This window comes from Xanthomonas sp. 1678 (genome assembly GCF_031455575.1).
Lineage (GTDB): Bacteria > Pseudomonadota > Gammaproteobacteria > Xanthomonadales > Xanthomonadaceae > Xanthomonas_A.
In genome coordinates this window covers 455,942-686,627 of sequence record NZ_JAVDSZ010000003.1, presented here as the reverse complement: position 1 = coordinate 686,627, position 230,686 = coordinate 455,942, and the positions used below count along the sequence as shown (strand labels likewise).

The window sequence follows — 230,686 nt, the reverse complement described above, 5'->3', positions numbered from 1 at the left end:
GCCGACCTTGCTGTCCGAGCCGGTCACCGGCGTCGCCTCGACGCTGGTCTCGCGCTCGAAGGCGTGCGATTTGTCGGTGTTGCGGTAGTACCGGTACAGCGCCCAGTACAGCGCGCTGGCGCCGGCCGGGCCGGCCAGCAGCAGCCATAGGCCATTGTCGTCGCTCATGAGGTGGTCACCACGATCCAGAGTGCCAAGGCTTCGATGACGGTGCCGGCGGTGAGCGCGGCCAGCAGCAGTTTCCACTGCTGCACCGGCACGCTGCCCATGGTCTCGCCGGTGCGGCCGTTCACCGCGATGTAGTGCAGCATGCCGCCGTTGCGGCCGGGCTGATGGTACGAATACAGCCACACCGGCAGGTACATCGACACCCAGCGCGTGCCGTGGACCTCCAGCCGCTCCTGCTCCCAGCGCACGCCGCGGTCGTAGCGGTCGACGGAGTCTTCGACCTGGGCACGGGCGATCGAAAGCAGCTGGTCCTCCACGCGCGGCCGCAGCTGCTCGATGTCGAGGTTGCGCTTCTCCGAGGTGAAGCCCGCCAGGTACGACGCGTTCCACTTCACCGCGTTCTTGGTGTCGAACGGCAGGATCGTGTTGATGATGTTGTTGGTGTTGGCCCGCGTGTCCAGGTTGCCGCGGTCGGAGGACGATTCCAGCGGCAGGTCGTCCACGGTGAAATCCACGTGCCGCTCCACCTGGTACACATCGGCATCGTAGTACGTCTGCTTGTTCTTTTCGGTGCCGCGGGTGTACTCGCGCGTCTTGATCTCGCCCTTGCCGGCCACGCTGGCGCTGACGTTGCTGTCGACGATCATGTAGGGCAGGTAGACGCCGACGACGTTCTCCGGCGTGAACTGCTCCTTGAACGCCTTCAACGCGAACAGGCGCCGCTTGTCCACGAACTGGCGGATGCGCGCGACCGCATCGTCCTTGCCGATGTGGAACGGCAGGACCGCATCGGGCACCGCGCCGTTGGCGATCTGCTCGTTGACGCCGAACACGTGGCGGCACCAGTGGCAGCGTGCGGTCATCGTGCTTTCGGTGTTGATCGTGACCTCGGCGCCGCAACCGGTGCACTTGAAGCTCATCAGGCTGGCGGCATCGGCGGCGATGTCGCGCGCACCCGAGGCGACGACGGTGCCGCGCAGTTCGCCGATGCCGTCGCCGAATCCGAATGCCTCCTCGACCCGCGCGCCGTGCCATTCGTTGCGGCAGTACTGGCAGACCAGCAGGTCGGTGCCGAGCTTGGGCCGGATGTCGGTGGCGCCGCATTTCGGGCAGCGGTTGAGGCCGTCCCTGAGCTCGGCGGCGGCGGTGTCGATGGCCAGCGGATCGGGGGCCTGCACTTCGTCGCGGATCGGGCCGGGCAGGGTGGCCGGATCGATCGGAAAGCCGCCCGGCAGGGGCGGCACGTCCCGCGGCGATCCCGGGCCGCTCACCGGCGCTGCCGGCAATGGCGGCGGCATCGGTGGCAACGGCGGCGGCGTCGTTCTGGAGTCGGACATGGTCTGGGCGCGTCTGCGGTTACAGGCCCAGCGCCTTGGCCTTGGCCGCGTCGTAGTCGCCTTGGGTGATCAGGCCGAGGTCCAGCATCTCCTTGGCCTTCTTCAGCTTGGCGACCGCGTCGTCGGCGGCCGGCGCGGCGGGCGCGACCGGCTGCTGCAGGCCGCCCACACCGCCGACCATGCCCGTGGCCATGCCGACCCCGACCAGGCCCGCGGCACCGCCATGCTCGCCGGCCGACTGGATCCCCTGGGCGACGCTCGCCTGCAGATTGGAGTTGCCGCGCGCGCCGGCCAGCGCGTCGGCGCGCTGCACGGTCTTGAGCAGTTCCCGCGTATTGGCGTCGTACTCGATCGACACGATCGCGGTCTTGACGATGGCCAGGCCGCGGTCGGAACGCCACTGGTACGCCTGCTCGACCGCATCGGACAGGCTCTTGGCGAAGCCGAGCGAATCCTGCTGCAGCTTGGTGATGCGGTTGCCCTTGCCCGGGTCGTTCGTGTACAGGCTGAAGGCCGGCGCGAGCGAGCCCACCACCTCGTTGAACAGCTGGTTGGCGGCGGAATTCTCCAGGTCGGTGAAGTCGAACACCTGGCCCGGCTGCAGGTAGCGGGCCGGCACGAAGTTCTTCACGAACAGGATCGGGTCGACGATCTTCAGCGTGTAGGAGCCGCGCGTCACCGCGCCGACCTGGGTGCCGAGGAAGCGGTCGTCCCAGTAGATCTCGGACTGCGTGCCGAAGCGATTCTCGGGCAGTTCCTTCAGCGACACGAAGAACGCGGCCTGCTGCGCGCCCGGCTGGCCGCCGAACTTGAAGCGCTCCCAGCTCTGCCGGATCAGCGGCGCGACCAGGCCGTCGCCGGCGAAGATCGATTGCGAGTTCGGATCGTCGGAGCGCCATTCGTAGCCACCCGGCTCGGCGACGAAGCCGGTGATCGCACCGTCCTGCATCAGCAGCAGGCCGTAGCCTTCGGGAACGACGATCTTCGATCCGTTGCTGATGATGTTGGAAGAGGCGCCGGTGTTCGAACCCCGCCCGGCATTGGTACCGCGCGGGACCGCGGCGAACAGCGCCGCCGTCGACGGCAGGCCTGTCGGCACGGTGTAGAAGTCCTTCCACTGGTCTGCGAGAACGCCGCCCACCGCACCCGCCACCGCCTGTACGAGACCCATGACAACTCCCTTTGATTCTTGTGGACGGGTACCGTACCCATCGTGCCGCCGGACTATATCAGCAGCGGACAGGGCGTGAAGCGCGAGCCTTGTCCGTCCCGCCCGTCGTTGGAGCTGGCCGCGGGACATGGACGGCAGGCAAAAAAAGCCCCGCGGAAGCGGGGCCTTGTTGCGGTTCTACCTCGTCCGGGCGTCGGCCGGCATGCCGGCCGGCGCCGGCCTCAGGGCAGGTCGCACTTGAGTTTCGCGTCCACGTAGTAGGGCTTGGGAACATCCGGGTTCTGGCTGGTCTTCTCGAACACCACCTCGAACGAGTCCAGATTCGGCGTGCCCTTGCGTTCCGTGCAGGCGTCCTGCAGCTTCTTTTTCACCGCGGCGATGCCGGCATCGCGATTGGCGCCATCGGCGCTGTTGGTCAGGTTGGCGACCTCGGCGAACGCGGGCGAGCTGATGCCCAGCAGGCATCCGGCGAACATGAGAGCGTGCAGTGTCTTCATGGAATCTCCTTGTTTGAATGTCCGTGAGCGTCCGGTGGCGTGCTCTGTGCCGCACGGAATGTCGTGGGCGCAGTTGGCGTCATCCAGCGCGCCGCTAGGATATGAGGAGGTGGTTAAGGCTTCGTGCTGATCGCGCGATTCGCCTTGGAGCACGCACGCAAGGGATGCGCGCACCGAACCGCCCCAGTTCGGCAGAGCAAGCGGGTGAGCGACGGATCACCCATGCAAGCGCCTCGATCGCCGTCAATTTTCAGAGACGGCGATGGCGACGACGGCCGATGTCAGGCCGAGAAATCCACGACCGTCTTGCCGAGCTGCGGCTGGGTCCGGTTGCGTTCGATCGCCGCAGGCAGGTCGTCGAACCGCACCACGGCGCCGACCTTGGACTGCAGGCGCCCGTGCGCCACGTCCTCGGCGATCGCCTGCAGCCGCGCCGCATCGGGCGTGTTGATGAACCACAGGCCGCGGCGCCCGGCCGGCGTGCTCGACATGATCGCCGGCGACACAGTGCTGACGATGGCGCCGTCTTCGGCGAGCACGGACCACGAGCGGTGCAGCACTTCGCCACCCACATAGTCGAGCACCAGATCGATGTCGGTCAGCGAGCTCTCGAACTGCGCCTGGTCGTAGGCGATGACGTGGTCGGCCCCCAGGCTGCGCACGTAGTCGGCCTGGCTGGACAGGGCGGTGGCGTAGACCACCGCGCCGGCCTGGTGCGCATACTGCACCGCGAACCCGCCCAGGCCACCGGCCGCACCGTGGATCAGGACGCGCTGTCCGGCACGGACGGGGCCGGCGAAGTGCAGGCTCTGCCATCCGGCCACCGAAGCGACCGGCAGCGCCGCCGCTTCCACGAAGCTCAGGGCGTCGGGTACCAGGCTGAGATTGGCCTCGTTGACCGCGACCAGTTCGGCGTAGGCGCCCAGGCCGCCGAGCGGCCCCACCACGCGGTCGCCCTTGCGCAGCCGGGTGACGTTCGCACCGACGGCCTCGACCACGCCGGCCAGCTCGATGCCCAGGACGGTCGGCAACTGCAGCGGAAACGCGTCGCGGACGTAGCCTTCCCGTACCTTCCAATCCAGTCCGTTGATGCCGGCGGCCTGGACCCGCACCAGCACCTGGTCGGCTGCGGCGGTGGGCGCTTCGATCGATGCGATCCTGGCCGCGTCGGCGCCGCCGTATTCGGTGAGAAGCAAGGCACGTATGGTGTTCATCGGAAACTCCTTCAGGGTTTGGTTGCGGACGAGCAAACGATAGGTGGTTTCAAATTCAAAACGAAGACCATAATATGTAGACCTTCCGTATCAAATGTGAGACGCATGGATCTCAACGCGCTCGAGGACTTCCAACTGGTGGCCGCCCACGGCGGCTTCGGCAAGGCGAGCCGGGCGAGTGGGCGCTCCAAGGCCACGCTGTCGCGCCGCGTCGCCGATCTCGAGGAAGCGCTGGGCATCCGGCTCATCGAGCGGGGCTCGCACAGCCTGGAGTTGACCGAAGCCGGCCAACTGCTGCTGAGCAGGACGGAAGGGCCGATGCGCGAGGTGGCCGAAGCGGCGGCGGCGGCGCGCGACGGCATCGCAACGCCGCAGGGCCGGCTGCGGATCGCGGCACCGATCCTGTTCTCGCAGCTGGCGTTGGGGCGCATCGCGGCCCAGTTCGTGGCGCGCTACCCCGACGTGCAGATCGAAGCGGTGGCGGCGGATCGCGTCGTCGATCTGGTCGAGGAACATTTCGATGCCGCCATCCGCATCAACCCGCGCAAGGACAGCAACCTGGTCGGCCGCTGCTTTGCCAGGGACAGGATGGTGCTTGCCGCAGCGCCCTCCGTGCAGATGCCGACCGGCGCGCGCGACACGCCGTTCCGGGTGCCGGCTGCGGTCATGCCGAGCTATCGCGACGGCGATGTCTGGACCGTTCGCAATGGCCAGTTCAGCGTCGAGCCGCAGCCGATCCTGCGCCTGTCCTCGCTGCTGATGATCCGCGACGCCATCGCCGCGGGGGCCGGCGTGGCGGTGCTGCCGCAGTCGATCATCGGCAGCCTGCTGGAAAAAGGCGAGCTGGTGACCTGGGGAATCGTCGGCGACGAAGTCGAGCTCTGGGTTCTGCACACATCGCGACGCCTGCAGAGTCCGAAGGTCCGGGCGTTCGTGGAGTTCATGTGTGGCCAGTACCCAGGCGGGTCGTTCACCATTCCGATGCGATGAATCGGCGTTGGGTGGCCAGCAGCTGGCTTCAACGCGGTGTGGCGGGGACCGGGCCGGTCATCGAGGGTATGGCCGCCATCGCTCTGGCAATCGCAGACGCCGTTCGCTCCCCGCACGCGTGCGGCGCGCTCGGCATGCGGCGTTACGCCCGCGGTACGACTACCGGGAACGACGCCCTCGGCGCAGGCGTGGGCAAGGTGGTAAGTCGCTTGTAAGTCGCCGCGCCAGAGAATGGCCGCGTTCCCACCCCCACAAGGCACGCTTCGATGCGCAAGTCCCTCGCCCTCCTCATGCTGGCGTCGCCGGCGATCGGCATGGCCCAGAACAGCACCACAGCAGATCTGCTGCAGGAGGTCGACGACGACCGCTGGAGCATCGGCGTCGGCGCCAATGCGCGGCAGAGCACGTATGCCGGCGAGGGCACACGGATCAGGCCGTTTCCGCTGGTGACGTTCGAAGGCGAGCGGATCTTCTGGAACGGGTTGTCGGCCGGCGTGCATGTCCTCGAGACCGACCGGATCGGCATCGACCTGATGATCGCCGGGCGATTCGATGGCTTCGACATCGCGGATCTTGGCCAGCGCGAACTCGTTGCCAATGGGCTGAACCCGGCGTTGCTGGAAGACCGCGACGATGCGCTCGACGCAGGCATCGCGATCCGCTGGTTCGGGCGCGCCGGGCAATTGAAGCTGCGTGCGCTGGCGGACGTCACCGACACCAGCGGGGGCCAGGAAGTGACGCTGGACTATGGGTATGCTTTACAGTGGGGAAAGACCACGGTGGTGCCCGGCGCGTCGGTGACGTGGATGTCCAAGGACATCGTGCAGTACTACTACGGAATCACCGACAAGGAAGTGGCGCGTGGCGTGGCGGCGTACGCGCCAGGTGCTGCGGTGGTGCCGCAGGTCAATCTCGGGTTCCAGCGCTCGTTGGGTGAGAAATGGAAAGTGATCGGCGCGGTGAATTACCAGTTTCTGCCCAGCGAAATCACCGACAGCCCGTTGTCGGAGCCGGATACCGACGGCAGCGCGGGCGTGCGGATCGGCATCACCCGCAGCTTCTGAGCATGCCGGGCGCATGGCGGTGACAGTGGCATCGGACACCATCCACAACCGGGTCGCGCTGGTGGAGGACCATCTGCGCCTGGCCGGCCTGGTCACCCGGGGGTTGCAGGCGGCGGGCATCGCGGTCGATCACTATCGCAGCCTCGAGGCCGGGTGCCACGCTGTGCGGGACAGGCCGTATGCGGTGGTCATCGTCGACCGTGGCTTGCCCGACGGCGACGGCCTGGAACTGGTCCGGCGGCTGCGCGGCGGCGGCGACCAGACGCCCTGCCTGATGCTGACGGCCCGCGATGCATTGCGCGACCGCGTGGACGGCCTGGACGCTGGGGCCGACGACTACCTGGCCAAACCGTTCGCGCTGGACGAACTGGCCGCGCGGGTGCGGGCGTTGATGCGCCGCACGCCGCAGCTGCAGCTGTCGCAGCCGGTGTTCGGCGACCTGACCGTGGAGCCGCACCACAGCATGATACGCTGCGGTGGGCAGACGGCGACGCTGTCGTCCTCGGAGTTGCAGATCGTCATCGCCCTGGTGCGCGCCGGCGGCCGCACCGTGCGCCGCGACACGCTGGAACTCGCCGCGTGGGGCGTGTCGGAGGCGGTCACGCCCAATGCGCTGGATGTGGCCATTCACCGCCTGCGCAAGAAGCTGACGGCGCTGCGCTCGTGCGTGAGCGTTGCGAACATGCGCAACCAGGGTTTCTCGTTGAGCACGCCGGATGCGCCTGCATAGCCTGTCTGCGCGCTTGCTGGCCGCAGCGGTGGCCGGCCTGATCGCCGCGACCGCAGTGGGTGCCGCGGTGCTGGGCCTGCAGATGTGGCCGGACGACCCCGCGCGGATCCTCCGCGCCGAACTGGCCGAAGAGGTGCAGCACATCGCCGACGGCATGCGCGTGGATGACGCCGGCCAGGTGACGGTGCGGCTGAGCGACAGCAACGCGGCGATCTACGATGCGATGCCGGGCGATGCCGCCTACGAGGTGCAGGACGCACGTGGTCGTCCGCTGGCGCACAGCCCGGATGGGCCGGCGCTGCGTGCCCTGCGTGCGATGGCGCCCGATGCGAAGGTGCTGCACGTCGACGTCCGTGGACGCAGCCTTGCGTTGGAAGTCGCCCAGGTGGGCATCGCCCACGCGGGGGTTGCGTTCACCGTGCGCGTGGCGCGCAGCCACCGTCTGGTGACCACCTTGCAGCACCACGCCGGCGAGCTGTATCTGCGGGCGCTGCTGCTCACCACCGCGGTGGCATTGCTGATCTTCGTGGGCGTGGTCTATCTGACCGTCACGCGCATGCTGCGCCCGATCCGCGCGGTCTCCGACGCCGCCGCCGCGATCGGCCCGCGCAACCTCGCCGCACGCTTGCGCGGCGACAGCCTGCCTGCCGAACTGCGCCCGCTGATCGCGGCCTTCAACACGACGCTGGACAGGCTGCAAGCCGGGTTCCAGGTGCAGCAGCAGTTTCTGGCCGCGGCCGCCCATGAACTCAAGACGCCACTGGCGCTGCTGCAAGGCGAGATCGAACTGGGCGGTGCCGCCAATCGCGAGCTGCTGCTGCGCGACACCGCGCTGATGGCCAGGCAGGTCCACCAGTTGCTGCAGTTGGCGGAGGTCAGCGAAGGACACAACTTCCGCTTCTCCAGCATCGCGCCGGACGCCGTGCTCGAGGATGCGGTGCGCTACCTGCAACGCCTGGGCCAGCAGCATGCGGTCAGCGTGGTCTTCCGACGGGGCATGGCGACGAGCGCGAACGTGGAAGCCGACAGCGCCGCATTGTTCGTGCTGGCCAAGAACCTGCTGGAAAACGCGATTCTGCATAGCCCGCATGGGGGCGTGGTGGTCTTGGCGCTGCATGCGAACGGGTTCAGCGTGCAGGACCAGGGCAGCGGGGTCGCGCCAGGCGACCGGCCGCACCTGTTTGCGCGGTTCTGGCGGGCACGCACCGATGAGCGCGAGGGCGCCGGCCTGGGTCTGTCGATCTGCGCGGAGATCTGCGGCGCGCACGGCTGGCGTGTCGCGCTGGCCGATTCCGATTCCGATTCCGATGCCGATTCCGTCGACGGTGGCGGTGCCCGCTTCGTGGTCGTGTTCGACGCCACCGCGGAGCTGCGCCCGTGAGCGGAGACGCAGGCGATACGCAGGCGGCGTTGCAGTCGCTGGTCCTGGAGTTGGCGCGGCTGATCGACCCTGCACCCGGGTGCGCCGAACACTGGTTCGGCGCCGACCCCATCGATGCACTGGGCGGGCGTACCGCCGCGCAGATGATCGCCGACGGCCACGGCATTGCCGTGCTGGGCTTTCTGGTCCGCGTCGCGCATCTGCAAGCGGCGGTGCCTCTGGCCGCCGGTCTGCACTCCGACCTCGTGTCGTCGACAAACGCCGCGTCCCGTAAGTAGCGGGTAAGCGCCGGCACACCACAGTACGTGCTGCGCAGCGTGCGCCATCCCGGCGCGCCGCGACACTGGTGTGGACATTGGACATGAAACAGGACGAGATCGCCGCTTTGCTGGCACGGCTGCACTTCGACGCGCATCCGCCTGTGCTGGCCAGGCGCCTGGGCGGCCGGGCGAGGGTGGCCGTGCTGGCGCTGATCGCGCTGCTGGCGGGCGTGGCGGGATGGGCGGTCGGGACGTTCGGCCATGGCAGGGCGGCCGAGGCGGCGACCGTGGCCGATGCCGCGCCACCGGGAATGCTCAGCATCACCACCGCAAAGGCGCACCAATTGCAGTGGCAGGAGCAGATCCTGGCCTCGGGTGCGATCGTGCCGTGGCAGGAGGCGTCCTTGGCGTCGCCGCTGAGCGGCTTGCGAGTGGCCAGCGTCGAGGTCGACGTGGGCGATCTGGTCGGCAAGGGCCAGGTGCTGGCCAGGCTGGACGACGCGGTATTGCGGGCCGACGTCCTGCGCCTGCGCGCCGCCCTGGCGCAGGCGCAGGCGCTGCACGCGCAGGCCCGGCGCGACGCCGAACGTGCGGTCGCGCTGCGCGCGAGCAAGTTTCTCAGCGAGCAGGCCATCCTGCAGGCAACCACGCGCGTGGACACGGCCGCCGCCGACGTGCGCGTGGCACAGGCGGCGCTGGCCGCCAAGCGGATCGACCTTGCCAACACCGTGCTGCGCGCGCCCGACGCGGGCGTGATCAGCGCCCGCGCCGCCACGCCCGGTGGCGTGCCGCAGGACGGCGAGGCGCTGTTCACCTTGATTCGCCAGCATCGGCTGGAGTGGCGGGGCGAGGTGACGGCCGCGCAGCTTTCGACCATCGCCAAAGGCCAGGTGGTCCGCCTGACGCTGGCCGATGGCACCCACGCCGAGGCGCTGGTACGCCAGACCTCGCCGGTGCTCGGCAGCGATTCGCGCCTGGGCCTGGTCTATGCGGACATCCGCAGCGGCTCCACCGCGCGGGCCGGGATGTACGTGGAAGGGCGCATCGGTGGCGGGACGACACCGGCGATGGCGCTGCCGGCGGCCTCGGTCGTGGTACGCGACGGACGCAGTTGCGTGTTCGTGCTCCAGGCCTTGGGTGCCCGCCACAAGGTGGCGTTGCGCGAGGTGACGGTGCGGCGGCGCCAGGGGGCGCTGGTGGAGATCGTGGCCGGCGTGTCGGCCGATGATGTCGTGGCGCACGAAGGCGCCGCCTTCCTGGCCGACGGCGACCAGGTACAGGTCGTGCCGGCAGCTGCAGCGCAGGCCGGCGCGCGCAAGGCCGGTTCGCCGTGAGCGCGGCGACCTGGCCCATCCGCCATCCCACCCCGGTGGTGCTGTTGTTCCTGCTGCTGGCGCTGTCTGGATGGATCGGCTTCCGCAACCTCCCGGTGCAGGATCTTCCCGAGATCGACCTGCCCACCATCAACATCGCGCTGGTGCAGCCTGGCGGTTCGCCGCTGCAACTGGAAAGCGAGGTCGCCCGCCCGGTGGAGGACGCGCTCACCGGACTGGTCGGCCTGCGCCATGTGCGCAGCACCGTGTTCAACGGCATGGTGCGGGTGAGCGCCCAGTTCGAGATCGGCAAGCCGCTGCAGGAGGCGTTGACCGAGACCAAGGAGGCGGTCGACCGCATGCGCTCGACCTTGCCGTCCACGGTGCAGCCGCCGTCGGTCAGCGCGGAACTGCTGGGGAGCAGCCCGATCCTGGGGTACGCCGTGCAGGCGAAGGACATGGACGAGCAGCAATTGTCCTGGTTCGTCGACGACGTTCTCGCCAAGACCTTGCGGGTGCTCCCGGGCGTCGGCCGGGTGGCGCGGGTGGGTGGGGTCGAACGCGAAGTGCGCGTCGAGCTCGACCCCGCGCGCATGGCAGCGCTCGGCGTCAGCGCCGCCGAAGTCTCCCGTGCCATCGGCCGTGTGCAGCAGCAAGCCTCTGGCGGCACCGCGCGCCTTGGCGGAGAGACGCAGGCATTGCGCACGGTGGCGACAGTGCAGCAGGCGCGCGAACTGGAACAGTTGCCGATCCCATTGGCGGATGGGCGCTGGCTGCGGCTGGAACACGTTGCACGCATCGTGGACGGTCCGCGCGATCGCAGCAGCGCCGCGCTGCTCGATGGCAAGGCGGTGGTCGGGATGGACATCTATCGTGCGCGTGGACGCGACGAAACCCGGGTGGCGGCGGCGGTGGAGCAGGCCCTGTCCGAACTGGCACAGCGTTACCCGGACGTGGTGGTGACGCGGGTGGCGGGCAGCGTCGACTACACGCAGGAACAGTTCGACGGCTCGATGCAGCTGTTGCTGGAAGGTGCGCTGCTGGCCGTGCTGGTGGTGTGGTGGTTCCTGCGCGACTGGCGCGCCACCGCGGTGGCGGCGATGGCGCTGCCGTTGTCGATCCTGCCCACCTTTGCGCTGATGCCATGGCTGGGCTTTTCTCTCAACACATTGACGTTGCTTGCGCTTGCGGTGGTCGCCGGCATCCTGGTCGACGATGCGATCGTCGAGATCGAGAACATCGAACGCCACCGGCGGCTGGGCAAGCCCTTGCGCGAGGCCACCGCCGATGCGGTGTCGGAAATCGCGGTGGCGGTGATCGCCACGACGCTCACGCTGGTGGCGGTGTTCCTGCCGACCGCACTCATGCCGGGCATCTCCGGCCTGTTGTTCGCACAGTTCGGCTGGACGACCGTGATCGCGGTGCTCGCCTCGCTGCTGGTCGCGCGCTTGCTGACGCCCTTGCTGGCGGTGCATTGGCTGGCCGACGCGCCCGCCATGCATTGCCAGGAAAGCGCATGGGTCACCTGGTACCGTGCGCGAGTGGCGTGGTGCCTGCAGCACCGCACCGCGACGCTGCTGCTGGCCGCGGCGGTGCTGGTTGCATCGCTGGCCTTGCTGCCGCTGATCCCCACCGGTTTCATCCCGCCGGCGGAGCAGGGCTATGTGCAGATCGGCGTGGAGTCGCCGCCGGGAACGTCGCTGGAGCGCTCCACCGCCATGGCCGAGCGGGTGCGCCAGGCGGTGGCGGATCTGCCCGGCGTCGTGCAGGTGTTCACCAGCATCGGCGGCACCGAAGGCGATGCCGGCATGTCGGTGTCCGAGACGCGCAGGGCGGTGCTGACCATCACCTTGGCCAAGCGTGGCCAGCGCCCACCGCAGCCTGCGCTCGAGCAGCAGATCCGCGACCGGCTGACCACGCTGCCCGGCGCGCGCGTGACGGTCGGCGGCAACGCGCCCGGGGGCGAGGTCGCGCTCATCCTGGCGAGCAACGATCCCCACCTGCTGGCCGCCACGGCACGTTCGCTGGAGCGCGAAATGCGTGGCGTGCGCGGGCTGGCCAACGTGACATCCTCCGCCAGCCTCGAGCAGCCGGAGCTGGTGGTGCGCCCGATGCTGGGCCTTGCGGTGGAGCGGGGCGTGGAAACCCAGGCCCTGGCCGACACCGTGCGCATCGCGCTGGGAGGCGATTACGACACCGACCTGCCCAGGCTGACGCTCGACAGTCGCCAGTTGCTGATCCGCACCCAACTGCCGCAGGCCGCGCGCAGCGACCTCGACACGCTCACCCAGTTGCGCGTGCCGGGGCGGCACGGCCCGGTGCCGCTGGGCAGCGTGGCGAGCGTGGCGGTGGAGAGCGGGCCGTACCAGTTGGAGCGGTTCGACCGCCAGCGCTACGTCACGCTCAGCGCGAGCCTGGCCGGGCTTGCGCTCGGACAGGCCAACGCGGCCATCGCCGCACTGCCCACCAGCCAGGCCATGCCCAAGGCGGTCACACGGATCGAGACCGGCGATGCCGAACTGGCCGCGGAAATGGCAGGCGGGCTGATCGGCGCCATCGCCGCCGGTATCGTCTGCATGTACTGCGTGTTGGTGCTGTTGTTCAAGGACGCGTTCCAGCCGATCACCATCCTGTCGGCGGTGCCGCTGTCACTGGGTGGCGCATTCGCTGCCTTGCTGCTGAGCTCGATGGAACTGAACGTGCCGAGCATGATCGGCCTGATCATGTTGATGGGCATCGTGACCAAGAACTCCATCCTGCTGGTGGACCATGCCGAGCAGGCGTTGCGCAACGGCCAGGCGTCTTCTCCGTCGCAGGCCATCGCCGAGGCCGCCGCGCAGCGCGCACGCCCGATCGTGATGACGTCGCTGGCGATGATCGCCGGCATGTTGCCGATCGCGCTTGGACTGGGTGCCGACGCGAGCTTCCGGCAGCCGATGGCGATCACCGTGATCGGCGGGTTGGTGACCTCGACGGTCCTCAGCCTGCTGGTGGTGCCGGTGTTGTTCGTTAGCATCGCCGAACTGCGCCGACGCGTGGTGGCGATGATGGGCAACGCTCGCCGCGGCGGCGCATCTGCGTGACGGCCGCGCCAGGAACGGCCGCGCGACCACGCCGTACCTGTCAGCCGTCCTTTCGCTTGCGCGAGGTCTTTGTCGCAGCTGGCGCGACGATACCGTCCCGTTTCCTGGAGGGGTTGCCGACCAGCTGCGCGCGAGGCGTAGCGCAGGTGCTGGCCGGGTAGACCAGACAGGTGCACGGGGCCAGCACGCCAGGCGCGCCGGTCGCCGACAGGCCGACGAAACCGAGCGGCGCGTGGTAATAGCGGGTGCCCTGCGGTGGCTCCGCCAGGGCATGGCCGTCGCGGTCGCGAGGCCAGCCGGTATCGCCGGTTGTCCGCACCGCGGCATGCCAATAGTCGCCGCTGAGATACTCGCCGTCCGGATCGAAGCGCACCTGCAGGCCGTCCTCCAGGTCGATCCAGTCGTCCTCCAGCCCGGACGACGGCCGCAGCGGCACCGCGCCGTCGTCGAGGCTGACGTCGTCGCGCGCCTGCTGGTCCCAGCGCCGCACCTTGCTGGTGGCGTTCGCCTGCCGTGGCGCGTCCGTCGCCAACACCAACTCGTCGCCGTCGACGCTGGCCAGGCGGCACAGCGTGCCCGGCCGGCCTTGCAGATCGTCGTCCTCGTCGCTGAGCTCCACCCACTGCGCGTCGAGGAAGCCGCGCGTGCTGGCCACGCGCAGGCGTTTGCCGCCGCCGGACACCCAGCGCGTCGCCACGCTGCCGTTGTCGCGCGACCATTTGAAGGTCGGCGCGCCGCTTTCGCTGCCGCGATGGATTTCCACGCGGTAGAGATGGTTCTCGGTGCCGCGGTAGGCGACGTCGGGATCGGTCACGCAGGGATCGTCCAGGCGCTCTGGCGGTTCCAGGCGCAGCGTCATCGCCGCCCCGGCATCGCGCTCGAACAGTTGCAACGGCACCGCGCAGGCCTGCTCCGGGCTCTCGCGCAACAGATCGCGCTGCGCCTGCAGCGCGTCCAGCTGTGCCTGCAGCAGGGCCCGCTCATCCTCGTCCTCGGTCTGCTCGATGCGCTTCTTCCAGTCGTCGATGCGCCCCTGCAAGCGCTTGTCCACCTCGGCCAGGTCGAGCGCGCGCACCTGCCAGACCACCTGCGAGCGGCTGCAGGTGTCCGCGCCGCCGAGCGCGACTTCGCGCAGGTGCGGCATTTCGATGCTGGTCACGTGGCGCTCCCACACCTTGAGATACACCCAGAATCGCGAGTCGTCGCGGTTGGCCGCGCCCAGCCAGCGGCGCAGCGCGTCGATCGGCCCATCCTTGCCGTCGGCCGGGGTGTAGTGCGGCTGCGCCAGGTAGTCGCAGCCTTCGCTTTCGCACAGCATGCCCTGCACATAGTAGCGGCCGGCCCCGATCTGCAATCCCAGGCCGTCGTCGTCGTCCAGCGTCAGGCCGAAGCCCGGACTGCCGGCCGGCGCGGCGTAGGGGCCGAACAGATCCAGCGCCAACGTGCGCAGGTGGTGCAGGAGGATGGCGCCCTGTTCGTTCGGATCGGCGTCCAGGGTGACGCGTCCCTGCTGCAGCAGCACTTGGCTGAAGTGGTGGCGGGGATCGAAGCTGACCCGCGAGAAATCGCCTTTCATGGGTAGGTCCTTTTTTGGTTCAGTCCGCGAACAGGAGCCCGACCGTCATCCCGGCCGGCGTGTGTTGATCCAGGCGCGCGCGCAGGTTGGCTTCGCGCTGGGGTTCGTAGAGATCGTGGTAGGCGCCCATCTCCGAGCCGTCATCGGCGCCGCGACGGATTTCCAGCGCGCTGTCCGGCGTCAGCCGCGCGTAGCCGGGCAGGCCGTAGCGGCGCGATTGGAAGCGCGGCTGCACGCGCTGGCGTTCGGCGCCGATCAGGGTCTGTTCGGTCGCTTCCGGCAAATGGCGCGCGCGCACCGCCGCCGTCACCTCGTCGGGCTGGCAGCGGTAGCGCCGCGGCGAGCGGCAGTGGCAGGGGATGTGGCTGTGGCGCACACAACCGATCTGGCGCCGCGCCACATTGAGGCAGGCGTCGAACACGCTGTTCTCGGCCAGTTCGACCGCATGCACCTGGACCTGGCCGAGCACCGTGCTGTCGCGCAGGGTCAGCCGGACGTGGGCGACCGCCGCATCCATCGCCCCGATCGCATCGCCGCTGCCGGCGGCATCGATGATGCTGTCCGCGATGACCAGCGCGATCGGGTCGGTGCCGACCTCATCCTGGCGCACCTGGATCGAGCCGACGATGCTGTGCTCGATCTGTACGCGTGCCTGCACGCCGAGCAATTCCAGGCTGGGCTCGGAAGCCCGTTCGGGCGCGCAATCGCAGCCGATCCCCCAGCCCGGCACCAGCGTGCAATGGCGGATCGCCAGTTCGGCGCCACAGGCGGGGGTCTTGGCCGCCTGCTCGGCGTAGGCCCGCGGGTCGTGCGGGGCGCTGACCTGCATCGGCCGCCCGGCAAGCAGGATGCCTTCCAGCGCGAAGCGGCTGCCGACGTCCAGTTCCACGCCGAGCGCGTCGGGCAGGTCGGTCTGCCAGTCGATCAGGCGGATCACCGGCCGCGTTCCAGGGGCAGCGCACAGCATCAGCGACTGGCCGGGACGCAGGCGCACGTGCACCGGCTCGACCCACACGCCGCTGTGCATCAGCTCGATCACCGCGTGGGCGGGCGCTTCCTCCTCCCACTTGCGCAAGGCATCGCCGAGGCGCGGCAACGACGAGGCGCCGCCCTGGCCGACGCGATACAGCGTGAACGGCGGCGGTGGCCGCCGCGCCGGACGCGGATATTCGCCACCGCCCAGATCGGCCGCGAAGCCGTAGTGGTAGCTGACCCGCACGCCCTTCTTCGGCACCTGGTCGGGCGGGAACATCAGCCGTCCGCGCTGCGGGTCGACCGCGACCTTGCCGCGCGGTGGCCGGTAGCGCCAGCCGCTCAGGTCGGCCACCACGATGGCTTCGACCGGCACCGGCGCGCTGCCGTCCTGGCCGGCCCATTGCTCTGCCCAGATCGCCAGGCTGGCATCGGCGCCGTAGTCCTGGCGCAGGTGGTCGCGCAGATCGCGGCGGCGCAGCGGCAGCGGCAGGTTCTGTTCGTCGGCCTGGTGGAACGCGTCCGGCTCCGGCCGCGGCTTGCGGTACAGCGGCGCATCCTGGCCCAGCACGCTGAAGGTGAAGCAATGCGCGCCGGCGTCCTCCACGCAATAGGCCGGGGTGCGCGTGACCGGGTAGCTGCGCGTGCGCCAGACATGCACGCCGACGCTGGGCACGTTGTGCCGGCCGCGGCGGTGGCGCGACTGGATGCGGCGCAGGTCGGCGCTGTGGGCCAGGGTGTCGAACGGGCGGTCGCAGCGGTCCAGCGCACGCATGTCGCGCAGGTCCGCCGTGCCCAGGCGCTCGGTATGCAGATGGCTGGGATGCTGGGCGCGGTCGAGCAAGCGGAAATATTCCTGCGCGCGCGCCGGCCATCCGCCGACATCGAAGGCCAGGTCTTCCAGCAACGAGACCGTGCCCTTGCGGCGCCGTTGCGAGATCAGATGCGCGACCTCGCGTCGCGGCACGCGGACACGTTCCAGCGCCTGGCCACCGGCGCCATCGCCCAGTGCCGCCTCCACCGGCCGATAGCCGAGCAGGTCGGCGAGGTAGGGCACGGCCCAGTCCTCGGCGGTCTCGATGAACCAGTTGTCGTACAGACGCGCGATGTCGTCCTCGACCAGGTTCATCTGCTCGGCGATCACCCGCAGCAGCGCCTGCAGCGGATAGCCCTGTTCGGCGTCGCGGATGCGGTGCACCGCCGGCAGCAGCCGATACAGGCGGTCTTCGCGGGGAAGCGTGTGCAGCGAAGGAAGATCCATGTCTGCGCTCACGAGTCGGGGTTGAGGATCAGGGTGTCGGCGACGGATGCCATGAAGCAGGCGATCTGCGCGGGCCGGGCCACGCCTTGTTCGATGCGGCCCGGGCGCGCCTCCACGCGCGGTGGGGGCCGTTGCAGCGCAGCGCCAACGCTCAGCGACTTGCCCGCGTTGTCGCCATGCAGGATCCGCTGCACCTGCGCGGTGATCTGCGCCTGGCTCACCAGCCGTGGCTGCCCGCTCTGCGGGTCGATCTCGGTATCGGTGATGCCGCCGAAGCTGTCCACGTCGACCCAGTCGATCCCATCCACCGACTGGATCGCCGCGATCGCCTCGCACAGCAGGGCCGGCTGCGCCAGCGCCCGCGCATCGAACCCGAAGCGCGCCAGCAGCCGCGTGCGTACCGCGGTGGCCACCGGTTCCCAGCGGTAACCCGGCAACAGCCGCAACCGCGCCTGCAGGACCAGGGCGATGCGTTCGCGCCAGACCAGCCGTATCGGCAGTCCGGAATCGCCCAGCGTGCGCAGCGCCTGGGCCAGATTCCGGTAGAGGTCCGAATCGATATCGATCGGCATGTCCTCCACGCCGGCGTAGCTGATCTGCACGTAGTCGCCCGCCACGTCGGCCAGCCGCCGCGCGTCGGCCTTGGCGATGCCGGCGAACATGCGGGTGAAGTCGGCGTAGTCCGAAACCGACACCAGCCGGTCCAGGGCGATGACCGAGCGTGGCGCGTTCTCGCGAATCAGCGCCTCGGTCTCGCGGTCGGCGCCACCGGAGGCGCGCAGCGGATTGACCACGTCCTTCAGTCCGAGCGGGCGGGTGACCATCAGCGCGACCTGGCCGGGGCGCACATTGCCGCCTTTGCCCAGGCCGTTGCGATATTCGGCGCGCAGGTTCTCGAATCCGCTGGGCGGACGCAGGCCATGCTCGCCGTCGCTGAAGACCACCGCGGTGCCGCCGTCGCCATCGGTGGTGGTGACGAAGGCACGGTCGTGTGGTCCCAGCATCGCCAGGCTTTGCGCTTCCGGCCAGGCCACGTCGTTGACGTAGACCTTCAGCGTGCTGACAGCGCCGAGTGCGGTTGGCGCCGGCCGCCAGGTCAGCGGCGGCTGGCGCAGCTCGAAGCGTTGTAGCGGACGCCGCGCGTCGCTGCTCCCCAGCACTTCGCGCCGGGTCTCGCCGTGGCTGGCGGCGACGACATTGCCGCGGATGCGCACGCTGGCGCGGTAATAGCGGTAGGCCAGCGGCGTGGCCAACTGCAGGGTGGTGTGCGGGCGGTCGCCAGGCAGGTTCGGGTCCTGCCCGTGGCGCAGCCCGGCGACCATCATCAGCTCGGCCGCACGCACTCCGCGCACCCCGGCGATGTCGCTGCGTTCGCCTTCGACCACCACCCAGCGCCCGGACGCCAGTTGCTCGTGCAGCGGAGCCAGTTCCAGCGTGCCGCCGGCGACGTCATCGAGGATCGGCGCATCGGTCAGGTCCAGCGAGCGCCGTTGCGGATGCAGCCAGGTGCTGCGCAGTTCGGTGATCAAGACGCGCGCCTCCTTGACTTCGACCTCGCGCCACTGGCTCGGGCCGTCCGCGTCGCCGAACTCCACCCGGGTGGTGTCGCCCGACAGGCCATAGGCGCTGCGCGGGCCGCTGCGTGCGCGGGCGACGCGCAATACCTCCAGGCGCGGCAGATCGTCGACGTCCTCGCCGGCGCGCGACACCAGGATCAGGGCCCCGGATGCCAACAAGGGAGCGGCGCTGGCCAGGAACGCGTTGCTGGATGACTCGTCGGGCGCATAGTGCCAATCGCTCCAGCTCTCCAGCGCCGGCAGGCCGGGCGAGTCGGTGGCAGGCACCGGATGCGCCGACGTAGCGCCGAACAACGCCTGGCCAGGCCCGAGCAAGTAAACCGCCTGCAGGGCCGAAGGCGCCGCGCCGGCAGTGGAGCCGCGCCAGGCATCGTAGTAAGCGCCCTTCAGGCGCGGCGCGAAGCCGGTGATCAACTGCGGCTGCAGGTCGGCGCCGCGGGCGAAGGCATCGCCCAGGTCGCGGCGCAGGCGCAGGCGGTTGGCGGCCTGGACCTGCGGCGGCATCAGCAAGGCCTCCACTGCCTCATCGGGCGTGGACACGATCGGCGCCGCGCCAGGCAGTTCCAGTTGTTTCAGCGCATCGCCGAACTTGGCGATCGCATCGATGGAGTCGCCCTCCACGCCGTTCTGCAACCGCTCGGCCCACTCCGCCAGCGGCCACGCGTCCGCGCCCAGCAGCAGGCCATCGCGCAGCCGGGTGGCGTTGCGCACGGCATTCGCATCGCCGTCGCCGTTGTCCTGCAGGCGCTGCAGCTCCAGCACCAGGTCCTGCAGCAATGGCAAGGCCTGCGGCACCAGCGGCGCCAACGGTTGCAGCCGCAGCGTGGTGCGCTGGGCTTCGAAATCGGTCTCCAGCGCCAGCACGCGACGCGCCTGGTAACGCATGGCGCCGCTAGCGAATTCGAACAACAGCAGGTCGCCGGCGCTTGCCCCGGTGTCCACGCCGGCCGCGTACACCACGTTCAAGGCGGGCAGGGTCGCCGCGTCGATCCGTTGCGGGCGCTGGCGGCGGATGCCGAGGTCGTTCCATTCGCGACGCGCCTGCAGCGGCTCGTCGGTTTCGAACATCTGCGGCAACTCGTCCGGCCCGGGGATCGACTGCGCACGCGTGCCGACCGGCACCTCGACCGGCTCGGCCTGATGCTCGTCGACGTTGTAGGCCAGGTGCACGCTGGCCGACACGCCGGCGCGCGGCTGGTAGCCGACCAGGCGCGCGAGCTCGACCAGCGAGCGCCGCTGCACGGCCGTTCGCAGATAGCCTTCGTTGGCGATGCGCTCCTGGTAGAAGGTCAGCACGTCGCCGACGCAGGCCCAGGCATCGAGCAGCGCCAGCGCCGGATCGGCGGGGTCGCGGGTGGTCAGGGCCTGCAACGGGCGATGGTGCAGCAGCGTCTGGCCGTCCTCGCCGGGCGCCGTCACTTCCATGCCGGACAGGCGCGCCTTCATGCTGGCCAGGAAGCGGCCGTGGGTGCCGACGCGATAGGGCAGCGCCGGCAGCGCCGGGCGCGGTGCGATCGCGACCGGCGTCATCGTCGCAACGCCGTCGCAGCAGCCGCACTGCGCGCCACCGCAGTGGCAATCGTGCGTACTCATCGCCCACCTCCCACGCTGATCGACAGTCGCCCGTGTTCGGGCCGGGCGGGATCGGCGTCCAGGCGCGCGATCTCGTTGCCACGCAAGGCCAGCACGCCATCGTCGAGTTCGCGGTTCGGCGGCGCGTACAGGCGTTGCAGGCGGGTGACCCGCGCGCATTCCACCCCCGGCACCGACATCGCCTCGGCCACCAGTGCGCTGACGCGGACGTTCTGGCCGAACTGCAGGCGGTCGGGATGGAAGTAGCCGGGCTGGCCGTCGCTGCGGCAGCCGGCGCCGAAGCGCTCGCGCAGGGCGGCGCTGACCGCGCCGCGCGCGTGGCCGGGCAGGACGCAGACCTCCAACGCGAGGTCCAGCGCGACGTAGGTCGCCGTTTCCACATGCAGGTCGTGGCCCATGCGGCGCACCCGTTCCAGGGCGGTCTGCACCTGCGCCAGCACCGCCGGCGCGGCCGGCACCTGGCCCAGCGGATCGAGCGCGACATCGGCTTCGTACCAGCTGCCGGTCCAGACCAGTTCTGCGGCGGCGCGTTGCAGGCGCGGATCGCGTTCGGCGATGCGCGCGTAGTCGGCGGCGACGATGGCGCGCTGCAGGTCGCTGCGGAACGCCGACGGCGCCAGCAGGCGCGCCTGTGCCAGCGGTTCTGCATCGACGCCGCCACGCGCCGGCAACGGGTTGCCGAGGCGCAGATCGATGCCGCTCAGGCGCTGCCCACGCACGTACAGGCGATTGATGCTGCCGGCGCCGACATTGCCGGCGCTGCCGTTACCGACGCGATAGCGCGCCTGCATGATGAGTCCGGCGCGCGGGCGCTGGCCCAGGCTGCCGTCGCCGAAGCGCACGCGCGCGCGGCCGTCGTTGTCGATCTCGGCGACGACGTGGCGGTCGCCGCCACGGCTGGCGAGCAGGTCGAACACCGGTTGCCAGGTGGCTTGGTCGCTGTCGAGCACGGCCAGGGCCGGCGATGCGTCGCGCGGATCGGCAGCGACGCTGGCGCTGGCCGCCGCAGTGGCGGCGGGGGCGGCATGGCGATGGGTCAGCGGCGACTCGGCCAGGCGCCAGCTCACGCGGGCTGCGCCCGCATCGGTCGGCGCCGGTTGACCCTCGCACTGGCATTCGTGCGGCGAGTCCGCTTGCGGCACCGTACCCAGGTCCTGCGGCCCGGTGCTGCGTCCGTGATCGACCAGCAGCACGTTGGCGAACGCCATCGCGACATCGCGCAGCCGGGCGCAGGCCGGCGCCGGGCCGAGCGCGGACAGGCACAGTGGAAAAGGCAGGGCGTCCTGCGCGTGCCATTCGATCTGCAGCAATGGCGTCGGCCGCGGATCGTCGGGGCCTGACGGGAATAGGCTGTCCTCATCGGGCGCGACGCGGACCAGCCGCACCGGCCAGGCGCGCTGCGGATCCGCATCGGCCTCCAGGCCGCTGCGCGCGCCGACCACCTCGCGCAGGATCAGCACATCGCCGGCACGCAGATCGAGCGTGCGCGCCGGCCCCTCGGCGTCCGCCCAGCCGTCGCGCAACACCGCGGTGGTGGCGCCCCGCGGCAGGCAGCAGTCGTCGCGGCCCCAGTCGTACAGGCCGATGCGGCTGTGTGCGGCGCGCAGCCGCACGTTGGCCGCAGCGTCCGCACCGACCGGCTCGAACACCGCCAGTGCCGGTGCGTCCAGCGCGGCCATGCGTTCGTCGTCGAGCACCGTGGGCAGTGGTGCGTCGGCGGCGATGCCGCTGACAAACGCGATATCGGCCGCGGGCAGGTCGAGGTCGCTGTCGGTTTCCAGCGCCACCCAGGCGCGCGCGTTGCAGCCCTCGTGCAGGCGGTAGTCCACCAGGCGCGCATGGCGACGCACCGAGATGCGCTGGCGCGCCGTGCCGAGATAGGCCTCGGTGGCGACCGCGTCCTGGTAGTAGCTGAGGTAGTCGCCGGCGTAGGCCAGCAGTTCGGTCAGGGCGACGCCGAGGTCCGGCACGTAGCGCGGCTGCCAGGCCGGCGAGATCAGCGCCAGGCGATCCTCGATCAGGCGCTTGAAGCTCGCATAGTCCTTCACCAGGTAAGACAGCGACGGTTCGGCCGGCGCCGGTTCCACGCAGGCCGGCGCGCTGGCGCAGTCGAGTTCGGCGGGGCAGCCGACCTTGAACGAGAACGCCGCGCTCGCGTACATCGGATCGAGCCCGGCCACGCCTTCGAGATGCAGCCGATAGGTGCCGTGATCGCCACGCCGGTCCAGGCGCACGACCAGCCAGTCGTCGCGATCGGGACCGTCGCCGATCTGCGGATCCACATCGACAATGACCAGGGGCCGGTCGCCACGCCCGCCTTCGAGCCGCAGATGGCCCGGCAGGCCCGGGCCGTCCTCGCGCAGTTCCGGCGGCAGCTTGCCGAGGAAGGTGACGTACAACGCACGCTGGTCGTCGGAGACTTCGACGAAATCCAGCCCGACCCGTCCCTGGAAGGCGCGGACGGCCTGGCGGCGCGGGTCGGTCAGGCAGGAAAGGTGCATGGCAAGGCTCCTGGTCGCGGCCTAGAGGGCGTGTTCGAAATCGGCGACGGCGTCTTCGCCGGTGCGCAGCACGCGGTACTCCACGTGTACGCGTAATGCTGCGTCGTCGGCGCTGACCTGCAGGGCACGCAGTTCGACCACGTCCTGCAGCCAGCGCTGCAATGCCGCCTGCAGGGTGAACTGCACCGTCGCCGCCAGTTCCGGGCTGTTGCCGGCAAACACCAGCTGCAGCAGGCCGCTGCCGAAATCCGGACGGTTGACGCGCTCGCCGGCCTGGGTGAACACCAGTTGCTCGATCAGGTCGCGCACGTGGCCATCGAACCCGACCTCGGCGCTGCGGCCGCGGCCATCGACGTGGAAAGGAAAGTCGAGGTACATGCGCATGCTCCTGGCGGTCACATCGCGCTGACGCGCGCCTGCATCGCGCCGACGATCGGCGCCCCTTGCGGAATCTGTTCGGCGCTCTGGCAGATGCCCGGTCCTGGCCCGGGCGCCGGTGCCAGCATCACCGGCAACCCCATCACCTTGACCCGGGTGCTCGGCATCGACCAGCGCACGGTCACGCATGGCTGCGGTTTGCTTGGCGGCACGGTGAAGGGGCAGCCGAGCACGGCGATGGTCGGCGCGCCCGGCGGCATCACCGCCACCGGTTGCCCGACGACCAGTACCCGTGTCTGCCCGGGCACGATCTTGGCCTGGCCGGCGGCGTGCTGGCAGGTCATGGCGGCGTTGGCATGGAGCAGGAAACCCGGCATGGCGGAACCTCGGCTTAGGTAATGGTCATCGCGACTTTGTTGAAGGTGATCGCCGGGCCGACGAGATAGATCGACGCGCCCTTGCCGTTGTCGATGTAGATGCCGCTGTCGTTGACCACGAGCATCGCGCCGGTCGTACTCTTGAGCACGATGCCGCCGGTAACCGGCGTGGGCGGCATGTCGCTGACCATCACCATGTTCTGCAGCAGGGTCTGGATGACGATGTTGGGATCGGCGGGATTGCCGAGCTTGGCCATCGCCGGCGCGTCGCTGGGCAGGTCGAAACGGCAGCCCAGCCAGACCGGCTTGTTGGCGTTGCCCTGTTCGAACATCACCCATACGCCGGTGCCCGAAGGCGGCACCGCATAGATGCCCATGCCCGGACCGGGCGGGCCGGACAGCGGGGTGCACGGTTCGGCCCAGGTGGTGGGCACGAACGAGGCGACGTCGGCAATGGACAGCAGCAGGCGCCCGCGGAAATAGGGGTCGGCATTGCTGGTGACGGTGCCGCGATAGATGCCGGGGAATTGGCCGTTGCGATGGGACTGGCTCATGTCGGCACCTTCGGCGTCAGCGAGATCAGGCCGTCGCGGCTGAGCTGGAAGCTCTGCTTGTATTCGCCGCGCTTGAGTTTGTGGGTGACGCTGTCCACGTAGTACAGGCCGTCGTAGGCCATGCTGGCGCCGCGCACGCCGACCAGCATCCGCGAGCGCAGCACGTGGCCGTAGCGCAACACGTCGAGCGAGCCGGTGGCGGTGATGGCGTTGGCCGAGCCCTTGAGCAGGCGGCCGAGCACCTTCTTCGCGGTGGACAGCGTGTCGTCGCCGCCGGACTCGCGGAACATCGCCAGGCGCAACGGCGCGATCGGCCGCGCGCCCAGCGGCGGCTGGAAGATGCTGATCGCCGGGATCGGCAGCGGAATCGGTACCCGGCCGGTGACCGGGTCGTAGACGGTGACCAACATGTTCTCCTTGGCCAGGCCGTCGAGCGAGAAGCTCAGCGACTCGACATTGGTGTGCGCGTCCATGTTCACGTTCAGCGCCGGCTGCGGCACCGGCACGCGGATGTCAGGGCCGAGGTAGGCGATGCTCTGCCCCGGCAAGGGGCCGGGCTCGACGTAGAAGACGAAGCCGTTGTCGTCGGCGATGCGCCGCAGATGGGTCAGGTCGGTGCCGTTCTGCGACTCGATGCGCTCGGTCATGATCGGCTGGGTCGGAATGAAGCCGGGGATCACGATCGGCGCCACGCCCAGCGCGGCGTACTTGGCCAGCACCGCATAGGCCTGCACCGTGTCGGACATGTTGGGATAGGGCAGGGCGAGCTCGATCAGGTCCATCGCCGCGCTGAGGTCGTCGCCGGTGACGGTCAGCGTCGACTGCCCCGGATCGTTGCTCGGCGCCAGATCCTGGCGCGTCACCATGCCGTCCATCAGCACGTGCGGCATGCCGCCCAGCGTGACCATCACGATCACCCGCGTCACCAGCGGATCGAAATAGCCCGACGGCAACAGCGTGGTCAGCAGGCTGGAGTTCTTGCCCACCGCGAAGGTCAGCTGGAAACCGGCGCGGTCGCGGCCGCTGGTCACTTCCACGCTCTGCAACGCCTCGACCACCGCGCGCGGCACCGGGACCGGCACGGCCGGCCCGATCATCAGCGTGAGGTGGACGCCCTGCAGCATGACTCATTCCCGCGCCGGCGGCGGCACGCCGTCGGGCAGGGCGATGCGCACGATCCCGCCGACCTCGTCGGTGAGCGCATCGGGGTGCATCACGCCGTTGGCGTCGCACAGGCGCCAGAACGCCTCCGGATCGCCCAGTTCGCGTGCGGCGATGTGGTCGGGGCGCTCGCCTTCGACCACCGCGTGTTCGCGCAGCACGCTGAAGCCGTCCACCCTCGGCAGGAAGCGCCGCTGCAGGTAGGGCACCACGGTGCCGTCGGGCAAGGTCAGCTCGGTCAGCGGGACGTTGTGATAGCGGCTGGTCGGTGGGAAGTCGTAGTTGGCCATGATGGGTTGCTCAGTGGATGCCGGAGATGCCGAGCGCGCGGAAGTCGCCCTGGCCGGCCTGTGCGGCGAGGCGCTCGCGTGCCTGCAGGTAGCCCATGAACAGGCCGCCGCCGCGGCTGTCGAAGCCGAGGTCGTCGACGTTGAGCACGCGCAGGCCGAGCGAGACCTTGGCGCGGATCGGATTGAGCTGGGTGTCGAACGCTTCCTCGGTGATGCTCAGTTCGGTCACCCGCACCGGCACGATGCGCTGCGGCCCGAACACGAACACCGCCAGCGGCGCCTGCGCCGGCGCGATCTCCAGCGAACCGGTCGAGGCCACCGCATCGGCACTGCGCAGGTCGGCGCTGCTCGGCTGCACCAGTGCTTCCAGCGCCGCCAACTGCGGATGCAGGCCAAGCGTCACGTTGGGGCCGCGGCCGCTTTCCAGCGCATCGGTGGCGTCGATCTCGGCCTCGAGCTTGATCGTCTCCACCGCTGGGCCCTTCAAGCGCAGCGCCTCGCTGCGGTCGCCCTGGTCGCTGCCCACCCCGCGCACCTGCAGGGTCCGGGTGAGGGTGTCCGGGTTGTACTGCAGCGCCAGGATCCGCAGCACGTGGCCGGCCAGCGGGTCCAGCAGGGCCAGGCCACCTTTGACCAGCTTGGGCGTGCGCGAATAGCCGCTCATGGCGTTCTCACTCGTAGCTCTCGGCCACGCCGCGCAGGTAGCCCGGCTGGCGGCGATCCAGGGCGGCGGTGGCCATGCTCAGCGGACACTCTTCGGCGTCGTCGTCCATGCGCACGATGGGCAGGCGGTAATAGACGTTGTCCGGGTCGTCCAGATCGATGTCCCAGGACGCCTCGTCCAGCGCCAGCACCATCACCAGGCCGATGTGGCGCGCCACCGCGTCGAGCACGGCGCGGTGCTCCAGCGCCAGCGCCGCATCAAGGCTGGCGAAGCGTTCGAGCAGGAAGGCTTCGACCGCATCGAGCGAGGCCATGTCGCGGCCCGGGTCGCTGGGCATCATCGCGTAGAGCTCGTCGCGCACTTCGACATCGCTGGCGAGCCAGATCTGGAAGTCCTCGCGCGAGTGGAATCTGAAGGCGTGGAAGGGGTCGGCCATGTCGGTATGCTCCGGAGTCGGGGAAGGGGTCATCGCTTGGGCAGGTTGCGGCTGACGAAGGTGCTGTTGCCCTTGCCGTCGGAGGTGCGCCGCTCGACCAGGATGCCATTGTCCAGCAGCAGCTTAAGCAAGGGTCCGCTAGGTTCGGTATCGATCAGCATCCACTTGATCTTCCAGCCGCGTTTGACCAGCTTGGCGTCGCGCATCACTTCGGAAACGATGTCTTCGGTGGCGTAGATCTTGCCGGTCTCGTACGCCTTGACCTCGATGCCGATCTTCTTCTTGACGTCGGCGATATCCAGGCGGCGCACCTCATCCTTGCCGGTCTTGACCGTCTGCTCGGTCTTGCCCATGCCGATGCGCGCATGCTCGGCAGCGACGATGATGTTGGCCTTGTTGGCGCGATCGACGTTGGCGTCATAGACATTGGACCAGCTGTCGTAGGGCAGGTCGCCGCCGATCAACTCGTACATTTCGCGGCGGATCGCTTTGTGCCGCTTGCTGCCCACATCCTGCTGGCGCAGCTTGGTTTCGAGCTCGGCGTACTGGCGCTGCTTGGCCTTGGACAAGCCCTTGGCGGCAACGAAGCCTTCGCCGTCGCCAGCGAACGCGGTGCCCATGTCGAGCGTGCGCAGATGCTGATCGAGCTGCACCTGCAGGCTCTCGAGCTCGGCCATCGCCTGCGCCGCGGCTTCCGGGCCGAGCGTGCGCATGTGCTCCATCTGCTGCTTGATCGCCTTGGGCAGCTTCTGTACTTCGAGGCTGGCCTCGTACGAGGCGCGGTGTTCGGGCTTGATCGCATCGATGCCGATCAGCCGCGCGATGTCGGCGATGGCCAGCTTCACCCGGCCGGAGAAGCCCTGGTATTTCTGCATCGCGCGCACGGTATCGGCATGCATGCCGACCGTTTCCGGACGGGCGTCGGGGCTGCAACGGATGCGGATCTCGGTGATCAGCCCGGTCTTGTCGTTGATGTCGTAGTCGACCCGGACATCGTTGCCTTCGAGCTTGTCGTCGATGCTGGCGAGCTTGCGCATGTCCGGCGGCAACTCGTGGGCCATTTCTTCCAGGGTGGAGCGGCGCTCGGTCGCCGGCGCGGTGCCGGGGCTCGCTTGTTCGGGATGCGCAGCGGCCGCTTCCTTGTCGGCCTTGGCGCGGGCCTCGTCGTCGACGCTGTTGGTTTTTTCCTTGATCGCGGGCGGCTCGCCCAGTTGGGGTTCACCGGGCGCGCGTTCCAGCGGGCTCTTGGCGGTGGGTTCGCCCGGGGTCGGCGCGCGTTCGGCCGGCAGGCTTTCCTTGGCGGCCGCGCCCTTGGCTTCCGGCTTTGCCGGCCCTTGCGCCTCCTTCGCCGCCTGCTTGGCCTTCATCACGTTGCCGGCGATGAACATGCCGTTGTTCTGCACCGCCGAACCGATCGCCTGCGCGCGGGCGCGGCGGGCGGCGGCATGGGTCATGTTGCCGCTGCGTTCCTGCGCAGCGATATCGACCATTTGATCGAGGAAGCTGAGGTTGCCCCAGATCAGCCCACCGTAGTTCATGACTTCGTTGGCGATCTCCACGCCCTTGGCGATCCGTTCGGCGGCCTTGAGCGCGTCGGTGGCGGCGGCGATTTGCGCTTGGGTGAACTTGCTGTCCTGGACGATCGCGAACACCTTCTCGAACTTCTGCACGCGCAGCCCGGCTCCCAACTGGCCGGCCGCGCCGACACCGCCGAGCACGCCGAGCACATCGCTGACGGTCTGCGCGTCCAGGTACAGGCGGCCCGCCTGCCAGCGCTGGATCAGCCGCGCCGCCGCAACGCCGGCGCCGATCACCGCGCCGGCGGTACCGGCCGAGGCGACGAACAGGCCGACCGCGGCCAGCGTCATCACCAGGTCGTCCAGGCGCTTCTCGGCCAGCGCCCAGTTGGCCGGCGCACTTTCCACGTACATGGTTTCCGGCGCGCCGGATTCCAGCCCCAGGTTGCCGGTACGCACGCCGATCTTGCCGCGGCCGTACGATGCATGGCCGCCGAACTTGGTCAGCGCCGAGCGCAGCGCTTCGCTCGGCGTGCCGCCCATGCCGACATAGGCATCGCCGTCGCGATTGGTGACGTCACTGACCAGCCAGCGGTGCCGGTCGCCGTGCTTGGCCATCGGCCCGGCCGACAGCAGCATCGGATACTGCTCGCCGGTGACCTCGGAGATCAGCGTGGCATTGAGCCGGCGCATCGGCTGAAGGTCGGTGGCGCCTGCGGTGCGTTCGGCCTCGTGGCGCTGGTAGCGCTTGATCTGGTCCTGCACCAGTTCCAGGTCGCGCTCGCGGCCGTAGTCGGAGAGGTTCGGCGCCTCCTTCCTGAAGTCGTCCAGTTCCTTCTGCTTCTCGGCCTCGCTCTTGCGCAGTACGTCCAACGCCGAGCCTTCAAAGCGCAGCCGCGCCTGCGACAGCAACTCGCGGAGGTACTTGCCCTTGGCGACCTCACCGGCAGCGTCGGCCAGCTTGATCTGCGCCTCCAGTTCGGCCAGTTGCGCGCTGGGCTCGTCCAGCGCTTCGTCTACCGCCTTTTCCATCGGCGCCACTTCGGTGATCTTGGACGCGACCGAGGGCGGGCGGATGATCTGCTTGCCTTCGCGGTCCTCGTTGATCGCCGGCGTGGTGATCGTGCGCACCAGGTAGATGCCTTTCTTGGTGAAAGGGATTTCCTGTTGCGTACGCGGGCCAGCGAACAGCTCGGCCACCCAGCTCAGCGCCGCGCCTATGGCGGTGGTCAGCAGCGAGACCGGCGCCAGTTCCAGTGCCAGCCGATTCGCGGCGGCATTGGATAGACGCTCGCCTACGGTGTCGCCCTGCGGGTTGAGCGTTCCGTGGGCGGCGCGAAGATTGTCCTTCCGCCAGTCGCTGAAGGCGCGATTGAACTCGTGATTGGCCCCGCCCATGCCGGTGACGTCCTTGCCGGCGCCTTTCCTCGCATGCTGGAGCTGTGCCAGCCTTTCCTCGTAGCTGGGGCCGCTGTCGTCGACCTTCTCGCCCTTCTGCTTGGCCTTGTCCTTGTTGGCCTGCTGCTCGGCGTATTGGGTGACGTCGAACGACTCCCAGCGGTAGTGGATGGTTTCGCCGATCTGCGAGATCGCCTGCGAGGCCATGTTGTAGTTGCCGTTGGCGCCCCAGTCGATGGTGGCCGAGTAAGTCGGGTTGGCATCGACCGGGACCAGCTTGGGACCGGTCATGTTGACCGGCCACGGCGGCGCATTCGGCGGTTGGCCGTCGCCGCGACCTTGGAGCGGACTGGCATACAGGCCGGCGCCGCCGGCGCCGTCCTTGCCGCCGCGACCGCCGCTGTCGTAGGTGGGCACGAAATAGATCACCAGCGGGTTCGGCGTGGCGTTGACCCGCTGCCGGAACGTGCCGGCGTCCTGCAGGATGGCAGTGAGATCCATGATCGGCAGGCGCTTCGGCGCTGCGGCACCGGCGCCTGCCTTCTTGGCGTCGTCGGCGGCCTGCTGCTTCTCCTCGGCACTGAGGTCGCGCGAGACCACCGGGCTGGCGCTGGACTCGATGTCGATGCTCTTGCCGCTGCGATCCACGGTCACCGCGCGCATCGCGTTGCCGTAGTGCACGTAGATGCCGGGGGTGAACGCCAGCCCCTTGATGTCCTTGAAGGGCAGCTTGCCGCCGACCGGCTTGCCGCTGTCGTCATAGACCTTGAGGAACTTCGGGTGCAGGCCGACGAAGACCATCTTGCGCAGCGCTTCCCCGCGGAAGTTCAGGTGGTTGGCGCCCATGTAGGCGGCCGCCGCGTCCATGCCGCTGCTGTGGATCTGCAGCCGCGTCCAATCGGGGTCGTCGGTCTTCTTCTGCTCGGTATCGGCGGGCTTGGGCGCCGTGGTCTTGCCGGCATTGGGCTTGCGCCGCAGCACCGGCGGCATGCCGCGGTCCTGGGCGACATGCGCCAGCTCGTGCGCGATCAGCCGCCGGCCTTCGACATCGCGCGGCGCATACCGGCCCTGGTCGAAGACGACATGCGCGCCGACGCTGTAGGCCTGCGCGTCCAGCGCCCGCGCCGATTGCGCGGCGACGGCGTCATGGTGCAGGCGCACATGTCCCAGCGAGGTGCCGGTCTGCGCTTCCATGTCTTCGCGCAGCGCCGGCGCCAGCGGCTGGCCGGGACTGCCGAGCGTGCGCGCCAGCGACACCGGCGGGGCGATGCGCGCGGCCCGGTCGCGCGGTGCGGTGGACGCCGGCAACGCAGGCGCGGCACGACCCGCCGCGTACGCATCGGCGAAGCGGTCGGCGTCGCGTTCGCGCGGGTCGTCGATGTCGCCGATGGCGATCGGTCCGGCAGCGTGCGAGGCGGCGGCACAGGCGGTACAGCGCGCTTCGCCCATCGTGTGGTTGCCGCAGGCGCAACGCGAGGCGGCGGCCGACGCGGGCGCCGCCAGGCAGGTGTCGCGCTGGCGCAGTGCCTTGGTCATCGGCACAGGCCGCCGAGCAGCGAACTGGCGACGGCGCGCGCGCCGTCTTCCGCGGAGGTGCTGCGGCCGAGCGCGACCGGTGCTGCGGCCAGGCGCTCCTGCGCGAGCGGCCGCGGCGGTAGCGACTGTTGCGCCAGCAGCACGCCGAGTTGCCGTTCCAGCGCGGCCTGGAAGAGCAGGTGCTGCCCGGGACCGAGCGCGATACCGTGCAGGACGACGCGGTCTATATGCAGCCTGGCGCTCATGCCGGCGTTCTCGCGGACACCGGCGCCGGCCGCGCCGTGGCACGGAAGTCCGCCTCGTCGACCGGCCGGCCCAGTTTGCGCAGTTCCGCGCGCACCGCCGCCAGCATCCGCGGCATGTCCACCGCATCGTCGTCGGCCGCGGCGGCGAAGGCGGCATTGAGCGCGATGGAATGGATGTTGCCGCCGCTGAGGTTGAAGCGTGCCAGGCGCTCGCAATCCAGTGCGCGGCGCGGCACCTCCGCCGGCAACGCGTTGCGCCAGATGCGGCAGCGTTCGGCCGGGCCGGGGTACGGGAAGTTCACCACGAAGCGCAGGCGCCGCAGGAACGCATTGTCGAGCGAGGCCTTCATGTTGGTGGCCAGGATGGCGAGGCCGGAAAACGACTCCATGCGCTGCAGCAGGTAGTTGGTCTCGATGTTGGCGTAGCGATCGTGGCTGTCCTTGACCTCGCTGCGCTTGCCGAACAAGGCGTCGGCCTCGTCGAAGAACAACAGGGCGCCGCCCTGTTCGGCGGCATCGAACAGACGCCGCAGGTTCTTCTCGGTCTCGCCGATGTATTTGCTGACCACCGAGGACAGGTCGATGCGGTACAGGTGCAGGCGCAGTTCGTTGGCGATGACCTCGGCGGCCATGGTCTTGCCGGTTCCGCTCTCGCCGGCGAACAGCGCGCTGATGCCGAGGCCGCGGTTCATGCGCTCGCCATAGCCCCATTCGCGGTAGACGCGGTGGCGCGCGCGCGCCTGCGCGGCGATCTGCCGCAGCAGCGCATGCGGTTCCTCGCCCAGCATCAGGTCGTCCCAGTGCGCCCTGGGCTCCAGCCGCTGCGCCAACAGGTCCAGCCGCGGCGAAGCGAAGTCGCGGCACAGATCCCAGGCGGGAATGGCGCGCGTCCGTGCACCTGCGGCGGCCTCGCCGATGCGGCCGAGGTCGAGATCGAAGTGGCTGGACAGGCTGGCGGCTTCGGCCTTGGTATCTTCCCCGGCGAGTGCCTCGCGCCAGGCGTGATACTGCTCGCTGGCCGTCGGCAGCGGTGCGCGGACATGACAACTCGGCACGTCCAGCGCCAACGGCGTATCGCGCAGGCCGACGAACACCGGCCCCAGCGGCAGGGAGAGCAAGGTCGACAACGCGGCCAGCCGTTCGCCCTCGGCCTCGTCGGCCTCCACGTACAAGGCCAGCGGCAGCAGCAGGCTTTCGCGGCGCCACAGGCGCGCCAGCGTCTCCAGTTCGCCGCGCTGCAACGGCAACGATTCGGACGCGATGCGGTGCAGCCGGCGCGACAGCCGCGCACAGACCTGGGTGGCGATCGCCAGGCGGCTGTGGCGGTCCTGGCCCAGCAGCTGGACCACCGGCGCGGCGTCGCCGGACGCATCGTCGAGCGCCGCCAGGACCTGCTCCACGCTGGCCTGCTGCAGCGCCGACGCGGGCCGCTCCGCGACCTCGGGGCCGATCCAGGCGCCGAGACGCGCATCGGCCACGTTGAGGCCTTTGACGGCGTTGACGATGCGCTCGTCCGCGCGCAAAGCAGCGGCGGTGAGCGCGGTCGCACCGGGCTGGTTGATCTCCAGCAGGCGCAGGTGGCGCAGCGGCCGGTGCGGCGACAAGGCATCCCACGCCGCATCGTCGAACAGGCGCAGCGCCAGCGCGAACGTCGGCGCCGACACGCCGTCCTGCGCGGCCGCAATCGCGGCGGGCAGCGTCGAATCCAGTTCGACCGCCACGCACAGCCACAGGATGTCGCTCTCGAAGCGATCCAGGCCGAAACGTCGCGCCAGCGCCAGCAGTGCCGGTAGCGGCTCGTCGCCCGCAATGGCATCGCGCGCCGCGGCGACGTCGGCCAGTGACGCGGCGGGGTCCGGTGCCGGCAGGGCCGGCAGGTCGGGCGCGTGTTTCTTCCAGCGCGACCAGGAACGTGGCGATCCGCCAGCTGCAGTGGTTGCGGCAACGGTGGCGGTGAACGGCGTCACCGCCTGCAGGCGCAGGTGCAGCCAGTCCAGCGACAGCTCGAGATAGCGCTCGTTGGCCAGGCTCCAACCGGGGTGGTCGTGGGGGGCAAGGGCGCGCATGGGCCTCACGCCAACGCCACGCTCTGTTGCGGATCGAACTGCGGCGCACCCTCGCTGCGCACCACCGGCAGACTGTCCACACCCTCCACGCGCAGCGCCACGGCGTGCGCGCCGGCGACGGCCATCGCCGCAGGCACGGTCGCGTGCACCATGCTGGGAAGGCTCGCGTCAGCCGGCGTGTCGACGCTGTCGACCGCCAGTTCCTGCCCGCCGAACAGCAGCCGCAGGCCGGCATGCTGGGCGGGCAGCAGTTGCGGCACGCAGTCGATCGCCAGCGCGACATCGGCATCCGCGGCCGCCGCCAACGGCACGACCGCGATGCGCGGCGCCAGCATCCACGGCAGGGGATCGCCGATCCGGTCGGGTTGTCCGAGCGTGCTGGCGCGCAGGCGCAGCGTGTACAGGCCGGGCGCCCACGCCGCGGCGGCACCCGGCGCGTCGGCGGCCGGCAGCTGCGCTTGCCAGCGGCGCGGTCCATCGGCCAGCAACGGCAGGGACTGGCGCAGGCCGCTGCGTGCGTGTTCGAACACCAGCTGGGTCTCGGCATCGGCGCCGTCCGCATCGACCCGCAGCAGGTCCCCAAGGCGACCGCCGCGCAGGCCCGGCAGGGTGAGGTTCTCGATCGCGCGCAGGCGCGGCGGCATCGCTGCGAGGGCGCGCGGGCCGCGATCGTCGGGCCCGCGCCGCAGCACCGGCAACGCGGCGCGCACGCTGGCGTCCGACTGGATCAGCACCACCGAGACCTGATAGGCCATCGAAGCGCGGAAGCGCGCCTGCGCCGCCGTCCACAGCTTCGACAGTTCCTCGGCGCCGAGGTACTGCGGGGTGATCTTCAGCCACTCCACCTGATCGGCCAGGCTCTCGGCCGAGAACGCGCCGAACGGCAGGGCCGGCGGCGCCAGCAGCGCACGCAGGCGCTCGCGATCGAGCATCGGCGTTTCGTGCAACGCCTGCATGCCGAGCCCGAGCAGCGCATCGCGACTCAGCTCCTGGTTGCCGAACGCGGTGAGCAGGTAGTGCAGGTCCAGCGCCAGCGGCGGATTGGCGATGCGTTGTCCGGCGCCGTCGCGCGACGCCAGCCCGGTGTTGCGCCAGCCGCTGTTGGCGCTGACCTGGTAGAGGAACAGGTTGATCTGGTTGGGCTCGTTGTCGCCGGTCAGCACGCGGTCCAGCGCCATTGCGCCGACGCCGACGCTGCCGAGCGCAGACAGGTCGAGACCATCGAGATGGCGGTCGACCAGATTCTTCAATGCCGCGGTCACCGCTGCGATGGCGAGGGCATTGCTCATCGCGGGCCCCCGTGGCGCTGTCGCAGGTAGGCTTCGAGGCTGGGCGCCGTTGCGCTGGCGGCAGGGCGCGACGACGGCCGTTGCGACGCAGGCGCAGGCGCGTGGGCGCGGATTTCGACGCTGCCGATGGTGACCTGCACCGACGTCTCGGTCGCGGCCGGCAACGCGGCGCGGCGTGCAGGATGGGCGACCGGCGCGGCGACGCGCTGGGTCGCCGGCAGGCGCGGTGGCAACGGCAAGGTCGGCACCTCCGGCACGGGAGGGGCGGACTGTGTCGGTGCGGGACGCGCGCGGCGCAGCGGTGTGGGATCGACCGCTTCGGCCGCCGGCTGCGCGTGCGGAGCGGAGGGCGCCGGCGCGGTGTCCTCGGTTTCGCGTCGTGGGCGGCGCACCGTCGGCACCGGGGTCTGGTCGCTCGCGGCCACGGTGACCACGTTGTGTCGCGCGGCGGACGAGGCGGGCAGGGGACGCAGCGACGGCGGCGCCGGCAACGTGGGTTGCGTCGGATGCGCCCCCTTTGGCGCCGGCGTGGTCGGGCTCTCGGCGCGTGGCGCGCGCAACGCGACCGGCGCGTCCGGGCGATCGTGATGATGGATGTCGTGCCTGTGCACCACGTAGGCCTCGCCGCCGCCAGGCGGCGTCGGCACCGGCGCGGGGAGTCCAGCATCGAATGCCATCGGTGAGGACGGCGCGGCCTCGCGAGCTTCGAACACGCTCGGCCGGCGCCGCCGCAACGCCGCATGCGCCGGGCCCTGCACCCGTTCCACCAGCCGCTGCAGGAAGCCGCTCATGGCTGCACCATGTCGAGGTAGAAGCGCCTGCGCAGCGGCGTCAGCGCGAGGATGTCGTATTCGCGCCAGCCATAGGCGCGCGCGAGCTGGTGCACGTCGGACAGCAGGTCCTGGGCCCAGTCGTCGAGCGACTCCCATAGATAGCCACCGATGTCGAAGGCCGCGGCCCACGCCGTGGCGCAGGCAGGGCAGGCCAGCGCCAGGCGCAGGTCGGCCAGCGGATCGTGCTCGGCCATGCGCGTTTCCAGCCGTGCCACCAGCGCGGTCGGCAGTTCGTCGGCACTGGCCTCGCGTTCGCCTTGGCGCACGCGCAACACGCAGCGGCGCAGCAGCGCGGCGACCGCCACCGCGGGGTCGGCAGCGGCCTCGCGCAGCGCTACGACGTCGTTGCTGCTGGGCAGACGGAACTCGATCTCCCAGTCCTGTTCGCGCAGCGCCAATGCAGCCGGCACCGGCATCGGCGCTGGAGCTTCGGCACCGCCGAACTGCGCGCAGTCGAACTGCGATTCCAGGGTTTCGCCGCAGGCCGGGCACTGCGTCAAGGTGTGCAGCTGAGGTCCGAACAACGCCGACTGCAACCGGAACAGCGCCGCATCGCGCGTCCCCAGGCTCGCCGCGCCCCACGCGTCGGCGTCGGGCTGCGGCCACACCGCCTGCAACAGGCCGACAGCGCGCGCGTCGGCGGCCGCGGCATGCAGCCGTTCCCAGGTCTGCAACAGCACCTGCTGGAATCCGGCGTCGTGAAAGTCAGCAGGCATCGGCGTCGCGCTCAGGCCGGCTCGGTGAAGCTCGGTTCGGCCGGCTCGACCACGTCGGGGTCGCGCTCCCAGCCTTCGTTCTCGAGCTTGATGTGCTGGATGGCGACCGCATTGGCGTTGGCGTCCAGGTCGGGTAGCGCCTGGTACTCCGATACCCAGCAACGGAACAGGCGATAGGCGATGGCAAGCTGTCCGGCTTCGTTGTAAACCTCGATGATCAAGTCCTTGCGGAAGTCCTTCAACGAGGTTTCCGAACCAAGGCCGGAACCGAAATTCCACACTTTGTTCGCCCACTGCTCGAACTCCTTGTCGTGGGTGACGCCGCGCTCCAGCGTGATCGGCTCGGACTTGGTGCGGCCGGGCGACTTGCGGCTGATGCTCGGATCGCCGCCTTCGCGGTGCTCGACCACCTCCGTGCTGCGCTTGAGCGCGCCGACCTTACTGATGCCGGCGACGTACTTGTTGTCCCATTTGACGCGGAACTTGAAGTTCTTGTAAGGATCGAAACGCTGCGTGTTGACGGTGAACTGGGCCATGGACGTGCTCCGGTGAAGAGGGGGATCAGGTCTCGATCGCGCCGGCGATCTGCTGCAGCTTCAGCACCACGAACTCGGCCGGCTTCAGCGGCGCGAAACCCACCACGACGTTCACCACGCCCAGGTTGATGTCGTTCTGCGTGGTGGTGTCCTTGTCGCAGCGCACGAAGTAGGCGTCGCGGGGCGAGCTGCCCTGGAACGCGCCCTGGCGGAACAGGTTGTGCATGAACGCGCCGACGTTGAGCCGCACCTGCGCCCACAGCGGCTCGTCGTTGGGTTCGAACACCACCCACTTCAGGCCGCGGAACAGGCTTTCCTCGATGAACAGCGCGGTCCGCCGCACCGGGATGTACTTGTACTCGTCGGCGAGTTGGTCGGCGCCGCGCAGCGTACGCGCGCCCCAGACCACGCGGCCGCTGGCCGGCATGGCGCGCAGGCAGTTGATGCCGCGCTGGTTGAGCTCGCCATTCTCGGCATCGGTCAGCGGCACCGACAGCTGCGGCACGCCGACCAGGCCGGCGTCGAGCCCGGCCGGCGCCTTCCACACGCCGCGCTGGGTATCGGTACGCGCGAACACGCCCGCCACCGCGCCGCACGCGGCGAAGGTTTCGATCGCGTTGTTGCGCAGCAGGTTGGGTTGGCGCAGGCGCGGGAAGAACAGTGCGGCGTTGCGGCTGCGCGGATCGGCGAACTCGTCCAGACCGTCCAGCGCGTCGGCCTTGGTGTCCCAGGCGCTGGGCGAGTCGATGACATGGAAGGCGCGGCGCTGCTCGCAGTACGCGGTCGCTGCCGACAGCACGATCGCTTCGGCATCGTAGTTCGCGCCGTCGTTGCTGCGGTAGGGCGGGATGCACAGCAGGTTGAACAGGTCGGCCTGCTCCAACGCGTACAGGCCGCGCTTCTGCACCAGGCCGAGCTCGGGCAGGAAGTCGGTCGCGGCCAAGGCGCCGCCATCGCTGGCGCGGCGGTCGGCCTCGTCGTACTTCAGTTGCAGCGCCGCGCGAGCCTGGTCCATGGTCTGCTTCAGCGCGGCCGTGTCGACGCTGTCGCGGACCGCCTTGTCGAACGCGCGTTTGGCCGCGGCAACCGCGTCCTCGGCGGCGCTGACCTCGTCCACGCCATCGTCGACCGTGGCCGGCAGGCTGCCCTGCACACGCACCAGGTTCGATTCGGAGAGCAGCACCCGGTCCACGCGGCGTGCGCTTTCGACCACGGTGAGGTTGAGATAGGTCTCGCTGCCGCCGCCGGCCGAGGCGTCGCGCACGGTCAGGTTGAACACGTCGCCGGCGCCCACGCCCAGCGTGGCGGCGACTTCGGCGTTGCCCGACATCGCGACGGCGGCGCGCAGCTTTCCGCCCCAGCGCCCTTCGTTGGCGGCCTGCAACGACAGACCGCCGGCCTGCAGCGACGCGCGCGACGGCGCGGCGGCCTTGGCGCCGGCAGCGAGCGCGGAATCCTTGGTCGCCCCTGGTGCTGCCGAGGCGGCGGTGATCGCAGCGGCGACGGCCTTGGCCGCGGACAGCTCGGGTTCTTCGGCGAACGTTGCGGCCTTGGTGCTGGCATTGGCGACCACCGTCGCCAGGTCGGCGCCACCGCCGGCTGCCGCCAATACCTCCGCGGCGGCCGCTTCGGCGTCGACGCGATCGGCGTCGCTGGCGTAGCTGGGGTGGAACAGGCGCACGATCACCGCCTGGCCGCCGCCGTTGAGGAAGAAGTCGCGAACGGCGTAACCGAGTTGACTTCCCAGCCACAGCCCGCCGAAGGTACGCTCGAAGTCGCCGAAGCCGTTGATGGTCACCGCTTCGTTCACCGGGCCACGCAGTGCGCGGCCGACGAATGCCGTCACCGACGTGGCCACACCGGTGATGGTGCGCACGCCACTGGGGATCTCCTCTACGTAGACGCCGGGATAGCTAAGGGCAGCGGGCATTTCGGTTCTCCTTGGTCTCGGTCAGTGCAGGTCGGCGGTGCGATCGGCGTTGTAGGCCACGCTCAACGCATACAAAAATTGTCCGTCCGGAAGCATTCGAACCTGCAGGCGGCCACGTTCCGCAAGCGACGTCAGTACGGCCTCGATACGTCCGCTTTCGCGGTTGTACCGTTGTTGCGGCAGCCACCACCGAACGATGCCCTGCAGCGTGTCCGCGGCTTCCGGATGCGCGCGGAGATACGACAGCACTGCGTCGGCGACTTCCTGATCCGAATCATTTCCATGCGGCTCGAGCGTGATCATGTGAAGCATCCCCAGTGCTTTCTCGGCAAGGGTCGCAACATCCATGCCAGCGATCTTTTCGGCGACGACCGCGTCCGGACGCATGGGAATCCGCAGAAAGCTGTGGTTTGCAGCCCAACTCACGCGCGCAAAAACTGTTGAGCGACCAGTTCGACTGGGGGATTGCCCACCCAACCGCGGTGCGACCGGGTGCGCCTGGACCCGGTGGTCAGTCGTGGCAGTGGCGCCCGATGCCATGGCGCTTGAGCATCTTTCCAAGATGCCGGCGTTCGGTGTTGGCCTCGGTCGCGGCTCGGCTGACGTTGTAGCCGGTACGGGCCATGAGCTGCGTCAGATAGTCGTGCTCGAAGCGCTCGACGGCGCGCTGCTTGGCTTCAGCCATCGAAAGCAGATCGTCGCCGCAGACCGGCGGCATCGAGGTGATCGATGCGGCGGGCAGCACTGCAAAGAGCGTCTTCGCCGCCAGCGCCAATTCACCGAGACCGATTCGGCCATCGTTGGCGCGCACGCACGCCCGGAGCGTGACGTTCTCCAGCTCGCGCACATTGCCTGGCCAGTCATGGCGGGACAGCGCCTGCAAAGCCTGCTCGGTCCACTCGCATGCAGGCAGGCCGAAGCGTACGGTCAGCTCGGCCAGCAGATGCATGGCCAGCCATTTCAGGTCGCCGCCACGATCGCGCAGCGGCGGCAAGGTCAGCTGCAGCGCGCTGAGCCGGTAGTAGAGATCGCGGCGGAAGCGACCCTGTTCGATCGCCAACAGCAACGGACAGTTCGTGGCCGCCAATACGCGGACGTCGGCCATACGCAATGCCCGCTCGCCAACGACCCTGAACTCGCCGCTCTGCAGGAAACGCAACAACGTGGTCTGCGCCCGCGAGGACAGCGAGTCGATCTCGTCCAGGAACAGCGTGCCGCCGCTTGCGAATTCCACCAGCCCCTGTTCGCTGCTGCGCGCGTCGGTAAAGGCGCCGCGCCGGTGGCCGAAGAGTTCCGTCTCGAGCAGGTTGTCGGGCAACGCGCCGCAGTTGACCGGCACAAAGGGTTTGTCGCGACGCGGGCTGGCGTAGTGCAACTGGCGTGCCACCAGTTCCTTGCCCGTGCCGGTTTCGCCCTCGATCAGGACGAACGCATCGCAGCCTGAATAGCACTGAATGAGATCCTTCAACTCCCGCATCGCGTCGGAGTCTCCGACCAACACGGGCATCTCCCTGGGCTTGCGAGCCGCACTGTCCATAGCACTTGACTCCGTCGTTGACCGCTTTTGTAGGTACGTTGCGCGACAGATGGCGAATCACGGGCCGGAAACGCACCTGGATGCAGGAAGCAGAATCTGAGGCAACGTCAAGTTGAACGGGAAAGCCGGCAGTAACCGGACAGCGAACCGCCGACGCGGTTCGCCAACGCCGGTGGGCACCCGGATCTGCGCAAGAGCGCAGCTGTTCTAGGGCGCTAGTATCCGATGGATAGCGTTGAACGAACCGCGTTCCTGGCGGCGAGCTAACGCCATGGGGCAGGGCGGGGGGCCAAATAGCAACTGGCTTTAGGACTTACAGCAAACCCTTTGCCCTGGCGCCCGGAATCTCGGGGCTCAAAGCCATTCGACTTCAGGGGTCGGCAGATTTCTTGCCAGAAGCGTCCCCGCCTAGCCGATGGCCAATTAACGGAGCGCGGACTGGAGCGATCTATCGGGGTAGCGAGGGATCAAGACGCCCAACGCGAGTCAAGAAGGATTACGCCGCTCGGCCATGTAGCGGCCAGGCGAGGTGCCCAGCGCCTTGCGGAACATCGTGACGAAACTGCCTGCGCTTTCGTAGCCCAGATCGTCGGCGACCTGCTGCACCGACACCCCCGTGCTCAACCATTTGACCGCGAGCATCAGGTGAAGCTGCTGGCGCCAGCGGCCGAAGCTCATGCCGGTCTGGTGCGTGAGCAGGCGCGCCAGGGTGCGCTCGCTCATGCCCACGCGCCGCGCCCAGGTCTGCACCGTGCCGCGCTCGGCCGGCTCGGCGACGATCGCCTCCACGATCTTGCGAAGCCGGGGATCGGTCGGCATCGGCAGGCGCAGCGTTCCGATTGGCGCTGCCGCCAGTTCGTCCAGAAGCAGGACGACCAGATGCGATTCGGCGCCGCCCTCCGGATACAGCATCGGCAGGCGTGCGGAACGGATCACCAACTCGCGCAACAGCGCCGTGGTGGAGATCGCGCAGCAGGTCGACGGAAGCGCCGAGGCGACGGCCGGATCGATGAAGGCGATATAGACTTCGATCGTGCCGGCGGCGGTGATCTTGTGCAGGACATCGCTCGGCACCCACAGCGCGCCCTGCGGAGGCACGATCCAGAGACTGCCTTCCACTTCGCAGGTGAGCACCCCACGCAGCAACAGCATGAGCTGTCCCTTGCGATGGCGATGGAAGTCCTTTTCCAACCGGTCCTGCCCGTCGCCGAGGCTGGCCACGTCGATGCCGGCGGTGCCGATGGTCACCACCGGGCGCGGGACGAGGTCCGGGTCGGTCCACTCGGTGGGATCGATGAGATCGGTCAGCACAGGCACGCGGCGTCGACTCCACAGCGATTGGCGGGAATTGCGAATATCTTGGCACAGTTCCCCAATGCCGCCAGCGTTGCGGCTCCCTACGATGCGTGACGGCAGAGGGATACCCCGTCGGCCATTGCCATTGGAGAACATCGTGGATTCACTACACACCGAGCGCGTCGCGCAGACCTTGCAGCATTTGTTCCAGGAAGCCGATCGCGCCGACCAGGGGATCATGGATCAGTTCGAGGCCGATCCCGGCGAACATGCGGAGCAGGCCTTCAGCGGCGCCATCGCGAAACTGATGAATGCGGAAAGGCGCGATCTGCGCGGCGTGTACCAGGGATACGCCGAGAACTTCCTCAACGTCACGCCGGCGTATGGCCGCTTCCTCTACCAGTGCGCGCGCGTGCGCCAAGCCACGCGCATCGTCGAGTTCGGCACGTCGATGGGCGTGTCCACCATCCACCTCGCCGCCGCGTTGCGCGATATGGGTGGCGGGCACCTGATCGGCACCGAACTGGAACCCGGCAAGGCCGCCCGCGCCAACGCGAATCTGCGCGCTGCCGGGCTTGCCGATCTGGTCGACATCCGGGTCGGGGACGCGCGCGAAACGCTGGCCGATGTCGGCGGCCAGATCGACCTCGTGCTGCTGGACGGCGCATTCAGCCTCTATCTGCCGGTGCTCAAGCTGCTCGAGCCGCATCTGAAGCCAGGCACGCCGATCCTTGCGGAAAACGCCTTCGACGTCGACAACGAATACCTGGCCTACGTTCGCGACCCGGCGAACGGCTATCTGTCGCAGCCGATCGCGATCGACGAGGGCAGGGGCAACGAACTGTCGATCTTTACCCGATGAGCGCGCAGAACCCCGACGTCGCGGTACCCGGGCCGGGCCGCATAGGCCGTGCCTTGCTCAGGATGTTCATGAAGCAGGCCAGCGTGGTGCAGGCCGAAAGCCTCGCCGAAAACTTCCGGCTCATCACGCTGGAGAGCCCGGCGTTCCGCGAACTCCAATGGCTGCCGGGCCAGAAGATCCAGATCGCAATGGGCTCGGCGCTGGTCGCGAGGACCTACACGCCGATCGAATGGGACGCGGTAGCCGGGCGAACCCGCATCGTCGCGTACACGCACGGCAGCGGACCCGGCAGCGCCTGGATCGACAACGCCAAGCCCGGCGACGCATGCGATGTCTTCGGCCCGCGCGCATCGCTCGATCTCGGTCGCATCGCCGGTCCCTGCGTCGTTCTCGGCGACGAGACCTCCATCGGGCTGGCCTACGCACTCAATCGGCGGATTGGCGGCCGCAGCGAGGTGGCGTGTCTGCTTGAAGTGGCCCGCGAGGCCGCCGCGCGCGCAGTGCTGGATCGCCTTGACCTGGACGACGCCGAACTGTTCATCCGCTGCGCCGACGACCGGCATCTCCAGGACATGGAGCGCCGCTTGCACGTGGTCGCCGCAGCTAATGCAACCTTCGTCTTGACGGGCAGGGCCGCATCCATCCAGCGTCTGCGCCGCACGTTGAAAGGCCTAGGCATTCCGGCATCGCGCATCGTCGCCAAGGCGTACTGGGCGGAGGGTAAAACTGGGCTGGACTGAGGTTTGCGAACTGGGTCTTTGATCGATCAGGGAGGTTTATCGAGGATAGATAGGTCCAAGCAAACAGACTGGGACTAGGGATCAGGGATCATTGTCGGAGTAGGGGGATGCCTGCTTCTGGTCGGAAGCGAACAAGCCGCGCGAATTACATGTGCCCTGGTTACTCTACCGCCACAATTTTGCAACTCGCTGAGGGGGCTTCACCAGTACCCAAACGACCATGATTTCTGCAGCTGTCCAACCTCGGCTATCATCCTCCGCAATCTGATGTGAGTACGGATATGGAAGTGCGACTCACGCGCGAGCAGGTGCTCGCGCTTGCGCCTGATGCATCGTCAAGCAAGGCGGCTGGTGGTCTGGCCACAGACGGAAAATGGGGCCTGCTCGGTGTCGACGTCGAAGCCCTGTGGGGCGAATGCCAAGGCAGCGGCGCCAATCCATACCAGACCCAAGTGGAGCTGACCACGCTGGTGAGCCGCTGCTCGTGCCCCAGCCGCAAGTTTCCTTGCAAGCACGGCCTGGCATTGTTGCTGCTATATGCCGCCGGCAATCCGCGCTGCGTGCCAAGTGCGCGCCCAGCCTGGGTGGAGGAGTGGATGCAGGGCCGTCGCGCCCGTGCGGTCCGGAAGGAGGAGGCCGCCGCCAGCGTGTCTCCGCCGGATCCGCAGGTGCAGGCCGCCGCTGCCGCCAAGCGCGAACAGGCGCGCTGGTCGCGCATGGAAACCGGTGCGGCAGAACTGCAGCGCTGGGTGGCCGACCAGTTCCGCCAGGGGCTGGCCAACCTGGGCGCGGGCTTCGAGCAGGAAGCGCAGCGCATGATGGCACGCATGGTGGATGCCCAGGCCCCGGGACTGGCCAGCCGGCTGGAACGGGCGCTGGGCGAGGGCGGACGCGACCTTGCCCAGCTGGCCGAACTTGGCGAGTGCCTGGGGCTGTTGCAGCTGCTCACCCAGGCGGTGCCCCGCATGGACACCTTCAGCGCAGCGCGCCAGGCCGACCTGCGCACTGCGCTGGGTTGGCCGATGGAGCGCGAAGCGGTGCAGCGAGAGGGCGAGACCGTGCGCGATCGCTGGCACGTGCAGGGTCAACATGTGATTGAACAGCCAGGCAACTTGGTGGAGCGCCGCGTGTGGCTGCATGGCCTGGAAAGCGGGCGGGCCGCACTGCTGCAGGACTACAGCCACGGTGGGCGCGGTTGGGAGCAGCATTGGCGCAACGGCCATGTTCATGCGGGCACGCTGCATTTTCACGCGGGCACGGTACCGCTGCGCGCGGTGCCGGGCGAGGTGGAAGCGGGCATGGACGCCGGTACGGCGTTGCCGCGCGAAGACACGCTGGACGCCGCCGCGCAGGCGTACGCCGTCAACCCATGGCTGCCGCAGGTACCCATGCGACTTGGGCAGGCGCATGTGGCGCACGATGGCCGCAACGCCTGGGTGCAGCACGCCGAGGGCACGCTGCCGCTTCGGCTTCCGACGATGCAGGGCTGGGCGCTGATGGCGTTTGCCGGTGGCCACCCGCTGTACCTGATGGGCGAGTGGGACGGCCAGGCGCTGCTGCCACTGACCGCATGGAACGCGACGGGCGAGCGCTGGGAAAGGAGCGGGGCATGAGCGAGGCATGGTTGAAGCCGGCCCTGCTGGGCATAGACCGCCCGCAGGCCATTCCCGCCGCAGGCGCGCTGGGCGAAGTGCTCGCTGCCGTGGCCACGCAGGAAGACGCCGCGCTGGGCTACAGCCAACAGGTTGGCGTCCTGGCCGCCTGCCGGCGCGCCGCCCTGCGCATGGCCGCGCCGGTGGCTTTGCCGCCGCCTGCGGAAGTCGATCCTCTGGTGCTGCCCACCGGCCACGCCTGGGCACCGCTGTTGAAGGGGCTATTCACCAGCGCACAGCCGTCGCCGTGGATGAAGCGCGCCCGTTACGAAGCCTGCTTGCAGCTGGCCGCACATAACCGGCACCTGCCGGTGGCGGTGCTGCCGCAGGCGTTGGAAGCCGGTGTCCGCCTGAGCGCGTTGCGCCCCGGCCTGCGCCCGGTGCTGGGTGTACGCGGCCGCTGGCTCGCGGCCTGCAATGCAGACTGGGCCTACGCGGCCGATGCGGTAGGCGAAGCGGAGGCACCGACGGACCTGGAGCAGGTGTGGAACGAAGGCGCGTTTGATGCGCGCCTGCTGCTCTTCCGGCAACTGCGTGCGCACGACGCCGAGGACGCCCGCGCGCGCTTGCAGGGCACGCTGAAAGACCTTTCCGCGCGCGAACGGGTGGACTTCGTCGCTGCGCTGCAGCCGCAGCTGAGCGAGGCCGACGCGCCGCTGCTGCAGCCGCTGTTGAAGGACCGCAGCCGCGAGGTGCGCATGCTGGTGGGTCCGATGCTGGCTCGGCTGCCGTCCACGCCGCACGCGCAGTACGTGCAGGCGCAGATGCTCGCCCTGCTGCAGCACCAACCCGGTGGGCTGCTGCGCCGTGCGACCTGGAAGCTGGAAGCTCCCTCGGCGGCCGATGCGGGATGGGCCGAAGCCGCCATCGACGGCAAACGCCCCAACAACGATATGTTGGGTGAGCGTGCCTGGTGGCTCTATCAGGTGGCGCGCCAGCTGCCGCTGGCGTGGTGGTGCCATACCCTGGAAAAAGCGCCAGCCCAGGTGCTGGACTGGGCCCGCAGCACGGACTGGTATGACGCGCTGTTGCGCGCCTGGCTGGAGCGTGTGGACGCCAGCGAACCAGAATGGGTGGAAGCCCTTATCGGCGTGGAGCAGCGGCACATGAGCCTGGGCGATCTGCTGGCCATGCTCCCGCCGACGCAACGCGAACGGCACTGGCCCACCAGTGCGGCCGAGCTTCAACAAAAACGCCTGTTCGGCGAAGTGTTGGACAGCACCGGCCTCGGCCAGACGCTCAGCGCGACTTACTCGCAGCAGTTGGCTGCCGGGCTGGGTGCGCTGTTTGGCGAAGGGTCCCTGCGCTACGACTACACCCTGCGCGACGCGCTGCTGGAGCTGCTGGCCGTGCTTCACCCCTCCGCGCTGTCGCACGTGCAGGTGGCCGAAGCACGGGCCGACGCCACCGAGGCCATGCACGACTGCGTGCAGCAGGCACGCCAACTTCTGGCCTTGCGTCAGGCGCTGCATTCCGCTTTCTGATCATCACGACCTTTCATTGGAGCCAACATGAGCACTGCCGTCCTGCGCCAGCACGCCGAACACCAATACGCAGAAGAGTTGGAAGAACTGCGCCGCCAGGACACCCGCCAGCGCCCGGCCAACTGGATGCTCTCGCCGTGGGCGGTGGTGACCTATCTATTGGGCGGCACGCTGGAAAACGGCTTTGTGGTCAGCCCCAAGTACATCGGCGAGCGTCGCCTGATGGAAGTGGCCGTGGCCACCATCGCCACCGACCGCGCCCTGTTGCTGTTCGGGGTGCCGGGCACGGCCAAGTCGTGGGTGTCCGAGCACATGACCGCGGCCATCAGCGGCGATTCCACCCTGCTGGTGCAAGGCACGGCCGGCACCAGCGAAGAGCAGATCCGCTACGGCTGGAACTACGCGCAGTTGTTGGCCCATGGCCCCAGCGAGAAGGCGCTGGTGCCCAGCCCGCTGATGAACGCCATGCGCCTGGGCAAGATCGCGCGCATCGAGGAACTCACCCGCATTCCGGCGGATGTGCAGGATGCGCTTATCACCGTGCTTTCCGAAAAGACCCTGCCGGTGCCGGAACTGGGCAGTGAAGTGCAGGCCGTGCGCGGCTTCAGCGTGATCGCCACGGCCAACAACCGCGACAAGGGTGTGAACGAACTTTCCAGCGCGCTCAAGCGCCGCTTCAACACGGTGATCCTGCCGGTGCCCTCCAGCGAGGAAGACGAAGTGGCGATCGTGGTCAAGCGCGTGGCCGAAATGGGCGTGGCGCTGGACCTGCCGGCCGAACCGCCGGCACTGCAGGAAGTCGCGCGGGTAGTACGCATTTTCCGCGAACTGCGCAACGGCGTTACCGAAGACGGCAAGGCCAAGCTGAAGAGTCCCAGCGCCACGCTTTCGACCGCCGAGGTCATTTCGGTGATCAACAACGGCATGGCCCTGGCCGGCCACTTCGGCGATGGCGTGCTGCGCCCGGGCGACATGGCCGCCGGCATGATCGGTGCCATCGTCAAGGATCCGGTGCAGGACGCGCTGGTGTGGAAGGAATACCTGGAAACCGTGGTGAAGGAACGCGACGACTGGAAAGACCTGTACCGCGCGTTCCGCGATCACGTCTGAGCGGCCGGCGCCAATGAGCGAAGGCATCTCCCTTTTCGGCATCCGCCACCACGGCCCGGGCTGCGCGCGCAGCCTGCTGGCTGCGTTGGAGGCGCTGCAGCCGGACTGCGTGTTGATTGAAGGCCCGGCGGGTACCGAGGCGTTGCTGCCGCACGTGTTGGAGGCGGGCATGCAGCCGCCGGTGGCGTTGCTTTCCTATAGCGTGGACGACCCGCAGCTGGCGGTGTTCCATCCCTATGCGCTGTACTCGCCGGAATGGCAGGCCATGAGCTGGGCGCTGCGCAACGGCGTGCCGGTGCGCTTCATGGACGTGCCCCCGGCACTGACGCTGGAATGGCAGGCGCAGGCCCGCGCGGACCGCCTGGTACCGGAGGCCGCCGAAGCGCTGGACGCAGCGGATGAAACAGCGGTGCAGCCCCAAGGCGATGCCGGATCTGCCGCTGAAGAAGACGCTGAAGCCCGCCCGGCCGACCCACTGGACTGGCTGGCGCGCGCCGCCGGCCACGCCGACGGCGAGGCCTGGTGGAACTACATGGTGGAAGAGCGGGGCAACGGGCAGGGGCTGTTCGACGCCATTGCCCAGGCCATGGCAGCCGTGCGCGAGCACACACCGGAACACCCCGGTCTTCGCGGCGAGCACGAGGCGGTGCGCGAGGCGCACATGCGCACCGCATTGCGCAGCGCCAGCAAGGAATTCGCGCGCGTTGCCGTCGTGTGCGGGGCCTGGCACGTGCCGGCACTGCAGCCGGCCGCCCTGCGCGCCAATAGCGCCACGGCAGACAACCGCCTGCTCAAGGGCATGCCCAAGCGCAAGACGCAGAGCACCTGGGTGCCGTGGACCTACCGCCACCTGAGTGCCGAAAGCGGATACGGTGCCGGCGTGGACGCGCCGGGCTGGTACGACCACCTGTGGCGCAATGCCGGCTCGCACGACCAGCGCACCGTGGGCTGGTACGCCCGCGTGGGCCGGTTGCTGCGCGAGCACGGGCTGGACTGCTCCCCGGCCCATCTCATCGAAGCCACGCGCCTGGCCGACACCCTGGCCGCGCTTCGCGGCCATCCTTCGCCGGGGCTGGAAGACATTGCCGAAGCCAGCCGCGCCGTCATCTGCAATGGCGACGACGCGCCCATGCGGCTCATCCGCGAACGCCTCATGGTGGGCGACGCGCTGGGCCAGGTGCCCGAAAGCGTGCCGGTGGTACCGCTGCAGCGCGACCTGGAAGCCCAGCAGAAGCGCTTGCGCCTGAAACCCGAGGCGCTGGAAAAAACGCTGGATCTGGACCTGCGCAAGGACAACGACCTGGCGCGAAGCCACCTGCTGCACCGCCTACGGCTGATCGGCGTCGAATGGGGCAGGCTTGCGCGCACCGGGCATTCGGTGCGCGGCACGTTCCACGAAGTCTGGCAGTTGGCGTGGCAGCCGCACTTCCTGGTGGACCTGGTGGAGGCCAGCCGCCACGGGCAGACCCTGCTGGACGCCGCTTCCAGCAAGGCCATCGCGCAGGCGCGCAAGGCCGAAGCGCTGCCGGAACTTTCCGGACTGGTGGACCAGGTGCTGCTGGCCGATCTGCCGCAGGCGGTGCGCGCCATTGCCGCCGAGCTGGAGGCGCGCGCAGCCACGGATGCCGATCCGCTGGCCCTGCTTGGCGCACTGCCGCCGCTGGCCAACATCCACCGCTACGGCAACGTGCGGCAGACCGAGGGCGTGCAGGTGGCGCACCTGTTCGACAGCATGCTGGAACGTGCGGTCATCGGCCTGACCCTGGCCCTTTCCGGCCTGGACGAAGCGCGCGCCGAACAGGCCCGCACCGTGGTGCTGGACGCCGACCGCGCCATTGGCCTGCGTGACAATGCAGGCGGCAGTGCCGGCTGGCAGCATGCATTGCAGCGGGTGGCGCTGTCGTCTTCGTGCAGCGCGCTGCTGCGCGGCGTTGCGCTGCGGCTGCTGTTCGACACGCAGGCGGTGGCGGCCGACACGGTGCACGTGCAACTGCAGCAGCAGCTTTCGCCGGGCGCCGAGCCGCTGCAAGCCGCGCAGTGGCTGGATGGCTTCCTCAACCGAAACGCCACCGTGCTGCTGCACGATGATGCGGTGTGGCGGATGATCGACGAATGGGTGGTGGCGCTGGACGAGGCGCAACTGGTGCGCGTGCTGGCGCTGGTGCGGCGCACCTTTGCCGCCTTCGAGGCCGCCGATCGCCGTGACCTGGGCACCCGCGTGAAGCGGGCACCCATGCAGAAACCCGTGGCCGTGCTGGCCCCGGACTGGAACGTGGCACGCGCCGAACGCGCGTTGCCGATGCTGCGCGAACTGCTCGGGCTGCCCGCATGACCGATACCACCGAAGCACTGGACACCCCCACCTCGCGCGAGCAGCGCTGGCGATTGATTCTGGGCCAGGAGGCCGAGCGCAGCTGCGGCGCGTTGCCCAAGAACCTGCAGGGCATCGACCAGGCGCTGGCCGCGCTGTACGAACCTGATGGCCCCGGTGGCCTGGGGCGTCGCGGCGGGCGCGGGGCGTCCTCCCCGAATGTGGCCCGCTGGCTGGGCGACATCCGCCGTTACTTCCCGTCATCCGTGGTCCAGGTGATGCAGCGCGACGCCCTGCAGCGGCTGGACCTCACCCAGATGCTGCTGGAAAAGGAAATGCTGGAGCAGGTGCAGCCCGACGTGCACATGGTCGCCAACCTGATCGGCCTGAGCCGGGTGATCCCTGCAGAGACCAAGGACACCGCACGCATGGTGGTGCGCAAGGTGGTGGACGACCTGCTGCGCCAGCTCGAGGAGCCCATGCGCTCTGCGGTGACCGGTGCACTGGACCGCGCCCGCCGCAACCGCCGCCCGCGCCTGGCCGAGATCGACTGGCACCGCACCATCCGCAGCAACCTGCGCCACTGGCAGCCGGAACTGCGCACCGTGGTGCCGCAGGAGTTGGTGGGCTATGGCCGCAAGGCAAGAAAGCCGCAGCGGGAAGTGCTGCTGTGCATCGACCAGAGCGGTTCCATGGCGGCATCGGTGGTGTATTCGAGCATCTTCGGCGCGGTGATGGCCTCGTTGCCGGCGGTGGCCACGCGTCTGGTGGTGTTCGACACCGAAGTGGTGGACATGAGCGAGCAGCTGGACGACCCGGTGGATCTGCTGTTCGGCGTGCAATTGGGCGGCGGCACCGACATCCACCGCGCGGTGAGCTACTGCCAGGGCATCATCCGTGAACCGCACAACGCCATCCTGGTGCTCATCTCCGACCTGTACGAGGGCGGGGTGGAAGACAACCTGCTGGCCCGCGCCCGCGAGCTGCTGGAGGCCGGCGTGCAGTTCATCGTGCTGCTGGCACTCAGCGATGAAGGCGCGCCGTCCTACGATCGAACCTTGGCCGGCAAGCTAGCGGCACTGGGCGTACCGTCGTTCGCCTGCACGCCGGATGCATTCCCGGGCCTGATGGCCGCTGCGATCCGCCGCGACGACATCAACCAATGGGCAGGCGGGCAGGGGCTGTTGACGACGCGTTGAGGCCTGCACTGGATCGCGCAGCAATGCATGGCGCATAGACGGGGCAGGGCAGCGCGAACGCAGTGCGATTAGGGAGCGTTATCAGGAGTAACGAGGACGCGCGAACTGAGCCACGGTGGGAAGTCCGGAAACGCGATCGGAAGTGCACGGTGAGTATTTCTGTTCCTCAACGTCCCCGAGGCCAGGCTGATTGGACGCGATATTCCAGCCGAGATCCTTCCGTCAGGGCACCTGACGACGATCATCACCCCTGGCGGATAGGATGCCTCGCTCGTCGGTTCCAACTGACATTTTGGCTCGGCAAACGTGCCAGACACCCAGCCGGTTCGGGCCAGACTTACGAGGCGCCTTCAGTATGCTCGGACTGCGGCGGCACCTGAGTCAGCGCTGAGGCGTTCGTCGTGTAGTCCTTCGCCGACCGCGGCGCTTCCTCAGCCTGTCACGGAATGATTCGGTTTCCTCGAAGCCATCCTCTGTGGACTGAGCACGTGGTGGACCCCTCCACTGAGCTATCGCCTCGCGACCTTGGATGCGTGATGTGGGAATCAGGAGAGCAAAAGACGGCATTCAATTGCCTCCGCCCCCTACGCACTGCTCAGAAGCCCCTGACCAACTGTAACCATGCCCGCGCGGAGCTGCGCTTGCCGAGCAATGTGGGTGTGGCGCCCACCGATGTGGCCAGTTGCACTTGCGCCTGCCAATGGCGCGTGCCGACCCAGCTGAAGCCGATGCCGACGCCATCGAGGTCGAATTGATTGCGGCCGGCGATCCACGGGTCGGCATTGACGCGCAGGCTGCCATGGTCGACAAACAGGCTGCCCTCGCAGCGGCCGGCGCAGTCGAACGGCAGGTGGTGGCGTATCTCTACTGTGCCCAGCCAGCCGCTGGCGCCGGCGATGCTGGAGACGTCGTATCCGCGCACGCTGTTCGACCCGCCCAGCAGGAACTGCTCGGAGGAGTCGAGGTTGCGGTTGCTGTGCTGGCCGCTGAGGCTCACATACACGCTGGTAGCGGCACTGAGGTTCTGCAGGCGGGCGAGGCTGGCGTTCCAATGGGTGTAGCTACCTTGTGTGCGTGCGGTGGCAGCGTCGGCGGCCGCTGCCGCGGCGTTGGCGAAGCCGAGCCGACCGTGGCCGAGGCCGAGGCTGGCGCTGGTCAGCCCGCCGCCGCCCCAGTCGTCGCCGTGCTGGCTGACGACGCTGGCTGTCCAGTGATTGCTGTGGCGGTCGTTGCGCAGGGCGGTGCTGTCGATGCGGTCGCGCAGTTGCTTGCGGTCGAACTGCAAACGGACGTCCAGTCGGCTGTCGTGCGTGCGCACCAGCGGCTGCGACAGCCAGGCACTGGAAACCCCGGCGGTACCGTGTGCATCCAGCGCATCAAGCGGGCCACCCAGCGCATAGGCCAGCATCGAATACGCCGCGCCGAGCCGGGTGCCACGCCCGTTCAGGGTGAACTGGTAACCCAGCCGGCCGTAGCGCAGGCCGCGGCCGGAGGTGAGCGTACCCAGGCTGAGCTGGTCGCCGTGGCGCATCGGATTGTTGATGTCTAGATAGGCTCCCACGCGCAGGCGGCCGGTGTAGCGGCTGCCTGCGGTGTCGGCGACCAACTGGCCTTGCAGAGTTGGTTCGGCGTCGGCCTGCACGTCAAGGGTCGAGGTGCCCGGTTCTGTACCGGGGCGCAGCGTGGCGTGGGGTTCCACGCCGGGCAGGTCGCCGAGCAGCAGCAAGCGGGTATACAGCGTGGACTCGGTGACGACTTCGCCGGAGTGCAACGGCGCCAGCGTGGCGCGCAGCAGGCCGTCGCCGATGCGGCTTTGGTTGGCCAGTTCGATCTGGTCGTAGCGCGCCTCGACCACCTGCAGGCGCACCGTGCCGCCGCTCAAGGTTTGCGCCGGTACCAGTGCGCGGGCCAGCGGGTAGCCGTGCGCGTGGTAGTAGTCGGTGATCCGCTGCGCCAGCGCGTTGAGCTGGGTCAGGGTCTGCGTTTTCCCTTCGCCGTCGGCGACCAGCGCATGCAGGGTTGCGTTGTCGAAGATGGTGTTGCCTTCCACCTGCAGGTGCGTCACCGCGAACGGGGTGGCGTCTTCAGTGGTGTTGCTGGTCGGCGACTCGATCACCAGGCCGGGTGCGGCGACGGGTTTCTCCAGCGGCTTCGGCGGCACCTGCTGCAGGATCTGGCCGCTGTTGGGGATCGTCTGCGCTCGCGTGGCCAGCGGCAGGGCGAAGCAGGCCAGTGCAAGCGGGGCGAAGCGAAAGCGGAACGGTGACGGCATGCGGTGATCCTTGCGCGGGGCGCGGGATGTGCGGGTTGCGTGATTCACGGCAGACGAACTCCACCGTCGACGATGCGCACATCCGGGGCATGCGGCGCGTGGACAGCATCGGTGTCCTCGGGGGATTGCTGCAGCCCGACGACGGTGCTGACGACAAGGCGTGGCGCGCTGCCATCGACCACATGTAGCGCGGCGGCGTTGCCTGATGCCTGCTCAAACAGATAGTTGAGTGCGGACAAGCCGCTGCCGTCGATGGCGTACGGCCCGGCCGGGCTGGCCGCGGTGGCTGGCGTCTGCCATGTCAGCGTGCCGTCGGTGGCATCGGCCAAGGTATCGCCACCGACCAGCCCGGTTACGGCACCGCTCAAATCACCCGGCATCTGTCCGATCTTGAAGTGTGCGGTATCCGCGCGGTATGTCAACGTCGCGGGCGTGACATCGGCGGTCGTGGTCGCGCTGGTTTTGTAGCTGTAGTTATTCGCGTCGCTGCCGCTGGCCGTGATACCGAAGACGCTGACGGTTTTTCCGGTACCGACATTCTTGTTGAGGAAGTTGCCGGTACCGGTGAAGTTCACCGTATCGCCGGACAGCACGCCGGCACTTGCCAGCGTGACCGCATCGGCCGTGCTGCCGTCGTAGACGCGGTTGGTACCGGTGGCATCGACGGTGATGCCGAGCTGGCTGATGTCAGCCGTCGTGTTCGCGGTGGTGTTGTAGCTGTAGTTGCCCGCATCGGCACCGCTGGCGGTGATGCCGCTGACGGTGACGGCCTTGTTGCTGCCGGCGTTCTTGTCGGCGAAGGCCGCCGAGGCGTTGCCGAAGGTGACAGCATCGCCCGCCACCAGGCCAGTTGTGCCCAGTGCTGCGATCGTCGCGGCCGTGCTGCCGTCGTAGACCTTGTCCACACCGATCGCGTCGACCGTGATCGTCTTGGCGGTAATGTCGGCTGTCGTGTTCGCGGTGGTGTTGTAGCTGTAGTTACCCGCATCGGCGCCGCTGGCGGCGATGCCGCTCACGCTGACGGCCCTCGCCGTACCGACATTCTTGTTGAGGAAGCTGCCGGTACCGGTGAAGTTCACCGTATCGCCGGACAGCACGCCGGCACTTGCCAGCGTGACCGCATCGACCGTGCTGCCGTCGTAGACGCGGCTGGTACCCGTGGCATCGATGATGATGCCGAGTTGGCTGATGTCGGCCGTCGTGTTTGCGGTGGTGTTGTAGCTGTAGTTGCCCGCATCGGCACCGCTGGCGGTGATGCCGCTGACGGTGACGGCCTTGTTGCTGCCGGCGTTCTTGTCGGCAAAGGCACCGGTGCCGTTGAAGCCCACCGTGTCACCGACGAGGATGCCGGTGCTGACCAGTTTTACCGCATCGGCGGTGGTGCCGTCGTAGACGCGATTGGTACCGGTGGCACCGACGGTGATGCTCCGCGCGGTGATGGTGCTGCTGCTGTTGTCGACGTAGGTGACGGCATAGTTGCCGCCGCTGTTGCCGTCGCTCACGGTGACGCCGTTGATGGTCACGTGCTTGCCGATGCCGACGTTCTTGTCGGTGAAGGCGAAATTGCCGCCGCCGAGGGTGTCGCTGCCGAACAGCGTGCCGCCGCTCACTACCGCTGTGCCGATCGCGCTCAGCCCGCCATCGTAGGTTTTGCTGACGTTGCTGCTGCTGACCGTCAGCGCGGCCTGACCCACCGAGAGGCTGCCGTTCCTGTAAGCGATGGCGTAGTTGCCAGCTGTGAGGCCGTCAGGCGTGATCGTGTAGCCGCCCGCATTGGTGGCGCCTTGCGCATCGCCGGCATAGCCCAGCGCGCCGCCGAGTACCGAAGTGGTCTCGCCGTTGACAAAGCCGCTGTAGGTGACGCCGTGGCCGCCCGTGTAAGCGAGGCCGTTGTAGATCTTGCTGTCGTCGTTGGCGGTGACCGTCAGCGCGGCCTGGCCCACCGTGAGGCTGCCATTCCTGTAAGCGATGGCGTAGTTGCCAGAGGTGAGGCCGTCGGGGGTGATCGTGTAGCCGCCCGCATTGGTGGCGCCCTGCGCATCGCCGGCATAGCCCAGCGCGCCGCCGAGTACCGAGGTGGTCTCGCCGTTGACAAAGCCGCTGTAGGTGACGCCATGGCCACCCATGTAAGCGAGGCCGTTGTAGATCTTGCTGTCGTCATTGGCGCTGACCGTCAGCGCGGCCTGGCCCACCGTGAGGCTGCCATTCCTGTAGGTGATGGCGTAGTTGCCAGAGGTGAGGCCGTCGGGCGTGATCGTGTAGCCGCCCGCGTTGGTAGCGCCTTGCGCATCGCCGGCATAGCCCAGCGCGCCGCCGAGTACCGAGGTGGTCTCGCCGTTGACAAAGCCGCTGTAGGTGACGCCGTGGCCGCCCGTGTAGGCGAGGCCGTTGTAGGTCTTGCTGTCGTCATTGGCGGTGACCGTCAGCGCGGCCTGACCCACCGTGAGGCTGCCATTCCTGTAAGTGATGGCGTAGTTGCCCGTGTTGAAGCTACCGCCGGTAGCTGCGTTCGACGTGATGGTGTACGGGCCGCCAGTGACGCCGGCGCTTGCCGCGGCACCGGCGCTGGTGAGCGCGACATCGCCGATGGTTTCGCCGTTCTGCAGGCCGCTGGCCGTGAACTCGTTGCCTGCAAACGTGAGCGTGTCACCGTAGGTCTTGCTGGCGTTATTCGCTGTGATTGTCAGGATGGCCTGGTTCACCGTCAGTGCGGCGGCGTTACCTGTCGCTTGCGCGAACGTGTAGTTGCCGTAATTCGCGGTCAGGCCGCTGCCGTCGATGGCGTAGTTGCCGACGTTGCTGGTGGCTGTGGCACCGGTAGCGAAACTGGCGGTGCCGGTGGTGGCGTTGGCCAGGGTCTGGCCGTTGACGAAGCCGGTCACCGTGCCGGTCAACCCGTTTGGCGTGTTGCCGTAAGTCGTAGTGGCGGTATCGGCCACATAAGTCAGGAGGGCCGGATTCACCGTGAGTGCGGCGGCGTTACCCGCCGCTTGTGCGAACGTGTAGTTGCCGTAGTTTGCGCTCAGGCCGCTGCCGTTGATGGCGTAGTTGCCGACGTTGCTGGTGGCTGTGGCACCGGCAGCGAAACTGGTGGTGCCGGTGGTGGCGTTTGCCAGGGTCTGGCCGTTGACGAAGCCGGTCACCGCGCCGGTCAACCCGTTTGGCGTGTTGCCGTAAGTCGTAGTGGCGGTATCGGCCACATAAGTCAGGAGGGCCGGATTCACTGTGAGTGCGGCGGCGTTACCCGCCGCTTGTGCGAACGTGTAGTTGCCGTAGTTCGCGGTCAGGCCGCTGCCGTTGATGGCGTAGTTGCCGACGTTGCTGGTGGCTGTGGCACCGGTGGTGAAACCGACGGTACCGGTCGTGGCGTTGGCCAGGGTCTGGCCGTTGACGAAACCGGTCACCGTGCCGGTCAACCCTGTCGGCGTGCCGCCGTAGGTGGTAGTTGCGGTATTGGCCAGATAGGTCAGGGTGGCTGGGGCGATGGTCAGTGTGCCGGGCGTGAAAGCGATGTCGTAACCCATCTGGCCGGAATACAGGTCGCTAGTCAGCGCGTAGCTGCCGGCATTGATCGCCGGAGTGCTGGTTCTGGCGTTGGCGTCGCCCAGAATCAGGCCCGCATCCACACTGCTCGCTGGCCGCCAGTGGCTCGGCGTCAGCGTGCCGAGGATCGAGCTGCTGCTGCCAGCAAAGGCGGTGCCGTTGTAGAACGTGCCGATATTCACGGTGAAGACCGCCAGGCCCGTCATGAAGGTACGCAACAACGGCGCGGTGTCACCCGCGTAGATCCGCCAGGCCGCGGAGCTGCCGCCGACGGCACTGATATCCGTGCCCCAGGCTGCAAAACTGGCCGGGTCCATCATCTGTGCGGTGGTGAGGCCGGTGCCGCCGCCGTCACTGGTGGATTGGCCTGTGGTTTCCGTGTCCCAGTAGCTGCCGATGATGGTGCCTGCGGCGTAGAAACCGACCAGACCACCGACATAGTTGTTGCCGCTGACCGCCCCGGTGGCGTAGGTGTTTGTGATCGTGCCGCCCGGTTCGTTGGAGCCAACCAAGCCGCCGACGTAGTTGCCGCCGCTGTACAGGATGCCGTTGACCTCCCCGGTGGCATAGGCGTTCGTGATCGCGCCAAGGTTGCTTCCGACCAGACCCCCGACATAGTTGCTGCCTCTGACCGGCCCGGTGGCATAGGTGTTGGTGATCGTGCCGCCCGCTTCGTTGAAGCCAACCAAGCCGCCGATGTAGTCGCGTTCGTCGGAGGTGAAGCCGTTGACCATCCCGGCGACATAGGTGTTTGTGATCGTGCCGCCGTTGTCTCCGACCAGGCCGCCGACGTAATTCTGGCCTGCAACCGACCCGCCGAGCAGACCGAGATCGCGGATCGCGCTGCCGTTGCCGGTGACGCCGAACAGGCCGACGTAATCGGTGTTCGGCCAATTGATGGTCAGGTTATTGATGGTGTGACCAAGGCCATCGAAGACGCCGGTGAACGCTGCGCCTGAGGCGCCAATCGGCCTGAAGCCGTTGTAGGCAAAGATGGGCCGGCCTTGGGCGTCCAACTCGAGGCCAACCCACCCGATCGAGGCGCTGGCGTCGATGTCGTTGCCCAGCACATAACGGCCGGCGAGGCCGGTGTTCACGCCCTGCAACTGGTTCAGATCCTGGATGACGGTGTAGAGGTTGGGCCGGTTGCTGGGCGTCACGGTGCCTGTGGGCAAGTCGTTGGTGTTGAATACCTGATTGCCGGACATGCCCAGCAGGTATGGCGTTGTCTGGTTGCCGACGTTGCCCCACCTGGCGGCCGTGAAACCTCCGGGCAGCGCTGCGATCAGTGCCTTGGTAGTCAGGCCGGTACCGCCGCTGCTGGTGGACTGACCGGTGGTTTCCGTGTCCCAGTAGCTGTTGGTGATCGTGCCGGCATTATTGAACCCAACGAGACCGCCGACGTTGCTGCCGGTGCCGCTGACCGCACCAGTGGCATAGACTTGGCTGATCGTGGTGCCGGATACGTTGTTCCCGACCAAGCCGCCGACATAGTTGCTGCCACTGACCGCGCCGGTCGCATAGGCTTGGTTGATCGCGCCGCTGATGTTGTATCCGACCAGACCGCCGACGTCTTTGCTGCCGCTGACCGTACCGGTCGCATAGGCTTGGCTGATCGGGCCGCCGTCGTTGATCCCGATCAGGCCGCCGACCTCACCGCCGCTGCTGCTGACCGTACCGGTCGCATAGGCTTGGCTGATCGAGCCGTGGTTGTTGTACCCGATCAGGCCACCGACAGTGGCCACGCCGCTGACCGCACTGCTGGCATAGACTTGGCTGATCCGGCCGCTGCTGTCGTTGTATCCGACCAGGCCACCGATGTCGGCACCGCCGCCGGAGCCGACGTCGGCACCGCCGGGATTGCCGTTGATCGCACCGGTGGCGTAGGCCTGGCTGATCGTGCCGTAGTTGTACCCGACCAGGCCGCCTACGTTGCTTTGCCCCTGGATCGACACGCCAAGCAGGCCGATGTTACGGATCGTCGTTGTGGTGTAGGTGTAACCGAACAGGCCGACGTTGTTGGAGCCGGGCCGGTTGATGGTGAGGCCACTGATGGTGTGGCCGAGGCCGTCGAAGGTGCCGGTGAACATCTTGGAATCGGTGGCGTTGAACCTGTGGCCGATCGGCACGAAGCCGGAGCCGATGGCAGAGCCGAAGGCGGAATCTCCCCAGTTGGCCGTGGCGCTGGCGTCGATATTGGCACCTAGCGCGAAATAGCAAAAACAGTTGAGGGCGCCGCTGATGCCTTGCAGGTCCGTTCCGGACGTGCTGCCGGGGGCGCCCAACGTCGTGATGATGGTGTACGACTGGCCGTTGATTTTCAGCGTGTTGCTGCCGCCGGTGAAATCCACCCGGCCGCTCTGGCCCGGCATGGTACTGACCATGTTGACATTGACGGTGCCGCCGCCAATCGCCGCATCGCCGCCGTTGGCGGTACTGGGATTCAGCGCGAGGCCGGCGCTGCCGCTGGCCGTCATCACGGCGTTGATATCGACATCGTGGGCGGCGGTGAGCGTGAGCGTGTTGGCGCCCCAGTTCACTACATCATTGACGTAGATGTCGCCGCTGCCGCTGGCGTTGGCGCCTTGGCTGGACTGAATGGTGACATTGCCACCACCAAGCTGGCTGCCCAAGGTGCTACCGCTTATGTCGCCACCGCTGAAGGCGATGGTGAAATCGTGCGGATCGATCAGCCAGGTGCCGGCGTTGCCCATGGCGGCCAGGGTGGTGATCTTTGCGCCGTCGGCCACCTGCACATGCGCCGCCGAGGTTTCGACAAAGCCGCCGTCGCCGCCGTTCGGCGCGCTGGCGTCCAGCGTGCCGTCCACCTGCGTGGTGCCTGCTTCCATGCCGCCGAGCAGCACGATCTTGCCGGCGCGGTTTTCGACCGTCCGCGCCTGGATCGTGCCGCTGTTGTTGACCACGCTGGCCAGCAACGAATCCTTCGCGCCGGCGCTCATCAGCACCTGGCCGCCGTCGGCGACGATCAGCTGCTTGTTCTCGGCCAGCGCGTTCAAGGTGCTGGCGTCGATCTGCATGTCGAGCAGGTGGTTGCCGTCGAAACTCAAGGTGACCGCGCTGCCGCCGGCCAGCGCCACGCTGCCGGCAGGCGCGTGGATCGCACCCTGGTTGGACACCGCGTGGCCGAGCAGGGCCACGTAGCCGCCGGGCGCAGCGGTGATCGTGCCGAGGTTGGTCACGCGGCCGACGCTTGCGCCGGTAAAGTGCAACGTGCCGCGACCCAACTGGCTGTCGCTGACGTCGAGCGTGCTGGCGACCAGGCCGCCCGCGTTGACCTGCGCGCCTTGTCCAAACAGCACGCCGTTGGGATTGATCAGGAACACCTGGCCGTTCGCGTTCAGGTGGCCGAGGATCACGCTGCCGTTGGGGTCGGCGATGCGGTTGACGGCGATGGACTGCGCGTTCGGCTGCAGGAAATTGACCGTGTCCTGCGCGCCGATGTTGAAGCTCAGCCAGCTCAGTGACAGGTTCTGGCTGTTCTGCTGGATGGTGGTGAGGTGATCGCCGTAGTCGATACGGCCGCTGCCGGCGCTGACCTGACCGCCGGTGGGGTGGGTCGAGGATGCCGTCGACACGGTGACCGTCGGCGCGAGCGTCGGACGAGCGGCGGCGATGGCCGCCGCCGGACGGGCGGCATCCATCGCCGTAACGCCGGTTGGCGCGGTAGCGAGGGCCAGCATCGGCAGGCTCAGGGGTAGCGCAGCCCACCCGGCCGGGCGCGTGCGGCGCGATGTCGAGGTACGCCCGGCCTTGCCGCGACCGCGGGCGAGTTCGGAAACGACCAGCCAGGTGCGACGGACCTGGCTCCAGACCAGCCGGTAGATGTGATTCATGCGATTCCCCTGTGGTGCAACGCAGATTTCCCCGGGGCAAGCTTCTCTTGGACAGGCTCGGATGACCGGGTTGGTTAGCTGGGAATTTTGCGCGTGAACGCACAGGCGACTTGATCGGCTGTCTCAGTTGGGAAGGGGAGGTTGGGGGGGGGGACGACGTTGGGGTGACGAGCAATCGCTTGCGACGGCAAGGCCACAGTGGAGGAGCGGTTCGCTTTTGTGGGGCAATTGCCAGCTTCGCTGTGGTAAAGCGCCTCCCACCTTCGCGGGAATGACGACACGGGGAACGAGGTTTTCGTTGGCAAGAAGGCAGGCGATAGCGAGTCGATACGCCGGGCCTGGCGCTGGTTCGATGCGCCAGCAAGCCTCAGGGCCAGCGGGGGAGGGTGTTGCGGCATGCCACGACAGGCGGCGACAGGCGGGGATAAAAGCGGGCGCGCGTCCTGTAGCATGAGCGCGCGCGGACGGGGGGCCGGGATGACCAGCAACAGCACAAGCCATGTCGAGGTCGAGGCAAGCGCTCGCGCGCCGATCCACCACCACTTCAGCACACGCGACGTCGCACGAACGCAGCAACTGGTGGCGTGGCGTGATCGAACCTCCTCTTTTCTCGATATAGCGGTGTCGCACGCACAGGTGGCTGCCGGGTTTCGCGCCACGCTCGACCATTACCTGGTCGATGGCATGAGGTTTCTCCACGCCAGTACCGACCCGATCACGCAGACCCGCACGGCGCCACAAATTTCCACGGACACCATGCGCGATTATGTTTTTCACGTGCTGCTGGTGGGGGGCGGCGGCGTCGAAACCACAACCGGTCTGTATCCGCGGCGCAAGGCGCTGCAATCCCGGCCAGGCATCCTGGCGCTGGACATGGGCCAGACGATGCGCATGGAGCGGGAGTGCAGGAGCCAGGTCATGGCCTTGTTCCTGCCGCGCGCACTGGTGGAATCGGTGCTGCCCGATGCGGAATCGCTGCATGGCCGCGTGATCGACTACGCTTCGCCGTGCGCGCGCATGTTTCTCGGCGAACTGGAGGCGCTTTCCAGCAGCATCGATACGATGAGCGTGGCTGAAGCCCGCTTGATGATGGTCACATGCGCGCACCTGATCGTCGGGGCCTTCGCCAAACGGTGCGGCCTGAGTGGCGACGCGCGCGCCGCGATCCGCGCGGCGGTGTTCGGGAGGGTACGGCGGCATGTCGAGCACCACTTGCACGAGCCGGAACTATCGCTGGAGAGCATCGTCGATGCATCGCAGCTGTCCCGCGCCGCGCTGTATCGCCTGTTCGAGCATGAAGGCGGCCTGGCCACCTACATCCGCAATCGCCGGTTGCGCGAGGCCGCGGACGAACTCATCCGATTCCCGAAGGCGCCGGTCGTGGAGATCGCTTACGGCCTGGGATTCAGGAGTGCGGCGGATTTCAACCACGCGTTCCGCCGCGCGTATGACATGCCGCCCCGCGACTTTCGCGCCCTGGCCCGCTCGCGCGAAAGCCGGGCACCAGGCCAGCGGTCCGTCGCTTCCATCACGCCGTGAATGGCAAGGACCGACATTTGCAACCGCCGGACATGCGTCGTCCTACCGCGTGGAGATGCAGGTTCGGCGCAGCGCCAGAACTGCCCGGCGAAATGTGCGGGGAGGGACGAGAGCTTGGATTGGGTGATTAGGGAGGTTTATCGGCGGTAGGGAGGTCCGCTTTCGACCCAAAGCGGACATTGGCCTGCTGAGAGGGGAGCGGGCCAATGCGGGCCGAGGAGGACTGCATTTGGCTGGACTAGCTGTCGTATCCTCGGAGAATGGGAAAGAGGATCTACCAGGTGCGGGCGACCCGATTTACCGGGTGCGAGTCAGGGCAGCGTCCACAAAGCCAAGGGGCTGGAGTGCGACCATGCCATGGCGTGCGACAAAGCGCAGTTTTCTGCAACGAACTATGCCAAGTGCCGGATGTACGTCGCACTCAGCCGAGCGAAGGAGTCGCTGACGTTGGTGGTCTCGGATGCCAATCCGACGCCACTTTTCAAGCTCTGAGGCGAAGGGCGCCGCCCCCTGATCAGTCAGTTTCCAGAGAATGAGCAAGAATAACCATTCTGGCAAGACAGCATGAGCGAACAAAGCAACCACCACTATGTGCCGCAGTTCTATTTCCGGTACTTCTCGACGGATGGAAAGAGTATCTGTTTGGTGAACCGTTTGACGCGCTTAGCAGTCCGCCAAGCATCTATTCGTGGCCAAGCTAGCAAGACAAACTTCTATGGTGAAAAGGAGGTCGAGAAGGCACTGGCAGTCATTGAAGGAGATAGCGGCGCGTCTTTACGAAAGCTGATTGAAACACGCGACCCTGCCACACTGGCGCCAGAGGACGTCGATCAAGTTCTGGGGTGGGTGGCGCTTCAACGTTCGCGTACGGTAGCGGCGCGCGATACGGGACAGCCCATGCACGACAAGATGCTGCGGATGTACCTAGAAGCAGCGATAGGCAGTGACGGAGATCTGGATGAGGGACAGCGTCAGGAGCTCTTGACGTCCTTGGGCAGCGTCAGGGCGAATCCAGCGCAGGCACAGTTGGTCGAGATGAAAGCCGCGCTTGAGAGCGCGGAACGCTTGGCGGATCTAAAGCCGGTTATGCTGATTAACAGGACAGCCCGGCCCTTCATCTTTGGCGATGCGCCGGTGGTGTTTTACAATGGGTACTACCGAAACGTCAGACACCGCGGTGTCTTAGGCTTCGATACACCTGGGTTAATGGTGTTCTTCCCGCTGTCGCCAACCCTGGCTCTGATGCTGGCAGACAGCTATTGCTACGACGTGAAGCGCGTCCGGGACAATCAACTTCAGGTGCGGGAACTTCGAGATGTGGCGGCGCTAAACAAGCTGCAGATTCACGGTGCATCTTCCTGCGTATATTTTCACGATTTCCAGTTTGCAGGCTACGTGTCCGAACTATGTCGACAGGAGCGAGCCACACTGGCGCCGCACGTTGGAACCGTCATCGAAGCGCCTGGCATAGAAATCGGTACCGGAAATCAAATGGGCGACATCGTGCACGGATTCCAGCCTCAATTGCCATACTTCCTAGCGCTGAGTTTCCTGAAGCATCCGGTTATCGGAGATGACCGGTACCGGTTCGCGCGCCGTAGCGAAAGATTTGCGATCTAGCGGCGGACGAGCCAGCTTCTATAGCAACATTGTGGCAGGCTTCAGATCTCCCGCCTATCGGAACCTAGCGCTGGAAATGAGGTGGACCTTCGTCGGGTTCGGTTTCAGGAGATGGTAGGGGAATGGCACCGGATGGCAGCACTGGATCGAGCATCTTGGCAAAAGACAGCGCTACTGGCGGGCAGATGCCACATTGAATCTCTTCATCCACATCAACTTCGTGTCGATGCAAATCGAATGCATGGCTATCGAAGCTCACTCGATAGAACTTCGCGGTTGGATGCGCGTCGTGCAAAGTCTTTACGACGACAGTCTGGATGGCGCGAGAGCAACGCTCTCCGAAGTAGATGCCCTTGAGGCGAAGCGGAACGCTAAGCGAACCTGGCTTCTCGGCCAAAATTCGCCATTCCCGTTCATATTCCCATGACTTGGCCTTGGAAAGGAACGCTAGATCCAGGACCCGCTCCCGCGCACCCGCTGCGCGATCGACTTTCCAGGAATACAGATCGCTGAGCGGGATGGCACGGTCGGTGCCATAACGCACTCTCATGAGGTTTCTGGCGACGCTGTCCTGTGTCGAGAACTCAAGGCACAGGCCTTGATGCTGTTGCGCATAGTGACTCCACATAAGCGGGCAATCCCATCTTTCGGCAAGCGAAAGGACGCCCCGCCTTCCAATTTCTTGCAGAAGCATGCGCCAGATGTCCGTTGTCACAAACATGTCGTATTGCAACTGTGCTTCTAGCGGGTTTTCACTCGCCAGATATCGGAAGTTTCCTAGAACCGCGTCGGGATCTTTCTTGGGCCTGTATTCCTTGCAGAGAACCTTCAGGAGTTGTTCTTTGTGAGAAATCTCGATGTCGTCTCTGATGCTTGGCTTCGAATCCAGCGGGTCATTGAAGATGCTTGGACTGGCGAAGTACGACTCCGAGCCGCATAGCTCTTGGAGCAAGTAGTTGTTGAAGGATTTGTACTTATAGAGCAAATCAGGCGTGTCCATGGTACTCACCTTATGTCGACTTCTCAGTGGCTCCAGCAATGACGTGGTTCTTTAGGTTTGGGACGATCCGCTGTTCGAGCATTTCTCTCGCCCAAGTGCCAATTTCGCCTGACGCCGAAGTGATCTGCCCCAGAGCTGCCGCAACGCGCGTCTGCAGAGCGAGGTTGCCACTCGTCGCGACCTCATCAATCCAGCTGCCTGCGTCCGTACGGTAGTGCAGCAGGAAGCAATGGATTGACCATGTGATAGGTTCAACAATGCCTTCCTGGTGGCAGACCACTGACCCGCCATCAGGAAGATCATGGGTGACGAGATCTGATTGTGATCCTGCAAATGCCCCGCTAGGGATGGCTTGTGGGAACGCCGCCAACTTCTCAATGAGTGCCGGCCCTACCGGCACTAGCTGGCCTGACTCGCGGTCCTGAAGCGCAAGCGGTAGTGCGGCAAGGTAAGAAAGCGCCAGCCATGACGAACATGAGATCACCTGCACATCGTCGTCGGGATCTGTTTCAATCAGCACGTCTGGGTTGCCGTCAACACTGACTAACATCTTGTCTTTCGATATTTTCCGAACACGAACAACGCGACCATTTAACTCGGTGATGAACTCGGTTCCGTCTTCGGTTGACGCGGCGGTCGGCTCGTCTGCGAGCAGGCTTTCAATTTCCTTGCGGCTACCAGGCTCCCCCTTGGTAATTCGCAAACGAAGAGCCTCTGCTATGACTAGCGGGCCAAAAGGCAACCGGCTGCCGAGTGCCTTGACTCGGGGCAAGTTGTCTTCGGCCCATAGTTCATGCGCGCGGCTGAGGCTAATTGCAATGAGTGCTGCCGTCAGAATCGGCAACCGTATCCACCATACTGCTCTATCGTTCTCATCCAGGCCTGACTTGATGATTCCCCGCGTCCTCAACGCTTGTAGAGCCGGAGTGTCAATCGACGCTGCGAGATAGTCCTGCGGCACGCGATACCGGCCCAAGGCAGCCAGGACCTCATTCGCAGGGCGCGGTTCGAGGTAGTATGCAAGTAGCGCATCAGCAAGCCTATCCAACGCCGATCTGCCTTCGTGATCGTCCGCGATCACCTCGCGAGCCATTGCCAAGCTCGCCAAGTCGAGCACCGGCGGAAGACGTACGAATGATCCGGCAGGCCGACTCGAGTCGGCGAGCGCATTAGTGGGTACCAATGCCCGAAGAACCCAAGGCTCACGAAGGCCCTCGTCGTGTCTGCTGCCTGGCGTCAGCGAAATATGGTGCGCCGCAAGCGCTTTTGCTGCATCCTTGAACTCATCGTGGTCAAGAGGGCCGACGGTGACAGCAATACTCCGGCGCCCGAAGGTGGTCAACTCCCGCCCCGTTGCCTTGAGTCTTGGCAGCGAGCCGATGTCATCCGACGAGACTACAACTCCGATTCGATTGCCGAATCGAGTGGATGCAAGTTCGTCCAGATCAGACTGCGTTCGTGCATGGTCTGGTTGGAAGCCATCGACGGCCAAGAGCAGAAGTGCACCGGAGCGGTTGGAAACATCACGCAACCAATCTCGTGCTAGATCCGCGGTAACGTGCCAGCCTAGGCGCTCTGAAAGCAAGTTCGACAGCGCCTGAAAAATCCCATCCGGTCCAGATTCAATGAGCAAGGCGGCTTGTCCTGGCCGTGAGCCAACAACCTCGACTATCTGGCAGAGAACGTTACTTTTACCAGCCAATGGTGGTCCGGATACCAGAACAAACTTGTTCTGATTTAGGCCTTGCATTGCTTCTGAAGTTGCGCGGCGCTGAATACGAAATCCGCGCACGAAGGGAAAGAGCGGCTCGTCCCACGTCCCACTGCGCTCTTCTATCACGGACAGTGATGCCTCATTTATCGCTGGGGCCCAATCCGCGTCGCTCTTCATGAGAATAGCGACAGCCTTGTCCAGGTCTTGAGCGGCGACCCGACCTACCTGCTGTATCTTTTCTAGAAGATCAGCCTCTGCTTTATTCGAAGGATCCCATGACTCGCCAGTTTGTGTCAGGTAGCAGTAGGTCTCATTGCCATTTGAGACCACGACCAGTGGTGGCATCGGTGTAATGAGTCGTGCATACGAAAGCCCCTGATCCTTGTCGTCCTCGGTGAGCGCGATACCGGGACGCTTCAGCTCCAGCATTACCAGCGGACGTTCCGCCTTAGAGACCAGTACGTCTGCTCGACCACCTACCCGATAACGTTCCTTGCCATCGATCTGAACAGGAGTGTGCCCCATCCGTATCTGAAACATAAGTTGGTGACGGATGTCGGATTGATCGAAAAATGGGAAGGCTGCGAGAATCGCACCACGAATGCGCCCCTCAAGCTCTGCCTCGTTGATGTCGACAGGATTTTCCATCTTGCCCTGCATTACTCTGCGTATACGAATTCGGCGCGCTGGACGCCAGGAACGCCGGCACCAACGATGAAGCTTATAAACACGCCATGCATATATCCAAGCTCCTCTGTGTGCGCTCGCAACTTCTCTAGATCGCGGTCATCGGGCTCGCGATTCGATGACTTCTTGAGCTCGAGGACGAGAAGATTTGGGCCATGTCTCCGACGGTGAACGATGATGTCTGGAAGCACGCGACTACCCTCGTCAGCGTCGTTTCCGGAGCCGCTAGCAATTCTCTTCGGATCCACACCATCGCGGTCATACTCGCAATCGACATGCCACCCGGGAAAGTTGGCTTCCAGGTAGGTACCCAGTCGATGGGAGATTGCGCGCTCGCCTACGCAGACTTCGAACAGGTGGGCATCGGCATCGAGCAGGCGATTAACCGCAGAGATGACGTGATCGGCAACCTGTCTGTCACGGGCCGTTTCATAAAGAGACATACGCCAAGGCATGGGGATTCCCAGCAATTTTTCCCATCATACCGCTGACGGCGTAGCCGAAAGGCGTTGCCGGGAATTGCAAGGCGTAGAAGGTGCCCCGGCCCAGCTAGGGCGACTTGGTCGAGGTCGCGAACAATTTCCGTTGCCGAGCGGCGTCCGTGTCCGGCGCAAAGGTCGGGCTGCCGGGGCCATGATAGATTGCCGCGGGAGAGGGCCCGGGCAATCAGCGAAAGTCCACGGCCACGTGTAGGGATTTTCTGGCGCAGCCAGCGCGCCGCTGTCGGGCCGGTGGGCTGCGCGCCCTGCTTCTCCGGATCCTGGCCATCCGGATTCAATCCCGGACGCGGTGCCCGCGAGAGCAATGTCAGGGAATCGTCGGGAGGTCCTTGATCGCAAGCTCTATCAGCTCTCTCGCTATCCGTTCCGAATCAGGAACACACCTCCCGACGAAGTTGCGATGTTCTACACTTAGACGGTCGAAGCGAACAGTCGGACGACTTCTGCCGGCCACGACCGCGCTGGGTAGACGAGCAGAGATGAACTGCACGACCTTCTCATGGTTGCATTCGACGTGCGACACAAAGTGCCTGATCAGGCCGATGTCCTCGCGCTTTGACTGGTCGCCCGCATCGAACTTCGACGCATATGTGTCCCAGAGTTCCTCGATGATCAGGTAGTGCCGCCGCAGCTGCTCCTCCGCATAGTCCAGGAAGTCACCCGCCTCGGCGAACGTCCTGATCCAGCGTCCCGCCCCGAGCGACACCTGCGGCATCTGATCGGGAGGGGGCGCAAACACGATCTCCGCTTCCGCTCGGTCGCTGAGCATTACCGTATCGGAGATCTCGACGGTTCCACCATTCTGCGGGAATGAGGGAAGCGCGGTGTTGCGTCGGGTGAGTTGCAGCCTACGCCCGTATCTGAGTTCCCATGCCAGGATCAACTGTCTTACACGCACATCGACGAACTCGATCAGCGAGCCGAGATCCGTGTCGAGCGTCAGCCCGGGCTCTGTGATTCGGAGCGTGACGTCGAAGTTGTCGTCCTGTTCAAAGGTGCAACCCGGCCATTCGGGAGCAGGCAGGTAGACGGTTTGCCGGAACCCTCTAACGAAATAGGTGATTTCCAAAGTGTCGTTATTCATAGCTTGTCGGCGGACAGGGATGGCCGATGTTACCGACCAGAAACCCCTGCTGCACGGTCAGCGCTCTCTTCGCGCCGGTCATCATCTGGGGATGATAACTCGCTGTATGGATGGCTCGTTGGCTGCCTCATAGAAGGCCAGGCATTCTCCATTCAAATCAATGTCGCTTCGCGGCGCGACTTTTGTCAGGCGTCGGATGTCTGCTTCTGGACGAAAACGGACATTGGGGTAGGCACGGACTAGGAAGATTTATCGGAGGTAGGGGTGGCAGCATCCGACCCGAAGCGGTCGTTGAACGCCTGAGCTAAGCCGGGCCGCTGAGTGGGCGCGGCGATGGTTAAATCAGAGCGAGCCGTCGCCGACGCGTGGGACAAAGAAGTTGAGTTGTGTGATCACGGGTGAGGCCGCGGCTTCGTGAGCCGCCGTAGGTACATGCCCGCAGTCACCAGTACCACGTGCAATCGAAAGGTGCTGTGGTCCTGATCGGACAGGCCCGGGTGTGCGCCCTGCGTGTGGAGCATCTTGAACAGGCCGTTGACGTAGTTCTTGCCATCGCCCGACCATTCGTTACTGCTTGCATCCAGGAACCGTTCGGCCGCCAACATGGCGCGACGGTTCTCCGCGGTGGGTAGCTGCGAGGCCTGCGGCGAATCGATGTGTCGGGCGATGTCGTCGAATAGCCCCTCCATGAAGACGCGTAGCTGTCCGTTGCAGGCGGCCCAGTCGCCTCGGGTATGGGCATCGATTGCCTGGTCGAGGTGGCCAAGCGGCGTGGCGAAGCCAAACCGCTTGAGCAATTTGTGCACTTCGTCATCCGTGGCCGGCAGCTGGATCTCGCCGGGCAGCGCGGCGCGGATGGACGCACGCTGGCCGCTGTTCGCGGGCGGCACCAGCACGAAGCCGTCGCGCGCCAGTCCTCGCAGGAAGTCTGTATGAAGCGCGTCGGTCGAGGCCGGTTGTGACATTTGTGCCGCTTCGCGTACGACCGCTTCCGCTAACGTCATAGGCCCGTCCACGGTCTGTAGCACCTGGTCAGCTCGCGCCACCACAATTTTGCCCAGCACCGCGATCTTCTTGCCCACGCTGACCGTCGTGTCCTGTGACACGTCGTTTTCGAGCCCGAGGCGCACGACCATTTGATTGAACCGGGCCTGCGTGTGCTGTTCCAGAAGCTCCGTCGCGGCAACGAAGGTGGATCGAGAGAAGGGGCCTTGGCGCATGGGTCGGAAGAGTTCCTGGGCAAACGTGAAAGGGAATTACGAATCGCGAGCAGCTAGGGTATGTGGCGTGCGAGGAAGTCTCGGAGGATCTCGATGCGAATGGCCTGGACGCTGACCAGTTGCGGATCCCAACGACATAGCATGCCGGTCACCTGAGCCATGTCGGGGGACCAGGGTCGACCTGCCATATCGCATTCGACACGACGCGTATTCCACAACAACGACCCACTCATGCCGAGCGGCTCGGACAACGGCGCGCCGCCGCTCGGCTTCACGCTTTGGGCTTTCTCCGTCGAGTAGCCGACCAGCACGTAATTTGCGTGCAGATCGTTGACCGTCGGCGGGTTCCGTTCCTGCGCGATCAGCTGGGTGGCGTGGCTGGCTAGGGTGTTGAAGTAGAAGTGCGAACGCTGTTGTGGGAAGCCCGCAACGAACAGCAACTCGCCGGCGACCGGCGCATGCTGCTGCGCCAGCCGCGAAGACGGGACGGCAACCGCTTGATGGGGCCGTGCATTCCACACCTCGTCGGGGATGTGCCAGATCGACGCGTCGACGGGATGCTTTTCGATTCCCGTGGGCGAGCCAACAAGACGAAAGACATCGTCGCACTCATGAAATTGGTGGGCGAAATGGCGGGTTTGCCAGTCGCCCAGCACATGCTCGTTGCTAATCAGCCAGCGCCTGCCAGCGTACTCCAGATAGCCACCGGTGCCTTCCAGCGCGCCGTCGTCGTTGCTGATCGCGTGTGAGATCGGGGTGACGTACGGCAGGCACTGGTCCTGCATTGCCTCGGCGGTCTCGCGGCACAGAGCGTCCCACCAAGCTCGCAGCTTGGGGCTCACGTCGTCTCGATGAGCTATTTCCACGGTTCGATCCTGGAGCCTTTGGAGGCGAAGAAATTGTGCTCGGCGATCGCGACGCATTCGGCCACCAATGCGTCCAGCACCGCCTCGATCTTGGAAAAGTCGTAGGGGGCGTCGGCACTACGGAGGTCAAGGAACGCCTTCATAAACCGCGTCTTGTGCTCGAGCTCGCCCTGGTAACTCTCGGAAGACTTGTTGTACGGTCCCCATCTCACCACGGGCTCCGGCAAACCGGGTTGCGTGAGGTCGAGGTAGCACTCGATCGACGCGGCGCGCTGGTTGATGTTGGCGCGCTTGCGTCCCGACGGCCCGATCGCCATCACCTGCTTGAGGGCCTTCAGGTCCGGCAGCTTCATGGCGCGCATGTTCGGCGGCAGCGTCAGCTTCTGGCTATCACGCCACTTCGCGACACCCTCGGCATCGTTGTCGTACAGCAGCACGGTGTTATTGAGGATGCCGATGCTGGCCAGCCCCTGGGTGAAGCGATACAGGTTACCGGTGCCGGCGAAAGGATAGCCCTCTTCCATGTCCACGAAGCGGAAGAAGTCGGCGATGTGCGGCCGTAGCAGATGCAGTGCCTTCTGCAGGATCTTCGCGTCCGAACTGCCCTCGGTTACGATCAGGAACTGTTGATCGGGCGCGGCGCCAGGCTGGAATTCCTCGCGCTCCGCCCAGCCGGCCTCTACCAACGGCGCGTAATCCCACGATACGTCGAGGTCCAGATTGGCGGGGTTCTCCGCCAGCAGCCGCAACGCGCCGCTGGCGCCGAAGTTCTCGAGCAGCAAGTCCACTTCCCAGTGATCCGGGCGCGGGCCGGACAGGTAGTAGTGGTGGCGTTCGGAGCCCAGCGCCAGGCGTTTGATGATCTCCTTGCGCACGAACTCGCCGGGATCATAGTCCTCGCTGTAGTTGCCGCTGACCTTGGTGACGTCGACTTTCGCCAGCGCCCGTCGCAGCGTGGCAAAGGACATGGGCTTGTCCGTCATGCCGTGCATGCGATGTAGGCGCGCGTAGTGATGCTCGACGGCGCGCACGGTATAACCCATCAGCTCCAGGCGATCGCGCACGTGGCGCAACGGCTTGCCGAACCCGGGCTCCATCCGAGCGACCGGCTCGCTTTCCGGATCGTCTTCATCTTCGTTGTAGGTCGGAATGGGCTTGAGATCGCTCGCCTGAAACAGCGCCCCGTGGTCAGAGAAGAAGTTGTTCTTGCCCCAGTCGACTTCGAGCTTGCCGACGGCCAGGCAGATCATCGTGCCCATCAGGGAGTCCCGGTCGAGGAGGGGAGCGGCTCGATAGTAAGCAGCGCGTCGCCGAACTCGGCATGCAGCGCCTGCACCAGCGCGACGGCCTCGCCTTGCTGCGGCAGCGTAGACAACACGTGGAGGGTCAGCATGCCCATCGCATTGGAGTTCTTGAGCACGTCCATCAGCAAGCCGATCGGATAGCTGGCTTGGTGGCGCGCGAACGGGTAGATGCCGCCGTGGACGAAGGAATTGAGGTCATCGTTGAGGCGCTCACGCGCCCGCCCCAGCAACACGGCCGCGCCGGCGAAGGACCGGAGGCTTTGAGCTTCTCCAGCATCTCAGGTACGCCGGACAGCTTCTTGGTAGGGTCCCCCACAGTGGCGGAGGCGCGTCTCACCCGGTGCGAGCGAGCGGGGCAGGGCACCAGGGTCTTATGTCCCGCCTGAATATCGAAAAAATTGCATTTCAAGGATTTTTGGCGCATACTTTTTCATCTGGATGCATATCTGATCGAATATTAGCATATATGGAGCATTTTTCAATCATTCTCGCGCTGCTCCGGGCCGCCCTGAAGGAGCCCAGTCCGGTCGTGACATCGCACGCGCAGCGCCTAGTGGCGGCGCTGCGCAAGGATGGTCAGGAGGAGCAGGCCGGTCAGTTGGCCAAATTGCTCGAACGCGGAGAGCAGGTCGGCCGCATGCAGCCCAGTCGCGTCGTGCTCTCGCGTGCAGCGCTGCCGGGCGAGGCAGTGACGCCGGCGGTGCGTGCGCCAGTGGACAAGGAAACGGGCGCCCCGCTGGCGGATATTTTGTTGCCCGGCACGTTGCAGTTGGCCGTCGCGCCGGTTCTCAACAGCAGCCTGAGTGGTTCGGTCGAGGCACTGATCGAAGAGTGGCGGCACCTGGATCGGTTGCGTGCGATGGGCATTCGGCCGCCGCTGAACTGCCTGCTGTTCGGCGCGCCAGGCACGGGCAAGACCAAGTTGGCCCAGATCGTAAGTCGGGTGATTGGCTTGCCCTTGGTCACCGCTCGCTTGGACGGATTGATCTCCTCATACTTGGGGACCACCGCCCGCAACATCTCAACGCTGTTTTCCTTCGCCAATCGCTACCAGTGCGTGCTGCTGCTCGACGAGTTCGATGCCATCGCCAAGGTTCGCGACGATGCGCACGAGGTGGGCGAGATCAAGCGCGTGGTCAACACGTTGCTGCAATGTCTGGACCAGCGCAGCGAACTGGGGATCACGATCGCCATCACCAACCACGAACAGCTGCTCGATAGCGCCATTTGGCGTCGCTTCGACATTCGCGTGGCCGTGCCCAAGCCCGATCTAGGCTCTCGCTTGGAAATCGTCAATCGCTATGTCACGCCGTTAGACGTTTCGCAGTCCGAGCGTCGCTTTTTGGCGTGGCTAACCGAAGGGTTGACCGGCAGCGAAATCGAAACCCTGGCCAACGCCATCAAGCGCGCGGCCGCGATGAACCCTCATGCCGAGTTTTCCGTGCTCGAGGCCTTGAAGATCCACGCGCTGCTCAGCTCCAATCACCGTAGCCATCCGCGCTGGGAACTGTTGCTCGGCCCCCTGGAGCCGCTGGCCGCCACCTTGGCGGCCGATCGGGAATTGGCCTTCACCCAAGATGACCTTGCGCGCTTCTTCGGCAAGGACCAATCCACCATCAGCCGCTGGATACGCAAGCACCGTGAGGTGAGTTAATGCCCAACAACCCGCTCCAGATCATCCTAAATACCAACGACTACCAGCGCATCCCCGAGGTGACCCCCGGTGGCAAGGTCAAGGATTTTTTCAAGGGCCGCAATGCGGCCTTTGTGGCGCACCAGCACAGGCTGTTGGGAGACCTAGCGCAAATCGGGAGAACCCTCAACAGGGGCGAGCGGTCGGTCCTGTCGTATGTGCACGTAACGCTCAATGAAGAAGCCTGGGCCAAATCGCATCGCCCGACAATGAAGCTGATGCCTCCCGCCAAGGTGCCGTTGGTTGGCGGCACCAATCTGGGCGACATGATCGTCGAAGTCACGCTCGAGAACCTCGCGGCCATTCGCAACAGCATCAGCGAAGCGGAAGCAGATGTGCGCGAGGTCCTCAACCCGAAGACCAACAAAGTCGAACCGCGGCCGTCGCGTGCCCGTGGCGAGGTGGGCGCGATCCGCTCGCTGCGCGCGCACCACGCTGCCGATCGCCGTGCGTTCTCGGCCCAGGAAGCGATTGCTTGGCTGTCAGATCCGCGCACCGGCGGCATTTACCTGGTGGAAACCTTCATCGACCCACGCCAGGTCCTGGATCAAAAGGCGCGCCAGTTGCGCGCTCGCGCGATGGAAGCGTACGCAGAGCTGCAGCAAGGCCTCGCGCGTTTGGGTCTGCCGCTGGAGATCGAAGATACGGGGCCGCGATGGAAGAGCGTGCGGCTGTTGTTGCTGCGCTTGCAGACCCGGTCGGTCGCGGCGCATGAATCCTTGCTGCGTTTCTTGGACGAGCAGCCCATCGTGCGGCGCGTGGCTTTGCCGCCGATTGTGGAAGCCGAGCATGCGGCCGGCGTACCGGCGGGCGGGCCCGCGCCGATCGCACCACCGCAGGGCAATGCGGACTACCCCGTGCTGGGGATCATAGATACCGGCGTAGCCACCTTGCCTGCCTTGGAGCCGTGGTGCGCCGGTCGTACCGACCTGATTCCCGGGGATGAGCAGGACCGCTCGCACGGCACCTTCATCGCCGGCCTGACGGCGGCGGCGTCGGTGTTCAATCCTCATCCTGCGTTCGACGAGCTCGCCTGTAAGTTCTACGACCTGGGCATGCATCCGACGCAGGCCGATGTTTACGACGATGTGTACCCGCGCGGGTTCCTCGATTTCCTGGAACAGTTGGACGCCGAACTGCCTGCGGCGATCGCGCAAGGCGCGCGTGTATTCAATATGAGTCTGTCGATTGAACGGCCGGTGTCGGACGCCGGCTACAGCGATTACGCTACCCTGATCGACGAGATCGCCGACAAGCACGACGTGCTCTTCGTGCTGCCCGCTGGCAACCTCAACGGCGGGTTGTGTCGGCCGCCGTGGCCCGACCGGCCCGTCGACGTGCCGCCCATGCTCGCTGGCTATCGTTTCCCCGGTCAGGACCGCATGTTTCAGCCGGCCGAAAGCGTGCGCGCGGTATCAGTCGGCGCGACCGATCCGCCAGATGGCGCCGGCCAACTGCGACCGGCGGTGTACACGCGTCGTGGCCCCAGTACGGCGCTGGGCCTTAAGCCGGATGTGGCCCACGTTGGCAGCTTGCATTCGCTCGGCCCTGACGGCGCGACCGTGGCTGGCATGGGGACCAGTTACGCCGCCCCCCCTGGCGGCCCGCATCTTGGCTTCGTTGGATCACTTGATCGAAGGCGAGGTGCAGCGCGAGACACTGATCGGCATGCTCGTACATCACGCGCAAATGCCCGCGCCGCTGGCCGATGCCCACGTGAGTAACTTCGCGTCCGACTTTGTTGGCCACGGCATCCCCAGCCATGCGCTAGACATGCTGTTGACTGACGACCACGCCATCACCTTGGCTTTCGTGGGCACGTTGCAGGCTTCCCACGAGTTGGAGTTCAACTTCACGTGGCCGGCAAGCTTGGTCAGTGACACCGGCGCATGCCGCGGTCGTGCGCGCATGACCTTGGCCTATCGCACCCCCACGCATGGCCGCTTTGGCGCCGAGTACGTGCGCGTCAACGTCGATGCGTACCTGCGCCAAGAGCAGATCGACACCACCACGGGGGAAGTCAGCTGGACTGGACGCCTGAAATCGGAAGGCAAGATCTACGAAAAGCACTTGCTGGATCACGGTCGCAAGTGGTGGCCGATCAAGCGCTTCGACCAAGTCTTCCCGCGCGGTAAGGGCAATTCCTCGCAGTGGCGGCTGGTCGTGGACTCGTTGTGTCGTACCGACGTCGAGTTCCCGGACGAAGGTGTGCCTTTCGCCGTGATCCTGACGCTCGATGACCCAACCGGCCATGCCCCAGTGTTTAACGAGCTGCGGCAGACCTTGCGCACCAGCGGCGCGCGCATTGCCGATATCCGCACTGCGGTTCGTGTCGCCCCGCGCGTGTAGCGGTCTTTTAGCCGAGCCGGGCACTCCGCGAGCGCGGCCCGACACCCGTTGCAACCCGCTCGCACTCATCACATGAAGGAGATTGATCAGTCTTCTAGAAGACGAGCAGCGGGATTCGCCGTGGCGCCGCCCATCTGGAAGTATCCGATCACGCTCGAAACCGCCCGGTGTTCCGTCAGCTGCATGATCGCCGGCAGAGAGACACCCCGGCGGCTCGCCTCGGTCACGAACCCCGACCTGAGGCTGTGACCTCCAAAATCTCCCTCCAGCCCCGCCAGGCGCGCCCGCCCCTGCACGATCTCCCCGACCGCAGCAGGCGAAAGGGCAGGGCCGACGCGCTGCTTCCACAGCCGTCGGAAGATCGCCCCCTCGGTGATCCCGGCGGTGGCCAGCCAGTCCTCAAGGGCGAGGGCGGCCCGATCGAGCACCGGTTTGTCGGGCGTCGAAGTGGCGGTAACGCCGGCCTGCTGGGTCTTGCTGTGCTCTAGGCGGTAGATATAGCCCAGGTCGCCGATTCGGCGCAGGTCGCGCAGATCGGCAGCGGCGATCTCGCTGCGCCGGCGGCCGCAGCTGGCAAACCCGAAGCAGAGTAGGGCGCGATCCCGTATTCCTTCCAGGCTGTCGTCGCAGGTGGCCAGCATGGATTCCAGCTCGGGTAGGGTGATGGCGGTCTTCTTGCGCGGCCGCTCGCCGCGCTTGACTGCGGCTCGGGCGGCGCGGCTGAGCACGGTGCAGATCGCTGGCTATTCACAGGGATTGGTCGCCTGTTTGAGCCTGTGCGCGGTGGACAGCACGGCGACCCGATGCCGCACGGTGGCCAAGGTCCACGGCTCAAGCTTGGCCTTAAGGCCGGCCGCCACCAAGGTCTGGTCCACGATCGGCGGTAGCTCCCACGCCAGCTCACCATCAGTCGAGCGGCGCCGGAGCCAGATCCAGCGCGCCCGGACCCGTAGCGAATTTCGCATAATGTATATTATGTTAAAGCCTCCGTGTTGCTGGGGCGGGTTGCCACCATTCTTGCTGGCATTGCTCTTGCCCCTGGTAAGCCTCGAGCCGGCTCCATCTCGCCTTGCAAGGTGGATCGATCGCAGGATAAGGCGTACACAGTGGCAAGCCCCACCCGGTCATTGACCAATGGATATCGCCGGCAGCTCTACCGAGGGTCGGCAGCGCAGATAGTTACGCTGCTGATCGAGCGCTTGCTCCCAGCCATTGCCCACTCTGCGGATCACACGGCCCTCGGAACATGAGACGCCGGAAGCCTTGGCTTCAGCGGTACCAAGTGCAGGGATATCGAGAAGAACCGAAGATGGCCGAGGACGTCCCCAGGCGCGGGACATGCCGTCCTGCATCGCGAAGTCGACATGCTCGCAATATGCATGTACCCATGGCCGAGGATCGCTAGCAAGAAGCTTGCGACAATCGAGCTTCGGAACCGCAGTGACATTGCGATTCGGGTTCACACGCTCGATGCCGCGGCCAGCGGCTGAGCGCGTCTGCGCAGACAAAGCGGACGCCGAAAGCAACAAGAACAGCCCTAAGACACGAACATCCATGCTCCCCCCCGTGGCAGAGATGATATGTGAGGAGTGAAGCGCACGCTTAGACAGATGCGGCGCCCCGATGTCAGGCGGCATGTACGGCCATCGTTCGCGCCAGCACCGCAAGCACCGCCAGATGCCCCACGTAGTAGAGATAGAACGCCCAGCGCGTTCGTGGAATGGGGAAATGGCGGTTCGCCAGCAGCGCCACCGCTGGCAGTGCCAGCAAGGCCCAGCCGTTGCCGTTCCACCAGCACAACGGTCCGAACGCCGCGATGAGCACGGCGATGCGCAGGTAGCGGTGTTCAATCACGTGGCGGAAGCCGTGCCGGGGGGCGCCCTGGTGTGACGCATGCGGCACCGCGTGCAAACGAAACACCCACCAGGCGGCCAGCACCAGGATCAGTCCGGCCCAGTTGTAGTCCACCAATGGCGGCGCTGCCAGGACGCACATACCGAGCAAGATCCATTGCCGTTGCTGGATGCTCCAGATCGCGGCGGCGGCCAGGGCGAAGCTGAGCAATATGTTGAACGGCGCCCAGTAGCCGAACGCGAGTCCGTGCACCGGCTGCGCCACGATGCCCCACAGCAGCAACCGGCGCACGGACTTGAGTACGTCGGCACCTGGCTGGGCCAGGTTGTAGGCCATGACCAGGGCGAACAGCGGAAACGCGACGCGACCGAGTTCGGACACGATCGGGACATAGCCATGGGCCAGCACCTTCGCTACGTGATCGCCGGTCATCAGCAGCAAGGCGATCCATTTCAACAGTTCGCGGGCGCTGCTGGTCATCGTGTCGTTCAGAACGCCGCTCCTCTGGCGGCCAGGTGTCCGCCCTGCCCCTTCCTTGCGCCATCGCCCGTGACGGGCGGCCGATGCGTAGGGCGATGGTTCGGCGAGCAGCGGGCACGCATCGCTGTCGAGGCCATGGACGGTAGACTGTTCCGTGTGAGGCGGCAATACCGTCGCGATCGTGTTTCGCAGCGCAGCGGGCCGTCGCGGATCGCACCTCGCCCGCGCGGCCGATCAGAGCGGTCGCTGCGCCATCGGGATTGGCGTGGAGCTCGGGCGCTGCATGTGCAGGCAGCGATCGGCCACAGCGGACAGGCTGGTCCGGTGCGACACGACGACCAGCGCGGTGCGCGGCAGGCGTTGCCGCAGCGTCGACAGCACGTGCTTCTCCGAGATCGCGTCGAGTGCGCTGGTGGCTTCGTCGAGCAAGGCGATCCGCGGTTGCCTGAGGATCACCTGCGCCAGCAGCAGGCGCTGCAGTTCGCCGCCGGAAAGCTTGGCGGCGGCGCTGTTCAAGGTCGTGTCCAGGCCCTGCGCGCCCGCCTGCAGGCGGGCGGCCAGGCCGACGTCGCGCAGCGCCTGCCACATCGCCGCTTCGCTGGCGCCCGGCTCGGCCCAGGCGAGGCAGTCGCGTACCGTGTGCTGCCACGGGCGCACGCTCTGGCCGACATAGGCGCCATGCCGGACCAAGGCGCGGTACGCCGTAAAATCCAACGTTTGCCCATCGCATTGGGCCGCGAACGCGCGCGGTTCGACCATACCAGCGAGCACGTCCATCAGGCTGCTCTTGCCGGCACCGGAGTGTCCGCAGATCAAGGTCATGCTGCCGGGCGCCAGGATCAGTTCGCCGATCGCGACCGCGGCCAGCGGCGGCGCCAGGCCGATTCGGTGGATCCGCAGCGGGCCATGCATGGGTGCGGCCGCGTGCGGCATTGCCGGCACCGCCCTCGCCGTCCCCAGACCCACATAGTGCTGCCATAACTCCAGCGCGGGCGCCGCCGAACGCAGTTGCTGGAAGCTCTGCCGGGTCGAGACCAGATACGGCAGCAGCCGGCCCAGCAACAGGCCTACGGTGATCAGCGCGCCGCGGTCGATGCCGTGCCAGAGGCCGGCCAGTAGCATGATCGCGGCGATGGCGGCGACGGCGCTGAGTTCGAGCAGCAGCCGGCCCGAGGCGACCAGTGCCTGTTGCCGCCAGTAGCCATGGCTGAGCCGGCTGGAGATCGCGTCGTAGCCGCTTTTCTCCAGGTCTTCGCGTTCGAACGAACGCACGTGGCGCAGGCGCCGCGGGAAATCCTCGCTGAGCCAGAACAGCCGGGTCATGTCGGCGACGTACTGGCGGCTGACCCGCGCCTGTTCGTGGCCGGAGATGCGGAACGCGAGCACGGCCAAGCCCAGCAGCGGCGGCAGCGCCAGCACCAGGATGGGCGACACCAGAAAGGCGATGCCCAGGCTGACGCCGGCGGTGATGGCGGCTACCAGCAACTGCAGCAAGGCGCTGAAGCCCTGGACGATGATCTCGATGTTGTAGGTGAGCACGTTGGCGATTTCCGCCGAACTGGCGTCGGCAAGCGCCGGCAGCGGCGCGTCGAGCAGGCGCGCGTGCACCTGGCGGCGCAGGCGCACCGCGTGGCCGCTGGCCAGCTCAGCGGCCAGCCGCGCGCCCGTCCAGCGCAGCAGGGCGAAAGCGGCGCTGGCGACGACGAAGATCGCCGCCTGGGCGAAGACGCCGTCGGGCAATGCGAGCACGTGGCCGCCGAGCGTCAGCGCATGCCCGGGTTGCACCAGCGGCACCAGGGCGACCGTGGCGACGGCGCCGGCCAGCGCGCAGACCAACGACAGCACGACGTAGAGACAGATGCGCATCCGCTCGCCACGATCCAGGGTGGCGATGAAGGTGCGCAGCAGCGGCGGCCCTGGGTCGGGCGCGGTGTGGCGCGCGGTCATCGGTGACGGCCTGGGGACAGCGCCCGTTCGCCGATCGGCGTGGCGGGCTGCGAGGCGTCTGCACGCCGCGCCACTGCGAGCATGGCGCCGCGACCGCCCTCGCCTGCGCGCGAGGCCTCCGTTCTCATGGCCGGCATCCGCTCGTCGTCGCCGCACTCATCGCAGCAACTGCAGCACGGCATCGACCGACGCATCCGGATGCGCGCCGCGCTGCAGTTCGTACACGCCCAGCCGCTGCAGCTGGCGCGCGAACAGCGACCATCCCGGTTGCGCGGCAGCGTACGGCTGGTCGACGGTCAGGCGATCGAGCACCTCGTGCTCGGCGACGGGCCGCAACAGTTGCTGCGGATCCGCGGCGGCCGTGCTGGAGACGAACACTGCGCCGGCAAGCTGCAACGGCGCAGGCGCCAGGCATGCGCGGCCGTTGCGGATATCGACTTCGTGCTTGAGCGCGCCGCTGCGGCGCCGGATCGTCGGCGCGGCGGCGATCCAGGCGCGGGTCTGCTCGTCGACCAACCGCAGCAGATCCGGGCGCAGGTGCAGGAAGTTGCCGATGCCGGTGGCGAGCATGCGCTGCGGCTCGACGAACAGCGCATCCTCGGCGAGGAATTCCAGCCCGCGCAGCATGCTGTGCAGGGCCAGCGTGGACTTGCCCGCACCGCTGGCGCCGAGCAGCAGCACGCCGCGCCCGCCGGCGCCGACACAGGCACCGTGCAGCGGCACCAGGCGCATCGCGCGCGCCGCCAGCACGAACACCGCGAACTCGATCAGTTCGTAACGCACATGGTAGGGATGGGCGAGCATGTCTTCCGACACCACCAGCAGCGCCCTGCCCTGGTCCGGCATCAGCACCATGTAGTTGTCGGCGTCGATGACCCCGCACAGCACGCCGGCGCCGGAATGGGTCTGCACCGGCGGCGGCTGTAGCGCGAACATATAGGGTGCGTCGTGGCGCGCGACCAGGTTCAGTTCGATATGGAAGTCGGCTGCCTCCGGCAACTGGTGCGGCGGCACGCCGCCGAACGCCGCTTCGACCAACTGCAGCAAGGCCTCGCTGTTGCTTTCGAAGCGGAAGCGGCCACCCAGCAGTTGCTTGCTGAGGACGTGGTCGCGCCGCAGCCGGTCGTGGAACGGATCGCCGGCAACCCCAGCCTGCGTTGCGGCAGTGCTGGCCACAGGCTCCCAGCGTTGCGTGCGCACGGTCGAGGGCTGCATCGGGAATGGGTCCATGGAGTCGATGCGCGTGAGTGCGTGCAGCGGCAGCAAAGGTTGTGCGGGCCGCACGCGCCGACCCACCTGCGCAGCGCGCACAACCAAAGACCGCGCCGTCGGCACTTACGGCACGGCCACCTGTGCGCGGCCATTGCTGCATGCGCCGCGGCATTCGTTGCCGGCGCCGAACGAGACCCTTCCGCCGATGCCAAAGATCCAGGTCAGCCACTCCTACTTCCTGCGCTACGACCCCAAGCAATGGGAGCGCGGCAAGCCGTATCCGCCGCTGGCCACGCTGCAGGTGGCCACGCTGCTGCGCCGGCACGGGCACGAGGTGACGCTGTTCGACGCGATGCTGGCCGACGGCGTGGAGGACTACCAGGCCTCGCTGCGCGCGGCGCAGCCGGACCTGGTGGTGTTCTACGAGGACAACTTCAATTTCCTGACCAAGATGTGCCTGAGCCGGATGCGCGAGGCCGCCTGCCGGATGATCGCCGAGGCGCGTGCCGGCGGCAGCCGGGTGATCGTGGCCGGCTCCGACGCGTCGGACCATCCCGAAGCGTTCCTGGCCGCCGGCGCGCACGCGGTGCTGATCGGCGAAGGCATCGCGCCGCTGCTGGAACTGGTCGAGCGGCTGCAGCAAACGCCCGACATCGATGCCGCGGCCTGGGTAGAGGACGTGGCCGATGTCGCCACCGCCGCGCTGCCGCAGCTCAAGCGCGCGCAGATCGGCGCGCGGCCGCCGGATCCGCGCCTGTCCGGCCTGGCCGCCTGGGACCTGGTCGATATCGAGCGCTACCGGCGCCTGTGGCTGCAGCGGCATGGCTACTTCAGCCTGAACATGGCCGCCTCGCGCGGTTGCCCGTTCCGCTGCAACTGGTGCGCCAAGCCGATCTGGGGCAACCACTACAAGCGCCGCAGCGCGCCGGAAGTGGCCGCGGAAATGATCCACCTCAAGCGCGCCTTCGCCCCCGACCATATCTGGATGGCCGACGACATCTTCGGCTTCCACATCGACTGGGTGGAAGAATTCGCCGCGGTGCTGGCCGCGGCCGATGGCTCGATTCCGTTCACGATCCAGACCCGCGCCGATCTCGGCAGCGAACGCATGGCCGCCGCGCTGGCCCGCGCCGGCTGCGCGGAAGCGTGGATCGGCGCGGAAAGCGGCAGCCAGCGCATCCTCGACAAGATGACCAAGGGCACCGCGGTGGAGGACGTGATCGCCGCGCGCCAGCGCCTGGGTGCGCACGGCATCCGCGTCGGTTTCTTCCTGCAGCTCGGCTACCTGGACGAGCAACTGGACGACATCCTCGCCACCCGTGCGCTGGTGGCGACGGCGCGCCCGGACGACATCGGCGTCAGCGTGTCGTATCCGCTGCCCGGCACCAAGTTCTACCAGCAGGTGAAGAACCAGCTCGGCCGCAAGACCCATTGGCAGGACAGCGACGACCTGGCGATGATGTTCCATGGCGCCTACGACTCGGAGTTCTACCGGCGGGTGCGCGATCTGCTGCACCGGCAGGTGGACCTGCAGCGCACCGAAGCCACGCGGCCGCCGCTGGACTATGCACAGGACTGGGCGGCACTGGATGCACAGTGGGACGCATTGATCGCCAGCGAAGGCCAGCACCGGACCGACGCCGCCCTACCGACCGCAGCCATCGCCTCCGACCGCCGCATCCCGCTGGCGCAGCGCCAATGACCGCGCACGCGCCCCCGCAAGTGCAGGCGCCCTCCTCCGCCGATCCCTTCATCGATTCATTTGCCGAGCACGCGACGCAGCCTGCGTTGAAGCAGGTCGGCAGCGGCTTGCGGCTGGCGACCGAAACCCTGGCGCGCGAGCTGGCGCGGCCGGGCAACCCGATGCCGCAGTGGAACCGGCTGCAATGGCAGCTGGCCGCGGCGGCGACCGCCGCGCACGGCATCGGGCCGTTGCTGAGCCGGCTGTCGGTGTGGCCCGATCGCGACTGGAGCGCATTCCTGGCCGAGCAACGCGAGCACGTCGCCCACCGCTACCGGCGCATCGCCGCGTTGCTGGAGCGGATCGATGCGCTGGCGCAGGTCGCCGGCGTGGCGATCGTGCCGCTGAAGGGCGCGGCCTTGCACGCGCAAGGCCTGTACCTGCCTGGCGACCGGCCGATGGCCGACATCGACCTGCTGGTGCGCGCCGAGGATGCGGCGCAGGTGGGGGCGCTGCTGGAAGAGCTCGGCTACGTGGCCGAGTTCGCGCAGTGGAAGCACCAGACCTTCCGCCCGGCGCAGGCGCAGCCCGTCGCCAGCCTGGGCGAGCATCGCGACACGCCGATCAACATCGAGCTGCACCTGCGCATCCAGGAGCGGTTGCCGCTGGCTACGGTCGATATCAGCGAGCGCATCTTCCCGCGCGACAGCCGCCCGGGGCTGAACCCCTACCCGTCCAACGGCGCGCTGATGAGCCATCTGCTGCTGCACGCGGCTGGCGGCATCTGTAGCCGCAGCCTGCGCTTGATGCATCTGCACGATATCTCGCTGCTGGCCACGCGGATGAGCGGCAAGGACTGGCGCGTGCTGTGCGACGCCGCCGATGGCGCGCCGTGGTGGGCGCTGCCGCCGTTGCAGCTGGTGCTGCGCTACTACCGCACGGCGATTCCGAAGCCGGTGCTGGCGCAGTTGCGCGCGCAGTGCCCGCCGCTGCTGCGGCTGGTCTCGCGGCGGCTGGACCTGACCCGCACCTCGTGTTCGCAGCTGTGGCTGCCGGCGCTGCCCGGGATCGAATGGGCGCGCTCGCTCGGCGAGGTGCTGCGCTATCTGCGGCAGCGGCTGCAGCCTTCGCCGGAAAGCCGGCAGGAGCGCGCCGACATGATCCGCACCCAGCTGTGGTTGCAGGGCCAATCCTGGGTCGCCCTGCCGCAGCGGCGGCGCGTGCTGCTGCGCCTGCTGCGTCCGGTGCCGCGCATGGATGCGTTGTATGCGGTGCGCAGCGCTTTGCAGGGGTACGCGCCGCGTTAGGTAGAGCGGCTTCAGCCGCTACAGGCGTTGCCGATAGTGCCTGTCGCGGCTGAAGCCGCTCCTACATTGGATACGTGCGCTCACGCGCGTTTTGGACACAACCGCCGGTACAGCGTGTTGAAGCTGCGCACGGTGTGCTCGGCGTCCTCGCGCACCGCGCGGCACTGCGCGGACCAGGCCAGGCGCAGGCGCAGTTCGTCGTCGGCCAGGACCTGGCGCAAGGCTTCGGCCAGGCCCGCCCAGTCGCCAGTCGGCACCGCCAGCGCCGCCGACGGTGCCCATTCCAGCAGGTGCCCTACCCCGGTGCCGACGGTGGGCACGCCGGCTACCGCCGCTTCCAGCAGCACCATTGGCCCGGCTTCGTGCAGCGACGACAGCACCAGCAGATCGGCGGCCTCCACCAGCGGGCGCAGTTCGCGTTGGGTCTTGAAACCGAGGAAGCGCACCTGCTGCGACAGCCCCAGCTGCGCGACCAGGTGCTGCATCTCGCCGTCGAGCGTGTCCACGCCGACGATGTCGATGCGGAACGCGACCCCGGCACGCGCCAGCGCCGCCAGTGCGCGCAGCAGCGTCGGCTGGTCCTTGACCCGGTTGAGGCTGGCCACGTGCAGCAGCTGCGCCATGCCGCCATCGCGGCGGCGCGGTGCGCGCTGCGGCCAGGCGCGCAGGTCCACGCCCAGCGGCACGCGTTCGGCGGCGATGCCCAGCGCCTGCAGGGCATCGACGATCGGCGCGCTGGCCGCGGTGACCGCGTCGGCCAGCCGCAGCACCAGCGCCTCGCGCAGCCGGCCCTGCCATTTGCGCCGTCCGCCGTAGCCGATGGCATGCAGCGCGACCAGTTCGCCGCCGGCGATGTGCACCAGGCTCGGCCGCCCCAGCAAGCGCGCGGCGGCCACCGCGATCAGGCTGCAGTGGCCGGAGAAGATCGATTGCACCAGGTCGAACGGCGCCCGGCGATGCTCGGCGCGGATCGCGGCGACCGCGCGCAGGCGGGTGCGGCCGTCGCCGATGTTGTGGATGCGCGCGCCGAGCAACTCCCAGCATGCCGGCGCAGGCTCCTGGTGCAGCACAAACACATGCAGCTCGTGGCTGCGCGCCAAGCGTTCGATCAGGGTCAGCAGTACCGGGATCACGCGGTACTCGCCGCTGCGATCGACCCCGCCGGGCACCACCAGTGCCAGCTTCATGCCTCGCTCCGCGCGGCTTGCTCCAGCAGCTGCGCATAGGCGCGCGACCAGCGCCGGCCCACCGCCGCGAACGACAGCTGCGCATCGAAATGCGCGCGGACCTGCTCTGGCGACGGCCGTTCGGCGGCGGCATGCACCAGCGCCTCGGCGAGTAGCCCGGCATCGCCGCACGGCCACAGTTCGCCGACGCGGCCGCAGTCGGTGAGTGCGCGGAACGACGGGATGTCGGTCAGCACCGGCAGCGTGCCGCAGGCGAAGGCTTCCAGTGCCGCGTAGCCGCAGCTTTCGCTCAGGCTGCCCGACACGAACAGATCCGCCGCGCGCATCAGCGTCTGCACCTGCGCATGCTCGACCTTGCCAAGCAGGTGCACGCGCCCGCGCAGGCGCGGATCCTGCTGCACGCGCTGTTGCACCGCCTCCAGCAACGGCGCGCTGCCGTACGCGCAGAACAGCTGCAGTCCGGGCAGCCGCGCGGCGGCGCGGGCCACGCCTTCGAGCACGGTCAACGGATCCTTGCCGGCGCTCAGGTGCCCAACCCACAGCACGCAGGGCGCGCCATGCAGGCCGCTATCGCGCCGCGCCTGGTCACGATCGCCGGGGGTGAAGCGGCAGCTGGATTCGGGGATCGCGAACAGGCGGGTGGACGGCGCGAACAGCCCGGCATGCACGAACGCGCGCGCCAGATCCAGCGAGGTGAAGGCGATGCCCGCTGCGGCCGCGTACCACTGCCGCCACTGCGAGCGGCGCCACCAGCGCGGCGGGCGATTGGCATGGTCCTGCAACAGGATCGGCACCTGCGGCAACTGCCGCGCCATCGCGCAGGCCTCGCGCGCGAACTCCAGGCCGTGCACGTGGACCACGTCGGCGCCGATCGCGTGCACGATGCCGGCGATGCGCCGCGCGCGGCTGCTGGTGCCAGCATTGCCCGGATCGGTGAAGTGATATTCCACACCGTTGCGCAGCAACTGCGCCGATGCATCGGCGGCCTGGATCACCGACACGCGGGTGCCGGCGCTGGCCACCGCTTCGGAGATGTCGGCCAGCGACGGCCAGTGCGCGAACACCTGCGCCGGCGCCAGTCCCGGCGGCGTGCGGACGAAATTGATCTGGGCGACGTGCATGGGGTTTCCGCGGGGAGGCGCCACGCCTAGATGCCGGAGACCTGCGGCCGGCGCAGGCGCACCAGCCAATTGGCCAGGTTCAGCTCCCACGGCCGGTCGTAGCGCCGGTAGCGGTAGCGCCACGCCGCCATCGCGCTCAGGCCGCGCTTGGCCCAGCGCGGCGAACGCAGGTCCTGCGCGGTGGGATAGCGGCAGCCGAGCACGGTGACGAAGTCGCGGATGCGCTGGCGCAGCGCGTCGTCGAGCCACGGCGCGTCGGCGTGGCAGGCGTAGTCCACCCATTGCGGCTGGGTCCACTCCTCCGGCGTGCGCGGGAACTCCACCGGCGCGCCGTGCAGGTCGCGCAGCGGCATCGATGCGCGCTTGCCGCGGTCCTTCTCGTGGCGGCTGGCTTCCGGCAGCGGCGTGTACACGTAGACGATGATTTCCGACTGCGGATTGATCCGCTTGAGCTCGCGAATGAACTCGAAGGTCTGCTCGGTCGCATGCACGGTGTCCTGCGGCGGCGCGACCATGAACGACAACTCCGGGATCACCCCGTTGCGCCGGCACAGCTCGGCCACTTCCAGAGTCTGGTCCGGGCGCGTGCCCTTGCGGATTTCCTTGAGCATCGCCCCGCTCGGCGATTCGGCGCCGATATAAGCCATGCGCAGCCGGCTCTTGCGCACCAGCTTCCAGGTGCTCTCGGACAGGTTGAGCAGCGCGTCGGCGCGCGCATAGCACCACCACGGCATCTCCAGCTTGGCCATGACCTCCAGCAGCGGGATCATCTCCGCCTCGCGGTCGAAGAAGTTGTGGTCGAAGAACTGGATCGAATCGGCGCCCAGTTCCTCTTTCAGATAGCGCAACTCGCGCTCCAGTCGTGCCGCAGTGGGTAGCGCGGTGGCGCCGCCGAACATCGCCGCCACGCCGCAGAAGGTGCAGCGGAACCGGCAGCCCAGCGCGGCCTGGTGCGAGGCGGTGCGGCGGCCGAGGAAGCTGCGGCCCAGGTACTGGCGCGGGTCGCCGAGCTTGGCGTACGGCAGCGCCGGTGCCGCCTCGCCGCGGCTGAAGCCGCGATTGCGGTTGTGCACGATCGCGCCGTCCTGTTTCCACGACAGCCCGTCGATCTGCGCCAGGCCGGGGCCTTCGCCGCGCAACGCCGCGACCAGTTCCGGCAGCGTGTCCTCGCCCTGCGCACGGATCGCATAGTCCACGTACGGCGCGCTCAGCGCGGTGTTGGTGTACAGGGTCGGGAAATAGCCGCCCCAGACGATCGGCATGGCCGGGAAGCGTTCGCGGATCGCGGTGGACAGCGCGATCGACGGCGCGATCTGCGGCCCGCCCATGACGCTGATGCCGACCGCGTCGTAGCGTTGTTGCTGCAACGCCTGCAGCGCGCTGTCGATGAAGCCGCGATCGACGTTGCCGTCGATGATGCGGCTGTCGCCGCTGCGGTCCAGCGCCGCGGCCAGGTTCAGCAGCGCCAGCGGGAAGCGGGCATTGCCGCGCGAGGTGATGGTCGGATTGACCAGCAGCGTGTTCGGTGTGGAGGGCATGAGAGATGACCGCAAGGCGAGGCTCACGGCAGGCGCCGCAGCCGGAACACCAGCGCCACCGGCACCTGCAGCGCGGCAGGATCGAAGTGCGCGCCGGCGGGAATGTCGGCAGGATCGAGCATCGGTTCGCGCACCGCCTCGATCGCCAGCCCGAGCGCGGCGCAGGCCGCATGCCAGTGGCTGTAGAGGTGCTGGGTATGGCGCACCGCGTAGCGCTGGCCAGCGGCCTTGAAATCGCGCTTCCAGCCCAGCGCGTGGCCGATCGGATGCACGTCGCTGCACAGCACGCTGCCGCCTGGGCGGGTGGCGCGGCGCAGTTCGGCCAGCGCCGGCAGCAGCTGCGGCAGATGCCCGACGGTCAGGGCGCAGATGCTCAGGTCGGCGGCGGCATCGGCCACCGGCAGTGCGTCCAGGCTGCCTTCGCGCAGCGTGTAGCGATTGCCGGCGCCGGCCGCATCCAGTTCGCGCGCGGCGCGGCCGAGCATCTGCGGCGACAGGTCCACGCCGGTGGCGTGCGCGGCGTGGCGCTGCAGCGCATGCAACAGATAGCGTCCGCTGCCGCAGCCGGCATCGAGCACGCGCTGGCCGTGCAGCGCGGGCGGCAACAGCGCCAGCATGGCGCGCTGCTCGGCCTGCATCACCGGGTTGTGCGCGTGCGCCGGATAGCTCGCCGCCCACAGCGCATAGGCCTCGAACGGGTCCAGGATCGGCACGGCGCTCATGCGCGGCGCGCCTGCAGGACCGACGGCTCGGCCGCGCGAAGCGCATCGCCCTGCAATTCCAGGCCGGGCTCAAGCGCGAGCAGCACGGGGTCGGCCAGCTCGGCGGCCAGCAGCTTCGGGACACCGTCCAGCGTGACCGGCACCGCCGCCACGCCGGTGGCCTCGAACCAGTCGGCGAAATCGGGATCGGCGATGCGTGGGCGCCCGTCGCGTACCACCGCGCGCAGTTCGCTGCGTGCACGGCCAACCAGGCTATGCGCCGGATCGCCGCCGCGGTCGCCGACGATCAGCAGATCCGCGGCGCTGCCGACCGCGAGACTGCCGCGTCCGGGCAGACGCAGGATGCGCGCGGCGGCGGTAGTCGCCAGCGCCAGCGCCTGCCCTGCATCCACACCGTTGGCGGCGGCCACCTGCAGTTCATCGAGCAGATCGCGCGCGCCGCTCAGGCGCGAATCGCTGCCCAGCGCCAGGCGCCCGCCCGCATACAGCCGGCGTGGATCCAGCGTGCGCCCCAACAGCGCCAGGTTGCTCGACGGGCACCACACCACGGCGGCGCCGCAGGCGAGCACGCGCTCGATGTCGGCCGCGCTCAGGCCCACGCCGTGGATCAGCACGCTGTTGGCGGCCAGGCAGCCGCGCCGGTCCAGTTCGGCCAGTTCGGCGGCGGCGACCGCATCGGTGCCCTCGGCGAGGTGGATCATCCATGGATGGTCGGCGGCGGTCGCGGCGAAGCTCTGCGCCAGCGGCGGGCCGTAGTCGGGGCCGTGCAAGGCGTAGCTCCAGCCGAACTCGCGCAGCAGCGCGACCGGGAAGTCCGCTGCGTCCAGTTCGGCATGCCACGGATCGTGGTGGGCGACACAGGTGACGCCGGCGAGCAGGTTCTTCAGCGCGCCGTGGCGCAGGCGCAGCGCCTTGGGCAGCCGCAGCGCGGCGGCGACGGCGGGGTCGCGGAAATGCGCAGCGAATGCCTCGATCCAAGCGTAGCTGTTGGCGAACGGCGCGGTCTGCGGCAGCGGCGGCACCGCGTTGACCTGCAGGTGCTCGTGCGCATTGATCAGCCCCGGAAACACCAGGTGCCCGTGCAGCGCGATCCGGTATGCCGCAGTGGCCGGCGCGGCGGCGACGCGCGCGCCGCGCAACGCCAGGGACGCGCGCAGCGCGCCGGCCGGCGTGGCCAGGCGCGCGCCGTGCAGGCAGACTTCGGCGGCAGCGGAAAGCGCGCGCATCGTTCAGCGCTTGCGCATCACGATCAGGAAGTGATCGCCCATGTCGCGCAGCAGCGGCCAGCCGCCGATGCGGTCGTCCAGCCGGCCCAGGCGTTCACCCCAGCGCGGGTGGCGGCGGTAGTGGTCGACCAAGTACGGCGGCGGCAGGCACAGGCTGAGCGCGCGATAGGATTCCAGCTCGAAATGCGCGGAGAACGCGCGGTAGAACTCGCGTGGCAGGTAGTACCAGGTCCAGATGGTGTGCCCGTTCATGCCCACCGCGGTGACTCCGCGCGCGCCACGCACCGCGGCGCGGCGGAAGCGCCCGCGCAGCGCGTAGTGGCCCACTTCCCACGGGCACAGGCGCCCGATCACCGAGAACACCAGGCGCCCGTCGCGGCGCAGCAGGCGCGCGCATTCGGCGGCCACCGCGGGCAGGTCCGGCGCGCAGTTCAGCGGGCCGAAGTTGGAATACATGCCGTCGAACTCGCCGTCGAGGCGATCCAGTTGCTGGATGCCGACGTGCGCCGCGCTGAGCCGCCCCTGCAAGGCCGGGTCCTGCGCCCGCTGCCGGGTGCGCTCCACCATCTGCGGCGACCAGTCGGTGGCCAGCACCCGATAGCCGCGTTGCGCGAACTCGTGGGCGTCCAGGCCGGTGCCGCAGCCCAGGTCGATCAGCCGCGCGCCGACCGGCAACTGCGCGGCCACCGTGTCCCACAGGGTGGTGCGCATGCGCTGGATCAGCTCGTTGTTGCCGCGCGGGCCGTCGTAGTCGGCGGCAACGCTATCGAAGGCGCGCTGGGTCTCCAGCAGCAGCGCCGGATCGATCGTCGCCGCGCGCGCAGCGGTGCCGGGCTTGCCATTCGCAGTCACATCCACTCTCCACTCGCCTGCCGTCGTCGTCGGGAATTGCCGTGCCGGCCGCAAGCGCGGATCGCACGGTATGCCAGTGAGTGCGGGTGGCGGGCGGTTTGGTTGAATCGCCGTGAGCGGCGTGGTGCGTATTGGCGCTTATGCGCCGCTAAGGGCTTGCTGAGGCTGCGGCATGCATGCGGCCTGCCGGCGCCGCAGCGCGTTGCGGACGATCGCGGCGAACACGCCGAGTCCGGCGCCCAGCATCAGCGCCACCGCCAGCACCAGCACCGGATTGGGAAATGCGGGGCGTTCGGGCACGTAGGCCGCCCATGGCGCGGAGGTGTCGTAGGTATAGCGCGCGCCGAGCCGGGCGCGCAGGTCGTCGCGCTCGGACTTCAGGCTGCGGATGACCGTGTTCTTCTCCGACAGCAGCATGTCGCCGAGCAACTGCTGCTCGACGCTGCCCTTGCCCTCGGCCTGCTGTTGCAGCAGGCGTGCGCGCTCGGCCTGGGTCGCGGCGAGTTCGCTGTCGATGTCCTGCAGGCGTTCGCGCGTCTGTTGCATCGGCACGGCCTGGATGCGCCGGTGCAGCGCCTGCAGCTGCGCCGTCGTCGCCGCGGCCAGGGCGCGGGCCTGCTGCGCCGAATCGGCACGCAGGCTCAACTCGATCAGGTTGGCATAGGGATCCGGGTCCAGTTTCAGGCTGCTGCGGTACAGCGCGGCCTCGCGCCCGTTCAACGGCAGGCCCAGGCTGTGCAGCACCTGGTCCTGGAACAGCCGCGTCTTGATCCGTTCGATCACGCGCTGGAACGGCTCCAGCTTGGGATCGCGCCCGGATGGGGTCGGGCCGAATTCGCCGACCTGCACCCACGCGGTGGCCTGCCACTGGCGCGTGGCGACCTGCAGGAAGGCGAACGCCAGCGCCAGCGCGGCGAGCAGCGGCAGCACGCACCACGTCCATTCGCGCCGCAGGATCCGCCACAGGTCGATCAGGTAGATTTCGTCTTCTTTCATGGCAAGGCACTTCCTGGAGAAAAAGGTGGCGGCACCTGCCCCGCCCTGCCCGGTGCTGCCGCCAGCGCCGCGCGGCGGTTCGGCAGCAGCGCGCTGCAGGCGTGCAGGACCAGGCACAGCGCGATGAAGCCGGCGTTGGTCCAGGTGAAGGCCTGCGGCGCGAACGGCGACATCAGGCAGGCGTAGGCGATGCGCAGGAACACCAGCAGGTTGAACAGCGACACCGTGCTGCCGAGCAGGCGCACGCTCCACAGCAGCGTCGCGTACAGCGCCAGCATCGCGGCCAGCGCGGCGCCGGCGCCGCCAGCCAGCAGGAACGGGAAGAACTCGGTGCCGACGTTGATGTTCGGCGCATCCAGCGGAATGCCGGTGCCGGCGGTGGCGATCGAGCCGCTCAGCGGCACCAGCTGGTTGACCAGGAAACTGGCGTTGACGTAGTCCTTGGCCAGCATCGCGCCGAAGTTGTACGGGCCGGCGCCGATGTACAGCAGCAGCCACTTGATGCCCTGCGGCGCGGCGCGGTACAGCGCGCCGAACGGCAGCGTCACCGAATCCAGCGAGCCCGAGCGCAGCGTGCCCAGCAGCGAGAACGCCGCGCCGCCGGCGACCAGCAACGCCACGATGGCCTTCCACGGCACCGGCCGCGCCGGATCGCGCCGCAGCAGCAGGAGCAGCGCGAAGCTGAACAACGCGGCGAAGATGCGGTTGCGGTCGATCACCAGCACCGGGAACACGAAGCCGGCGACGATCATCGCGTTGCGCAGCGCCTTGTCGCGCACGCACAGCAGCGCGATCGGCGGCAGGATCCAGCACATGTTGGACAGGTGCCGCACGTGCGAATGCAGCGGCGTCAGGTCGGCATAGGCGGAAGGATTGGTGAACAGCGGGATCGGGAACAGCGCCAGGTCCAGCACGCAGAACACGCCGACCAGCGCGGCCAGGCACAGCGCGACGAAGGCCTCGCGGGTGCCGGCATAACGGCGCGCGCGAAACGCGGCCAGCGACGGCAGGCGGATGCCGTGCAGCGCATCCAGCAGCAGCGTTGTCGCGGCCGCGGCGGCCAGCAAGGCGATGCCGGCGGCATAGCCGGGCGGCAGATCGAAGCTGAGCAGGGTCAGCGCGCAACTGAACAGCAGCGGCAGGCCGAAATAGCTCGACGGCAGGCGCAGCAGGCGTTTCATGCGCGCTCGGCCAGCGGCGCCGCGGCGGCCGGCCGCAGGCGCGCCAGCAGCGACAGCCAGGCATGCGCCAGCAGGTGCCCGCCCAGCACCGCCGGCTGGCGCCGCAGGAACGCGATCTTGGCCGCGATGTAGTGCGCCTGCGCATGCAGCAGCGTGCGGCACGGCGCATCGAACAGCGCCGCGCGGCGCAGCGCCACCTGCCGCGACTCGGTCAGATTGGCCAGGCGGCTGGGCAGGTGCCGGGTCCTGCTGGCGTTGGCGCCGTGCAGCCGGTACGCGCAGACACCGACGTCGATGAAGCCCAGCGCATCGCGTGCGACCAGGCGCAGGAAGAAATCCCAGTCCTCGATATGCAGCTCTTCGTCCCAGGCCACGCGCGCCTGCAGCGCGCTGCGCCGGACCAGGGCCACCGCCCCGCTCACCGCCCAATGCCGGATCACCGCGCGGCGGATGCCGGCGTCGCTCAGGTACAGGCGTTTGTCCACGCCGTGCAGGTCGCGCATGCTGCTCTGGTGCAACAGGCGCCCGTCCGCGTCGACCACCACCGCATCGCCGATCACCGCGGTCTTGCTCGGCGCAGCGCGCAGATAGGCGACCTGCGCGGCCAGACCGCCCGGCAACAGGTAGTCGTCGCTGGCGCCCAGGCGCAGGAACTCGCCGCTGGCCATCGCCACCAGGTGGTTCAGCGTGGCAGCGATGCCGCGGTTCTCGCGCGGCCAGAACCGCACCGGGATGCGCTGTCCATGCAGCGCGATCCACTCGGCGATGCGCGCGGCGGTGGCGTCGCTGGAGCCGTCGTCGACGATCACCAGCTCCTTGTTCGGATACGGATCCTCCAGCACGCTGTCCAGGCAGCGCTGCACGAAGCGTTCATGGTTGAACGCCGGCACCAGCACCGACACCAGCGGCATGTCGCCGCGCAGTCCGCGTTCGTCCATCAGCGCAACCCTCCCAGATAGCGCCGCACCACCACGACGTTGAACGCCAGGTACAGCGCATAATTGACCGCGAATGCGTATGCCGCCCCGATCAGGCCCATGCGCGCGGTGAACAGATAGACCAGCCCGAGATAGCTGGCGGCGAACACGCATTCTGAGATCACGAACAGCCGCGTCATCGCCTTGGCCAGCATCAGGTACGACAGCACGAACGAGGCGATCTTGATCACGTCGCCGACCAGCTGCGGCGCGTACAGCGGCGCGGCGGCGGCGAAATCGGCGGCGAACAGCAGCCGGGTGATCCAGTCGCGGCACAGGTAGATCGCCGCGGCCAATGCGATCACCGCCGGCAACACGTAGCGGTAGGCGGTGCGCAGTTCCAGCAGCAGCCCGGCACGGTCGCGCAACGCTGCCAGCTTGGGCAGGTAATAGACGTTGATCGCCGTGGTGAAGAACAGCAGATAGGCCTCGGAGACCTTGCTCACCGCCTGCCAATAGCCGACCTGCTGCCAGCCGAAGGTGTCGGCCAGATGGTCGCGCACGCCGATATTGACCAGCAGCGGCAGCAGCGCCGAAGTCAGCGTCATCACCGAGAACGCGGCCAGGCGCCGGGTCATTTCCGCATCGAAGCGGATGCGCAGCATGTCGCGGCGGAAGTACGGGCTGCGCCGCAGCGCCGGCAGGCCGGCGCACAGCCACAGCACCTGCCCGGCGACCAGCGCCAGCAGCGCGCCGTACAGCTGCAGCCAGCGCGACAGCCACAGCACCACCAGCACGCTGAGCACCGAGCCGGCGACCTGGATGAAGGCCAGCCGGCGCACGTCCATGAAACCGTTGACCACCGCCAGGATGTAGTTGACCAGGGCGATGCCGAGCTGGGCCACGGCCAGCACGCAGATCAGGCTCTGGTACTGCGGATCGCCGAGCAGGCGCTGCGCGATCTGGCGGCTGAACAGCAGCGCGACCACCCCCATCACGCAGGCGGCGCAGCAGGCATAGCCCAGCGCCGCGCCGAGCAGCCGCGCCAGTTTCTGCGCATCGTCGCGGTATTCGGCCACGTACTTGACGATGCCCGCGCCGATGCCGCCGCCGGCCAGCACCGCCAGCAGCGACATCAGGCTGGTGAACTGGCCGAGCCGGGCCACGCCGGCCGGCCCGGCATACACCGCGACCAGCTTGAGCACCAGTAACGCGGCCAGCAGCTTGGCCGCGGTGGCCACGCCGCTGTACACGCCGCTGCGCAGCACGTTCATGCCGTTGTGGCCTCGAACGCCAGACAGGCGTCGATCACCCGCTGCACCGCGGCCGCATCCAGGGTCGGGTCGATCGGCAGGCTCAGCACCTCGCGGTGCAGTTGCTCGCATAGCGGCAAGCTGAGCCCGCTCAGTGCGGCATAGGCCGGCTGCCGGTGCGGCGGCAGCGGATAGTGCACCACGCAGTGAATGCCGCTGGCCAGCAGATGGCGCTGCAGCGCGTCGCGCCGGGCGCAGCGCACCACGAACAGATGCCAGGCGTGAGCCGCCTCGTCGGCCACCTGCGGCAACTGCAGCTGCGGATGCGCGATGCCTGCGCGATAGCGCCGCGCCACATCGCGGCGCAGGGCGATGTCGGCATCCAGGTAGTGCAGCTTGACCCGCAGCAGCGCCGCCTGCATTTCGTCCAGGCGCGAGTTCACGCCTTGCACCAGGTGCCGGTACTTGATGTCCGACCCGTAGTTGCGCAGCATCCGGATCTGCGCGGCCAGCGCGGCGTCGTCGGTCGTGACCGCGCCGCCATCGCCGAGCGCACCCAGGTTCTTGCCGGGGAAGAAACTGAAGCCGGCGGCGTCGCCGAAACTTCCGGCGTGGCGCCCATGCAGGCGCGCGCCGTGCGCCTGCGCCGCGTCCTCGATCAGCAGCAGGCCGTGCTGCCGCGCCAACGTCCGCAACGCGGCCATGTCCGCCAGCTGGCCGTACAGATGCACCGCCATGATCGCCCGTGTGCGTGGGCCGATCGCCCGCTCCACGCTGGCCGGATCCAGGTTGAAGCTGACCGGATTCGGCTCCACCGGCACCGGCAGCAACCGGCTCTCGCTGATCGCCAGGAAGCTGGCGATGAAGGTGTTGCCCGGCACGATCACCTCGTCGCCGTCGCGTAGCCGGCCCAGTTCGCGGTAACCGCGCAGGATCAGGCTCAGCGCGTCCATGCCGTTGCCCACGCCGATCGCATGTTCGGTGCCGCAATAGGCGGCGAACTCGCGCTCGAACGCGTCGAGCTCCTCGCCCAGCACATACCAGCCCGAGTCGATGACCCGCGCCGCCGCGGCCTTCAGTTCGTCGGCATAGCGGGCGTTGAGCGCGCGCAGGTCCAGGAACGGCACGCTCATCGCAGGTCCCAGGCGTAGAAATCGTGGACCACGCCGCGCGCGCCGAAGCGCTCCTTCTGCGTGACCAGGCCGTCGTTGAGCACCTGGCCCTGCTGCTCGGTGGAAATGCCCAGGCTGAAGTACTCGCGCTGCGCGTAGCGGTGTTCGATCAGGTCGGCCAGCAGCAGGCTCAGCGCGTCCACGCGCCGGCCCTGTTCGGAACAGGCCAGGTACTGGGTGTGCACCACGCGGCCGAAGTCGTACAGCAGCGTGCCGGCCAGCAGGCTCTCGCCGTCGCGCACTTCGTACAGCACCAGCTGTTCCGGGAAGCGCCCGCACAACAGGCGCAGTTCCTGCAGGCTGTGGGTGGGCGTGGCGCCGTGGCGCTGCAGTACCTCGCTCAGCAGCGCATGGAACGGTGCCGGATCGTCGCTGCGCTGCACGCGCAGGCCGGCCCTGCGCGCCTTGCCGATCGAGCGCCGCCGTTCGGCGGCGAAGCGCAGCGGCTCGCGCAAGGCGATCGCCGAGGACAGGTCGCGGCGTTGCAGCCGCGCACCGAGCCGATGCAGGGCGTAGAGATCCTCTTCCGCCGGCGACGCATGGAACAGGTGCGGCACCGCCTTGTACAGCAACTCGTGCACGCCGCGGGCGCGGTAATGCGCGGCGATCTGCTCGAACACGTCCAGCGTCGTCGCCGCGCGCAGCCCATGCGCGGATAGCAGCCCGGCATAGCTCAGCCCGGCATGGCTGACCACGCGCGTGCCCTCGATATTGGCCGGGAACACTGCAAGCAGCGCACCGCCGCGTTCGACCAGCAGCGAGGCGTCGACGAAACGCTCGGCGTGGTAGTTCATGTAGCCGCGTTGGTGCAGCAGGTTGCCGTTGCGGGATTCGGCGATCAAGGCGTCCCAGGCCGGCGCGTCGGCGGCGGTATAGGGCCTAACCGAAATCATCGCCGCTCCCCTCGCCTGCGCCCTGCGCAAGCGGCGCCACCGCCACGCCGAAGCCGTCGCGGCCCATGTCGTTGCCGTTGTAGAACATCAGCACGCGGTCGCGGTGCCGGATCAGCGCCGGATAGCACAGCGTGCGCGCGTCCCAGCCGCCGGGCGAAAGCGCCAGGCCAAAGGCGTCGTCGCAACGCTGCCAGTGGCGGCCGTCGGCGCTGCGCGCCACGCCGGGGAAATACGCACCGCCGACGTTGCCGCGGGTGAAATACATCAGGTAGCCGCCTTGGTGACGGTACACGCGCGGGCGGCCGATACGGTATTCGCTGCCCTGCGGTTGCAGGCACAGCGTGTCCTGGCGCGGGATCGCCTGCAGGTCGTCGGTCTCGGCATGGCGGATGTGGTAGCGCGGGAACGGCGTGCCGTCGATCTGCTCCCAGTCGTCGCCGACCGCGTACCACAGCCGCCAGCGGCCGTGCTCGTAGCGTGCCGAATGCACCGCGGCGATGGTGCTGCGCCCGGGCGCGCGGTCCAGCAGCGGCGTGTCCTGGCGGCGCTGGAACGTCTCGCCGCCGTCGCGGGACACCGCCAATCCGGTGAAGGCCAGGAACTTGGCCTTGGCCACGCGCTGGAAGCCGACATAGAACATGTACAGCCCATCCGGCGCGGCGACCACGTCGCCGAGGATCATGCCGTTGTCGTCGAAGCAGCCGTCGCGGCCGATGTCCAACACCGGCGTGGCGCTGACGCGCACCACCCGGGTCGGATCGTCGCCGCGCACGTCGACGTAGCCGATGCGGCTGATCCCGGCGTCGTCGCGGAAGCCGGCGTAGACGCGGATCAGCTCGGCGTCCAGGCGATGCGGCGTCGGCGTCAACGCCGAATGCCGCATCCAGCCGCCGACGCCGTCGCGTACGGTGGCGAACGCCAGGCCGCGTTTGCTCCAGTCGAACATGGCGTCAGAGCGTCACGTCGAAGCTGGACTTGCCGGCCACCGCGCGCGCCGGCGCGCCGACGTAGACCCGGCCCGGCTCGGTGTCGCGGGTGACCAGCGCGCCGGCGCCGATCACGTTGTCCGCGGCGACCTTGACCCCGTCGCTGAAGGTGGCATTGACCCCGACGAAACTGCTTTGGCCGATCTCGCAGTAGCCGGAAATCACCGCATGCGAGGCGACGAACACGTGGTCGTGGATCACTGTGCGGTGGCCGATGTGGTTGCCGCTCCACAGGATGCAGTTGTCGCCGATGCGGGTGAACGGCTGCACCACATTGCCTTCGAACACGAAACAGTTCTCGCCCAGCTGCGCATTGCGCCAGACGAAGGCGCGCGAACTGACGTAGCTGGCCAGGCGATAGCCGCGGCGCTTGGCGTCGAGGAAGAACCGCGTGCGCAGCCGGTTGAGGCCGCTGGCGGGAATCGCCACGAACGCCTCGACCTCGGCCGGCGGGTACAGCCGCTCCAGCTCCTCGTACGCTACCACCGGGCGCTCGGCCAGGGTCGGCGCGACGATGTAGTCGCGCTCGGCGCTGAAGGCCAGCACCTCGTAGTCGCTGTCGTGGCTGAAGTATTCGCAGGCGATCTGCGCCAATTCGCCCGCGCCAATGATGACCAGCGGTTTCGCCATGTCCCTACGCCTCCTGCCTGCGTTCGCCGGCGGCTTCGCGCAGGAAATCGTCGTAGTCGAGGATGTAGTCGGCCGGATCGTAGGCCTGGTCGGCCAGCACCATCAGCACGCAATCAGCGCTGAAATCGTACAGGTCGCGCCACACCATGCTGCCGAGCAGCAGGCCCTGGCAAGGGTCATCCAACACCACCTGCACCGGTCCGCTGCCGTCGTCGAGCAGGAACGACACCGAGCCATGCAGGGCCACCGCCAATTGGTTCAGATGGCGGTGCGCGTGCTGCCCGCGGTGCACGCCGTGCTTGGTCGCGAACAGGTAGTACACGCGCCGGATGTCGAAGGGCACGTCGCGTTGCTGCTCCAGGGCCACGAGCAGACCGCGCTCGTCGCCGTGCGTACGCAACTGGATTCGTTCGATTGCCATGAATGTGTCCGACACGGACTCCGACGCGGAGTTACCAGGCTGAGTGCTTCCGGTCGGCGCAAAGGTTGCGCCATGCCGCGCGCAACGCCGATGCGAAGGCCGCCGCCACGCCGACGCAACCTTTTGCCGCGCCCCCGGCACCCATCTGCGACCACCACTGCGCCGCCCCGCTGCGCGCTCGGCAGTGGCCGCACGACGCCGCGAGCGGCAGCGCGCATTCCATCGACACGACCTGGACAGGGCACGCCACCATGACTTCATCCACGCAGGCCGACGACAATCTCGCCCTTTCCGAAGCGCCAGGGCATCCGCCGCGCACCTCCGCAGGCGCGGCGCTGCCGCGGCCGATGGTGGTGCTGCACTGGCTCACCGTGCTGTGCCTGGTGTTGGCGGCAGGGCTGATCCTGTTGCGCGAAGAGGTCGATGGCCGCGCCGTACGCCAATGGTTGCTGGAGGGGCATCGGCATTTCGGCCTGTTCGTACTCGGCCTGTTCTTCCTGCGCGTGGCGCTGCGCCTGCGCCTGGGCAAACGCCACGACCCCGATGCCGCCTCGCCGCTGCTGCGGGCGCTGGCCGGACTCACCCACGTGGTCATGTATGCGCTGCTGCTGACCCTGCCGGTGCTGGGCTGGGCGCTGAGCCAGTCCATGGGCAAGCCGGTGCATCTGTTCGCCGCCACGCTGCCGGAACTGGTCGCCCCCGATCCGGATCTGGCCGACACGCTCGGCGCCTGGCACGTGTATGCCGCCTGGGCGCTGCTCGGCCTGATCCTGCTGCATATCGGTGCCGCGCTATGGCACCACTTCGTGCGCCGCGACGACACCCTGCGGCGAATGCTGCGCTTCCGCCGCGGCTGAGCCGCGCTTACGCCCTTCCCTCGTCCGCCGCCGCGCCGACCCGCTCAAGGACCCATCGCATGCAGACCGCCCCGTCTCCTTCTTCCTTCTTCCGTCCCGGCACGCGGCGTGGCGCCGAGCAGGTCCTGCTGTGGTCCACGCTCGGTTCGCTGTTGCTGCTGGTCAGCCCGCGCGCCGCGGCGGTACCGGCGTTCGCGCGGCAGACCGGCTCCTCCTGCGCGGACTGCCACATCGGCGCCTACGGCCCGGCGCTGACCCCGTACGGCATGCGCTTCAAGCTCAACGGTTACACCGACAGCGACGGCAACGGCACCAAGGTCCCGGTCTCGGCGCAGCTCATCGGCACCCGCAGCGTGCCGGTACGCGGCAAGACCAACAACCAGCTCAGCGAGGGCGACCTGTACCTGGCAGGGCGCGTCAGCGACAACATCGGCGGCTACATCAAGGTCTCCAGCACCAACAACGGCAAGGACAAGTTCACCACCAAGCTGGACAACATGGACCTGCGCTTCGTCGCCAAGACCTTCAAGTTCGGCGGCAAGGACGCCCTGCTCGGGGTCAGCGTCAACAACAATCCGGGCAGCCAGGACCCGATCGGCGTGCTGCCCAACGCCTCCGGCCTGGGGCCGGCCTCGGCCTACGCCAGCTCCACCACCCTGCTCAACCAGTCCTCGCTGTCCAACCGGGTGATCGGCACCAGCGTCTACGGCGTCTACGACCGCAACTGGTACGGCGAGATCGGCACCTACAACGCGCTGCCGGTCTCCACCCAGGACGACCTCGGCTACGCGGTCGGCGGCGACCCGGGCAAGCTCAGCGACACCGGCTACCTGCGCCTGAGCTACATGAAGGACATGAAGAAGCAATTCTTCTCCGCCGGCGTGGTCGCCCTGACCACCCATCGCCAGCTGCCGCGCAGCACCGGCCCGCGCGACGACTTCACCGACCTGGGCTACGACCTGAACTACCAGTTCCTGGGCACCCGCGAGCACATCCTCAAGCTCGGTTATCTCAACATCTACGAGCGCCGCCGCTACGGCAGCGCGGCGATCGACCCGGCCGACCCCAGCGTGGCCGGGCTGCGCCGCGGCAGCATCCGCGACCAGTCGATCAACCTCAGCTACACCTACAAGCAGAGCTACGGCCTGCTGCTGGCGCACTTCATCAATACCGGCTCGGACGACGCGTTCCGCTACAGCCCGTACGGCGCCCCGGACACCACCAGCAACCTGATCAGCGCCTCCTGGGCGCCGTTCGGCAAGGACGACGCGTTCACCTCGATCGCCAATATGCGCCTGTCCGCCACCTGGTTCCGTTTCAGCAAGTTCAACGGCACCACCGGCAACGTGTTCGGCGCCCTGCCGGTAACCCGCCCGCACGACCTGAACCAGTTCTCGCTGGCCCTGAGCCTGGCGTTCTGAGCACACCTTCCCCCACGTACGGATCGTCATGAAACCAGCCAATGCAGTTCCCCTGTGGTGCACCCTGATGGCCAGCCTGCTGCCGCTCGGCGCCGCGCTCGCGCCCGCCGCGCATGCCGGCGGCGGCCTGCCCGGCGCCGGCGTGTTCGCCACCGAATGTGCCGAATGCCATAGCGCGGCGCCGGGCAAGAACAAGAAGGGCCCGACCCTGTTCGGCGTGGTCGGACGCAGCGCCGGCAGCGTGCCCGACTACCGCTACTCGGACGCGATGAAGAAGACCCAGTGGACCTGGAGCGACGACAAGCTGCGCAGCTACCTGTCCCAGCCGGCGTCCAAGGGCATCCCCGGCGCCAACATGAAGTACGACGGGCTGGACGACAGCAAGCAACTGGAAGATCTGATCGCCTATCTCAATTCCCTGCATTGAAGTCGGCCCCCGGCCCCGGCATAGTCGAAACTGAACCCGGCGTCCGCCGCCGGGTGTGTGCCGTGTCGCCGCCAGTGCGCAATGCCGATAATGGCGATCGTCCACGGGGCGGGCGCTCCAGCGTTGCCGCTGCCACGCGCCCAGCGTCCTCTGCGATCCGACCTGCGACCATCGAGCGACCGTGCACAACCGCCCCTTCCGCCGCCGGCTCCCCGTCCCCGACCGCCCTGCCCGCGACCGCCATGCATGGGCATCTTGACCGGCATGACCGCGCTCGCAGGTGACCTGGCGCAGCGTGCCGCGCGCCTGCGCCCGCTGCGCGGCACGCTGGCGCTGGCGGCGGCGCTGTGCCTGCCGGGCACGGCGCTGGCCGCCAAGCTGGGCGGCGCGGTCGGGCTCAGTTCGCAATTGGTCGATCGCGGCATCGCGGTGACCGCCGACACCCCGTCCCTGCAGGTCGCCGGCTATTGGTTGCCCGCGCCGGGCTGGTCGCTGGGCGCGTCCGCCAGTACGGCGCTGGACGCGCCGGGCCACCAGTTGCTGACCACGATCGAGCTGTCGCGCAGTTGGACCCTGTCCGACAGCTGGCAGATGCAGGCCGGGCTGTTGCGCTACGACTACCCCGGCAACCGCATGAACCGCCTGTTCAACCGCAACGAGGCCAGCCTCGGCTGGTCGTACCGGGACCGGCTGAGCGTGTCGCTGGCCGCGTTCGAGCTGCCCGACAGCTACCGTGGCCGCTGGTACGGCGCGGCCGACCTCACCGTGCACCAGCCGCTGCCGGGGCAGCTGTCGCTGTCGGCCGGGATCGGCATCAGCCAGGCCCCGCCGGCGCTGTACGGGCTGGACTACGCTGACCACTACAGCTATGGCCACGCCGGGCTGATGTGGAACGGCGGCGCGTGGAGCGTGGAGATCGACCGCGTGTTCAGCGATGCGCGCAGCATCTACGCCAGGCGCGGCAACGGGATCTGGCCGTGGGTGGTCACCGTGTCGCGCGCCTTCTGATCCGCACACGCAACCTTTCCGTGCCGATCCGGCACATACCGGTGCCCGTTGCCAAGCCAGCCCTCCATGACCGACACCGATCCACTTGGCGATGCCACCGACCGCATGCTGCTCCGGCGCATGGCCGGCGGCGACCGCGATGCGCTGGCCACCCTGTACCGCAACTACCACGGGCGGCTGTGCCGGTTCCTGTCGCGGCTGACCCGGCGCCCGGACATCATCGAGGAGGCGATCAACGACTGCTTCTGGATCGCCTGGCAGAAAGCCGGCGATTTCCGCGGCGACTCGCAGGTGTCGACCTGGATCATGGGCATCGCCTACCGCTGCGGGCTCAAGGCGATCCGCCACCACAGCGACGAGGCGATCGAGGACGGGGTGAGCGCCGAAGAGCATTTCGCCTCCTCCGCCGACCCGGACGAGGACCGCGAACTGCGCGACTGGCTGGGCAAGGGCCTGGAGCGGCTGTCGGCCGACCAGCGCATGGTGGTCGAACTGGTCTACGGCCTGGGCCACAAGCTGGAAGAAGTCGCGGCGATCATGCAGTGCCCGGTGGGCACCATCAAGGCGCGGCTGTTCCACGCCCGGGTCAAGCTGCGCAACGTGCTGCCGGGATTGGCCGGCGGCGCTTCCCCTCTGACGGAGAGCGCGTCATGAAGACAGGCTTCAACGAGCCGGGCAACGAGTGCTCGCACGCCTGGGAACTGATGCCGTGGGTGCTGCAGGCCAGCGCCACGGAAGAACAACACGAGTGGCTGATCGCGCATCTGGCCAAGTGCAGCTTCTGCAGCGCCGAGTTCGCGCAGCAGAGCCGGCTGCGCATGGCGATGTCGCTGCCCAGCGACGTGCCGGTGGATGCCGAGGCCGGACTGCAGCGCCTGCTCGGCCGCTTCGACGCGCCCGAGCCGCAGCGCCTGCCGGCGCGCGTGCGCCCCAGCTGGACCACACGGGCGCTGGTCGCCGCGGCGCTGGTGCAGGCGGTCGGGCTGGGCGTGCTCGGGGCCAGGCTGTCCGCCAGCGACCAGAGCCAGGGCGCCAGCTACCGCACCCTCAGCGACACCGCGCAGCCGCTGGCGAGCGACGCGATCCGCGTGGTGCCGGATGCGCGCATGACCCTGGCCGACTGGGACGCGGTGCTGCGCAAGCTGCAACTGCGCGTGGTCGGCGGCCCCAACGGCGCCGGCGCCTACACCGTGGTGCCGGTCCAGGCCGGCTCGCCGGCGCAGCCGCAACGCAGCGTGCAGCAGTTGCGTGCGACGCCCGGCATCCGCCTGGCGGAACCGATTTCCGCCCCATGAACCTGCGTCGCGCCTGCCTGCTCGTCGCCTGCCTCGCCCTCGGCGCCTGCGCCCATGGCGGCCGCGGCGGCGCGTCTGCGGCGGCCCCGGCGACGCCGGCGAAGACGCCGGCCATGGACGCCTCGCCGGCCTTGGACAGCCAGCGCCAGATCGTGCTGGCGGTGGCCAACCCGATGGCCGCGCCGGGCCGGCATGCCGGCTCCAACCTGATCGGCTATGCCTCTTCCAAGTACTACGGTGCCGGCACCCAGGCGGTGGCGACGCTGGACGCGCTGACCCAGCGCTACGGCCTGCGCCAGGTGACCGGCTGGCCGCTCAAGCCGCTCGGCCTGTACTGCGTGGTGCTGGAGCCGGCGCCGGGCATCGAGCGCGACACGCTGCTCGCGGCCCTGGCCAAGGACGAACGCGTCGCCCTGTCGCAGCCGCTGCAGGACTTCGCCACCTACGCCGATCCCGCGCCCGCGCCGGCCAGGCCCGCGCAAGCGCTGCGCTACAACGACCCCTACGTGGACATGCAAAGCGGCTTCGCCGCGACCAACGCCGCCACCGCGCAGGTGCTGAGCCAGGGCCAGGGCGTGAGCGTGGCCATCGTCGATACCGGCGTGGATACCGCCCACCCGGACCTGCAGGGCCGGCTGCGCGAGGTGCGCGACCTGGTCGGCGCCGACCCCGCCGCGTTCAATCGCGATCACCACGGCACCGAAGTGGCCGGGATCATCGCCGCCGGCAGCAACAACCGTCTCGGCATCGTCGGCATGGCGCCCAAGGCCATGCTCGACGTGTACAAGGCCTGCTGGTATCCGCAGCGCGCCGGCGCCGGCGCCGGCTGCAATTCCTTCACCCTGGCCAAGGCCTTGGTGGCGATCGGCGACACCCGCGCGCGCATCGTCAACCTGAGCCTGGGCGGCCCGGCCGACCCGTTGCTGCGCAAGCTGCTGGAGCAGTTGCTGCGGCAGGGTCGCATCGTGGTCGCGGCGATGCCGCCGGACGGCCGCCTGGACGGATTTCCCGATGCCACCCCGGGCGTGATCGTGGTGCGCACCAGCAGCAGCGCCACCGCGTCGCCGCCGGGCGTGCTCAGCGCGCCGGGCGAGGACATCCTCACCACCCAGCCCAACGGCGGCTACGACTTCACCTCCGGCTCGTCGATGGCCACCGCGCATGTCAGCGGCGTGGTCGCGCTGCTGCTGGCGCTGGCGCCGCAGCTGGACGCGCGCAGCGTCCACGAACTGCTGCAGCGGACCAGCCGGCAACGCGACGGCCTGCTGCAGGTCGATGCCGCCGCCGCGGTGCAGGCCCTGCCCCGCGCGCCCGCGACTGCGCGCTGAGCGTGGCGGCCATGGCCAAGTGGATTCCGCAATGGATGCATCGGCTGGCCTCGCCGGCGACGTTCTACCGCGTCGCCGGCACGATCCGGCCGTGGGCGCTGGGCGCGGCGCTGGTGCTCGGCGCGGTGGCGTTCTACGGCGGCCTGGTGCTGGCGCCGCCGGACTACCAGCAGCACGACGCCTACCGGATCATCTTCATCCACGTGCCCAGTGCCTGGATGAGCCTGTTCGTCTATGTCGCGATGGGCGCGGCCGGCTTCGTCGCCCTGGTCTGGCGGCTGAAGCTGGCGGAAGTGGCGTGCATGGCCTCCGCCTCGATCGGCGCCGCGTTCACCTTCATCACCCTGTGCACCGGTTCGCTGTGGGGCAAGCCGATGTGGGGCACGTGGTGGACCTGGGACGCGCGGCTGACCTCGGAACTGGTGCTGCTGTTCCTGTACCTGGGCGTGATCGGCCTGTACCGCGCGACCGAGGATCCGCGCCAGGGCGCGCGCGCCGCGGCGTTGCTGGCGCTGGTGGGGCTGATCAACCTGCCGATCGTGCATTTCTCCGTGGTCTGGTGGAACACCTTGCACCAGGGCTCCACGGTGCGCGTGCTCGGCCCGTCGAAGATGCCGCTGGCGATGCTGTGGCCGCTGCTGACCGCGGTGCTGGCGAGCAAGTGCTACTACCTGGCCAGCCTGCTCGGGCGCATGCGCACCGACCTGCTGGCACTGGAGCGCGGCAAGGGCTGGGTGCGCGCGCTGGCGCTGGCCGTCCCCGTGCCGCCAGCGGCGCAGGCGACCGCGGCCGTGGCAGCGGAACGCACGGCATGAGTGGCTTCTGGGCGATGGGCGGCTACGCCGCCTACGTGTGGACGGCCTACGCGCTGTTCCTGCTGGTGCTGTTGCTGGACACGCTGCTGCCGCGCTGGCGGCAACGGCGCCTGCTCGCCGAGACGCGCGCGCAGGTGCTGCGCGAACAGGCGCGCCGCCAACGCGGCGCCTCTTCCCGCTTGCCCGGTAGCGCCGATGAATCCCACCCGTAAGCGGCGCCTGCTGCTCGTGCTGCTGGTGCTGGGCGCCGCCGCGCTCGCCACCGGCCTGTTCGTGCTGGCCCTGCAGCACAACATCAGCTACCTGTTCACGCCGAGCCAGGTGCAGGCCGGCCAAGCCGACGGCTACCGCGTGTTCCGCCTCGGCGGCATGGTCAAGGCCGGCTCGATCCGGCGCAGCGCCGATTCGCTGCGGGTGGAGTTCACCGTGATCGACAAATCCGGCGCCACCGCGGTCGCCTACACCGGGATCCTGCCGGACCTGTTCCGCGACAACCAGGCGGTGATCGCCACCGGTTCGCTGCATGGCGCCGGTTTCGTCGCCACCGAGGTGCTGGCCAAGCACGACGAGACCTACATGCCGCAGGAACTGAAGGACGCGATGGCGCAGGCCCATGAGGGTCGCACCGCGGCGGCGGTTTCCGCGTCGGCCGCCACGTCCGCAACGCCATGACGCGGATGCCGCCCTGCCGCGCCACGCTGCGCTGGCCGCAATCGGCCGCCCTGCCGCAATGACCGCCGAACTGGCCCAACTCGCGCTGATCCTGGCCCTGCTGCTGGCGCTGGCGCAGGGCGTGCTGCCGCTGCTCGGCGCCTGGCGCGGCGATCGCGCGTTGATGGCGGTGGCGCGGCCGGCGGCCTGCGCGCAGGCGCTGTTCGCCTGGCTGGCCTTCGCCCTGCTCGCGTATGCGCTGCTGCGCCTGGATTTCTCGGTGCGCTACGTGGCCGCCAACGCCAACCTGGCGCAGCCCTGGTACTACCGGCTGGCCGCGGTGTGGGGCGCGCACGAAGGCTCGCTGCTGCTGTGGATCGCCATCCTCAATCTGTGGACGGTGCTGCTGGCGCGCAGCAGCCGGCACCTGCCGGAAGCATTCGCCGCGCGCGTGCTCGGCGTGCTCGGCCTGGTCGCTGCCGGCTTCCTGGCGTTCGTGCTGTTCACCTCCAACCCGTTCGCGCGGCTGTCGCCGATGCCGCTGGACGGCAACGAACTCAACCCGGTACTGCAGGACCCGGGCATGGTGTTCCACCCGCCGGTGCTCTACACCGGCTACGTCGGTTTCTCGGTGGCCTTCGCCTTCGCCATCGCCGCCCTGCTCGGCGGCGAACAACAGCAGGCCTGGGTGCGCTGGGCGCGGCCGTGGACCAACGTCGCCTGGGGCTTCCTCACCGCCGGCATCGTCGCCGGCAGCTGGTGGGCCTATGCCGAGCTGGGCTGGGGCGGCTGGTGGTTCTGGGATCCGGTGGAGAACGCCAGCTTCATGCCGTGGCTGGTCGGCGCGGCGCTGATCCACACCCAGGCCGTCACCGAAAAACGCGGCGCGCTCGGCGCCTGGACCCTGCTGCTGTCGATCCTGGCCTTCTCGCTGTCGCTGCTGGGTACGTTCCTGGTGCGCTCGGGCGTGCTGACCTCGGTGCACGCCTTCGCCGCCGACCCGCGCCGCGGCCTGTACATCCTCGGCTTCCTGATCGTGGCGGTCGGCGGTGCGCTGCTGCTGTACGCGCTGCGCGCGCCGCGGTTGGCCGCCGGCAAGCCGTTCGCGGCGCTGTCGCGGGAAACCGCGATTCTGGTCGGCAACCTGATGCTGACCGTGGCCGCGGCGATGGTGCTGCTGGGCACGCTGTTCCCGCTGCTCGGCGATGCGCTGCGCTTGGGCAAGGTCTCGGTCGGCCCGCCGTACTTCGGCCTGCTGTTCCCGCTGCTGATGCTGCCGGTAGTGCTGCTGCTGCCGTTCGGCCCCTACCTGCGCTGGGGCCGGACCGAACCCGGCGCGCTGCAGGCGGTGGCCGTGCGCGCGGTGCTGGCCGCACTGGCCTGCGCACTGGTCGCCTTCGTGCTGACCGACGGCTCGGCACGTGCGGTGGCAGGGGCCGCCGCCGCGGTGTGGATCGGCGTCGGCACCGCGCTGTACGCGTACAAACGCCTGCGCGAAGCGCCACGCGGGCGCCGTTTCCCGGCGGAGCTGGCCGGCATGCTGCTGGCCCATGCCGGCGTGGCGGTGTTCGTGGCCGGCGTGCTGCTGTCGGAAAGCCTGTCGATCGAGCGCGACGTGCGCCTGGCGCCGGGGCAGAGCGAACAGATCGGCGGCTACGCGTTCCGCTTCGACGGCGTGCGCATGATCGACGGCCCCAACTGGAAGGCCGAGCAAGGCACGCTGACGGTGAGCCGCGACGGTGCGGCGGTGGCGGTGCTGCATCCGCAGAAGCGCCTGTATTCCAGCGAGCGGATCCAGACCGAGGCGGCAATCGATGCCGGCGTCGCCCGCGACCTATACGTCGCGCTGGGCGAGCCGATGGACGACCAGCACATCGAGAACGCCTGGACCCTGCGCCTGTACTACAAACCCTTCATCCGCTGGATCTGGCTGGGCGGCCTGCTGATGATGCTCGGCGGGTTCGTCAGCGCCTGCGCGCGCCGGCTGCGTGCGCCGCATGCGGTCGCGCACGCTCCGGGCCTGGTCGCGCCTGCCGCCCCGGTGGAAGCGGGCGTATCGCCATGAGCCGGCTGCTGCCCCTGCTCGGCTTCCTGCTGCTGGCCGCGCTGTTCGGCTTCGGCATCTACTGGAGCCGCGTGCACGACCCGCGCGAGGTGCCCTCGCCGCTGATCGGCAAACCGGCGCCGGCGTTCTCGCTGCCGCGCCTGGACGATCCCGCGCAGCGCGCCGGCAGCGCCGAGTTGCGCGGCCGCCCTTACCTGCTCAACGTGTTCGGTAGCTGGTGCCTGGCCTGCGGCGAGGAACACCCGGTGCTGCTGACACACGCCAACGACCTCGGCGTCGCGCTGATCGGCTACGCCTACAAGGACGACCCGCGCGACGCGCGCGCCTGGCTGGCGCAGCGCGGCAATCCGTATGCGCTGGTGGTGGTCGACCAGGACGGCCAGCACGCGATCGACTTCGGCGTCTACGGCGCCCCGGAAACCTTTCTGATCGATGCCCAGGGCGTGATCCGCTACAAGCATGTCGGCGTACTGACCCCTGCGGTGATCGCCGAAGAACTGCGCCCGGCGATCGCCGCGCTGGACGGAACGCAGCGATGAGCGGGCCATTCGCGCGGACGCCACGCGGCCGGCCATGGACCACGCCGTGGCTGGCCTTGCTGGCCTTGCTGCTGCTCGCCCACGCCTTGCCGGCGGCGGCGCAGGCGGTGGATCCGTTGCCGTTCCAGGATCGGCAGCAGGAACAGCGCTTCCAGCGCCTGACCGCGCAATTGCGCTGCCTGGTCTGCCAGAACGAGAACCTGGCCGACTCCAACGCGACGCTGGCGCGCGATCTGCGTCACCAGGTGTTCGCGCAATTGCAGGCCGGCCGCAGCGACGCGCAGATCAAGCAGTACATGGTCGATCGCTACTCGCAGTTCGTGCTCTACGACCCGCCGCTGGCGCCGGCGACCTGGCTGCTGTGGTTCGGTCCGCTGCTGTTCCTGCTCGGCGGCGCGGCCATGGTCGTGGCCACGCTGCGGCGCCGGGCCGCCGCAGCGGCGCACGCGCCGCCGGAACAGGAGCCGGAAGAACAATGGTGACGGCCGGTTTCTGCGTCGCCACCACGCTGATGGTGGCCGTCGCATTGAGCGCATTGCTGTGGCCGCTGCTGCGCCGGCATCCGGGCGCGCGCACGCGACGCATCGCCGCCGCGGCGCTGCTGGCAGCGACGCTGCCGCTGGCGAGCGCCGGCCTGTATCTGCTGGTCGGCGACCCGGCCGCACTTGCCGGCGTGCCCGTGCAGGCCCCACCGGCGCCCGACCCGGCCGTGGCGCAGCGGGCACTGCAGCAATGGCTGGACCAGGCCGCCGCGGCGGTGCAGGCGAAACGCAGCGCCGAAGCACGCGACGCCTACGCGCAGGCGCTGCGGATCGATCCGGACGACAACGAGGCGATGCTCGGCTGGGTCGAGGCGGATATGGCCCAGCAACCCGATTTCGCCGTCGGCGCGACCGCGCACGGCATGCTCGAGCGCGTGCTCGCGCAGCAACCGGACAACCAGCGCGCCCTGTGGATGCTTGGCATCCGCGAATTCCAGCAGCACCGCTACGCCAACGCCGCGGCGCACTGGCGGCGCCTACAAGGCCTGCTGCCCGAGGCTTCCCCGCTGCGCGAGGCGGTGGCGCAGAAAATCGCCGCGGCCGAAGCGATGGCTGCGGTGCCTGCCCCCACGAGCGCTGCGACGCGCTGAAGCTGGCTCGACCGAGTGCCTTCGCCGGCGGCCGCACCTGCTCGGAGAGCGGTCTTGATCCTGTCTTTTCAGCGCAGGCGGCATTTGAATGGCTTCGCAATGTGGTTCGCTCGTGCATGCAAGTCTTGGATCCCAAGCCTTCCGGCCGTTCGGCCGTTCGGCGCCCGAGCCTGCGAAAACCAGTCGAGGTTCCATCCCCGCGCATGCAAGCCCTGTCAGCTTCGACCCAGGAGCCCGCCGCAGGCATGGCGAGGCGCAGCCTGGGATAGCCGCCGGCCAGCGCCAGCTGGCCGCTTTGCCGGATTTCAGGGCGCCTTCGAAGGAGCGGTTGGCGGTTCGCTGATCCATGCGTCCCACTTGCAGGCGCCGCGCAGCACAGCCATGCCACGCGTTGCACGCGGAAGATAGGAATGCGTATCATTAACGTGATCGGCATCCCTGCTGCCGCCACGCCCCCGCCTAGCCGATGCCAAGCCGGTGCTTTTCCCCGACAAGGCTTCCATGCATCCAGTTGCTCCCGCCCCCCTGCCCGATCCCCGCGTCCCGGGCACGACCGCCACGCCGCGGCGTCCGTTGCCGCCCTGGTTGGGCGTGCTTTCGCGCAGCGTGGCGGCGATCTTCGGCGGCTATGCGCTGGCCGCGGCGACCTCTGCGCTGTTGCCGCTGCTGTGGCCGTCGCTGCGTGCGCAGGCAGTGCTGAGCGGCATGATGCTGGGCATCCTGGTTTGCGCCTGCACCGCGCTGTGGGCGTTCGCCACGCGTAGTGCGACGCGCGCCTGGCTGGGGATTCTCGCGGTGCTGGCGCCGATGGCGCTGGCCATCGCCTGGCTGCAGCAGCACGCGCCATGAAGCAGGGATTCCGCCAGTCGATGGCTTGGCTGCATACCTGGACCGGCCTGCTGGTCGGCTGGGTGCTGCTGCTGATCTTCATGGCCGGCACCGCCAGCTATTTCCGCGACGAAATCAGCCGCTGGATGCGTCCGGAGCTGCCGCATGCGCAGCTGAGTACCGACACCGTCGCCGCGCGCGCGATCGCGCTGCTGGAACGCGAAGCGCCGCAGTCGCCGCAATGGACGGTGGCGCTGCCGGGCGCGCGCTCGTCGTTCACCCAGGTGTTCTGGCGCAATCCACCGCCGGCCGACGGCAGCAAGCAGAGCCGCAAGCAGAGATTCGGCGACGCCTTGCTGGATCCGCTCAGCGGCCGCGCCAGCGCCGCGCGCGACACGCGCGGCGGCGACTTCTTCTATCGCCTGCACTTCGACCTGCACTACATCCCGGTGATGTGGGCGCGCTACATCGTCGGCTTCTGCGCAATGTTCATGCTGGTGGCGATCATCACCGGGGTCATCACCCACAAGAAGATCTTCAAGGACTTCTTCACCTTTCGCCCAGCCAAGGGGCAGCGTTCGTGGCTGGATTTCCACAACGTCAGTGCGGTGCTGGCCCTGCCCTACCACGCGATGATCACCTACACCGGGCTGGTCACGTTGATGCTGATGTACTTGCCGTGGGGCATCAAGGTCGCTTATCCGGATGCCGAAGCGGCGTTCTACGCCGAGGCCTTCCAGCAGCCGGAAAATACCCGCGAGGCCAGCGGCGAGCCCGGCCGGCGCCTGCCGATCGCGCGGCTGCTGGACGTGGCGCGGGCCGAATGGGGCGCGCAGGCGCAGATCGCCGGGTTCTCGCTGTACAACCCGGGCGACGCCGCGGCGGTGATCGAGATCCGCCAGGGCGGCGGTCAGCGCCTGGCCTACGATCCGCCGTCGCTGCTGCTCGACGCCGGCAACGGACAGGTCCTGGCGCGCAGCGGCCAGCCGGGCGCCGCCGCGCAGACCCGCAGCACCTTGTACGGCCTGCACTTGGCGCACTTCGCCGGGACCGGGCTGCGCTGGCTGTTCTTCGGATCGGGCCTGCTTGGCTGCCTGATGGTCGCCAGCGGGGTGATCCTGTGGGCGGTCAAGGAGCGGCCCAAGCATGCCAAGGCCGGCAGGATCGGCTTCGGCCTGCGCCTGGTCGACGCCTTGAACATCGGCGCGGTGGCCGGGCTGCCGATCGCCTTCGCCGCCTATTTCTGGGGCAACCGGCTGATCCCGCTGCAGGTGGCCGAGCGTCCGGACCAGGAAGCGGCCGTGTTCTTCCTCGCCTGGGCGGCGGCGCTGCTGGCCGCCTTCGTCTGGCCCAGGCGCGCGATGTGGGCCTGGCAGCTGTATCTGGGCGCGGCCTTGTTTGCGCTGCTGCCGGTGCTCAATGCGCTGACCACCGATGTGCATCTGGGCATGACCTTGCCGGCCGGCGATTGGGCGCTGGCCTCGGTGGATCTGGTGTGCTTCGGGCTGGGCTGCGCGCTGGCGGTCGCCGCGCGGCGCATGCAGCGCTGGCAGCCGCCGTTGTCGGCGGCCGAACGTCGTGCCCGCGAACGCGCGGCATCGGCGCAGCCGGCGTCGGTCGCGGCGCTGGAAGCGCGATGAGCCTGCTCGGCCTGGGCCTGGCCTTCTCCGGTTTCGTCGCGCTGTGCCTGGCGATGGAGAAACACCAGTTGGAGCTGCACGGTGCGCAGCGTGCCACGCCGGCGCGGATGCGCCAGCTGCGGAGCGTCGGTTGGCTGCTGCTGGCCGCGGCGTTCGCGTGTTGCGTGACGGCGCTGGGCTGGACCATCGGCCCGGTGCTGTGGCTGGGCACGCTCAGCGCCAGCGCTGCGCTGCTGACCTACGGACTGCTCCCCTATCGGCCTCGCGCCATCGTGCCGCTGGCGCTGGCGGCACCGCCGCTGGGCTTGGTCGCCGCGCTGTTGTCCTAGCGCGCCTGGCCAGCGCCGCTCACTTGTCGGCGCCGACAACCGGCGGACGCAGTTCCGTCGCCACGCGGGCGCCGCCGATCACCAGCAGCAGGCCCGCCGCCAGGGTGATCGCCAGGTACACCGGCACCATGCCGCCGCGCCCGCCGCGCAGGAACAGCAGGCTCTCCATCATCAGCGAGGAGAACGTGGTCAGGCCGCCGAGCAGGCCGACGATCAGCAGCGCCCGCCAGTACGGTGCGCTGGCGCCCTTGCCTTCGATCCAGACCAGCAGGAAGCCGCCGAAGAACGCGCCGACCAGGTTCACCGTCAGCGTGCCCCACGGAAAGCCGGCGCCGTAGCGCTGCAGCAGTGCGCTGCCGACGGCGAAACGCAGTCCGGAGCCGACCGCGCCGCCGGCCATCGCCAGCAGCAGTTGCTGCCACCACAGGGCGAAGTTCATGGGTGGCTCCGGCATGCGGCGGCAGCGCGTGGAAAGGCAAGGACGAAGGGCGGCATCGTGGTCTCCGAAAAAGGCGATGCCGGGGCGCAGGCCTGCCGCCCCGGCGAGGGTTGGGCAGGCATCATCAGCGCGCAGGTGCTGCGGGCGGTTCGAGGAGGAATGCCATCTCCTGGGCCCGATTATGGCCGCGGAAGCTTGGCCTTGTCAGCCCGCGCCTGCTCGCGCGCGGCGCGCAAGCGGTCCAGCTTGTCCTTGAGCTTAATCTCCAGGCCGCGCTCGACCGGCCGGTAGTACACGCGCTCGCCCATCGCATCCGGAAACCCGGTCTGGTCCAGGGCGATGCCGCCCTCGGCGTCGTGGTCGTATTGATAGTGCTCGCCGTAACCGAGGTTCTTCATCAGCTTGGTCGGCGCGTTGCGCAGATGCAGCGGCACCTCCTGGGTGCCGCTCTCGCGCACTTCGGCCTTGGCCTGGTTGAAGGCGGCGTAGCCGGCGTTGGACTTGGCGGTGCTGGCCAGGTACAGCACCAGCTGCGCGAAGGCCAGTTCGCCTTCCGGGCTGCCCAACCGTTCGTAGATGTCCCAGGCTTCCAGCGCCATCTGCTGCGCGCGCGGATCGGCCAGGCCGATGTCCTCGATCGCCATGCGGGTCAGGCGCCGCGCCAGGTAGGACGGATCGCAGCCGCCGTCGAGCATGCGCGTCAGCCAATACAGCGCGGCGTCCGGATTGGAGCTGCGCACCGATTTGTGCAGCGCCGAGATCTGGTCGTAGAACTGCTCGCCGCCCTTGTCGAAGCGGCGGGTGCGGTCGGCCAGCACCTGCAGCAGGGTCTGCGGGGTGATCTGGCCACCCTCGCCCTGGGCCAGCTCCGCGGCGATCTCCAGCAGGGTCAAGGCGCGCCGCACGTCGCCGTCGGCGGCGCCGGCGATCTCCAGCAGCGCCGCGTCCGACACCTGGATCGCCTCGCCGCCCAGGCCGCGCTCGCTGTCGTGCAGCGCCCGCTGCAGCGCCTCGACGATGTCCTGCGGCGACACCGGTTCCAGCACATGCACGCGGCAGCGCGACAGCAGCGCCGAGTTCAGTTCGAACGACGGGTTCTCGGTGGTGGCGCCGACGAACAGGATGGTGCCGCGCTCGATGTGCGGCAGGAACGCATCCTGCTGCGACTTGTTGAAGCGATGCACCTCGTCGACGAACAGCACGGTGCGGCGCCCGTCGGCGAAGCGCTGCGCGGCCTCGGCCAGCACCAGCCGCACCTCCGGCAGCCCGGACAGCACCGCCGAGATCGCCTTGAATTCGGCCTCGGCGTACTGCGCCAGCAGCAGCGCCAGCGTGGTCTTGCCGCAGCCCGGCGGCCCCCACAGGATCATCGAATGCACACGCCCGGACTCGACCGCGCGGCGCAGCGCGCTGGCCGGCGCCAGCAGGCGCTTCTGCCCGACCATCTCGTCGAGCGTGCGCGGGCGCATGCGCTCGGCCAGCGGACGCATCGCATCGCGATCGACGCTCAGCAGGTCGGGGGTATCGGGGGCGAGGAGTCTGCGTTTGGCCACCTGCACATTCTATCGCCGGCGCCCGTGCGCCGCGCGTCGCGGTGCGCCTGCGCGGCGCGGACGCGGGCCGGCGCAGCGCTACAATCGCACGCCCCTCCTCCGCCGAGTGTCCGCGCCATGAGCCACCATCGCACGCTGGATGCCTTCACCCACGCGCACGACTTCCTCGGCGAGCGTCACGAACGCAATGCGCGCCGGACCTGGGCGGTGGTCGCGCTGACCGCGGCGATGATGGTGGTGGAGATCGTCGCCGGCTGGTGGACCGGATCGATGGCGCTGCTCGCCGACGGCATCCACATGGCCACCCATGCCGGCGCGCTGTCGCTGGCCGGCTTCGCCTATTGGTTCGCACGCCGCCACCGGCACAATCCGCGCTTCAGCTTCGGCACCGGCAAGGTCGGCGACCTGGCCGGGTTCTCCAGCGCGCTGATCCTGGCGCTGATCGCCCTGGGCATCGGCGTGGAGTCGGCGCTGCGCCTGGCGCAGCCGGTGCAGATCGCCTACGACGAGGCGCTGTGGATCGCCGCGCTGGGCCTGCTGGTGAACCTCCTCAGCGCCTGGATGCTCGGCGCCGACCATCACCATGGGCACGAGCACGGACATGGCCATCCGTCGCACGCGCATTCGCCCGCCCCCGCCGCGCAACGCCATGCGCATCGCCACGATCACCATCACGATCACGATCACCGCGGGCAGGAGCACGCCCATGACCATGACCATGGGCACAACCACGCGCATGCCGGCGGCGCCCACGACCGCCACGCGCACACCGACCACAACCTGCGCTCGGCCTACATGCACGTGCTGGCGGACGCGATGACCTCGGTGATGGCGATCGTCGCGCTGTTGTTGGCCAGGCAACTGGGCTGGCTCTGGCTGGACGCGTTGATGGGCATCGTCGGCGCCATCGTCATCGCGCGCTGGTCGATCGGGCTGCTGCGCGACACCGGCGCGGTGCTGCTCGACGCCTCGGCGCCGGCGGCGCTGCAGGCGCAGATCCGCGAGCGTCTGCAACAGGACGACGAGCGCATCGCCGACCTGCACGTGTGGCGGGTCGGTCCCGGCCAGCACGCGGCGATCGTGTCGCTGGTGACCCACCGGCCGCGGCCGGCGGCGTTCTACCACGCGCGCCTGCAGGGCGTGGCGACGCTGGGGCACGTCAGCATCGAAGTGCAGACCTGCCCCGATTGAGCCGGCGCGGCGTGGCCGCGGCCGGCCGCGCGCGTCAGCGGTCGCCGACCACGTCCACGTCCTTGTCCGGCACGTAACGGAAGGTGCCGGCGGCGAAGGCCGGATTGCGCTTCCAGCCGCTGAAGCTGATCTCGGTGCGCTGGCCGACCGCATCGACCACTTCCATCCTGGCCAGGCCGTTGCCGTCGAAGCCGAGCTTGGCGATCTGGAAGCTGGCCTCGGTGTCCACCTTCGGCGTCATCGACAGCCACTGCAGGCCGTCGCGGGCCACCGCTTCCTCGCTGACGTCGTACTGGCGGTCCAGCTTGCCCGGGTCGATCAGCGCGGTCAGCGGGCTGTTCTGCTCTTCGGCGCCCTGGGTGCGCACGGTGACCTGCTTCAGGTCCGGATCGTAGACCCAGACCTTGCCGCCGTCGGCGACGATCAGCTGCTCGTAGGGCTTGCGGTATTCCCAGCGGAACAGGCGCGGCGCCGACAGCGCGACGCGGCCGCTGGCGGTTTCCTTCAGCGCGCCCTTGCCGTCGTAGACCTTCTGCGCGAACTGCCCGTCCAGGCTCTTGAGGCCGCGGGTGAAGGTGTTCAGGTCCTCGCGCGCGCCGGCGAAGGCGCTGCCGGCCAGCAAGGCGGTGGCGAGGACGGTGTAGCGGAGTGTGCGAAGCATGCGGATGGAGTTCCGGATGGAGTGTGGGAAGTGTGCCGCGGCGAAGCTGAATAGGCGATCAGACGCGGCTGCGCTCATGGCCCGGTCTGCATGCGGCCGAGGTCGCCGTACAGGATCTGCCCGCGGAAGCCGCGCCGCACCTGTTGGTACAGCTCGCGGAACGCCGCGTAGTCCTGCGGCTGGCACAGCGCCTGCGGTCCATGCACCGCGCGCCGGTGCAGCGCGTGCGTGGCGACCACGGTTTGCCCGTCGCGCACCCAGGTCGCCGTGTATTCGCCGGCGGCATTGCGGAAGCGGGTGTCGGCGGGAATCGCGATGATCGGCACGCTGTCAGGGAAAGTCAGCCGGTAGGTCTCGCTGCGCGCGTTGTCGTTGCAGTAGAACGGGGTCAGGTTGCGCTCGGCCGACGTGGTCGCGTAGACCCCGCGCACCGAGTCGGCGCCGGGCATCTGCGGCAGGGTCATGCCACCGACCACGCCGAAGTCGACGTAGTCGCTGGCGCGGAACCGGTAGGCGTAGCCGAACGGCTGGCTCAGGTCCTGCGGCGCGCCCTGCAGCACCAGTTCGCCGCTGCCGTCGAAGCCGGACGTGGCCAGGATCGATTCCTCGATGCGGGTGCGGTTCTGCGTGTTGAGCTGCACGAACATCGTGCGCAGGCCGATCTCGCCGATCTGGCCGCTGTCCAGCTTGGTCGTGCCGCTCAGGCTGCCGTCGGCGGCGAAGCGGTAGTCGGCCTCGGCGCGGTACAGGTTCACCCGCGCGTCGTTGGGCGGGGTGCGCGCCACGGCGCCGTCCACCGTATGCAGCACCGGCACGCCGAGATCGCCCGCCGGCAACTGGCCGAAGCGCGCGTAGGGATTGGTCGAGTCCACGTACAGCTTGAACTCGGGCAGGTAGGTGATGGCGTGGTTGAAGCGGCCGAGCACCGGCACCTCGGGCAGGGTCGGCCCGCCCTCGGCGCCGATCAGCACCGGCGTGCTGGCGATGCCCTTGGCCGCCAGCAGCGCCTCCAGCACCACGGTGTGGTCCTTGCAGTCGCCGTAGTGGTTGTCGAGGATGCTGTCGGCGCTGTTCGGTTCCAGCCCGCCGTTGCCCAGGTACACCGCCACGTAGCGGATGTTGCGCGCCACCCACTCGTACAGCGCGGCCGCCTGCGCGCGGCGGTCGTCGATGCCGGCGGTGACCTGTTCGGCACGCGCGCGCACCTTGGGGGTGACCTGCGCGGCGACGCCGCTGCTGCGCTGGTAGGCCTGGCCCATCTGCGACCAGCGGCGGAAGCTGCTGGCCATGATGGTCGGGCTGAATTCCCAGGTCGCCGCCGCCCAGTTCTGGCTCTTCATCGGCTCGCGGCGCTGGTAGCGCCATTCCCAGCGCGCCTGCTCGCCGTCGATCTTCGGCTTGTTGCCGCCGTCCACACCGCGCGTGTACAGGTGCATCGGCATGCGCCGCGGCGCGACCAGGGTCACGGTGGCGTCGTCGTACTGGGAAAACACGCTGAAGGTCTCCCACAGGCTGAAATAGCCGGGGAAGTACGGCACGGTCTGGGTGCGGCGCACCCGGTACACCAGCCGGGTGCCGGGCATCAGGTTGGGAAACACCACCACCTTGACCTTGCGGTCGGCGTACATCGCCGCCGAGGCGCTGGAATAGCTTTCCTGGGTGTAGATCTTGTCGGCCGGCACGTCGTGGCGCAGCCCGTCCGGAGTGATGGCATAGGCGGCCAGCACCTCCAGCGTCTCCAGTTTCTCGCTGTAGCTCAGCCGCACCTGGCTGAACTTGTCCACGCCGGCTTTGGTCTTCAGCAGCAACTCGTACTCGTCGGTCTCCACGCTGCTGGCGTCGTCGCGCACTTCGTAGTCGGCGCGGTAGCGCACGTAGCTGTAGTTGTTGGCGACCTCGGGCGCGACGGCGGCCGGAGCCCGGGCCGCCGTGGCGGCAGGCGTCGGCTGCGCCACGGCGCTGGCGCAGGCCGTGGCCAGCAGGGCGTACAGCAGCGGGCGCAGGACCCAGGCGGTTCGGGGCATCGGCAACGGCAGCGAGCGGAAGCGGCCGCCAGCGTCGCACATGCCGCGGCGCCGGGCGGCGGCCGCCAGCACGAACCGGGATGCGGGCCGCGTCGCGCGCGTCACTTCGGCGGCGGCGGCGCCAGCACGCTGCGGTCGCCGTTATGTTCGGGCGGGCTGACCACGCCCGCCGCTTCCATCGCCTCGATCAGCCGCGCGGCGCGGTTGTAGCCGATCTTCAGCCGCCGCTGCACGCCGGAGATCGACGCGCGCCGGGTCTCGGTGACGATGCGCAAGGCTTCGTCGTACAGCGGGTCGGATTCGTCCCCTCCCCCGCTGTTGCTCTCCGGCAGGCCGGTGGCGCCGACCACGGTGCCGTCGCCCATGGTCTGCACCTCGTCGAGCACGCCCTCGATGTAGTCGGCCGGGCCGCTGGCCTTCAGATGTTCGACCACGCGATGCACTTCCTCGTCGCTGACGAAGGCGCCGTGCACGCGGTCGGGCATCGCCGTGCCAGGCGGCAGGTACAGCATGTCGCCGTGGCCGAGCAGGGTCTCGGCGCCGGACTGGTCGAGGATGGTGCGCGAGTCGATCTTGGAGCTGACCTGGAACGCGATGCGGGTCGGGATATTGGCCTTGATCAGGCCGGTGATCACGTCCACCGACGGGCGCTGGGTGGCCAGGATCAGGTGGATGCCGGCCGCGCGCGCCTTCTGCGCCAGGCGCGCGATCAGCTCCTCGACCTTCTTGCCGACGATCATCATCATGTCGGCGAATTCGTCGATGAAGATGACGATGAACGGCAGCGTGTCCAGCGGCCGCGGCGCCTCGCCCAGGTCCGGGTTGGGCTTGAACAGCGGGTCCATCATCGGCTGCCCGGCGTCCTGCGCGTCCTTGACCTTCTTGTTGAAGCCGGCCAGGTTGCGCACCCCCACCGTGCTCATCAGCTTGTAGCGGCGCTCCATCTCCGCCACGCACCAGCGCAGGCCGTTGGCGGCCTCCTTCATGTCGGTGACCACCGGCGCCAGCAGATGCGGGATGCCCTGGTAGACGCTCAGCTCGAGCATCTTCGGGTCGATCATCAGCATCCGCAGTTCCTTGGCCGAGGCCTTGTACAGCAGGCTCAGCACCATCGCGTTGACCGCCACCGACTTGCCCGAGCCGGTGGTGCCGGCGACCAGCAGGTGCGGCATGCGCGCCAGGTCGGCCACGGTCGGGCGGCCGGCGATGTCCTTGCCCAGGGCCAGGGTCAGCGGGCTGGCCGACTTGTCGTATTCCTTGGAGCGCAGCAGCTCGCTGAGATAGATCATCTCGCGGCTGACGTTGGGGATTTCCAGGCCAACCACCGACTTGCCCGGGATCACGTCGACCACGCGCACCGACTTCACCGACAGGCCGCGCGCGATGTCCTTGTCCAGCGAGCTGATCTGGCTGACCTTCACGCCCGGCGCCGGCTCGATCTCGAAACGGGTGATGACCGGCCCCGGATAGGCCCCGACCACCTGCGCCTCGATGCGGAAGTCCTTGAGCTTGAACTCGATCTGCCGCGACAGGGTCTCCAGGGTTTCCTCGGAATAGCCTTTGGTCTGCGGCTTGGGATCGTCGAGCAGGGCCAGCGGCGGGATGCCGGACTGGTCGCCGCCGGTGCCGTGGAACAGCGGGATCTGCTGTTCGCGCTTGGCCCGTTCGCTCTTCTCCACCACCGGCGCCGGCGGCGGCTCGATCTTGACCGGCTCGCGCTTGGCGCGCTGCACCGCATCGACCTTGCGCACTTCCTCGCGTTCCTCGCGCATGGCGCGGGTCTGCTGCCATTCGTTGGCCTGCTGGCTGCCGCGCCGCGCCAGGGTCGGCAGGGTCATCACCGCGCGGCCGATGCGCTCCATCACCGCGAACCAGGACAAGCCGGTGGCCAGGGTGATCGACCCCAGCAGCAGCACCAGCACGAACAGGTTGCTGCCCAGCGCGCCGAACCCGGCCGCCAGCGAACTGCCCACCAGCTTGCCGAGGATGCCGCCGGCACCGGCCACGTCGCCGCTGAACAGGCGCAGGTGCAGCAGCCCGGTCGCGGCGATCAGGAAGCCGACGATGCCGACCAGGCGCAGCGCCGGGCCCAGGTCGGCCTCGCCGTCGCCATCGCTGTCCATGCCGAACAGCGCGATCCAGGAGATCGCGCCGATCACCAGCGGCAGCAGGAACGCCACGTAGCCGAACAGCTGCAGCAGTACGTCGGCGATCCAGGCGCCGAACTTGCCGCCCATGTTGTGCACCGGCGCGACCACGCTGCCGGTATGCGACCAGCCCGGATCGGTCGCCGAATAGGTGGCCAGGCTGGCCAGCAGGTACAGCAGCAGCGGCGCGATCGCGATCAGCGCCAAGTCGCGCCACAGCTTCTGCCGGCGCGGATTGGCCGCGGCGGCCTGCTTGCGTGCGGCCGCATTGGCGCCCTGGGATTTGCCGCGTTCCGGAACCTGCTTCGCCACGCTCTGACCAGACCTTAGGAATACACCGTTAGTGATTGATAATAAACGAATCGGCCTGGCATTTCAGCAGTCAGAGCCTGAACCGCCCCAGCCTCTCCCCGGCACGCTTCGACCCTGGCGCGGCGGCACGCACGCGCGGCATCGGAAGACGGAGGCGCGGGTCGCAGGCCGCAGCGTTCTCGCCACGCGGCTTGATTCATCCCAGGCCGGCCGCCACTCTATGCGACTAAGCCGGACGCCGCGCAATGCCGCGAATCCGCCGCCATTTCACCCTCTTCGCGAGTATACATGAGCTCTTCTGCCGCCAATTCCGCCAAGCATTCCCGCCTGCTGATCCTGGGCTCCGGCCCGGCCGGCTGGACCGCCGCGGTGTACGCCGCGCGCGCCAATCTCAAGCCGGTGGTGATCACCGGCCTGCAGCAGGGCGGGCAGCTGATGACCACCACCGAAGTCGACAACTGGCCAGGCGACGCCCATGGCCTGCAGGGCCCGGACCTAATGACGCGGATGCAGGCGCATGCCGAGCGCTTCGACACCGAGGTGATCTTCGACCACATCCACACCGCCGACCTGTCGCAGCGCCCGTTCCGGCTCAGCGGCGACAGCGCCGAGTACACCTGCGACGCGCTTATCATCGCCACCGGCGCCACCGCCAAGTACCTGGGCATCCCCTCGGAAGAGGCGTTCAAGGGCCGCGGCGTGTCCGCCTGCGCCACCTGCGACGGCTTCTTCTACAAGGACCAGGACGTGGTCGTGGTTGGCGGCGGCAACACCGCCGTGGAAGAGGCCCTGTACCTGTCCAACATCGCCCGCAAGGTCTACCTGGTGCACCGCCGCGATACCCTGCGCGCGGAAAAGATCATGCAGGACAAGCTGTTCGCCAAGGTCGCCGCCGGCAAGATCGAGACCGTCTGGCACCACGCCATCGACGAGGTGCTGGGCAACGAGGCCGGCGTCACCGGGGTGCGGGTGAAGTCCACTCTGGACGGCAGCACCCGCGACCTCGACGCGCACGGCTTCTTCGTCGCCATCGGCCACCACCCCAACACGCAGCTGTTCGACGGCCAGCTGGCGATGAACAACGGCTACCTGGAGATCCGCTCCGGCCTCGGCGGCGCGGCCACCGAGACCTCGGTCCCCGGCGTGTTCGCCGCCGGCGACGTGGCCGACCAGCACTACCGGCAGGCGATCACCTCGGCCGGCTTCGGCTGCATGGCCGCGCTGGATGCCGAGCGCTATCTGGACAAGGGCGCTTGACCGAATCCGGCTCCCGGGCCGCCGAGCGCTGCCGCCATGGCGTTGCGCTCGCCTGCCTGCTCGCGGCGGCGGGCGCGCTGCATGCCCAGCCCATGGCGCCGCCGCTGACCATCGGTTCGGTGGAAGCGGCGCACATGGCGTTCTGCATGTCCCCGGAGCAGGTCGATGCGCTGGCCGCGACGATGGCCGGCGGCTTGTTGGGCACCGGGGCCGACGACAGCATCAAGCTGCTGATGAGGTCGATGAGCAAGTCCGTGCGCGACACCGGCGACCGCATCACGGCCGAGGCGATCGCTGGCGATGCTGGCGCTCGGGCCGTGTTCACCCGCTTTCTCGGCGAGTGCATGCTGGCTGGCATTCCGACAGCACCGCAGCGCCGCGAGCGCGCGCTGAACTGGTTGCGCGAGGACGCGGACGGCGGCGCCGCCGACGCGGCCGACACGCTTGCGGCCCTGGTCGCGCTGGGCGAGCTTCCGGGCGGCGCCAGCGAAGTGCAGCGCTTGCTGGCGGCGCGCCCGTCGCAGGCGCCGGCAGGCGCGAAGGCCGATGCCGCCGTGCAGGCCGAGGCGGCGCAGCAGCACCTGGCCCTCGCATCGGCGCTGTTGCGCGGCGCGATGAGCACGTTCTCCAGCGAACTCGGCGCCAACGCGACCGACAGCGCCCAGTTGCGCTTTCTTTACCGGCCCTGCCCGGGCTCGTTCGAATCGAGCGCCGTGCAGGCTGCGGCGCCGCCACAGCATGCCGCCGGCCTGGCCCGAGTGACGGCGCGCCTGGCGCAGCTGCCCAGGACCGGACTCGACTGCGCCGACCCGGCACTCGCCACGGTGGTCCTGCCGCTCTCGTTCACCGTGCCGGCCCGTCCCGAACCAGCCCGGCGATGACCCAGGTGCGCTGGCTGCACCGGCTCGACGAGGTCGCCGCCGCCGACTGGGACGCCCTGCATGACGGCCGCAATCCGTTCGTCGCGCACGCGTTCCTGGCCGGCCTGGAACGGCATGGCTGCCTGCGCCCGGACTGGGGCTGGAGCCCGCTGCACCTGACCCTGTGGGACGGCGACGCCCTGGTCGCCGCCGCGCCGGGCTACCTGAAGAGCAACTCGCGCGGCGAGTTCGTGTTCGACCACGCCTGGGCGCACGCCTACGCACGCTACGGCCAGGACTACTTCCCGAAATGGCTGTGCGCGGTGCCGTATTCGCCGGTGACCGGGCCGCGGCTGCTGGCGCGCGACGCCGCCGGGCGCCGGGCGCTGCTCGCCGCGATGCAGGCGCTGGTCCAGGCCAGCGGGCTGTCCTCGGCGCACGTGAACTTCCACGGCGCCGACGAGGATGCCGCCTTCGGCGACGACTGGCTGCCGCGCAGCGACGTGCAGTACCAGTGGCACAACGACGCCGGCTGGACCGATTTCGACGCCTATCTCGGCGCGATGGACCACAAGCGGCGCAAGAACATTCGCCAGGAGCGGGCCAAGGTGCAGCGCGCCGGCATCGGCTTCCGCATCGTGCATGGCGACGAGGCCAGCGCGGACGACGTGCAGGCGATGTATGGCTTCTACCTGCGCACCTTCGAGGACTACGGCAATTCGCCGGCGCTGACCCTGGAGTTCTTCTCGCATCTTGCGCGAGAAATGCCGCGTAACTTTCTGATATTCCTAGCCATGCAGGACGGCGCGCCGGTGGCCGGCGCCTTGTGCCTGCGCGGCGGCGACACCTTGTACGGCCGCTACTGGGGCGGCGACGCCCTGCCCGGCCTGCATTTCGAGACCTGCTATTACCAGGGCATCGACTACTGCCTGCGCGAAGGCCTGACCCGTTTCGAACCCGGTGCGCAGGGCGAGCACAAGATCGCCCGCGGCTTCCTGCCGCGGCTGGTGCGCAGCCGCCACTGGATCGCCGATCCCGGCTTCCGCGCGCCGCTGGCCGACTGGTGCGCGGAAGAGCGCGAGGCGGTGCGCCAGCACGCGGCAACGCTGTCGCGGCACTCGCCGTTCCGCCAGGACTGAAGCGGCGCCCGATCGGCTACGCTGCGCCCCGATGCGTCGTCTCCCCGCCCTGCTCGCCGCCGACCCGGCCGCTCCGTTCCCGCCCGCGGCGAGCGCGCTGCGCGAACCGGAAGGCCTGCTCGCGATCGGCGGCGATCTGACCCCCACGCGCCTGCTCAACGCCTACGCGCACGGCATCTTCCCGTGGTACTCGGACGGCGATCCGATCATGTGGTGGAGCCCGGACCCGCGCGTCCTGTTCCGCAGCGACGGGGTGCGGCTGTCCTCGCGCTTCCGCCGTTCGCTGCGCCGCTCGCCATGGCGGGTACGCGCCGATACCGCGTTCGCGCAGGTGATGCAGGCCTGTGCGCAGGCGCCGCGCCGCGGCCAGGACGGCACCTGGATCACCGCCGAGATGCGCGCTGCCTACCTCACCCTGCACCGTGCCGGGTACGCGCACTCGGTGGAAGTGTTCGACGGTGAGCACCTGGTCGGCGGCATCTACGGCGTGGCGCGCGGACGCATGTTCTTCGGCGAGAGCATGTTCAGCGCCCGCAGCGGCGGCTCCAAGGTGGCGCTGGCCGCGCTGGCCCGGCGCCTGCACGACTGGGGCTGGCCGCTGATCGACGCCCAGGTCGAGAACGACCATCTGCTCAGCCTCGGCGCGGAGCGCTGGCCACGGACCGCCTTCCTCGAGGCGATCGCCGCGCTGGTCGCCGATCCCGTCCCTGCCGGCCCGTGGACGCGGGATTTCGGCGAACTGGCGGCCGCGGAACTGGCCTTGCCCTGAGCGGGGTTAACGCAAACTTTGCATGCGGCGGCCGAGGCGAGTAAAATCCTCGCTCTTAAGGCCTTTGGCCGCACGCGAAATCGCACAGGAATACATGTCGAAAGACGACTCCATCGAATTCGAAGGCACCGTCAGCGAGACGTTGCCCAATACCACCTTCCGGGTCAAGCTGGAAAACGGGCACGAGATCATCGCCCACATCTCCGGACGCATGCGCAAGAACTACATCCGCATTCTGACCGGCGACCGGGTGAAGGTCGAGATGACCCCGTACGACCTGACCAAGGGCCGTATCACCTACCGCATGAAGTGATCGCCTCGCAGCGGTTGTGAGAAAGGCGGCCATGGGCCGCCTTCTCGTCTGAATCGGTGACATCGCAAGGCGACTGCAGGTGCTGCAGCCGCCTTTTGTCGTGTCTGGCGTTCTAGCGAACCGCCAGTCCCGGCCTCATTCCACGGTTGCCGGCAGCAGGCGCTCCGGCTCGGCCTGGGTCTCCACCACCAGCTCGCCGTCGCGCACGTCGATGGTGACGCGGCCGCCGCCGACCAGCTTGCCGAACAGCAGTTCGTCCGCCAGCGGGCGCTTGACCTTGTCCTGGATCACCCGCGCCATCGGCCGCGCGCCCATCAGCGGGTCGAAGCCGTGCTGGGCCAGCCAGTCGCGCGCGGTCGGGGTGGCCGACAGCGACACGTGCTTCTCCTGCAGCAGCATCTCCAGTTCGATGATGAACTTGTCGACCACGCGCAGGATGTGGCTGAACGCCAGCGGCTGGAACTGCACCACCGCGTCCAGGCGGTTGCGGAATTCCGGGGTGAAGCTGCGGCGGATGGTTTCCATCGCGTCGGTGGAATGGTCCTGCTTGGTGAAGCCGATCGAGCGCCGCGAGGCCTGGGTGGCACCGGCATTGGTGGTCATCACCAGGATCACGTTCTTGAAGTTGGCTTCGCGGCCGTTGGTGTCGGTCAGCACGCCGCGATCCATGACCTGCAACAGGATGTTGAAGATGTCCGGATGCGCCTTCTCGACCTCGTCCAGCAGCAGCACGCAGTGCGGGGTCTTGACGATCTTCTCGGTCAGCAGCCCGCCCTGGTCGAAGCCGACATAGCCCGGAGGCGCGCCGATCAGGCGGCTGATCGAATGCGGCTCCATGTACTCGGACATGTCGAAGCGCACCAGTTCGATACCCAGCTGCAGCGCCAGCTGCTTGGTCACCTCGGTCTTGCCGACGCCGGTGGGACCGGAGAACAGGAAGTTGCCGATCGGCTTCTCCGGATTGGCCAGGCCCGAACGCGCCAGCTTGATCGACGAGGCCAGCGTCTCGATCGCCGGATCCTGGCCGAAGATCACCATCTTCAGGTTGCGCTCCAGGTGCTGCAGCACGTCCTTGTCGGTGGCGCTGACCTGCTTGGCCGGGATCCGCGCCATCTTGGCGACGATGGTCTCGATCTCCTCGATGTCGATCAGCTCCTTGCGCACGCCCTGCGGCAGCAGCCGCTGGCGCGCGCCGGCCTCGTCCATCACGTCGATCGCCTTGTCCGGCAGCAGGCGGTCGCCGATGTGCTTGACCGACAGGTCCACCGCCGCCTGCAGCGCGTCGTCGGCGTAGGTCACGCCGTGGTGCGCCTCGTACTTGGGCTTGAGCCCCTGCAGGATCTCGAAGGTCTCGCCGACGGTCGGCTCGACGATGTCGATCTTCTGGAAGCGCCGCGCCAGCGCACGGTCCTTCTCGAAGATGCCGCGATACTCCTGGAAAGTGGTCGAGCCGATGCAGCGCAGGTCGCCCGAGGCCAGCGCCGGCTTGATCAGGTTGGACGCGTCCATGGTGCCGCCCGACGCCGAACCGGCGCCGATGATGGTGTGGATCTCGTCGATGAACAGCACCGCGTTGGGCACCTTCTTCAGCGCGGTCAGCACGCCCTTCAGGCGCTTTTCGAAGTCGCCGCGGTACTTGGTGCCGGCAACCAGGGCGCCCAGGTCCAGCGAGTAGATGACCGCGTCCGCCAGCACCTCGGGCACGCTGCCTTCGACGATGCGCTTGGCCAGGCCCTCGGCGATCGCGGTCTTGCCGACGCCGGCCTCGCCCACGTACAGCGGGTTGTTCTTGCGCCGGCGGCACAGCACCTGGATGGTCCGCTCGATCTCGTCGGCACGGCCGACCAGCGGGTCGATGCGGCCGTTGCGCGCCTGCTCGTTCAGGTTGCTGGCGTACTCGGCCAGCGCGTCGCCCTTGGCCTCGCCCTCGCCGGCCTCGCCCTTGGGCTCGCCGTCGGACGGTGCCGGGCTCTCGCCCTCCTCGCCCAGCTTGGCGATGCCATGCGACAGGTAGTTGACGATGTCGAGCCGGGTGATGTCCTGCTGATTCAGGAAATACACCGCATGCGAGTCCTTTTCGCCGAAGATCGCGACCAACACGTTGGCGCCGGTGACCTCCTTCTTGCCCGAGGACTGCACGTGGTAGACCGCCCGCTGCAACACCCGCTGGAAGCCCAGCGTGGGTTGCGTGTCGCGGCCATCGTCTTCGGCCAGGCGCGACACCGAGGCCTCGATCGCCTGCTCCAGTTCGCCGCGCAGGCGCTCGGCATCGGCGCCGCAGGCCTTGAGCACCGCCTGCGCCGAGGGGTTGTCGAGCAATGCCAACAACAGGTGTTCGACCGTCATGAATTCATGGCGGGCTTCCCGGGCGCGCTTGTAGCACTGGCCGATGGTTTGCTCGAGATCTTTGCTGAACATGGTTCACTCCGACGTCTGATACCAACAATATGCGGCTGGAGTTGCGGATTTCCACAACCCTATCGGATCAGTGTGTTCAGACCGCGTTAGTCCGGGCAGACCGGTGACCGACGCCTACCAATATCAGGCTTTTTCCATCGTGCACAACAGCGGATGCTGGTTCATCCGGGAAAACTCGTTCACCTGAGCCACCTTGGATTCAGCCACTTCGCGGGTATAGACCCCGCAAACGCCGCGGCCGCGGGTATGCACGTGCAGCATCACCTGCGTGGCCCGTTCCAGGTCCAGCGAGAAAAACTGCTGCAACACGGTCACCACGAAGTCCATCGGGGTGTAATCGTCGTTCAGCAACAGCACTTGGTACATCGGCGGGCGGGCGACTTCGGGCTTGCCGGTCTCCACCATGACGCCGTGATCGTGATCTGAAGAATTCTTGCGAGGCATGCGCCAATTATATACGGCGGCTGTCGGCCCGGATTGGACGATCGCCGATCCTGCCCGCACAATTCCCCTTCTTTGATGGCGCAACGCATGCATTCGACGACTTTCCGTACGGCCGCCCTGCTCGCCGCGCTCCTGGCCGGTACCGCCGCGCCGGCATTGGCCGCGCCGGACCAGGCGCTGGGCAAGCGCCTGCAGGCGATGGGCTACGACGTCCAGGCCGATGCCGACGGCGACTACCAGTTGCTGTTCGGGCTGCGCGAGCAGGGCCGCGAGCGCCAGCAGCTGATCTACGTGCGCTCGCCGGTGGAGACCTTCGGCAGCCACCGCATCCGCGAGATCTGGTCGCCGGCCTACCAGGCCAAGGGCGACACCCTGCCGGCCGCGGTCGCCAACCGCCTGCTGGAAGACGCGCAGGCCGACATCCTCGGCGGCTGGGTGCGTCAGGGCGGCACCGCAGTGTTCGTGGTCAAGCTCGCCGCCGATGCCGACGACACCGCGTTGCGCGAGGCGCTGGAAGCGGCGGCGCGCGGCGCCGACGCGATGGACGCCGAACTCAACGCCGGCAAGGACGCGTTCTGATGGCGCTGGCCCCCGGCCCCTGGCAGCCCGACGTGACCGTGGCCACGGTGGTGGTGCGCGACGGCCGCCTGCTGCAGGTGGAGGAATCCATCGCCGGCGCACTGGTGCTGAACCAGCCGGCCGGGCACCTGGAGCCGGACGAGAGCCTGCTGCAGGCGGCGCTGCGCGAGACGCTGGAGGAAACCGGCTGGCAGGTGCGGCTGACCGCGTTCATCGGCGCCTACCAGTGGAAGGCCGACAACGGCCGCCACTACCTGCGCTTCGCCTTCGCCGCCGAGCCGGTCGCGCACGACCCGCAGCGGCCGCTGGACGAGGGCATCGTCCGCGCCCTGTGGATGACCCCGGCCGAGCTGGAAGCCGCCGCGCCGCACTGGCGCAGCCCGCTGGTGTGGCAGGTGGCTTCCGATTTCCTCGCCGGCAAGCGCTATCCGCTGGACCTGGTGCGGCAATTGGCATGAGCGGCGCACGGATCATGGTCGGCGTCTCCGGCGGCGTGGATTCGTCGGTGGCGGCCTGGCAGCTGGTGCAGCAAGGCGCCGACGTGGCCGGCCTGTTCATGCAGAACTGGGCCGACGACGGCAGCGGCGACTGCCGCGCCGAGGACGACCGCCGCGACGCGGTGGCGGTGTGCGGCCTGCTCGGCATGCCGTTCCACTTCCGCGACTTCTCGCAGGAATACTGGCAGGGCGTGTTCGCGCATTTCCTGGCCGAATACGCCGCCGGGCGCACGCCCAACCCGGACGTGCTGTGCAACCGCGAGGTCAAGTTCAAGCATTTCCTGGATGCGGCGCGCGAGCTGGGCGCCGAGCGCATCGCCACCGGCCATTACGCACGGGTCGCCTTCGCCGACGGCCGCTGGCGGCTGCTGCGCGGCGTGGACCGCAACAAGGACCAGAGCTATTTCCTGCACCAGCTCGGCCAGGCGCAGCTGGCCGCGACCCTGTTCCCGGTCGGCGAGCTGCCCAAGGAGCAGGTGCGGCGCATCGCCCGCGAGGCCGGCCTGCCGACCCACGCGAAGAAGGACTCCACCGGCATCTGCTTCATCGGCGAGCGCGACTTCCGTGAGTTCCTCGGCCGCTACCTGCCGGCCCGGCGCGGCGAGATCCGCGATCCGCACGAGCAGGTCGTGGCCGAGCACCCCGGCGTGTTCTATTTCACCCTGGGCCAGCGCGAAGGCCTGAACATCGGCGGCGTGCGCGGGCGCGCGGCGGCGCCGTGGTACGTGGTCGGCAAGGACGTGGCGCGCAACGTGCTGTACGTGGACCAGGATCGCGACAGCCTGCATCTGATGTCCACGCAGCTGCACTCGGAAACCGCCCACTGGATCGCCGGGTCGCCGCCGGCGCGGCGCTTCGACTGCACCGCACAGACCCGCTACCGCCAGGCCGACGAGCCGTGCACGGTCGAGGTCGGCGACGACGGCACTCTGGCGGTGCGTTTCGCGCGGCCGCAGCGTGCCGTCACCCCCGGCCAGTCGCTGGTGCTGTATCAGGGCGACGACTGCCTGGGCGGCGCCGTGATCGCCACCACCGATGCCCCGCTGGAACGCCGCCTGGCGCAGCAGCACCCCGCACTACACGAGGAAACCATCCGATGACCGATTCCATGGACGCGCGCGTGCTGGCGCTGGCCGGCGTTGCCCAGGCCCTGCAGCAGGTCCGCCGCATCGCCGAGACCGGGCAGTCGGAGGCGTCGCTGGTGCGGACCCTGCTCGACAGCGTGTTCCGCACCGACGCCGCCACTCCGGAGGCGGTCTACGGCCGCGCCGGCGACGTGGCGCCGGGGCTGCGCCTGCTGCACAACTATTTCCGCAACCAGGGCCAGGACGAGGCGCTGCCGCGGCTGGCGCTGGCGGTGCTGCAGCTGGAGCGGCGCTTCGTGCGCGACACCGAGACCAGCGCCAAGGTCACCGACGGCATCGCCCGGATCGCGCCGATGCTGGACGAACACGCCGACAGCGCGCACCCGGAGGTGATCGGCGCGCTGGGCCAGCTGTATGCCGACACCATCAGCCACCTGCGCCCGCGGGTGATGGTGCAGGGCAACCCGCACTATCTGGGCCAAGCCGGGGTGGTCGCCGAGATCCGCGCACTGCTGCTGGCGGCGATGCGCTCGGCGGTGCTGTGGCGGCAGATGGGCGGCAGCCTGTGGGACTTCCTGCTGGCCAAGCGGCGTATGCTCGAGGCGGTGGACCGGGCGCTGCGCTGAGCGCCGGCGCCGCCGGGCCTTGCGCTTCTCGACGCAGGGCACGTTTCGCGATGCGGACACGATCGACGCCACACCGCGGCTAAAGACCGAGGGGGTACGGCCGATACAGCAATCGTGAATCTGCCGAGAACGTCCATGTACTCACGCCTCCTAATCCGTCTGGCCGCCCCGCTCGCCCTGACGCTGCTGTTCCCCATCGCCGCCGGTTTCGATTGGCCGGCCCCGGTCCGTTGGGCCATCCTCACCACGATGACGTTGAGCTGGCTGGGCTTTGCCGCCTGGACAGCCTACAGCCAGAGCCGGCGATCGCCGGAGCAGTCCAAGATCATGCGCGAGCAGGATCAGCTGCTGTCGGAACTGCGCAACTTCGTCGGCAACGAGATCGACGGCTCGCGCAGCGAGATCGAACGGGCCCGCGAACTGATCCGCCAGGCGGTCAGCGGCCTGGGCGGCAGCTTCGAGGCGATGAACCGCAAGTCGCGGCAGCAGAGCGTCGCGCTGGCCCGGATCGTGGACCGCGCCGGCGACGACGGCGGTGCCGGGGTCGACGTGGCGCGCTTCGCCCAGCACGCCAGCCAGCGCATGGAGCAACTGGTCGAGGCGCTGGAACAGGTCAGCGGCCAGAGCAGCGCCACGGTGCACTACATCGACGACATGTCGCAGCACCTGGATGGCATCTTCGCGCTGCTGGAGGACGTCAAGTCGATCGCCGACCAGACCAATCTGCTGGCGTTGAACGCGGCGATCGAAGCGGCGCGTGCCGGCGAGGCGGGCCGCGGCTTCGCGGTGGTGGCCGACGAGGTGCGCAACCTGTCCGAACGCTCGACCACCTTCAACGAGCAGATCCGCAAGCTGGCGCACAGCTCCAAGGACGCCATCGCCAAGGTCCGCGAGACGGTCTCGCACATGGCCTCGCGCGACATGGACCGCTCCCGCGAGGCGCGTGCCGAGGCCGCGTCGATGCTGGACAACGTGGCGGCGATCAACAACTCGCTGGGCGAAGGCATGCGCGAGATCTCCGAGTGCGGCCGCGCCATCGACAGCAGCGTCGCCGAAGCGGTGCGCGCCCTGCAGTTCGAGGACATCGCGACCCAGGCCCTGGGCGGCGTGCATACCCACCTGGACCGCCTGACCGCGATCAACCGCGAGGCCGTGGCCCTGCAGGAACTGCTGCATCGCAACGGCGGCGTGTTCGACAGCGAGCTGGTCGAGGCCCTGCAGCGCGTCGGCAGCCGCCTGCGCGAGATGCGCGTGGAGTGGGAGCGTCCGCCGCACAAGCCGGTGGCGCAGCAGGGCATGGGCGCCGGCACGGTCGAGTTGTTCTGACCGAGGCCGTGTTCCCCGCCGCATCATGAAGCGACCAGTCCCCGGCCCCGGCCGGGGCTTGTCGTATCCGCCCTTCCCCGCCCGGCCGAGTCGATGCCTTTCCAGTCCCAGCCCCGAGTCGAGGCCATGCCCTGCGACGACCCGAACGCCACGCACGAGACCGTGCCCGCCCAGCCGCATTCGGCCGCGGTCGCGGACAGCGGCGCCACGTCCGGCGTGACGCGGCGTCGACCGGGCAGCGCGCTGCGGCAGCTGGAGACGGGGGCGCAGGGCGAGCTGCGGCGCATGCTCGGCGAGCGTGCTGCGCTGCACGGCGGCATCGCCGATCCGGTCTGGGCCGGGCTGGCCTGGGACATGGGCCTGAGCGGGAGCGCCATCGCCGCGGCCGGCACGGCGGCGCCGCTGCCTGGCTACGCGTGGCTTTGCGAGAACGAGTGAAACCGGACTGCGCGTTCGCCGCACTCCGCCGCGCGCGCATCGCGACATCGTCACGGCCGCCGAGTTGATGGCTTTTTCGACGTACCTCTAAGAGCTGTCAATTTTGTAGGAGCGGCTTCAGCCGCGACCGGGCCTTACCAGGAACGCCCCGGTCGCGGCTGAAGCCGCTCCTACAAGGTGCCGTCGTCGTTTGCCAATCGATGCGACGCGCTAGATGGGGTTCTCCAGCGAGAACAGGTCCGCCTGCTTGTCGTAGGCGAAGTATTCGGCGTAGCGCGCCCAACTGGTCACCGCCTGCACGGTTTCCGCCGCGTAGTCCTCGGACATGTGGTCTTCCAGCTCGTCGCGGAAGCGCCGCGCGGGGGCGTGGTGGGTCGGGCGTTCGTCGAGCACGCGGCGGATGTGCGCGGCCAGCGGCACGTAGGTCGCCAGGTGCTGGGCGAACAGTTGCTTGCGCGCGTCGGTGCCGAGTTCGGCGAAGCGCTGCCCAGCCGGGGTCAGCTGCAGGTCGCCCTGCTCGAACACCGCCAAGCGCAGCAACTGCAGGGTCTCGGCGATCGGGAACAGTTCGTCCACTTCCAGCTGCAGGCCGGCGGCCAGTGGCGGCAGGTCGGCGCGGCCATGGTAGGGCTCGGCCGCCACCGCCTCGACCAGGCCGGCCAGCAGGTTGCTCGACACCCGCGGCAGCACCATCGCGATGCCGCTGCCGGGGAACACGCCCTCGCGCACCTGCGGCCGCTGCGGGCTGGCGGTCATGCGCGCGTAGATATCGTCGACCAGGGCGCGGAACGCCGGCGCCAGGCGGTTGCGCGGCTGCGGCAGGGTGACCTGGATCTCGCCGATCACCCGGCCCGGATTGGCGCCGAAGATCACGATGCGGTCGCACATCAGCACCGCTTCCTCGATGTTGTGGGTGACCATCAGGATCGATTCGATCGGCATGCGCCCTTCCGACCACAGGTCGAGCAGATCGGTGCGCAGGGTCTCGGCGGTCAGCACGTCCAGCGCCGAGAACGGCTCGTCCATCAGCAGCAGTTTCGGCCGCACCACCAGCGCACGCGCCAGGCCCACGCGCTGGCGCATGCCGCCGGACAGCTCCTTCGGATAGGCGCCCTCGTAGCCGTCCAGGCCGATCAGGTCGATCGCCGCCAGCGCGCGCCGTCGGCGTTCGTCGGAAGGCACGCCGCGCGCCTCCAGGCCGACTTCCACGTTCTGCAGCACGGTCAGCCACGGGAACAGAGCGAAGCTCTGGAACACCATCGCGATGTCGTCGATCGCCTGGGTCGGCGTGGCGTCGCGGAACACGATGCTGCCAGCGCTGGGCTGCAGCAGCCCGGCGATGGCGCGCAACAGCGTGGACTTGCCCGAGCCGGAGCGCCCGAGCAGGCCGACGATCTGGCCCGAGTGCAGGGTCAGGTCCACGTCGTCCAGCACCACCAGCGGCGTCGCCCCGCCCTTGTCGTAGCTCTTGCGCACGCCGTGCACGCGGACCAGCGGCGCGCGCTCGGGCGCGGTTGCGGAAAAGGTCATGGTCGTCTCTCCAGTGGTCGTCAGTCGAAGCGCAGGCGGCGTTCGGCGAAGGCGTACAGGCGCCGCCACACCGCACGGTTGAAGAAGGTCACGAACAGCGACATCACCGCCACCCCGAGCAGCACCCGCGCGCCGTCGCCGGCGGCGGTGGCGCGGGCGATGTAGGAGCCCAGCCCGTAGGCCTGCACCTGGGTATCGCCCCAGTTGGCGAGTTCGGCGACGATGCTGGCGTTCCACGAGCCGCCGGAGGCGGTCAACGCGCCGGTGATGTAGTACGGGAAGATGCCCGGCAGGATCACCCGCCGCCACCAGGTCCACGAGCGCAGCTGGTACACCGTGGCCGCCTCGCGCAGGTCGGTGGGGAAGGCGCTGGCGCCGGCGATGACGTTGAACAGGATGTACCACTGCGTGCCCAGCACCATCAGCGGCGACAGCCAGATGTTCGGGTTGGCGCCGGTGGCGACGATCGCCAGCACCGCGAACGGGAACAGCACGTTGGCCGGAAACGCGGCCAGGAACTGCGCCAGCGGCTGCACCCGCTGCGCGACCTTCGGGCGCAGTCCGATCCACACGCCGATCGGCACCCACACCACGCTGGCCAGCGCGATCAGCACCACCACCCGCGCCAGCGTGGCCAGGCCGCCGCCGAACGCCTCGGCCAGATCGTGCAGGCCGAGGTGGCGGCGGCCGTAGTCGATCGCGAACCAGGCCGCGGCCGCGGCCGCGATCGCCAGCGCCGCGCTCCACAGCCGGTCGCCCCAGACGTTGCCGCGGTCGCCCTGCACCGCCGCTGGCGCCGGACGCGCCTGCCGCGGCGTCCAACGCAGCAGCAATGCGCGCTGCCAGACCCAGGCCAGCGGCGCGACCGCGCGCTTGGCCAGCCGCGTGCGCCGCAACAGGTCGTACAGCCACGACTGCGGCTTGTCCTGCGAGGCGGTGAGTTCGGCGCGGAACTTGTCCGACCAGGCGACGATGGGACGGAACAGCAACTGGTCGTACAGCACGATCAGCACGCCCATCGCCAGCACCGCCCAGCCGACCGCGGCGAAGTCGCGCTGCGCGATCGCCAGCGCCAGGTAGGAGCCGATGCCGGGCAGTTCCAGGGTGTGGTCGCCGACCGTGATCGCCTCGGAGGCGACCACGAAGAACCAGCCGCCGGACATCGACATCATCATGTTCCAGATCAGCGCGGGCGTCGCGTACGGCGCTTCCAGCCGCCAGAAGCGCTGCCACGGCGACAGGCCGAAACCGCGCGCGACCTCGTCCAGATCGCGCGGCACGCTGCGCAGCGACTGGTAGAACGAGTACGCCATGTTCCAGGCCTGGCTGGTGAAGATGGCGAAGATCGAGGCCAGCTCGGCGCCAACTTGGCGACCGGGAAACAGGCCCAGGAAGAAGGTCACGGTGAAGGTCAGAAAGCCCAGCACCGGCACCGACTGCAGGATGTCCAGCGCCGGCACGATCAGCCGCTCGGCGCGGCGGCTCTTGGCCGCCAGCGTCGCTACCACGAAGGTGAACAGCAGCGAGGCGGCCATCGCCGCGAACATGCGCAAGGTGGTGCGCAGGCCGTATTCGGGCAGCTGCCGCAGGTCCAGCGAGACCGCCGCGGTGCCGGGCGGCGGCAGCGGCGCGCGCATGTCGGCGGCGCCGTGCAGCAGCAGCACGCCCAGCGCCAGCAGCAGCGCGAACACCGCCAGGTCGTGGAAATTGGGCAGCACGCCGGGACGTGCGGCGCCGGCGCCGGGCGCATTGCGATCGCGGGGAAATAGCACCATGGGACGTTTCCGGCAGGACGGCGCAGCGGATGCGCCGCGGGTGGGGGAGATGGTGGAACCAGCGTGGGACGGCGACTCAGTCCGGCAAGGCGACATTCAAGCCGAGCGTCAGCCAGTTCTGCGCCGGATCGGCGCTGCGGCGCCCGGCCAGCAGGTCGACGCTCGCCGCGCCGTTGAACGCGTAGCGTGCGCCGGCTTCGGTCAAGGTTGCGGCGCGTTCGCGGTAGCACTCGCCGAGCCAGGTCCAGTTGCCGCCGGCGGCGCGCTCCAGGCCCAGCCCGGCATGCGCGCTGCCGACGCCGCCGCGCGGCTGCGACCAGCCCAGGTTGACGTGCAGCAGCGTGCGCCGCCGCGGGTCCAGGGCGAAGCTCAGCGGCAGGTTGAGCGTGCTCTCGGCATAGCGCGGCGAACGCGCCTGCCAGCTCGATTCCAGCGACAGCGCCGCGCCCCACCTGCCCTGCTCCGGATCGCGCAGCGACTGCTTGACGCCGATCGCGAACGCGGAGGCGGCAGCGCCCAGGCCATGGCTCAGGGTGAGCCCGACTTCGGTCGATGCCCAGGCGCAGGCGGGGGCGGCGGTGAGTTCGCCGGCACCGGCGGCGCGCCACCACGATTCCACTTGGCAGTGGCCGGCGGCAGTGATCGAGGCGTCGTCCACCCACAGACTGGCCCCGGCATGCGCGCGCGCGACCGGCAACGCGCACAGGGCGCACAGCAACAACAACGACGACGACAGATGCATGGGCGGCTCCGGAATGCGGAAAACGCCAGGGGCGACGCTCGGATGTCCTCGCGGATCGGGCATGCATACTGCGGAAATGCCGCCAGCGCCGGTGCGGCGGTGGCGAACGATCCCGTCCTGAGCGGACGGGACCCATCTGGGACGAACCCAGACCTTGGCGGTCCTGTCAGCTCAACAGCTGCAGTGTCGGTCTAGGGTGACTGTCCAAGGAAGTGGCCTCTGGCCGGGTGCGATCGGCGCGCAGTATAGCCAGCAAATGCGGCACCGCAACACCGCGGCGTGCGCCCGCGCAACGGGCGTTCACTGGCCAGCAAGCACCAGCCGCGGCTGCGTCGCCGGCAGCGTGCTGTGGCGGGCGCGCAACCACGCCGCCAGTTCGCGCGGCGGCAGCGGCCGCGAGTGCAGATAGCCCTGGATCTCGTCGCAGCCCTGCTCGCGCAGCAGGGTTTCTTCCTGCGCGGTTTCCACGCCCTCGGCCACCACCTGCATGCCCAGCGCGTGGCCGAGCTGCACGATCGCCTGGGTGACCTTGGCGGTGCCGCTGTCGTGCAGCATGTCCTGCACGAAGCTGCGGTCGATCTTCAGCCGCTGCACCGGGAAGCGGTTGAGGTAATGCAGGTTGGAGAAGCCGGTACCGAAATCGTCCACCGCCAGCAGCACGCCTTCCTGCTCGAACAGCTCGAAGCAGCGGCGCAGCGACTCGGTGTCGCGGATCAGCGCCGACTCGGTCAGTTCCAGTTCCAGCCGCTTCGGCGACCAGCCGTTGCGCAGGCACAGTTCGATCACCCGTTCGGCGAAGCCGCGGTCGCGCAACTGCATCGCCGAGACGTTGACCGAGATGCGGTCGAAGCTCAGCCCCGCCGCGTCCCAGGCCGCGGCCTGGCGGCAGGCCTCGTTGATCACCCAGTCGCCCAGGCGCACGATCTCGCCGCATTCCTCGGCGATGGGAATGAACTCGGCCGGATTGCAGTGGCCATGGCCGGGACGGTGCCAGCGCAGCAGCGCCTCGACCGCCGGCGCGCGCTCCCCGGCCGCGTGCACCAGCGGCTGGTACACCAGCGAGAACTCCTCGCGGTCCAGCGCGCCGTGCAGCGCATGCTCGATCTCCAGGCGTCGCTGCGCGCGCAGCAGCACGTCCTGGCTGTAGTAGTGACAGGTGTTGCGGCCGGATTCCTTGGCCGCGTACATCGCCGCATCGGCGGCGCGCAGCAGGCTGTCGAAGTCCTGGCGCCCCTCCTCCATCAAGGCGATGCCGATGCTGGCGCCGATCTTGATCACGTTTTCGCCGTTGTGCAGCGGCTCGGCCAGCGCCGCGATCAGCTTGCGCGCCACATGGCCGGCATCGCCCGGCTCGGCCAGGTCGCGCAGCACCACCACGAACTCGTCGCCGCTGAAGCGCCCGAACAGGTCGCTGGTGCGCAGCTGCTGGTGCATGCGCGTGGCGGCCAGCTTCAGCAGCGCATCGCCGGTGGCGTGGCCGAAGGAATCGTTGATGCTCTTGAAGCCGTCCAGGTCCACGAACAGCATCGCCAGGGTGCTGCCGCGCTCCACCGCGTCGTGCATCGCCTTCTCGGCCTGCTCGCGCAGCAGCTGCCGGTTCGGCAGCCCGGTCAGCAGGTCGTAGTGGGCAAGCAGTTCGATGCGCTCGCTGGCCTCGCGTTCGCGGGTGATGTCGCGGAACAGCACCACGAAGCGCGGCGGCAGGCCGTCGCGGTCGTCCAGTTCGATCAGCACCTGCACCCACACGCGGTGCCCGGACGGGCGGTGGAAGCACAGGTCCAACTGCTCCGGCAGCCCGCCGTGGGCGATCCGCACCAGCGCCGCTTCGAACGCGTCGCGCGAGTCCTGGGTGTACAGCGCCAGCGCATGGTCCAGGTCGATGTTTTCCTTGCGCAGGCCGTGGATGCGATAGCACTCCTCGGTCCACTGCATGCGCCGGGTGCCGACCTCGATCTCGCAGCCGCCGATCTTGCCCAGCGCCGAGACGCGGTTGAGCAGTTCGGTGCGCCAGCGGATCAGCGCATCGGTCTGGCGCTGTTCGGTGATGTTCTGCACCTGGCCGAGCACGCGCTGGATGCGGCCGTCGGCTTCCGGCTGCGGCTGCGCCCAGACCCGCAGGTGCAGCGGCGCTTCGCTGCCGCGTATCAGTTCGACCTCGAAGTTGGCCTGCTTGCCGTCGCGCTGCATGCGCCGCCAGATGGCGATCACCTGCGCGGCCGACTCGCGGCTGAGCAGGCGCAGCCAGCCGCGGCCGCTCGGCACCTGGTCCTCGGCCAGCCCGGTCACGCTCAGGAACTCGCGCGACCACCAGATCCGGTTCTGCAGCGGGTCCCACGACCAGCTGCCCATGCGGGTCATGCGCTGCGCCTCGCGCAGCAGGGTCTGCTGGTCGCGCAGGCGCTGTTCGAGCAGCTTCTGCTCGTGGATGTCGGTATGCGTGCCGACCATGCGCAGCGGGCTGCCGTCGGCGGTGCGCGCGACGATGCGGCCGCGGTCGAGGATCCAGCGCCACTGGCCGTCCTGCTGGCGCAGCCTGAATTCGCAGACGTAGGTCGCCGTGCGGCCTTCGAAATGGGCGCGGATCGCCTCGCGCAGACGCGTCTGGTCCTCGCTGTGGACCAGCGGCAGCAGCGTGTTGAGCCCATAGTCCGGCGCGTCGCCGGTGTAGCCGAGCATCTGCTTCCAGCGCTCGGAACGGAAGATCGTGTCGCTGGGGATGTCCCAGTCCCACAGGCCGTGTTCGGCGCTGTCCAGGGCGATTTCCCAGCGCGTGGCGCCATTGCCGTCGACCGGCTCGGGCACGCTCAGGGTGTAGGCCAGCAACGCGCCGGCATCGTCGCGGACCGCGCGCAGCCAGCCGTCCAGGCGCCGCCCGGCGGTGCCGGGCAAGGCACAGGCGAGCATGCCCTCGCCGTCGAGCAGGCGCTCGCGCACGTCGCGCATCAGCTCGGCATACGCCTCCACGGTGCGCGGCAGCTCCAGCGCCTGCGCGGCCCGGTTCGCGGCCAGCGGCCGCCCTTCGGCGTCCAACAGGACCACAGCCGAGGTGAGCGGATGCTGCAGCAAGCTTGCGATGACGCCTTGATCCACGCCGAAGTGCTCCGTTTTTCTACCGCGCTGAGGCCGGCGGACGAAGGAGATAACGGCACCTGGCGCCATTAGTTGAGCGCGAGGGGGGCCGGATGCCGCTGCGCCGGCCTGGCGGGCCGGCCCGCCGGTGGGCGGCGGCGAGCGCTTGCCGCTAAGATGGCAGTGGACGAATACCGCCGCACCAGGCTGTCGGGGCATGCAACCACAACTCGATCTTCCCCCGCCCCACCCGTCCTCGGACATGCGCCTGGCGCAACGGCTGGACCGCGGCATCTGGCGGACCGCGCTGCTGTACCTGCTGCTGGGCCTGGCCTGGTCGCTGGGCAGCGACCTGCTGCTGGCCCGATTCGTGAACGACCCGCGGACCCTGGCCCTGCTGAACCTGCTCAACGATGCGGTGTTCCTGCTGCTGACCGCCATCGCCCTGTACTTGCTGCTGCGCCCGCTGGTGCGCGGGGCGTTGCAGGTGCACGCGCGGCTGGCGCTGTCCGAGGCCGGCTACCGGCAGATGTTCCAGGCCAATCCCAGCCCGATGCTGGTCTACGACCTGGAAACCCTGCGGATCGCCGACGTCAATCCGGCGGCGGTCGCCTTCTTCGGCTGGACGCACGACCAATTCATCGGCATGGAACTGGAGCGGCTGTGGCCGGCGGACGCGGCCGCGCGCATGCGCGAGGTGATCCAGGCCATCCGCGACACGCCATCCAAGGTCTGCGTTGTGGCCGAGCCGCTGCGCCTGCGCGATGGCAGCCAGCGCATGGTCGAGTCGCGCAGCACAGGCCTGGACTACCGCGGCCGCGACGCGCGGCTGGTGGTGATCAGCGACCGCAGCGCCGAGCACCATGCCCAGCAGCGCCGCGACCAGGCCCTGCAGCGGCTGGAAGAGGCGCAGGCGATCGCCCGCCTCGGCTCCTGGGAGCTGGATCCGGGCAGCGGCCTGGGCCGCTATTCGGACCAGGTCTACCGGATGCTCGGCCGGCGCGTGCCGGAGCAGGCGCGCGAGCATCGCCTGGAAGAACTGCTGGTCCCGGCCGACCTCGCCTCGCAGGCGCGCATCCAGCGCATGCTCGAGGAACTGTGCGGCCCGGCGCCGGTGCAGCTGGACATGCTGCTGCCGGTGCTGGCCGCCGACGGCCAGGCGCGGATGCTGCACCTGCGCGCCGAAACCGCCTGCGACGACGCCGGCGCGGCCTGCGTGCGCGGCACCCTGCAGGACGTGACCGAGCACGAGCGTTCGCGGCGCCTGCTGCACGAACGCGAGGAACAGTTCCGCGAACTGGTGCGGGTGCTGCCCGACGGGGTGGCGATCCTGCACCAGGAACACGTGCTGTACGCCAACGCGGCCTGCGCCGGGCAGTTCGGCCACGAGGGCGAGAACCTGCTCGGCGAACCGTTGCAGGGGCTGGTCCACGCCAGCGACCTGCAACAGGTGCGCGAGCAGATGCGCGATGCCGGCGACAGGGGCGAGCGCGGCGCCGCGGCGCGCATGCGCCGCCGCGACGGCTCGCTGTTCCACGCCGGGCTGTCGTTCGGCAACGTGCGCTACAGCGGCCGCGACTGCAAGCTGCTGATCGTGCGCGACCTGAGCGAGCCCGAGCGCATGCGCGACGCGCTGGCGCTCAGCAACCGCGAGCTGCAGGCGATGGCGCGGCGGCTGTTCTCGCTGCAGGAGGACGAACGCCGCGCGATCTCGCGCGACCTGCACGACGACATCGGCCAGGCGATCACCGCGATGAAGCTGTCCGCGCACGCGGCGCTGGACGAGGCCGATGCCGAGCGCCGCCGCGAGGACCTCAACGAGATCGTGCAGCTGGCCGACAGCAGCATCACCAAGCTGCGCAACCTGTCGACCCTGCTGCGCCCGCCGCAGCTGGACGCGCTCGGCCTGGAAGCGGCGTTGCGCTGGCAGGCCGGGATGCTGTTCCGCGCCTCGCCGGTACGCCTGCAGCTGGACATCGCCACCCTGCCCGCGCGGCCCAGCGGCGAGGTCGAGCAGGCCTGCTTCCGCATCGCCCAGGAAAGCCTGACCAACGTGCTGCGGCATGCCTGCGCCGGCGAAGTGCGCATGGCGCTGAGCGACGAGCAGCACCGGCAGCTGCGCCTGGAGGTGGTCGACGACGGCGACGGCTTCGATCCGGCCGGGCCGCGCGGGCTGGGCCTGATCGTGATGCGCGAGCGCGCGCAGAGCGCAGGCGGTACCCTGCAGATCGATACCGCGCCCGGCGCCGGCACGCGGGTGACGCTGTGCCTGCCCTACACCACGGCGGCGACGCCGACGCACCCACCTGGACCCTGACACGAATGTGGAATCCCGCTGTCCCCGTGCCGCCCGACGACGAACTGCCGTCGCGCCTGGGCGCAGGCCATCCGGCGCTGACCGGCATGATCGCCGAGGCGCTGGCCGGCGGCCCGGGCGTGATGCTGTTGCACATCGATATCGACCACTTCGCCTCGATCAACGAGAACATGAGCGCGGAAGTGGGCGACCACGCGCTGGCCTTGCTGGCGCACCGGCTGCAGGCGCACCTGCGCGGGCGCGGGCTGCTGTGGCGCCACGGCAGCGACGAACTGGTCATGGCGGTGCCGCGCACCGCCGACGTGCCGCCGCCGGAGGCCTTCGCCGAGGAGATCCGGCAGCAGATCGAACTGCCGCTGTCGGTGCTGCCGTACACCTTGTTCATGACCGGCAAGATCGGCGTGAGCCTGTGCCCGGAACACTCCACGCGGCTGTCCACGCTGCTCGACTATGCCGAGGACGCGGTCTACCAGGCCGCGCGCGAAGGCGGCAACATGGTGCGCCTGTACGCGGCCGACGGCCCGCCCAGCGCGCACAGCGAGAGCATCATCTCGCGGCAGATCGTCGATGCGATCCCCAACGGCGAGCTGCGCCTGCGCTACCAGCCGATGGTCAGCGCCCGCGACGGCCGCGTGGTCGGCATGGAATCGCTGCTGCGCTGGCAGTCGCCGACGCTGGGCATCCTGGTGCCGGAGCGCTTCATGCGCACCGCCGAGCGGCTGGGCGTGATCGTGCAGATCGGCACCTGGGTGATGGAAGGCGCGCTGCGCCAGGCGCGGCTGTGGCGCGACCAGGGCTTCGACGACTTCACCATCGCGGTCAACGTCTCCACCCTGCAGCTGCTGCGCCCGACGTTCTTCAACGAAGTGATGTCGGCGCTGCAGGCGGCCGGGGTGCCGCCGCAGATGATGGTGCTGGAGATCAACGAGAGCGCGCTGACCAACAACGTCAACTTCGTCCACGAGACCCTGGCCAACCTGTGCCGCGAAGGCATCAGTCTGAGCCTGGACAACTTCGGCACCGGCGACTCCAGCCTCAGCGCGCTGGTGCGCTATCCGGTGGACAAGCTGAAGATCGACCGCAGCTTCATCAAGAGCGCGCCGGCCGGCAACCGCGAGGCGGCGATCGCCCGCGCCATCATCGCCATGGGCCACCAGTTGGGCATGGTGGTGATCGCCAACGGCGTGGAGTCGCAGGCGCAGCTGGGCTTCCTGCGCCGCAACGACTGCGACATCTTCCAGGGCTACCTGTTCGGCGAGCCGATGTCGGCCGAGGCCGCGGGCATGGCGCTGCGGCGCCGCTACCTGCGCCCGGAATCGTTCACCGAGACCCGCCCGGACCGCACCCTGCTGCTGCTCGACGACGAGGAGAACGTGTTGCGCTCGCTGGTGCGCCTGTTCCGCCGCGACGGCTACCGGATCCTGGCCGCCGGCAACGTGCGTGACGCCTTCGACCTGCTCGCCACCAACGACGTGCAGGTGATCCTGTCCGACCAGCGCATGTCCGACATGAGCGGCACCGAGTTCCTGGGCCGGGTGAAGATGCTCTACCCGGACACCATCCGCCTGGTGCTGTCCGGCTACACCGACCTGGCCACCGTCACCGACGCGATCAACCGCGGCGCGATCTACCGCTTCCTGACCAAGCCCTGGAACGACGACGAACTACGCGAACACATCCGCCAGGCGTTCCGCACGCATGACGAGCAGCGGCGCGATGCGGGGCCCTGAGGGGCCGGGATTGGGGATTGGGGATTGGGGATTGGGGATTCGGCATTCGGGATTCGCAAAAGCAGCGATTCCTGCCCCTCCTCGACACGCACGGACTGGAACAGCAAGCGCAAAACCGCTCTTGCGAATCCCCAATCCCGAATCCCAAATCCCGGCAATTACTTCGGCTGCCGCACCGGAATCACGATCCTGAAGCTTGAGCCCTCGCCGACGGTGCTGGTCACGTCGATGCGGCCGTGGTGCTTGTTGATGATGCCGTAGGAGATCGACAGGCCCAGGCCGGTGCCGCTGCCGACCGGCTTGGTGGTGAAGAACGGGTCAAAGATGCGCTGCAGCAGGTCCGCCGGGATCCCGGCGCCGGAGTCCTTGAACTCGATCCACACGTCCTCGCCGTCCTGGCCGGTGCTGACCACGATGGTGCCGCGCTCGCCGATCGCCTGGCCGGCGTTGAGCAGCAGGTTCATGTACACCTGGTTGAGCTCGGACGGCAGGCACTCGACCAGCGGCAGGTTGCCGTAGTGTCGGTCCAGCGTGACCTTGTACTTGAGCTCGTTCCAGATGATGTTGATCGTGGATTCGAGCCCGGAATGCAGGTCCACCAGCTTCCACGATTCCTCGCGGCCGGAGTACGAGAAATCCTTGAGGTCGCGCACGATGCGCGTCACCCGCTCGATGCCCTCGCGCGACTCGGCCATCAGCTGCGGCAGGTCGCGGCTGATGAAGTCGATGTCGAAGCGGTTGCGGATGTCGTCGATCTCCGGGATCAGCGCCTTCGGGTCCGGCGCGCGCAGGGCGCGCTCGTAGGCCTCGATCAGGGTGAACAGGCTGCGCAGGTATTCCTGCAGGCTGCCCAGGTTGGAGTGCACGTAGCCGATCGGGTTGTTGATCTCGTGCGCGACGCCGGCGGCGAGCTGACCGATGGACGCCATCTTCTCCGACTGCAGCAGCTTTTCCTGCGCACCGTTGAGGCGCAGGTAGGCCTGGCGCAGTTCGGCGTGGCGTTGCTGCAATTCCTGTTCGTAGTCCTGCTGGCCTTCGATGCCCTGGATCAGCGCCAGGTAATGGCCGTCGTCGCCATCGCCATGGAAATACAGGTGCGCCAGCACCACGTGCTCTTCGGTCGGCAGGCTGCCGCTCCAGCGGCCGCTGCTGCGCGCCTGCGAGCGCGCGTCATCGGGCAGCCACTGCGCCAGGCGTTCGCCCAGCGCACGGTCGTCGACGGTGTCGGCATTGCACAGGTGGCCGCGCGCGGCGCGGTTGGCCAGCAGCAGGCGGCCATCGGCGCGGAACAGCACCAGTCCTTCGTCGATCAGCTCGCTGAGCGCGAGCAGACTCGTGCGCGAAGGCAATGGCACCGCATCGGTGTAATCGGGATCGGCGAGATTCACGACAGGCAACGGGTAACGAGCGGACGCTCAATATACGCCGATGCCCTGGTCAGGTGCGACGCCGGCAAAAGCCGGCACGCGATGCTCAGGCGATCGCCAGGTGCCGGCTGGTCCGCAGGCTGCTGGACTGGCCGTTGGCATCGTAGGACGAGGCGCTCTCGCTGCGGCCCAGGTGACGCAGCGCCCAGTTCACTTCGCGCCGCCGCCGCGACAGCAGCGCGCCGTTGGCGCGGTTGGCGTCGGCCAGTTCGCGCAGCCGCGACTCGGCCTCGGCACCGGCCGGCACGTCGGCCTCCAGCGCGCGCAGCGCGGCCAGCTTGTCGCTGGTCGCCCGCATCAGTTCCTCCACGTTGTGATCCAACAAGGCCTGCCGTTCGCCGGCGAGCGCGTCGCTGAGCTGTTGCAAGGGGTTGGTCACGGAGGTGTTCATGCGCTGAGCTGCTGGTCCAGGTCGAGCATACGGCTGGCGATGGCGTCGGGATTGATCTTGTAGCTGCCGTTCTGCAATGCGGCGCGCACCGACTCGACGCGGCTGTTGTCCACCGCCGGCGCGGTCGACAGCTCGCGCTGCAAGGTCTGCAGGCCGGACGCCTCGCCGGTCAGGCGCAGGCTGTCGGCGGCGGCCGTGGCATCCACCGGGCGTGCCTGTCCGTCCTCGGACGCGCCGGAGGCGGCCTTGGTGTTGACGGAGGTGGTGCGGAGCGCCGCCTGGCTGGGCAGGCTCCCCTCGATTTTCTGGCTCATGGCGGAAATCCTGTTACGGGTTCGGTGTAGGTAACGGCGTTACCCCACGGAACTTTAGGCCGGATCTCAGCGCGTCACTAAAACGTCGCCATTTTGTGACACAGTTCCCTGAACGACGCGGCGTGACGACAGGTTCTCGACGGTCACCCGCTCGTTTTCGCCGCCGTCGCTGAGCGCGCGGCCCGCCATCCGCACTTCCAGCGCCCCGCTGCGCGCCACCAGCGCCACATTGTCGCCGCGCCGCACCAGCCGCTGCGCGACCAGATCGCTGGCCGACAGCAGCGTGCCGGCCGGCAGCGTGCGCCGCACCACCCGGCCGATCGCCACCGCCGGATCGGTCATCGCCGCACCGACGATCCGCGCCACGTCGCGCTTCTCCGACACCATATCGGCGGCCCCAACGGTCTCTCCAGCCGCCAGGCCGCGGCTCAGGACCAGCACGTCCTGCAGGCGCCGCACCTTGACCGGCACGAACAGGCGCCAGCCGGCCTCGCGCGGGCAGCTCACCTCCACCGTGGTGGTGCCGGTGGGCTGCGCCTGCAACGGCACCGGGCACAGCGGTACCCGCACCGACGGATCCAGCGTCGCCTCGGCCGTGGCGTCGGGCCCGAGCGTGGAAAGCGCCGCGGCGCGGATCGAGTCGACCGGTTGGAATTCCGCGGCCCAGGCCGGCAGCGCCGCCAGCAGGACCACTAACAGGATCAGGCGCATGGCCATCTCTCAAAATGGATGATTCGCCAAACCTCATGCAAAGCCCGTGCCGCGATCGACGTATCGGCGCTCCGGCGGCTGTCGATGCGATGAACTTGACACGCTGCCGGCAGCCGGGCCGAGCGCCGTGGCGCGGGCTAGCTGCCTGGCCCGCAGACGCCTGCGCGGCGGAGCGGCGCCCCGAGCACTGCGCTTGGGCAGGCACGGCAGCATCGTCACCGACTGCTTCGAACACACCTTCCCTATACGATCCCGCCCCCGGCACGCGCCCAGGCACAGCGGGGCCATCGCCATCGCGTCGACAGCTCCTGAGGAGTTAGGCCTCAAGTTCCGCCGCGAATGCGCCGATATGAACGCCATGTCTCATGACCTGCTCAACCGAATCGACCAGCGCACCCGCTTGGCGGGCCACAACCGGCTTGCCCTGCTGCTGTTCCGGCTGGGCGGTCGTCAGCTTTTTGGCGTGAACGTCTTCAAGGTGCAGGAAGTGCTGCGCCGTCCGGATCTGTTCCAGGTGCCAGGGCTGCCACTGCAATTCTCCGGCGTCGCCGACGTCCGCGGCCGTTCGGTGCCGGTGCTCGACCTGGGCCTGGCGATCGGCCACCCGGAGCGCGAGACGCAGGCCGACAAGGCGCCCGGCTACCTGGTGGTCACCGAGTTCAACCGCTCGGTCCAGGGCTTCCTGGTCAGCGGCGTGGAGCGCATCGTCAACATCGCGGTGGAGGACATCCATCCGCCGCCGGAACTGGGCGCCGAATCCAGCTACCTGACCGCGGTGACCCGCTTCCAGGGCGAGCTGATCCAGGTCATCGACGTGGAAAGCGTGCTCGCCGACATCGCCCAGACCCGGGTCGAGGCGCAGATCGACCCGTCGCTGGCGCTCACCGGCTCGCAGCTGCAGGTGCTGGTGGTGGACGACTCGCGCGTGGCCCGGCAGCAGATCCGCAGCGTGCTCGACCAGCTCGGGGTCGGCGCGACCCTGCTGTCCGACGGCCGCCAGGCCCTGGACCATCTCTTGCAGATCCACGCCGGCGGCGAGAATCCGGCCGACCGCTACGCCATGGTGATCTCCGACATCGAGATGCCGGCGATGGACGGCTACACGCTGACGACGGAAATCCGGCGCCACCCCGGTCTGGCCGGCCTGTATGTGCTGCTGCACACCTCGCTGTCGGGCGTGTTCAACAACGCCATGGTCGAGCGCGTCGGCGCCAACGCCTTCGTCGCCAAGTACAGCCCGCACGAGCTGGCCGACTACGTGCTGGCGCGGTTGCGGGTGGTCGCCGCGGCCCAGGCCGCCTAGTTCTCCGCGGCCCCGGCGCGACGCCGGGAGCCTGCCTGGGGCGCCGCAGCAGCGCCGCCCCGGCCCTGTGGCATGCCGGAAAGCGGGTGATCCCACCCCGCCCGGCGCGTTGGTCCCCGGTTTTGGCACAGGCCTTGCCTGTTCTCCTGCAACGAACCGCGGGAGCGCGCCATGTCCAATCTGATTTCATCCTACCTGGGGGTCCACGGCGACGCCCTGCCGCTGCGCGAGCAACGGATGAAGCTGATCGCCAGCAACCTCAGCAACGTCGACACCCCCGGCTACAAGGCCCAGGACCTGGACTTCGACGCGGCCATGCGCGCCGCGCAGGGCCAGCGCGACGGCAGCCAGATGGCGGTCACCGACAGCCGCCACCTCGCCGTCGGCGGCGCCACCGGCCTCAATCCGTTCCAGCTCACCCGCCAGGCCAGCCAGCCCAGCCTCGACGGCAACACCGTCGATGCGGACGCCGAGCGCGCCGCCTACGGCCGCGCCGCGCTGGAATACCGCGCCTCGCTGAGCTTCGTCGAATCCAAGGTGCGCAGCATGCTCACCGCGATCACAGGCCAATAAGCATGAGCAATCTGCCGATCTTCGATGTCGCCGGCTCCGCGCTGCAGGCGCAGTCGGTGCGACTGAGCACCATCGCCAGCAACCTGGCCAACGCCGACTCGGTGGCCGGCTCGGCCGAGGCCGCCTACAAGCCGATCGAACCGATCTTCCAGGCGGTGCGCAACCCGCACGACAGCAGCCTGACCTCGGTCAACGTCAAGGAAATCGCCCAGAGCAAGGATCCGCCGCTCAAGCGCTACGAGCCCGGCCACCCGCTCGCCGATGCCGACGGCTACATCTACTCGCCGGACGTGGATCCGGTGGCGCAGATGGTCAACCTGATCTCCGCCTCGCGCAATTACCAGGCAGGCGTGGAAATCCTCAACACCGCCAAGGAACTGGCGTTGTCCACCTTGACCATGGGCCGCTAAGCGCCCCTCCCTCCCGCCGCTTCCCGGCCTAGGACGTACTGATGAGTACCGTTTCCAGCGACATCTATTCCAGCCTCGGGCTGACCGGCTCCAGCACCAGCAACACCGCCTCCAAGTCGGCGTCGCTGAACCAGGCCGACTTCCTGAAGCTGATGACCGAGCAGTTGCAGCACCAGGACCCGCTCAAGCCGATGGACAACAGCCAGATGGTCTCGCAGATGGCGCAGCTGTCCACCGTGCAGGGCATCGGCGACCTCAACAAGACCGTGACCGCGCTGTCCGATTCGATGAGCACCGACCAGATCCTGCGCGGCGCCCAGCTGGTCGGGCACAAGGTGCTGGTGCCGTCGGCGACGATGCCGCTGGGCGCCGAGGGCGGCGTCAACGGCGTGATCGCCGCGCCCGGCGCGGGCATCGTCAACCTCACCGTCAGCGACGCCAACGGCAACGCGGTCAAGCAGATCAGCGTCAACGCCAGCAAGGCCGGCGAGGTCAATTTCAGCTGGGACGGCACCGATACCAACGGCATCCGCCAGGCCGCCGGCAAGTACAGCGTCACCGCCACGCATACCGACAGCAGCGGCACCAACAGCACGCTGTCCACCTACATCCAGGCCCCGGTCGAGAGCGCCACCATCGGCTCCGACGGCATCTACCTCGACCTGACCGGGCTGGGCACCGCCCCGCTCGCCAACGTGCTCCGCGTCAGCTGAGCCGGCCAATCCACAGGAGTCCATCATGGGTTTCAACACTTCGCTGTCCGGCATCAAAGCGGCCAATTCCGACCTCAACGTCACCGCCAACAACATCGCCAACGTCAACACCACCGGCTTCAAGGAATCGCGCGCCGAGTTCGCCGACCTGTTCTCCGCCACCGGCTACGGCATCGCGCGCAACGCGATCGGCGCCGGCGTGCGGGTCAGCAACGTCGCCCAGCAGTTCTCGCAGGGCAACGTCGACCCGACCGGGCGCAACCTGGACCTGGCGATCTCCGGCGACGGCTTCTTCACCATGACCAGCAACGGCGCCAAGGTCTATTCGCGCGCCGGCAACTTCCAGACCGACGCCGACGGCTACGTGGTCAACCCGCAGGGCGCCAAGCTGCAGGTGTTCCCGCCGGCGGCCAACGGCAACGGCTTCGCGGTCGGCACGCTGACCGACCTGCAGCTGCTGACCACCGACAGCTCGCCCAAGCAGAGCGAAATGGTGAACCTGATGTTCACCCTGCCCGGCAACGCCAACGTGCCGACCGTGGCCACCTTCGCCCCGACCGACGCCAACAGCTACAACCACTCCACCGGCGGCATCACCGTCTACGATTCGCTGGGCGTCAGCCACACCCAGACCTCGTATTTCGTCAAGACCGCCACCGCCAACCAGTGGCAGGTGCACAACTACGTCGACGGCGTCGCGGTGGGCACGCCGAGCACGCTGCAGTTCGACGGCAACGGCAAGCTCACCACGCCCGCCGACGGCCGCATCGCGCTGAGCACGTTCACCCCGAGCACCGGCGCCGGCACCCTCAACCTGACCCTGGACGTGAGCGGCTCGACCCAGTACGGCGAAGCCTTCGCCCTGCGCGACGCGCGCCAGGACGGCTACGCCAGCGGCAAGCTCAACTCGATCAGCATCGACGCCACCGGCGTGGTCTACGCGCGCTACTCCAACAACGCCGACAAGGCGCTGGGCCAGGTCGCGATGACCAACTTCGTCAATCCGCAGGGGCTGAGCTCGCTCGGCGACAACGTGTGGGCGGAAAGCTCGGCCTCGGGCAATGCGCGCACCGGCGCGCCGTCGACCTCGGACTTCGGCGACATCCAGTCCGGCGCGCTCGAAGCCTCGACCGTGGACCTCACCGAACAGCTGGTCAACATGATCGTCGCGCAGCGCAACTTCCAGGCCAACTCGCAGATGATCTCCACCCAGGATCAGGTCACGCAGACCATCATCAATATCCGTTAAAGCCGGGATTGGTGATTCGGGATTGGTGATTCGCAACGGCTGGCATTCCGTCGATCGGAAGCCAGCCTTGCACGCCACCCCTGATCGTTTGCGGCACCGCCGCTTCTTCGAATCCCGAATCCCCCCATCCCGAATCACGGCTCACATCCATGGACAAAGCACTCTACGTCGCCATGACCGGCGCCCGCGCTTCGCTGCAGGCGCAGGGCACGGTCTCGCACAATCTGGCCAATGTCGACACCGCCGGTTTCAAGGCCGCGCTGGCCAATACCGAGGCGTTCCGCATCCAGGGCGCCGGCTATCCGTCGCGGATCGATGCGCTGCACGTCGACCAGGGCTTCAACCGCGACGTCGGCGCGCAGCAGGTGACCCGCAATGCGCTGGACGTCTCGCTCAGCGCCGACAACTGGCTGGCCGTGCAGGCCAGCGATGGCAAGGAGGCGTATACGCGCGGCGGCGAACTGGCGTTGACCGCGAACGGCCAGCTGGTCACCTCCAGCGGCCGCGCGGTGCTGGACGACCAGGGCAATCCGATGGCGATCCCGCCGCACCAGGCGCTGGAGATCGGCGGCGACGGCACCGTGTCGATCGTGCCGCTGGGCGAAGGTCCGCAGGCGATGACCGTGGTCGGCAAGATGAAGGTGGTGCAGGCGCCGGCCGAACGCCTGGAACGCCGCCCCGACGGGCTGATGCGCAACATCAGCGACGATCCGACCCAGGCGTTCGCCCTGTCCGCCGGCAGCCCGGTCCACACCGGCGCGCTGGAAGGCAGCAATGTCGACGCCGCCGGCGCGCTGGTGCAGATGATCCAGCTGCAGCGCCAGTTCGAGATGCAGGTGAAGGTGATCAAGCACGGCGACGAGAACGCGCAGTCGGCCAACACCATGCTGCGCCTGAACGGCTAAGCCCGCAGCCGGCGCAGACGGAAAGCCGGCGCATTTGTGGCACGGCACATGCATCAGTCTCCCTGCCCCTCGCGGATCACGGGGCCACCATCTAGAGGAATCGGGTCATGAATCAGGCTTTGTGGGTCGCCAAGACCGGACTGGATGCGCAGCAGACGCGCATGTCCGTCGTCTCCAACAACCTGGCCAACACCAACACCACCGGCTTCAAGCGCGACCGCGCCAGCTTCGAGGACCTGCTGTACCAACAGGTGCGTCAGCCCGGCGGCGCGACTTCGGCGCAGACCCAACTGCCGTCCGGCCTGCAGCTGGGCACCGGCGTGCGCGTGGTCTCCACCTCCAAGGATTTCGAGCAGGGCAACCCGCAGCAGACCGGGCGCGCGCTGGACGTGATGGTCAACGGCCGCGGCTTCTTCGAAGTGCAGATGCCCGACGGCACCTCGGCCTATACCCGCGACGGCAGCTTCCAGATCAATGCGCAGGGCGAACTGGTCACCAACAGCGGCTATGCGATCCAGCCCGGCATCCAGGTCCCGGAAGGCGCGCAGTCGCTGACCATCGGCACCGATGGCACGGTCAGCGTGCAGGTCGCCGGTACCGCCGCGGCGCTGGAGATCGGTTCGTTGACGCTGAGCGATTTCATCAACCCCTCGGGTCTGCAGGCCAAGGGCGAGAACCTGTACGCGGAAACGGCCGCCTCCGGCCCGGCACAGAACGGCACGCCCGGCCTCAACGGCCTCGGCACCACCGTGCAGGCCTCGCTGGAAGGCAGCAACGTCAACGTGGTCGAGGAGCTGGTCAGCATGATCGAGACCCAGCGCGCCTACGAGATGAACGCCAAGGCGATCTCCACCACCGATTCGATGCTCGGCTATCTGAACAACAACGTCTGATCCCGACTTTCCTGGAAACCGCCATGTCGCGTCTGTCCTCTCTCTCTCTCGTCACCGCCGCGCTGCTCCTGCCGGCGCTGCTCGGCGGCTGCACCAGCCTGGGCATCGCCGCCGGCGATGTGCGCCCGTATGCGCCGATGGCGCCGATCGTGCCGGTGGTGGCGCAGGCCGCACAGCCCAGCGCCGGCGCGATCTATGCCGCCGGCCCAAGCCTGTCGCTGTATTCGGACCGGCGCGCCCGCGATGTCGGCGACCTGCTGACCATCACCCTGGTCGAAAGCACCAACGCCAGCACCACCGCCAACACCAGCATCACCAAGAAGGACGCGGTGACGATGGCCACGCCGACCCTGCTCGGCGCGCCGCTGACGGTCAACGGCATCAACGTGCTCAACAACTCCACCAGCGGCGACCGCAGCTTCGCCGGCAAGGGCAACACCGCGCAGAGCAACACCATGCAGGGCAGCATCACCGTGACCGTGATGCAGCGCCTGCCCAACGGCAACCTGGTGATCCAGGGGCAGAAGAACCTGCGTCTGAACCAGGGCGACGAACTGGTGCAGGTGCAAGGCATCGTCCGCGCCGCCGACATCGCCCCGGACAACACCATTCCTTCCAGCAAGGTCGCCGACGCGCGCATCGCCTACGGCGGCCGCGGCGCCGTCGCCCAATCCAACGCGATGGGCTGGCTGAGCCGCTTCTTCAACTCGCGCATCTCGCCGTACTGAGGCCTGCCATGAATCTTTCGTCCCTGCCCTGCCGCCTGCTCGCCGCGTTCGCGCTGTGTGTCGGCCTGGCCACCCCGGCCGCCGCCGAACGCATCAAGGACCTGGCCCAGGTCGGCGGCGTGCGCGGCAACGCGCTGGTCGGCTACGGCCTGGTGGTGGGTCTGGACGGCAGCGGCGACCGCACCAGCCAGGCGCCCTTCACCGTGCAGAGCCTGAAGAACATGCTCGGCGAGCTGGGCGTCAATGTTCCGTCGAACGTCAATCCGCAGCTGAAGAACGTGGCCGCGGTGGCGATCCACGCCGAACTGCCGCCGTTCGCCAAGCCCGGACAGCCGATCGACATCACCGTCTCCTCGATCGGCAACGCGGTCTCGCTGCGCGGCGGCTCGCTGCTGATGGCGCCGCTGAAGGGCGCCGACGGCCAGGTCTACGCGATCGCCCAAGGCAGCCTGATCGTCGGCGGCTTCGGCGCGCAGGGCAAGGACGGCTCGCGGATTTCGGTGAACGTGCCCAGCGTCGGCCGCATTCCCAACGGCGCCACGGTGGAGCGCGCACTGCCGGACGTGTTCGGCGGCAGCAACGAGATCACCCTGAACCTGCACCAGAACGATTTCACCACGGTGTCGCGGATGGTCGCGGCGCTGGAGAACGCGTTCGGCCCGGGCAGCGCGCATGCGGTCGACGGCGCCACCGTCGCGGTGCGCTCGCCGACCGACCCCGGCGCGCGCGTCGGCCTGCTGGCGCGGATCGAGAACATCGAGCTGTCGCCGGGCGCGGCGGCGGCCAAGGTGGTGGTCAACGCCCGCACCGGCACCGTGGTGATCGGCGCGCAGGTGCGGGTCAGCCCGGCGGCGATCTCGCACGGCTCGCTGACCGTCACCATCAGCGAAGGCAGCCAGGTCAGCCAGCCCAACGCGCTGAGCAACGGCCAGACCGTGGTCGCGCCGAAATCGACCATCACCGCCACCAACGAAGGCAGCCGCATGTTCAAGTTCGAGGGCGGCACCTCGCTGGACCAGATCGTGCGCGCGGTCAACGAAGTCGGCGCCGCGCCGGGCGACCTGATCGCGATCCTGGAAGCACTCAAGCAGGCCGGCGCGCTGAGCGCGGAGCTAGAGGTCATCTGACATGCGCATCTCGGCCTCCCCGATCGAACTGAACGCGACCACCCCGAACGATCCGGCCCGGATCGACAAGGTGTCGCGCCAGTTGGAAGGACAGTTCGCCAACCTGCTCGTCAAGAGCATGCGCGACGCCAGCTTCGGCGATTCCCTGTTCCCGGGCGAGAACCAGACTTTCCGCGACATGTACGACCAGCAGATGGCCAAGGCGCTGACCGAGGGCAAGGGACTGGGCCTGGCGGCGATGATCGCCAAGCAGCTGGGCGGCGGCAAGAGCGCCGACGCCCCGCCGACCACTACCTCGATCGGCGCCGCGCAGGCGGCCAAGGCGTATTCGCTGGTGTCCGGCCAAGGCGGCGGCAGCGTCGGCAACGGCGCGATCGCCGGCGCATCCGCGCCGGCCGATACCGACGCTGCGGCGATCGCCGGCGCCGGCGCCTGGAGCGGCATGGAGGCGGCGGATGCGTCGCAGCAGCAGGTCGCGCGCGTGCTCGACCTGATCGCCGGCCGCGAGACTAGCGCGATGCACGAAGCGCTGGGCAGCAACCCTGCCGACGGCAGCGCCACGCTGCCGTGGACCGGCACCGACGACCGCTGGCCGAACCTGGCCGCCACCGCGGCCGACGACGACAAGAGCATCGATGCCGGCGCCGCCGCGGCGGCCAACGCGGCCGCGGCCAGCCTCGGCGCGCGCACCCCGGAAGGCTTCGTCGCGCAGATCTGGACGCACGCGCAGAAGGCAGCCAAGGAACTGGGCGTGGACGCGCGGGCGCTGGTCGCGCAGGCCGCGCTGGAAACCGGCTGGGGACGCCGCGGCATTTCCCGCGGCGACGGCGCCAGTTCCAACAACCTGTTCGGGATCAAGGCCACCGGCTGGAGCGGCGAGCGCGTCACCACCGGCACCCACGAATACGTCAATGGGGTCAAGCAGTCGCAGAGTGCGGACTTCCGCGCCTACGCCTCGCCGGCCGAGAGCTTCGCCGACTACGTGCGCCTGCTGAAGACCAATCCGCGTTACCAGCAGGCGCTGAACGCCGGCACCGACATCCGCGGCTTCGCGCAGGGCCTGCAGCGCGCCGGCTATGCCACCGATCCGTCCTATGCGGCCAAGATCGCCGCGATCGCCGGCGGCCCGACCATCGGCCGCGCCGTCGCCGCGATCGGCAATGCCGCCGCCAGCGGCATCGGCCGCGCGTTCGCCAGCACCTCCGATCCGTCCAACAGCGCCCTGCGCTGAGGTAGCCGTCCATGTCCGTCCTCTCCACCGGCACCAGCGCCCTCATCGCCTTCCAGCGGGCGCTGGCGACCGTGAGCCACAACGTCGCCAACATCAACACCGATGGCTACAGCCGGCAGCGGGTCGCGTTCGCGACCACCACGCCGACCCGGTACGGCTCGGACTACATCGGCAACGGCACTAAGATCACCGACATCTCGCGCGTCGCCGACCAGCTGGCGACCTCGCGGCTGCTGGACAGCGGCGGCGAACTGACGCGGCTGAAGCAGCTGTCGGCCTTGTCCGACCGCGTCGACGGGCTGTTCTCCGACACCGCCACCAATATCTCCGGCCAGTGGTCGAAGTTCTTCGACGCCAGCACCGGCCTGTCCGCCAACGCCTCGGCCACCGCCAGCCGGCAGAACCTGCTGGACAACGCCGGCTCGCTGGTGACCCGCTTCAAGCAGCTCAACGGGCAGATGGACGCGCTCGGCAACGAGGTCAACAACGGCCTGCTGTCCGCGACCACGGAAGCCAACCGCGTGGCCGCCGAAGTGGCCAAGATCAACGGCCAGATCGGCAGCAACGCCGCCGCGGCCGCGCCGGACCTGCTCGACCGCCGCGACCAGCTGATCACCCAGCTGGTGGGCTACACCGGCGGCAGCGCGGTGCAGCAGGACGGTGGCGCGATCAACGTCTACACCGCCGGCGGCCAGGCGCTGGTGGTCGGCACCAGCGCCTCGACCCTGACCACCGTCACCGATCCCTACCAGCCCGGGCGCCTGCAGGTCGCGCTGCAGGCGCAAGGCGCCACCATCGCCCTGGGCGACAGCGCGATGGGCGGCCAGATCGGCGGCCTGCTCGAGTTCCGCAGCGACGTGCTGGATCCGACCAAGGCCGAACTGGGGCGCCTGGCCACCGGCCTGGCGGTCACCTACAACCAGCAGCACAAGGCCGGCGTCGACCTGTACGGCAACCTGGGCGGCGACTTCTTCTCGCTGTCCGCCCCCAGCGTGAACTCCAACGCCGCCAATACCGGCAGCGCCAGCTTCAGCGCCGCAGTCGGTGACCTGAGCAAGCTCGACGGCAAGAACCTGCTGCTGAAGTTCGACGGCAGCACCTGGACCGCCGCCCGCGCCGACACCGGCGCCAGCGTGGCCATGACCGGCACCGGCAGCAGTGCCGACCCGTTCGTGGTCAACGGGGTGACGCTGCAGCTGTCGGGCACCGCCGCCGCCGGCGACAAGTTCCTGCTGCAGCCCACCGCCGACGCGGTCACCCACCTGGGCGTGGCGATCACTGATCCGTCGCGCATCGCCGCGGCCACGCCGATCACCGCCAAGACCGACCTGGACAACCTGGGCACCGGCAAGGTCAGCAACGTGCGCGCCAGCAACGCCGCCAATCCCAACCTGCTGAACCCGTCCAGCATCGCCTTCATCGACGCCAACCAGTACACCATCGACGGCGCCGGCCCGTTCGCCTACACCGCCGGACAGACCATCAGCGCCAACGGCTGGAGCCTGACCCTGGACGGCGCGCCGGTGGCCGGCGACACCTTCGCGGTCGGCCCCACCGGCGCCGGCTCCAGCAACAACGGCAACGCGCTGACCCTGTCCAACCTGGACGATGCCAAGGCGTTCAATGGCGGCACCATCACCCTCAACGGCGCGGTGTCAGGCCTGACCACCACGATCGGCTCGGCGGCGCGGCAGGCCAAGTACGCGGCCGACGCCCAGGACGTGATCCACACCAATGCGCAAGACGCGCGCGACTCGGTGTCCGGCGTCAACCTGGACGAGGAAGCCTCGAACATGTTGCGCCTGCAGCAGGCCTACCAGGCCGCGTCGCAACTGATTTCCACCGCCGATACGATGTTCCAGTCCATCCTGGGTGCGATCCGATGAGCAACCGCATTTCCACCGGCATGATGTTCAGCCAGTCGGTCAACAACATGCTGGGCAAGCAGGCCAAGATCTCGCACCTGGAACAGCAGCTGGCCACCGGCAAGCGCCTGGTCACCGCGGCCGACGATCCGGTCGCCTCCGGCACCGCGGTCAACCTGGACCGCGCGGTGGCCGAGCTGGCGCGCTTCGGCGAAAACGCCAACAACGTGCAGAACCGCCTGGGCCTGCAGGAGAACGCGCTGGCGCAGGCCGGCGAGCTGATGGCGCGGGTCAGCGATCTGACCGTGCAGGCGAACAGTTCGGCGCTGACCACCGACAACCGCAAGGCGATCGCCTCCGAACTCACCTCGCTGCACGACAGCCTGCTGAGCCTGTCCAACAGCACCGACGGCAGCGGCCGCTACCTGTTCGCCGGCGCCGCCGACGCCAACGCACCGTTCGCGGTGGTCGGCGGCCAGGTGGTCTACAACGGCGACCAGACCCAGCGCAGCGTGGAGGTGGCCGCCGACACCCTGGTCGCCGACGCCCTGCCCGGCAGCGAGATCTTCATGCGCATCCGCACCGGCGACGGCACCGTCGACGCGCACGCGGCCGGCGCCAACACCGGCACCGGGCTGTTGCTGGACTTCAGCCGCGACGCGACCTCCGGAACCTGGAACGGCGGCAGCTACAGCGTCGCCTTTACCGCCACCGACACCTATGAAGTGCGCGATGGCGCCGGCACCGTGGTCAAGACCGGCACCTACGCCGCCGGCGAGACCATCAGCTTCGACGGCCTGAAGATGCGCCTGGACGGCGCGCCGGCGGTCGGCGACAGCTTCCAGATCGGCGCCGCCACCAACAAGGACGTGTTCTCCACCATCAGCACTCTGGCCGCCGCGCTGAACACGGACCCGATCACCGCCACCGACAAGGCCGCGCTGCAGAACACCCTGCAGTCGTCGATGCGCGACATCAGCCAGGCCTCGGCGAAGATGATCGACGCGCGCGCGTCCGGCGGCGCGCAGCTGTCGGCGATCGACAACGCCGCCGAGTTGCGCGCCTCCAACGAAGTGACGCTGAAGACCACGCTATCCTCGCTGCGCGATCTGGACTACGCCGATGCGATCGGCCAGTACCAGCTGGAGCAGTCCGCGCTCAAGGCGGCGCAGACCATCTTCACCCAGATGCAGTCGATGTCGCTGTTCAACATGATTCGCTGAATCCCCGCATTCTCTTGTTGCGCGCATGCCGGCCGGCGCCGACGGCGCTGCGGTTCGGACGGACCTCGACGCAATCCGGGCGCAACTGCAGCGCCGCCGCTCCAGCCCCGGGACGGCTTTCATCGGCCACGAAATTGCGCGATGCTCTGCCGAACGGGGAGAATGCATGACAACCAGGGAACAGGACGGCGCCCACGCCGATGTGCCGGCGGGCGCCGCGGCCGCTTCTGGCGGCAGGCCGCAGGCCGATGCGATCGAGCAGGCGCCGACCGATTGGTCGCTGCTGCCGGTCAAGCACGTCAACCAGGACTCGATGGTCGCGGAGATCTGGCGCCTGCTGCGGCAGGAGCCGGCGCTGATGGTCAGTGCCGGCTACGTCTTCCTGTCCGCGCTGGGGCTGTGGTCGAGTTACTTCTTCTACCTGCGTTTCCAGTTGTCGATCCTGGACTACCTGCAGGTGAGCGACTTCCTGGTCGCCGGCCTGCGCGATCCGGCCTACATCCTGATCCTGCTGCTGGGCATCCTGATGGCGGTCGTGCTCGGCTGGCCGGAGACGCTGCGCCGCCGCAACCCGGCCAAGGTGGAACGCCTGCGCGCGCGGCATTGGGGCTGGCGGTTGCTGTTCTCGCATTCGCCGTGGATGAACTGGGAACTGTTGGGGCTGCGGCCGTTGACCGGCATGTGCATGGCGGTGGTCTGCTTCATGGCCTTCGGTGCGGCACTGTATGCCATGAACACGGCCGAGAAGATCCGCGATGGCCGCGCGGGCACGCCGGTGCAGGTGGTGCTCAGCGGCGACAGTGCGGCGCTGCCGGGCAACGCGAAATTGCTGGGGTCCAGCAGCGCGTTCGTTTTCCTGTGGTGGCCCGAGCAGCGTCGCGCCGAAGCAGTGCCGATCGCCTCGATCCGCCGGCTGCAGTCTGGCGTGCTGCCGGCCAAGCGCCCGGCTCCGGCAACGGCGGCGAAACCGACGCCGGTGCCTGCCACGGCGCCCTGATCGCCTGGACTTCACTGCCCCTGGGCCACAGGGCCGCGGATACACCGATGCCGCCGGCGTTCCGCCGTAAGGCTCTCTGCGCCCTTTCCTGGCGTAGCGCCTTCTTTATCCACGCCTGGGCCGGATCCTGCCTCGGCACCGCCTTGTGGTCCTTTCCCGCTTTTTAAGCCTTGTTCTTTTTGCGCCGATCTTCCGGGGGGCTTTCTTGCCGCTTATCCGCAATCCGGTGAAGCCCTCCTTCGTCCGGACCGCCGCGACGCTTCTTTTATACAGAGTTCGTCATTGCCATCGGCTGCGCACGGCCCCTGCGCCGGAACCCTAAAGTTTGGCAAACCGCGGCCGAAACAAGCTCTTCGCCGCGAGTGCCACAGGCTCCCGGTTCGCCGCATCGCGATATTTTCCGCAGCGAATCGCTAAAGGTTGTGACCCTCCCGCCGTTATTTATCTCAGCAGCGGCAACGGCCAATTGATGGCCCCCCTGCGGAGGCTCCAGGCACCGACAGGTTGCCGGATAAATCGCTTAGAGGAGATATCAAAATGGCACAGGTAATCAACACCAACGTAATGTCGCTGAACGCTCAGCGTAACCTCAACAGCACCAGCTCGAGCATGGCGACGTCGATCCAGCGTCTGTCCTCGGGCCTGCGCATCAACAGTGCGAAGGACGACGCCGCCGGTCTGGCGATCTCCGAGCGCTTCACCACCCAGATCCGTGGCCTGGACGTCGCCTCGCGCAACGCCAACGACGGCATCTCGCTGGCCCAGACCGCTGAAGGCGCGATGGTCGAAATCGGCAACAACCTGCAGCGTATCCGCGAGCTGTCGGTGCAGTCGGCCAACGCCACCAACTCCGACACCGACCGCGAGGCGCTGAACTCGGAAGTCAAGCAGCTCACCTCGGAAATCGATCGTGTTGCCAACCAGACCAGCTTCAACGGCACCAAGCTGCTGAACGGCGATTTCTCTGGCGCGCTGTTCCAGGTCGGCGCGGATGCCGGCCAGACCATCGGCATCAACAGCATCGTCGACGCCAATGTCGATTCGCTGGGCAAGGCCGGCTTCGCCGCCGACCAGACCAGCACCGCCGCCTTCGTCGCCGGCACCGCGACCGCTTCGGGCAGCATCTCGGGCATCTCGGTTAACGGCAAGTCGATCGCCAGCGTCAGCGTCGCCGTCGGCGACACCGCCGCCGACATCCAGAAGAAGGTCGCCGCGTCGATCAACGACAAGCTGGACCAGACCGGCGTGTACGCCTCGGTCGACAACGCAGGCAAGCTGAAGCTGGAATCGCTGAAGGCTGGCACGGACTTCTCGTTCACCGCCGGCACCAGCAGCGCCACTGGCGTGACCGTGGCTTTTGGTGGCGTTGCTGCCACCGCCACCGCGGTGGCCGGCAGCACCAGCACCCTGGAAGACCTGGACATCTCCAGCTTCTCCGGCGCCCAGCGTGCCCTGGAAATCGTCGACAAGGCGCTGACCTCGGTCAACTCCTCGCGCGCCGACATGGGTGCGGTGCAGAACCGCTTCACCTCGACCATCGCCAACCTGAGCTCCACCTCGGAGAACCTGTCGGCCTCGCGCAGCCGCATCCGCGATACCGACTACGCCAAGGAAACCGCCGAGCTGACCCGCACCCAAATCCTGCAGCAGGCCGGTACCGCGATGCTGGCGCAGGCCAAGTCGGTCCCGCAGAACGTGCTGAGCCTGCTGCAGTAACAGCAAGCGCACACGCAGCGATCGAAGGCCCCTCCGCAAGGAGGGGCCTTTTCGTTTTCCGCCGCCCGGCCGGCACAGGACTTGCATTGGGGTCGGGGCATTCCCGACATGCGCGGACGGCTCAAGAACCGCCGTCCGCCGCCGATACCCCTATCTACCGCTGGCCTCCGTGCCCGCTATCGTAAGGACGCCCACCCATGGCTACTTCATCGCTTTTTGCCGTCGGCTCCGGTATGGACGTCGCCGCCGTGGTCAAAACCTTGGTCGCCGCGCAGCGCGCGCCGCAGGAAAACCGGATCAACGCGGACGGCACCGCGTCCAGCGCCAAGCTTTCGGCGCTGAGCACGATCAAGGGCGCGCTGTCCAACCTGCAGACGGCGATGAACGCGATCGCCAAGAGCGCCGACAAGAGCGCGGTCAAGGCCACCGTCGCCGACGGCGCCGGCTATACCGCCAGCGTCACCGACAGCGCCACCGCCGGCAACTACAGCATCGAGGTGGTGAAGCTGGCCGAACGGCAGAAGCTGACCTCGGCCGCCTATGCCGACAAGGCCGTGGTCGGCGACGGCACGTTGACGATCGGGTACGGCGACAAGTCGCTGAACGTCACCGTGGCCGAAGGCAGCAAGCTCAGCGATGTCGCCGCGGCGATCAACAAGGCCGCCGGCGGCAACGGCGTGACCGCCAGCGTGGTGAGCGCCGACGACGGCGACCACCTGGTGCTCAACGCGGTCGATTCCGGGACCAAGGGCGCGCTGACCATCAGCAGCGCCGGCGGCAACGGCGGACTCAGCGCGCTGACCTACGGCAGCGGCAACGGCGGCGGCCTGACCCAGACCGTGGCCGCGGCCGACGCGATCGTGCGCGTGGACGGTTTCGAGCGCACCTCCAGCAGCAATGCGGTGGCCGACCTCGTCCCTGGCATCACCTTGAATCTGACCAAGGCCGCGGAAGGCACCAAGTACAGCCTGACCATCGCCAACGACAGCACCAGCCTGAAGGCGAACATCACCGCGTTCGTCACCGCCTACAACACCGCCAACACCCTACTGAAATCTTCCAGCGCCTACGACGCCACCAACGACAAGTCCTCGGCGCTGACCGGCGACTCGATGGTGCGCGGGCTGCAGCAGTCGCTGCGCAAGCAGGTCAGCGAAAACGTGGTCGATCTCAAGGCGCTGGGCGTGACCATCGACAAGAACGGGGCGATGAGCTTCGACAGCGCCAAGTTCGACAGCGCCGTCGCCAGCGACCCGACGTCGGCCAAGGCCATGTTCGGCACCGACGGCGGCTTCACCGCGGGCATGACCACGCTGTTGAACAGCAACCTGGATACCACCAGCGGCACCATCACCCAGCGCACCGCCTCGCTCAACAAGCACATCACCGACCTGACCAACCAGCTCAGCAACCTGGACAAGCGGATGGAAACGCTGACCAAGCAGTACACCGACAGGTTCACCGCGATGGACACGATCGTGGCGAAGATGCAGACCACCAGCGACTATCTTGCCAAGCAGTTCTCTTCCAACAACTGATAATCGTTATCGAGATGCTCTTCACGGGACTCAAGTCGGACCGCCCAGTGGCCGATAACGTGTGTATCGACAGTCATTCCGGCCCGGCTCCGAATACCGCCGCCGTGGCGCCATCGCCACGTACGGCGGCAAGCGGCCGCTACGCCACCCGAGGGAGTTTTCCATGCACGGTTCCAGTCGCCAATACGCCGAGCAATATCGCAAGATGAGCGTGTCCACCAGCATCACCGATGCCGACCCGCACAAGCTGGTCGCGCTGCTGTTCGCCGGCGCCTGCCAGCGCATCCGTCAGGCCCAGGCCTGCCTGGCGCAGGGCGATCAGGCGCGCAAGGGCAAGGCGATCGGCGAAGCCTGCGCCATCGTCGGCCACCTCAACGGCTCGCTGGACCACGAGGCCGGCGGCGAGATCGCCAACAACCTCTCGGCGCTGTACGACTACGTGATGCACCGGCTCACCGAAGCCAACCTGCACAACGACGAAAGCGCGCTGGTTGAATCGCTGGAATTGCTCAGCGAGATCGATGCGGCCTGGAATGCCATTCCGCTGCAGCAGCGCGAACTGGCGCCGGTCGCCGCGCTATGACCGTCAGCCTCGACTCGCTGCACGCCGAACTGCAGCAACTGCAGCAGGCGCTCGATAGCGATGAGCACGCGCTGGCCGAGCGCCTGGTCGCCGAGCACGACCAGCATCTGCGCCACTACCTGCAACAGACCGGCGCCGACGCCGAACGCGATGGCCTGGCCTCGCTGCTGACGCTGCAACAGGCGGTGATCGCGCAGATGTGCCAGGCGCGCGACGAAGCCGGCGACTGGCTGCGGGCCAACCGCCAATCCAACAATGCTGCACGCGCCTATTCGCAGGCCGGATCGCTGAGATGAACAGCGTGTCCGACGGTACCGCGCACCATCCCGCCGAGACCGAGCTGTTCCACGACACGCTCAGCTGCGAACTGGCGCTGCCGGCCGATTTCAAGCTCGGCAACGGCATCGGCCGCTTCGGCGCCGGCGAAGCGCTGCTGCGCGGCTTGGCCCAGATCGAGGACCTGCGCAGCGACGACGGCAGCGAGGAACGCGGCGACCAGCCGCTGCAACTGCAGCGCATGGACGCCAAGCTCGACCTGATGCTGGTGCTGCTCGGCCGCCTGGCGCGGCAACACGAAGACACCTTGCCGCTGCGTCCATTGCGCTGGTCGCGCCGCGGACTGAGACTGGAGCTGGGTTCGCGCTCCGGTGCCGCCCCCGGCGCCGCCGGCCTGCTGCGCCTGCAGCCCTCCGACTGGCTGCCCGACTACCTGGAACTGCCCGTGCAGGTCCTGGCCGAAGCCGTCGCCGGCAGCGGTTTCTACCTGTGGCTGCGCTTCGAAACCCAGCCGGCGGGCATGGAAGAAGCACTGGAGCGCCACCTGTTCCGCCTGCACCGGCGCCAGATCGCCGACAACCGGCGTGCGGCCGAGCGGGCGCCGCCCGCGCCGTGAGCGGCGGTGAGGTTGGCGGCAGCGGCGCGCTCGGCTAAGGTGCGGTACTAGTAGAGAGGGACTTCCACCGTGCGAGTCATCATCGTCGACGATCACACCCTGGTTCGCGCCGGCCTGAGCCGGCTGTTGCAGGCGTTCGCCGACGTCGACGTGGTCGCCGAGGCCAGCAACGCGCAGCAGGCGGTGGACCTGACCACCCTGCACCGCCCCGACCTGGTGCTGATGGACCTGTCGCTGCCCGGGCGCAGCGGCCTGGACGCACTGAGCGACGTGCTGCAGACCTCGCCCAAGACCCGCGTGGTGATGATGTCGATGCACGACGACCCGGTGCACGTGCGCGACGCGTTGGACCGTGGTGCCACCGGCTTCGTGGTCAAGGATGCGGCGCCGCTGGAACTGGAACTGGCGCTGCGCGCGGCCAGCGCCAACCAGGTGTTCCTGAGCCCGCAGATCTCCTCGAAGATGATCGCGCCGATGCTCGGCCGCGAACGCCCGGTCGGCATCGCCGCGCTGTCGCCGCGGCAGCGCGAGATCCTGCGCCAGATCGGTCGCGGCCAGAGCAACAAGGAAATCGCCTCGGACCTGGGCATCAGCGTCAAGACGGTCGAGACCCACCGCGCGCGGATGATGGAATCGCTGGGCTGCCGGCGCGCCAACGACTTGGTGCTGCTGGCCGCGCGTCATCAGAACGAACTGACCTGAGTCGCGGGCAACCGAAGCAGCGCGCAACGGATTCCCGACACGCCGCACTGGCATGGCGCTTGCCTTAACCGGTCAGCTGCCGCCGTGAACCTGGCGAAGCCCGCCAGCACTGGCTCTGCAGCGCCGGTCGACCGGCACCCCCTACACGCATGTAGGGATTTTCCCTACAGACTGTCGGGAATTTGACTACCTCGCTCAGGAACCTCCCGATTCTGTTACCGTCGGATGGCAAGCACTATGCATTCCACGGGCGCCAGAGGCTTGGCGCCAAACCGAGGAAGTTCGCATGAAGCCGACCGTCTCCGCCCAGCTAGGCCAGCACCTCCACCTGACGCCGCAGTTGCTGCAGTCGATCCGATTGCTGCAGCTGGACGGGATGCAACTGGAAATGGAAGTCCGGCGCGCGCTGGAGAACAACCCGCTGCTGGAACTGGAAGAGCCGGAAGGCGTGCTCGAGCCGGTCGTCGATCACGACAACGCGCTGGAAACCGCCGCGTTCGACGAGCTGCCCGAATCCTCGATGTGGGACATCCCCGCCGCCGGCTGGAGCGAAGGCGAGGACGACCGCATGCAGCGCATCGCTGCCGGCGAATCCACCGACCCGCAGGTGCGGGTGCTGCAGCGCCTGGCGCTGGAACTGGACGAGCGCCAGCTGGAAGTGGCCGCGTTCTGGCTGGAACACAGCGACGATGCCGGCTACCTCGACGGCGCGCTGGACACGTTGACCCTGCTCGCCTGCGCGCGCTTCGACCAACCCGCCGCGCAGGTGGAGGCGGTCCGCCAGCGGCTGCTGCACGGCGACCCCGCCGGCCTGGCCGCCTGCGACCTGCGCGAATGCCTGAGCGTGCAGCTGGCCGCCCTGCCCGGCCGCGTCGCCGGCCGCCACCTGGCCGCGCGTATCCTGGCCGGCGACCTGAACCTGCTCGCCAGCCACGACTACCCGCTGCTCGCGCGCCAGCTCGACGCCGAGGCCGACGACGTGCGCGAGGCGGTGCGGCTGATCCTGTCGCTGCAGCCGCGTCCCGGCGACAGCCTGCTGCCGGAAAACCTGGGCCACGTGATTCCGGACGTGGTCGCCTGGCACAGCGACGGCACCTGGCGGGTCGCGCTGAACCCGGCCACCACCCACCGCGTCACCGTCAACCCGATGCACGAGCGCGCCCTGGCCGAGGCCGGCGAGGCGGCAGCGCCGCTGCGCGAGATGCTGCAGGAAGCGCGCTGGCTGACCCGCGGGCTGTCGATGCGCTACGAGACCCTGCTGCGCACCACCCGCGCCATCGTCGAACGCCAGGCCGCGTTCCTGGTCAAGGGCGAGGAAGCGATGGCGCCGTTGACCCTGAAGGAAGTGGCCGACGCGATCGGCATGCACGAATCCACCGTGTCGCGCATCACCACCGGCAAATACCTGCAGACGCCGCGTGGTACCTTCGAGCTGAAGCATTTCTTCGCCGTGCGTCTGGAAGGCGCCGCGGTCTCGGGACAGGCGGTGCGCGCGATGGTGCGGCGCCTGATCGAATCCGAGCCGTCGGGGCGGCCGCTGGCCGACGAGGCGATTGCCGGCTTGCTGGCGCGCCAGGGCGTGAACGTGGCCCGGCGCACCGTGGCCAAGTACCGTGAACAACTGGATATCGCCCCCGCCCGCGAACGCCGTCGCGCCAAACCGCTGCTGGCCCGCGCGAGCTAAGGAAACAATGCATATGAACAAATTGTCCGTGCTTCTGGTCGACGACCACGAAGGCTTTATCAATGCCGCGATGCGCCACTTCCGCAAGCTCGACTGGATGGAGGTGATCGGCAGCGCCGCCAACGGCCTGGAGGCGATCGAACGCTCCGAGTCGCTGCGCCCGCAGGTGGTGCTGATGGACCTGGCCATGCCCGAGATGGGCGGGCTGCAGGCCACGCGCCTGATCAAGACCCAGGACCAGGCCCCGTACATCGTGATCGCCAGCCATTTCGACGATGCCGAACACCGCGAGCACGCCATGCGCGCCGGTGCCGACAACTTTGTCAGCAAGCTGTCCTACATCCAGGAAGTGATGCCGATCCTGGAGGGCTTACGCACAGAGGGAGTACCGGCATGAGCGAATCCCGGATCCTGGTGATCGACGACGACGCGGTACGCGCCGAACGCACGGTCAGCCTGCTCGAGTTCATGGACCTCAACCCGCGCTGGGTGACCGACGTGGCCGACGTCAACCCGGGGCGCCACCGGCAGAGCGAGTGGATGGCGATCCTGGTCGGCGGACTCGACGACCAGGCCCAGGCCGACGCGTTCTTCGGCTGGGTCGCGCGCAGTCCGCTGCCGCCGCCGGTGCTGCTGCTCAACGGCGAAGCGCAGGCGTTCGCGCAGCGCCACGGCCTGCACGAAGCCAACGTGTGGCAACTGGAGGCGCCGCTGCGCCACGCGCAACTGGAGACCCTGCTGCGCCGCGCCAGCCTCAAGCGCCTGGACGCCGAGCACCAGGCCGGCGCGGTGCAGGACAGCGGCCCGACCGGCAACAGCGAGGCGGTCGTGCGGCTGCGGCGGCTGATCGACCAGGTCGCCGCGTTCGACACCACCGTGCTGGTGCTGGGCGAGTCCGGCACCGGCAAGGAAGTGGTGGCGCGCGCGATCCACCAGCAATCGCCGCGTCGCGACGGCCCGTTCGTGGCGATCAACTGCGGCGCGATCCCGCCCGACCTGCTGGAAAGCGAACTGTTCGGCCACGAGAAAGGTTCCTTCACCGGCGCGCTGTCCGCGCGCAAGGGCCGCTTCGAAATGGCCGAGGGCGGCACCCTGCTGCTGGACGAGATCGGCGACATGAGCCTGCCGATGCAGGTCAAGCTGCTGCGCGTGCTGCAGGAGCGCAGCTTCGAGCGCGTCGGCGGCAACGTCACCATCCGCTGCAACGTGCGCGTGATCGCCGCCACCCACCGCAACCTGGAGGAGCGCATCGCCGGAAACCAGTTCCGCGAGGACCTGTTCTACCGGCTCAACGTGTTCCCGATCGAGATGCCGGCGCTGCGCGAGCGCAGCGACGACCTGCCGGCGCTGGTCAACACCATTGCCGCGCAGCTGGCGCGCACCGGCCGCGGCGAAGTGCGTTTTTCCGAGGAGGCGCTGCAGGCGCTGCGCGGCTACGAGTGGCCGGGCAACGTGCGCGAGCTGACCAACCTGGTCGAGCGCCTGGCGGTGCTGCATCCCAGCGGCCTGGTGCGGGTGCAGGACCTGCCGGCGCGCTACCGCGGCGATTTCGCCTCCTCGATCGACGTGTCGGCACCGCCGGCCCCGATCGCGACGCCGGATCCGCGCCGCGTGCCCAACGTGGTCGATCTGCACGTCGGCCCCAAGGCCTTCGCCGATCCGGCCGAGTCGGCCGCGCAGGCCGCGGCGACGCTGCCGGAAAGCGGACTGGACCTGCGCGGGCACATGGCCAACATCGAACTGGCGCTGATCAACGAAGCGCTGGAGCGCACCCAGGGCGTGGTCGCGCATGCGGCGCAACTGCTGGGCCTGCGCCGCACCACGCTGGTGGAGAAACTGCGCAAGTACGGCATCGACCGCGACCAGACCGAACTGGCCAGCTGAGCCGCCCTCCCCCGGCGCCCCGTTTTCGACTTCGATTGGCACCCTGCTTGCATCGCAGGCATGGCGCCTTGCGCCGTGCGCTCGAGAGCGTGCGCGCCACGGCGCCGGTCATGCGGCATGGGGCCGCCAGGGCCGGGCGCTTGCAAGCATTCCAGAGGACGATCGATGAGTGGAGCGGTGAAGATTGACGCTAGCGAGCTGTCCGGCGCGGACCTCGGGCACGCCCGGTTCGTGCACCTGCGCCATCCCGGCGAGGGCAACTGCATCCTGCTCTCGCGAAGGGACGCACAGCTGAAGGAATCGCTGGTGTCGCTGGTCGACAAGGGCTTCCTGGTCTACAAGTACGCCAACGACGGCGCGGCGGTCACCTCGTTCGTGCACGCGTCCATCGCGCCGAGCTTCTGGGCCGAGAAAACCGATTTCGGGCTGAGGGAATACAACGGCGTCTGCTACAAGCTGGAGCAGCAGCAGGACGTCGTCGCGCGCCGCCTGCTCGTGGTCTTTTCCTCCATCTCGAAGGTCGACCAGATGTACGAGGCCGGCTTCTCCGCCCGGTATTTCGCCCAGAACCTCAACCAGGCGGCGAAATACACGCCCTTCGATACCGCCGTGCTGCGCATCGCCGACCTCGGCGGGGTGGTCGGCGCGTTCTACACCAACACCAATGCGCAGCCGGACAATGAGGAGCGCGTCGCCGCGCTCATCGCCAAGGTCGCGCTGGACCTTGCGATAGCGCCGCAGCACGTCGTCCTGTACGGCGCGTCGAAAGGCGCGTCGGGCGCCCTGCTCCATTCGTTGCGCTCGGGCATGAAGCTGGTATGCGTCGAGCCGATCCTGTCGGACGACTACTACCTGCATCGCTACCGCGACTCGCACTTCACCCAGGGGCTGTTCCCGCGCAGCAAGCAGGCACTGTTCGCCCATCACCTGGCCGCCGAGGGCGCGCCGACCGAACGCGTGGTGATCTATTCGGAGAAGTCGCCGCAGTTCCCCTACATCCGCGACATCGCCATGCAGTCGCCGCGGGGCAAGGACATCGCCTTCATCGACGTGCAAAGCCCGGCGATCAAGGACCATCCGGACGTGGCGCCTTGGTCGATGGGACTGCAGGTCGCGCTGCTGAACCTGATGCTGTGCGGCATCGACGTCGACGACCGGCACCTGGCCGCGCTGCGCGCAGCCCATGCGGTCTGAGGCGGCGGGCATGGGCAGTGCCACGCAATCGGAGAAGTTCCGGCAGATCCGGGAACGGTTGCCCGGCGTTCCCGAACTGCGCACGCGCACGTTCGCCGACGACGAAGACCGTTGGTACAGCTACAAGCTGACCTCGCTGTACGAGGGTGTCGGCGAAGTCACGTTGCCGGGCGACTACCTCCAGCTCGGCGTCTACAAGGGGCACTGCGCCAGGTTCCTGGCTGGGCTCATCCCGCCGGAGCGTACCCTGTACCTGCTGGACAGCTTCGAGGGCCTGCCGGAGGACTGGATGGGGCCCTGGAAGAAGGGCGCGTTCTCGCTGGCCGGCGACGAGATCCCGACGTTCGACGCGCCGAACGTGAAGGTGGTGCCGGGCTGGTTCCGCGACACGGTCCCGGGGCTCGCCCAGGAGCTGGATGCGCCGCTGGCCATGATCCACGCCGACGCGGACCTGTACAGCTCGACCCTGGAGGCCTTGTCCGGGCTCGAGCCGCGCATCGTGCCGGGCACGGTGATCGTGTTCGATGAATACTTCATGCAGGTCGGCGATCGCTTCCAGGACGACGAGCATCGCGCGCTGCTGGACTGGTGCCGGGCGTACGGCCGCGACTTCGAGTACCTGTGGAAGACCGAATGGGTGCAGGTCGGCATCCGCATCACCCGATAGAGCCTGTCAACGCCGCGCGGGGCGTCGCGGCACACCGTTTGCATCACGTAGCGACGTTCCCTTCCACTTTGCGGAAACTCCACCATGGCACTCGTCGTGACGTACGGCACCTTCGATCTACTCCATGTCGGTCACGTCAACCTGCTGCGCCGCGCCCGCGCGCTGGGCGACCGCCTGGTGGTGGGTCTGTCCAGCGACAACTTCAACGCGCTGAAGCACAAGCGCGCCACGCAGAGCTACGCCGACCGCGAAGTGGTGCTGCGGGCGATCCGCTACGTGGACGACGTGTTCCCGGAACACACCTGGGAACAGAAGGCCGAGGACATCCTTAGGCTCGGCGCGGACCTGCTGGTCATGGGCTCGGACTGGAGCGGCCATTTCGATGGGCTGTCCGCGCTGTGCCAGGTGCGCTACCTGCCGCGCACCGCCGACATCTCCAGTTCCTCGCTCAAGTCGCTGATCCGCCAGGGAGCCGAGCCGCCACCGCTGCTGGCCGTCGCCGCCGGCACGCACGGCTGAACGGGAGCGGACATGATCTCCAGCCAGCCCCGCGACCCGGCCGTCCCCGATCCCGCCCCCGACCTGCCGATCCCCGGCCATCGGCCCGCCGCGGCCGCGCAGTCGGCGCCGGCGTGGTTCGACGCGGACTTCTACCTGCTGCACAACCCCGACGCGGACCTGGCGGGCACCACGCCCTATGCGCATTTCCACGAGCGCGGCTGGCGCGAGTTCCGCAATCCGTCCGCCGACTTCGACTTGTGGTGGTATTGCATCTGGCACCTGGGTTCGGACTTGGAGCGCGATCCTGGCGCCCACTACGAGGCGCACGGCCAGGCGCTGGGCCTGAGCACCGCCCTGCTCGCCAGCCAGCGGCTGGAGGTCGCGCAGCGCACCGAGTTCAACACCCGCAGCCTGGCCCTGTTCAAGCGCCTGGAGGCGCCGCCGCAGGTGCTGGCGCGCATCGCCGCCAACCTGGCGCGCATGGAGCTGTGGGAGGTGGCCGACATGATCGCCGTGCGCGCCTGCGCGCTCGACCCGGACGACGCCGCCAACCTGGTCCTGCTGGCGCGGATCGTGGCCAAGCGCGGCGGCTGGCGGCGCGCGGTGGATCCGCTGCGCAAGGCTACGCGCCTGGACGACCGCCACCCCGCCTGGTTCCACGAACTGGGCTACGCCTGCGAACGCCTGGACTGGCTCGACGAGGCGATCGACGCTTACCGCAAGGCGCTGGCGCTGCATGACGCGCGCGAGGACACCCTGTACCGCCTGGGCTACCTGTACGAACAACGCGGCGCCGCGCAGGACGCGGCCGGCTGCTACGAGCGGCTGGCGGCGATCAATCCGCAGATCGCCCAGCTGGGCGTGGGCGCGTTGCACGCACAGGAGAACGACTGGAGCGCCGCCGAGGCCGCCTACGCGCGGCGCGCTGGGCAAGCCGGCGCAGCGGCGCCGGCCGCGCTGCATTTCGCCCACGGCGTGGCGCTGGAAATGCTGATGCGCTGGGAAGACGCCGAGGCGGCCTACCGCCGCGCGCTGGCGGCCGACCCGGGCCAGGCCGACTGGCACTACCGTCGGGCCTACATGCTCGAGCGCCTGGAGCGCCATGCCGAAGCCGCCGATGTCTATGCGCAGGCGCTGCAGTTGCGCGAGGACGCCGACTGGCGCTATCGCCAGGCCAGCAGCCTGTTCGGCGCCGGCGACGCCCTGGCCGCGATCGCCGCGTGGCTGCGGTGCCTGCCGGGCCAGCCCGAACAGCTGGCGATGGACGAAGCCCTGGCCGCGCTGCACGAGCGGCGCCACGCGCTGCGCGCCGAACTGGCCGCCAGCCAGCTCGATCCCGACGCCCACTACCAGCTCGGCACCGTCTGCGAGCGCCTGGGCCTGCTGGCGGAGGCGGCCGAGGCCTACCGCTCCGCGGCGCGCCGCCGCGGCGATCACCGCGCCGGCGACCACTACCGGCTCGGCGCGGCGCTGTACCGCCTGGGCGAACTGGCCCAGGCCTGCCATGCGCTACAGGACACGCGCCTGTACAGGCGCGATTTCTCGCACCTGCCGCAGCCGCCGGAGGACATCAAGACGACCTATGCCGAATTCCTCGACACGCTGGAGGTCGACGACGGCATCGTTCTGTACGAGAGCTTCCACGGCGCCTCGGTCAGTTGCAATCCGCTGGCGGTGTTCCGCCGCGCGTACCGGCGCTTCGCCGGAAGCGGCCGGCTGCACGTGTGGGCGGTCAAATCCGACGCCAGCGTGCCACCCGAGTACGCGGCGCTGCCGGACGTGGTGTTTGTGCGCCACGGCAGCGCGCTGTATGCGCGCTACCTGGCCACCGCCGGCTGGCTGGTCAACAACAATACGTTCATGCCCTACTTCGTGCGCCGGCCGCAACAGCGCTATCTCAACGTCTGGCACGGCACGCCGCTGAAGAAGCTCGGCGCCGACATCCCCGGCGCGCTGTTCGACCACAAGAACTGCACGCGCAACCTGCTGCAGGTCACCCACCTGGCCGCGCCGAACGCCCATACCTGGCATACCCTGCTGCATGCGAACCAGGTGCGCGACGTGTTCGCCGCGCGCGTGGCCGAGACCGGGCACGCGCGCATCGACCTGATGCTCAACGCCACCGACGCGGACCGCGCGCGCCTGCGCGAACGCCTCGGCGTGGCCAGCGGGGAGCGCGTGGTGCTGTACGCGCCGACCTGGCGCGGCAGCCTGGGCGGCGCATCGCTCGACACGGCGCTGGTGGCCGCGGCGATCGAGCACATGGTGCGCCCCGGCGTCGCCCTGCTCTTCAGCGCGCACCACCTGGTGGCGCGCAAGCTCGGCCCGCTGCCGGCTGGCGCGCGCGCGTTCCCGAACGGCGTGGACATCACCGAGGCCCTGGCGATCGTCGATGTGCTGGTCACCGACTACTCGTCGATCCTGTTCGACTACCTGCCGTCGCGGCGTCCGCTGATCCTGCACGTCCCCGACGCCGAGCAGTACGCACGCGAACGCGGCCTGTACCGCGACATCGCCTCCCTGCCCGCGCGGTTCAGCCGCACGCCCGAGGCGCTGGCGTCGGCGCTGACCGAGGCGCTGGCGCCCGGCGCGGCGCCGGCCGCCGCCCTGCAGGAGGCGCTGGCGGAGTACTGCGCGCACGAGGACGGCGCCGCCGGCGAACGCGTCCTGGACTTCTTCTTCGACGACGCCCGCGTCCCCGGCGAGGTGGTGCTGCCGCCGACCGGCAAGCGCAGCCTGCTGTTCCAGGCCGGCAACTTCAATCCCAACGGCGTGACCGCTTCGTTCAACCGGCTGGTATCGCAGCTGGACCCGGCGAAGTTTTCGGTCGCCGTGGTCGCCGATCCCTGGAGCATGGAGAGCTACCCGCAGCGCCTGCAGCGCTACGCCGAACTGCCTGCGCACGTGCAGCGCTGGGGACGGGTGAGCCATCCGGTGACCAGCGTCGAAGACCAGTGGCTGCACCAGCGGCTAGGCATGCCCGACACCCTGGCCGAGCGTGCCCAGCGCCAGCTCGACCGGATCCTGGCGCGCGAGTACCGGCGCCAGTTCGGCTCGGCGCGGATCGACGCGGCGATCGACTTCGCCGGCTACACCGCGTTCTGGACCGGCCTGTTCGCGCGCGGCCGGCCGCACGGCGTGCGCGCCTTGACCTACCTGCACAACGACATGCGCCAGGAGGCGGCCACCCGCCACCCGCAGCTGGCGCGCGTCTTCCGGCAGTACCGGTATTGCGACGCGCTGGTATCGGTGTCGCAGAGCCTGCACGAGGTGAACGCCAGCACCTTGGCCGACTGCGTGGAGCACGATGCGCAGCGCTTCCGCGTGGCCGAGAACTGCATCGATCCGGACTTCATCCGCGCCAATGCGCAGGCGCCCGTGCCCGAAGCGCTGCTGGCCTGGCGGCGCGGCCACGTCCTGATCGGCAGCGTCGGCCGGCTGTCGCCGGAGAAGGGGCATGCGCGCCTGCTGGACGCCTTCGCCGCGCTGCGCGGCCAGTTCCCGCAGGCGCTGCTGGTGATCGCCGGCGAAGGCGCCGAGAAACCGGCGCTGCTCGAGCAGATCGCGCGGCTGGGGCTGTCCGACACGGTGCGCCTGCTCGGCGCGCTGGAGAATCCGTATCCGCTGATGCGCGAGCTGGACCTGTTCGTGCTGCCTTCGCTGTACGAAGGCCAGGCGATCGTGCTGCTGGAAGCGCTGACCCTCGGCACGCCGGTGCTGTCCACCGACATCCCCGGTCCGCACAGCGTGCTGGCCGGCGATCGGCAGCGGCTGGTCGACAACTCGACGCAGGGCCTGTTCGAGGGCATGCGCCGCTGGCTGGCGACGCCGGCCGCCGGCCAGGCCTGGGACGCGCAGGCCTATGCGCGCAGCGCGCTGGCCCAGTTCGAGCGTGTCGTCGCCACCGCCGGCGCGCCATGACGGACGAGCGGGCGCGCATGAACGTGCTGGTGTTTCCCTGCGGCTCGGAGATCGGCCTGGAGATCCACGCCGCCCTGCGCCACGCCAAGGAGGTGTGCCTGTACGGCGCATCGTCGGCGGAGGACCACGGCGAGTTCGTCTACGCGCGCTACCGCCAGATCGGCGCGCATGCGCGCGCGCCCGGGTTCATCGACCAGCTCAACGCGGTGATCGACGAATGGGGCATCGACATCGTGCTGCCGGCGCACGACGACGTCATTCCCGTGCTAGCGGCCGCCGGCGAGCGGCTGCATGCCAAGGCGGCGGTGCCGGATCCGGGCATCGCCGCGATCTGCCGCGATAAGCGGCTGACGCATGCGCGGCTGCGGCCGCTCGGCATCGTGCCGGCCGATGCCGACGGCGACGGCTGCACGTATCCGATCTTCGCCAAGCCGGCGATCGGCCAGGGCAGCCAGGGCGCGCAGCGGGTCGACGACGCCGGGCACCACCGCCGGCTGCGCGAAAGCGGGGTCGACTACGTTTTCAGCGAATACCTGCCGGGCACGGAATACACCGTCGATTGCCTGTCCGATGCCGCTGGCCAGCTGCTGCACGTCGCCGCGCGCCGCCGCGCCAGGATCAAGTCCGGCATCAGCGTGCGCACCGAGGCGGCCGCGGCCGATCCGCGCGTGGCGGCCATCGCCCGCGCCATCGCCGGCGAACTGCGGCTGCGCGGCGCCTGGTTCTTCCAGCTCAGGCAGGACCGGCACGGCGAACCCAAGCTGCTGGAGGTCGCGCCGCGGATCGCCGGGTCCATGGCGCTGGCGAGGATGCGCGGGGTCAACCACAGCCTGCTCGGGCTGCTGGCGCACATGGGCCGGCCGTTCCGGGTACTGGACCAGCAATGGCCGCTGGTCCTGGACCGCGCGCTGGGCAACCGCTACCGCAGCGAGCTGCGCTACTGCCGGGTATACCTGGACCTGGACGACACGCTGATCGCCGGCGACCGGGTCAACCCGTGGCTGATCGCCCTGCTCCACCAGTGGCACGCGCAGCGGATCGACGTGGTCATGCTCACCCGCCACGCGGCCGACCCGCTGGCCACGCTGGCACGCCACCACATCGGCGCCGGCCTGTTCGCCGAGATCGTGCACCTGCGCGACGGTTCGCCCAAGAGTGCGGCCATCGAAGCGGGCGTGGCGGCGATCTTCATCGACGATTCGTTCCGCGAGCGCGCCGACGTGCACCGGGTCCACGGCCTGCCGGTGTTCGACCTAGACGCCATCGAGCAACTGCTGGACCTGCGCGGGTGACGGCCGCCGCCGGCCGCCCGGCGGCATGGGTTTTGCATCATCATCGGGGTGGTGCCGAGCCGGCGCCGTCGCCTGCCGCCGAGCCGTCCGGATGAAAGCCAAGCCCATTCCCGTCACCAGCCCGCTGCTGCCTCCGCTGGAGGAGTTCATTCCGTACCTGCAGCGGATCTGGGACAGCCGCATCCTGACCAACGGCGGCAGCATGCATCAGGCGCTGGAAAAGGCGCTGTGCGACTACCTGGGCGTGGAGCACGTCGCCTTGTTCGCCAACGGCACGCTGGCGCTGGTGACCTCGCTGCAGGCGCTGCGCGTCACCGGCGAGGTCATCACCACGCCGTATTCGTTCGTGGCCACCGCGCATTCGCTGCTGTGGAACGGGATCAAGCCGGTGTTCGTCGACATCGACCCGGTCACCCTCAACCTGGACCCGGCCAGGATCGAGGCGGCGATCACCCCCAGGACCACCGCGATCATGCCGGTGCACTGCTACGGCACCCCGTGCGACGTGGCCGAGATCCAGCGCATCGCCGACACCTACAACCTGCGGGTGATCTACGACGCCGCGCACGCGTTCTCGGTGCGCGACGCCGGCGGCAGCGTGCTGCGCCACGGCGACCTGTCGGTGCTCAGCTTCCACGCCACCAAGGTCTTCAACACCTTCGAGGGCGGCGCGATCATCTGTCCGGACGCGCGGACCCGCCAGCGCATCAACCACCTGAAGAACTTCGGCTTCGTCGACGAGGTCACCGTGGTCGCCCCCGGCATCAACGGCAAGATGAACGAGGTCTGCGCCGCGTTCGGCCTGCTCCAGCTCCAGCACATCGACCAGGCGCTGGCGCGCCGCGCGCAGATCGACGCGCTGTACCGGCAACGGCTGGCGGGCGTGCCTGGGCTGCACTGCCTGCGCGCCAGCGACCACATCAGCCCGAACAACGCCTACTTCCCGATCATGGTCCAGGACGAGTATCCGCTGTCGCGCGACGAGCTGTTCCAGCGCATGCGCGACCACGACATCCTGGTGCGGCGCTACTTCTTCCCGCTGATCAGCGAGTTCCCGATGTACCGCGGGTTGCCGTCGGCGCTGCCGTCCAACCTGCCGGTCGCGCATGCCGCCGCGCGCCGGGTGCTGTGCCTGCCGATCTACCCCGACCTGAGCGACGACGACGTGGAGCGGATCTGCGAGGTGCTGCTGGCCCCGGCGCGGCGCCGCGCGGCATGACCCAGCGGCAGGCGTCCGCGGCGATGCCGGCATCGCGCGACGCGCCAGGATGGCGGCGCGGGATCGGCAGCGCCCGGCTGGGCCGCGTGGTGCTGGCGCTGTGGTGGTGCCTGGACCGGCTGCTGCCCAAGCGCGACGACCACTGGGCGTTCTTCGCCCACCCGCTGAAACCGACGCAGTTCGTGGAGAACGCGCGCGCGGTGTTCGAGCAGGTCGGCGCCGACCCCGGCATCCGCAAGCTGGTGTTCGTGCGCGGCGCGGCGCCGCCGTTGCGCCTGGATGCGGCCTTCAACACGCGCGTGCTCGAACTGGGCAGCATCGCCGGCCTGCTCGCGCTGGCGCGCTGCGGCGTGCTGTTGCTGACCAATTCGGTGGCCATGGACCTGTCGCTGCGCTGGCGCGACGGCAGCTACGACGCGCCGCGCGCGAGCCTGCGCCGCCGCGTGGTGGTCAACCTGTGGCACGGCATCCCGCTCAAGCGGCTGTTCGCGCTGGCCAACCCCGAGCAGCGCCGGCACGGCGACCGCAACGCGGCGCGGCGTCGCGAACGCCGCCACTACGCCGGGCTGGTGGCCTCGTCGGACGTGGACAGCTACGCGATGGCGGCGATCTTCCATCCGCTGCCGCCCGACCGGGTGTGGGTGACCGGCCTGCCGCGCAACGACTTCCTGCGCATGCCCGAGGACGCGCTGCCGGCCGCACTGCGCGAGCAGACCGCGCGGCTGCGGCAGCTGCGGCGCGGGCGGCCGCTGGTGCTGTACGCGCCGACCTACCGCGACACCCGCGTGGCCGCCACGCCAGGCCATGTCTTCAGCGACGGCGAAGTGGCGCGACTGCGCGAACTGCTGCAGGGCGCCGGCGCGGTGCTCGGTGTGCGCGGGCACTATCTGCGCAATGCCGCGCCGCCGTTCGACCCGCAGCGCCATCTGGACGACGACGTGCTGCTGGACCTGGAACACGAGCGTTTCCCGGAGATCGCGCCGCTGCTGCGCGAGGCGGCGGTGGTGCTGACCGACTACTCGTCGGTATACATCGACGCGATGTACCTGGACCTGCCGGTGCTGAGCTTCGCCTGGGACCTGGAGCATTACCGCACGCGCCAGAACGGCCTGCTGTACGACATGGCGCTGGCCTTCCCCGGGCCGGTGGCGACCGATTTCGACGCGCTGCTGGAGGCGCTGGACGCGACGCTGAAGCAGCGCGGACAGGCGCCGGACGCGCGCTACCGCGCCGCGCAGCGGATGTTCTTCAACCATCGCGACGCGCACAACTCGCAGCGGCTGGTACAGCGGCTGCGCGCGGCGATCGCGCAACGAGCCCAACGATGAGCCACGCCCCCTCCTCCTCCCCCGAAGCGCCGCTGGTCAGCGTGGTGATGCCGGCCTACAAGGCGCGCTTCCTGCCGCAGGCGCTGCACAGCGTGCGCGCGCAGACCCACCGCCCGCTGGAGCTGGTGGTCTGCGACGATTCGCGCGACAGCCAGATCCAGGCGATGGTCGAGGCCTTCGCCGCCGAGGTCGACTTCCCGGTGCTGTACCGGCGCAACCCGACCCGGCTGTGGGAGGTGCGCAGCACCACCCGCGGCGTGGCGCTGGCCTCGGGCGACTACATCAAGTTCCTGCACGACGACGACGTGCTGCATCCGGACTGCATCGCCGCGCTGCTGGCGGCGCTGCGCGCGGCGCCCAACGCCGCGCTGGCGGCGGCACGGCGGCGCCTGGTCGATGCGGACGGCGCGCCGTTGCCGGACGAACTGAGCACCAGCTTCCCGTTCGCGCACGACGTGCTGATCGACGGCCGCGAGCTGACCGCGTTCCTCGCCGAGCACACGGTCAACTTCATCGGCGAACCCAGCGCGGTGCTGTGCCGGCGCGCGCCGCTGCTGGCGCTCGGCGACGGGCTGGCCACGCTCAACGGCGTGCGCATCACCTGGGTCGCCGACCTGGCGCTGTACGTGAAGCTGCTGCGCGACGGGCCGCTGGCGATGCTGGCGCGGCCGCTGCTGGATTTCCGCATCTCGCGCGAGCAGTTCAGCCAGCTCGGCCGCGACCGGCCCGGCATCGGCACGCCCGGGCACGAAGCGCTGCGCCGCGCGATCCGCGACTTGGGCTGGAGCCGCGACGACGGCACTGCCGGCGAGGTGGCGGTGGCGCCGCTGGACGGCAGCGCCGGCTTCGCCCGGGTCGACCTGCTGCAGGCGCTGCGCGCCGCGCTGACGCGCGACCTGGCGCAGCGCCAGCTGCGCGACTGGCAGGCGCGACGCACGCTGCTGCCGGCGCAGCAGGCCCTGCTCGACGCGCACCTGCGCCAGGCCGGCCCCGGCCCGCGCCTGGGCGTGCTGGTGTCGGCGCCGCGCGACGGCGACGCCGCCGCGCTGCAGCGTACGCTCGCCAGCCTGGCGCTGCCCGGCGCGCTGTACGCCAACCTGTCGGTCTGGCTGCTCGGCGCGGCGGTGCCGCCGGGCGCGGCGATCGGCAGCGGCGAGCTGGGCAGCGTCGCGTTCGACCCGGCCTATCCGGCCGACGCGCTGAACGCGGCGATCGGCGCGTGGGACGTGGACTGGCTGGTGCGCGTCGACGCCGGTACCGAATTCGCCGCCAGCGGCCTGCTGCGGCTGCTGCTCGAACTGCAGCAGGCGCAGCCGCCGCTGCGCGCGCTCTACGCCGACGAGTGGCAGCGCGGCGGCGACGGCGGCCTGGGCGCGGTGTTCCGCCCGGACGTCAACCTGGACCTGCTGCTGAGCAACCCGGCGGCGATGGCGCGGCACTGGGTGTTCCGCCGCGACGCGGTGCGCGCGGCCGGCGGCTTTTCCACCGACCATCCCGGCGCGCTGGAACTGGCCCTGATCCTGCAACTGATCCAGCACGGCGGCCTCGCTGGCCTGGGCCACCTGCCCGAGCCGCTGCTGACCTGCGATGCCACGCTGCGCGACGACCCGCAGGCGCAGATGCGCGCGATCCAGCAGCACCTGCAGCAGCGCGGCTACCATGACGCGCTGGTGGCGGCGATCCAACCCGGCCTGTACCGCATCGACTATGCGCACGGGCAGCGCCCCAGCGTGTCGATCGTGCTGGTGGTGCACGACGACCTGGCGCGGTTGCAGCGCTGCGTGGTCGGCCTGCTGGAAAAGACCGCCCACCCCCACTACGAGGTGCTGCTGGTCGACAACGCCAGCGCCGGCGCCGATACCCGGCAGTGGCTGCACGCGGTCGCCGGGCTCGCCGGCGGGCGGATCCGGGTGATCCGCGCCGAGCAGCCGCTGGGCCATGCCCAGGCCTGCAATCTCGGTGCCGCGCAGGCCGAAGGCGACTACCTGCTGTTCCTGCGCGCCGACACCGCGATCGTGCAGGCGCAGTGGCTGGACGCGCTGCTCAACCACGGCCAGCGCCCGGAAGTGGGCGTGGTCGGCGCGCGCACCGTGTCCGGCGACGGCGCCATCACCCATGCCGGGCTGCTGCCGGGCCTGCTCGAAGGCGGCGGCCATGCGTTCGTCGGCGAGGCGATGACCGCGCCGGGCTACATGGGCCGGCTGCAGGTGGACCAGAACTACAGCGCGGTGTCCGACGCCTGCCTGTTGCTGCGCCGCGCCTTGTTCGCCGAACTGGGCGGCTTCGACGCCGAGACGTTCCCGCAGCAGGGTGCGGACATCGACCTGTGCCTGCGCGCGGGCGCGCTTGGCTACCTGACCGTGTGGACCCCGCACGCGCTGCTGCTGCGCGGCGAAGCCGCCGAGCGCGCGCCCGACGCGGTGCACGAACGCCTGTTCGAGCGCTGGCTGCCGCAGCTGGCGCACGATCCGGCCTACAACCCGAACCTGCGCCTGGACCGTGCCGGCGGCTTCAGGCTGGACGAATCGGAGTTCTCGTGGCGGCCGCTGCCCGGGCGCCCGTTGCCGGTGGTGCTGGCGCATCCGGACGACGCGTTCGGCAGCGGCCACTACCGGGTGATCCAGCCGTTCCTGGCGCTGCGCGATGCCGGCCTGATCGACGGCGCGTACCACGCCAGGCTGCTGGACACGGTGGAACTGCAACGCTTCGCCCCGGACGCGGTGGTGCTGCGGCGGGTCGGCGACGACGCGCTGCGGCTGATGCAGCGCATGCACCGGCATTCGCGCGCGTTCAACGTCTTCGAGCTGGACGATTTCCTGCCCAAGTTGCCGCCCAAGAGCGTGCACCGCGAACACATGCCCAAGGACATCGCGCGCTCGGTGCGCAAGGCGCTGTCGTACATGGACCGGTTCGTGGTCTCGACCGCGGCGCTGGCCGAGGCCTATGCCGGCTACCACGCCGACATCCGCGTGGTCGAGAACCGGCTCAGCCCGCAGTGGTGGGGCGTGCTGCCGCCGTCGCGGCGCAACGCCGGCGCCAAGCCGCGGGTCGGCTGGGCCGGCGGCTCCAGCCACACCGGCGATCTGGAACTGCTGGCCGACGTGGTGCGCGACCTGGCCGACGAAGTCACCTGGGTGTTCTTCGGCCTGTGCCCGGACAAGCTGCGTCCCTACGTGCACGAGGTCCATGCCGGCGTCGAGCTGGCCCGCTACCCGCGCGCGCTCGCCGCGCTGGACCTGGACCTGGCGCTGGCGCCGCTGGAGCAGAACCTGTTCAACGAGTGCAAGAGCAACCTGCGCCTGCTCGAGTACGGCGCCTGCGGCTACCCGGTGGTCGCCAGCGACCTGCGCTGCTATGCGGGCGCGCTGCCGGTGACCCGGGTCAAGAACCGCTACCGCGACTGGATCCAGGCGATCCGCATGCACTTGGCCGATGCGCCGGGCCGGGCCGCCGCCGGTGATGCGCTGCGCGAGGCGGTCCGCCGCGACTGGATGCTGCAGGGCGCACACCTGCAGGCCTGGCGCGCGGCCTGGCTGCCGGACTGAGCACAGCGGCCGTCGGGCCGGCACCGACATTGCATCATGATCCTGACCGGGACCCGCGCGTCGGCGCGGCGCGTCAATCGGCCGGCACCCGCGGACCGACCGCTGCGGCCGGGCGGCGTCGGGAAGCCGACGCCGGCGCCGCCGGCCATCGCACGGCGCGCGCGCCCTTCTCCCCCCGGGAGAAGGTGCCCCGAAGGGGCGGATGAGGGTACGCGCGAGCCTCGTGCCGTTCGACGCAGCGACGCATTCGCCCGTCCGTCCGGGCAGCCGATCGGCACCCGCCAGATTTCGGCACACGGCTTGCATCCATCCCGGGTAGCCGCCCTGGCATGGACATCCCCGTATGAGCGACTCCATCAGTTCCATCCTCTCGCAGATCCGCAGCTACCAGAGCCAGGTCGGCCAGGCCGCGCCCGCGCAGGTGGCCGATGCCGGGCGCAGCAATGCGATCGAGGGCCTGACCGGGACCCAGGGCACGCAGGGACTGAGCTTCAGCGAGACCCTGCGCAGCGCGCTCAGCGGGGTCAACGAAACCCAGCAGAAGGCCGGCAATCTGGCCAAGGCTTTCGAAATGGGCGACCCCAACGCCGGCCTGGCCAAGGTGATGATGGCCGCGCAACAGTCCCAGGTGGCGTTCCGCGCCACCGTGGAAGTCCGCAACCGACTCGTCCAGGCGTACCAGGACGTGATGAACATGCCGCTGTAAGGTAGACGACGATGGCCCTTGCGCTCAGCAAAGAAACCCTCAACGGCGAAAAGGCAGGTGCCTGGTTCGATCGCCTGCAGAGCCTGCAGATCACCCGTCGCCTCGGCCTGATGGCGATGATCGCGGTGGCCGTGGCCGCCGGCCTGTTCGTGTTCTTCTGGTCGCAGAAGCCCGCGTTCACCCCGCTGTACACCGGCCTGGACGAAAAGGGCACGGCCGAGGCCACCGACCTGCTGCGCACCGCGCAGATCCCGTTCAAGCTCGACCCGACCACCGGCGCGATCACCGTGCCGGAGGACAAGCTCTACGACGCGCGGCTGAAGCTGGCCGGCGCCGGCCTGACCGACACCGGCAACATGGGCTTCGAGGTGATGGAGAAGGACCCGGGCTTCGGCGTCAGCCAGTTCGTCGAGAACGCGCGCTACCAGCACGCGCTGGAGACCGAACTGGCGCGCACCATCGCCAGCCTGCGCCCGGTGCGCGAGGCGCGGGTGCACCTGGCCATTCCCAAGCCCAGCGCCTTCACCCGCCAGCGCGAAGTGGCCAGCGCCTCGGTGGTCTTGGAACTGCGCGGCGGCACCACCCTGGAGCGCAACCAGGTTGATGCGATCGTCAACATGGTCGCCTCCAGCATCCCCGACCTGACCCCGGAGCGGGTCACCGTGGTCGACCAGAGCGGGCGCATGCTGACCATCGCCGATCCGAACAGCGACGCGGCGCTGAACGCGGCCCAGTTCGAGCAGGTGCGGCGCCAGGAAGCCTCCTACAACCAGCGCATCCGCGAACTGCTGGAGCCGATGACCGGCCCCGGCCGGGTCAATCCGGAAGTCAGCGTGGACATGGATTTCTCGGTCACCGAGGAAGCGCGCGAGCTGTACAACGGCGAGCCGCCGAAGCTGCGCAGCGAGCAGGTCAGCGACAGCAGCACCGCCGCGGCCGGCCCGCAGGGCGTGCCCGGCGCGACCAGCAACACCCCGCCCGGCGCCGCCGCGCCAGGACAGCCCGGCGCCGCCGGCACCCCGGGCGCGACCCCGGCCAACACCCAGCAGGCCGCCGCCGCGACCCCGACCGAAAGCTCCAAGAGCGCCACCCGCAACTACGAGTTGGACCGCACCCTGCAGCACACCCGGCAGCCGCCGGGCAGGATCAAGCGCGTGTCGGTGGCGGTGCTGGTCGACCACGTGCCGCGGCCGGGCGCCAAGGGCAAGACCGTCGAGCAGGCGCTCAGTGCCGCCGAGCTGACCCGCATCGAAGGCCTGGTCAAGCAGGCGGTCGGCTTCAGCGCCGAGCGCGGCGACACCGTGTCGGTGATGAACGCCCCGTTCGTGCGCGAAGCGCCGGAAGCGGCGGACAAGCCGGGTTGGTGGGAAGATCCGCGGGTGATGAACGGGTTGCGCCTGCTGCTCGGCGCGGCGGTGGTGCTGGCCCTGCTGTTCGGCGTGCTGCGCCCGGCGCTGCGCCAGATCGCCGGCCCGGCGCCGGCCAAGAGCAAGGACAAGGCCGAACCGCACAGCGCCGACGTCTCGATGCTGGACGACGAAGACCCGCTGCTGCCGTCGCTGGCCGAGGACACCGCCCGCATCGCCGGCGGCGCGCGTCCGGCGATCGCCCTGCCCGACGCCTACGAGGAGCGTCTGCGCCTGGCGCGCGAAGCGGTCAAAGTGGATTCCAAGCGTGTCGCACAAGTCGTGAAGGGATGGGTCGCCAATGAAGCCTGATGCAAGCGCGATGAACGGTACCCAGCGCGCCGCGGTGCTGCTGCTGTCGCTCGGCGAAGCCGACGCGGCCGAGGTGCTCAAGCACATGGACCCCAAGGAGGTGCAGAAGATCGGCATCGCCATGGCGACCATGAGCGGCATCTCGCGCGACCAGGTCGAGCAGGTCATGGACGAGTTCAATTCCGAACTCGGCAGCAAGACCTCGCTGGGCGTGGGTGCCGACGACTACATCCGCAACGTGCTGGTGCAGGCGCTGGGCGCCGACAAGGCCGGCGGGCTGATCGACCGCATCCTGCTCGGCCGCAACACCACCGGCCTGGACACGCTGAAGTGGATGGACCCGCGCGCGGTCGCCGACCTGGTGCGCAACGAGCATCCGCAGATCATCGCCATCGTCATGGCGCACCTGGACAGCGACCAGGCCGCCGAGGCGCTGAAGCTGCTGCCCGAGCGCACCCGCGCCGACGTGCTGATGCGCATCGCCACGCTCGACGGCATCCCGCCGAACGCGCTGAGCGAGCTCAACGAGATCATGGAGCGGCAGTTCTCCGGCAACCAGAACCTGAAGTCGTCCAACGTCGGCGGGGTCAAGGTCGCCGCCAACATCCTCAACTTCATGGACAGCGGCCAGGACCAGGGCGTGCTGGCGGCGATCGGCAAGATCGACGCCGAGCTCAGCACCCGCATCCAGGACCTGATGTTCGTGTTCGACAACCTGGTCGAGCTGGAAGACCGCGCGCTGCAGACCCTGTTGCGCGAAGTCAGCGGCGACCGCCTCGGCCTGGCCCTGCGCGGCGCCGACATCAAGGTGCGCGAGAAGATCACCAAGAACATGTCCCAGCGCGCGGCCGAGATCCTGCTCGAGGACATGGAAGCGCGCGGCCCGGTGCGCCTGGCCGACGTGGAAGGCGCGCAGAAGGAGATCCTGGCGATCGTGCGGCGGTTGGCCGATGAAGGCGTGATCAGCCTCGGCGGCGCCGGTGCGGAGGCGATGGTATGAGCGGCAACGTGGTGCGCTGGCTGGCGCCGGAACTTAACGTGGCGCCGCCGTCGGAGCCGCAGTTCGAAGAGCCGTCGCTGCCCGAGGAACCGGTGCTGCGCCCGCCGAGCCTGGAGGACATCCAGGCGATCGAGGCCGCCGCGCAGCACGAGGGCTTCGAGCGCGGCCACGCCGAGGGCCTGGCCCAGGGCCAGGCCGAGATCCGCCGCCTGACCGCGCAGATCGAAGGCATCCTGGACAACTTCTCGCGCCCGCTGGCGCGGCTGGAGAACGAAGTGGTCGGCGCGCTCGGCGAGCTGGCCGTGCGCATCGCCGGCAGCCTGGTCGGGCGCGCCTACGAGGCCGATCCGGCGCTGCTGGCCGACTTGGTCGGCGAAGCGCTGGACGCGGTCGGCGGCGCGCGCCGCGAGGTCGAGGTGCGCCTGCACCCGGACGACATCGCCGCGCTGACCCCGCTGCTGGCGCTGATGGCCGACGGCACCCGGCTGGTGCCGGACCTGACCCTGAGCCGCGGCGACCTGCGCGTGCACGCCGAAGCGGTACGTATCGACGGCACCCTGGAAGCGCGCCTGCGCGCGGCGCTGGAAACGGTGATGCGCAAGTCCGGAGCGGGTCTGTGAGCGCGCTGTCCGGCACCCACCCGGCCGACTGGCTGGACGCGCGCAACCTGCGCCTGGCCTCGCGCCTGGGCCAGCTCGACCTCGACGCCGCCGCCGGCCGCGGCCTGATCCGCGAGGGCATCCTGCGCCGCGCGGTCGGGCTGACCCTCGAAGCGGTCGGCTGCGAGGCGCCGATGGGCGCCACCTGCAAGGTCGAGGTCGACGGCGGCTGGGTCGATGCCGAAGTGGTCGGCTTCTCCGGCGAGCGCACCTCGCTGATGCCCAGCGCCGAAACCCATGGCCTGCTGCCCAACGCGCGGGTGGTGCCGGTGCGCCGCCGCGGCGGCGTGGAAGTGGGCGAAGGCCTGCTCGGCCGGGTCATCGACTCGGACGGCGTGCCGTTGGACGGCAAGGGCCCGATCCGTGCCGAAGGCTCGGTGGGCATGGCCGGCGTGTCGATCAACCCGCTGGCGCGCGAGCCGATCACCACCCCGCTGGACGTCGGCGTGCGTGCGATCAATGCGCTGCTGCCGATCGGCCGCGGCCAGCGCGTGGGCCTGTTCGCCGGCTCCGGCGTCGGCAAGTCCACCCTGCTCGGGATGATGACCCGCTACACCGCCGCCGACGTGATCGTGGTCGGGCTGATCGGCGAACGCGGCCGCGAAGTGCGCGATTTCGTCGAGACCACGCTGGGCGAGGAAGGCCTGCGCCGCGCGGTGGTCGTCGCCGCCCCGGCCGACCGCCCGCCGTTGGCGCGCCTGCATGGCGCCTACCGCGCCACCGCGATCGCCGAATGGTTCCGCGACCAGGGCCTGAACGTGCTGCTGCTGATGGATTCGCTGACCCGCTTCGCCCAGGCGCAGCGCGAGATCGGCCTGTCGGTCGGCGAACCGCCGACCACCCGCGGCTACCCGCCGTCGGTGTTCGCCAAGCTGCCGGCGCTGGTCGAGCGCGCCGGCAACGGCGCCAAGGGCCGCGGCTCGATCACTGCCTTCTACACCGTGCTGACCGAAGGCGACGATCCGCAGGATCCGATCGCCGACGCCGCGCGCGCCATCCTCGACGGCCACATCCTGCTCTCGCGCCGCGTCGCCGACAGCGGCCTGTATCCGGCCATCGACGTCGAATCCTCGGTCAGCCGCGTGGTCCAGGACATCGCCGACGAACCGTGGCGGCTGCGCATCCGCGCGCTGAAGCGGTTGGTCTCGGCGTACTCGTCCAATCGCGACCTGATCACCATCGGCGCCTACCAGCGCGGCAACGATGCGGCCGTGGACGAGGCGCTGGAGCGCTGGCCGGAGATCATGGAATTCCTCGGACAGGATGTCGCCAAGGCCGCAGATCTGCCCCACAGCCAGGCCGCGTTGAAGCGCCTGGTCGAACGTGAGAACTAAGCCATGATGCAATCACAGCGTATCGATCCCCTGCTCCGCCGCGCCCAGCAGCACGAGGACGAGGTCGCCCGCGACCTGGCCGAGCGCCAGCGCGCGCTGGAGACGCACGAATCGCGGCTGGAAGAACTGCGCCGCTACGCCGAGGAATACGCCAACAGCCAGATGGCCGCGACCAGCCTGGCGCAGCTGGCCAACCGCCGCGCGTTCCTGGACCGCCTGGAGAGCGCGGTACAGCAGCAGTGCCAGACCGTGGACCGCAACCGCGAGAAGGTGGAGATGGAACGCAGCCGGCTGCTGCTGGCCAGCCGCGACAAGCAGGTGCTGGAACAACTGGCGGCCAGCTACCGCGCCCAGGAACGCAAGGTCGACGACCGCCGCAGCCAGCGCGAGATGGACGACCTCGGCGCGCGCCGGGTGCGCCTGGCGGTGGCCGCGGCCGACAGCGACACCGAACACGGAGACAACCGATGAACAGCGCACTTTCCGCACTGGGCGGCAGCGGCCGCGCCAGCATCCCCGGCGGCGGCGCCGACGCGCAGGGTCCGGACCGCAGCGGCGGCCAGGACTTCGCCGCGCTGCTCGGCAACGACAACGCGAACGCAGCGCCGAAGCCGGCGTCGCGCCCCAGCGCCAAGTCGCAGCAGGCCTCTGCCGACAAGGACGCCGCATCCAAGCGGCCCGAGGCGGCGGACGACGCCGCCAGCGAGCCGGCGCGCAGCGCGCAGGCCGGCGCGCAGGCCGCGGGCGACAGCGAGAAGAGCAGCAGCGAGGAGACCAAGGCGCCGGCCAAGAGCGCCAAGGCCGACGCCAAGCAGGGCGAGGACAGCGAAGAAGACGCCGGCTGGCCGCCGGCCGGCCTGGCCGGCATCGGCCTGGGCCTGTTGCCCGTGCTCGGCGCGGCGCTGCCCGCAGTCAGTGCCGGCCCGCTGGGCGCGGCCGCCGGGCTGGCGATCGGCGTGGCCGGCGCCGCGGCCAAGGGCGTGGCCGCGCTGCTCGGCGGCGACGCCCTGGCCGCCGGCACCGACCCCGCAGCCGCCGCTGCGGGCGCGACGACCGCGGCCACGCCGGGCGCGACCGGGGCCAGCGCCGCGGTCGCCGCCGGCAGCTTCGGCGGCATGCTGGCGCAGGTCGCCGGTGCCGCCGCACAGGCGGCGGGCGGCGGCGATGACGCGGCACCGGTGGCCGCGCTGGCGGCGCTGGCCAGCGCGGTCGCGGACAAGGCCACCGACAACGGCGGCGCTGCCGCCGGCACCGGCACCGATCCGATCAACCTCGTGGGACCGGCGGGGATCCACGCCCCGTCGCGCACCGCGGACGCGGCCGCGCCATTCACCGGCTCGCCGACCCCGACCCCGCAGCTGCACGGCGACAACTTCGACGACGCGATGGGCGCGCGCATGAGCTGGCTGGCGGACCAGAAGATCGGCCACGCCCACATCAAGCTCAGTCCTGCCGAGCTCGGCCCGGTCGAGGTGCGCCTGCACCTGAACGGCGACCAGGTCAACGCCAGCTTCAGCAGCGCCCAGGCCGATGTGCGCCAGGCGCTGGAGAACAGCCTGCCGCGGCTGCGCGAGATGCTCGGCCAGCACGGTTTCCAGCTCGGCCAGGCCGACGTCGGCCAGCAGCAACAGCACGCCGCGCAGAACGCTCCGCAGGGCACCGCGCCGAGCGGCGGCGAAGCCGGCGGCGACGAGCTGCTGGGCAGCGTCGGGATTCCGTCGGCGGTCCTGCGCCAGCGCGGCCTGCTCGACGCCTACGCGTAATCCGGCCGCGCCGCCGCGGTGGCCGCGGCGCGAACCGCTCCCTGCCCGGAGCGGCTTCGGCCGCGACGGGCACCGACAAATCCCGTCGGGACTGCGGTTCCTGCTGAAAACCGGCCGCAGCAACGGGCCGTCGCAGCCCCCGTCAAATATCCGGCAAGCCACTGCTGCCGTTTCGGCACACCGATTGCATCCCTAGGGGCAGAGTCCCCCTTCAAGGAGCCAATCCGTGGCAGCTGCAGCCGACAAATCGAAGAAACCCGCCGACGCCAAGGATGCCCCCGAGGGCGGCAAGTCGAAGAAGAAGCTGCTGATCATCCTCGCCGCCGCGGTGCTGGTGCTCGGCGGCGGCGGCGCCGGCGCGTGGTTCTTCCTGAAGAAGCCCGACGACGCCCACGCCAAGGCCGCGGCCAAGACCGCCGAACTGCCCAAGCCGGCGCAGTACTTCGCGATGGACCCGGCGTTCGTGGTCAACCTCAACGGCAGCGCCGAAGACGGCCCGCACTACCTGCAGATGGAAGTGCAGCTGATGACCCGCGACCCGGAAGAACTGAAGCTGATCACCGAGAACGCCCCGGCGATCCGCGCGCACCTGCTGATGCTGTTCTCGCAGGTGCAGGCGCAGGACATCGCCGACCTCGCCGGGCGCAAGAAGCTGCAGGCCGCGGCGCTGGCCGACGCGCAGAAGCTGATGACCGCCGAGACCGGCAAGAAGTGCGTCGAAGAACTGCTGTTCACCAGCTTCGTGACCCAGTAAGGCGCCGCCGCGATGACCGACCTGCTTTCCCAAGACGAGATCGATGCGCTGCTGCATGGCGTCGATGCCGGCGCGGTGGACACCGGGCCGGCACCGCCGGCGCCGGGCGAAGCGCGCCAGTACGACTTCTCCAGCCAGGACCGGATCATCCGCGGGCGCATGCCGACCCTGGAGATGGTCAACGAGCGTTTCGCGCGGCTGTGGCGGATCGGCCTGTTCAACCTGATCCGGCGCTCGGCCGACCTGTCGGTGCGCGGCATCGACCTGATCAAGTTCAACGACTACATGCACTCGCTGTACGTGCCCAGCAACCTCAACCTGATCAAGTTCAAGCCGCTGCGCGGCACCGGCCTGATCGTGTTCGAGCCGACCCTGGTGTTCACCGTGGTCGACAACTTCTTCGGCGGCGACGGCCGCTACCCCACCCGCATCGAAGGCCGCGAATTCACCCCGACCGAGATGCGGGTGATCCAGCTGATGCTCAAGCAGACCTTCGCCGACCTGCACGAGGCCTGGGCGCCGGTGATGGAAGTGGAGTTCGAGTACCTCAATTCCGAGGTCAACCCGCACTTCGCCAACATCGTCACCCCGCGCGAGTACGTGGTGGTCAGCCGCTTCCATGTGGAACTGGAAGGCGGCGGCGGCGAGATCCACATCACCCTGCCGTATTCGATGCTCGAGCCGATCCGCGAACTGCTCGACGCCGGCATCCAGAGCGACCGCGTGGACCGCGACGAGAGCTGGAACGTGATGCTGCGCGAGCAGCTCAATACCGCCGAGGTCACCATCTCCAGCGTGCTGGCGCAAAAGCAGATGACCCTGCGCGAGCTGACCCGGCTGAAGATCGGCGACGTGCTGCCGATCGACCTGCCCAAGCAGGTGCCGTTGTGCGTGGAGAACATCCCGCTGTTCACCGGCGAATTCGGCATCTCGCGCGGCCAGAACGCCGTGAAGATCACTTCGAACCAACCCCCGGGCGCGCTGCGCCGCCGCCCCGCCTTCCAGGAAGACGCGTCATGAGCCAGAACGACATCCCCGAGCCGATCCCGACCCAGTTCGACAGCCTGCAGCCGGAGTCCCATGGGGGCATCGGCAACGACCTGAACCTTGACATGATCCTGGACGTGCCGGTGACGCTGTCGCTGGAAGTCGGCCGCAACCGCATCCCGATCCGCAACCTGCTGCAGCTCAACCAGGGCTCGGTGGTGGAACTGGAGCGCGGCGCCGGCGAACCGCTGGACGTGTACGTCAACGGCACCCTGATCGCGCATGGCGAGGTGGTGACGATCAACGACCGCTTCGGCGTGCGCCTGACCGACGTGGTCAGCCCCACCGAACGCATCCGGAGACTGCGGTGAGCCTATTGCTCGCAGCCGCCACCCAGGCGGCCAAGTCCGCCTCGGGCGTCGGCAGCGCCGCGCCGTCGCCGCCCAGCCTGTTCGGTGCGGTGCTGGCCCTGCTGCTGGTGCTCGGCCTGATCCTGGGCATGGCCTGGGTGCTCAAGCGCCTGCCCGGCAGCGGCTTCCGCCCGGCCGAAGGGCTGCGCGTGGTGGCCAGCCTGGCGGTCGGCGCCAAGGAGCGCGTGGTGGTGGTCGACGTCAACGGCGAGCAGTTGCTGCTCGGGGTGTCGGCCGGCGGGGTACGCACCTTGCATCGCTTGCCCGAGCCGCTGCCGCAGGCACCGGCGCCGTCGCTGCCGAACCTCAAGCAGCTCAAGAACCTCCCCGATTTCGCCCAGCTGCTGGCGCAGAAGCTGCGCAAGGACAAATGACCATGTTGCTTCGTTGGAACCGTTACGCGCGCGGCCTGCGCCTGCTGTTGATCCTGCTGACGCTGAGCCTGCTGCCGGCGCTGGGCTGGGCCCAGGCCGCGCCCGCCGCGGCGCCGGCCACGCCGGCACCGGCCGCGCAGAACGCCGCGCCGACCCTGCCGTCGCTGCCGCAGGTCAACGTCGGCAAGGTCGGCGCGCAACCGGTGAGCCTGCCGCTGCAGACGCTGCTGCTGATGACCGCGATCACCCTGCTGCCGTCGATGCTGCTGGTGCTGACCGCGTTCACCCGCATCACCATCGTGCTCGGCCTGCTGCGCCAGGCGATGGGCACCGGGCAGACCCCGTCCAACCAGGTGCTGATGGGCCTGGCGCTGTTCCTGACCGCGCTGGTGATGATGCCGGTGTGGGAAAAGGCCTGGGGCCAGGGCATGAGCCCCTACCTCAACGGCCAGATCGATTTCCAGACCGCATGGACCCTGACCACCCAGCCGTTGCGCGCGTTCATGCTGGCGCAGGTGCGCGAGGCCGACCTGATGACCTTCGCCGGCATGGCCGGCAACGGCACCTACAGCGGTCCCGACGCGATCCCGTTCCCGGTGCTGGTGGCCTCGTTCGTGACCTCGGAACTGAAGACCGCCTTCGAGATCGGCTTCCTGATCTTCATCCCGTTCGTGATCATCGACCTGGTGGTGGCCAGCGTGCTGATGTCGATGGGCATGATGATGATGTCGCCGATGCTGGTCTCGGCGCCGTTCAAGATCCTGCTGTTCGTGCTGGTCGACGGCTGGGTGCTGACCGTCGGCACCCTCGCCGCCAGCTTCAACGGAGTCTGAGCCGATGAGTCCCGAACTGGCGTTGACCGAACTGCGCGGCGGCCTGATCACCGTGCTGTGGGTGGCCGGCCCGCTGCTGCTGTCGATGCTGGTGGTGGGCGTGGTGATCGGCGTGTTCCAGGCCGCCACCCAGCTCAACGAGCCGACCATCGCCTTCGTCGCCAAGGTGGTCGCCCTGACCGCGATGCTGTTCGCCACCGGCAGCATGCTGCTGGCGCACCTGGTCGAGTACACCACCATGCTGTTCCAGCGCATTCCGCATCTGATCGGGGGCTAGGCGTGGCTGGCGAGAACGGGACCGGGGACCGGGGACCAGGGACCCGGAAAAGCAGGGGCAGCCTCGGAGCTTTCCCGCTACGCGCTCTTCGGGTGCCCGGTCCCCGGTCCCCGGTCCCCGCCCTGGTCCCCGCCTGATGGATTCGGCAACCCAGATGGTCATCGATGGTCAGCAGGCCTTCGCGATGGTCGGCGCGATCCTGTGGACCATGCTGCGCATCGGCGCGATGCTGATGGTGATGCCGCTGGTCGGCACCCGCGCGGTGCCGGCGCGGATCCGGGTGATGCTGGCGGCGACGCTGGCGATGGCGCTGGCGCCGCTGCTGCCACCGGTACCGGACTGGGACGGATTCGATGCCGCGGTGGTGCTGAGCGTGGCGCGCGAGCTGGCGGTCGGGGCGAGCATGGGCTTCATGCTGCGGCTGATCTTCGAGGCCGGCGCGCTGGCCGGGGAACTGGTGTCGCAGAGCACCGGCCTGGGCTTCGCGCAGATGGCCGATCCGTTGCGCGGCGTCACCTCCGGGGTGATCGGGCAATGGTTCTACCTGGCCTTCGGCCTGCTGTTCTTCACCGCCAACGGCCACCTGGCCGTGGTGCAGCTGCTGGTGGACAGCTACAAGGCGCTGCCGATCGGCAATGCGCTGCCGGACGCGCAGGCGATGGCCTCGGTGGCGCCGGATTTCTTCATGAGCATGATGCGCGGCGCGGTGACCCTGGCGCTGCCGGTGATGGTGGCGATGCTGGCGGTGAACCTGGCCTTCGGCGCGCTGGCCAAGGCCGCACCGGCGCTGAACCCGATCCAGCTCGGCCTGCCGGTGGCGGTGGTGCTCGGCCTGGCGCTGCTGGCGGTGCTGGTCGGGGAAATGGGACCGCCGGTGCAGCGCCTGTTCGATGCCGCCTTCGACGCCGCCCGACAAGTGACCGCCTAGGCGCACTCGCGCAAGCGGGTCCGCGCGCCATTCAAGCCTCGCCCCGCTGCGCCGATACCCTTGTTCCAGGGGTGTTGCAGGTGCAGCGCCCACCGTCGCGCAGCGCCTTCCGGGGACGCCAGTCATCGCCGTGCCGATCAGCCACCCGCCGTCGTCGCCCTCCCCGCCGCGCGCTCGCGCATGGCGGTTCGCCGCCGTGCTCGCGCTGTGCGCCTGGGCCGGCGCCGCGCTGGCGCAGGAGTACAGCTTCCGCGACTACGCGCAATCCGACGGCCTGCAGGGCCTGAGCGTCAACTGCCTGTACGCCGATCGGCAGGGCGTGGTCTGGGCCTGCACCGAACTGGGCCTGCACCGCTACGAGCGCGAACGCTTCGAGCAGGTCGGCGCCGATGCCGGCCTCGGCAGTCCGCTGGTCTATGCGATCGCCGAAGACCGCCGCCAGCGCATGTGGGTCGGCGCCTCCAATGCGCTGTACGTCGGCGATGGGCGGCGCTTTGCCGCGGTCCCCGGCGCCGACGGCCGGCGCCTGCCGATCGACCAGGGCAGCTCCCTGGCCGCATTCGGCGACGGACTCGTCGCGCTCAGCGACAAGCGGCCGCTGCGGATCGCCGCCGGCGCCGACGGCCGCTGGCTGGTCGCGCCGCTGCGCAGCGCCGACGGCACCGCCCTGGCCGAGATCTCCAGCGTCGCCGCGATCGGCGACGCGTTGTGGATGGGCTGCGGCCGGCAACTGTGCCGGCTGGATGCGCAGGGCCGGCTGCGCCGGCTCGGCCGCGCCGAGGGCGTTCCCGAGGACCGCTGGCTGGCGCTGCTGCGCGGCCGCGACGGTACGCTGTGGGCGCGCGGCGTCCACCATGTGCTGGCGTGGCCGGCCGGCACGGCGGGCTTCGCCGAACGCGCGCCGCCGCCAGGCAGCGAGCTGTCCACGGTCGCGGTCGGCATCAATCTGGTGGAGGACGCCCACGGCCGGGTGCTGACCCGCAGCGATACCGGCCTGCTGCGCTGGGAAGACGGACGCTGGCGCGCCTTCGACCGCACCCAGGGCCTGGGCGCGCTGGCGGCCAATATCTGCGCCCTGCTCAGCGATCGCCAGGGCCGCCTGTGGATGGGCACCCGCGGCCGCGGCGTGCAGCGCTGGCTCGGCTACGGCGTGATCCAGCACTGGGAGGAACCGCAGGGGCTGGCCACCGGGCCGACCTGGGCGGTCATGCGCAGCCGCGGCGACGGCCGCCTGTACGTCGGCAGCGAAATGGGCGCCAACGTGCTCGACGCCGGCAGCGGCCGCATGCGCCCGCTGACCGACCGCGACGGGCAACCGCTGCGCCAGACCGTGCAGCTGGTCGACGCCGCCGACGGCACCCTGTGGCTGGGCCAGTCGTCCGGCCGGGTGCTGCGCCTGGACCGCGGCAGCGGCCGCATGCACGAGATCGCCAGGGCGCCGGCGTCGCTGAAATGGATGTTCTTCGACGACGCCGGCACGCTGTGGCTGCTGACCACCCGTGGCGCGTTCCTGCTGGCGCCGGGCGAACGCCAGGCACGGCCGGCGCCCGACCTGCCGCGCGACCATTTCAGCAGCGGCGGCTACGACGCGCGCGGCCGCCTGTGGCTGGTCGGCGACCACGGCCTGTACCTGCACCAGGCGCAGCGCTGGCAACCGGTCCGCCTGCGCGGCGCGGTGCCGGACGCGGAACTGGACAAGTTCACCATCAACGCCAGCGACGAGGCCTGGCTGTCGTTCGGCGACGTCGGCGTCTGGCACGGGCGCTTCGACCCGCGCAGCGCTACCCTGTTCGTGCGCAAGGTCGACGATCCGCTGCTGGCGCGGATCGTGCCCTACGTGCTGCGGCAGGACCGGCAGCAACGGCTGTGGGTCGGCAGCAGCCAGGGCCTGGACCTGTGGTCGGACGGACGCTGGATCCGCGTGACCCAGGCCGAGGGCCTGCTGTGGGACGACACCTCCGAATCGGCGTTCTTCGAGGATGCCGACGGCTCGGTCTGGATCGGCAACAGCAAGGGCCTCAGCCAGGTGCTGGACCCGGCGCGGCTGTTCGCCGCGCGGCCGCTGCACCTGCAGTTGCTGCACGCCACCCGCGGCGGCCGCGCGGTCACCGCCGGCGCGCAGCTGCCGTGGTCGCAGCAGCCGATCGAGATCGCCTTCGCGGTGCCCGGCGCGGTCGGCGGCAACGACACCCTGCGCTTCCGCTACCGCCTCGAGGGCCTGCAGGAGCAATGGGCCGACACCGAACAGGCACATCTGACCTATACCCTGCTGTCGCCGGGCCGCTACGCGCTGGAGGTGCAGGCGCTGGACGAGCGCCAGCGCGCGCGCAGCGAGGTGGCGCGCCTGGAGTTCGTGATCCTGCCGCCATGGTGGCGCAGCCCGCTGGCGTGGATGGCGTACGCGCTGGCCGCCGCGCTGCTGGTGACCGCGGTGTGGCGCTGGCGGGTGAAACAACTGCTGGCGCGCGAGCGCACCCTGGCGCGGCTGGTCGCCGAGCGCACCCGCGAACTGGAACACGACAAGCGCGAACTGGAGGTCGCCCGCGCCGCGCTGGCGCTGAAGGCGGTCCGCGACGACCTGACCGGCCTGCTCAACCGCGTCGGCATCCTCGATGCCCTGGCCGCGCAGATGCAGCACAGCCGCAGCGACGGCAGCGCGCTGGCGGTGGCGATGATCGACCTGGACCATTTCAAGCACGTCAACGACCTGCACGGCCACCTGGTCGGCGATGCGGTGCTGGCGCGGGTCGGCCGGCGCATGAACGCGAACCTGCGCGGCGCCGACCTGATCGGCCGCTACGGCGGCGAAGAACTGCTGGCGGTGCTGCCGGGCCTGGCGCCGCCGGCACGGACCCGGCTGCATGCCCTGCACCAGGTGGTCGGCGCCACGCCGTTCCTGACCGATGCCGGCATGCTCGAGGTCACCGCCTCGATCGGCGTGGCCTGGTACCGCCCGGGCGAGACCGTGCAGCAATTGCTCAGCCGCGCCGACGACGCGCTGTATCGGGCCAAGCATGGCGGCCGCAACCGGGTCGAGCTGCACCTGGACCCGGCGCAGGGAGAAGCGCTGCCGTCTTGAACGGCGGCGGCTCAAGCGCGAGCGCATCGCAGCCGATACAGACAGCGTCGGCAGCGCAATCGCGGAGCGTCCGCGCAACCGCGCGCCGCCCGCCGCCCGCTCCTCTCCATTCCTCGCCACGTGCCTGCCGCCATGTCCGACTCCTCGCCAGTTCCCGCTCATGACCGTCGCGGCATTCGCGGCGGCTGAGCTGCCGGGCCTGCGCGCGCGTCGGCGCCACTGGCCGACGCGCTGCGTGCTGCTGCGGTGGCTGGGCCTGGGGCTGCTGCTGGTTCTGGCGCTGGGCGATGGCGCCCGCGCCCAGTCGATTCCGTTGCGCCGCTATGCCCACGACCAGGGCCTGCTCGGCCTGGCCGGCACCTGCCTGCTGCAGACCCGCGACGGCGGCCTGTGGGTGTGCACCGAGAGCGGCCTGTACCGCTTCAACGGCCACCAGTTCCAGCAGATCCCGCTGCAGGGACAGCGCGGCCATTTCATCAGCGCCGCGGCCGAGGATGCCGGGCAGCGGCTGTGGGTGGCCTCCTTCGACGCCGTCTTCGTCGGCAGCGGCACGCAGCTGCGCCGGCTCGCGCCGGAGGAGACCGGCCCGCTGCGCAAGAACGCGCTGCGCCTGGCCGGCACGCAATGGGGCATGGCGCTGCTCAACGGCACGCAGGTGCTGCGCGCGGTCGCCGTCGGCGGCGGCCGCTGGCGGTTGCGGCCGCTGTTCGACCCGGCGACCCTGGCGCGCTTGCCGCAGCTGGGGCAGATCGGCGCGATCCAGGGCGAGGCCGGGTACCTGTGGCTCGGCTGCGCCAAGGAGCTGTGCCGGGTCGACGCCGACGGCGCGGTGACGGTGTACGGCCAGGCCCAGGGGCTGCCGCCGGAGCGCTGGCGCAGCGTGCTGCGCGACCGCGACGGCGCGCTGTGGGTGCGCGGCGATCGCCACGTGATGCGGCTGCCGGCCGGCGCCGCGCGCTTCCTTGCGCAGAACCCGCCCGACGTCGGCCTGGACAAGGTCATGGTCCAGGCGCAGCTCCTGCTCGACCCGCAAGGGCGCGTGCTGATGCGCACCAACCAGGGCCTGGCGCGCTGGGAACGCGACCGCTGGCGGCGCTTCGACCGCGGCAACGGCCTGCCCGACGGCGGCATCGTCGCGCTCGCGTTCGACCACGCCGGCGACCTGTGGATGACCGTGGACGGCGAAGGCGTGGTGCGCTGGAACGGCTACGGCTGGATCGAGAACTGGGACGCCGCGCAGGGCATGAGCACCGCGCCGACCTGGACCATCCACCGCGACGGTGCTGGCGCGCTGCTGATCGGCAACGAAGGCGGCATCAACCGCCAGCGCCGCGACGGCGAGCGTTTCCAGCCCTGGCTGGCCGACGCCGGGCTGCAGATCGTGGCCATGCGCAGCGCCGCCGACGGCTCGCTGTGGAGCATCGGCTCGCTGGGCGAACTGCACCACCACGACCGCGACGGCCGCCTGCTGCGCGCCTATCCGCGGCTCGGCAGCGCGATCAAGCGGCTGTACCTGGATGCCGCAGGCCGGGTCTGGATCCTGGCGATCGACGGCCTGTACCTGCTGGCGCGGCCGCAGTCGGACGCGCTGCCGCAGCGGGTGCAGGCGCTGCCGGCCAGCGAGTTCTCGGACATCCAGCAGCGCCGCGACGGCAGCCTGTGGCTGTCCGGCGCGGCCGGCGTGTTCCGGCTGCGCGGCAGCACCTGGACCCCGATCCGGCTGCTGCTGAACGGTGCGCCGGCGCACCCCTGGGTCAGCAAGCTGCTGATCCAGGAGGACGGCCAGGTGTGGGCGGCGCTCTACCATCCGGGCCTCTGGCAGGGCCGGCTCGACGGCGACACCCTGCACCTGCAGGCGGCGGCCGAGCCGCAGCTGCGCGAACTGCAGGTCTACCTGATCCGGGCGACCCGCGACGGCCGCGTGTGGATCGGCCACAGCCAGGGCGTGGACGTCCACGACGGACCCCGCTGGTCGCGCCTGACCCAGTCGCAGGGGCTGCTGTGGGACGACATCTCCGAGGCGGCGTTCTTCGAGGACGACGACGGCTCGGTGTGGATCGGCAACAGCAAGGGCGTCAGCCATGTGCTGTCGCCGCAGCGCCTGTTCCAGGCGCACGTGCCGAAGGTGGCGCTGACCGAATTCACCCGCGGCGGCCATCCGATCGCCGCCGGCGCGCGACTGCCCTGGAGCGAGGAGCCGCTGCACATCGAAGTGGCCTCGCCGAACCTCTACGACGACCGCAACCGGGTCTCGTTCCGCTATCGCTTCCAGGGCGCGCACACGCGCTGGATCCACACCCCCAACTTCGAGATCGAGCACCCGCCGCTGGCGCCGGGCGACTACGTGTTCGAGATCCAGATGCTCGATGCCTACCGGCGCAGCGCCTCGGCGCCGACCCGGGTGGCGTTCTCGGTGGCGCCGGTGTGGTGGCGCAGCCAGGCCATGCTGGCGCTGTACGCGCTGCTCGGCGGCGGGCTGGCGATCGCCGCGCTGCACTGGCGCGAGCGCCGCCTGCGCCAGCGCCAGCGCGAACTGGCCGACCTGGTCGCACTGCGCACCCAGGAGCTGGAACACGACAAGCGCGAGCTGGAGATCGCCCGCGCCGCGCTGGCGGTGAAGGCCTCGCACGACTCCCTGACCGGCCTGCTCAACCGCGCCGGCATCCTCGATGCGCTGGCCGCGCAGATGCAACGCAGCCAGGCCGAGGGCCAGCCGCTGGCGGTGGCGATGATCGACCTGGACCACTTCAAGCGCATCAACGACGCGCACGGCCACCTGGTCGGCGACGCGGTGCTGATCAAGGTCGCGCGGCGCCTGAACGCCAACCTGCGCGGCTCGGACCTGATCGGCCGCTACGGCGGCGAGGAACTGCTGGGCGTGCTGCCGGGCCTGCCGATCCCGTCGCAGGAGCGGCTGCAGCACCTGCGCGGCGCGATCGGCGGCCGGCCCTTGCAGATCGGCACGCAGCACCTGGCCGTCACCGCCTCGATCGGCGTGGCCTGGTACCGCCCGGGCGAAAGCCTGCAGCAACTGCTGACCCGCGCCGACGAGGCCCTGTACCGGGCCAAGCACCTGGGCCGCAACCGGGTCGAACTGCAGCAGTAACGCTTGCGCTTGTCCTGCCGGCCGGCCGCGCAGGCCGGCATCCGTGCGGTGCGGCGGCAGCGCCGTGCCGTAGGCCGTGCGCGCGGCGGCACGCAACAGCACAGCGCCAGCCAGGTCGCGGCGAACGGAACAGTCCTTGCAGGAGGCTGGGTCGAACCCCTGCCCGGCTCGTCCCACCGCCATGTCCGAAAACGAAGAAGGCACCGAAAAGACCGAACAACCTACCGAAAAACGGCTGCGCCAAGCGCGCGAGCAGGGCAACATCCCGCGCTCGCGCGAACTGGCCACGGCGGCGGTGTTCAGCGCCGGCATCTTCGCGTTGATGGGTATGTCCGGCTCGCTGACGGCCGGCGCGGTGAACTGGATGAAGGGCGCGCTGCGCCCGGACCCGAGCCTGTACGGGCACCCCGACGCCCTGTTCGGCCACTTCGGCGAGCTGCTGCTGGGGCTGCTGTGGGTAGCACTGCCGCTGGTCGGCATCTGCCTGGCGGCCGGCTTCGTCGCGCCGATCCTGATGGGCAGCCTGCGCTTCTCCGGCAGCGCGTTGGTGCCCAAGCTCGAGCGGCTCAACCCGATGGCCGGGCTGACCCGGCTGTACGGCATGGAGAGCCTGGCCGAACTGTTCAAGTCGATCCTGCGCATGGGCTTCGTCGGCGGCGCCGCCGCCCTGTGCATCTCCAACAACGTCGACGGCCTGCGCAACCTGATGCGGCAGCCGCTGGAACAGGCCATCGGCGACGGCCTGGGCTTCACCCTGCGCCTGCTGCTGTACACCGCCGGCGCGCTGGCGCTGCTGGCCGCGATCGACGCGCCGTACCAGAAGTGGAACCACATCCGCAAACTGATGATGACCCGCGACGAAGTGCGCCGGGAAATGAAGGAGAGCGAGGGCAGCCCGGAGGTCAAGGGCCGCATCCGGCAGATGCAGATGCAGCTGTCGCAGCGGCGGATGATGGAGGCGGTGCCCAGCGCCGACGTGGTGGTGGTCAACCCCACCCACTACGCGGTGGCGCTCAAGTACGAGGGCGGGCGCATGCGCGCGCCGACCGTGGTGGCCAAGGGCGTGGACGAACTGGCCTTCCGCATCCGCGAGATCGGCGAGCAGCACCGCGTCGCAGTGGTGTCTGCGCCACCTTTGGCACGCGCCTTGTATCGGGAAGGGGAACTCGGCAAGGAAATTCCCGTGAGACTGTATTCGGCGGTGGCGCAGATCCTCTCCTACGTGTACCAGCTGCGCGCCTGGCGCACTGGCCCGATGCCGCCGCTGCCGCCGCTGGAGGTCGATGAATTCGCCCCCGGGAGCAAGCCATGAGCCAGCCGGCCGCGCAGATGAACACGCGCAAGATGATGGACATGATCAAGCACGGCCTGGGCGCGCCGGTGATCGTGATGGCGATGCTGGCGATGGTGGTGGTGCCGCTGGCCGCGCCGGTGCTGGACGCCCTGTTCACCTTCAACATCGCGATCTCGCTGATGGTGCTGCTGGCCGTGGTCTACGTGAAGCGGCCGCTGGAGTTCAGCATCTTCCCGATCGTGCTGCTGATGACCACGATGCTGCGCCTGGCGCTGAACGTGGCCTCCACCCGCGTGATCCTAATCAACGGCCAGGACGGCCACGGCGCCGCCGGCAAGGTCATCGAGGCCTTCGGCGAGTTCGTGATCGGCGGCAACTACGCGGTCGGCATCGTGGTGTTCGCGATCCTGACCATCATCAACTTCGTGGTCATCACCAAGGGCGCCGGGCGCGTGTCGGAAGTGACCGCGCGCTTCATCCTCGACGCCATGCCCGGCAAGCAGATGGCGATCGACGCCGACCTCAACGCCGGCCTGCTGACCCGCGAGGAAGCCAAGGCCCGGCGCGAGGAGGTCCGCGAGGAAGCGGACTTCTACGGCTCGATGGACGGCGCCAGCAAGTTCATCCGCGGCGACGCCATCGCCGGCATCCTGATCCTGTTCATCAACCTCATCGGCGGCATGGCGGTCGGCGTCCTGCAGCACGGCATGCCGGTCGCCCAGGCCGCGTCCACCTATACGCTGCTGTCGATCGGCGACGGCCTGGTCGCGCAGCTGCCGGCGCTGCTGGTGTCCTCGGCGGTGGCGATGCTGGTCACCCGCGCCTCGCGCTCGCAGGACATGGGCGCCTCGATGATGGGCCAGGTGTTCGGCCAGCACAAAGCGCTGGCGGTGGCCGCGGCGATCATGGGCCTGGTCGGCCTGGTCCCGGGCATGCCCAACGTCGCTTTCTTGACGCTGGCGCTGATCCTGGGCCTGCTGGCCTGGAAGATGTGGAAGCGCAGCCTGCTGCCGGAAGAGGCCACGCCCGATCCGGTGCAGCAGGCGGCCAGCGCCGGCGCGCAGGCCAATGCCGAACTGGGCTGGGACGAACTGCGCCCGATCGATCCGCTGGGCCTGGAGGTCGGCTACCGGCTGATCCCGCTGGTGGACAAGGCCCAGGGCGGCGAATTGATGGCGCGGATCAAGGGCGTGCGGCGCAAGCTGACCCAGGACATCGGCTTCCTGATACCGCCGGTGCACATCCGCGACAACCTGGAATTGCCGGCCAACGCCTACCGCCTGCTGGTGCACGGGGTGCCGGTGGCCACCGCCGACATCCATCCGGACCGCGAACTGGCGCTGGACCCGGGCGGCGCGCTGGGCAAGATCGACGGCATCGCCGGCAAGGACCCCGCCTTCGGCCTGGACGCGATCTGGATCCAGCCGCACCAGCGCGCCCAGGCCGAGACCATGGGCTACACCGTGGTCGACCCGGCCACGGTGATCGCCACCCACCTGTCGCACCTGATCCGCGAACACGCCCCGGAACTGCTCGGCCACGAGGAAGTGCAGCAATTGCTGGCCACCCTGGCCAAGAGCGCGCCGAAGCTGGTCGAGGACCTCACTCCCAAGGCGCTGCCGCTGTCGGTGGTGGTGCGCGTGCTGCAGAACCTGCTGATCGAGAAGATCCCGGTGCGGCAGCTGCGCAAGATCGTCGAGGCGCTGGTCGAACAGGCCCCGCAGAGTCAGGAACCCGGCGTGCTCACCGCCGCGGTGCGCAACGCGCTGGGCCGGTTCATCGTCCAGGAAATCGCCGGCATGTCCGCCGAACTGCCGGTGTTCACCCTGGCCCCGCAATTGGAACGTGTCTTGCAAGACTCTACCCAAGGCAACGGTGCCGCGCTGGAACCCGGCCTGGCCGAGCGACTGCACCAGAGCCTGGCCGAATGCGTCAGCAAGCAGGAAGCGCGCAACGAACCGGCCGTGGTGCTGGTCCCGGCGCAAGTCCGCGCCGCGCTGGCCAGGCTGGTCCGCCACAGCGTCCCCTCGCTGTCGGTGCTGTCCTACAGCGAGGTACCGGAAGACAAGCGGCTGAAGTTGGTGGGAACGATTAGTTGATGGATTGCCGGGACCGGGGACCGGGGACCAGGGACCCGGAAAAGCGAAGAGCGACACAGCGGTACCGACGCAACGATTGGATGGTTAGGCACTCATGAACTTGGCAGCACATAGGCAATCGCTGGGCACCGGGACATCGGCTCTTGCCGGGTCCCTGGTCCCCGGTCCCCGGTCCCGGAGAACTCACGCATGAAAATCAAACGCTTCGTAGCCCCCGACATGCGCACCGCGTTCCGCATGGTGCGCGACGAGCACGGTCCGGATGCGGTGATCCTGTCCAACCGTCGCACCGACGAGGGCATCGAGATCGTCGCCGCCAGCAACTACGACGAGGCGCTGGTGCAGCAGGCGCTGGACGCGGTGCGGCCGGACGAGACGGCGCGGCTGCCGGTGTCGGCGGCCAACCCGGCGCCGCGTGCGGCCAAGGCCGGCGCCGCAGGCAACTCTGCGATGGCGATGATGGCCGCGATCAGCGACCGCCGCGCGCCGGCCGCCAGCCCGGCGACGGCGGCGCAGGCCGCCCCGGCGCGGCCGCTGACCCAGCCGGCCGCGATCGCCGCCTCGGCGATGCCGGCCGGCGCGGCGACCCCGCCGAGCCGGCCGGCCGCCGCACCGCGTGCCCCGGCCCCGGCCCCGGCCCAGGCGCCGGCCGAATTCCGCATTCCCGAGGACGTGTTCCGCAACGCGCCGATCAGCGTGCCGATGCCGAGCCCGTTCGCCGCCCCGGCCGCCGCTGCCGAAGCGGCCGCCAGTGCCGCGGCGGTGCCGAGCTGGCTCGAAAACATCGCCGCGGTGTCGCTGACCCCGGCGGCGCCGGTCGCAGCGGGCGCCGCGTCGGCAGCGGCCACCACGGCGCCGGCAGCGGTCGCGGCCAGCGCCGGGATCCCGGCGCCGGCCACGCTGACGCCGGTGCCGAGCTTCCCGGCCGTGCAGAACGACGAACAATTGACTCAGCTGCGCGACGAACTGGCGCTGATGCGGCAGATGATCGAGCGCGAGATGAACCGGCTCACCGACGAACGCCTGCGCGGCTCGCCGGTACGCGCCCAGGCGCTGGAGCTGATGGACGACTACGGCTTCGACAGCGGCCTGACCCGCGACGTGGTCATGCAGATCCCCGCCGACCTGGAGCTGCACCGCGGCCGCGGGCTGATGCTGGGGCTGCTGTCCAAGCGCCTGCCGATCGCCCCGCTGGACCCGATCGAGGAAGGCGGCGTGATCGCCCTGATCGGCCCCACCGGCGCCGGCAAGACCACCACCATCGCCAAGCTGGCCTCGCGCTTCCTGGAACGCCACGCCGCCCGCGACGTGGCCCTGGTCACCACCGACACCATCCGCGTCGGCGGCCGCGAACAGCTGCACAGCTACGGCCGCCAGCTCGGCATCGCCGTGCACGAGGCCGACAGCGACGCCGCCCTGCAGCAGCTGCTGGAGCGCCTGCGCGACTACAAGCTGGTGCTGATCGACACCGCCGGCATGGGCCAGCGCGACCGCGCGCTGGTCGCGCAGCTGCACTGGCTGCGCGCCTCGCGAGTGGTCCGGTCCTTGCTAGTACTCCCTGCCAACGCGCATTTCTCCGACCTGGACGAGGTGGTGCGCCGGTTCGCCGGCGCCGATCCGCAGGGGGTGATCTTGACCAAGCTGGATGAAACCGGGCGTTTTGGCAGTGCTCTGTCGGTGGTCGCGGACCACCGGCTTCCCATCACCTGGGTGACCGATGGTCAGCGCGTGCCGGACGACCTGCACCGCGCCAACGCCGCCAGCCTGGTATTGCGCCTTGAAGATTTGCGGCGCGCTGCCGATAAGCCCTGTACTCCGGAGCAGAACCATGCCGTCGCGTGATTACGCCAATCTGACCAATGCCTTCCCCCTGTCGGCCACCCGCAGCGAACCGCTCGGCCCGGTGCGTACCATCGCCGTGACCGGCGGCAAGGGCGGCGTCGGCAAGACCAACATCTCGGTCAACCTGTCGATGGCGCTGGCCGACATGGGCAAGCGCACCCTGCTGCTGGACGCCGACCTGGGCCTGGCCAACGTCGACGTGGTGCTCGGGCTGACCCCCAAGTTCACCCTTGGCGACCTGGTGGCCGGCCGCTGCACGCTGGAAGAGGTGATCATCGACATGCCCAACGGCCTGATGGTGGTGCCCGCCGCCTCCGGCCGCCGGCACATGGCCGAGTTGCCGCCGGCCCAGCACGTCGGCCTGGTCAACGTGTTCTCCGAGCTGCAGCGCGAGCTGGACGTGATGGTCATCGACACCGCCGCCGGCATCACCGACAGCGTACTGACCTTCTGCCAGGCCGCACAGGACGCGGTGGTCGTGGTCTGCGACGAACCGGCCTCGATCACCGACGCTTACGCGCTGATCAAGGTGCTGTCGCGCGAACGCGGCGTGGACCGGGTGCAGATCGTCGCCAACATGGTCCGCGACCTCAACGAAGGCCGCCTGCTGTACGACAAGCTGAGCCGGGTCTGCGAGAAGTTCCTCGGCGACGTGTCGCTGAACTACCTGGGCTGCGTGCCGCAGGACGACTGGCTGCGCCTGGCGGTGCAGCGCCAGCAGCCGGTGGTCAAGGCCTACCCGTCCAGCCCGTCGGCGCAGGCGATCGCCGAGATCGCCCGGCGCACCGCGCGCTGGCAGGCGCCGACCGCGCCGCGCGGCAACGTCGAGTTCTTCGTCGAACGGATCATCCAGCGGGGGGTCGCCGCATGAACGTCGCCGCCCAATACCGCGCCGTGCAGCGCAACAGCTCCAACGACTACATCGCCCAGCACTCGGACCTGGTGCGGCGCATCGCCCACCACCTGGCCGCGCGGCTGCCGGCCAGCGTCGAGATCGACGACCTGATCCAGGCCGGCATGATCGGCCTGATCGAGGCCTCGCGCAGCTACGACGCCGACCAGGGCGCCTCGTTCGAGACCTACGCCTCGATCCGCATCCGCGGCTCGATGATCGACGAGATCCGCCGCGGCGACTGGGTGCCGCGCTCGGTGCACCGCCGCGCCCGCGACGCCGCCTCGGCGATCCGCAAGATCGAGCAGAGCACCGGCCGCGCCGCCGCCGCCAACGAAGTGGCCGCGGCGATGGACATGCCGCTTCCCGAATACCTGCGCTTGATGGAAGATGCCGCGCGCGGCCAGGTGCTGAGCCTGGAATCGCGGGTCGAGGACCACGGCGAGCTGGACACCATCGCCAAGGGCGGGCCCAATCCGCAGCAGATGCTGGAACGCAGCGAATTCGGCCGCGAGCTGGGCAAGGCGATCGCGCAGTTGCCCGAACGCGAGCAGCTGGTGCTGTCGCTGTACTACGAACAGGAATTGAACCTGAAGGAAATCGGCGCGGTGCTCGGTGTCAGCGAGTCGCGCGTCTGCCAGATCCACGGCCAGGCCACGGTACGGTTGCGCGGGCGCTTGAAAGCGTTCGAAGCGGCCGACGCCGGCCTGGAAGACGAAGAATAAGACCCAAGGAGTTAGCGGTGAACAAGAACATGCGGATTTTGATCGTGGACGATTTCTCGACGATGCGGCGCATCGTCAAGAACCTGCTCGGCGATCTCGGCTTCACCAACACTGCAGAGGCCGAAGACGGCAACAGTGCATTGGCTGCACTGCGCTCGGCACCGTTCGAGTTCGTGGTCACCGACTGGAACATGCCCGGCATGACCGGCATCGACCTGCTGCGCAACATCCGCGCCGACGACAAGCTCAAGCACCTGCCGGTGCTGATGGTGACCGCCGAGGCCAAGCGCGAGCAGATCATCGAGGCGGCGCAGTGCGGCGTGAACGGCTACATCATCAAGCCGTTCACCGCGCAGACCCTGCAGGAAAAGCTGGGCAAGATCTTCGAGCGCCTGGGAGCGACCGCCTAATGGAAGCCACCGCCGAACGCAGCGCCCTGATCGAACGCCTGCAAGGTGCGCTGGACGCACTGGAAAAAGGCGACGAAGCCGGATGGCGCAAGGAAATCGACACGCTCGCCGCCTGGCGCACGCGGCCGATGATGCAGGGCCTGAGCAGGCTGGCGCGCGACCTGGGCCAGGCGCTCGGCGAACTGCCGACCGTGCCCACCGAGGCCGGCGAGCTGGACGATGCCTGCTCGCGCCTGGACCACGTGGTGGCGATGACCGAAGAGGCCAGCCACCGCACCCTGGACCTGGCCGAGGAATGCCGCGCACTGGCCGACCAGCTGCGCGCCGGCGGGCTGACCGGCGACCAGGGCGAGATCCTCGACAAGATCCGCCACAACCTCACCGAGATGGCCCTGGCGCAGAGCTTCCAGGACCTGACCGGGCAGATCATCCGCCGCGTCGCGACCATCGTGCGCCGCGTCCACGAAGGCTTCGGCGCGCTCGGCCTGCCGCCGAAGGAAGACAAGAAACCCGACGGCAGCCTGGCCGGCCCCGCACTGGCCGGACTGGACCGTCACGGCGTGTCGCAGAACGACGCCGACGACCTGCTGTCCGGACTGGGATTGTAATTTTATGAGCGCCGTACCCGACGACATCGCTGCCGACTTCATCATCGAAGCCCAGGAAATCCTGGACCGGCTCGGCGAGCAGCTGGTGTCGCTGGAGCAGGCGCCCGAGGACAGCGACCAGCTCAACGCGGTGTTCCGCGGCTTCCACACGCTCAAGGGCGGCGCCGGCTTCCTGGCGATCAACGCCATGGTCGAGCTGTGCCACGCCGCCGAGGACACCCTGGGCCAGGCCCGCGCCGGCCAGGCCACGTTGCAGGCGCGGCACTTCGACGCCGCGCAGCAGTCGCTGGACTACCTGCAATCGATGCTCGACGCGTTCGGCAGCGGCAACGAACCGCCGCGCGCGCCGCAGCAGCTGATCGCGCAGTTCGCGACCAGCGGCGAAGAGACCGCCGCACCCAGCGCCAAGGCCGCTGCGGTCGCCGCGCCGGCAGCGGCCGCGGGCGGCAACAGCGAGATGATCGACGACGACGAATTCGAAGCGTTGCTCGACCAGTTGCACGGCGGTGCCGCACCGGCCGCGCTGCCGGTACCGGCCGCCGCGCCGCGGCCGGCACCCAGCGCCAAGCCCGCCGGCGCGCCGGCCAAGGCCGCCGAACCCGAACACACCGTGCGCGTGGACACCAAGCGCCTGGACGCGATCGTCAACCTGATCGGCGAACTGGTGCTGTCGCGCAACCGGCTCAAGACCCTGCGCGTGCGCCTGCGCGACGAGGAACTGGACCGCGCGGTCAGCAGCCTGGACATCGCCACCGCGCGCCTGCAGTCGGCGGTGATGCGCACCCGCATGCAGCCGGTCGGCAAGGTGTTCTCGCGCTTCCCGAAGGTGGCGCGCGACGTCGCCCGCTCCCTCAACAAGGAAGTGGACCTGGAACTGATCGGCGCGGAGACCGAACTGGACCGCAACCTGGTCGAGGCGCTGGCCGATCCGCTGGTGCACCTGGTGCGCAACGCGATCGACCACGGCATCGAGACCCCGGCGCTGCGCGAGGCCACCGGCAAGCCGCGCGGCGGCCACGTGCGCCTGTCGGCGCAGCAGGAAGGCGACTACGTCAGCATCGAGGTACAGGACGACGGTGCCGGCATCGACCCCGAACGCCTGCGCCAGAAAGCGCGCGAGAAGGGCCTGATCGATCCGGAAGCCGCCGCGCGGCTGACCACCGAGGAATGCCTGCACCTGGTGTTCCTGCCCGGCTTCTCGACCAAGTCCGAAGTCACCGACATCTCCGGCCGCGGCGTCGGCATGGACGTGGTGCAGTCGCGCATCCGCGAACTCAGCGGGCAGATCCAGATCCAGTCCGAACTGGGCCGCGGCAGCCGCTTCCTGATCCGCGTGCCGCTGACCCTGGCGATCCTGCCGACCCTGCTGGTGCAGGCCGGCGACACCGTCTATGCGCTGCCGCTGGCGCGCGTGGTGGAAGTGCTGCACGCGCCGAGCCGCTCGCTGGGCTGGTTCGACGGCCGCGCCGTGCTCGACCGGCAATCGCACACCCTGCCGCTGGTCGACCTGCGCCAATGGCTGAACATCGAGGCACCGCAACTGCCGCTGCTCACCGTGGTGGTGCTGCAGGCCGGCGAATCGCGCATGGGCCTGGTCGTGGACCAGGTCCGCGGCCGCGAGGAAGTGGTGATCAAACCGCTGCCGCGCGCCCTGCGCGGCCTGCCCGGCTACGCCGGCGCGACCCTGATCGGCGACGGCCGGCTGGCGCTGATCCTGGATGTGGACGGGTTGAAGAGCTGAGGGGCCGGGATTGGGGAATCGGGATTGGGGATTGGAAACCTGTCCCGATGCGGATCGCTGACTGGCGATGCGATGCCCAAAGTGTCATCGACCTGCCGGTAAGTTCAACGGCGGTTGCCGATCGCGCTTCTCTGTAGGAGCGGCTTCAGCCGCGACGCCTTACCGGTAACGCGTCGCGGCTGAAGCCGCTCCTACAGGTGCCGCGCGCTCACCGAGACGCGGCTCGACAGCCGACGGCTGGCCGCCTCCAATCCCCAATCCCGACTCCCCAATCCCGGCTCCACCATCAAGTCCCTCCCCCATCTGCCGATAGATCCTGCATGGACAAACTCAGTCTCATCGGTCTGCTGTTGGCGATCGCCTCGCTGGTCGGCGGCAGCATCCTCAAGGGCGCCGGCATTTCGGCGCTGTGGTCGCCGGCCGCGTTCGTGATCGTGATCGTCGGCACCGTCGCCGCGATCCTGGTGCACACGCCGCCGGCGGTGTTCCGCCGCGCGTTCCAGATCGCCAAGTGGATCCTGCATCCGCCGGCCAGCGATCGGCAGCAGCTGCTGCAGCAGATCGTGGAGTGGAGCAACATCGCCCGCCGCCAGGGCCTGCTCGGGCTGGAGAACCAGGTCCAGCACCAGCAAGACCCGTTCGTGCGCAAGGGCCTGCAGATGCTGGTGGACGGCGTGGAACCGGAATCGATCCGGCACATGCTGGAGATCGACCTCGACGGCCAGGAGCACTGCGACCTGGCCGCGGCCAAGGTGTTCGAAGGCATGGGCATCTACGCGCCGACGCTGGGCATCATCGGCGCGGTGCTGGGCCTGATCGCGGTGATGAAGAACCTGGCCGACCCGAGCAAGCTCGGCCACGGCATCGCCGCCGCGTTCACCGCCACCATCTACGGCATCGCCTCGGCCAACCTGCTGTTCCTGCCGATGGCCAGCAAGCTCAAGAGCGTGATCAAGCACAGCAGCGGCGAGCGCGAAATGATCATCGAAGGGCTCATCGCCATCGCCCAGGGCGAGAACCCGCGCAACATCGAATCGAAGCTGGCCGGCTTCTTGCATTGACCCGACCACTATGGCCCGCAAGCGTCAGCACGAAGATCACGTCAACCATGAGGCATGGGCCATCCCCTATGCCGATCTGATGACGTTGCTGCTCGCCTTCTTCGTGGTGATGTACGCGCTGTCCACGGTCAACGAGGCCAAGTACCGGGTCATGGCCGACGCGATGAGCACCGCCTTCGGCGGCGCGCCGCGGACGATGAGCCCGGTGCAGGTCGGCGAGCGCCTGATGCAGGGCCAGGGCGGCGCGCGTCCGACCCCGATCAAGTCCAGCCCGGCGCTGTCCCTGCCCGACCCGAACCGGCTGCCGTCGGCCTCGCCGCTGCGCCCGGCCGATGCGCTGCGCAACGAAGAACAACTGCGGCGCGCGCAGCGCCAGCTCGACGGCATCGCCGCCCGGCTCGGCGCCGCCCTGGCGCCGCTGATCGACAAGAAGCTGATCAGCGTGCGTCATGCCGGGTTGTGGATCGAAGTGGAGATCAACAGCGACATCCTGTTCGGCTCCGGCTCCGCGTCGCTGGACCACAGCGCCCGCGCCACCCTGACGCAACTGGCGCAGGTGCTGGTGCCGGTGCCCAACGGCGTGCGCGTGGAGGGCTATACCGACAACAGCCCGATCGCCACCCTGCAGTTCCCGTCCAACTGGGAGCTGTCGGCGGCGCGCGCGGCCAGCGTGGTGCATCTGTTCGCCGACCAGGGCCTGCAGCCGTCGCGGCTGTCGATGATCGGCTACGGCGAGTTCCGCCCGCTCGCCGACAACGACAGCCAGGCCGGCCGCAACGCCAACCGCCGCGTGGTGCTGGTGATCCTGGCCGATGCCGGCGGCGCCGAGGCCGACAGCCTCGACGCCGGCCGCGGCACCGCGCCCGTCGCCGCGGCGGCCGGTACTCCGTCGCCGCAAGACCGATTCAGCAGTGCCGGCACCGCGCCGGCGTCCCCGATCCAACCCGCCGCGGCGGCTGCCGGCGCTGCCGGCGGGCCCCGCGCCGTACCTGCCGCAATTGAAGGAGTGAACTGATGCGCATCTGGGCGATTGCCAACCAGAAGGGTGGCGTGGGCAAGACCACGACCACGCTGGCGCTGGGCCGCGGCCTGGCCATGCTCGGCCACCGGGTGCTGATGCTGGATCTCGATCCGCACGCCTCGCTGACCCGCGCCTTCGACGTGCCGCAGGACCCGCCGCCGAGCGGCGTGCTCGACCTGTTCGCGACCCCGCCGGGCGACCTGGCGTCGCTCGCCCACAACAGCCCCATCGACCGCCTCAGCTACGTCTGCGGACAGACCGCGCTGGCCACGCTGGAGCGGCGCAGCGCTAACCAGCCCGGGCTCGGCCTGGCGCTGCAACAGGCCATGGCCCGCCACGTCGGCCAGCACGACTACATCCTGCTCGACTGCCCGCCGACCCTGGGCCTGCTGATGATCAACGCGCTGGCCGCGGCCGACCGGGTGATCATCCCGACCCAGGCCGAACCGCTCGCGCTGCATGGCCTGGCCAGCATGGTCCGCACCGTGGACATGGTCGAGCGCTCGCGCCGGCGTCCCCTGCCCGCCTCGATCCTGCCGACCCTGTTCGACAAGCGCACCCGCGCCGGCAACGACAGCCTGCGGCACATGCAGGACAGCTACGGCGAGCGGGTCTGGGAAGACGCGATCCCGGTCGACACCAAGATCTGCAACGTCAAGGCCTTGACGGTCGCCGGCGTGCCCGGCGACTACCCCGGCCGCGGCCTGGCCGCCTACCGCCGCGCGCTGGAATGGCTGATCGCCAGCGACGCCACGCCGATGGAGCAGGCCGCATGAACACGCCCGGCGTGATCGACGACTATCTGGAAGGCCTGCTGCACGACGTGATCGCCGAAGAGCAGAACGCCGAACGGCTGGCAGCGCTGGCCGCGGCCAGCGCCGCGCCGACGCCGGCGCCGGCGCCGCAAGCGGAACCGGTCGCCGAGGCGCCCGCAGCGGCTGGCCCTACACCTGAAGAAATCGCCGCCGCGGTGCTGGCCGAAGCCGATTCCGATCCGGCCCTGGCCGGCATCATGTCGCAGCAGGCGCCGAAGCCCACGCCGGCCGGCCCCACCCCGGAAGAAATCGCCGCCGCGGTGCTGGCCGAAGCCGATTCCGATCCGGCCCTGGCCGGGATCATGTCGCAGCAGGCACCGAAACCTGCGCCGGCCGGCCCCACCCCGGAAGAAATCGCCGCCGCGGTGCTGGCCGAAGCCGATTCCGACCCGGCCCTGGCCGGGATCATGTCGCAGCAGGCGCCGAAGCCCGCGCCGGCCGGCCCTACCCCGGAAGAAATCGCCGCCGCGGTCCTGGCCGAAGCCGACTCCGATCCGGCCCTGGCCGGCATCATGTCGCAGCAGGCACCGAAACCTGCGCCGGCCGGTCCCACCCCGGAAGAAATCGCTGCCGCGGTGCTGGCCGAAGCCGATTCCGATCCGGCCCTGGCCGGCATCATGTCGCAGCAGGCGCCGAAGCCCGCGCCAGCCGGCCCCACCCCGGAAGAAATCGCTGCCGCGGTGCTGGCCGAAGCCGATTCCGATCCGGCCCTGGCCGGCATCATGTCGCAGCAGGCGCAGCCCGACGCCGAGCGCCAGGCCGACCTGGAAGTGGTCGCGGCGATGGAGATGGAACGCGCCGTCACCACGCCGCGCAACCTGGCCGCCGAGGACGATGCCGCCGAAGCGCGTGCGATCAAGCGCGCGCCGATGGCAGTGCCGCCGGAGCGTCGCGCCGAGGCCGAGCGCGCACTGGCCGGCGGAGCCTCGCGCTTGCCGCCGAACCTGGAGGCGTTCATGGCCCCGAGCGCGGCCCACGAAGCCTCCCCGCATCAGCGCCGCGCGCCGGACCGCAGCACCCGCTGGCTGCGCCTGCGCTGCGGCGAACAGGCCTACGCGCTGGAACTGCTAAAGGTGCAGGAAGTGGTGCTGCCGGTGCCGCTGTTGGCACTGCGCGGCACCCCGACCGCGATGCTGGGGATCATGAACCTGCGTGGCCAGGTGGTGCCGGTGATCGACCTGGGCATCCATCTGGGCGCCGCGCCGATCGAGATGGACATGCTCACCCGGGTGGTGGTGCTGGAAGAGAACGGCGAGACCCTGGGCCTGCGCGTGTCCGCGGTCGAGGACGTGGCCAGCCTCACCGACCAGCAGATCGAGCCGCCGGACAACGCCCGCATCTGCCGCATCTCCAACCATCTGTTCCGCGGCGTGGCGCGGCTGGGGGCGCAGCCGATGATCCTGCTCGACGCCGAGCAGCTGCTGCACTGACCCGCCCGACGCGTCGCCGCCCGCAAGGCTCCGCGCGCGCGCCTCGGTGCGCGCGCGGGCACCAGGAACCCAGCAAACGCAGCGCGTGCGGCGACGCCGCCACGGCGGCGTCCAGGCTTGCCGCGGACCGCCACGGCGCCGCCGCATGCCCCGCGCGCCGCGGCCCGGCCGCGCGGCGACTGCCAACCCCGCAGCATTTTCCCGATGCGCCGCTAAAGCTTCCCGCGCATTGGCCGTTATCTGCCCTAGAACCATTCGTGCGGAGCAATGATGAGCACAGTCACCCTTGGCGAAGATCTCGGCATCGAGACCAGCGCCGACCTGAAACAACGGCTGACCCCGTTCCTGGCGTCGGACGACGAGCTGCGGCTGGACGCCGGCGAGGTCCGCCGCATCCACACCGCCTCCGTACAGGTGCTGTGCGCATTCGTCGATGCACGTCGCCAGGACGGCAAACGCACCGTGTTCGACGCCTGCAACGACACGTTCCGCGATGCGGCACGCCTACTGGGGGTCAGCGAATCGCTGGGCCTTCCTGCAACCCCTGACAACCTGAAATCTGTGGAGAACGCCGCATGAGCGCACGTATCTTGGTGGTGGACGATTCGGCGTCGATGCGCCAGATGGTCGCCTTTGCCCTTACCTCGGCCGGTTTCGCGGTGGAGGAAGCCGAAGACGGCCAGGTCGCCCTCGGCCGCGCGCAGGGCCAGCGCTTCAACGCGGTGGTGACCGACGTCAACATGCCGAACATGGACGGCATCTCGCTGATCCGCGCGCTGCGCCAGCTGCCGGACTACAAGTTCACGCCGATGCTGATGCTGACCACCGAGTCGGCGGCGGACAAGAAGTCCGAAGGCAAGGCGGCCGGCGCCACCGGCTGGCTGGTCAAGCCGTTCAACCCGGAACAGCTGATCGCCACCGTCCAGAAAGTCCTGGGCTGATTCCTTTCCACCCCTTTTTTCCGGATTCCCCGCCCATGAGCATGGACCTGCAACGTTTCCACGCCACTTTCTTCGAGGAAAGCCGCGAAGGGCTGGACGCGATGGAAGCCGGATTGCTGTCGCTGGAAGAAGGCAACCGCGATCCCGAAGTGATCAACTCGGTGTTCCGCGCCGCGCACTCGATCAAGGGCGGCGCCGCCACCTTCGGCTTCGAGGCGATGGCCGGGCTGACCCACGTGCTGGAGACGCTGCTCGACGAGCTGCGCTCGGGCAAGCGCGAAGTGGAAGCGCACGCGATCGATGCGATCCTGGGCTCGGTGGACGTGCTGCGCGCGCTGCTGCGCGAAGCCGAGCACGGCACCCTGGCCGATCCGGTCGCGGTCAAGGCCGTGCACGACCGCCTGCAGCAGGCCCTGAACGGCACCGCCGCCGCCGCGCCCGCGGCGACCCCGGCCGCCAACCAGCCGGCCGAGCCGGAAGCCTGGCAGATCGGCTTCACCCCGGCGCCGTCGCTGTTCATGAGCGGCAACGACCCGCTGCGCATCATCCGCGAACTCGAACACCTCGGCCCGCTGCAGATCGCCTGCCGTAGCGGGCGCCTGCCCGGCTTCAACGACCTCGACCCGCTCGAGGCCTACCTGGCGTGGGACCTGGGCCTGGTCGCCAAGGTGCCGCGCAGCGCGATCGAGGACACCTTCGCCTGGGTGATCGACGATTGCGAACTGGACATCCGCGCGGTGCCGCCGCCGAGCCTGGCCAGCGCGCCGGCACCGGTGCTGGCGCAGGCTCCGGCCAGCGCCACCGCCGCACCGGCCGCCGCCGTGGCCGCCAATGCGCCGGCCGGCAATGCCGCCGCCGCGCACGAAGCGGAAAGCTCGATCCGGGTCAGCGTCGACAAGGTCGATGCGCTGATCAACCTGGTCGGCGAACTGGTCATCACCCAGGCCATGCTCAAGCAGGTCTCCGGCGATCTCGACCCGGCCCACGCCGAGCGCCTGTTCGCCGGCCTGGACCTGCTCGAACGCAATACCCGCGACCTGCAGGAAGCGGTGATCGGCGTGCGCATGCTGCCGGTGGACGCGGTGTTCCGCCGCTTCCCGCGCCTGGTCCGCGACCTGTCCAGCCGCCTCGGCAAGCAGGTGCGGCTGCGCACCATCGGCGAAGGCACCGAGCTGGACAAGGGCCTGATCGAGAAGATCGCCGATCCGCTGGTGCACCTGGTGCGCAATTCGATCGACCACGGCCTGGAAATGCCCGAAGCGCGCCGCGCCGCCGGCAAGGACGAGACCGGCACCATCACCCTGGCCGCCTCGCACCAGGGCGGGCACATCGTCATCGAAGTCAGCGACGACGGCGCCGGCCTGAACCGCGAGCGGATCCTGGCCAAGGCCGCCGAGCGCGGCCTGAGCGTGCCGGACAACCCGACCGACGCGCAGGTGTGGGACCTGATCTTCGCCCCGGGCTTCTCCACCGCCGACGCGGTCACCGACCTGTCCGGCCGTGGCGTGGGCATGGACGTGGTCCGCCGCAACATCCAGGGCCTGGGCGGCGAAGTGCAGCTGGAAAGCAATTCCGGCCGCGGTACCCGCGTGCTGATCCGGCTGCCGCTGACCCTGGCGATCCTGGACGGGATGACCGTGTCGGTCGCCGGCGAGACCCTGATCCTGCCGCTGGCCTACGTGCTCGAGGCGCTGCAGCCGCAGCCCGACGACATCCGCACCATGGCCGGCGAAGGCCGGGTGCTGCGTGTCCGCGGCGAATACCTGCCGATCCTCTCGCTCAGCGATTCCTACGGCTACGGCCGCACCGAGCAGGCCGAGCCGCTGGTGGTGGTGGTGGAAGCCGACGGCCAGAAGATCGCGCTGGAAGTGGACGAACTGGTCGGCCAGCAGCAAGTGGTGGTCAAGAACATCGAGAACAACTACCGGCGCATCGGCGGCATCTCCGGCGCCACCATCCTCGGCGACGGCCGCGTCGCGCTGATCGTGGACATCGGCGGACTGGTGCGCTCGCTGCGGGTACCGCAGGCCGCCTGATCGTTTGCCGCCACCGCGCCGCGCACCGCGCGGTCAGCAAGAAAACCGAGCCCCGGCAGCGATGCCGGGGCTTTCGTTTTTTGGATGCCGTGCCTTAGCCCCTCTCCCAGCGGGAGAGGGGTTGGGGTGAGGGTACGGCGCGAAAGCGTCTCGCTGAAGTGGATGCGCGAGGCTGCGCCCGCCAAAGGGCTGCGACACAACCCGACGACGCATCGCAACCGGATGCCGGTCCGCAGGTGGATCCCAAAACAGGGCTGAACGATTAAAGATCCCGGCAGCGCCGCCGCTACGAAGTAGACAAATAGTGGCGAAAGTCACAATTTCAAATAAATACTATTGCGAAATGAATCGAATCGAACATTCAACGGAGCCAACCAAATGAACGCCTTTCTACAGCGCTACAGCGTTGGCAATCGACTTTCCGCCGCATTCGGCATCCTGATCCTGATTTCCGGCATGTTGGTCGCCGCCGGGTTGTTCGGGATGTCCGGCGCGCGCGAGCAGCTGGACGGCATCGTCAATTCCAACATCCAGAAGATCAACCTGTCCAACAGCATGCTGGACGCCAATTCCGCCATCCTGGGCGCGCTGGGAACCTATGCGATGCAGGTCGGCGAAACCGAAGCCGACAAGGCCCTGGCGCTGATCCAGAGCGAACGCGCGCGCTACGACCAGGAGCGCGCCAAGCTCTACGCGATGCCGACCAACGAGGCAGGCAAGCGCACGCGCGCGCAGATCGAACAATTGCTGGAGACGGCAAGGCCGCTCAACAACGCGGTGATCGATGCGGTCAAGGCGGGCGACTACGCCCAGGCGCAGAAGATCTTCCACGAAAAATCGCGGCCCGCCACGCTCGCCTGGCAGGCCAAGATCCGCAGCAACGTCGTCCTGCAGAACGCGCTGAGCCAGGAAGCCTATGCGACCGCGATCGCGCATACCGACCGCGGCCGCAGAATGCTGATCGGCGGCGGCATCGCCGCGGTCCTGGCCAGCAGCCTGCTGGCCTGGCTGATCACCCGCAGCTTGACCCAGCCGCTGAACCGCGCCACCCGCGCCGCCGAGGCGATCGCAGAGGGCCGCCTGGACAACAACGTGCATACCGACGCGCGCGACGAGCCAGGCCGCCTGCTCAACGCGATGGACCGGATGCAGACGCAGTTGCAACGCTTCTCCCGCGAGACCGCGCAGATGATCGAGCTGCACGCCGACAAGGACATGACCCATCGCATGCCGCAGGACTTCCCCGGCGTGTACGGCGAACTGAGCCAGGGCATCAACACGATGATGTTCGAGCACCTGGATGCGATCGTCGATGCGATCGCGGTGCTCAACGAGTACGCCAACGGCGACCTGTGCCGCGACGCGCGGCGCCTGCCCGGCAGCCGTGCGGTGCTGCACGAATCCATGGACGCGGCCAAGGCCAGCCTGCTGGCGATCAACACCGAGATCAAGCGCCTGGCCGCTGCGGCCGCGGCCGGCGACTTCAGCGCCCGCGGCGATGCGGCGCACTTCCAGCACGATTTCCGGCTGATGGTGCAAGGCCTCAACGCGATGATGGAAGTCAGCGACCAGAACCTGGGCAAACTGTCGGCGCTGCTGCAAGCCATCGCCGCCGGCGACCTGACCGCACGCATGCGCGGCGAGTTCCAGGGCGTGTTCGCGACCATGCGCGACGACGCCAACGCCACCGCCGATCAGCTGACCGGCATCGTCGGCCGCATCCAGACCGCCGCAGTCAGCATCAATGCGGCCGCCACCGAGATCGCCACCGGCAACGACGACCTGTCGCGCCGCACCGAGCAGCAGGCCGCCAGCCTGGAGGAAACCGCCGCGTCGATGGAGGAGTTGACCTCCACGGTCAAGCAGAACGCCGAGCATGCGCGCCAGGCCAACCAGTTGGCGGTCGGCGCCGCAGCGGTCGCCTCGCAGGGCGGCGACGTGGTCAGCCAGGTGGTGACCACGATGAGCGGCATCGAGACGTCCTCGAAGAAGATCGCCGACATCATCTCGGTGATCGACGGCATCGCCTTCCAGACCAACATCCTGGCGCTCAACGCCGCGGTGGAAGCGGCCCGCGCCGGCGAACAGGGCCGCGGCTTCGCGGTCGTCGCCAGCGAAGTGCGCACCCTCGCCCAGCGCTCGGCCGGCGCGGCCAAGGAAATCAAGGGCCTGATCGACGAGTCGGTGACGCGCGTTGCCGAAGGGGCGACCTTGGTCCAGCAGGCGGGCCAGACCATGACCGAGATCGTGTCTTCGGTGCAGCGCGTGACCGACATCATGAGCGAGATCTCGGCCGCTTCGCAGGAGCAGTACGCCGGCATCGAGCAGGTCAACCAGACCGTGACCCAGATGGACGAGGCCACCCAGCAGAACGCCGCGCTGGTCGAGGAAGCCACTGCCGCCGCGCGCTCGATGGAGGACCAGGCCGGGCAGCTCACCGAGGCGGTGGCGGTCTTCAAGATCGAGCCGAGCAACGCCGCGGCGACACGCCGGGCCGCGTAGTGCGCCGGCACAGCCGGCGCGGCCAGAATCTGCGGGGACGGCAAAGATCCAGGTCAAGCCGCGCATAACGCTCCGACATGACAGCAAAGGGCCGCGACTTCCGCGGCCCTTTGCTGTGGCGACGCGAAAGCCGGCTGCCTACATTGCCAATGTCGGTTCACCGCCCGCGACAACTGTGGAATACAGGCGACAGGTCGAGGGCGACGGGCGTCCCAGGCGTGACCTTCTCCAACGTATCTACCCGCCGGGTTCGCACATCTCCATTGGCCACGCCTATCTATTGGCGTCTGAAAATAGATTGAACTTAACGATATACCGGCCGTTACAGAGGACATGGATGCCGCGCCCTGCGGCAACCGCCTTTCCATAGCCCATTCCTCTCAGCTCCGGGATCACGATGAAGACCAAGAATCTGCCGCTGTCTACGCAACTCGCCCTGGGCTTCGGCGCCGTCGTGCTGGTGCTGCTCATCGTCGGGGCATTCAGCCTGCGCAGCCAGTTCCAGCTCAACGACGCGGTCGCCATCAACGAACACACCTTCAAGGTGCTCGCCACCGGCGAACTGATGCAGGCCAATGCGCTGAACGTACAGACCAGCACCCGCGGCTATCTGCTGTCCAGCAACAAGGACTATCTGCAGCCGTTCGCTCTCGGCCAGGCCGGCTTCGAAAAGAACTTCGCCGAAGCCAAGCGCCTGACCGCCGACAACCCGCGGCAGCAGGCGCGCCTGGCGCAGTTGCAGACCGTGTATCAGGAGTTTCTGCAGATCGAGCAGCGGATCATCGCCCTGCGCGAACGTCCCGATAGCCAGGAACAGGTACTGTCCGGGTTCGCCGAAGGCCGCGACCGCAAGACGATGGGGGAGATCCGTTCACTGCTGGGCGCGTTCGCCGATGAGGAAAACGGCTTGCTGGTCAAGCGCAGCCAGCAGCTGGAGGCAGTGCGCGCGCAAGGCAAGTGGTCGGTGCTGCTCGGCAGCCTGATCGCGATCCTGGTCGCCGTGGGCATGGGCCTGCTGATCCGCCGCCAGTTGCTCAAGCGCCTGGGCCTGGCGATCGATGTCGCCGATGCCATCGCCGCCGGCAAGCTGGACAACCGCATCGATGCCCAGTCGCGCGACGAGACCGGGCGCCTGCTGGCCAGCATGAGCACCATGCAGACCCAGTTGCGCGACGTCCTGGCGGCGCAGACGGAAATGGCGCAGCGCCACGACGCCGGCCAGATCAGCTACCGCATGGACGAAACCGCGTTTCCCGGCGACTACGGGCGCATGGTCCGCGACAGCAACGCGCTGGTCGCGGCGCATATCGCGGTGAAGATGCGTCTGGTGCAGATCATGGGCCGTTACGCGATCGGCGACCTCAGCGAGGACATGGACCGGCTGCCCGGCGAGAAGGCCGTGCTGGCGCAGACCATGGACACGGTCAAGCAGAACCTGACTGCGATGAACGGCCAGATCAACCAACTCGCCTCCGCCGCGGCGTCCGGCGACTTCAGCGTGCGCGGCGACGCGCAGCGCTTCCAGTACGACTTCCGCGCCATGGTCGACAGCCTCAACCGGTTGATGGGTACCGCCGACGGCAATCTCGAATCGCTGTCCACGGTGCTGAAGGCGATCGCCGCCGGCGACCTGACCGCGCGCATGCACGGCGAGTTCAACGGCGTGTTCGCCCGGATGCGCGACGATGCCAATGCCACCGCCGAACAGTTGGGCGACATCGTCGGCCGGATCCAGACCGCGGCGGTCAGCATCAACGGCGCGGCCAGCGAGATCGCCGCCGGCAACGACGACCTGTCGCGGCGTACCGAGCAGCAGGCGGCCAGCCTGGAAGAGACCGCCGCCTCGATGGAAGAGCTGACCTCCACCGTCAAGCAGAATGCCGAACACGCGCGCCAGGCCGATCAACTCGCGGTCGGCGCGGCCGCCGTCGCCTCGCAAGGCGGCGCGGTGGTCGGCCAGGTGGTGACCACGATGAGCGGCATCCAGGCATCCTCCAGGAAGATCGCCGACATCATCTCGGTGATCGACGGCATCGCCTTCCAGACCAACATCCTGGCCTTGAACGCGGCGGTGGAAGCGGCGCGTGCGGGCGAACAGGGCCGCGGCTTCGCCGTGGTCGCCTCGGAAGTGCGTACCCTCGCCCAGCGCTCCGCCGGCGCGGCCAAGGAAATCAAGGGCCTGATCGATGAGTCGGTCACCCGCGTCGCCGAAGGCACGGTACTGGTCGATCAGGCCGGCCGCACCATGCAGGAAATCGTGGCCTCGGTGCAGCGCGTGACCGACATCATGGGCGAGATCTCCGCCGCCTCCCAGGAACAGTACGCCGGCATCGAGCAGGTCAACCAGACAGTGAACCAGATGGACGAGAGCACCCAGCAGAACGCCGCGCTGGTCGAGGAAGCCAGCGCGGCCGCGCACGCGATGGAAGAACAGGCCGGGCAGCTGCTCGGGGCCGTGGCGGTGTTCAAGATCGAGGCGACCGACACCGCGGCGCCGGTCCGCCCTGCCCTGCGTGGCGTGCCGGCTTCGCCTGCGCACGTGCGTGTGGCGCAGGCATCGCGGGTGGCGGCCGCAGCCGGCAGCGCAACGCAATGGCGGGAATTCTGAACCCGGGCGTCCGCTCCGCATAGCGTCATTCCGATTGGCCGCACCCCTGCGGCCGATTCAATTTGCGCGACACGCTGCCGATAAGAACCCAGACGCAGACGCCACAGACGCTGCGTTGCGCCAGCGATCGACGCCGCCAATCGCCGGCGTGCGAATCAGTCTGCGGGCGCTCTCCACTTCCGCCAGCCGATGAACGCCATGAGCCCGACTCCAGCCTCCCGCTCCACCAGTGTCGCGACCCGCCTGATGCTCGGCGTGGCGGCGATCGCCGTATTCTGCTTCGGCGTCACCGCCGCGATCATCTACGTGCGCAGCAGCGATACGCTACTGGCCTCGGCCAAGACCGGCATGACCGAAACCGCGCACCTGGAAGCGCAGCGCATTTCCAGCGATGTCGGCGCGGCCTTCGTTTCCAACCAGGTCTTCGCCAACAGCCTGCTGGCGCAGCGCCACCAGGACAAGATGCGCGAGACGTTCAGCGACGTCGTGCTGCGCGAACTGCGCCAGCACCCGGACTGGACCGGCCTGGGCACGCTGTGGGAACCGCAGGCATTCGACGGCAAGGACACCGCCTACAGCAACGCCGAAGGCCACGACGCCAGCGGCCGCTACATGGTGTACTGGGCCTGGCAGGGCGACAAGCAGGTGCGCGAGCCGCTGCGCGACTACGATGTCCCCGGCGTGGGCGACTGGTACCTGAAGGCGCGCCAGCAGCACCGCCCGACCGTGGTCGAACCCTACGTGTACGAGATCGGCGGCACCAAGGTGCTGATGACCACGTTGACCACGCCGATCATGGAGGACGGCAAGTTCCTCGGCATCATCAATACCGATTTCGGCCTGGACAAGCTGCAGCAGCGCCTGGCCAAGCTGCGCCCGCTCGGCGAAGGCCACGTGCGCCTGCTGTCGCCGGGCGGCGCGGTCATCGCCGATCGCGATGCGGCGCTGGTCGGCAAGAAACTGGAAGACCCGGGCACGCGCGCGTTGCTGGCCGACATCGCCAAGGGCCAGAACGTGACCCGCGAAGTCGCCGATGCGCAGACCGGCGTCACCGATGTCGAGGTCTATGTGCCGTTGCAGATCGGCCAGGCGCAGGAGCGCTTCGCGTTGGGCGTGGTGGTCCCGCGCGCGGTGCTGATGGCGCAGGCGCGCTCGCTGCTGTGGACCATCATCGCGGTCGGCCTGTGCGCGGCGCTGCTGCTCAGCGGCGGCCTCTACCTCCTGTTGCGGCGGCTGGTGGTCAAGCCGCTGGCCGATGCCGTCGAGGTCTCCGGCGCGGTCGCTGCCGGGCGCCTGGACAGCCGCATCCAGTACCCGCGCAACGACGAGCTGGGCCGGCTGTTCGGCGCGCTGCAGCGCATGCAGCAACAGCTGCGCGCGGTGCTCGATGCGCAAAAGGAAATGGCGCAGCGCCACGACGCCGGCCAGACCAGCTACCGCATGGACGAGGCCGCGTTCCCCGGCGACTACGGGCGCATGGTCCACGACAGCAACGCGCTCGCTGCCTCGCACATCGCGGTCACCCTGCGCCTGGCGCAGATCATGGGCCGCTATGCGATCGGCGACTTCAGCGAGGACATGGACCGCCTGCCCGGCGAGAAGGCGGTTCTGACCGAGACCATGGATACGGTCAAGCAGAACCTCAGCGACATGAACCGCGAGATCAACCGGCTCGCTTCCGCCGCGGCCGCCGGCGACTTCAGCGTGCGCGGCGACGCGCAGCGCTTCCAGTACGACTTCCGCGCCATGGTCGACAGCCTCAACCAGCTGATGGCCACCGCCGACGGCAACCTCGACGCCCTGTCCAAGCTGCTGCAATCCATCGCCGCCGGCGACCTCACCGCACGCATGCACGGCGAGTTCAACGGCGTGTTCGCCAGGATGCGCGACGATGCCAACGCCACCGCCGAACAACTGGCCGGCATCGTCGGCCGGATCCAGACCGCGGCGGTCAGCATCAACGGCGCGGCCAGCGAGATTGCCGCCGGCAACGACGACCTGTCGCGGCGCACCGAACAGCAGGCGGCCAGCCTGGAGGAAACCGCCGCGTCGATGGAGGAACTGACCTCCACCGTCAAGCAGAACGCCGAGCACGCGCGCCAGGCCAACCAGTTGGCGGTCGGCGCCGCGGCGGTCGCCTCGCAGGGTGGCGACGTGGTCAGCCAGGTGGTGACCACGATGAGCGGCATCGAAACCTCGTCGAAGAAGATCGCCGACATCATCAGCGTCATCGACGGCATCGCCTTCCAGACCAACATCCTGGCACTCAACGCCGCGGTGGAAGCCGCCCGTGCTGGTGAGCAGGGCCGAGGCTTCGCCGTGGTCGCCTCGGAAGTGCGCACCCTAGCCCAGCGCTCGGCCGGCGCGGCCAAGGAGATCAAGGGCCTGATCGACGAGTCGGTCACCCGGGTCAGCGAAGGCTCGGTGCTGGTCGGCCAAGCCGGCCAGACCATGCAGGAGATCGTGGCCTCGGTGCAACGCGTCACCGACATCATGGGCGAGATCTCGGCCGCTTCGCAGGAGCAGTACGCGGGCATCGAGCAGGTCAACCAGACCGTCACCCAGATGGACGAGGCCACCCAGCAGAACGCAGCCCTGGTCGAGGAAGCCACCGCCGCCGCGCGCTCGATGGAAGAACAGGCCGGGCAGCTCACCGCGACCGTGGCCTTGTTCAAGCTCGACAGCACGACCGCCTCCACCGTGGCAGCCGTGGCCCGGCCCGGCATCGCGGGCGCCACGCCGAACGCAAAAGCGCCTGCTGCGAAAACCAGGAGCACGCCGGCCAAGCGCAGCCAGGCGCCGATACGCGCGGTACCGAGCACGCCGGCAAGCGCCAACGAGGCGCAATGGCACGAGTTCTGAGCGGCTGGTCCGGCGCGTTCCCGCATCGCGCCGGGAACGCGCCGTCCACGACATGCGCAGCACCGTCGCCGCCCGCACAGCATGTTGCGGCGCGACAACGACGCGATGCCGAGCGCCGCTCGATTGGCCTTTCGATGTCCGCGCCAAGCCACTGGTCGGACACGTTTAAAGAAAACCCGGACCGGGCCGTTAGCTTGAAGACATTCTGCTAGCTGCGTCACGAAGCGCCACAGCCGGCCGGCACGCACCATGCGGCCAGTCGGCGGACAGGGCAGCCAAGCACCTGCGTTTCAGGATTGACCGTTCATGGGGATCGCAATGAAGCCTATCGTTCTCGCCAGCTGCCTGACCTTGTTCGGCATCGCCAGCCTCGCTCACGCCGAAGAGGATCCGATCGCCACCGATCGCCCGGACTTCGTCGAATCCAGCCTCACCGTCGGCGACCGCCGGCTGCAGGTGGAGACCAGCGTCGCCTGGGAGCGCGATGGCGATGTCGATGGCTACTCCACGCCCACCCTGTTCCGCTATGGCCTCGGCCCGACCTGGGAACTGCGCCTGGAAACCGATGGCTGGCAGCAGTTCGATGCGCCAGGCGAGGCCGACGTCTCCGGCTTCGCCGATGTCTCGCTCGGGATCAAGCACCACCTGGCCAGTTCCGACGACGGCAGCGCCTCGCTGGCCTGGCTGCTGCACGTGGACCTGCCCAGCGGCGCACGCGCCCTGCGCGGCCATGGCGCGCGGCCGTCGTTCCGGCTGGTCGCCGAATGGGACCTCAGCGAGACGCTCTCGGCCGGGGTGATGCCCGGCGTGATCTGGGACGACGACGGCGACGGTCATCGCTACGCCGCCGGCATCTTCGGCGTCGTGGTCGGCAAGGCATGGACCGAACACAGCCGCTCGTTCGTCGAACTGGCGTTGCCGCAGATCGCCAACAGCGACGACGGCGGCACCATCGCCCTGCTCGACGTCGGCTCGGCCTGGTTGCTGAGCAACGACGTGCAGCTGGACGCGGTCTACAGCTACGGCCTCAACGACCGTTCGCCGGATCACGCGCTCGGCGTGGGCCTGTCCCTCCGCTTCTGAACCAGGCGACGCCGATGAAGATCATGCACATGCTCGCAATCCTGGTGCTGGTGGCGGTGCTCGCGCTGCTCGCGCTGGGCGGCGTCGGCTACAGCGCACAGCACGGGTTGCTGAGCGCGGTCGCCGCGCAGGTCACCTCCTCCGATGCGCTGCGCAACCACATGCAGGCGGACATGATGCACGACGCCCTGCGCGGCGACGTCACCACCGCGCTGCTGGCCGGCTCGCGGCAGGACGACGCCGGCATCAAGGCCGCGCGCGCCTCGCTGGTCGAGCACGCCGCGGAGTTCCGCCAGGCCCTGGCCGAGAGCCGCAAGCTGCCGCTGGATCCAAGCTTGCGCACCGAGCTGGAGGCGGTCGCGCCCGCCCTGCAGAGCTACATCGCCGCCGCGGACCAGGTGGTAACCCTGGTCGAAGCGCAGGGGGACAGCGCCGCCGCCTACGCCGCCTTCAGCGAGAGCTTCGAGCAGCTGGAGACGCGCATGGGCGCGATCAGCGAACACATCCTGGGGTTGAACCAGGCCAGCCGCAGCGCCGCCGAACAGCACAGCCGCCGCGCCACCTGGCAGCAGGCCGGCGCGGTGGTGCTGGCCGTGCTATGCCTGGGCCTGGCCGCGGTCTGGATCCTGCGCTCGGTGTCGCGCCTGCTCGGCGGCGAGCCGCGCGTGGCGATGGCCGCCGCCCAGCACATCGCCGAAGGCCGCCTGGACCAGCCGATCCCGGTCGCCGCCAAGCACGCGCACAGCCTGATGGCGGCGCTGGCGCGGATGCAGCGCGAACTGCGCGAACGGATCGAACGCGAGCGCAGCGTCGCCGCCGAGAACCTGCGCATCCGCACCGCGCTGGACAACGCCTCGACCGGCATGTACATCGCCGATCCCGACCTGACCATCGTCTATGCCAATGGCGCGCTGCAGAAACTGCTGCACACCTATGCCGACGACATCCGCGCCTGCGCGCCGGCCTTCGATGGCTCCGCCGCCGTGATCGGCCAGTCGGTGTCGCTGCTGGAAGTGGGCAATTCGCAGGACGCGGAGATTTACCAGCGGCTCGACCGCCAGGGCGCGGCACAGCGCGAAGTGCGTTACCGCGGCGCCTGCATCTCCCAGGAGATTTCCGCGATCCGCAACGAGGCCGGCGCCCACGTCGGATTCGTCTGCGAATGGCGCGACCGCACCGCCGAGGCCAAGGTCGAAGTGGAAGTGGCCGAAGTGGTGCGCAGCGCCGCCGCCGGCGACCTGTCCCAGCGCATCGACAGCGACGGCAAGCAGGGCTTCTTCCTGTTGCTGGCGCAGCAGCTCAACGGCCTGCTCGACGCCAACGCGGTCAGCATCGCCGAAGTCTCGCGCCTGCTCAGCGCGCTGGCCGACGGCGACCTGGGCGCGCGCATGCGCGGCGAGTTCCATGGCGTGTTCGCCCGCATGCGCGACGACGCCAACGCCACCGCCGAACGGCTCGCCGGCATCGTCGGCCGCATCCAGGAAGCCAGCGGCAACATCCACACCGCCGCCAGCGAGATCGCGCAAGGCAACAGCGACCTGTCGCACCGCACCGAGCAGCAGGCCACCAGCCTGGAGCAGACCGCGGCGTCGATGGAAGAGCTGACCTCCACCGTCAAGCAGAACGCCGAACACGCGCGCCAGGCCAACCAGCTGGCGGTGGGCGCGGCGGCTGTCGCCTCGCAGGGCGGCGAGGTGGTCGCCCAGGTGGTGACCACGATGAGCGGCATCGAGACTTCGTCCAAGAAGATCGCCGACATCATCTCGGTGATCGACGGCATCGCCTTCCAGACCAATATCCTGGCGCTCAACGCCGCGGTGGAAGCCGCGCGCGCCGGCGAACAGGGCCGTGGCTTCGCGGTTGTCGCCAGCGAGGTGCGTACCCTCGCCCAGCGCTCGGCCAATGCCGCCAAGGAGATCAAGGGCCTGATCGACGAGTCGGTCGGCCGCGTCGCCCAGGGCTCGGTGCTGGTCAACCGCGCCGGCCAGACCATGCAGGAGATCGTGTCCTCGGTGCAGCGCGTCACCGACATCATCGGCGAAATCTCCGCCGCCTCGCAGGAGCAGTCGCAGGGCATCGAGCAGGTCAACCGCACCGTGACCCAGATGGACGAAACCACCCAGCAGAACGCTGCACTGGTGGAAGAAGCCACCGCCGCGGCACGCTCGATGGAAGAGCAGTCGGCGCAGCTGAGCGATGCGGTCGCGGTGTTCCGGCTGGTCCAGGACACCACCGCCCGCAAGGCCGGCGTCTCCGCGCTTTCTGCGCTCCCGGCGCACCATGCCGCGGTTGCCGAACCCGCGCGGCGAAGCCACGCCCAGGCGGACGCGCAAGCCATCGCCGATGCGATCGATGCGCAATGGCAGACATCCTGACCCTGCAGAAAGACAATCGTTCAGGTCGGCGCATCGCCCTGAGCCCAACGTCCCATCCATAACTGCCCAGCCGCGCCGATACAGCATTCAGGCGAAGGCATAGAACGTTGCAACGCAGTCGAGTCCCTTTCCTTCATTTGCCTACCGCCACGTCGCTTCGTTCCAGGCATCGCCTTCCGCAGAGGGTTGCTGCACTGGAGCGTCATCGCCATCTCCGGTAACCAATGAGGTCAGCCATGAACTCGCTATTGCAACGCTACAACGTCGGACGCCGCCTGGCCGCGGCCTTCGGCCTGTTGATCCTGCTGTCCGTCCTGCTGGTCGCAGCGGGCCTGTCGTCGATGTCCAGCGCCCGCAAGCAGCTGGACGGCATCGTCAAGACGAACATGGAAAAGATCCGCCTGTCGTCGGAGATGCTGGACGCGAACTCGGGCATTGCCGTGGCCTTGCGCAACGCCACCATCGTCACCTCGCCCGAGGACAAC

Annotated in this window: 191 protein-coding genes, 2 pseudogenes and 1 riboswitch (2 of these 194 cut by a window edge); of the genes and pseudogenes, 121 read left to right on the top strand and 72 right to left on the bottom strand. The window is 68.9% G+C overall.

Annotated features, from left to right (window positions below; genetic code table 11):
* The 5 genes from J2Y70_RS09115 to J2Y70_RS09095 all read right to left on the bottom strand — a co-directional run.
* Positions 1 to 168 carry the 5' portion of a hypothetical protein gene (locus tag J2Y70_RS09115; RefSeq protein WP_263394589.1) on the bottom strand. The gene continues 84 nt to the left of window position 1, outside the view, so 168 of the gene's 252 nt are visible here — the first part of the coding sequence; its start codon is at positions 166 to 168; its stop codon lies off the left edge, out of view.
* Positions 165 to 1,505 (bottom strand): TFIIB-type zinc ribbon-containing protein, encoded by a 1,341-nt coding sequence (locus tag J2Y70_RS09110; protein WP_309916132.1) that lies wholly within the window; start codon positions 1,503 to 1,505, stop codon positions 165 to 167. Before J2Y70_RS09110 ends, J2Y70_RS09115 begins: the two co-directional genes overlap by 4 nt.
* A 19-nt stretch (positions 1,506 to 1,524) precedes the next feature.
* Complete coding sequence (locus tag J2Y70_RS09105; protein WP_309916130.1) at positions 1,525 to 2,676, bottom strand: SPFH domain-containing protein; 1,152 nt, start codon at positions 2,674 to 2,676, stop codon at positions 1,525 to 1,527.
* Between the two features lie 221 nt (positions 2,677 to 2,897).
* The gene (locus J2Y70_RS09100; protein WP_309916127.1) at positions 2,898 to 3,173 is read right to left on the bottom strand and encodes a hypothetical protein; all 276 of its coding nucleotides are present in this window, start codon (positions 3,171 to 3,173) and stop codon (positions 2,898 to 2,900) included.
* 281 nt (positions 3,174 to 3,454) lie between these two features.
* Entirely contained in the window at positions 3,455 to 4,387 is a 933-nt protein-coding gene (locus tag J2Y70_RS09095) for an NADP-dependent oxidoreductase (RefSeq protein ID WP_309916124.1), read from the bottom strand.
* A gap of 105 nt (positions 4,388 to 4,492) precedes the next feature.
* On the opposite strand from J2Y70_RS09095, the gene J2Y70_RS09090 reads away from it, so the two are divergent.
* The 7 genes from J2Y70_RS09090 (at position 4,493) to J2Y70_RS09060 (ending at position 13,208) form a co-directional block, all read left to right on the top strand.
* Positions 4,493 to 5,377, top strand: coding sequence for a LysR family transcriptional regulator (locus J2Y70_RS09090; protein WP_309916121.1), 885 nt, complete (start codon positions 4,493 to 4,495; stop codon positions 5,375 to 5,377).
* 266 nt (positions 5,378 to 5,643) lie between these two features.
* Positions 5,644 to 6,441, top strand: a complete 798-nt coding sequence (locus J2Y70_RS09085; RefSeq protein WP_309916118.1) for a MipA/OmpV family protein — start codon at positions 5,644 to 5,646, stop codon at positions 6,439 to 6,441.
* Positions 6,442 to 6,454: 13 nt separating this feature from the next.
* Positions 6,455 to 7,171: a response regulator transcription factor gene (locus J2Y70_RS09080; RefSeq protein ID WP_309916115.1), complete on the top strand. Its 717-nt coding sequence runs from the start codon at positions 6,455 to 6,457 to the stop codon at positions 7,169 to 7,171.
* The gene (locus tag J2Y70_RS09075; RefSeq protein WP_309916112.1) at positions 7,158 to 8,552 is read left to right on the top strand and encodes an ATP-binding protein; all 1,395 of its coding nucleotides are present in this window, start codon (positions 7,158 to 7,160) and stop codon (positions 8,550 to 8,552) included. The genes J2Y70_RS09080 and J2Y70_RS09075 overlap by 14 nt, the downstream gene beginning before the upstream one ends.
* Positions 8,549 to 8,830 (top strand): hypothetical protein, encoded by a 282-nt coding sequence (locus J2Y70_RS09070; protein WP_309916109.1) that lies wholly within the window; start codon positions 8,549 to 8,551, stop codon positions 8,828 to 8,830. Before J2Y70_RS09075 ends, J2Y70_RS09070 begins: the two co-directional genes overlap by 4 nt.
* 83 nt (positions 8,831 to 8,913) lie before the next feature.
* Positions 8,914 to 10,146: an efflux RND transporter periplasmic adaptor subunit gene (locus J2Y70_RS09065; protein WP_309916106.1), complete on the top strand. Its 1,233-nt coding sequence runs from the start codon at positions 8,914 to 8,916 to the stop codon at positions 10,144 to 10,146.
* The gene (locus J2Y70_RS09060) at positions 10,143 to 13,208 is read left to right on the top strand and encodes an efflux RND transporter permease subunit (RefSeq protein ID WP_309916103.1); all 3,066 of its coding nucleotides are present in this window, start codon (positions 10,143 to 10,145) and stop codon (positions 13,206 to 13,208) included. The genes J2Y70_RS09065 and J2Y70_RS09060 overlap by 4 nt, the downstream gene beginning before the upstream one ends.
* A gap of 40 nt (positions 13,209 to 13,248) precedes the next feature.
* Here J2Y70_RS09060 and J2Y70_RS09055 read toward each other — a convergent pair whose 3' ends face one another.
* From J2Y70_RS09055 to J2Y70_RS08950, 22 genes are all read right to left on the bottom strand, one after another.
* Positions 13,249 to 14,784 (bottom strand): DUF6519 domain-containing protein, encoded by a 1,536-nt coding sequence (locus J2Y70_RS09055; protein WP_309916100.1) that lies wholly within the window; start codon positions 14,782 to 14,784, stop codon positions 13,249 to 13,251.
* Between the two features lie 19 nt (positions 14,785 to 14,803).
* The gene (locus J2Y70_RS09050) at positions 14,804 to 17,017 is read right to left on the bottom strand and encodes a hypothetical protein (protein ID WP_309916098.1); all 2,214 of its coding nucleotides are present in this window, start codon (positions 17,015 to 17,017) and stop codon (positions 14,804 to 14,806) included.
* Between the two features lie 8 nt (positions 17,018 to 17,025).
* Entirely contained in the window at positions 17,026 to 20,187 is a 3,162-nt protein-coding gene (locus J2Y70_RS09045) for a putative baseplate assembly protein (protein ID WP_309916095.1), read from the bottom strand.
* On the bottom strand, positions 20,184 to 22,688 hold the full coding sequence (locus J2Y70_RS09040) for a putative baseplate assembly protein (protein ID WP_309916092.1): 2,505 nt from the start codon (positions 22,686 to 22,688) through the stop codon (positions 20,184 to 20,186). Before J2Y70_RS09040 ends, J2Y70_RS09045 begins: the two co-directional genes overlap by 4 nt.
* Before the next feature lie 21 nt (positions 22,689 to 22,709).
* A complete protein-coding gene (locus J2Y70_RS09035; protein ID WP_263394572.1) occupies positions 22,710 to 23,066 on the bottom strand; it encodes a GPW/gp25 family protein in 357 nt (118 codons plus the stop codon).
* 17 nt (positions 23,067 to 23,083) lie between these two features.
* A complete protein-coding gene (locus tag J2Y70_RS09030; protein WP_263394571.1) occupies positions 23,084 to 23,443 on the bottom strand; it encodes a hypothetical protein in 360 nt (119 codons plus the stop codon).
* A gap of 14 nt (positions 23,444 to 23,457) precedes the next feature.
* Positions 23,458 to 23,997: a phage baseplate assembly protein V gene (locus tag J2Y70_RS09025; protein ID WP_263394570.1), complete on the bottom strand. Its 540-nt coding sequence runs from the start codon at positions 23,995 to 23,997 to the stop codon at positions 23,458 to 23,460.
* Positions 23,994 to 25,121 carry a hypothetical protein gene (locus J2Y70_RS09020; protein ID WP_309916087.1) on the bottom strand — a complete coding sequence of 376 codons (1,128 nt, stop codon included), beginning with the start codon at positions 25,119 to 25,121 and terminating at the stop codon, positions 23,994 to 23,996. Before J2Y70_RS09020 ends, J2Y70_RS09025 begins: the two co-directional genes overlap by 4 nt.
* Positions 25,122 to 25,124: 3 nt before the next feature.
* Complete coding sequence (locus tag J2Y70_RS09015; protein ID WP_309916084.1) at positions 25,125 to 25,448, bottom strand: LysM domain-containing protein; 324 nt, start codon at positions 25,446 to 25,448, stop codon at positions 25,125 to 25,127.
* A gap of 10 nt (positions 25,449 to 25,458) precedes the next feature.
* A complete protein-coding gene (locus J2Y70_RS09010; protein ID WP_309916081.1) occupies positions 25,459 to 26,112 on the bottom strand; it encodes a hypothetical protein in 654 nt (217 codons plus the stop codon).
* Between the two features lie 7 nt (positions 26,113 to 26,119).
* Positions 26,120 to 26,548, bottom strand: a complete 429-nt coding sequence (locus J2Y70_RS09005; RefSeq protein WP_263394566.1) for a hypothetical protein — start codon at positions 26,546 to 26,548, stop codon at positions 26,120 to 26,122.
* 29 nt (positions 26,549 to 26,577) lie between these two features.
* Positions 26,578 to 30,999, bottom strand: coding sequence for a DUF4157 domain-containing protein (locus tag J2Y70_RS09000; RefSeq protein ID WP_309916075.1), 4,422 nt, complete (start codon positions 30,997 to 30,999; stop codon positions 26,578 to 26,580).
* Positions 30,996 to 31,244, bottom strand: a complete 249-nt coding sequence (locus J2Y70_RS08995) for a hypothetical protein (RefSeq protein ID WP_309916072.1) — start codon at positions 31,242 to 31,244, stop codon at positions 30,996 to 30,998. Before J2Y70_RS08995 ends, J2Y70_RS09000 begins: the two co-directional genes overlap by 4 nt.
* Positions 31,241 to 33,310: an ATP-binding protein gene (locus J2Y70_RS08990; RefSeq protein WP_309916069.1), complete on the bottom strand. Its 2,070-nt coding sequence runs from the start codon at positions 33,308 to 33,310 to the stop codon at positions 31,241 to 31,243. The genes J2Y70_RS08995 and J2Y70_RS08990 overlap by 4 nt, the downstream gene beginning before the upstream one ends.
* A gap of 5 nt (positions 33,311 to 33,315) precedes the next feature.
* Positions 33,316 to 34,599, bottom strand: a complete 1,284-nt coding sequence (locus tag J2Y70_RS08985) for a DUF4255 domain-containing protein (protein ID WP_309916066.1) — start codon at positions 34,597 to 34,599, stop codon at positions 33,316 to 33,318.
* Positions 34,596 to 35,390, bottom strand: coding sequence for a hypothetical protein (locus J2Y70_RS08980; RefSeq protein WP_309916064.1), 795 nt, complete (start codon positions 35,388 to 35,390; stop codon positions 34,596 to 34,598). Before J2Y70_RS08980 ends, J2Y70_RS08985 begins: the two co-directional genes overlap by 4 nt.
* Positions 35,387 to 36,148, bottom strand: coding sequence for a hypothetical protein (locus J2Y70_RS08975; protein ID WP_309916061.1), 762 nt, complete (start codon positions 36,146 to 36,148; stop codon positions 35,387 to 35,389). The genes J2Y70_RS08980 and J2Y70_RS08975 overlap by 4 nt, the downstream gene beginning before the upstream one ends.
* A gap of 11 nt (positions 36,149 to 36,159) precedes the next feature.
* On the bottom strand, positions 36,160 to 36,684 hold the full coding sequence (locus tag J2Y70_RS08970; protein ID WP_263394559.1) for a phage tail protein: 525 nt from the start codon (positions 36,682 to 36,684) through the stop codon (positions 36,160 to 36,162).
* 25 nt (positions 36,685 to 36,709) lie between these two features.
* Positions 36,710 to 38,614: a phage tail sheath subtilisin-like domain-containing protein gene (locus J2Y70_RS08965; RefSeq protein ID WP_309916053.1), complete on the bottom strand. Its 1,905-nt coding sequence runs from the start codon at positions 38,612 to 38,614 to the stop codon at positions 36,710 to 36,712.
* A gap of 21 nt (positions 38,615 to 38,635) precedes the next feature.
* Entirely contained in the window at positions 38,636 to 39,001 is a 366-nt protein-coding gene (locus tag J2Y70_RS08960) for a hypothetical protein (protein ID WP_263394557.1), read from the bottom strand.
* A gap of 124 nt (positions 39,002 to 39,125) precedes the next feature.
* Complete coding sequence (locus J2Y70_RS08955; protein ID WP_309916046.1) at positions 39,126 to 40,121, bottom strand: sigma-54 dependent transcriptional regulator; 996 nt, start codon at positions 40,119 to 40,121, stop codon at positions 39,126 to 39,128.
* Between the two features lie 516 nt (positions 40,122 to 40,637).
* A complete protein-coding gene (locus J2Y70_RS08950; RefSeq protein ID WP_309916043.1) occupies positions 40,638 to 41,468 on the bottom strand; it encodes a helix-turn-helix transcriptional regulator in 831 nt (276 codons plus the stop codon).
* Positions 41,469 to 41,604: 136 nt separating this feature from the next.
* Between J2Y70_RS08950 and J2Y70_RS08945 the strand changes: the two genes are divergently transcribed.
* The 8 genes and pseudogenes from J2Y70_RS08945 (at position 41,605) to J2Y70_RS08910 (ending at position 50,805) form a co-directional block, all read left to right on the top strand.
* Positions 41,605 to 42,309: a class I SAM-dependent methyltransferase gene (locus tag J2Y70_RS08945; RefSeq protein WP_309916040.1), complete on the top strand. Its 705-nt coding sequence runs from the start codon at positions 41,605 to 41,607 to the stop codon at positions 42,307 to 42,309.
* Entirely contained in the window at positions 42,306 to 43,049 is a 744-nt protein-coding gene (locus J2Y70_RS08940) for a siderophore-interacting protein (RefSeq protein ID WP_309916037.1), read from the top strand. The genes J2Y70_RS08945 and J2Y70_RS08940 overlap by 4 nt, the downstream gene beginning before the upstream one ends.
* 281 nt (positions 43,050 to 43,330) lie before the next feature.
* Positions 43,331 to 43,576: pseudogene (locus J2Y70_RS08935) on the top strand (SWIM zinc finger domain-containing protein); the annotation flags it as partial.
* A gap of 222 nt (positions 43,577 to 43,798) precedes the next feature.
* Complete coding sequence (locus J2Y70_RS08930) at positions 43,799 to 44,662, top strand: hypothetical protein (RefSeq protein WP_309916282.1); 864 nt, start codon at positions 43,799 to 43,801, stop codon at positions 44,660 to 44,662.
* The gene (locus J2Y70_RS08925; RefSeq protein ID WP_309916035.1) at positions 44,659 to 46,185 is read left to right on the top strand and encodes a DUF5691 domain-containing protein; all 1,527 of its coding nucleotides are present in this window, start codon (positions 44,659 to 44,661) and stop codon (positions 46,183 to 46,185) included. The genes J2Y70_RS08930 and J2Y70_RS08925 overlap by 4 nt, the downstream gene beginning before the upstream one ends.
* Before the next feature lie 27 nt (positions 46,186 to 46,212).
* Positions 46,213 to 47,295, top strand: coding sequence for an AAA family ATPase (locus tag J2Y70_RS08920; protein WP_263398351.1), 1,083 nt, complete (start codon positions 46,213 to 46,215; stop codon positions 47,293 to 47,295).
* A 13-nt stretch (positions 47,296 to 47,308) separates the two neighbouring features.
* Complete coding sequence (locus tag J2Y70_RS08915; RefSeq protein ID WP_309916030.1) at positions 47,309 to 49,627, top strand: DUF5682 family protein; 2,319 nt, start codon at positions 47,309 to 47,311, stop codon at positions 49,625 to 49,627.
* Positions 49,624 to 50,805, top strand: a complete 1,182-nt coding sequence (locus J2Y70_RS08910; protein ID WP_309916025.1) for a VWA domain-containing protein — start codon at positions 49,624 to 49,626, stop codon at positions 50,803 to 50,805. Before J2Y70_RS08915 ends, J2Y70_RS08910 begins: the two co-directional genes overlap by 4 nt.
* Before the next feature lie 595 nt (positions 50,806 to 51,400).
* Here the strand turns inward: J2Y70_RS08910 and J2Y70_RS08905 are convergent.
* Positions 51,401 to 53,077 (bottom strand): ShlB/FhaC/HecB family hemolysin secretion/activation protein, encoded by a 1,677-nt coding sequence (locus tag J2Y70_RS08905; RefSeq protein ID WP_309916022.1) that lies wholly within the window; start codon positions 53,075 to 53,077, stop codon positions 51,401 to 51,403.
* 44 nt (positions 53,078 to 53,121) lie between these two features.
* Positions 53,122 to 60,474: an MBG domain-containing protein gene (locus J2Y70_RS08900; protein ID WP_309916018.1), complete on the bottom strand. Its 7,353-nt coding sequence runs from the start codon at positions 60,472 to 60,474 to the stop codon at positions 53,122 to 53,124.
* A gap of 477 nt (positions 60,475 to 60,951) precedes the next feature.
* On the opposite strand from J2Y70_RS08900, the gene J2Y70_RS08895 reads away from it, so the two are divergent.
* The 3 genes from J2Y70_RS08895 (at position 60,952) to J2Y70_RS08890 (ending at position 63,633) form a co-directional block, all read left to right on the top strand.
* Positions 60,952 to 62,013 carry a helix-turn-helix domain-containing protein gene (locus J2Y70_RS08895; RefSeq protein ID WP_309916015.1) on the top strand — a complete coding sequence of 354 codons (1,062 nt, stop codon included), beginning with the start codon at positions 60,952 to 60,954 and terminating at the stop codon, positions 62,011 to 62,013.
* Positions 62,014 to 62,262: 249 nt separating this feature from the next.
* A complete protein-coding gene (locus J2Y70_RS22250; RefSeq protein WP_369011083.1) occupies positions 62,263 to 62,505 on the top strand; it encodes an ATP-binding domain-containing protein in 243 nt (80 codons plus the stop codon).
* Positions 62,506 to 62,577: 72 nt separating this feature from the next.
* Positions 62,578 to 63,633, top strand: coding sequence for a DUF4238 domain-containing protein (locus tag J2Y70_RS08890; RefSeq protein WP_309916012.1), 1,056 nt, complete (start codon positions 62,578 to 62,580; stop codon positions 63,631 to 63,633).
* A gap of 64 nt (positions 63,634 to 63,697) precedes the next feature.
* Here J2Y70_RS08890 and J2Y70_RS08885 read toward each other — a convergent pair whose 3' ends face one another.
* From J2Y70_RS08885 to J2Y70_RS08850, 8 genes are all read right to left on the bottom strand, one after another.
* Entirely contained in the window at positions 63,698 to 64,633 is a 936-nt protein-coding gene (locus tag J2Y70_RS08885) for a DUF2971 domain-containing protein (protein ID WP_309916009.1), read from the bottom strand.
* Positions 64,634 to 64,643: 10 nt separating this feature from the next.
* Positions 64,644 to 67,007: a type I restriction enzyme HsdR N-terminal domain-containing protein gene (locus J2Y70_RS08880; protein WP_309916006.1), complete on the bottom strand. Its 2,364-nt coding sequence runs from the start codon at positions 67,005 to 67,007 to the stop codon at positions 64,644 to 64,646.
* Positions 67,007 to 67,489, bottom strand: a complete 483-nt coding sequence (locus tag J2Y70_RS08875) for a hypothetical protein (protein ID WP_309916002.1) — start codon at positions 67,487 to 67,489, stop codon at positions 67,007 to 67,009. Before J2Y70_RS08875 ends, J2Y70_RS08880 begins: the two co-directional genes overlap by 1 nt.
* A gap of 352 nt (positions 67,490 to 67,841) precedes the next feature.
* The gene (locus tag J2Y70_RS08870; protein WP_309915999.1) at positions 67,842 to 68,618 is read right to left on the bottom strand and encodes a hypothetical protein; all 777 of its coding nucleotides are present in this window, start codon (positions 68,616 to 68,618) and stop codon (positions 67,842 to 67,844) included.
* A 392-nt stretch (positions 68,619 to 69,010) separates the two neighbouring features.
* The gene (locus J2Y70_RS08865) at positions 69,011 to 69,838 is read right to left on the bottom strand and encodes a hypothetical protein (protein WP_309915996.1); all 828 of its coding nucleotides are present in this window, start codon (positions 69,836 to 69,838) and stop codon (positions 69,011 to 69,013) included.
* 53 nt (positions 69,839 to 69,891) lie between these two features.
* A complete protein-coding gene (locus J2Y70_RS08860; protein WP_309915992.1) occupies positions 69,892 to 70,680 on the bottom strand; it encodes a hypothetical protein in 789 nt (262 codons plus the stop codon).
* A 14-nt stretch (positions 70,681 to 70,694) separates the two neighbouring features.
* The gene (locus J2Y70_RS08855; RefSeq protein ID WP_309915989.1) at positions 70,695 to 71,963 is read right to left on the bottom strand and encodes a HEPN/Toprim-associated domain-containing protein; all 1,269 of its coding nucleotides are present in this window, start codon (positions 71,961 to 71,963) and stop codon (positions 70,695 to 70,697) included.
* Positions 71,963 to 72,241 carry a hypothetical protein gene (locus J2Y70_RS08850; protein ID WP_309915986.1) on the bottom strand — a complete coding sequence of 93 codons (279 nt, stop codon included), beginning with the start codon at positions 72,239 to 72,241 and terminating at the stop codon, positions 71,963 to 71,965. The genes J2Y70_RS08855 and J2Y70_RS08850 overlap by 1 nt, the downstream gene beginning before the upstream one ends.
* A 140-nt stretch (positions 72,242 to 72,381) precedes the next feature.
* On the opposite strand from J2Y70_RS08850, the gene J2Y70_RS08845 reads away from it, so the two are divergent.
* The 3 genes from J2Y70_RS08845 to J2Y70_RS08835 are packed head-to-tail and all read left to right on the top strand — an operon-like array spanning position 72,382 to position 76,050.
* On the top strand, positions 72,382 to 73,662 hold the full coding sequence (locus J2Y70_RS08845; protein WP_309915983.1) for an ATP-binding protein: 1,281 nt from the start codon (positions 72,382 to 72,384) through the stop codon (positions 73,660 to 73,662).
* Positions 73,662 to 75,425 carry a S8 family serine peptidase gene (locus J2Y70_RS08840; protein ID WP_309915981.1) on the top strand — a complete coding sequence of 588 codons (1,764 nt, stop codon included), beginning with the start codon at positions 73,662 to 73,664 and terminating at the stop codon, positions 75,423 to 75,425. The genes J2Y70_RS08845 and J2Y70_RS08840 overlap by 1 nt, the downstream gene beginning before the upstream one ends.
* The gene (locus tag J2Y70_RS08835; protein ID WP_309915977.1) at positions 75,331 to 76,050 is read left to right on the top strand and encodes a hypothetical protein; all 720 of its coding nucleotides are present in this window, start codon (positions 75,331 to 75,333) and stop codon (positions 76,048 to 76,050) included. Before J2Y70_RS08840 ends, J2Y70_RS08835 begins: the two co-directional genes overlap by 95 nt.
* A gap of 86 nt (positions 76,051 to 76,136) precedes the next feature.
* Here J2Y70_RS08835 and J2Y70_RS08830 read toward each other — a convergent pair.
* The 5 genes and pseudogenes from J2Y70_RS08830 to J2Y70_RS08810 form a co-directional block, all read right to left on the bottom strand.
* Positions 76,137 to 77,015: pseudogene (locus J2Y70_RS08830) on the bottom strand (site-specific integrase).
* Between the two features lie 159 nt (positions 77,016 to 77,174).
* Positions 77,175 to 77,606: a hypothetical protein gene (locus tag J2Y70_RS08825; RefSeq protein ID WP_263398341.1), complete on the bottom strand. Its 432-nt coding sequence runs from the start codon at positions 77,604 to 77,606 to the stop codon at positions 77,175 to 77,177.
* Positions 77,607 to 77,676: 70 nt separating this feature from the next.
* Positions 77,677 to 78,384: a TraX family protein gene (locus tag J2Y70_RS08820; RefSeq protein WP_309916275.1), complete on the bottom strand. Its 708-nt coding sequence runs from the start codon at positions 78,382 to 78,384 to the stop codon at positions 77,677 to 77,679.
* 234 nt (positions 78,385 to 78,618) lie between these two features.
* Complete coding sequence (locus J2Y70_RS08815) at positions 78,619 to 80,331, bottom strand: ABC transporter ATP-binding protein (protein ID WP_309915972.1); 1,713 nt, start codon at positions 80,329 to 80,331, stop codon at positions 78,619 to 78,621.
* Positions 80,332 to 80,487: 156 nt separating this feature from the next.
* Complete coding sequence (locus J2Y70_RS08810) at positions 80,488 to 81,546, bottom strand: serine kinase (protein WP_309916272.1); 1,059 nt, start codon at positions 81,544 to 81,546, stop codon at positions 80,488 to 80,490.
* A gap of 202 nt (positions 81,547 to 81,748) precedes the next feature.
* On the opposite strand from J2Y70_RS08810, the gene J2Y70_RS08805 reads away from it, so the two are divergent.
* A complete protein-coding gene (locus J2Y70_RS08805) occupies positions 81,749 to 83,245 on the top strand; it encodes a radical SAM protein (RefSeq protein WP_309915968.1) in 1,497 nt (498 codons plus the stop codon).
* The gene (locus tag J2Y70_RS08800) at positions 83,242 to 84,531 is read left to right on the top strand and encodes a nucleotidyltransferase family protein (protein ID WP_309915965.1); all 1,290 of its coding nucleotides are present in this window, start codon (positions 83,242 to 83,244) and stop codon (positions 84,529 to 84,531) included. The genes J2Y70_RS08805 and J2Y70_RS08800 overlap by 4 nt, the downstream gene beginning before the upstream one ends.
* Positions 84,532 to 84,611: 80 nt before the next feature.
* On the opposite strand, the gene J2Y70_RS08795 is transcribed toward J2Y70_RS08800, so the two are convergent.
* The 15 genes from J2Y70_RS08795 to J2Y70_RS08725 form a co-directional block, all read right to left on the bottom strand.
* A complete protein-coding gene (locus tag J2Y70_RS08795) occupies positions 84,612 to 85,718 on the bottom strand; it encodes a glycosyltransferase family 4 protein (protein WP_309915962.1) in 1,107 nt (368 codons plus the stop codon).
* Positions 85,715 to 86,839 (bottom strand): glycosyltransferase family 4 protein, encoded by a 1,125-nt coding sequence (locus J2Y70_RS08790; RefSeq protein ID WP_309915960.1) that lies wholly within the window; start codon positions 86,837 to 86,839, stop codon positions 85,715 to 85,717. The genes J2Y70_RS08795 and J2Y70_RS08790 overlap by 4 nt, the downstream gene beginning before the upstream one ends.
* 26 nt (positions 86,840 to 86,865) lie before the next feature.
* Positions 86,866 to 88,377 carry a radical SAM protein gene (locus J2Y70_RS08785; protein WP_309915958.1) on the bottom strand — a complete coding sequence of 504 codons (1,512 nt, stop codon included), beginning with the start codon at positions 88,375 to 88,377 and terminating at the stop codon, positions 86,866 to 86,868.
* A gap of 23 nt (positions 88,378 to 88,400) precedes the next feature.
* Positions 88,401 to 89,099, bottom strand: coding sequence for a class I SAM-dependent methyltransferase (locus tag J2Y70_RS08780; protein WP_309915956.1), 699 nt, complete (start codon positions 89,097 to 89,099; stop codon positions 88,401 to 88,403).
* Positions 89,096 to 90,325: an amidohydrolase family protein gene (locus J2Y70_RS08775; protein WP_309915953.1), complete on the bottom strand. Its 1,230-nt coding sequence runs from the start codon at positions 90,323 to 90,325 to the stop codon at positions 89,096 to 89,098. Before J2Y70_RS08775 ends, J2Y70_RS08780 begins: the two co-directional genes overlap by 4 nt.
* Positions 90,326 to 90,328: 3 nt before the next feature.
* A complete protein-coding gene (locus tag J2Y70_RS08770; RefSeq protein ID WP_309915950.1) occupies positions 90,329 to 91,177 on the bottom strand; it encodes a class I SAM-dependent methyltransferase in 849 nt (282 codons plus the stop codon).
* A 138-nt stretch (positions 91,178 to 91,315) separates the two neighbouring features.
* Positions 91,316 to 92,173 (bottom strand): Wzz/FepE/Etk N-terminal domain-containing protein, encoded by an 858-nt coding sequence (locus J2Y70_RS08765; RefSeq protein ID WP_309915946.1) that lies wholly within the window; start codon positions 92,171 to 92,173, stop codon positions 91,316 to 91,318.
* Positions 92,170 to 93,354 carry a hypothetical protein gene (locus J2Y70_RS08760; protein WP_309915942.1) on the bottom strand — a complete coding sequence of 395 codons (1,185 nt, stop codon included), beginning with the start codon at positions 93,352 to 93,354 and terminating at the stop codon, positions 92,170 to 92,172. The genes J2Y70_RS08765 and J2Y70_RS08760 overlap by 4 nt, the downstream gene beginning before the upstream one ends.
* Positions 93,351 to 94,292, bottom strand: coding sequence for a glycosyltransferase (locus tag J2Y70_RS08755; protein ID WP_309915940.1), 942 nt, complete (start codon positions 94,290 to 94,292; stop codon positions 93,351 to 93,353). The genes J2Y70_RS08760 and J2Y70_RS08755 overlap by 4 nt, the downstream gene beginning before the upstream one ends.
* Entirely contained in the window at positions 94,292 to 95,545 is a 1,254-nt protein-coding gene (locus J2Y70_RS08750; protein WP_309915937.1) for an O-antigen translocase, read from the bottom strand. Before J2Y70_RS08750 ends, J2Y70_RS08755 begins: the two co-directional genes overlap by 1 nt.
* Positions 95,542 to 96,657, bottom strand: a complete 1,116-nt coding sequence (locus J2Y70_RS08745; protein ID WP_309915934.1) for a DegT/DnrJ/EryC1/StrS family aminotransferase — start codon at positions 96,655 to 96,657, stop codon at positions 95,542 to 95,544. Before J2Y70_RS08745 ends, J2Y70_RS08750 begins: the two co-directional genes overlap by 4 nt.
* Positions 96,654 to 97,589, bottom strand: a complete 936-nt coding sequence (locus tag J2Y70_RS08740; protein ID WP_309915931.1) for a GNAT family N-acetyltransferase — start codon at positions 97,587 to 97,589, stop codon at positions 96,654 to 96,656. The genes J2Y70_RS08745 and J2Y70_RS08740 overlap by 4 nt, the downstream gene beginning before the upstream one ends.
* The gene (locus J2Y70_RS08735) at positions 97,576 to 98,535 is read right to left on the bottom strand and encodes a hypothetical protein (protein ID WP_309915928.1); all 960 of its coding nucleotides are present in this window, start codon (positions 98,533 to 98,535) and stop codon (positions 97,576 to 97,578) included. Before J2Y70_RS08735 ends, J2Y70_RS08740 begins: the two co-directional genes overlap by 14 nt.
* 4 nt (positions 98,536 to 98,539) lie before the next feature.
* Entirely contained in the window at positions 98,540 to 99,205 is a 666-nt protein-coding gene (locus tag J2Y70_RS08730) for an acetyltransferase (RefSeq protein WP_309915925.1), read from the bottom strand.
* A gap of 4 nt (positions 99,206 to 99,209) precedes the next feature.
* Complete coding sequence (locus J2Y70_RS08725; protein WP_309915921.1) at positions 99,210 to 99,626, bottom strand: FdtA/QdtA family cupin domain-containing protein; 417 nt, start codon at positions 99,624 to 99,626, stop codon at positions 99,210 to 99,212.
* Positions 99,627 to 99,877: 251 nt separating this feature from the next.
* Here J2Y70_RS08725 and J2Y70_RS08720 point away from each other — a divergent pair, with 251 nt between their 5' ends.
* The 17 genes from J2Y70_RS08720 to J2Y70_RS08640 all read left to right on the top strand — a co-directional run bounded on the left by J2Y70_RS08720 (position 99,878) and on the right by J2Y70_RS08640 (position 113,961).
* Positions 99,878 to 100,483: a cytochrome b gene (locus J2Y70_RS08720; RefSeq protein ID WP_309915918.1), complete on the top strand. Its 606-nt coding sequence runs from the start codon at positions 99,878 to 99,880 to the stop codon at positions 100,481 to 100,483.
* Positions 100,484 to 100,542: 59 nt separating this feature from the next.
* Positions 100,543 to 101,904, top strand: a complete 1,362-nt coding sequence (locus tag J2Y70_RS08715) for a cytochrome C (RefSeq protein WP_309915915.1) — start codon at positions 100,543 to 100,545, stop codon at positions 101,902 to 101,904.
* A gap of 28 nt (positions 101,905 to 101,932) precedes the next feature.
* Complete coding sequence (locus J2Y70_RS08710) at positions 101,933 to 102,331, top strand: cytochrome c family protein (protein WP_263398320.1); 399 nt, start codon at positions 101,933 to 101,935, stop codon at positions 102,329 to 102,331.
* Between the two features lie 246 nt (positions 102,332 to 102,577).
* Positions 102,578 to 103,339 (top strand): hypothetical protein, encoded by a 762-nt coding sequence (locus J2Y70_RS08705; protein ID WP_309915911.1) that lies wholly within the window; start codon positions 102,578 to 102,580, stop codon positions 103,337 to 103,339.
* A gap of 66 nt (positions 103,340 to 103,405) precedes the next feature.
* On the top strand, positions 103,406 to 103,993 hold the full coding sequence (locus J2Y70_RS08700; protein WP_263398318.1) for an RNA polymerase sigma factor: 588 nt from the start codon (positions 103,406 to 103,408) through the stop codon (positions 103,991 to 103,993).
* Positions 103,990 to 104,634 carry a zf-HC2 domain-containing protein gene (locus J2Y70_RS08695; protein ID WP_309915906.1) on the top strand — a complete coding sequence of 215 codons (645 nt, stop codon included), beginning with the start codon at positions 103,990 to 103,992 and terminating at the stop codon, positions 104,632 to 104,634. The genes J2Y70_RS08700 and J2Y70_RS08695 overlap by 4 nt, the downstream gene beginning before the upstream one ends.
* A complete protein-coding gene (locus J2Y70_RS08690; RefSeq protein ID WP_309915903.1) occupies positions 104,631 to 105,962 on the top strand; it encodes a S8 family serine peptidase in 1,332 nt (443 codons plus the stop codon). The genes J2Y70_RS08695 and J2Y70_RS08690 overlap by 4 nt, the downstream gene beginning before the upstream one ends.
* Before the next feature lie 11 nt (positions 105,963 to 105,973).
* A complete protein-coding gene (locus J2Y70_RS08685; protein WP_309915900.1) occupies positions 105,974 to 106,777 on the top strand; it encodes a heme ABC transporter permease in 804 nt (267 codons plus the stop codon).
* Positions 106,774 to 106,989 carry a heme exporter protein CcmD gene (gene ccmD / locus J2Y70_RS08680; RefSeq protein ID WP_263398314.1) on the top strand — a complete coding sequence of 72 codons (216 nt, stop codon included), beginning with the start codon at positions 106,774 to 106,776 and terminating at the stop codon, positions 106,987 to 106,989. The genes J2Y70_RS08685 and ccmD overlap by 4 nt, the downstream gene beginning before the upstream one ends.
* The gene (gene ccmE, locus J2Y70_RS08675) at positions 106,973 to 107,449 is read left to right on the top strand and encodes a cytochrome c maturation protein CcmE (protein WP_263398313.1); all 477 of its coding nucleotides are present in this window, start codon (positions 106,973 to 106,975) and stop codon (positions 107,447 to 107,449) included. Before ccmD ends, ccmE begins: the two co-directional genes overlap by 17 nt.
* Before the next feature lie 58 nt (positions 107,450 to 107,507).
* Complete coding sequence (locus J2Y70_RS08670; RefSeq protein WP_309915894.1) at positions 107,508 to 109,493, top strand: heme lyase CcmF/NrfE family subunit; 1,986 nt, start codon at positions 107,508 to 107,510, stop codon at positions 109,491 to 109,493.
* On the top strand, positions 109,490 to 110,032 hold the full coding sequence (locus tag J2Y70_RS08665) for a DsbE family thiol:disulfide interchange protein (protein ID WP_309915891.1): 543 nt from the start codon (positions 109,490 to 109,492) through the stop codon (positions 110,030 to 110,032). The genes J2Y70_RS08670 and J2Y70_RS08665 overlap by 4 nt, the downstream gene beginning before the upstream one ends.
* Positions 110,029 to 110,514 carry a cytochrome c-type biogenesis protein gene (locus J2Y70_RS08660; RefSeq protein WP_309915889.1) on the top strand — a complete coding sequence of 162 codons (486 nt, stop codon included), beginning with the start codon at positions 110,029 to 110,031 and terminating at the stop codon, positions 110,512 to 110,514. The genes J2Y70_RS08665 and J2Y70_RS08660 overlap by 4 nt, the downstream gene beginning before the upstream one ends.
* Positions 110,508 to 111,164, top strand: coding sequence for a cytochrome C biogenesis protein (locus tag J2Y70_RS08655; RefSeq protein ID WP_309915886.1), 657 nt, complete (start codon positions 110,508 to 110,510; stop codon positions 111,162 to 111,164). The genes J2Y70_RS08660 and J2Y70_RS08655 overlap by 7 nt, the downstream gene beginning before the upstream one ends.
* 501 nt (positions 111,165 to 111,665) lie before the next feature.
* Entirely contained in the window at positions 111,666 to 112,013 is a 348-nt protein-coding gene (locus J2Y70_RS08650) for a DUF3649 domain-containing protein (RefSeq protein ID WP_309915884.1), read from the top strand.
* Complete coding sequence (locus J2Y70_RS08645) at positions 112,010 to 113,632, top strand: PepSY-associated TM helix domain-containing protein (RefSeq protein ID WP_309915880.1); 1,623 nt, start codon at positions 112,010 to 112,012, stop codon at positions 113,630 to 113,632. The genes J2Y70_RS08650 and J2Y70_RS08645 overlap by 4 nt, the downstream gene beginning before the upstream one ends.
* Positions 113,629 to 113,961 carry a DUF3325 domain-containing protein gene (locus J2Y70_RS08640; RefSeq protein ID WP_309915877.1) on the top strand — a complete coding sequence of 111 codons (333 nt, stop codon included), beginning with the start codon at positions 113,629 to 113,631 and terminating at the stop codon, positions 113,959 to 113,961. Before J2Y70_RS08645 ends, J2Y70_RS08640 begins: the two co-directional genes overlap by 4 nt.
* Positions 113,962 to 113,980: 19 nt before the next feature.
* Here the strand turns inward: J2Y70_RS08640 and crcB are convergent, their stop codons facing one another.
* Both crcB and J2Y70_RS08630 read right to left on the bottom strand, forming a co-directional pair.
* Positions 113,981 to 114,400: a fluoride efflux transporter CrcB gene (crcB, locus tag J2Y70_RS08635; protein ID WP_309915874.1), complete on the bottom strand. Its 420-nt coding sequence runs from the start codon at positions 114,398 to 114,400 to the stop codon at positions 113,981 to 113,983.
* A 108-nt stretch (positions 114,401 to 114,508) separates the two neighbouring features.
* Positions 114,509 to 114,579, bottom strand: a riboswitch (Fluoride riboswitch).
* The gene (locus J2Y70_RS08630; RefSeq protein WP_309916270.1) at positions 114,580 to 115,890 is read right to left on the bottom strand and encodes a replication-associated recombination protein A; all 1,311 of its coding nucleotides are present in this window, start codon (positions 115,888 to 115,890) and stop codon (positions 114,580 to 114,582) included.
* A 180-nt stretch (positions 115,891 to 116,070) separates the two neighbouring features.
* Between J2Y70_RS08630 and dmeF the strand changes: the two genes are divergently transcribed.
* Positions 116,071 to 117,144, top strand: coding sequence for a CDF family Co(II)/Ni(II) efflux transporter DmeF (dmeF, locus tag J2Y70_RS08625; protein ID WP_309915869.1), 1,074 nt, complete (start codon positions 116,071 to 116,073; stop codon positions 117,142 to 117,144).
* 34 nt (positions 117,145 to 117,178) lie between these two features.
* Here the strand turns inward: dmeF and lolA are convergent, their stop codons facing one another.
* The 3 genes from lolA to J2Y70_RS08610 all read right to left on the bottom strand — a co-directional run bounded on the left by lolA (position 117,179) and on the right by J2Y70_RS08610 (position 122,288).
* A complete protein-coding gene (gene lolA / locus J2Y70_RS08620) occupies positions 117,179 to 117,805 on the bottom strand; it encodes an outer membrane lipoprotein chaperone LolA (protein ID WP_309915866.1) in 627 nt (208 codons plus the stop codon).
* Positions 117,806 to 117,879: 74 nt separating this feature from the next.
* Positions 117,880 to 119,679 (bottom strand): DUF3857 domain-containing transglutaminase family protein, encoded by a 1,800-nt coding sequence (locus J2Y70_RS08615; RefSeq protein ID WP_309916266.1) that lies wholly within the window; start codon positions 119,677 to 119,679, stop codon positions 117,880 to 117,882.
* Positions 119,680 to 119,930: 251 nt separating this feature from the next.
* Positions 119,931 to 122,288: a DNA translocase FtsK gene (locus J2Y70_RS08610; RefSeq protein WP_263398301.1), complete on the bottom strand. Its 2,358-nt coding sequence runs from the start codon at positions 122,286 to 122,288 to the stop codon at positions 119,931 to 119,933.
* Positions 122,289 to 122,576: 288 nt separating this feature from the next.
* Here J2Y70_RS08610 and trxB point away from each other — a divergent pair, with 288 nt between their 5' ends.
* From trxB to infA, 5 genes are all read left to right on the top strand, one after another.
* Positions 122,577 to 123,545, top strand: coding sequence for a thioredoxin-disulfide reductase (gene trxB, locus J2Y70_RS08605; protein ID WP_263398300.1), 969 nt, complete (start codon positions 122,577 to 122,579; stop codon positions 123,543 to 123,545).
* Positions 123,542 to 124,426, top strand: coding sequence for a hypothetical protein (locus tag J2Y70_RS08600; protein WP_309915862.1), 885 nt, complete (start codon positions 123,542 to 123,544; stop codon positions 124,424 to 124,426). Before trxB ends, J2Y70_RS08600 begins: the two co-directional genes overlap by 4 nt.
* Positions 124,423 to 125,544, top strand: a complete 1,122-nt coding sequence (locus tag J2Y70_RS08595; RefSeq protein ID WP_309915859.1) for a GNAT family N-acetyltransferase — start codon at positions 124,423 to 124,425, stop codon at positions 125,542 to 125,544. Before J2Y70_RS08600 ends, J2Y70_RS08595 begins: the two co-directional genes overlap by 4 nt.
* 31 nt (positions 125,545 to 125,575) lie before the next feature.
* The gene (gene aat / locus J2Y70_RS08590; RefSeq protein WP_309915857.1) at positions 125,576 to 126,313 is read left to right on the top strand and encodes a leucyl/phenylalanyl-tRNA--protein transferase; all 738 of its coding nucleotides are present in this window, start codon (positions 125,576 to 125,578) and stop codon (positions 126,311 to 126,313) included.
* Between the two features lie 94 nt (positions 126,314 to 126,407).
* The gene (gene infA, locus J2Y70_RS08585) at positions 126,408 to 126,626 is read left to right on the top strand and encodes a translation initiation factor IF-1 (RefSeq protein ID WP_004425677.1); all 219 of its coding nucleotides are present in this window, start codon (positions 126,408 to 126,410) and stop codon (positions 126,624 to 126,626) included.
* A 135-nt stretch (positions 126,627 to 126,761) separates the two neighbouring features.
* On the opposite strand, the gene clpA is transcribed toward infA, so the two are convergent.
* Both clpA and clpS read right to left on the bottom strand, forming a co-directional pair.
* Complete coding sequence (gene clpA / locus J2Y70_RS08580) at positions 126,762 to 129,044, bottom strand: ATP-dependent Clp protease ATP-binding subunit ClpA (protein ID WP_263398296.1); 2,283 nt, start codon at positions 129,042 to 129,044, stop codon at positions 126,762 to 126,764.
* 123 nt (positions 129,045 to 129,167) lie between these two features.
* Positions 129,168 to 129,488 (bottom strand): ATP-dependent Clp protease adapter ClpS, encoded by a 321-nt coding sequence (gene clpS / locus J2Y70_RS08575; RefSeq protein WP_263109329.1) that lies wholly within the window; start codon positions 129,486 to 129,488, stop codon positions 129,168 to 129,170.
* 75 nt (positions 129,489 to 129,563) lie between these two features.
* Between clpS and J2Y70_RS08570 the strand changes: the two genes are divergently transcribed.
* The 6 genes from J2Y70_RS08570 to J2Y70_RS08545 all read left to right on the top strand — a co-directional run bounded on the left by J2Y70_RS08570 (position 129,564) and on the right by J2Y70_RS08545 (position 134,039).
* Complete coding sequence (locus J2Y70_RS08570; RefSeq protein ID WP_309915852.1) at positions 129,564 to 130,067, top strand: hypothetical protein; 504 nt, start codon at positions 129,564 to 129,566, stop codon at positions 130,065 to 130,067.
* Entirely contained in the window at positions 130,067 to 130,525 is a 459-nt protein-coding gene (locus tag J2Y70_RS08565) for an NUDIX hydrolase (protein ID WP_309915849.1), read from the top strand. Before J2Y70_RS08570 ends, J2Y70_RS08565 begins: the two co-directional genes overlap by 1 nt.
* Entirely contained in the window at positions 130,522 to 131,664 is a 1,143-nt protein-coding gene (gene mnmA, locus J2Y70_RS08560; protein ID WP_309915846.1) for a tRNA 2-thiouridine(34) synthase MnmA, read from the top strand. Before J2Y70_RS08565 ends, mnmA begins: the two co-directional genes overlap by 4 nt.
* Positions 131,661 to 132,275 carry a high frequency lysogenization protein HflD gene (gene hflD / locus J2Y70_RS08555; RefSeq protein WP_263398292.1) on the top strand — a complete coding sequence of 205 codons (615 nt, stop codon included), beginning with the start codon at positions 131,661 to 131,663 and terminating at the stop codon, positions 132,273 to 132,275. The genes mnmA and hflD overlap by 4 nt, the downstream gene beginning before the upstream one ends.
* A gap of 135 nt (positions 132,276 to 132,410) precedes the next feature.
* The gene (locus J2Y70_RS08550) at positions 132,411 to 133,601 is read left to right on the top strand and encodes a methyl-accepting chemotaxis protein (protein ID WP_263398291.1); all 1,191 of its coding nucleotides are present in this window, start codon (positions 132,411 to 132,413) and stop codon (positions 133,599 to 133,601) included.
* 126 nt (positions 133,602 to 133,727) lie between these two features.
* Positions 133,728 to 134,039, top strand: coding sequence for a hypothetical protein (locus tag J2Y70_RS08545; protein ID WP_309915840.1), 312 nt, complete (start codon positions 133,728 to 133,730; stop codon positions 134,037 to 134,039).
* A gap of 210 nt (positions 134,040 to 134,249) precedes the next feature.
* On the opposite strand, the gene J2Y70_RS08540 is transcribed toward J2Y70_RS08545, so the two are convergent.
* From J2Y70_RS08540 to J2Y70_RS08525, 4 genes are all read right to left on the bottom strand, one after another.
* The gene (locus tag J2Y70_RS08540) at positions 134,250 to 135,569 is read right to left on the bottom strand and encodes a nitrate/sulfonate/bicarbonate ABC transporter ATP-binding protein (RefSeq protein WP_309915837.1); all 1,320 of its coding nucleotides are present in this window, start codon (positions 135,567 to 135,569) and stop codon (positions 134,250 to 134,252) included.
* Positions 135,570 to 135,589: 20 nt separating this feature from the next.
* The gene (locus J2Y70_RS08535; protein ID WP_309915834.1) at positions 135,590 to 137,344 is read right to left on the bottom strand and encodes an ABC transporter permease subunit; all 1,755 of its coding nucleotides are present in this window, start codon (positions 137,342 to 137,344) and stop codon (positions 135,590 to 135,592) included.
* Between the two features lie 76 nt (positions 137,345 to 137,420).
* Positions 137,421 to 138,086: a hypothetical protein gene (locus tag J2Y70_RS08530; RefSeq protein WP_309915831.1), complete on the bottom strand. Its 666-nt coding sequence runs from the start codon at positions 138,084 to 138,086 to the stop codon at positions 137,421 to 137,423.
* A 300-nt stretch (positions 138,087 to 138,386) separates the two neighbouring features.
* On the bottom strand, positions 138,387 to 141,176 hold the full coding sequence (locus J2Y70_RS08525; protein ID WP_263398286.1) for a bifunctional diguanylate cyclase/phosphodiesterase: 2,790 nt from the start codon (positions 141,174 to 141,176) through the stop codon (positions 138,387 to 138,389).
* Between the two features lie 196 nt (positions 141,177 to 141,372).
* Here J2Y70_RS08525 and J2Y70_RS08520 point away from each other — a divergent pair, with 196 nt between their 5' ends.
* Both J2Y70_RS08520 and J2Y70_RS08515 read left to right on the top strand, forming a co-directional pair.
* Positions 141,373 to 143,472 (top strand): PAS domain S-box protein, encoded by a 2,100-nt coding sequence (locus tag J2Y70_RS08520; protein WP_309915828.1) that lies wholly within the window; start codon positions 141,373 to 141,375, stop codon positions 143,470 to 143,472.
* A gap of 5 nt (positions 143,473 to 143,477) precedes the next feature.
* Positions 143,478 to 145,202: an EAL domain-containing protein gene (locus J2Y70_RS08515; RefSeq protein ID WP_309915825.1), complete on the top strand. Its 1,725-nt coding sequence runs from the start codon at positions 143,478 to 143,480 to the stop codon at positions 145,200 to 145,202.
* A gap of 158 nt (positions 145,203 to 145,360) precedes the next feature.
* Here J2Y70_RS08515 and J2Y70_RS08510 read toward each other — a convergent pair whose 3' ends face one another.
* The 4 genes from J2Y70_RS08510 to flgA all read right to left on the bottom strand — a co-directional run bounded on the left by J2Y70_RS08510 (position 145,361) and on the right by flgA (position 148,045).
* Positions 145,361 to 146,557 (bottom strand): ATP-binding protein, encoded by a 1,197-nt coding sequence (locus J2Y70_RS08510; protein WP_263398455.1) that lies wholly within the window; start codon positions 146,555 to 146,557, stop codon positions 145,361 to 145,363.
* 118 nt (positions 146,558 to 146,675) lie between these two features.
* Complete coding sequence (locus J2Y70_RS08505) at positions 146,676 to 147,020, bottom strand: flagellar protein FlgN (RefSeq protein WP_263398283.1); 345 nt, start codon at positions 147,018 to 147,020, stop codon at positions 146,676 to 146,678.
* Positions 147,017 to 147,334 carry a flagellar biosynthesis anti-sigma factor FlgM gene (gene flgM, locus J2Y70_RS08500; RefSeq protein ID WP_309915821.1) on the bottom strand — a complete coding sequence of 106 codons (318 nt, stop codon included), beginning with the start codon at positions 147,332 to 147,334 and terminating at the stop codon, positions 147,017 to 147,019. The genes J2Y70_RS08505 and flgM overlap by 4 nt, the downstream gene beginning before the upstream one ends.
* 66 nt (positions 147,335 to 147,400) lie before the next feature.
* Positions 147,401 to 148,045: a flagellar basal body P-ring formation chaperone FlgA gene (gene flgA, locus J2Y70_RS08495; RefSeq protein WP_309915818.1), complete on the bottom strand. Its 645-nt coding sequence runs from the start codon at positions 148,043 to 148,045 to the stop codon at positions 147,401 to 147,403.
* A gap of 358 nt (positions 148,046 to 148,403) precedes the next feature.
* Between flgA and J2Y70_RS08490 the strand changes: the two genes are divergently transcribed.
* From J2Y70_RS08490 to J2Y70_RS08160, 67 genes are all read left to right on the top strand, one after another.
* Positions 148,404 to 149,348 (top strand): chemotaxis protein, encoded by a 945-nt coding sequence (locus tag J2Y70_RS08490; RefSeq protein WP_263398280.1) that lies wholly within the window; start codon positions 148,404 to 148,406, stop codon positions 149,346 to 149,348.
* 171 nt (positions 149,349 to 149,519) lie between these two features.
* Positions 149,520 to 149,921: a flagellar basal body rod protein FlgB gene (flgB, locus tag J2Y70_RS08485; protein ID WP_263398279.1), complete on the top strand. Its 402-nt coding sequence runs from the start codon at positions 149,520 to 149,522 to the stop codon at positions 149,919 to 149,921.
* Between the two features lie 2 nt (positions 149,922 to 149,923).
* Entirely contained in the window at positions 149,924 to 150,331 is a 408-nt protein-coding gene (flgC, locus tag J2Y70_RS08480; protein WP_263398278.1) for a flagellar basal body rod protein FlgC, read from the top strand.
* A 41-nt stretch (positions 150,332 to 150,372) separates the two neighbouring features.
* The gene (locus tag J2Y70_RS08475) at positions 150,373 to 151,044 is read left to right on the top strand and encodes a flagellar hook capping FlgD N-terminal domain-containing protein (protein ID WP_263398277.1); all 672 of its coding nucleotides are present in this window, start codon (positions 150,373 to 150,375) and stop codon (positions 151,042 to 151,044) included.
* Between the two features lie 25 nt (positions 151,045 to 151,069).
* A complete protein-coding gene (gene flgE, locus J2Y70_RS08470; protein WP_263398276.1) occupies positions 151,070 to 152,293 on the top strand; it encodes a flagellar hook protein FlgE in 1,224 nt (407 codons plus the stop codon).
* 149 nt (positions 152,294 to 152,442) lie between these two features.
* The gene (locus J2Y70_RS08465; protein ID WP_309915811.1) at positions 152,443 to 153,198 is read left to right on the top strand and encodes a flagellar basal body rod protein FlgF; all 756 of its coding nucleotides are present in this window, start codon (positions 152,443 to 152,445) and stop codon (positions 153,196 to 153,198) included.
* A gap of 107 nt (positions 153,199 to 153,305) precedes the next feature.
* Complete coding sequence (gene flgG, locus J2Y70_RS08460; protein WP_263398274.1) at positions 153,306 to 154,091, top strand: flagellar basal-body rod protein FlgG; 786 nt, start codon at positions 153,306 to 153,308, stop codon at positions 154,089 to 154,091.
* Between the two features lie 23 nt (positions 154,092 to 154,114).
* Positions 154,115 to 154,819, top strand: coding sequence for a flagellar basal body L-ring protein FlgH (gene flgH, locus J2Y70_RS08455; RefSeq protein WP_263398273.1), 705 nt, complete (start codon positions 154,115 to 154,117; stop codon positions 154,817 to 154,819).
* Positions 154,820 to 154,827: 8 nt separating this feature from the next.
* Positions 154,828 to 155,946, top strand: a complete 1,119-nt coding sequence (locus J2Y70_RS08450) for a flagellar basal body P-ring protein FlgI (protein WP_309915807.1) — start codon at positions 154,828 to 154,830, stop codon at positions 155,944 to 155,946.
* A 1-nt stretch (position 155,947) separates the two neighbouring features.
* A complete protein-coding gene (gene flgJ, locus J2Y70_RS08445) occupies positions 155,948 to 157,177 on the top strand; it encodes a flagellar assembly peptidoglycan hydrolase FlgJ (protein ID WP_309915804.1) in 1,230 nt (409 codons plus the stop codon).
* An 11-nt stretch (positions 157,178 to 157,188) separates the two neighbouring features.
* Positions 157,189 to 159,063 carry a flagellar hook-associated protein FlgK gene (gene flgK, locus J2Y70_RS08440; RefSeq protein WP_309915801.1) on the top strand — a complete coding sequence of 625 codons (1,875 nt, stop codon included), beginning with the start codon at positions 157,189 to 157,191 and terminating at the stop codon, positions 159,061 to 159,063.
* Positions 159,060 to 160,265 (top strand): flagellar hook-associated protein FlgL, encoded by a 1,206-nt coding sequence (gene flgL / locus J2Y70_RS08435; protein ID WP_263398269.1) that lies wholly within the window; start codon positions 159,060 to 159,062, stop codon positions 160,263 to 160,265. Before flgK ends, flgL begins: the two co-directional genes overlap by 4 nt.
* Positions 160,266 to 160,290: 25 nt before the next feature.
* A complete protein-coding gene (locus J2Y70_RS08430) occupies positions 160,291 to 161,262 on the top strand; it encodes a hypothetical protein (protein ID WP_309915796.1) in 972 nt (323 codons plus the stop codon).
* A gap of 537 nt (positions 161,263 to 161,799) precedes the next feature.
* On the top strand, positions 161,800 to 162,978 hold the full coding sequence (locus J2Y70_RS08425; RefSeq protein WP_263398267.1) for a flagellin: 1,179 nt from the start codon (positions 161,800 to 161,802) through the stop codon (positions 162,976 to 162,978).
* A 197-nt stretch (positions 162,979 to 163,175) separates the two neighbouring features.
* The gene (gene fliD, locus J2Y70_RS08420; protein WP_309915791.1) at positions 163,176 to 164,516 is read left to right on the top strand and encodes a flagellar filament capping protein FliD; all 1,341 of its coding nucleotides are present in this window, start codon (positions 163,176 to 163,178) and stop codon (positions 164,514 to 164,516) included.
* Between the two features lie 163 nt (positions 164,517 to 164,679).
* Positions 164,680 to 165,099, top strand: a complete 420-nt coding sequence (fliS, locus tag J2Y70_RS08415) for a flagellar export chaperone FliS (RefSeq protein ID WP_263109365.1) — start codon at positions 164,680 to 164,682, stop codon at positions 165,097 to 165,099.
* Positions 165,096 to 165,395 (top strand): hypothetical protein, encoded by a 300-nt coding sequence (locus tag J2Y70_RS08410; protein WP_309915787.1) that lies wholly within the window; start codon positions 165,096 to 165,098, stop codon positions 165,393 to 165,395. The genes fliS and J2Y70_RS08410 overlap by 4 nt, the downstream gene beginning before the upstream one ends.
* The gene (locus J2Y70_RS08405) at positions 165,392 to 165,991 is read left to right on the top strand and encodes a PilZ domain-containing protein (RefSeq protein WP_263398264.1); all 600 of its coding nucleotides are present in this window, start codon (positions 165,392 to 165,394) and stop codon (positions 165,989 to 165,991) included. The genes J2Y70_RS08410 and J2Y70_RS08405 overlap by 4 nt, the downstream gene beginning before the upstream one ends.
* A 69-nt stretch (positions 165,992 to 166,060) precedes the next feature.
* A complete protein-coding gene (locus J2Y70_RS08400; protein ID WP_263109368.1) occupies positions 166,061 to 166,693 on the top strand; it encodes a response regulator transcription factor in 633 nt (210 codons plus the stop codon).
* A gap of 286 nt (positions 166,694 to 166,979) precedes the next feature.
* Positions 166,980 to 168,377 carry an RNA polymerase factor sigma-54 gene (gene rpoN / locus J2Y70_RS08395; protein WP_309915781.1) on the top strand — a complete coding sequence of 466 codons (1,398 nt, stop codon included), beginning with the start codon at positions 166,980 to 166,982 and terminating at the stop codon, positions 168,375 to 168,377.
* A 13-nt stretch (positions 168,378 to 168,390) separates the two neighbouring features.
* Positions 168,391 to 168,774 (top strand): response regulator transcription factor, encoded by a 384-nt coding sequence (locus J2Y70_RS08390; protein WP_010341669.1) that lies wholly within the window; start codon positions 168,391 to 168,393, stop codon positions 168,772 to 168,774.
* Positions 168,771 to 170,261: a sigma-54 dependent transcriptional regulator gene (locus tag J2Y70_RS08385; RefSeq protein ID WP_309915777.1), complete on the top strand. Its 1,491-nt coding sequence runs from the start codon at positions 168,771 to 168,773 to the stop codon at positions 170,259 to 170,261. The genes J2Y70_RS08390 and J2Y70_RS08385 overlap by 4 nt, the downstream gene beginning before the upstream one ends.
* Before the next feature lie 177 nt (positions 170,262 to 170,438).
* Positions 170,439 to 171,455 carry an XcbB/CpsF family capsular polysaccharide biosynthesis protein gene (locus J2Y70_RS08380; RefSeq protein WP_309915774.1) on the top strand — a complete coding sequence of 339 codons (1,017 nt, stop codon included), beginning with the start codon at positions 170,439 to 170,441 and terminating at the stop codon, positions 171,453 to 171,455.
* 10 nt (positions 171,456 to 171,465) lie between these two features.
* The gene (locus J2Y70_RS08375) at positions 171,466 to 172,122 is read left to right on the top strand and encodes a TylF/MycF/NovP-related O-methyltransferase (RefSeq protein WP_309915772.1); all 657 of its coding nucleotides are present in this window, start codon (positions 171,466 to 171,468) and stop codon (positions 172,120 to 172,122) included.
* Positions 172,123 to 172,206: 84 nt separating this feature from the next.
* On the top strand, positions 172,207 to 172,641 hold the full coding sequence (locus J2Y70_RS08370; RefSeq protein ID WP_309915768.1) for an adenylyltransferase/cytidyltransferase family protein: 435 nt from the start codon (positions 172,207 to 172,209) through the stop codon (positions 172,639 to 172,641).
* Between the two features lie 12 nt (positions 172,642 to 172,653).
* A complete protein-coding gene (locus J2Y70_RS08365) occupies positions 172,654 to 176,544 on the top strand; it encodes a CDP-glycerol glycerophosphotransferase family protein (protein ID WP_309915765.1) in 3,891 nt (1,296 codons plus the stop codon).
* A gap of 17 nt (positions 176,545 to 176,561) precedes the next feature.
* Complete coding sequence (locus tag J2Y70_RS08360) at positions 176,562 to 177,836, top strand: ATP-grasp domain-containing protein (RefSeq protein ID WP_309915762.1); 1,275 nt, start codon at positions 176,562 to 176,564, stop codon at positions 177,834 to 177,836.
* A gap of 91 nt (positions 177,837 to 177,927) precedes the next feature.
* Positions 177,928 to 179,055: a DegT/DnrJ/EryC1/StrS family aminotransferase gene (locus tag J2Y70_RS08355; RefSeq protein WP_309915759.1), complete on the top strand. Its 1,128-nt coding sequence runs from the start codon at positions 177,928 to 177,930 to the stop codon at positions 179,053 to 179,055.
* Positions 179,052 to 180,383, top strand: coding sequence for a CDP-glycerol glycerophosphotransferase family protein (locus J2Y70_RS08350; protein WP_309915756.1), 1,332 nt, complete (start codon positions 179,052 to 179,054; stop codon positions 180,381 to 180,383). Before J2Y70_RS08355 ends, J2Y70_RS08350 begins: the two co-directional genes overlap by 4 nt.
* A complete protein-coding gene (locus J2Y70_RS08345) occupies positions 180,380 to 183,928 on the top strand; it encodes a glycosyltransferase (RefSeq protein WP_309915753.1) in 3,549 nt (1,182 codons plus the stop codon). The genes J2Y70_RS08350 and J2Y70_RS08345 overlap by 4 nt, the downstream gene beginning before the upstream one ends.
* A gap of 343 nt (positions 183,929 to 184,271) precedes the next feature.
* Positions 184,272 to 184,634: a flagellar hook-basal body complex protein FliE gene (gene fliE / locus J2Y70_RS08340; protein ID WP_309915749.1), complete on the top strand. Its 363-nt coding sequence runs from the start codon at positions 184,272 to 184,274 to the stop codon at positions 184,632 to 184,634.
* A gap of 11 nt (positions 184,635 to 184,645) precedes the next feature.
* The gene (gene fliF, locus J2Y70_RS08335; RefSeq protein WP_263398253.1) at positions 184,646 to 186,352 is read left to right on the top strand and encodes a flagellar basal-body MS-ring/collar protein FliF; all 1,707 of its coding nucleotides are present in this window, start codon (positions 184,646 to 184,648) and stop codon (positions 186,350 to 186,352) included.
* Positions 186,353 to 186,362: 10 nt separating this feature from the next.
* Entirely contained in the window at positions 186,363 to 187,352 is a 990-nt protein-coding gene (fliG, locus tag J2Y70_RS08330) for a flagellar motor switch protein FliG (protein ID WP_263398454.1), read from the top strand.
* Positions 187,349 to 187,972, top strand: a complete 624-nt coding sequence (locus J2Y70_RS08325) for a FliH/SctL family protein (RefSeq protein WP_263398252.1) — start codon at positions 187,349 to 187,351, stop codon at positions 187,970 to 187,972. The genes fliG and J2Y70_RS08325 overlap by 4 nt, the downstream gene beginning before the upstream one ends.
* Positions 187,969 to 189,345 carry a FliI/YscN family ATPase gene (locus J2Y70_RS08320; protein WP_263398251.1) on the top strand — a complete coding sequence of 459 codons (1,377 nt, stop codon included), beginning with the start codon at positions 187,969 to 187,971 and terminating at the stop codon, positions 189,343 to 189,345. The genes J2Y70_RS08325 and J2Y70_RS08320 overlap by 4 nt, the downstream gene beginning before the upstream one ends.
* 3 nt (positions 189,346 to 189,348) lie before the next feature.
* A complete protein-coding gene (fliJ, locus tag J2Y70_RS08315; RefSeq protein WP_263109388.1) occupies positions 189,349 to 189,816 on the top strand; it encodes a flagellar export protein FliJ in 468 nt (155 codons plus the stop codon).
* Positions 189,813 to 191,108 carry a flagellar hook-length control protein FliK gene (locus J2Y70_RS08310; RefSeq protein ID WP_309915741.1) on the top strand — a complete coding sequence of 432 codons (1,296 nt, stop codon included), beginning with the start codon at positions 189,813 to 189,815 and terminating at the stop codon, positions 191,106 to 191,108. Before fliJ ends, J2Y70_RS08310 begins: the two co-directional genes overlap by 4 nt.
* Positions 191,109 to 191,334: 226 nt before the next feature.
* Positions 191,335 to 191,862: a flagellar basal body-associated FliL family protein gene (locus J2Y70_RS08305; RefSeq protein ID WP_263398249.1), complete on the top strand. Its 528-nt coding sequence runs from the start codon at positions 191,335 to 191,337 to the stop codon at positions 191,860 to 191,862.
* Between the two features lie 12 nt (positions 191,863 to 191,874).
* Positions 191,875 to 192,882, top strand: coding sequence for a flagellar motor switch protein FliM (gene fliM / locus J2Y70_RS08300; protein WP_263398248.1), 1,008 nt, complete (start codon positions 191,875 to 191,877; stop codon positions 192,880 to 192,882).
* Complete coding sequence (gene fliN / locus J2Y70_RS08295) at positions 192,879 to 193,220, top strand: flagellar motor switch protein FliN (RefSeq protein WP_263398247.1); 342 nt, start codon at positions 192,879 to 192,881, stop codon at positions 193,218 to 193,220. Before fliM ends, fliN begins: the two co-directional genes overlap by 4 nt.
* Complete coding sequence (gene fliO / locus J2Y70_RS08290; RefSeq protein WP_263398246.1) at positions 193,217 to 193,633, top strand: flagellar biosynthetic protein FliO; 417 nt, start codon at positions 193,217 to 193,219, stop codon at positions 193,631 to 193,633. The genes fliN and fliO overlap by 4 nt, the downstream gene beginning before the upstream one ends.
* 2 nt (positions 193,634 to 193,635) lie before the next feature.
* On the top strand, positions 193,636 to 194,466 hold the full coding sequence (gene fliP, locus J2Y70_RS08285) for a flagellar type III secretion system pore protein FliP (RefSeq protein ID WP_263398245.1): 831 nt from the start codon (positions 193,636 to 193,638) through the stop codon (positions 194,464 to 194,466).
* Between the two features lie 4 nt (positions 194,467 to 194,470).
* On the top strand, positions 194,471 to 194,743 hold the full coding sequence (locus J2Y70_RS08280; RefSeq protein WP_263398244.1) for a flagellar biosynthetic protein FliQ: 273 nt from the start codon (positions 194,471 to 194,473) through the stop codon (positions 194,741 to 194,743).
* A gap of 136 nt (positions 194,744 to 194,879) precedes the next feature.
* Positions 194,880 to 195,671, top strand: coding sequence for a flagellar biosynthetic protein FliR (fliR, locus tag J2Y70_RS08275; protein WP_263398243.1), 792 nt, complete (start codon positions 194,880 to 194,882; stop codon positions 195,669 to 195,671).
* A 196-nt stretch (positions 195,672 to 195,867) separates the two neighbouring features.
* Positions 195,868 to 198,750: a diguanylate cyclase gene (locus J2Y70_RS08270; RefSeq protein ID WP_309915733.1), complete on the top strand. Its 2,883-nt coding sequence runs from the start codon at positions 195,868 to 195,870 to the stop codon at positions 198,748 to 198,750.
* Between the two features lie 160 nt (positions 198,751 to 198,910).
* The gene (locus tag J2Y70_RS08265) at positions 198,911 to 201,856 is read left to right on the top strand and encodes a diguanylate cyclase (protein WP_309915730.1); all 2,946 of its coding nucleotides are present in this window, start codon (positions 198,911 to 198,913) and stop codon (positions 201,854 to 201,856) included.
* A gap of 181 nt (positions 201,857 to 202,037) precedes the next feature.
* The gene (gene flhB / locus J2Y70_RS08260) at positions 202,038 to 203,168 is read left to right on the top strand and encodes a flagellar biosynthesis protein FlhB (protein ID WP_263398240.1); all 1,131 of its coding nucleotides are present in this window, start codon (positions 202,038 to 202,040) and stop codon (positions 203,166 to 203,168) included.
* Between the two features lie 17 nt (positions 203,169 to 203,185).
* Positions 203,186 to 205,249 (top strand): flagellar biosynthesis protein FlhA, encoded by a 2,064-nt coding sequence (flhA, locus tag J2Y70_RS08255; RefSeq protein ID WP_309916262.1) that lies wholly within the window; start codon positions 203,186 to 203,188, stop codon positions 205,247 to 205,249.
* A 189-nt stretch (positions 205,250 to 205,438) separates the two neighbouring features.
* The gene (gene flhF, locus J2Y70_RS08250) at positions 205,439 to 207,091 is read left to right on the top strand and encodes a flagellar biosynthesis protein FlhF (RefSeq protein WP_309915727.1); all 1,653 of its coding nucleotides are present in this window, start codon (positions 205,439 to 205,441) and stop codon (positions 207,089 to 207,091) included.
* The gene (locus J2Y70_RS08245; RefSeq protein WP_263398238.1) at positions 207,078 to 207,962 is read left to right on the top strand and encodes a P-loop NTPase; all 885 of its coding nucleotides are present in this window, start codon (positions 207,078 to 207,080) and stop codon (positions 207,960 to 207,962) included. The genes flhF and J2Y70_RS08245 overlap by 14 nt, the downstream gene beginning before the upstream one ends.
* Positions 207,959 to 208,708 carry an RNA polymerase sigma factor FliA gene (locus tag J2Y70_RS08240; RefSeq protein WP_263398237.1) on the top strand — a complete coding sequence of 250 codons (750 nt, stop codon included), beginning with the start codon at positions 207,959 to 207,961 and terminating at the stop codon, positions 208,706 to 208,708. The genes J2Y70_RS08245 and J2Y70_RS08240 overlap by 4 nt, the downstream gene beginning before the upstream one ends.
* A gap of 17 nt (positions 208,709 to 208,725) precedes the next feature.
* The gene (gene cheY, locus J2Y70_RS08235) at positions 208,726 to 209,118 is read left to right on the top strand and encodes a chemotaxis response regulator CheY (protein WP_010341542.1); all 393 of its coding nucleotides are present in this window, start codon (positions 208,726 to 208,728) and stop codon (positions 209,116 to 209,118) included.
* Positions 209,118 to 209,726 carry a protein phosphatase CheZ gene (locus J2Y70_RS08230; RefSeq protein ID WP_309915720.1) on the top strand — a complete coding sequence of 203 codons (609 nt, stop codon included), beginning with the start codon at positions 209,118 to 209,120 and terminating at the stop codon, positions 209,724 to 209,726. The genes cheY and J2Y70_RS08230 overlap by 1 nt, the downstream gene beginning before the upstream one ends.
* Before the next feature lie 4 nt (positions 209,727 to 209,730).
* Positions 209,731 to 211,467, top strand: coding sequence for a chemotaxis protein CheA (locus J2Y70_RS08225; protein WP_263398235.1), 1,737 nt, complete (start codon positions 209,731 to 209,733; stop codon positions 211,465 to 211,467).
* A 320-nt stretch (positions 211,468 to 211,787) separates the two neighbouring features.
* Positions 211,788 to 212,528 (top strand): flagellar motor protein, encoded by a 741-nt coding sequence (locus tag J2Y70_RS08220; RefSeq protein WP_309915715.1) that lies wholly within the window; start codon positions 211,788 to 211,790, stop codon positions 212,526 to 212,528.
* Positions 212,529 to 212,538: 10 nt separating this feature from the next.
* A complete protein-coding gene (gene motD / locus J2Y70_RS08215) occupies positions 212,539 to 213,543 on the top strand; it encodes a flagellar motor protein MotD (RefSeq protein ID WP_309915713.1) in 1,005 nt (334 codons plus the stop codon).
* Positions 213,543 to 214,325 carry a ParA family protein gene (locus tag J2Y70_RS08210; protein WP_263398232.1) on the top strand — a complete coding sequence of 261 codons (783 nt, stop codon included), beginning with the start codon at positions 213,543 to 213,545 and terminating at the stop codon, positions 214,323 to 214,325. Before motD ends, J2Y70_RS08210 begins: the two co-directional genes overlap by 1 nt.
* A 236-nt stretch (positions 214,326 to 214,561) precedes the next feature.
* Positions 214,562 to 215,794, top strand: coding sequence for a chemotaxis protein CheW (locus tag J2Y70_RS08205; RefSeq protein ID WP_309916259.1), 1,233 nt, complete (start codon positions 214,562 to 214,564; stop codon positions 215,792 to 215,794).
* 270 nt (positions 215,795 to 216,064) lie between these two features.
* Positions 216,065 to 216,373, top strand: coding sequence for an STAS domain-containing protein (locus J2Y70_RS08200; protein WP_309915709.1), 309 nt, complete (start codon positions 216,065 to 216,067; stop codon positions 216,371 to 216,373).
* Complete coding sequence (locus J2Y70_RS08195) at positions 216,370 to 216,735, top strand: response regulator (protein WP_263109418.1); 366 nt, start codon at positions 216,370 to 216,372, stop codon at positions 216,733 to 216,735. Before J2Y70_RS08200 ends, J2Y70_RS08195 begins: the two co-directional genes overlap by 4 nt.
* Before the next feature lie 35 nt (positions 216,736 to 216,770).
* Positions 216,771 to 218,771, top strand: a complete 2,001-nt coding sequence (locus tag J2Y70_RS08190) for a chemotaxis protein CheA (RefSeq protein ID WP_263398229.1) — start codon at positions 216,771 to 216,773, stop codon at positions 218,769 to 218,771.
* A gap of 378 nt (positions 218,772 to 219,149) precedes the next feature.
* Positions 219,150 to 221,273 carry a methyl-accepting chemotaxis protein gene (locus J2Y70_RS08185; RefSeq protein ID WP_309915702.1) on the top strand — a complete coding sequence of 708 codons (2,124 nt, stop codon included), beginning with the start codon at positions 219,150 to 219,152 and terminating at the stop codon, positions 221,271 to 221,273.
* A 397-nt stretch (positions 221,274 to 221,670) separates the two neighbouring features.
* A complete protein-coding gene (locus tag J2Y70_RS08180; protein WP_309915699.1) occupies positions 221,671 to 223,881 on the top strand; it encodes a methyl-accepting chemotaxis protein in 2,211 nt (736 codons plus the stop codon).
* 198 nt (positions 223,882 to 224,079) lie between these two features.
* Positions 224,080 to 226,743 carry a methyl-accepting chemotaxis protein gene (locus J2Y70_RS08175; protein WP_309915696.1) on the top strand — a complete coding sequence of 888 codons (2,664 nt, stop codon included), beginning with the start codon at positions 224,080 to 224,082 and terminating at the stop codon, positions 226,741 to 226,743.
* 318 nt (positions 226,744 to 227,061) lie between these two features.
* Positions 227,062 to 227,826, top strand: coding sequence for a transporter (locus J2Y70_RS08170; RefSeq protein WP_309915693.1), 765 nt, complete (start codon positions 227,062 to 227,064; stop codon positions 227,824 to 227,826).
* Between the two features lie 14 nt (positions 227,827 to 227,840).
* Entirely contained in the window at positions 227,841 to 230,201 is a 2,361-nt protein-coding gene (locus tag J2Y70_RS08165; RefSeq protein ID WP_309915690.1) for a methyl-accepting chemotaxis protein, read from the top strand.
* 236 nt (positions 230,202 to 230,437) lie between these two features.
* On the top strand, positions 230,438 to 230,686 hold the start of the coding sequence (locus J2Y70_RS08160) for a methyl-accepting chemotaxis protein (RefSeq protein WP_309915688.1). The gene runs 1,995 nt beyond the window's last position; 249 of the gene's 2,244 nt are visible here — the first part of the coding sequence; the start codon lies at positions 230,438 to 230,440; the stop codon falls past the right edge of the window.

Coding starts and splice junctions, on each gene's coding strand:
- J2Y70_RS09110 (WP_309916132.1), bottom strand. CDS start 1,505: ATGTCCGACTCCAGAACGACGCCGCCGCCGTTGCCACCGATGCCGCCG.
- J2Y70_RS09105 (WP_309916130.1), bottom strand. CDS start 2,676: ATGGGTCTCGTACAGGCGGTGGCGGGTGCGGTGGGCGGCGTTCTCGCA.
- J2Y70_RS09100 (WP_309916127.1), bottom strand. CDS start 3,173: ATGAAGACACTGCACGCTCTCATGTTCGCCGGATGCCTGCTGGGCATC.
- J2Y70_RS09095 (WP_309916124.1), bottom strand. CDS start 4,387: ATGAACACCATACGTGCCTTGCTTCTCACCGAATACGGCGGCGCCGAC.
- J2Y70_RS09090 (WP_309916121.1), top strand. CDS start 4,493: ATGGATCTCAACGCGCTCGAGGACTTCCAACTGGTGGCCGCCCACGGC.
- J2Y70_RS09085 (WP_309916118.1), top strand. CDS start 5,644: ATGCGCAAGTCCCTCGCCCTCCTCATGCTGGCGTCGCCGGCGATCGGC.
- J2Y70_RS09080 (WP_309916115.1), top strand. CDS start 6,455: ATGGCGGTGACAGTGGCATCGGACACCATCCACAACCGGGTCGCGCTG.
- J2Y70_RS09075 (WP_309916112.1), top strand. CDS start 7,158: ATGCGCCTGCATAGCCTGTCTGCGCGCTTGCTGGCCGCAGCGGTGGCC.
- J2Y70_RS09065 (WP_309916106.1), top strand. CDS start 8,914: ATGAAACAGGACGAGATCGCCGCTTTGCTGGCACGGCTGCACTTCGAC.
- J2Y70_RS09055 (WP_309916100.1), bottom strand. CDS start 14,784: ATGAAAGGCGATTTCTCGCGGGTCAGCTTCGATCCCCGCCACCACTTC.
- J2Y70_RS09050 (WP_309916098.1), bottom strand. CDS start 17,017: ATGGATCTTCCTTCGCTGCACACGCTTCCCCGCGAAGACCGCCTGTAT.
- J2Y70_RS09045 (WP_309916095.1), bottom strand. CDS start 20,187: ATGAGTACGCACGATTGCCACTGCGGTGGCGCGCAGTGCGGCTGCTGC.
- J2Y70_RS09040 (WP_309916092.1), bottom strand. CDS start 22,688: ATGCACCTTTCCTGCCTGACCGACCCGCGCCGCCAGGCCGTCCGCGCC.
- J2Y70_RS09035 (WP_263394572.1), bottom strand. CDS start 23,066: ATGTACCTCGACTTTCCTTTCCACGTCGATGGCCGCGGCCGCAGCGCC.
- J2Y70_RS09030 (WP_263394571.1), bottom strand. CDS start 23,443: ATGCCGGGTTTCCTGCTCCATGCCAACGCCGCCATGACCTGCCAGCAC.
- J2Y70_RS09025 (WP_263394570.1), bottom strand. CDS start 23,997: ATGAGCCAGTCCCATCGCAACGGCCAATTCCCCGGCATCTATCGCGGC.
- J2Y70_RS09020 (WP_309916087.1), bottom strand. CDS start 25,121: ATGCTGCAGGGCGTCCACCTCACGCTGATGATCGGGCCGGCCGTGCCG.
- J2Y70_RS09015 (WP_309916084.1), bottom strand. CDS start 25,448: ATGGCCAACTACGACTTCCCACCGACCAGCCGCTATCACAACGTCCCG.
- J2Y70_RS09010 (WP_309916081.1), bottom strand. CDS start 26,112: ATGAGCGGCTATTCGCGCACGCCCAAGCTGGTCAAAGGTGGCCTGGCC.
- J2Y70_RS09005 (WP_263394566.1), bottom strand. CDS start 26,548: ATGGCCGACCCCTTCCACGCCTTCAGATTCCACTCGCGCGAGGACTTC.
- J2Y70_RS09000 (WP_309916075.1), bottom strand. CDS start 30,999: ATGACCAAGGCACTGCGCCAGCGCGACACCTGCCTGGCGGCGCCCGCG.
- J2Y70_RS08995 (WP_309916072.1), bottom strand. CDS start 31,244: ATGAGCGCCAGGCTGCATATAGACCGCGTCGTCCTGCACGGTATCGCG.
- J2Y70_RS08990 (WP_309916069.1), bottom strand. CDS start 33,310: ATGCGCGCCCTTGCCCCCCACGACCACCCCGGTTGGAGCCTGGCCAAC.
- J2Y70_RS08985 (WP_309916066.1), bottom strand. CDS start 34,599: ATGAGCAATGCCCTCGCCATCGCAGCGGTGACCGCGGCATTGAAGAAT.
- J2Y70_RS08980 (WP_309916064.1), bottom strand. CDS start 35,390: ATGAGCGGCTTCCTGCAGCGGCTGGTGGAACGGGTGCAGGGCCCGGCG.
- J2Y70_RS08975 (WP_309916061.1), bottom strand. CDS start 36,148: ATGCCTGCTGACTTTCACGACGCCGGATTCCAGCAGGTGCTGTTGCAG.
- J2Y70_RS08970 (WP_263394559.1), bottom strand. CDS start 36,684: ATGGCCCAGTTCACCGTCAACACGCAGCGTTTCGATCCTTACAAGAAC.
- J2Y70_RS08965 (WP_309916053.1), bottom strand. CDS start 38,614: ATGCCCGCTGCCCTTAGCTATCCCGGCGTCTACGTAGAGGAGATCCCC.
- J2Y70_RS08960 (WP_263394557.1), bottom strand. CDS start 39,001: ATGCGTCCGGACGCGGTCGTCGCCGAAAAGATCGCTGGCATGGATGTT.
- J2Y70_RS08955 (WP_309916046.1), bottom strand. CDS start 40,121: ATGCCCGTGTTGGTCGGAGACTCCGACGCGATGCGGGAGTTGAAGGAT.
- J2Y70_RS08940 (WP_309916037.1), top strand. CDS start 42,306: ATGAGCGCGCAGAACCCCGACGTCGCGGTACCCGGGCCGGGCCGCATA.
- J2Y70_RS08925 (WP_309916035.1), top strand. CDS start 44,659: ATGAGCGAGGCATGGTTGAAGCCGGCCCTGCTGGGCATAGACCGCCCG.
- J2Y70_RS08920 (WP_263398351.1), top strand. CDS start 46,213: ATGAGCACTGCCGTCCTGCGCCAGCACGCCGAACACCAATACGCAGAA.
- J2Y70_RS08915 (WP_309916030.1), top strand. CDS start 47,309: ATGAGCGAAGGCATCTCCCTTTTCGGCATCCGCCACCACGGCCCGGGC.
- J2Y70_RS08910 (WP_309916025.1), top strand. CDS start 49,624: ATGACCGATACCACCGAAGCACTGGACACCCCCACCTCGCGCGAGCAG.
- J2Y70_RS08905 (WP_309916022.1), bottom strand. CDS start 53,077: ATGCCGTCACCGTTCCGCTTTCGCTTCGCCCCGCTTGCACTGGCCTGC.
- J2Y70_RS08900 (WP_309916018.1), bottom strand. CDS start 60,474: ATGAATCACATCTACCGGCTGGTCTGGAGCCAGGTCCGTCGCACCTGG.
- J2Y70_RS08895 (WP_309916015.1), top strand. CDS start 60,952: ATGACCAGCAACAGCACAAGCCATGTCGAGGTCGAGGCAAGCGCTCGC.
- J2Y70_RS08890 (WP_309916012.1), top strand. CDS start 62,578: ATGAGCGAACAAAGCAACCACCACTATGTGCCGCAGTTCTATTTCCGG.
- J2Y70_RS08885 (WP_309916009.1), bottom strand. CDS start 64,633: ATGGACACGCCTGATTTGCTCTATAAGTACAAATCCTTCAACAACTAC.
- J2Y70_RS08880 (WP_309916006.1), bottom strand. CDS start 67,007: ATGCAGGGCAAGATGGAAAATCCTGTCGACATCAACGAGGCAGAGCTT.
- J2Y70_RS08875 (WP_309916002.1), bottom strand. CDS start 67,489: ATGCCTTGGCGTATGTCTCTTTATGAAACGGCCCGTGACAGACAGGTT.
- J2Y70_RS08870 (WP_309915999.1), bottom strand. CDS start 68,618: ATGAATAACGACACTTTGGAAATCACCTATTTCGTTAGAGGGTTCCGG.
- J2Y70_RS08865 (WP_309915996.1), bottom strand. CDS start 69,838: ATGCGCCAAGGCCCCTTCTCTCGATCCACCTTCGTTGCCGCGACGGAG.
- J2Y70_RS08855 (WP_309915989.1), bottom strand. CDS start 71,963: ATGGGCACGATGATCTGCCTGGCCGTCGGCAAGCTCGAAGTCGACTGG.
- J2Y70_RS08845 (WP_309915983.1), top strand. CDS start 72,382: ATGTCCCGCCTGAATATCGAAAAAATTGCATTTCAAGGATTTTTGGCG.
- J2Y70_RS08840 (WP_309915981.1), top strand. CDS start 73,662: ATGCCCAACAACCCGCTCCAGATCATCCTAAATACCAACGACTACCAG.
- J2Y70_RS08825 (WP_263398341.1), bottom strand. CDS start 77,606: ATGGATGTTCGTGTCTTAGGGCTGTTCTTGTTGCTTTCGGCGTCCGCT.
- J2Y70_RS08820 (WP_309916275.1), bottom strand. CDS start 78,384: ATGACCAGCAGCGCCCGCGAACTGTTGAAATGGATCGCCTTGCTGCTG.
- J2Y70_RS08815 (WP_309915972.1), bottom strand. CDS start 80,331: ATGACCGCGCGCCACACCGCGCCCGACCCAGGGCCGCCGCTGCTGCGC.
- J2Y70_RS08810 (WP_309916272.1), bottom strand. CDS start 81,546: ATGCAGCCCTCGACCGTGCGCACGCAACGCTGGGAGCCTGTGGCCAGC.
- J2Y70_RS08805 (WP_309915968.1), top strand. CDS start 81,749: ATGCCAAAGATCCAGGTCAGCCACTCCTACTTCCTGCGCTACGACCCC.
- J2Y70_RS08800 (WP_309915965.1), top strand. CDS start 83,242: ATGACCGCGCACGCGCCCCCGCAAGTGCAGGCGCCCTCCTCCGCCGAT.
- J2Y70_RS08795 (WP_309915962.1), bottom strand. CDS start 85,718: ATGAAGCTGGCACTGGTGGTGCCCGGCGGGGTCGATCGCAGCGGCGAG.
- J2Y70_RS08790 (WP_309915960.1), bottom strand. CDS start 86,839: ATGCACGTCGCCCAGATCAATTTCGTCCGCACGCCGCCGGGACTGGCG.
- J2Y70_RS08785 (WP_309915958.1), bottom strand. CDS start 88,377: ATGCCCTCCACACCGAACACGCTGCTGGTCAATCCGACCATCACCTCG.
- J2Y70_RS08780 (WP_309915956.1), bottom strand. CDS start 89,099: ATGAGCGCCGTGCCGATCCTGGACCCGTTCGAGGCCTATGCGCTGTGG.
- J2Y70_RS08775 (WP_309915953.1), bottom strand. CDS start 90,325: ATGCGCGCGCTTTCCGCTGCCGCCGAAGTCTGCCTGCACGGCGCGCGC.
- J2Y70_RS08765 (WP_309915946.1), bottom strand. CDS start 92,173: ATGAAAGAAGACGAAATCTACCTGATCGACCTGTGGCGGATCCTGCGG.
- J2Y70_RS08760 (WP_309915942.1), bottom strand. CDS start 93,354: ATGAAACGCCTGCTGCGCCTGCCGTCGAGCTATTTCGGCCTGCCGCTG.
- J2Y70_RS08755 (WP_309915940.1), bottom strand. CDS start 94,292: ATGGACGAACGCGGACTGCGCGGCGACATGCCGCTGGTGTCGGTGCTG.
- J2Y70_RS08750 (WP_309915937.1), bottom strand. CDS start 95,545: ATGAACGTGCTGCGCAGCGGCGTGTACAGCGGCGTGGCCACCGCGGCC.
- J2Y70_RS08745 (WP_309915934.1), bottom strand. CDS start 96,657: ATGAGCGTGCCGTTCCTGGACCTGCGCGCGCTCAACGCCCGCTATGCC.
- J2Y70_RS08740 (WP_309915931.1), bottom strand. CDS start 97,589: ATGATTTCGGTTAGGCCCTATACCGCCGCCGACGCGCCGGCCTGGGAC.
- J2Y70_RS08735 (WP_309915928.1), bottom strand. CDS start 98,535: ATGTTCGACTGGAGCAAACGCGGCCTGGCGTTCGCCACCGTACGCGAC.
- J2Y70_RS08730 (WP_309915925.1), bottom strand. CDS start 99,205: ATGGCGAAACCGCTGGTCATCATTGGCGCGGGCGAATTGGCGCAGATC.
- J2Y70_RS08725 (WP_309915921.1), bottom strand. CDS start 99,626: ATGGCAATCGAACGAATCCAGTTGCGTACGCACGGCGACGAGCGCGGT.
- J2Y70_RS08720 (WP_309915918.1), top strand. CDS start 99,878: ATGACTTCATCCACGCAGGCCGACGACAATCTCGCCCTTTCCGAAGCG.
- J2Y70_RS08715 (WP_309915915.1), top strand. CDS start 100,543: ATGCAGACCGCCCCGTCTCCTTCTTCCTTCTTCCGTCCCGGCACGCGG.
- J2Y70_RS08710 (WP_263398320.1), top strand. CDS start 101,933: ATGAAACCAGCCAATGCAGTTCCCCTGTGGTGCACCCTGATGGCCAGC.
- J2Y70_RS08705 (WP_309915911.1), top strand. CDS start 102,578: ATGGGCATCTTGACCGGCATGACCGCGCTCGCAGGTGACCTGGCGCAG.
- J2Y70_RS08700 (WP_263398318.1), top strand. CDS start 103,406: ATGACCGACACCGATCCACTTGGCGATGCCACCGACCGCATGCTGCTC.
- J2Y70_RS08695 (WP_309915906.1), top strand. CDS start 103,990: ATGAAGACAGGCTTCAACGAGCCGGGCAACGAGTGCTCGCACGCCTGG.
- J2Y70_RS08690 (WP_309915903.1), top strand. CDS start 104,631: ATGAACCTGCGTCGCGCCTGCCTGCTCGTCGCCTGCCTCGCCCTCGGC.
- J2Y70_RS08685 (WP_309915900.1), top strand. CDS start 105,974: ATGGCCAAGTGGATTCCGCAATGGATGCATCGGCTGGCCTCGCCGGCG.
- ccmD (WP_263398314.1), top strand. CDS start 106,774: ATGAGTGGCTTCTGGGCGATGGGCGGCTACGCCGCCTACGTGTGGACG.
- ccmE (WP_263398313.1), top strand. CDS start 106,973: ATGAATCCCACCCGTAAGCGGCGCCTGCTGCTCGTGCTGCTGGTGCTG.
- J2Y70_RS08670 (WP_309915894.1), top strand. CDS start 107,508: ATGACCGCCGAACTGGCCCAACTCGCGCTGATCCTGGCCCTGCTGCTG.
- J2Y70_RS08665 (WP_309915891.1), top strand. CDS start 109,490: ATGAGCCGGCTGCTGCCCCTGCTCGGCTTCCTGCTGCTGGCCGCGCTG.
- J2Y70_RS08660 (WP_309915889.1), top strand. CDS start 110,029: ATGAGCGGGCCATTCGCGCGGACGCCACGCGGCCGGCCATGGACCACG.
- J2Y70_RS08655 (WP_309915886.1), top strand. CDS start 110,508: ATGGTGACGGCCGGTTTCTGCGTCGCCACCACGCTGATGGTGGCCGTC.
- J2Y70_RS08650 (WP_309915884.1), top strand. CDS start 111,666: ATGCATCCAGTTGCTCCCGCCCCCCTGCCCGATCCCCGCGTCCCGGGC.
- J2Y70_RS08645 (WP_309915880.1), top strand. CDS start 112,010: ATGAAGCAGGGATTCCGCCAGTCGATGGCTTGGCTGCATACCTGGACC.
- J2Y70_RS08640 (WP_309915877.1), top strand. CDS start 113,629: ATGAGCCTGCTCGGCCTGGGCCTGGCCTTCTCCGGTTTCGTCGCGCTG.
- crcB (WP_309915874.1), bottom strand. CDS start 114,400: ATGAACTTCGCCCTGTGGTGGCAGCAACTGCTGCTGGCGATGGCCGGC.
- J2Y70_RS08630 (WP_309916270.1), bottom strand. CDS start 115,890: ATGCGTCCGCTGGCCGAGCGCATGCGCCCGCGCACGCTCGACGAGATG.
- dmeF (WP_309915869.1), top strand. CDS start 116,071: ATGAGCCACCATCGCACGCTGGATGCCTTCACCCACGCGCACGACTTC.
- lolA (WP_309915866.1), bottom strand. CDS start 117,805: ATGCTTCGCACACTCCGCTACACCGTCCTCGCCACCGCCTTGCTGGCC.
- trxB (WP_263398300.1), top strand. CDS start 122,577: ATGAGCTCTTCTGCCGCCAATTCCGCCAAGCATTCCCGCCTGCTGATC.
- J2Y70_RS08595 (WP_309915859.1), top strand. CDS start 124,423: ATGACCCAGGTGCGCTGGCTGCACCGGCTCGACGAGGTCGCCGCCGCC.
- aat (WP_309915857.1), top strand. CDS start 125,576: ATGCGTCGTCTCCCCGCCCTGCTCGCCGCCGACCCGGCCGCTCCGTTC.
- infA (WP_004425677.1), top strand. CDS start 126,408: ATGTCGAAAGACGACTCCATCGAATTCGAAGGCACCGTCAGCGAGACG.
- clpA (WP_263398296.1), bottom strand. CDS start 129,044: ATGTTCAGCAAAGATCTCGAGCAAACCATCGGCCAGTGCTACAAGCGC.
- clpS (WP_263109329.1), bottom strand. CDS start 129,488: ATGCCTCGCAAGAATTCTTCAGATCACGATCACGGCGTCATGGTGGAG.
- J2Y70_RS08570 (WP_309915852.1), top strand. CDS start 129,564: ATGGCGCAACGCATGCATTCGACGACTTTCCGTACGGCCGCCCTGCTC.
- J2Y70_RS08565 (WP_309915849.1), top strand. CDS start 130,067: ATGGCGCTGGCCCCCGGCCCCTGGCAGCCCGACGTGACCGTGGCCACG.
- mnmA (WP_309915846.1), top strand. CDS start 130,522: ATGAGCGGCGCACGGATCATGGTCGGCGTCTCCGGCGGCGTGGATTCG.
- hflD (WP_263398292.1), top strand. CDS start 131,661: ATGACCGATTCCATGGACGCGCGCGTGCTGGCGCTGGCCGGCGTTGCC.
- J2Y70_RS08550 (WP_263398291.1), top strand. CDS start 132,411: ATGTACTCACGCCTCCTAATCCGTCTGGCCGCCCCGCTCGCCCTGACG.
- J2Y70_RS08545 (WP_309915840.1), top strand. CDS start 133,728: ATGCCCTGCGACGACCCGAACGCCACGCACGAGACCGTGCCCGCCCAG.
- J2Y70_RS08540 (WP_309915837.1), bottom strand. CDS start 135,569: ATGACCTTTTCCGCAACCGCGCCCGAGCGCGCGCCGCTGGTCCGCGTG.
- J2Y70_RS08535 (WP_309915834.1), bottom strand. CDS start 137,344: ATGGTGCTATTTCCCCGCGATCGCAATGCGCCCGGCGCCGGCGCCGCA.
- J2Y70_RS08530 (WP_309915831.1), bottom strand. CDS start 138,086: ATGCATCTGTCGTCGTCGTTGTTGTTGCTGTGCGCCCTGTGCGCGTTG.
- J2Y70_RS08520 (WP_309915828.1), top strand. CDS start 141,373: ATGCAACCACAACTCGATCTTCCCCCGCCCCACCCGTCCTCGGACATG.
- J2Y70_RS08515 (WP_309915825.1), top strand. CDS start 143,478: ATGTGGAATCCCGCTGTCCCCGTGCCGCCCGACGACGAACTGCCGTCG.
- J2Y70_RS08505 (WP_263398283.1), bottom strand. CDS start 147,020: ATGAACACCTCCGTGACCAACCCCTTGCAACAGCTCAGCGACGCGCTC.
- flgM (WP_309915821.1), bottom strand. CDS start 147,334: ATGAGCCAGAAAATCGAGGGGAGCCTGCCCAGCCAGGCGGCGCTCCGC.
- flgA (WP_309915818.1), bottom strand. CDS start 148,045: ATGCGCCTGATCCTGTTAGTGGTCCTGCTGGCGGCGCTGCCGGCCTGG.
- J2Y70_RS08490 (WP_263398280.1), top strand. CDS start 148,404: ATGTCTCATGACCTGCTCAACCGAATCGACCAGCGCACCCGCTTGGCG.
- flgB (WP_263398279.1), top strand. CDS start 149,520: ATGTCCAATCTGATTTCATCCTACCTGGGGGTCCACGGCGACGCCCTG.
- flgC (WP_263398278.1), top strand. CDS start 149,924: ATGAGCAATCTGCCGATCTTCGATGTCGCCGGCTCCGCGCTGCAGGCG.
- J2Y70_RS08475 (WP_263398277.1), top strand. CDS start 150,373: ATGAGTACCGTTTCCAGCGACATCTATTCCAGCCTCGGGCTGACCGGC.
- flgE (WP_263398276.1), top strand. CDS start 151,070: ATGGGTTTCAACACTTCGCTGTCCGGCATCAAAGCGGCCAATTCCGAC.
- J2Y70_RS08465 (WP_309915811.1), top strand. CDS start 152,443: ATGGACAAAGCACTCTACGTCGCCATGACCGGCGCCCGCGCTTCGCTG.
- flgG (WP_263398274.1), top strand. CDS start 153,306: ATGAATCAGGCTTTGTGGGTCGCCAAGACCGGACTGGATGCGCAGCAG.
- flgH (WP_263398273.1), top strand. CDS start 154,115: ATGTCGCGTCTGTCCTCTCTCTCTCTCGTCACCGCCGCGCTGCTCCTG.
- J2Y70_RS08450 (WP_309915807.1), top strand. CDS start 154,828: ATGAATCTTTCGTCCCTGCCCTGCCGCCTGCTCGCCGCGTTCGCGCTG.
- flgJ (WP_309915804.1), top strand. CDS start 155,948: ATGCGCATCTCGGCCTCCCCGATCGAACTGAACGCGACCACCCCGAAC.
- flgK (WP_309915801.1), top strand. CDS start 157,189: ATGTCCGTCCTCTCCACCGGCACCAGCGCCCTCATCGCCTTCCAGCGG.
- flgL (WP_263398269.1), top strand. CDS start 159,060: ATGAGCAACCGCATTTCCACCGGCATGATGTTCAGCCAGTCGGTCAAC.
- J2Y70_RS08430 (WP_309915796.1), top strand. CDS start 160,291: ATGCCGGCCGGCGCCGACGGCGCTGCGGTTCGGACGGACCTCGACGCA.
- J2Y70_RS08425 (WP_263398267.1), top strand. CDS start 161,800: ATGGCACAGGTAATCAACACCAACGTAATGTCGCTGAACGCTCAGCGT.
- fliD (WP_309915791.1), top strand. CDS start 163,176: ATGGCTACTTCATCGCTTTTTGCCGTCGGCTCCGGTATGGACGTCGCC.
- fliS (WP_263109365.1), top strand. CDS start 164,680: ATGCACGGTTCCAGTCGCCAATACGCCGAGCAATATCGCAAGATGAGC.
- J2Y70_RS08410 (WP_309915787.1), top strand. CDS start 165,096: ATGACCGTCAGCCTCGACTCGCTGCACGCCGAACTGCAGCAACTGCAG.
- J2Y70_RS08405 (WP_263398264.1), top strand. CDS start 165,392: ATGAACAGCGTGTCCGACGGTACCGCGCACCATCCCGCCGAGACCGAG.
- rpoN (WP_309915781.1), top strand. CDS start 166,980: ATGAAGCCGACCGTCTCCGCCCAGCTAGGCCAGCACCTCCACCTGACG.
- J2Y70_RS08390 (WP_010341669.1), top strand. CDS start 168,391: ATGAACAAATTGTCCGTGCTTCTGGTCGACGACCACGAAGGCTTTATC.
- J2Y70_RS08385 (WP_309915777.1), top strand. CDS start 168,771: ATGAGCGAATCCCGGATCCTGGTGATCGACGACGACGCGGTACGCGCC.
- J2Y70_RS08375 (WP_309915772.1), top strand. CDS start 171,466: ATGGGCAGTGCCACGCAATCGGAGAAGTTCCGGCAGATCCGGGAACGG.
- J2Y70_RS08370 (WP_309915768.1), top strand. CDS start 172,207: ATGGCACTCGTCGTGACGTACGGCACCTTCGATCTACTCCATGTCGGT.
- J2Y70_RS08365 (WP_309915765.1), top strand. CDS start 172,654: ATGATCTCCAGCCAGCCCCGCGACCCGGCCGTCCCCGATCCCGCCCCC.
- J2Y70_RS08360 (WP_309915762.1), top strand. CDS start 176,562: ATGAACGTGCTGGTGTTTCCCTGCGGCTCGGAGATCGGCCTGGAGATC.
- J2Y70_RS08355 (WP_309915759.1), top strand. CDS start 177,928: ATGAAAGCCAAGCCCATTCCCGTCACCAGCCCGCTGCTGCCTCCGCTG.
- J2Y70_RS08350 (WP_309915756.1), top strand. CDS start 179,052: ATGACCCAGCGGCAGGCGTCCGCGGCGATGCCGGCATCGCGCGACGCG.
- J2Y70_RS08345 (WP_309915753.1), top strand. CDS start 180,380: ATGAGCCACGCCCCCTCCTCCTCCCCCGAAGCGCCGCTGGTCAGCGTG.
- fliE (WP_309915749.1), top strand. CDS start 184,272: ATGAGCGACTCCATCAGTTCCATCCTCTCGCAGATCCGCAGCTACCAG.
- fliF (WP_263398253.1), top strand. CDS start 184,646: ATGGCCCTTGCGCTCAGCAAAGAAACCCTCAACGGCGAAAAGGCAGGT.
- fliG (WP_263398454.1), top strand. CDS start 186,363: ATGAACGGTACCCAGCGCGCCGCGGTGCTGCTGCTGTCGCTCGGCGAA.
- J2Y70_RS08325 (WP_263398252.1), top strand. CDS start 187,349: ATGAGCGGCAACGTGGTGCGCTGGCTGGCGCCGGAACTTAACGTGGCG.
- fliJ (WP_263109388.1), top strand. CDS start 189,349: ATGATGCAATCACAGCGTATCGATCCCCTGCTCCGCCGCGCCCAGCAG.
- J2Y70_RS08310 (WP_309915741.1), top strand. CDS start 189,813: ATGAACAGCGCACTTTCCGCACTGGGCGGCAGCGGCCGCGCCAGCATC.
- fliM (WP_263398248.1), top strand. CDS start 191,875: ATGACCGACCTGCTTTCCCAAGACGAGATCGATGCGCTGCTGCATGGC.
- fliN (WP_263398247.1), top strand. CDS start 192,879: ATGAGCCAGAACGACATCCCCGAGCCGATCCCGACCCAGTTCGACAGC.
- fliP (WP_263398245.1), top strand. CDS start 193,636: ATGTTGCTTCGTTGGAACCGTTACGCGCGCGGCCTGCGCCTGCTGTTG.
- J2Y70_RS08280 (WP_263398244.1), top strand. CDS start 194,471: ATGAGTCCCGAACTGGCGTTGACCGAACTGCGCGGCGGCCTGATCACC.
- fliR (WP_263398243.1), top strand. CDS start 194,880: ATGGATTCGGCAACCCAGATGGTCATCGATGGTCAGCAGGCCTTCGCG.
- J2Y70_RS08265 (WP_309915730.1), top strand. CDS start 198,911: ATGACCGTCGCGGCATTCGCGGCGGCTGAGCTGCCGGGCCTGCGCGCG.
- flhB (WP_263398240.1), top strand. CDS start 202,038: ATGTCCGAAAACGAAGAAGGCACCGAAAAGACCGAACAACCTACCGAA.
- flhA (WP_309916262.1), top strand. CDS start 203,186: ATGAACACGCGCAAGATGATGGACATGATCAAGCACGGCCTGGGCGCG.
- flhF (WP_309915727.1), top strand. CDS start 205,439: ATGAAAATCAAACGCTTCGTAGCCCCCGACATGCGCACCGCGTTCCGC.
- J2Y70_RS08245 (WP_263398238.1), top strand. CDS start 207,078: ATGCCGTCGCGTGATTACGCCAATCTGACCAATGCCTTCCCCCTGTCG.
- J2Y70_RS08240 (WP_263398237.1), top strand. CDS start 207,959: ATGAACGTCGCCGCCCAATACCGCGCCGTGCAGCGCAACAGCTCCAAC.
- J2Y70_RS08230 (WP_309915720.1), top strand. CDS start 209,118: ATGGAAGCCACCGCCGAACGCAGCGCCCTGATCGAACGCCTGCAAGGT.
- J2Y70_RS08225 (WP_263398235.1), top strand. CDS start 209,731: ATGAGCGCCGTACCCGACGACATCGCTGCCGACTTCATCATCGAAGCC.
- J2Y70_RS08220 (WP_309915715.1), top strand. CDS start 211,788: ATGGACAAACTCAGTCTCATCGGTCTGCTGTTGGCGATCGCCTCGCTG.
- motD (WP_309915713.1), top strand. CDS start 212,539: ATGGCCCGCAAGCGTCAGCACGAAGATCACGTCAACCATGAGGCATGG.
- J2Y70_RS08210 (WP_263398232.1), top strand. CDS start 213,543: ATGCGCATCTGGGCGATTGCCAACCAGAAGGGTGGCGTGGGCAAGACC.
- J2Y70_RS08205 (WP_309916259.1), top strand. CDS start 214,562: ATGTCGCAGCAGGCGCCGAAGCCCACGCCGGCCGGCCCCACCCCGGAA.
- J2Y70_RS08200 (WP_309915709.1), top strand. CDS start 216,065: ATGAGCACAGTCACCCTTGGCGAAGATCTCGGCATCGAGACCAGCGCC.
- J2Y70_RS08195 (WP_263109418.1), top strand. CDS start 216,370: ATGAGCGCACGTATCTTGGTGGTGGACGATTCGGCGTCGATGCGCCAG.
- J2Y70_RS08190 (WP_263398229.1), top strand. CDS start 216,771: ATGAGCATGGACCTGCAACGTTTCCACGCCACTTTCTTCGAGGAAAGC.
- J2Y70_RS08185 (WP_309915702.1), top strand. CDS start 219,150: ATGAACGCCTTTCTACAGCGCTACAGCGTTGGCAATCGACTTTCCGCC.
- J2Y70_RS08180 (WP_309915699.1), top strand. CDS start 221,671: ATGAAGACCAAGAATCTGCCGCTGTCTACGCAACTCGCCCTGGGCTTC.
- J2Y70_RS08175 (WP_309915696.1), top strand. CDS start 224,080: ATGAGCCCGACTCCAGCCTCCCGCTCCACCAGTGTCGCGACCCGCCTG.
- J2Y70_RS08170 (WP_309915693.1), top strand. CDS start 227,062: ATGAAGCCTATCGTTCTCGCCAGCTGCCTGACCTTGTTCGGCATCGCC.
- J2Y70_RS08165 (WP_309915690.1), top strand. CDS start 227,841: ATGAAGATCATGCACATGCTCGCAATCCTGGTGCTGGTGGCGGTGCTC.